The sequence below is a fragment of the Micromonospora sp. NPDC049497 genome (assembly GCF_044465805.1).
Taxonomy (GTDB): domain Bacteria; phylum Actinomycetota; class Actinomycetes; order Mycobacteriales; family Micromonosporaceae; genus Micromonospora.
Genome location: NZ_JBITMC010000008.1, coordinates 1 through 226,727, shown reverse-complemented (window position 1 = coordinate 226,727; position 226,727 = coordinate 1). Strand labels below are relative to the sequence as shown.

At 72.0% G+C, this 226,727-nt stretch carries 212 protein-coding genes, 6 tRNA genes, 3 pseudogenes and 2 riboswitches (1 of these 223 running past the window's edge); of the genes and pseudogenes, 99 read left to right on the top strand and 122 right to left on the bottom strand.

Annotated features, from left to right (window positions below; genetic code table 11):
- A protein-coding gene (locus ACIBR0_RS14705; protein WP_396715744.1) for a CapA family protein crosses the window boundary here: on the bottom strand, positions 1-807 show its 5' portion. The gene continues 294 nt to the left of window position 1, outside the view; the window shows 807 of its 1,101 coding nt (coding positions 1-807); its start codon is at positions 805-807; the stop codon falls past the left edge of the window.
- A 119-nt stretch (positions 808-926) separates the two neighbouring features.
- Here ACIBR0_RS14705 and ACIBR0_RS14700 point away from each other — a divergent pair, with 119 nt between their 5' ends.
- Together ACIBR0_RS14700 and ACIBR0_RS14695 are read left to right on the top strand one after the other, a co-directional pair.
- Positions 927-1,823 (top strand): glycosyltransferase family 2 protein, encoded by an 897-nt coding sequence (locus tag ACIBR0_RS14700; protein WP_396715742.1) that lies wholly within the window; start codon positions 927-929, stop codon positions 1,821-1,823.
- Positions 1,824-1,909: 86 nt separating this feature from the next.
- Complete coding sequence (locus ACIBR0_RS14695; protein WP_396715740.1) at positions 1,910-3,079, top strand: low temperature requirement protein A; 1,170 nt, start codon at positions 1,910-1,912, stop codon at positions 3,077-3,079.
- 94 nt (positions 3,080-3,173) lie between these two features.
- Here the strand turns inward: ACIBR0_RS14695 and ACIBR0_RS14690 are convergent, their stop codons facing one another.
- From ACIBR0_RS14690 to ACIBR0_RS14680, 3 genes are read right to left on the bottom strand one after another with little or no spacing between them, the layout of a single operon-like run.
- Entirely contained in the window at positions 3,174-4,115 is a 942-nt protein-coding gene (locus tag ACIBR0_RS14690) for an alpha/beta fold hydrolase (RefSeq protein WP_396715738.1), read from the bottom strand.
- The gene (locus ACIBR0_RS14685; RefSeq protein WP_396715736.1) at positions 4,112-5,029 is read right to left on the bottom strand and encodes an SDR family NAD(P)-dependent oxidoreductase; all 918 of its coding nucleotides are present in this window, start codon (positions 5,027-5,029) and stop codon (positions 4,112-4,114) included. The genes ACIBR0_RS14690 and ACIBR0_RS14685 overlap by 4 nt, the downstream gene beginning before the upstream one ends.
- Positions 5,022-6,509: a flavin-containing monooxygenase gene (locus ACIBR0_RS14680; protein WP_396715734.1), complete on the bottom strand. Its 1,488-nt coding sequence runs from the start codon at positions 6,507-6,509 to the stop codon at positions 5,022-5,024. The genes ACIBR0_RS14685 and ACIBR0_RS14680 overlap by 8 nt, the downstream gene beginning before the upstream one ends.
- 115 nt (positions 6,510-6,624) lie before the next feature.
- Here ACIBR0_RS14680 and ACIBR0_RS14675 point away from each other — a divergent pair, with 115 nt between their 5' ends.
- From ACIBR0_RS14675 to ACIBR0_RS14655, 5 genes are all read left to right on the top strand, one after another.
- On the top strand, positions 6,625-7,266 hold the full coding sequence (locus ACIBR0_RS14675; protein WP_396715732.1) for a TetR/AcrR family transcriptional regulator: 642 nt from the start codon (positions 6,625-6,627) through the stop codon (positions 7,264-7,266).
- A gap of 97 nt (positions 7,267-7,363) precedes the next feature.
- Positions 7,364-7,972, top strand: a complete 609-nt coding sequence (locus tag ACIBR0_RS14670; protein WP_396715730.1) for an ATP-binding cassette domain-containing protein — start codon at positions 7,364-7,366, stop codon at positions 7,970-7,972.
- Entirely contained in the window at positions 7,969-9,243 is a 1,275-nt protein-coding gene (locus tag ACIBR0_RS14665) for an ABC transporter substrate-binding protein (RefSeq protein WP_396715728.1), read from the top strand. Before ACIBR0_RS14670 ends, ACIBR0_RS14665 begins: the two co-directional genes overlap by 4 nt.
- Positions 9,240-11,003, top strand: a complete 1,764-nt coding sequence (locus ACIBR0_RS14660; RefSeq protein WP_396715726.1) for an ABC transporter permease subunit — start codon at positions 9,240-9,242, stop codon at positions 11,001-11,003. Before ACIBR0_RS14665 ends, ACIBR0_RS14660 begins: the two co-directional genes overlap by 4 nt.
- A complete protein-coding gene (locus ACIBR0_RS14655; protein WP_396715724.1) occupies positions 11,000-13,381 on the top strand; it encodes a hypothetical protein in 2,382 nt (793 codons plus the stop codon). Before ACIBR0_RS14660 ends, ACIBR0_RS14655 begins: the two co-directional genes overlap by 4 nt.
- Here ACIBR0_RS14655 and ACIBR0_RS14650 read toward each other — a convergent pair.
- On the bottom strand, positions 13,378-14,868 hold the full coding sequence (locus tag ACIBR0_RS14650) for a PLP-dependent aminotransferase family protein (protein ID WP_396715722.1): 1,491 nt from the start codon (positions 14,866-14,868) through the stop codon (positions 13,378-13,380). The genes ACIBR0_RS14655 and ACIBR0_RS14650 overlap by 4 nt on opposite strands.
- A gap of 55 nt (positions 14,869-14,923) precedes the next feature.
- On the opposite strand from ACIBR0_RS14650, the gene ACIBR0_RS14645 reads away from it, so the two are divergent.
- Positions 14,924-15,535, top strand: a complete 612-nt coding sequence (locus tag ACIBR0_RS14645; protein ID WP_357041169.1) for a LysE family translocator — start codon at positions 14,924-14,926, stop codon at positions 15,533-15,535.
- Positions 15,532-16,245 carry a B3/4 domain-containing protein gene (locus ACIBR0_RS14640; RefSeq protein WP_396715720.1) on the top strand — a complete coding sequence of 238 codons (714 nt, stop codon included), beginning with the start codon at positions 15,532-15,534 and terminating at the stop codon, positions 16,243-16,245. Before ACIBR0_RS14645 ends, ACIBR0_RS14640 begins: the two co-directional genes overlap by 4 nt.
- Positions 16,246-16,248: 3 nt before the next feature.
- On the opposite strand, the gene ACIBR0_RS14635 is transcribed toward ACIBR0_RS14640, so the two are convergent.
- Both ACIBR0_RS14635 and ACIBR0_RS14630 read right to left on the bottom strand, forming a co-directional pair.
- The gene (locus tag ACIBR0_RS14635; protein WP_396715718.1) at positions 16,249-16,851 is read right to left on the bottom strand and encodes an MBL fold metallo-hydrolase; all 603 of its coding nucleotides are present in this window, start codon (positions 16,849-16,851) and stop codon (positions 16,249-16,251) included.
- Between the two features lie 46 nt (positions 16,852-16,897).
- Entirely contained in the window at positions 16,898-18,427 is a 1,530-nt protein-coding gene (locus ACIBR0_RS14630; RefSeq protein ID WP_396715716.1) for a multicopper oxidase family protein, read from the bottom strand.
- 181 nt (positions 18,428-18,608) lie between these two features.
- On the opposite strand from ACIBR0_RS14630, the gene ACIBR0_RS14625 reads away from it, so the two are divergent.
- Positions 18,609-19,034: an archease gene (locus ACIBR0_RS14625; RefSeq protein WP_396715714.1), complete on the top strand. Its 426-nt coding sequence runs from the start codon at positions 18,609-18,611 to the stop codon at positions 19,032-19,034.
- Positions 19,035-19,103: 69 nt separating this feature from the next.
- On the opposite strand, the gene ACIBR0_RS14620 is transcribed toward ACIBR0_RS14625, so the two are convergent.
- Both ACIBR0_RS14620 and ACIBR0_RS14615 read right to left on the bottom strand, forming a co-directional pair.
- Positions 19,104-20,522 (bottom strand): RtcB family protein, encoded by a 1,419-nt coding sequence (locus tag ACIBR0_RS14620; RefSeq protein WP_396715712.1) that lies wholly within the window; start codon positions 20,520-20,522, stop codon positions 19,104-19,106.
- A 129-nt stretch (positions 20,523-20,651) separates the two neighbouring features.
- The gene (locus ACIBR0_RS14615; protein WP_396715710.1) at positions 20,652-21,149 is read right to left on the bottom strand and encodes a hypothetical protein; all 498 of its coding nucleotides are present in this window, start codon (positions 21,147-21,149) and stop codon (positions 20,652-20,654) included.
- 206 nt (positions 21,150-21,355) lie between these two features.
- On the opposite strand from ACIBR0_RS14615, the gene ACIBR0_RS14610 reads away from it, so the two are divergent.
- Positions 21,356-21,781 (top strand): hypothetical protein, encoded by a 426-nt coding sequence (locus tag ACIBR0_RS14610; RefSeq protein ID WP_396715708.1) that lies wholly within the window; start codon positions 21,356-21,358, stop codon positions 21,779-21,781.
- 5 nt (positions 21,782-21,786) lie between these two features.
- Here ACIBR0_RS14610 and ACIBR0_RS14605 read toward each other — a convergent pair whose 3' ends face one another.
- The 5 genes from ACIBR0_RS14605 to ACIBR0_RS14585 are packed head-to-tail and all read right to left on the bottom strand — an operon-like array spanning position 21,787 to position 28,750.
- Positions 21,787-22,656 carry a sugar ABC transporter permease gene (locus tag ACIBR0_RS14605; protein ID WP_357042110.1) on the bottom strand — a complete coding sequence of 290 codons (870 nt, stop codon included), beginning with the start codon at positions 22,654-22,656 and terminating at the stop codon, positions 21,787-21,789.
- Positions 22,657-22,694: 38 nt separating this feature from the next.
- Positions 22,695-23,744, bottom strand: coding sequence for an ABC transporter ATP-binding protein (locus ACIBR0_RS14600; RefSeq protein WP_396715706.1), 1,050 nt, complete (start codon positions 23,742-23,744; stop codon positions 22,695-22,697).
- Positions 23,741-25,072: an ABC transporter substrate-binding protein gene (locus ACIBR0_RS14595; protein ID WP_396715789.1), complete on the bottom strand. Its 1,332-nt coding sequence runs from the start codon at positions 25,070-25,072 to the stop codon at positions 23,741-23,743. Before ACIBR0_RS14595 ends, ACIBR0_RS14600 begins: the two co-directional genes overlap by 4 nt.
- Positions 25,066-25,923: a carbohydrate ABC transporter permease gene (locus ACIBR0_RS14590; protein ID WP_396715704.1), complete on the bottom strand. Its 858-nt coding sequence runs from the start codon at positions 25,921-25,923 to the stop codon at positions 25,066-25,068. Before ACIBR0_RS14590 ends, ACIBR0_RS14595 begins: the two co-directional genes overlap by 7 nt.
- A 25-nt stretch (positions 25,924-25,948) precedes the next feature.
- Complete coding sequence (locus ACIBR0_RS14585; RefSeq protein WP_396715703.1) at positions 25,949-28,750, bottom strand: exo-alpha-sialidase; 2,802 nt, start codon at positions 28,748-28,750, stop codon at positions 25,949-25,951.
- Between the two features lie 168 nt (positions 28,751-28,918).
- Between ACIBR0_RS14585 and ACIBR0_RS14580 the strand changes: the two genes are divergently transcribed.
- The 3 genes from ACIBR0_RS14580 to ACIBR0_RS14570 all read left to right on the top strand — a co-directional run bounded on the left by ACIBR0_RS14580 (position 28,919) and on the right by ACIBR0_RS14570 (position 30,259).
- The gene (locus ACIBR0_RS14580; RefSeq protein ID WP_396715701.1) at positions 28,919-29,428 is read left to right on the top strand and encodes an SDR family NAD(P)-dependent oxidoreductase; all 510 of its coding nucleotides are present in this window, start codon (positions 28,919-28,921) and stop codon (positions 29,426-29,428) included.
- On the top strand, positions 29,359-29,733 hold the full coding sequence (locus ACIBR0_RS14575; RefSeq protein WP_396715699.1) for an SDR family oxidoreductase: 375 nt from the start codon (positions 29,359-29,361) through the stop codon (positions 29,731-29,733). The genes ACIBR0_RS14580 and ACIBR0_RS14575 overlap by 70 nt, the downstream gene beginning before the upstream one ends.
- A 115-nt stretch (positions 29,734-29,848) precedes the next feature.
- Entirely contained in the window at positions 29,849-30,259 is a 411-nt protein-coding gene (locus ACIBR0_RS14570; RefSeq protein WP_396715697.1) for an SSI family serine proteinase inhibitor, read from the top strand.
- Between the two features lie 61 nt (positions 30,260-30,320).
- On the opposite strand, the gene ACIBR0_RS14565 is transcribed toward ACIBR0_RS14570, so the two are convergent.
- On the bottom strand, positions 30,321-30,932 hold the full coding sequence (locus ACIBR0_RS14565) for a hypothetical protein (RefSeq protein WP_396715695.1): 612 nt from the start codon (positions 30,930-30,932) through the stop codon (positions 30,321-30,323).
- Between the two features lie 173 nt (positions 30,933-31,105).
- On the opposite strand from ACIBR0_RS14565, the gene ACIBR0_RS14560 reads away from it, so the two are divergent.
- The 3 genes from ACIBR0_RS14560 to ACIBR0_RS14550 all read left to right on the top strand — a co-directional run bounded on the left by ACIBR0_RS14560 (position 31,106) and on the right by ACIBR0_RS14550 (position 32,628).
- On the top strand, positions 31,106-32,014 hold the full coding sequence (locus ACIBR0_RS14560) for a pentapeptide repeat-containing protein (RefSeq protein WP_396715693.1): 909 nt from the start codon (positions 31,106-31,108) through the stop codon (positions 32,012-32,014).
- A 114-nt stretch (positions 32,015-32,128) separates the two neighbouring features.
- Positions 32,129-32,365 (top strand): preprotein translocase YidC, encoded by a 237-nt coding sequence (locus ACIBR0_RS14555; protein WP_396715691.1) that lies wholly within the window; start codon positions 32,129-32,131, stop codon positions 32,363-32,365.
- A gap of 38 nt (positions 32,366-32,403) precedes the next feature.
- On the top strand, positions 32,404-32,628 hold the full coding sequence (locus ACIBR0_RS14550) for a hypothetical protein (RefSeq protein WP_396715689.1): 225 nt from the start codon (positions 32,404-32,406) through the stop codon (positions 32,626-32,628).
- Between the two features lie 84 nt (positions 32,629-32,712).
- Here ACIBR0_RS14550 and ACIBR0_RS14545 read toward each other — a convergent pair whose 3' ends face one another.
- From ACIBR0_RS14545 to ACIBR0_RS14510, 8 genes are all read right to left on the bottom strand, one after another.
- Positions 32,713-33,777, bottom strand: a complete 1,065-nt coding sequence (locus tag ACIBR0_RS14545; RefSeq protein ID WP_396715687.1) for an ABC transporter ATP-binding protein — start codon at positions 33,775-33,777, stop codon at positions 32,713-32,715.
- Positions 33,774-34,841: an ABC transporter ATP-binding protein gene (locus ACIBR0_RS14540; RefSeq protein WP_396715686.1), complete on the bottom strand. Its 1,068-nt coding sequence runs from the start codon at positions 34,839-34,841 to the stop codon at positions 33,774-33,776. The genes ACIBR0_RS14545 and ACIBR0_RS14540 overlap by 4 nt, the downstream gene beginning before the upstream one ends.
- 10 nt (positions 34,842-34,851) lie before the next feature.
- A complete protein-coding gene (locus ACIBR0_RS14535) occupies positions 34,852-35,841 on the bottom strand; it encodes an ABC transporter permease (RefSeq protein WP_396715685.1) in 990 nt (329 codons plus the stop codon).
- A gap of 63 nt (positions 35,842-35,904) precedes the next feature.
- Positions 35,905-37,656 carry an ABC transporter substrate-binding protein gene (locus tag ACIBR0_RS14530; RefSeq protein ID WP_396715683.1) on the bottom strand — a complete coding sequence of 584 codons (1,752 nt, stop codon included), beginning with the start codon at positions 37,654-37,656 and terminating at the stop codon, positions 35,905-35,907.
- Positions 37,657-37,730: 74 nt separating this feature from the next.
- A complete protein-coding gene (locus tag ACIBR0_RS14525; protein WP_396715681.1) occupies positions 37,731-38,765 on the bottom strand; it encodes an ABC transporter permease in 1,035 nt (344 codons plus the stop codon).
- A 374-nt stretch (positions 38,766-39,139) separates the two neighbouring features.
- The gene (gene rnhA / locus ACIBR0_RS14520; RefSeq protein ID WP_396715679.1) at positions 39,140-39,625 is read right to left on the bottom strand and encodes a ribonuclease HI; all 486 of its coding nucleotides are present in this window, start codon (positions 39,623-39,625) and stop codon (positions 39,140-39,142) included.
- Between the two features lie 70 nt (positions 39,626-39,695).
- Complete coding sequence (locus ACIBR0_RS14515; protein ID WP_396715677.1) at positions 39,696-40,964, bottom strand: lycopene cyclase family protein; 1,269 nt, start codon at positions 40,962-40,964, stop codon at positions 39,696-39,698.
- A gap of 8 nt (positions 40,965-40,972) precedes the next feature.
- Positions 40,973-41,509, bottom strand: a complete 537-nt coding sequence (locus ACIBR0_RS14510) for a hypothetical protein (protein WP_396715675.1) — start codon at positions 41,507-41,509, stop codon at positions 40,973-40,975.
- Between the two features lie 110 nt (positions 41,510-41,619).
- Here ACIBR0_RS14510 and ACIBR0_RS14505 point away from each other — a divergent pair, with 110 nt between their 5' ends.
- A complete protein-coding gene (locus ACIBR0_RS14505) occupies positions 41,620-42,465 on the top strand; it encodes a class I SAM-dependent methyltransferase (RefSeq protein WP_396715673.1) in 846 nt (281 codons plus the stop codon).
- A 16-nt stretch (positions 42,466-42,481) separates the two neighbouring features.
- Here the strand turns inward: ACIBR0_RS14505 and ACIBR0_RS14500 are convergent, their stop codons facing one another.
- Positions 42,482-43,027: a GNAT family N-acetyltransferase gene (locus ACIBR0_RS14500; protein WP_396715671.1), complete on the bottom strand. Its 546-nt coding sequence runs from the start codon at positions 43,025-43,027 to the stop codon at positions 42,482-42,484.
- 111 nt (positions 43,028-43,138) lie between these two features.
- Here ACIBR0_RS14500 and ACIBR0_RS14495 point away from each other — a divergent pair, with 111 nt between their 5' ends.
- The 4 genes from ACIBR0_RS14495 to ACIBR0_RS14480 all read left to right on the top strand — a co-directional run bounded on the left by ACIBR0_RS14495 (position 43,139) and on the right by ACIBR0_RS14480 (position 46,649).
- Complete coding sequence (locus tag ACIBR0_RS14495) at positions 43,139-43,975, top strand: ArsR/SmtB family transcription factor (RefSeq protein WP_396715669.1); 837 nt, start codon at positions 43,139-43,141, stop codon at positions 43,973-43,975.
- 304 nt (positions 43,976-44,279) lie between these two features.
- Positions 44,280-44,771 carry a hypothetical protein gene (locus tag ACIBR0_RS14490; protein WP_396715667.1) on the top strand — a complete coding sequence of 164 codons (492 nt, stop codon included), beginning with the start codon at positions 44,280-44,282 and terminating at the stop codon, positions 44,769-44,771.
- Between the two features lie 95 nt (positions 44,772-44,866).
- Positions 44,867-45,481: a class F sortase gene (locus tag ACIBR0_RS14485; RefSeq protein ID WP_396715665.1), complete on the top strand. Its 615-nt coding sequence runs from the start codon at positions 44,867-44,869 to the stop codon at positions 45,479-45,481.
- A gap of 103 nt (positions 45,482-45,584) precedes the next feature.
- On the top strand, positions 45,585-46,649 hold the full coding sequence (locus ACIBR0_RS14480; RefSeq protein ID WP_396715788.1) for a magnesium and cobalt transport protein CorA: 1,065 nt from the start codon (positions 45,585-45,587) through the stop codon (positions 46,647-46,649).
- Positions 46,650-46,666: 17 nt separating this feature from the next.
- On the opposite strand, the gene ACIBR0_RS14475 is transcribed toward ACIBR0_RS14480, so the two are convergent.
- From ACIBR0_RS14475 to ACIBR0_RS14465, 3 genes and pseudogenes are all read right to left on the bottom strand, one after another.
- Complete coding sequence (locus tag ACIBR0_RS14475; RefSeq protein WP_396715663.1) at positions 46,667-48,283, bottom strand: hypothetical protein; 1,617 nt, start codon at positions 48,281-48,283, stop codon at positions 46,667-46,669.
- A complete protein-coding gene (locus ACIBR0_RS14470; protein ID WP_396715661.1) occupies positions 48,276-48,851 on the bottom strand; it encodes an IS607 family transposase in 576 nt (191 codons plus the stop codon). The genes ACIBR0_RS14475 and ACIBR0_RS14470 overlap by 8 nt, the downstream gene beginning before the upstream one ends.
- Positions 48,852-49,003: 152 nt before the next feature.
- Positions 49,004-49,120, bottom strand: a pseudogene (locus ACIBR0_RS14465) (MBL fold metallo-hydrolase); the annotation flags it as partial.
- Positions 49,121-49,227: 107 nt separating this feature from the next.
- On the opposite strand from ACIBR0_RS14465, the gene ACIBR0_RS14460 reads away from it, so the two are divergent.
- The 5 genes from ACIBR0_RS14460 to ACIBR0_RS14440 all read left to right on the top strand — a co-directional run bounded on the left by ACIBR0_RS14460 (position 49,228) and on the right by ACIBR0_RS14440 (position 52,740).
- Positions 49,228-50,079, top strand: a complete 852-nt coding sequence (locus tag ACIBR0_RS14460) for a formate/nitrite transporter family protein (protein WP_396715659.1) — start codon at positions 49,228-49,230, stop codon at positions 50,077-50,079.
- 25 nt (positions 50,080-50,104) lie between these two features.
- Entirely contained in the window at positions 50,105-50,887 is a 783-nt protein-coding gene (locus tag ACIBR0_RS14455; RefSeq protein WP_396715657.1) for an SGNH/GDSL hydrolase family protein, read from the top strand.
- Positions 50,888-50,942: 55 nt separating this feature from the next.
- Positions 50,943-51,293 (top strand): hypothetical protein, encoded by a 351-nt coding sequence (locus tag ACIBR0_RS14450; RefSeq protein WP_396715655.1) that lies wholly within the window; start codon positions 50,943-50,945, stop codon positions 51,291-51,293.
- Between the two features lie 62 nt (positions 51,294-51,355).
- Positions 51,356-51,745 (top strand): YchJ family protein, encoded by a 390-nt coding sequence (locus tag ACIBR0_RS14445; protein WP_396715653.1) that lies wholly within the window; start codon positions 51,356-51,358, stop codon positions 51,743-51,745.
- A 209-nt stretch (positions 51,746-51,954) separates the two neighbouring features.
- Complete coding sequence (locus tag ACIBR0_RS14440) at positions 51,955-52,740, top strand: hypothetical protein (RefSeq protein ID WP_396715651.1); 786 nt, start codon at positions 51,955-51,957, stop codon at positions 52,738-52,740.
- 45 nt (positions 52,741-52,785) lie between these two features.
- Here the strand turns inward: ACIBR0_RS14440 and ACIBR0_RS14435 are convergent, their stop codons facing one another.
- The 4 genes from ACIBR0_RS14435 to ACIBR0_RS14420 all read right to left on the bottom strand — a co-directional run bounded on the left by ACIBR0_RS14435 (position 52,786) and on the right by ACIBR0_RS14420 (position 57,960).
- Positions 52,786-54,054, bottom strand: coding sequence for an MFS transporter (locus ACIBR0_RS14435; protein ID WP_396715649.1), 1,269 nt, complete (start codon positions 54,052-54,054; stop codon positions 52,786-52,788).
- Positions 54,055-54,259: 205 nt separating this feature from the next.
- On the bottom strand, positions 54,260-55,177 hold the full coding sequence (locus tag ACIBR0_RS14430) for a hypothetical protein (protein WP_396715647.1): 918 nt from the start codon (positions 55,175-55,177) through the stop codon (positions 54,260-54,262).
- Between the two features lie 91 nt (positions 55,178-55,268).
- Entirely contained in the window at positions 55,269-56,270 is a 1,002-nt protein-coding gene (locus tag ACIBR0_RS14425) for a hypothetical protein (protein ID WP_396715645.1), read from the bottom strand.
- Between the two features lie 43 nt (positions 56,271-56,313).
- Positions 56,314-57,960, bottom strand: a complete 1,647-nt coding sequence (locus tag ACIBR0_RS14420; RefSeq protein WP_396715643.1) for a protein kinase — start codon at positions 57,958-57,960, stop codon at positions 56,314-56,316.
- Between the two features lie 232 nt (positions 57,961-58,192).
- Between ACIBR0_RS14420 and ACIBR0_RS14415 the strand changes: the two genes are divergently transcribed.
- Together ACIBR0_RS14415 and ACIBR0_RS14410 are read left to right on the top strand one after the other, a co-directional pair.
- On the top strand, positions 58,193-59,794 hold the full coding sequence (locus ACIBR0_RS14415; protein ID WP_396715641.1) for an ATP-binding protein: 1,602 nt from the start codon (positions 58,193-58,195) through the stop codon (positions 59,792-59,794).
- A 43-nt stretch (positions 59,795-59,837) separates the two neighbouring features.
- The gene (locus ACIBR0_RS14410) at positions 59,838-60,266 is read left to right on the top strand and encodes a nucleoside deaminase (protein ID WP_396715639.1); all 429 of its coding nucleotides are present in this window, start codon (positions 59,838-59,840) and stop codon (positions 60,264-60,266) included.
- On the opposite strand, the gene ACIBR0_RS14405 is transcribed toward ACIBR0_RS14410, so the two are convergent.
- Entirely contained in the window at positions 60,257-61,090 is an 834-nt protein-coding gene (locus ACIBR0_RS14405) for an SPFH domain-containing protein (protein WP_396715786.1), read from the bottom strand. The two genes, ACIBR0_RS14410 and ACIBR0_RS14405, sit on opposite strands and share 10 nt — an antisense overlap.
- Positions 61,091-61,328: 238 nt before the next feature.
- On the opposite strand from ACIBR0_RS14405, the gene ACIBR0_RS14400 reads away from it, so the two are divergent.
- The 10 genes from ACIBR0_RS14400 to ACIBR0_RS14355 all read left to right on the top strand — a co-directional run bounded on the left by ACIBR0_RS14400 (position 61,329) and on the right by ACIBR0_RS14355 (position 70,547).
- Positions 61,329-62,021 carry an RraA family protein gene (locus tag ACIBR0_RS14400; protein ID WP_396715637.1) on the top strand — a complete coding sequence of 231 codons (693 nt, stop codon included), beginning with the start codon at positions 61,329-61,331 and terminating at the stop codon, positions 62,019-62,021.
- A 75-nt stretch (positions 62,022-62,096) separates the two neighbouring features.
- Positions 62,097-62,208: riboswitch (SAM riboswitch) on the top strand.
- A gap of 236 nt (positions 62,209-62,444) precedes the next feature.
- Entirely contained in the window at positions 62,445-63,290 is an 846-nt protein-coding gene (locus tag ACIBR0_RS14395) for an ABC transporter substrate-binding protein (RefSeq protein WP_396715635.1), read from the top strand.
- 90 nt (positions 63,291-63,380) lie between these two features.
- Positions 63,381-64,157 carry an amino acid ABC transporter permease gene (locus tag ACIBR0_RS14390; RefSeq protein ID WP_396715633.1) on the top strand — a complete coding sequence of 259 codons (777 nt, stop codon included), beginning with the start codon at positions 63,381-63,383 and terminating at the stop codon, positions 64,155-64,157.
- Positions 64,154-64,897 carry an amino acid ABC transporter ATP-binding protein gene (locus tag ACIBR0_RS14385; protein WP_396715631.1) on the top strand — a complete coding sequence of 248 codons (744 nt, stop codon included), beginning with the start codon at positions 64,154-64,156 and terminating at the stop codon, positions 64,895-64,897. Before ACIBR0_RS14390 ends, ACIBR0_RS14385 begins: the two co-directional genes overlap by 4 nt.
- A gap of 126 nt (positions 64,898-65,023) precedes the next feature.
- Complete coding sequence (locus ACIBR0_RS14380; RefSeq protein WP_396715629.1) at positions 65,024-66,154, top strand: N-acetylmuramoyl-L-alanine amidase; 1,131 nt, start codon at positions 65,024-65,026, stop codon at positions 66,152-66,154.
- A 127-nt stretch (positions 66,155-66,281) separates the two neighbouring features.
- Entirely contained in the window at positions 66,282-66,692 is a 411-nt protein-coding gene (locus tag ACIBR0_RS14375; RefSeq protein WP_396715627.1) for a VOC family protein, read from the top strand.
- 49 nt (positions 66,693-66,741) lie between these two features.
- Positions 66,742-68,316, top strand: coding sequence for an FMN-binding glutamate synthase family protein (locus tag ACIBR0_RS14370; protein WP_396715625.1), 1,575 nt, complete (start codon positions 66,742-66,744; stop codon positions 68,314-68,316).
- A 153-nt stretch (positions 68,317-68,469) separates the two neighbouring features.
- Entirely contained in the window at positions 68,470-68,916 is a 447-nt protein-coding gene (locus tag ACIBR0_RS14365; protein WP_396715623.1) for an SRPBCC family protein, read from the top strand.
- 63 nt (positions 68,917-68,979) lie between these two features.
- The gene (gene dinB / locus ACIBR0_RS14360; RefSeq protein ID WP_396715621.1) at positions 68,980-70,167 is read left to right on the top strand and encodes a DNA polymerase IV; all 1,188 of its coding nucleotides are present in this window, start codon (positions 68,980-68,982) and stop codon (positions 70,165-70,167) included.
- A 101-nt stretch (positions 70,168-70,268) separates the two neighbouring features.
- Positions 70,269-70,547, top strand: a complete 279-nt coding sequence (locus tag ACIBR0_RS14355; protein WP_396715619.1) for a hypothetical protein — start codon at positions 70,269-70,271, stop codon at positions 70,545-70,547.
- Positions 70,548-70,668: 121 nt separating this feature from the next.
- On the opposite strand, the gene ACIBR0_RS14350 is transcribed toward ACIBR0_RS14355, so the two are convergent.
- Genes ACIBR0_RS14350 through ACIBR0_RS14330 form a run of 5 tightly spaced genes read right to left on the bottom strand, consistent with a single transcriptional unit; the run spans position 70,669 to position 77,128 of the window.
- Positions 70,669-71,676, bottom strand: coding sequence for an acetylxylan esterase (locus ACIBR0_RS14350; protein ID WP_396715617.1), 1,008 nt, complete (start codon positions 71,674-71,676; stop codon positions 70,669-70,671).
- Between the two features lie 7 nt (positions 71,677-71,683).
- The gene (locus ACIBR0_RS14345; protein ID WP_396715615.1) at positions 71,684-74,062 is read right to left on the bottom strand and encodes a beta-glucosidase; all 2,379 of its coding nucleotides are present in this window, start codon (positions 74,060-74,062) and stop codon (positions 71,684-71,686) included.
- The gene (locus tag ACIBR0_RS14340) at positions 74,059-74,880 is read right to left on the bottom strand and encodes a carbohydrate ABC transporter permease (RefSeq protein ID WP_396715613.1); all 822 of its coding nucleotides are present in this window, start codon (positions 74,878-74,880) and stop codon (positions 74,059-74,061) included. The genes ACIBR0_RS14345 and ACIBR0_RS14340 overlap by 4 nt, the downstream gene beginning before the upstream one ends.
- Positions 74,877-75,818 carry a carbohydrate ABC transporter permease gene (locus tag ACIBR0_RS14335; RefSeq protein WP_396715611.1) on the bottom strand — a complete coding sequence of 314 codons (942 nt, stop codon included), beginning with the start codon at positions 75,816-75,818 and terminating at the stop codon, positions 74,877-74,879. Before ACIBR0_RS14335 ends, ACIBR0_RS14340 begins: the two co-directional genes overlap by 4 nt.
- 11 nt (positions 75,819-75,829) lie before the next feature.
- A complete protein-coding gene (locus ACIBR0_RS14330) occupies positions 75,830-77,128 on the bottom strand; it encodes an ABC transporter substrate-binding protein (RefSeq protein WP_396715609.1) in 1,299 nt (432 codons plus the stop codon).
- Positions 77,129-77,395: 267 nt separating this feature from the next.
- Here ACIBR0_RS14330 and ACIBR0_RS14325 point away from each other — a divergent pair, with 267 nt between their 5' ends.
- The gene (locus tag ACIBR0_RS14325) at positions 77,396-78,430 is read left to right on the top strand and encodes a LacI family DNA-binding transcriptional regulator (protein WP_396715607.1); all 1,035 of its coding nucleotides are present in this window, start codon (positions 77,396-77,398) and stop codon (positions 78,428-78,430) included.
- Positions 78,431-78,574: 144 nt separating this feature from the next.
- On the opposite strand, the gene ACIBR0_RS14320 is transcribed toward ACIBR0_RS14325, so the two are convergent.
- Genes ACIBR0_RS14320 through ACIBR0_RS14310 form a run of 3 tightly spaced genes read right to left on the bottom strand, consistent with a single transcriptional unit; the run spans position 78,575 to position 80,288 of the window.
- On the bottom strand, positions 78,575-79,027 hold the full coding sequence (locus tag ACIBR0_RS14320; protein ID WP_396715605.1) for a DUF6069 family protein: 453 nt from the start codon (positions 79,025-79,027) through the stop codon (positions 78,575-78,577).
- Positions 79,024-79,281: a hypothetical protein gene (locus tag ACIBR0_RS14315; protein ID WP_396715603.1), complete on the bottom strand. Its 258-nt coding sequence runs from the start codon at positions 79,279-79,281 to the stop codon at positions 79,024-79,026. Before ACIBR0_RS14315 ends, ACIBR0_RS14320 begins: the two co-directional genes overlap by 4 nt.
- 5 nt (positions 79,282-79,286) lie before the next feature.
- A complete protein-coding gene (locus tag ACIBR0_RS14310) occupies positions 79,287-80,288 on the bottom strand; it encodes an RNA polymerase subunit sigma-70 (RefSeq protein ID WP_396715601.1) in 1,002 nt (333 codons plus the stop codon).
- A 308-nt stretch (positions 80,289-80,596) separates the two neighbouring features.
- Here ACIBR0_RS14310 and ACIBR0_RS14305 point away from each other — a divergent pair, with 308 nt between their 5' ends.
- On the top strand, positions 80,597-81,724 hold the full coding sequence (locus ACIBR0_RS14305; RefSeq protein WP_396715599.1) for a hypothetical protein: 1,128 nt from the start codon (positions 80,597-80,599) through the stop codon (positions 81,722-81,724).
- A 73-nt stretch (positions 81,725-81,797) separates the two neighbouring features.
- On the opposite strand, the gene ACIBR0_RS14300 is transcribed toward ACIBR0_RS14305, so the two are convergent.
- The 6 genes from ACIBR0_RS14300 to ACIBR0_RS14275 all read right to left on the bottom strand — a co-directional run bounded on the left by ACIBR0_RS14300 (position 81,798) and on the right by ACIBR0_RS14275 (position 82,420).
- Positions 81,798-81,868, bottom strand: a tRNA-Cys gene (locus ACIBR0_RS14300).
- A 56-nt stretch (positions 81,869-81,924) separates the two neighbouring features.
- Positions 81,925-81,998, bottom strand: a tRNA-Pro gene (locus tag ACIBR0_RS14295).
- A gap of 6 nt (positions 81,999-82,004) precedes the next feature.
- A tRNA-Pro gene (locus ACIBR0_RS14290) sits at positions 82,005-82,078 on the bottom strand.
- Between the two features lie 4 nt (positions 82,079-82,082).
- Positions 82,083-82,155, bottom strand: a tRNA-Arg gene (locus ACIBR0_RS14285).
- Positions 82,156-82,172: 17 nt separating this feature from the next.
- Positions 82,173-82,246 (bottom strand) — tRNA-Leu (locus ACIBR0_RS14280).
- Between the two features lie 101 nt (positions 82,247-82,347).
- A tRNA-Trp gene (locus ACIBR0_RS14275) sits at positions 82,348-82,420 on the bottom strand.
- Between the two features lie 419 nt (positions 82,421-82,839).
- Here ACIBR0_RS14275 and ACIBR0_RS14270 point away from each other — a divergent pair.
- Entirely contained in the window at positions 82,840-83,205 is a 366-nt protein-coding gene (locus ACIBR0_RS14270; protein ID WP_396715597.1) for a hypothetical protein, read from the top strand.
- A 102-nt stretch (positions 83,206-83,307) separates the two neighbouring features.
- Here ACIBR0_RS14270 and ACIBR0_RS14265 read toward each other — a convergent pair whose 3' ends face one another.
- Both ACIBR0_RS14265 and ACIBR0_RS14260 read right to left on the bottom strand, forming a co-directional pair.
- Entirely contained in the window at positions 83,308-83,976 is a 669-nt protein-coding gene (locus ACIBR0_RS14265; protein WP_396715595.1) for an HAD family hydrolase, read from the bottom strand.
- 16 nt (positions 83,977-83,992) lie between these two features.
- Positions 83,993-84,682: a MerR family transcriptional regulator gene (locus ACIBR0_RS14260; RefSeq protein WP_396715593.1), complete on the bottom strand. Its 690-nt coding sequence runs from the start codon at positions 84,680-84,682 to the stop codon at positions 83,993-83,995.
- A 101-nt stretch (positions 84,683-84,783) separates the two neighbouring features.
- On the opposite strand from ACIBR0_RS14260, the gene ACIBR0_RS14255 reads away from it, so the two are divergent.
- Positions 84,784-85,284, top strand: coding sequence for a DUF6194 family protein (locus tag ACIBR0_RS14255; protein ID WP_396715591.1), 501 nt, complete (start codon positions 84,784-84,786; stop codon positions 85,282-85,284).
- 18 nt (positions 85,285-85,302) lie between these two features.
- Here ACIBR0_RS14255 and ACIBR0_RS14250 read toward each other — a convergent pair whose 3' ends face one another.
- Positions 85,303-85,962, bottom strand: a complete 660-nt coding sequence (locus ACIBR0_RS14250; RefSeq protein WP_396715589.1) for a hypothetical protein — start codon at positions 85,960-85,962, stop codon at positions 85,303-85,305.
- Between the two features lie 217 nt (positions 85,963-86,179).
- On the opposite strand from ACIBR0_RS14250, the gene ACIBR0_RS14245 reads away from it, so the two are divergent.
- A complete protein-coding gene (locus ACIBR0_RS14245) occupies positions 86,180-88,018 on the top strand; it encodes a glycoside hydrolase family 15 protein (protein WP_396715587.1) in 1,839 nt (612 codons plus the stop codon).
- Here ACIBR0_RS14245 and ACIBR0_RS14240 read toward each other — a convergent pair.
- Genes ACIBR0_RS14240 through ACIBR0_RS14225 form a run of 4 tightly spaced genes read right to left on the bottom strand, consistent with a single transcriptional unit; the run spans position 87,981 to position 91,618 of the window.
- Complete coding sequence (locus ACIBR0_RS14240; RefSeq protein ID WP_396715585.1) at positions 87,981-88,763, bottom strand: YqjF family protein; 783 nt, start codon at positions 88,761-88,763, stop codon at positions 87,981-87,983. The genes ACIBR0_RS14245 and ACIBR0_RS14240 overlap by 38 nt on opposite strands.
- 58 nt (positions 88,764-88,821) lie before the next feature.
- On the bottom strand, positions 88,822-89,286 hold the full coding sequence (locus tag ACIBR0_RS14235; protein WP_396715583.1) for a MaoC family dehydratase: 465 nt from the start codon (positions 89,284-89,286) through the stop codon (positions 88,822-88,824).
- On the bottom strand, positions 89,283-90,455 hold the full coding sequence (locus ACIBR0_RS14230; RefSeq protein ID WP_396715581.1) for an acyl-CoA dehydrogenase family protein: 1,173 nt from the start codon (positions 90,453-90,455) through the stop codon (positions 89,283-89,285). Before ACIBR0_RS14230 ends, ACIBR0_RS14235 begins: the two co-directional genes overlap by 4 nt.
- A 14-nt stretch (positions 90,456-90,469) precedes the next feature.
- Positions 90,470-91,618 (bottom strand): acyl-CoA dehydrogenase family protein, encoded by a 1,149-nt coding sequence (locus ACIBR0_RS14225; RefSeq protein ID WP_396715579.1) that lies wholly within the window; start codon positions 91,616-91,618, stop codon positions 90,470-90,472.
- A gap of 114 nt (positions 91,619-91,732) precedes the next feature.
- On the opposite strand from ACIBR0_RS14225, the gene ACIBR0_RS14220 reads away from it, so the two are divergent.
- Genes ACIBR0_RS14220 through ACIBR0_RS14210 form a run of 3 tightly spaced genes read left to right on the top strand, consistent with a single transcriptional unit; the run spans position 91,733 to position 94,948 of the window.
- Positions 91,733-92,398 carry a TetR/AcrR family transcriptional regulator gene (locus ACIBR0_RS14220; protein ID WP_396715577.1) on the top strand — a complete coding sequence of 222 codons (666 nt, stop codon included), beginning with the start codon at positions 91,733-91,735 and terminating at the stop codon, positions 92,396-92,398.
- A gap of 49 nt (positions 92,399-92,447) precedes the next feature.
- Positions 92,448-93,866 carry an aldehyde dehydrogenase family protein gene (locus ACIBR0_RS14215; protein WP_396715575.1) on the top strand — a complete coding sequence of 473 codons (1,419 nt, stop codon included), beginning with the start codon at positions 92,448-92,450 and terminating at the stop codon, positions 93,864-93,866.
- Complete coding sequence (locus ACIBR0_RS14210) at positions 93,863-94,948, top strand: zinc-binding dehydrogenase (protein ID WP_396715573.1); 1,086 nt, start codon at positions 93,863-93,865, stop codon at positions 94,946-94,948. Before ACIBR0_RS14215 ends, ACIBR0_RS14210 begins: the two co-directional genes overlap by 4 nt.
- Here ACIBR0_RS14210 and ACIBR0_RS14205 read toward each other — a convergent pair.
- From ACIBR0_RS14205 to ACIBR0_RS14165, 9 genes are all read right to left on the bottom strand, one after another.
- A complete protein-coding gene (locus tag ACIBR0_RS14205) occupies positions 94,945-97,686 on the bottom strand; it encodes a LuxR C-terminal-related transcriptional regulator (RefSeq protein WP_396715571.1) in 2,742 nt (913 codons plus the stop codon). The two genes, ACIBR0_RS14210 and ACIBR0_RS14205, sit on opposite strands and share 4 nt — an antisense overlap.
- Before the next feature lie 46 nt (positions 97,687-97,732).
- On the bottom strand, positions 97,733-98,344 hold the full coding sequence (locus ACIBR0_RS14200) for a TetR/AcrR family transcriptional regulator (protein ID WP_396715784.1): 612 nt from the start codon (positions 98,342-98,344) through the stop codon (positions 97,733-97,735).
- A gap of 14 nt (positions 98,345-98,358) precedes the next feature.
- The gene (locus ACIBR0_RS14195; protein WP_396715569.1) at positions 98,359-98,625 is read right to left on the bottom strand and encodes an SDR family NAD(P)-dependent oxidoreductase; all 267 of its coding nucleotides are present in this window, start codon (positions 98,623-98,625) and stop codon (positions 98,359-98,361) included.
- A gap of 89 nt (positions 98,626-98,714) precedes the next feature.
- A complete protein-coding gene (locus ACIBR0_RS14190; RefSeq protein ID WP_396715567.1) occupies positions 98,715-100,001 on the bottom strand; it encodes an ABC transporter substrate-binding protein in 1,287 nt (428 codons plus the stop codon).
- 69 nt (positions 100,002-100,070) lie between these two features.
- Positions 100,071-101,183 carry a branched-chain amino acid ABC transporter permease gene (locus ACIBR0_RS14185; protein WP_396715565.1) on the bottom strand — a complete coding sequence of 371 codons (1,113 nt, stop codon included), beginning with the start codon at positions 101,181-101,183 and terminating at the stop codon, positions 100,071-100,073.
- Positions 101,180-102,058: a branched-chain amino acid ABC transporter permease gene (locus tag ACIBR0_RS14180; RefSeq protein WP_396715563.1), complete on the bottom strand. Its 879-nt coding sequence runs from the start codon at positions 102,056-102,058 to the stop codon at positions 101,180-101,182. Before ACIBR0_RS14180 ends, ACIBR0_RS14185 begins: the two co-directional genes overlap by 4 nt.
- 20 nt (positions 102,059-102,078) lie before the next feature.
- A complete protein-coding gene (locus tag ACIBR0_RS14175) occupies positions 102,079-102,801 on the bottom strand; it encodes an ABC transporter ATP-binding protein (protein ID WP_396715561.1) in 723 nt (240 codons plus the stop codon).
- Positions 102,798-103,583: an ABC transporter ATP-binding protein gene (locus ACIBR0_RS14170; protein WP_396715559.1), complete on the bottom strand. Its 786-nt coding sequence runs from the start codon at positions 103,581-103,583 to the stop codon at positions 102,798-102,800. The genes ACIBR0_RS14175 and ACIBR0_RS14170 overlap by 4 nt, the downstream gene beginning before the upstream one ends.
- 196 nt (positions 103,584-103,779) lie before the next feature.
- Positions 103,780-104,673, bottom strand: coding sequence for an alpha/beta hydrolase family protein (locus tag ACIBR0_RS14165; RefSeq protein ID WP_396715557.1), 894 nt, complete (start codon positions 104,671-104,673; stop codon positions 103,780-103,782).
- A gap of 135 nt (positions 104,674-104,808) precedes the next feature.
- Between ACIBR0_RS14165 and ACIBR0_RS14160 the strand changes: the two genes are divergently transcribed.
- Positions 104,809-105,150 (top strand): nucleotide pyrophosphohydrolase, encoded by a 342-nt coding sequence (locus ACIBR0_RS14160; RefSeq protein ID WP_396715555.1) that lies wholly within the window; start codon positions 104,809-104,811, stop codon positions 105,148-105,150.
- Between the two features lie 2 nt (positions 105,151-105,152).
- Here ACIBR0_RS14160 and ACIBR0_RS14155 read toward each other — a convergent pair whose 3' ends face one another.
- Positions 105,153-105,932 (bottom strand): SIR2 family NAD-dependent protein deacylase, encoded by a 780-nt coding sequence (locus ACIBR0_RS14155; RefSeq protein ID WP_396715553.1) that lies wholly within the window; start codon positions 105,930-105,932, stop codon positions 105,153-105,155.
- Positions 105,933-105,974: 42 nt separating this feature from the next.
- Entirely contained in the window at positions 105,975-106,886 is a 912-nt protein-coding gene (locus ACIBR0_RS14150) for an NAD-dependent epimerase/dehydratase family protein (protein ID WP_396715551.1), read from the bottom strand.
- Positions 106,887-106,980: 94 nt separating this feature from the next.
- On the opposite strand from ACIBR0_RS14150, the gene ACIBR0_RS14145 reads away from it, so the two are divergent.
- A complete protein-coding gene (locus ACIBR0_RS14145; protein WP_396715549.1) occupies positions 106,981-107,799 on the top strand; it encodes an endonuclease/exonuclease/phosphatase family protein in 819 nt (272 codons plus the stop codon).
- A 16-nt stretch (positions 107,800-107,815) separates the two neighbouring features.
- On the opposite strand, the gene ACIBR0_RS14140 is transcribed toward ACIBR0_RS14145, so the two are convergent.
- Positions 107,816-108,217 (bottom strand): hypothetical protein, encoded by a 402-nt coding sequence (locus ACIBR0_RS14140; RefSeq protein ID WP_396715547.1) that lies wholly within the window; start codon positions 108,215-108,217, stop codon positions 107,816-107,818.
- A gap of 264 nt (positions 108,218-108,481) precedes the next feature.
- Positions 108,482-109,246 carry an SDR family oxidoreductase gene (locus ACIBR0_RS14135; protein WP_396715545.1) on the bottom strand — a complete coding sequence of 255 codons (765 nt, stop codon included), beginning with the start codon at positions 109,244-109,246 and terminating at the stop codon, positions 108,482-108,484.
- 99 nt (positions 109,247-109,345) lie between these two features.
- Between ACIBR0_RS14135 and ACIBR0_RS14130 the strand changes: the two genes are divergently transcribed.
- Positions 109,346-110,200 carry a helix-turn-helix transcriptional regulator gene (locus ACIBR0_RS14130; RefSeq protein ID WP_396715543.1) on the top strand — a complete coding sequence of 285 codons (855 nt, stop codon included), beginning with the start codon at positions 109,346-109,348 and terminating at the stop codon, positions 110,198-110,200.
- 43 nt (positions 110,201-110,243) lie between these two features.
- Here the strand turns inward: ACIBR0_RS14130 and ACIBR0_RS14125 are convergent, their stop codons facing one another.
- Positions 110,244-110,525 (bottom strand): SCO0607 family lipoprotein, encoded by a 282-nt coding sequence (locus tag ACIBR0_RS14125; protein ID WP_396715541.1) that lies wholly within the window; start codon positions 110,523-110,525, stop codon positions 110,244-110,246.
- A gap of 43 nt (positions 110,526-110,568) precedes the next feature.
- A complete protein-coding gene (locus ACIBR0_RS14120) occupies positions 110,569-111,903 on the bottom strand; it encodes a metallophosphoesterase (protein ID WP_396715539.1) in 1,335 nt (444 codons plus the stop codon).
- A 200-nt stretch (positions 111,904-112,103) separates the two neighbouring features.
- Between ACIBR0_RS14120 and ACIBR0_RS14115 the strand changes: the two genes are divergently transcribed.
- Complete coding sequence (locus ACIBR0_RS14115) at positions 112,104-114,095, top strand: acyl-CoA dehydrogenase (protein ID WP_396715537.1); 1,992 nt, start codon at positions 112,104-112,106, stop codon at positions 114,093-114,095.
- Positions 114,096-114,117: 22 nt separating this feature from the next.
- Here the strand turns inward: ACIBR0_RS14115 and ACIBR0_RS14110 are convergent, their stop codons facing one another.
- The 6 genes from ACIBR0_RS14110 to ACIBR0_RS14085 all read right to left on the bottom strand — a co-directional run bounded on the left by ACIBR0_RS14110 (position 114,118) and on the right by ACIBR0_RS14085 (position 118,947).
- Positions 114,118-114,696 (bottom strand): hypothetical protein, encoded by a 579-nt coding sequence (locus tag ACIBR0_RS14110; RefSeq protein WP_396715535.1) that lies wholly within the window; start codon positions 114,694-114,696, stop codon positions 114,118-114,120.
- Positions 114,693-116,033, bottom strand: a complete 1,341-nt coding sequence (locus tag ACIBR0_RS14105) for a hypothetical protein (RefSeq protein ID WP_396715533.1) — start codon at positions 116,031-116,033, stop codon at positions 114,693-114,695. Before ACIBR0_RS14105 ends, ACIBR0_RS14110 begins: the two co-directional genes overlap by 4 nt.
- Positions 116,030-116,836, bottom strand: a complete 807-nt coding sequence (locus ACIBR0_RS14100; protein WP_396715531.1) for an ATP-binding cassette domain-containing protein — start codon at positions 116,834-116,836, stop codon at positions 116,030-116,032. Before ACIBR0_RS14100 ends, ACIBR0_RS14105 begins: the two co-directional genes overlap by 4 nt.
- A 14-nt stretch (positions 116,837-116,850) precedes the next feature.
- Entirely contained in the window at positions 116,851-117,657 is an 807-nt protein-coding gene (locus ACIBR0_RS14095) for a zf-HC2 domain-containing protein (protein WP_396715529.1), read from the bottom strand.
- A complete protein-coding gene (locus ACIBR0_RS14090; RefSeq protein ID WP_396715527.1) occupies positions 117,654-118,193 on the bottom strand; it encodes an RNA polymerase sigma factor in 540 nt (179 codons plus the stop codon). The genes ACIBR0_RS14095 and ACIBR0_RS14090 overlap by 4 nt, the downstream gene beginning before the upstream one ends.
- A 67-nt stretch (positions 118,194-118,260) precedes the next feature.
- Positions 118,261-118,947: a TetR/AcrR family transcriptional regulator gene (locus ACIBR0_RS14085; protein ID WP_396715525.1), complete on the bottom strand. Its 687-nt coding sequence runs from the start codon at positions 118,945-118,947 to the stop codon at positions 118,261-118,263.
- 101 nt (positions 118,948-119,048) lie between these two features.
- Here ACIBR0_RS14085 and ACIBR0_RS14080 point away from each other — a divergent pair, with 101 nt between their 5' ends.
- The 6 genes from ACIBR0_RS14080 (at position 119,049) to ACIBR0_RS14055 (ending at position 125,136) form a co-directional block, all read left to right on the top strand.
- The gene (locus ACIBR0_RS14080; protein ID WP_396715782.1) at positions 119,049-119,783 is read left to right on the top strand and encodes an NAD(P)-dependent oxidoreductase; all 735 of its coding nucleotides are present in this window, start codon (positions 119,049-119,051) and stop codon (positions 119,781-119,783) included.
- 68 nt (positions 119,784-119,851) lie between these two features.
- Positions 119,852-120,574, top strand: a complete 723-nt coding sequence (locus ACIBR0_RS14075; RefSeq protein ID WP_396715523.1) for a DUF4386 domain-containing protein — start codon at positions 119,852-119,854, stop codon at positions 120,572-120,574.
- Positions 120,575-120,654: 80 nt separating this feature from the next.
- Positions 120,655-121,374 carry a DinB family protein gene (locus ACIBR0_RS14070; RefSeq protein ID WP_396715521.1) on the top strand — a complete coding sequence of 240 codons (720 nt, stop codon included), beginning with the start codon at positions 120,655-120,657 and terminating at the stop codon, positions 121,372-121,374.
- A 419-nt stretch (positions 121,375-121,793) separates the two neighbouring features.
- Positions 121,794-123,803, top strand: a complete 2,010-nt coding sequence (locus ACIBR0_RS14065) for a hypothetical protein (RefSeq protein ID WP_396715519.1) — start codon at positions 121,794-121,796, stop codon at positions 123,801-123,803.
- Between the two features lie 31 nt (positions 123,804-123,834).
- Positions 123,835-124,230 (top strand): hypothetical protein, encoded by a 396-nt coding sequence (locus ACIBR0_RS14060; protein WP_396715517.1) that lies wholly within the window; start codon positions 123,835-123,837, stop codon positions 124,228-124,230.
- 246 nt (positions 124,231-124,476) lie between these two features.
- Positions 124,477-125,136, top strand: a complete 660-nt coding sequence (locus ACIBR0_RS14055) for an acVLRF1 family peptidyl-tRNA hydrolase (RefSeq protein WP_396715515.1) — start codon at positions 124,477-124,479, stop codon at positions 125,134-125,136.
- A gap of 457 nt (positions 125,137-125,593) precedes the next feature.
- On the opposite strand, the gene ACIBR0_RS14050 is transcribed toward ACIBR0_RS14055, so the two are convergent.
- Positions 125,594-127,933 (bottom strand): hypothetical protein, encoded by a 2,340-nt coding sequence (locus ACIBR0_RS14050; protein ID WP_396715513.1) that lies wholly within the window; start codon positions 127,931-127,933, stop codon positions 125,594-125,596.
- 151 nt (positions 127,934-128,084) lie between these two features.
- Here ACIBR0_RS14050 and ACIBR0_RS14045 point away from each other — a divergent pair.
- Positions 128,085-128,191: pseudogene (locus ACIBR0_RS14045) on the top strand (transposase); the annotation flags it as partial.
- A 161-nt stretch (positions 128,192-128,352) separates the two neighbouring features.
- Complete coding sequence (locus ACIBR0_RS14040; RefSeq protein ID WP_396715780.1) at positions 128,353-128,646, top strand: GNAT family N-acetyltransferase; 294 nt, start codon at positions 128,353-128,355, stop codon at positions 128,644-128,646.
- Between the two features lie 101 nt (positions 128,647-128,747).
- Here ACIBR0_RS14040 and ACIBR0_RS14035 read toward each other — a convergent pair whose 3' ends face one another.
- Together ACIBR0_RS14035 and ACIBR0_RS14030 are read right to left on the bottom strand one after the other, a co-directional pair.
- Positions 128,748-129,131: a VOC family protein gene (locus ACIBR0_RS14035; RefSeq protein WP_396715511.1), complete on the bottom strand. Its 384-nt coding sequence runs from the start codon at positions 129,129-129,131 to the stop codon at positions 128,748-128,750.
- A gap of 140 nt (positions 129,132-129,271) precedes the next feature.
- Complete coding sequence (locus tag ACIBR0_RS14030; RefSeq protein ID WP_396715509.1) at positions 129,272-129,829, bottom strand: dihydrofolate reductase family protein; 558 nt, start codon at positions 129,827-129,829, stop codon at positions 129,272-129,274.
- 327 nt (positions 129,830-130,156) lie between these two features.
- Between ACIBR0_RS14030 and ACIBR0_RS14025 the strand changes: the two genes are divergently transcribed.
- Positions 130,157-130,909: a GNAT family N-acetyltransferase gene (locus ACIBR0_RS14025; RefSeq protein ID WP_396715507.1), complete on the top strand. Its 753-nt coding sequence runs from the start codon at positions 130,157-130,159 to the stop codon at positions 130,907-130,909.
- 57 nt (positions 130,910-130,966) lie between these two features.
- On the opposite strand, the gene ACIBR0_RS14020 is transcribed toward ACIBR0_RS14025, so the two are convergent.
- Positions 130,967-131,347 (bottom strand): hypothetical protein, encoded by a 381-nt coding sequence (locus ACIBR0_RS14020; RefSeq protein ID WP_396715505.1) that lies wholly within the window; start codon positions 131,345-131,347, stop codon positions 130,967-130,969.
- A gap of 53 nt (positions 131,348-131,400) precedes the next feature.
- Positions 131,401-132,165 (bottom strand): SDR family NAD(P)-dependent oxidoreductase, encoded by a 765-nt coding sequence (locus ACIBR0_RS14015; protein WP_396715503.1) that lies wholly within the window; start codon positions 132,163-132,165, stop codon positions 131,401-131,403.
- A gap of 54 nt (positions 132,166-132,219) precedes the next feature.
- On the opposite strand from ACIBR0_RS14015, the gene ACIBR0_RS14010 reads away from it, so the two are divergent.
- The 5 genes from ACIBR0_RS14010 to ACIBR0_RS13990 all read left to right on the top strand — a co-directional run bounded on the left by ACIBR0_RS14010 (position 132,220) and on the right by ACIBR0_RS13990 (position 136,839).
- Entirely contained in the window at positions 132,220-132,834 is a 615-nt protein-coding gene (locus ACIBR0_RS14010; protein WP_396715501.1) for a TetR/AcrR family transcriptional regulator, read from the top strand.
- 120 nt (positions 132,835-132,954) lie between these two features.
- Positions 132,955-133,758, top strand: a complete 804-nt coding sequence (locus tag ACIBR0_RS14005) for an inositol monophosphatase family protein (RefSeq protein WP_396715499.1) — start codon at positions 132,955-132,957, stop codon at positions 133,756-133,758.
- 20 nt (positions 133,759-133,778) lie between these two features.
- Positions 133,779-134,309, top strand: a complete 531-nt coding sequence (locus tag ACIBR0_RS14000) for a GNAT family N-acetyltransferase (RefSeq protein ID WP_396715497.1) — start codon at positions 133,779-133,781, stop codon at positions 134,307-134,309.
- Between the two features lie 241 nt (positions 134,310-134,550).
- On the top strand, positions 134,551-135,411 hold the full coding sequence (locus tag ACIBR0_RS13995) for a bifunctional 5,10-methylenetetrahydrofolate dehydrogenase/5,10-methenyltetrahydrofolate cyclohydrolase (protein ID WP_396715496.1): 861 nt from the start codon (positions 134,551-134,553) through the stop codon (positions 135,409-135,411).
- Between the two features lie 264 nt (positions 135,412-135,675).
- Entirely contained in the window at positions 135,676-136,839 is a 1,164-nt protein-coding gene (locus tag ACIBR0_RS13990; protein WP_396715494.1) for a PQQ-binding-like beta-propeller repeat protein, read from the top strand.
- A 137-nt stretch (positions 136,840-136,976) separates the two neighbouring features.
- Here the strand turns inward: ACIBR0_RS13990 and ACIBR0_RS13985 are convergent, their stop codons facing one another.
- Positions 136,977-137,426 carry a VOC family protein gene (locus ACIBR0_RS13985; protein WP_396715492.1) on the bottom strand — a complete coding sequence of 150 codons (450 nt, stop codon included), beginning with the start codon at positions 137,424-137,426 and terminating at the stop codon, positions 136,977-136,979.
- 339 nt (positions 137,427-137,765) lie between these two features.
- Here ACIBR0_RS13985 and ACIBR0_RS13980 point away from each other — a divergent pair, with 339 nt between their 5' ends.
- Positions 137,766-140,516, top strand: coding sequence for a M36 family metallopeptidase (locus ACIBR0_RS13980; RefSeq protein ID WP_396715490.1), 2,751 nt, complete (start codon positions 137,766-137,768; stop codon positions 140,514-140,516).
- 97 nt (positions 140,517-140,613) lie between these two features.
- Here ACIBR0_RS13980 and ACIBR0_RS13975 read toward each other — a convergent pair whose 3' ends face one another.
- The 3 genes from ACIBR0_RS13975 to ACIBR0_RS13965 all read right to left on the bottom strand — a co-directional run bounded on the left by ACIBR0_RS13975 (position 140,614) and on the right by ACIBR0_RS13965 (position 149,595).
- Positions 140,614-140,919, bottom strand: coding sequence for a DUF1330 domain-containing protein (locus tag ACIBR0_RS13975; RefSeq protein WP_357027966.1), 306 nt, complete (start codon positions 140,917-140,919; stop codon positions 140,614-140,616).
- 146 nt (positions 140,920-141,065) lie between these two features.
- Entirely contained in the window at positions 141,066-143,462 is a 2,397-nt protein-coding gene (locus ACIBR0_RS13970; protein WP_396715487.1) for a hypothetical protein, read from the bottom strand.
- Between the two features lie 127 nt (positions 143,463-143,589).
- Entirely contained in the window at positions 143,590-149,595 is a 6,006-nt protein-coding gene (locus tag ACIBR0_RS13965) for a DUF4011 domain-containing protein (RefSeq protein ID WP_396715486.1), read from the bottom strand.
- A gap of 140 nt (positions 149,596-149,735) precedes the next feature.
- Between ACIBR0_RS13965 and ACIBR0_RS13960 the strand changes: the two genes are divergently transcribed.
- The 3 genes from ACIBR0_RS13960 to ACIBR0_RS13950 are packed head-to-tail and all read left to right on the top strand — an operon-like array spanning position 149,736 to position 155,197.
- Positions 149,736-151,661: a hypothetical protein gene (locus ACIBR0_RS13960; RefSeq protein WP_396715484.1), complete on the top strand. Its 1,926-nt coding sequence runs from the start codon at positions 149,736-149,738 to the stop codon at positions 151,659-151,661.
- Complete coding sequence (locus ACIBR0_RS13955; RefSeq protein WP_396715482.1) at positions 151,658-154,672, top strand: ATP-binding protein; 3,015 nt, start codon at positions 151,658-151,660, stop codon at positions 154,670-154,672. Before ACIBR0_RS13960 ends, ACIBR0_RS13955 begins: the two co-directional genes overlap by 4 nt.
- A gap of 3 nt (positions 154,673-154,675) precedes the next feature.
- Positions 154,676-155,197 (top strand): hypothetical protein, encoded by a 522-nt coding sequence (locus ACIBR0_RS13950; RefSeq protein WP_396715480.1) that lies wholly within the window; start codon positions 154,676-154,678, stop codon positions 155,195-155,197.
- A 66-nt stretch (positions 155,198-155,263) separates the two neighbouring features.
- On the opposite strand, the gene ACIBR0_RS13945 is transcribed toward ACIBR0_RS13950, so the two are convergent.
- The 9 genes from ACIBR0_RS13945 to ACIBR0_RS13905 all read right to left on the bottom strand — a co-directional run bounded on the left by ACIBR0_RS13945 (position 155,264) and on the right by ACIBR0_RS13905 (position 164,933).
- Complete coding sequence (locus ACIBR0_RS13945) at positions 155,264-156,616, bottom strand: protein kinase (RefSeq protein WP_396715478.1); 1,353 nt, start codon at positions 156,614-156,616, stop codon at positions 155,264-155,266.
- A gap of 170 nt (positions 156,617-156,786) precedes the next feature.
- Positions 156,787-160,494 (bottom strand): S8 family serine peptidase, encoded by a 3,708-nt coding sequence (locus ACIBR0_RS13940; protein ID WP_396715476.1) that lies wholly within the window; start codon positions 160,492-160,494, stop codon positions 156,787-156,789.
- A gap of 205 nt (positions 160,495-160,699) precedes the next feature.
- Positions 160,700-161,167, bottom strand: a complete 468-nt coding sequence (locus tag ACIBR0_RS13935; RefSeq protein WP_396715475.1) for a hypothetical protein — start codon at positions 161,165-161,167, stop codon at positions 160,700-160,702.
- A 3-nt stretch (positions 161,168-161,170) separates the two neighbouring features.
- Positions 161,171-161,656 carry a hypothetical protein gene (locus tag ACIBR0_RS13930; RefSeq protein WP_396715473.1) on the bottom strand — a complete coding sequence of 162 codons (486 nt, stop codon included), beginning with the start codon at positions 161,654-161,656 and terminating at the stop codon, positions 161,171-161,173.
- A 64-nt stretch (positions 161,657-161,720) separates the two neighbouring features.
- Positions 161,721-162,212, bottom strand: a complete 492-nt coding sequence (locus ACIBR0_RS13925) for a hypothetical protein (protein ID WP_396715471.1) — start codon at positions 162,210-162,212, stop codon at positions 161,721-161,723.
- A gap of 6 nt (positions 162,213-162,218) precedes the next feature.
- On the bottom strand, positions 162,219-162,530 hold the full coding sequence (locus tag ACIBR0_RS13920; RefSeq protein ID WP_396715469.1) for a WXG100 family type VII secretion target: 312 nt from the start codon (positions 162,528-162,530) through the stop codon (positions 162,219-162,221).
- On the bottom strand, positions 162,527-162,937 hold the full coding sequence (locus ACIBR0_RS13915; RefSeq protein ID WP_396715467.1) for a YbaB/EbfC family DNA-binding protein: 411 nt from the start codon (positions 162,935-162,937) through the stop codon (positions 162,527-162,529). Before ACIBR0_RS13915 ends, ACIBR0_RS13920 begins: the two co-directional genes overlap by 4 nt.
- Entirely contained in the window at positions 162,934-163,131 is a 198-nt protein-coding gene (locus tag ACIBR0_RS13910) for a hypothetical protein (RefSeq protein ID WP_396715465.1), read from the bottom strand. Before ACIBR0_RS13910 ends, ACIBR0_RS13915 begins: the two co-directional genes overlap by 4 nt.
- 236 nt (positions 163,132-163,367) lie before the next feature.
- On the bottom strand, positions 163,368-164,933 hold the full coding sequence (locus ACIBR0_RS13905; protein WP_396715463.1) for a family 10 glycosylhydrolase: 1,566 nt from the start codon (positions 164,931-164,933) through the stop codon (positions 163,368-163,370).
- Positions 164,934-165,097: 164 nt separating this feature from the next.
- Between ACIBR0_RS13905 and ACIBR0_RS13900 the strand changes: the two genes are divergently transcribed.
- Positions 165,098-165,598, top strand: coding sequence for a hypothetical protein (locus ACIBR0_RS13900; RefSeq protein ID WP_396715461.1), 501 nt, complete (start codon positions 165,098-165,100; stop codon positions 165,596-165,598).
- Between the two features lie 84 nt (positions 165,599-165,682).
- Here the strand turns inward: ACIBR0_RS13900 and ACIBR0_RS13895 are convergent, their stop codons facing one another.
- Positions 165,683-166,570, bottom strand: coding sequence for a hypothetical protein (locus ACIBR0_RS13895; RefSeq protein ID WP_396715459.1), 888 nt, complete (start codon positions 166,568-166,570; stop codon positions 165,683-165,685).
- Positions 166,571-166,783: 213 nt separating this feature from the next.
- Here ACIBR0_RS13895 and ACIBR0_RS13890 point away from each other — a divergent pair, with 213 nt between their 5' ends.
- The 5 genes from ACIBR0_RS13890 to ACIBR0_RS13870 all read left to right on the top strand — a co-directional run bounded on the left by ACIBR0_RS13890 (position 166,784) and on the right by ACIBR0_RS13870 (position 169,461).
- Entirely contained in the window at positions 166,784-167,116 is a 333-nt protein-coding gene (locus ACIBR0_RS13890) for a hypothetical protein (RefSeq protein ID WP_396715457.1), read from the top strand.
- Positions 167,117-167,215: 99 nt separating this feature from the next.
- Entirely contained in the window at positions 167,216-167,617 is a 402-nt protein-coding gene (locus ACIBR0_RS13885) for a YbaB/EbfC family DNA-binding protein (protein WP_396715455.1), read from the top strand.
- A complete protein-coding gene (locus ACIBR0_RS13880; RefSeq protein ID WP_396715453.1) occupies positions 167,604-167,924 on the top strand; it encodes a type VII secretion target in 321 nt (106 codons plus the stop codon). Before ACIBR0_RS13885 ends, ACIBR0_RS13880 begins: the two co-directional genes overlap by 14 nt.
- A complete protein-coding gene (locus ACIBR0_RS13875; protein WP_396715451.1) occupies positions 167,921-169,114 on the top strand; it encodes a WXG100 family type VII secretion target in 1,194 nt (397 codons plus the stop codon). Before ACIBR0_RS13880 ends, ACIBR0_RS13875 begins: the two co-directional genes overlap by 4 nt.
- Entirely contained in the window at positions 169,114-169,461 is a 348-nt protein-coding gene (locus ACIBR0_RS13870) for a hypothetical protein (protein WP_396715449.1), read from the top strand. Before ACIBR0_RS13875 ends, ACIBR0_RS13870 begins: the two co-directional genes overlap by 1 nt.
- A gap of 100 nt (positions 169,462-169,561) precedes the next feature.
- Here the strand turns inward: ACIBR0_RS13870 and ACIBR0_RS13865 are convergent, their stop codons facing one another.
- Entirely contained in the window at positions 169,562-169,813 is a 252-nt protein-coding gene (locus ACIBR0_RS13865; protein ID WP_396715447.1) for a hypothetical protein, read from the bottom strand.
- Entirely contained in the window at positions 169,810-170,097 is a 288-nt protein-coding gene (locus tag ACIBR0_RS13860) for a DivIVA domain-containing protein (RefSeq protein WP_396715445.1), read from the bottom strand. Before ACIBR0_RS13860 ends, ACIBR0_RS13865 begins: the two co-directional genes overlap by 4 nt.
- Positions 170,098-170,418: 321 nt before the next feature.
- Between ACIBR0_RS13860 and ACIBR0_RS13855 the strand changes: the two genes are divergently transcribed.
- Positions 170,419-171,306: a helix-turn-helix domain-containing protein gene (locus tag ACIBR0_RS13855; RefSeq protein WP_396715443.1), complete on the top strand. Its 888-nt coding sequence runs from the start codon at positions 170,419-170,421 to the stop codon at positions 171,304-171,306.
- The gene (locus ACIBR0_RS13850) at positions 171,299-171,499 is read left to right on the top strand and encodes a DUF397 domain-containing protein (protein WP_396715441.1); all 201 of its coding nucleotides are present in this window, start codon (positions 171,299-171,301) and stop codon (positions 171,497-171,499) included. The genes ACIBR0_RS13855 and ACIBR0_RS13850 overlap by 8 nt, the downstream gene beginning before the upstream one ends.
- A gap of 164 nt (positions 171,500-171,663) precedes the next feature.
- On the opposite strand, the gene ACIBR0_RS13845 is transcribed toward ACIBR0_RS13850, so the two are convergent.
- From ACIBR0_RS13845 to ACIBR0_RS13820, 6 genes are read right to left on the bottom strand one after another with little or no spacing between them, the layout of a single operon-like run.
- The gene (locus ACIBR0_RS13845; RefSeq protein ID WP_396715440.1) at positions 171,664-171,918 is read right to left on the bottom strand and encodes a hypothetical protein; all 255 of its coding nucleotides are present in this window, start codon (positions 171,916-171,918) and stop codon (positions 171,664-171,666) included.
- 40 nt (positions 171,919-171,958) lie between these two features.
- The gene (locus tag ACIBR0_RS13840) at positions 171,959-173,341 is read right to left on the bottom strand and encodes a hypothetical protein (RefSeq protein ID WP_396715438.1); all 1,383 of its coding nucleotides are present in this window, start codon (positions 173,339-173,341) and stop codon (positions 171,959-171,961) included.
- A complete protein-coding gene (locus ACIBR0_RS13835; protein WP_396715436.1) occupies positions 173,328-176,504 on the bottom strand; it encodes a type I restriction endonuclease subunit R in 3,177 nt (1,058 codons plus the stop codon). Before ACIBR0_RS13835 ends, ACIBR0_RS13840 begins: the two co-directional genes overlap by 14 nt.
- Before the next feature lie 29 nt (positions 176,505-176,533).
- A complete protein-coding gene (locus ACIBR0_RS13830) occupies positions 176,534-177,727 on the bottom strand; it encodes a restriction endonuclease subunit S (RefSeq protein WP_396715434.1) in 1,194 nt (397 codons plus the stop codon).
- Complete coding sequence (locus ACIBR0_RS13825; RefSeq protein ID WP_396715432.1) at positions 177,720-179,333, bottom strand: type I restriction-modification system subunit M; 1,614 nt, start codon at positions 179,331-179,333, stop codon at positions 177,720-177,722. Before ACIBR0_RS13825 ends, ACIBR0_RS13830 begins: the two co-directional genes overlap by 8 nt.
- Positions 179,334-179,377: 44 nt before the next feature.
- The gene (locus ACIBR0_RS13820) at positions 179,378-181,495 is read right to left on the bottom strand and encodes a hypothetical protein (RefSeq protein WP_396715430.1); all 2,118 of its coding nucleotides are present in this window, start codon (positions 181,493-181,495) and stop codon (positions 179,378-179,380) included.
- Positions 181,496-181,709: 214 nt separating this feature from the next.
- Between ACIBR0_RS13820 and ACIBR0_RS13815 the strand changes: the two genes are divergently transcribed.
- The 8 genes from ACIBR0_RS13815 (at position 181,710) to ACIBR0_RS13780 (ending at position 187,915) form a co-directional block, all read left to right on the top strand.
- Positions 181,710-182,243: a DUF4352 domain-containing protein gene (locus ACIBR0_RS13815; protein ID WP_396715428.1), complete on the top strand. Its 534-nt coding sequence runs from the start codon at positions 181,710-181,712 to the stop codon at positions 182,241-182,243.
- Between the two features lie 95 nt (positions 182,244-182,338).
- Positions 182,339-184,099, top strand: a complete 1,761-nt coding sequence (locus ACIBR0_RS13810; RefSeq protein WP_396715426.1) for a DUF6119 family protein — start codon at positions 182,339-182,341, stop codon at positions 184,097-184,099.
- 127 nt (positions 184,100-184,226) lie between these two features.
- Complete coding sequence (locus ACIBR0_RS13805; RefSeq protein WP_396715424.1) at positions 184,227-184,988, top strand: hypothetical protein; 762 nt, start codon at positions 184,227-184,229, stop codon at positions 184,986-184,988.
- 154 nt (positions 184,989-185,142) lie between these two features.
- On the top strand, positions 185,143-185,958 hold the full coding sequence (locus ACIBR0_RS13800) for a ribonuclease HI (protein WP_396715422.1): 816 nt from the start codon (positions 185,143-185,145) through the stop codon (positions 185,956-185,958).
- A gap of 35 nt (positions 185,959-185,993) precedes the next feature.
- A complete protein-coding gene (locus tag ACIBR0_RS13795) occupies positions 185,994-186,239 on the top strand; it encodes a hypothetical protein (RefSeq protein ID WP_396715420.1) in 246 nt (81 codons plus the stop codon).
- Positions 186,236-186,556 (top strand): DUF4190 domain-containing protein, encoded by a 321-nt coding sequence (locus tag ACIBR0_RS13790; protein WP_396715418.1) that lies wholly within the window; start codon positions 186,236-186,238, stop codon positions 186,554-186,556. The genes ACIBR0_RS13795 and ACIBR0_RS13790 overlap by 4 nt, the downstream gene beginning before the upstream one ends.
- Positions 186,553-187,056 carry a hypothetical protein gene (locus ACIBR0_RS13785; RefSeq protein WP_396715416.1) on the top strand — a complete coding sequence of 168 codons (504 nt, stop codon included), beginning with the start codon at positions 186,553-186,555 and terminating at the stop codon, positions 187,054-187,056. The genes ACIBR0_RS13790 and ACIBR0_RS13785 overlap by 4 nt, the downstream gene beginning before the upstream one ends.
- A 73-nt stretch (positions 187,057-187,129) precedes the next feature.
- Positions 187,130-187,915, top strand: a complete 786-nt coding sequence (locus tag ACIBR0_RS13780; protein WP_396715414.1) for a CBS domain-containing protein — start codon at positions 187,130-187,132, stop codon at positions 187,913-187,915.
- A gap of 6 nt (positions 187,916-187,921) precedes the next feature.
- Here the strand turns inward: ACIBR0_RS13780 and ACIBR0_RS13775 are convergent, their stop codons facing one another.
- Complete coding sequence (locus tag ACIBR0_RS13775) at positions 187,922-189,178, bottom strand: YncE family protein (RefSeq protein WP_396715412.1); 1,257 nt, start codon at positions 189,176-189,178, stop codon at positions 187,922-187,924.
- A 102-nt stretch (positions 189,179-189,280) separates the two neighbouring features.
- Between ACIBR0_RS13775 and ACIBR0_RS13770 the strand changes: the two genes are divergently transcribed.
- The 4 genes from ACIBR0_RS13770 to ACIBR0_RS13755 all read left to right on the top strand — a co-directional run bounded on the left by ACIBR0_RS13770 (position 189,281) and on the right by ACIBR0_RS13755 (position 193,916).
- Complete coding sequence (locus tag ACIBR0_RS13770; protein ID WP_396715778.1) at positions 189,281-189,835, top strand: RNA polymerase sigma factor; 555 nt, start codon at positions 189,281-189,283, stop codon at positions 189,833-189,835.
- Positions 189,828-190,541 (top strand): hypothetical protein, encoded by a 714-nt coding sequence (locus tag ACIBR0_RS13765; protein ID WP_396715410.1) that lies wholly within the window; start codon positions 189,828-189,830, stop codon positions 190,539-190,541. Before ACIBR0_RS13770 ends, ACIBR0_RS13765 begins: the two co-directional genes overlap by 8 nt.
- Positions 190,542-190,847: 306 nt before the next feature.
- Positions 190,848-192,953, top strand: coding sequence for a PQQ-dependent sugar dehydrogenase (locus tag ACIBR0_RS13760; protein WP_396715408.1), 2,106 nt, complete (start codon positions 190,848-190,850; stop codon positions 192,951-192,953).
- Between the two features lie 21 nt (positions 192,954-192,974).
- A complete protein-coding gene (locus tag ACIBR0_RS13755; protein ID WP_396715406.1) occupies positions 192,975-193,916 on the top strand; it encodes a TIM barrel protein in 942 nt (313 codons plus the stop codon).
- A gap of 58 nt (positions 193,917-193,974) precedes the next feature.
- On the opposite strand, the gene ACIBR0_RS13750 is transcribed toward ACIBR0_RS13755, so the two are convergent.
- The 5 genes from ACIBR0_RS13750 to nhaA all read right to left on the bottom strand — a co-directional run bounded on the left by ACIBR0_RS13750 (position 193,975) and on the right by nhaA (position 200,334).
- Positions 193,975-194,595 (bottom strand): L-threonylcarbamoyladenylate synthase, encoded by a 621-nt coding sequence (locus ACIBR0_RS13750; RefSeq protein ID WP_396715404.1) that lies wholly within the window; start codon positions 194,593-194,595, stop codon positions 193,975-193,977.
- Between the two features lie 28 nt (positions 194,596-194,623).
- Positions 194,624-196,456: an AMP-dependent synthetase/ligase gene (locus ACIBR0_RS13745; RefSeq protein WP_396715402.1), complete on the bottom strand. Its 1,833-nt coding sequence runs from the start codon at positions 196,454-196,456 to the stop codon at positions 194,624-194,626.
- Between the two features lie 170 nt (positions 196,457-196,626).
- Positions 196,627-196,959: a nuclear transport factor 2 family protein gene (locus tag ACIBR0_RS13740; protein ID WP_396715400.1), complete on the bottom strand. Its 333-nt coding sequence runs from the start codon at positions 196,957-196,959 to the stop codon at positions 196,627-196,629.
- Between the two features lie 79 nt (positions 196,960-197,038).
- A complete protein-coding gene (locus ACIBR0_RS13735; protein ID WP_396715776.1) occupies positions 197,039-198,664 on the bottom strand; it encodes an ABC-F family ATP-binding cassette domain-containing protein in 1,626 nt (541 codons plus the stop codon).
- A 350-nt stretch (positions 198,665-199,014) separates the two neighbouring features.
- Positions 199,015-200,334 (bottom strand): Na+/H+ antiporter NhaA, encoded by a 1,320-nt coding sequence (nhaA, locus tag ACIBR0_RS13730; protein ID WP_396715398.1) that lies wholly within the window; start codon positions 200,332-200,334, stop codon positions 199,015-199,017.
- Positions 200,335-200,497: 163 nt separating this feature from the next.
- Between nhaA and ACIBR0_RS13725 the strand changes: the two genes are divergently transcribed.
- The 3 genes from ACIBR0_RS13725 to ACIBR0_RS13715 all read left to right on the top strand — a co-directional run bounded on the left by ACIBR0_RS13725 (position 200,498) and on the right by ACIBR0_RS13715 (position 203,398).
- Entirely contained in the window at positions 200,498-201,124 is a 627-nt protein-coding gene (locus tag ACIBR0_RS13725) for a universal stress protein (protein ID WP_396715396.1), read from the top strand.
- Positions 201,125-201,286: 162 nt separating this feature from the next.
- Positions 201,287-202,330 (top strand): sodium:calcium antiporter, encoded by a 1,044-nt coding sequence (locus ACIBR0_RS13720; protein WP_396715394.1) that lies wholly within the window; start codon positions 201,287-201,289, stop codon positions 202,328-202,330.
- Positions 202,331-202,378: 48 nt separating this feature from the next.
- Complete coding sequence (locus tag ACIBR0_RS13715) at positions 202,379-203,398, top strand: SMP-30/gluconolactonase/LRE family protein (RefSeq protein ID WP_396715392.1); 1,020 nt, start codon at positions 202,379-202,381, stop codon at positions 203,396-203,398.
- Between the two features lie 66 nt (positions 203,399-203,464).
- Here ACIBR0_RS13715 and ACIBR0_RS13710 read toward each other — a convergent pair whose 3' ends face one another.
- The 5 genes from ACIBR0_RS13710 to pdhA all read right to left on the bottom strand — a co-directional run bounded on the left by ACIBR0_RS13710 (position 203,465) and on the right by pdhA (position 210,311).
- Positions 203,465-204,730, bottom strand: a complete 1,266-nt coding sequence (locus tag ACIBR0_RS13710) for an Ig-like domain-containing protein (protein ID WP_396715390.1) — start codon at positions 204,728-204,730, stop codon at positions 203,465-203,467.
- A gap of 260 nt (positions 204,731-204,990) precedes the next feature.
- Complete coding sequence (locus tag ACIBR0_RS13705; protein WP_396715388.1) at positions 204,991-206,667, bottom strand: right-handed parallel beta-helix repeat-containing protein; 1,677 nt, start codon at positions 206,665-206,667, stop codon at positions 204,991-204,993.
- Between the two features lie 103 nt (positions 206,668-206,770).
- On the bottom strand, positions 206,771-208,093 hold the full coding sequence (locus ACIBR0_RS13700) for a dihydrolipoamide acetyltransferase family protein (protein ID WP_396715386.1): 1,323 nt from the start codon (positions 208,091-208,093) through the stop codon (positions 206,771-206,773).
- A complete protein-coding gene (locus ACIBR0_RS13695) occupies positions 208,090-209,106 on the bottom strand; it encodes an alpha-ketoacid dehydrogenase subunit beta (RefSeq protein WP_396715384.1) in 1,017 nt (338 codons plus the stop codon). Before ACIBR0_RS13695 ends, ACIBR0_RS13700 begins: the two co-directional genes overlap by 4 nt.
- Positions 209,106-210,311: a pyruvate dehydrogenase (acetyl-transferring) E1 component subunit alpha gene (gene pdhA / locus ACIBR0_RS13690; protein ID WP_396715774.1), complete on the bottom strand. Its 1,206-nt coding sequence runs from the start codon at positions 210,309-210,311 to the stop codon at positions 209,106-209,108. The genes ACIBR0_RS13695 and pdhA overlap by 1 nt, the downstream gene beginning before the upstream one ends.
- 72 nt (positions 210,312-210,383) lie before the next feature.
- Between pdhA and ACIBR0_RS13685 the strand changes: the two genes are divergently transcribed.
- Positions 210,384-210,890 (top strand): Lrp/AsnC family transcriptional regulator, encoded by a 507-nt coding sequence (locus tag ACIBR0_RS13685; protein ID WP_357038392.1) that lies wholly within the window; start codon positions 210,384-210,386, stop codon positions 210,888-210,890.
- Positions 210,891-211,028: 138 nt separating this feature from the next.
- Positions 211,029-211,913, top strand: coding sequence for a sulfotransferase domain-containing protein (locus tag ACIBR0_RS13680; protein ID WP_396715382.1), 885 nt, complete (start codon positions 211,029-211,031; stop codon positions 211,911-211,913).
- Positions 211,914-211,936: 23 nt separating this feature from the next.
- Here the strand turns inward: ACIBR0_RS13680 and ACIBR0_RS13675 are convergent, their stop codons facing one another.
- The 3 genes from ACIBR0_RS13675 to ACIBR0_RS13665 all read right to left on the bottom strand — a co-directional run bounded on the left by ACIBR0_RS13675 (position 211,937) and on the right by ACIBR0_RS13665 (position 213,816).
- Positions 211,937-212,908, bottom strand: coding sequence for a DNA polymerase domain-containing protein (locus tag ACIBR0_RS13675; protein WP_396715380.1), 972 nt, complete (start codon positions 212,906-212,908; stop codon positions 211,937-211,939).
- Positions 212,909-212,949: 41 nt separating this feature from the next.
- Positions 212,950-213,498 (bottom strand): hypothetical protein, encoded by a 549-nt coding sequence (locus ACIBR0_RS13670; protein WP_396715378.1) that lies wholly within the window; start codon positions 213,496-213,498, stop codon positions 212,950-212,952.
- Positions 213,499-213,585: 87 nt separating this feature from the next.
- Positions 213,586-213,816 carry a hypothetical protein gene (locus ACIBR0_RS13665; RefSeq protein ID WP_396715376.1) on the bottom strand — a complete coding sequence of 77 codons (231 nt, stop codon included), beginning with the start codon at positions 213,814-213,816 and terminating at the stop codon, positions 213,586-213,588.
- A 134-nt stretch (positions 213,817-213,950) separates the two neighbouring features.
- Here ACIBR0_RS13665 and ACIBR0_RS13660 point away from each other — a divergent pair, with 134 nt between their 5' ends.
- From ACIBR0_RS13660 to ACIBR0_RS13645, 4 genes are all read left to right on the top strand, one after another.
- Positions 213,951-214,682 carry a histidine phosphatase family protein gene (locus ACIBR0_RS13660; RefSeq protein ID WP_396715374.1) on the top strand — a complete coding sequence of 244 codons (732 nt, stop codon included), beginning with the start codon at positions 213,951-213,953 and terminating at the stop codon, positions 214,680-214,682.
- On the top strand, positions 214,666-215,535 hold the full coding sequence (locus tag ACIBR0_RS13655) for an NAD(P)H-hydrate dehydratase (protein WP_396715373.1): 870 nt from the start codon (positions 214,666-214,668) through the stop codon (positions 215,533-215,535). The genes ACIBR0_RS13660 and ACIBR0_RS13655 overlap by 17 nt, the downstream gene beginning before the upstream one ends.
- Before the next feature lie 143 nt (positions 215,536-215,678).
- Positions 215,679-217,166, top strand: coding sequence for a S8 family peptidase (locus ACIBR0_RS13650; RefSeq protein ID WP_396715371.1), 1,488 nt, complete (start codon positions 215,679-215,681; stop codon positions 217,164-217,166).
- A gap of 109 nt (positions 217,167-217,275) precedes the next feature.
- Positions 217,276-217,776, top strand: coding sequence for a hemerythrin domain-containing protein (locus ACIBR0_RS13645; RefSeq protein WP_357040275.1), 501 nt, complete (start codon positions 217,276-217,278; stop codon positions 217,774-217,776).
- A gap of 49 nt (positions 217,777-217,825) precedes the next feature.
- Here ACIBR0_RS13645 and ACIBR0_RS13640 read toward each other — a convergent pair whose 3' ends face one another.
- Both ACIBR0_RS13640 and ACIBR0_RS13635 read right to left on the bottom strand, forming a co-directional pair.
- Positions 217,826-218,695: a metallophosphoesterase family protein gene (locus tag ACIBR0_RS13640; RefSeq protein WP_396715368.1), complete on the bottom strand. Its 870-nt coding sequence runs from the start codon at positions 218,693-218,695 to the stop codon at positions 217,826-217,828.
- A gap of 373 nt (positions 218,696-219,068) precedes the next feature.
- Positions 219,069-219,875 carry an SDR family NAD(P)-dependent oxidoreductase gene (locus ACIBR0_RS13635; RefSeq protein WP_396715366.1) on the bottom strand — a complete coding sequence of 269 codons (807 nt, stop codon included), beginning with the start codon at positions 219,873-219,875 and terminating at the stop codon, positions 219,069-219,071.
- Positions 219,876-220,007: 132 nt separating this feature from the next.
- Positions 220,008-220,098: riboswitch (ZMP/ZTP riboswitch) on the top strand.
- Positions 220,099-220,116: 18 nt separating this feature from the next.
- Here ACIBR0_RS13635 and ACIBR0_RS13630 point away from each other — a divergent pair.
- Complete coding sequence (locus ACIBR0_RS13630) at positions 220,117-221,553, top strand: glycine hydroxymethyltransferase (RefSeq protein ID WP_396715364.1); 1,437 nt, start codon at positions 220,117-220,119, stop codon at positions 221,551-221,553.
- A 42-nt stretch (positions 221,554-221,595) separates the two neighbouring features.
- Here ACIBR0_RS13630 and ACIBR0_RS13625 read toward each other — a convergent pair whose 3' ends face one another.
- The 5 genes and pseudogenes from ACIBR0_RS13625 to ACIBR0_RS13605 form a co-directional block, all read right to left on the bottom strand.
- Complete coding sequence (locus tag ACIBR0_RS13625; protein ID WP_396715362.1) at positions 221,596-221,856, bottom strand: hypothetical protein; 261 nt, start codon at positions 221,854-221,856, stop codon at positions 221,596-221,598.
- 38 nt (positions 221,857-221,894) lie between these two features.
- The gene (locus ACIBR0_RS13620) at positions 221,895-223,214 is read right to left on the bottom strand and encodes a PLP-dependent aminotransferase family protein (protein ID WP_396715360.1); all 1,320 of its coding nucleotides are present in this window, start codon (positions 223,212-223,214) and stop codon (positions 221,895-221,897) included.
- A gap of 3 nt (positions 223,215-223,217) precedes the next feature.
- Positions 223,218-224,345: an alpha-hydroxy acid oxidase gene (locus tag ACIBR0_RS13615; RefSeq protein ID WP_396715358.1), complete on the bottom strand. Its 1,128-nt coding sequence runs from the start codon at positions 224,343-224,345 to the stop codon at positions 223,218-223,220.
- A 73-nt stretch (positions 224,346-224,418) separates the two neighbouring features.
- Positions 224,419-225,351, bottom strand: a pseudogene (locus ACIBR0_RS13610) (alpha/beta hydrolase); the annotation flags it as partial.
- Positions 225,348-226,574 (bottom strand): cytochrome P450, encoded by a 1,227-nt coding sequence (locus ACIBR0_RS13605; RefSeq protein ID WP_396715356.1) that lies wholly within the window; start codon positions 226,572-226,574, stop codon positions 225,348-225,350. The gene ACIBR0_RS13605 and the pseudogene ACIBR0_RS13610, both read right to left, overlap by 4 nt.
- Positions 226,575-226,727: the final 153 nt, after the last annotated feature.

Here is a 226,727-nt window from a genome sequence, read left to right as displayed (position 1 = left end):
CACCTCGACCGGACGCGGGTGGTGCGACGAGTGCCCGTGCACCACGTCCACCCCGCCGTCGACAAGACGCCGGGCGAACGCCACGTGTCCGTCCGGCACCTCGTACCCCCAGTTGGAGCCCCAGTGCACCGAGACCACGACGAGGTCACCGGGCCGTACCTCGGCGGCGATGCGGTCGCGCACCAGGTCCGCCGACGCGGCCGACACCTCCGGCAGGTACGCGACCCCCGCTACCGCCGGGGTGGCCGCCCACTGCGGCGGCACACCGCTGGACGGAGCGGCCACCGACCAGACCAGCAGGCGGCGCCCCGGGGCCAGCGGCACCTCGGCGGGCCGCCACGCGGCGTCGGAGTCCCGGCCCGCGCCGGCGGTGGCGATGCCCGCGCCGGCCAGGGCGTCGAGGGTGTCGGCCAGGCCGACCCGCCCGAAGTCGAGGCTGTGGTTGTTGGCCAGCGCGCAGACGTCCAGCCGGGCCGCGCCGAGACAGGGCAGGTTCGCCGGGTGCATCCGGTAGTGGATCACCTTGGAAGGCTCGTGCGTGCCCCGCCCGGTCACCGCCGTCTCCAGGTTGACGATCCGCACGTCGGGGGCGACGGCATCGAGCAGCGCCAGCGCGTCGCCCCACGGCCAGGCCGGCGGGACCGGACGCGGCACCGGGCCGCTGGCCGCCTCCACCAGTCGGACGTACTCCCGGGCGTCGCGGACCGCCTCCTCGCGCAGGTCGGTCGGGCCCGGCCGGGGCAGGACCGCGTCCACTCCCCGGCCGGTCATCACGTCACCGCCGAGGAGCAGGGTCAGGTCGGCCATCACGGTCCGCGTTCCCCGCCCACCGCGCGTTAACCGGGGACCCCTCCTCTACACCAGGCGTTAAGAAGGGGCCCTTCCTTTCAGGCGTGAGTGGGGCGGGAGCGGGTAGCAGGGCCGCCATGACTGACGTGACCGTCGTGGTGGCCACCCGGAACCGGCGCCAACAGCTGCTCGAGACCCTCGGCCGGCACACCGCCGACGTGGTCGTTGTCGACAACGGCTCCGACGACGGCTCCCCGGAGGCGGTGCGGCGGGCCTTCCCGCACGTCCGGGTGGTGCGGCTGGGCTGGAACGCCGGCGCGGGGGCGGCCCGCAACGTCGGCGTCGAACTGGCCGCGACCCCGTTCGTGGCGTTCGCCGACGACGACTCGTACTGGGCGCCCGGCGCGTTGGAGGAGGCGGTGCGGCTGCTGCGGGCGTACCCGCGTACGGGCCTGTTGACCGGGCGCGTGCTGGTCGGCCGGCAGGGGCGGCTCGACCCCGTGTCCGCGGAGATGGCCCGGGCACCCCTGGGCACCCCGACGGACGCGCCGGGCCCGTCGGTGCTGGGCTTCCTCGCCTGCGCGGTGGTGCTGCGCCGCGCCGCGTTCCGGCAGGTCGGTGGCTTCACCGAGAAGCTGCGCACGTACGGCGAGGAGGCGCTGCTGGCGATGGACCTGGCCGCCGCCGGTTGGCACCTGTCGTACGTCGACGAGGTCGTCGCCCACCACCTGCCGCTGCCGTCCGGGCGGGACGCGGGCGCCCGGCACCGGGTCGAGGCGCGCAACCGGCTGCTCACCGCGGCCCTGCGCCGCCCCGCCGCAGTGGTGCTGCGCACCGCCGCCGGTGCGCTGCGGGACCCGGCCGGGCGCCGGGGACTGCTCGACGCCGGCCGAGAGGTGGGGTGGGTGCTGCGGAACCGGCGTCCGCTGCCCGCGCCGGTCGAGGCGGGCCTGCGCGTGCTGGAGCGGGGCGACACCGCCGTGGCGCTCCCCGCGCCCCGGTCCCCCGGGTCGGCGGTACCTTCGGCGAACTGACCCGCGACGACCACCGACCCGCCTATCGTGAGGGCGGTCGGTCGGCCGCGTCCGGCACCCCGGCCATCGGGCGCGAGGAGTCTGCGGTGGCGACGACCGGGCTGCGGCCGTGGTACCGGCCCATGGTGGGCCGGCGCCGCGACGAGGAGCACCGTCCGGTCACCCCGCTGGAACTCTTCTTCGACCTGTGCTTCGTGGTGGCGGTGGCCCAGGCCACGGCGAACCTGCACCACGAGGTGTCCGCGGACCACGTGGGGCAGGCGGTGGCCCGCTACCTGATGGTGTTCTTCGCCATCTGGTGGGCCTGGATGAACTTCACCTGGTTCGCGTCGGCGTACGACACCGACGACGACATCTACCGCCTCACCACTCTGGTGCAGATCACCGGGGCGCTGATCCTGGCCGCCGGCGTGCCGTCGGCGTTCACCGGCGACCTCGCCACCATCACCTACGGGTACGTCGTGATGCGGCTCGCCGCCGTCGTGCACTGGTCACGGGCCTCGGTCGGCGACCCGGAGCACCGCGCCACCACGCGGCGCTTCGCGATCGGGGTCACCGTGGTGCAGGCCGGCTGGCTGCTGCGGCTGCTGCTGCCCGAGGGTTGGGAGGCGCCGGCCTTCCTGGTGCTGGTCCTGGCCGAGATGCTGGTACCGGCGGTCGCCGAGCGGTCCGGGGTCACGCCGTGGCATCCCGGCCACATCGCCGATCGGTACGGCCTGTTCACCCTCATCGTGCTCGGCGAGGTGGTGCTGGAGACCTCGGTGGCGGTGCAGACCGGCGTGGACGCCGGCGACGAGGGCGTGTGGCCCCTCGCCGCGGCCGGCACGGTGATCGTCTTCTCGCTCTGGTGGCTCTACTTCGACCGGCGGATCGAGGTGCCGAAGCGGCTGCCCGCCGCGCTGGCCTGGGGCTACGGGCACTACGTGGTGTTCGCGGCCGTCGCGGCGGTGGGCGCCGGCCTGGCCGTCGCCGTCGACCGGCAGCGCGACCTCGCGGCGGTCGGCCCGGTGACCGTCGGCTACGCCACGGCGATCCCGGTCGCCGTGTACCTGCTCACCATCTGGGTGCTGCACGTCCGCCGGCAACGGCAGGGCCGGGAGACGACGGCGTTCCCCGCGACCGCCGTGCTGGTGCTGCTCACCCCGTTCGGGCCGGAGCCGGTGACGCTCGTCGCGGCGCTGTTGTTCGGGCTGGTCACGGTCACCGTGGTGGCACGCCGGCGGGAACTGCGATCGGTGGCCGCGACCGGAGCGTGACCGGCGACATGCGGTGGCTGCCGGTACGATCCGGAGCGCCGGGAGGCGGTGCTGGCCCAGGAGGAGAAGCGGGGCAGCACCGCACCCTGACGTCTCAGCCGGCCTCCGCCATCCGCTCCCGCCCGTCGGCGCCGCCCGCCGGAGCGCTGTCGGCGCCCGCCGGGCTGTCGTCGACGGCCGTGCGGTCGCAGTCGGTGGCCCAGAAGTCGCGCAACAGGTCGTGGAACTCCTCGGCGCACTCGATCTGCGGCATGTGTCCGCACTTGTCGAACAGGTGCGTGCGGGCCCGGGGCAGCCGCGCGCGGGCGGCGTCGAGGTGGTTCGCCGGCAGGATCAGGTCCCGGTCGCCCCACACCACCAGCGTGGGCACGTCGAGCTGCTCCACCTGTGCCAGCAGCTCCTCGCGCCACTGCGGGCTGACGCCCCGGAAGGTGCCGAGGTTGCGGGCGGTCTCCAGCATCACCCGGGCGGCGTGCGGCTGGCGGGCGACCTCCAGCGCGTACGCGATCCGCTCGGCGGTGGCGTGCGCCGGGTCGTGGAACAGCGACAGCTCGGCGCGGCGGGCCGCGTACCGGGTGGGCCGCAGCAGCAGCCGGCCCAGGGGGCGCAGGGCGAGCAGCCGGAGCGCGATGGTCACCTCCCGGCCGAAGCCGGCGGGGTTGACCAGCGCGAGGCTGGCGACCCGGTCCGGCTCGGTGGTGGCGAACCGCATGGCGATCGCCCCACCGAGGGAGTTGCCGACCAGGCGTACGGGCTGGTCCACGCCGACCGCGTCCAGGTAGTGCCCGACGAAGCGGGCCAGGTTCGGCAGGGTGTACGGCGCGGTCATCGGCAGCGAGTTGCCGTACCCGGGCAGGTCGACGCTGTGCACGCGGAAGCTGCCGGCGAGCCGCTCGTGCAGGTCGTCGAAGTCGCGCAGGGTGCGGCCGATGCCGTGCAGCAGCAGCACCGGGGGGCCGTCGCCGTCGACGCGGTGGCAGACCCGCCGGCCCTCGACGGTCACGTGCCGGGGACGCCGGCCGGTCGGGGCGGTCATGCCGGACCTCCCGTCGGGTCGGTCACCGGCGCCGGCTCGGGCTGCCGGGCCGCCGGGACGGCGGTGGCGCGGCGGGCGGGGTCGCCGGCCGCCCGGTTGAGGCCGGTGACCAGCAGCTTCCCGTAGGACGCGGGGGCGATGCGGGCCAGCAGGTCGGGCAGCTTCGCCGACCAGCCGATCAGGACCCGACCGCGTCGTCGCCGGACACCGCGCAGGATCACCTCGGCGGCCCTCTCCGGCGGGATGGACAGCAGTTTCTCGAACTGGCGCAGGCCGGTCTCGTACTCCTCCGGGTCGACGCCGCTGCCGACCCGCGCGTTCTGCGCGATCCGGGTGTTGATGCCGCCGGGGTGCACCGAGGTGACGCCGATGCCGTCGTCCACCAGCTCGTGGCGCAGCGCCTCGGTGAAGCCGCGGACGGCGAACTTGCTCGCCGAGTAGGCGGCCTGGCCGGGCGGGGCGATCAGTCCGAAGAGGCTGGAGATGTTGACCAGGTGGGCGCCGGGCTCGGCCTTCAGCGCGGGCAGCAGCGCGTGGGTCAGCTGCACCACCGCCCGGAAGTTGATGTCGATCACCCAGCTGAACTCGTCCAGCGTGACCTGGTCGAACCGGCCACCGAGGGCGACACCGGCGTTGTTGACCAGCAGCCGGACACGGGGATGCCGCTGCCGGATCTCCTCGGCGACGCGGGCGGTGGCGGCGCCGTCGGCGAGGTCGACGACGTACGTGGACAGCTGCCGGTCGGGATGCGCGGCGCGGATCGCGTCGACCACGGTGTCGAGGCGGTCGGCGTCGCGGTCGACCAGGACCAGGTCGGCACCGCGCCGGGCCAGGCCCCGGGCGAGGGCCTCCCCGATCCCGCTGGCCGCCCCGGTGACGACGGCCGTGCCGCCGGGGAAGACGAAGTCACGCACGGACGGTGCTCCTCTCTCCAGCGCCGGCCCGGGAGAACCGGACGCCCTCGTCGGTCAGTCGGCCGTGCCGCATCAGCAGCACGTCCCGGGTGTAGTTCTGGTAGAGCCGCCACGGCGCCCGGGCACCCTGCTTGGGCAGGGCGTCGACGCTGCGCAGCACGTACCCGGCGGTCAGGTCGATGATGGGGTGCAGCCCGCCGCCCGGCGGGGGCAGCGGTGTGACGATCTGCTGGCCGGTGCGGTCGAGGTGGCGCAGCAGCCGGCAGACGTACGTGGCGACGAGGTCGGCCTTCAGCGTCCAGGACGCGTTGGTGTAGCCGATCGTCATCGCGAAGTTCGGCACGCCGGAGAGCATCATGCCCTTGTAGGCGACCGTGTCGGCGAGGTCGACCTCCGCGCCGTCGACGTGCAGCGTCATGCCGCCGAACGCCAGCAGGTTGAGGCCGGTGGCGGTGACGACGACGTCGGCCTCCAGCTCGGCGCCGGAGCGCAGCCGGACGCCCGTCTCGGTGAACGTGTCGATCGTGTCGGTGACGATCGACGCCCGGCCCCGCGTGATCGCCGTGAACAGGTCGCCGTCGGGCACCACGCAGAGCCGCTGGTCCCACGGGTCGTAGCGGGGTGAGAAGTGCCGGTCCACGTCGTACCCGACGGGTAGTTGACCCCGGGCGGCCCGGCGCAGCAGCTTCTTCACCACGGCGGGGGCGCGGCGGCTGAGCTGGAAGTTGGCGGTGGCGAGCAGGACGTTCTTCCACCGCACGACCGGGTACACGGCCTTCTCCGGCAGCACGCGCCGCAGGGTGTCGGCGACCACGTCGCGCGAGGGCAGCGCCATGACGTACGTGGGCGAGCGCTGGAGCATCGTGACGTGGTCGGCCCGCTCGGCCATCGCCGGCACCAGCGTCACGGCGGTGGCGCCGCTGCCGATGACCACGACCCGGGCCCCGGTGTGGTCGAGGTCCTCCGGCCAGTGCTGCGGGTGCACGATCCGCCCGGCGAAACGCTCGACGCCGGGCAGCGGCGGCGTGTAGCCCTCGTCGTAGCGGTAGTAGCCCGAGCAGGTGAAGAGGAAGTCGCAGGTGAGCGTGACGTCCTCGCCGGTGTCGGCGCGGTGCGCGGTGACCGTCCAGCGGGCGGTGGCGCTGTCCCAGTCGGCGCGGACCACCCGGTGGTGGAAGCGGATGTGGTCGGTGACGCCGTACTCGCCGGCGGTCTCGCGCACGTAGGACCGGATGGCGTCGCCGTCGGCGATCGCCTTGGGGTCGGTCCACGGCTTGAACGAGTAGCCGAGGGTGAACATGTCCGAGTCGGACCGGACGCCGGGGTAGCGGAACAGGTCCCAGGTGCCGCCGATCGCGCCCCGCGCCTCCAGCACCGCGTACGTCTTGTCCGGACAGTTGCGGATCAGGTGGCAGGCGGCGCCGACCCCGGAGAGGCCGGCACCGACGATGAGCACGTCGACGTGGTCGGTGGTGGCCATGTCGTCTCCCGTGTCGAGGTAGTGATGTCGGACACTAGCCACGCCTCTCGACGGGCGTCAACACCCTGTCGACGGCAATCGACACCCTGTCGAACCGCTTGTAGAGTTCCCGGGCATGACGCCCACCCGTACGGCCGCCGGGAACCCGACGCCGCGCGGGCGCCGTGCGGCCCGGTCCGCGGGCGACGAGCGGGAGCAGGCCATCCTCGCCACCGCCGAGCGGCTGCTGGAGCAGCGGGCCTTCACCGACATCTCCATCGACGACCTGGCCCGGGGCGCCGGCATCTCCCGCCCCACGTTCTACTTCTACTTCCCGTCGAAGGACGCCGTGCTGCTCACCCTGCTCGACCGGGTCATCGAGGAGGCCGACGCCGCCGCCGGGGACGTGCTGGACCGGCTGGCCGAGGATCCCCGGGCCCGGTGGCGCGAGCTGATCGACCGGTTCCACCGCACGTTCGGCGCGCACCGCGCGGTCGTGCTCGCCTGCGCGCAGGTACGCGGCACCAACGCCGAGGTACGGCGGCTCTGGGCCACGGTCATGGAACGCTGGGTGCAGGCCATCGAGACGGCGATCGCGGCCGAGCGGCGGCGCGGCGCGGCGCCGGCCGGGCTGCCGGCGCGGGACCTCGCCATCGCCCTGAACTCGATGAACGAGCGCGTCTGGTACGCGACCTTCGCCGGGGACGGCCCGTCGGTGGCCGAGCGGGACGTGGTCGACGTGCTGCTCGACGTCTGGCTCGCCGCCATCTACCGCTGAGGACCGGGCGCCGACACGTCCACCGTGGACACCCCCGGGCATCGATTGTCGCCGTCGTGTGCCACCCTGGGGGCGACGACACCGGTCACCGGAGGTGATGGCCACGTTACGCCTGTGTGCACTCGTCGCCCTCCCGGACACGTCGGCGGTCACCCTGGACGTCCCCGCCGGCGTGACGGCCGCCCTGCGGGCGCCCGCGAGGCTCGGCACCGCCCTCGCCCGGGCGGTGGTCGGGCTGACCCCTCCCGTCGACGGGAAGGTCCTGGTCTCCGACCGCGACGTCACCGCACTGCCACCGAACCGCCGCCGCATCGGGTACGTCCCGGCCGGCGGCGCGTTGCTGCCCCACCTGACGGTGCGCCGCAACATCGCGTACGGCTGGCGCCGGCGGGAACGGGTGCGCGACGTCGTCGACGACTGGACCGCGACCGTGGTCGACCGGTTGGAACTCGCCCCGACCCTGGACCTGCGGCCCCACCTGCTCTCCGAGGCGCAGCGGTTCCGGGTCGCGCTGGCCCGGGCCGCCGCCTGCCTCCCCGAGGTCCTGGTGGTGGACCTGCCGTCGGCGGTGGTCCGCGGGGGCCGCCTCGCCGACCTGGTCGACCGGTTGACCCCGGCGGACACGCCCGGCGCCGCGGTGCTGGTGTGCACGGCCGACCCGACCGTCGCCTCGGACGTGGCGGTGGCCGTCGAGGTGGCGGCGTGAGGCACGACGGGCGCGTGAGCCGCCGTACGCTGCTGCGGGCCGGAGCGGCGGGGGCCGTGACGGTCGCCGCCGGCTGCGGACGCGGGGAGCCGTCGATCCAGGTGGCGGTGGTGTGGAGCACCGGTGAGCTGGCCCGGTTCCGCGAGGTGGTCGCCGGGTACGGCGACGTGCGGGTGGTCAGCGCGGGCAACGACATCGACGCGTTCCTGCGCGCCCGTCACCTCGCCGGCACCAGCCCGGACGTGGCGATCCTGCCCCGCCCGGGTCTGGTCGTCGAGTACGCGCGGCGAGGTTGGCTGCGGGAGGTGACGCCGTCGGGCGGCTACGCCGTCCCGGTCGGGATGGCGGACCTGCTCACCACCGGCGGGCGGCGGTACGGGGTCTGGGTGAAGGCGGCGCACAAGTCGCTGTTCTGGCACCTGCCCTCCCTGCTTCCCGACCCGCCGCGCAGTTGGGACGAGCTGGTCCAGGTCACCCGGCGGCTGGGCGGGCCGGCCCGCCGCGGCGCGGGTCCCGCCCCGCTGGCGGTCGGCGCGGCCGACGGTTGGGTGCTCACCGACTGGTTCGAGAACGTGCTGGCCGACGTGACGACACCCGGGTTCTACTCGGCCCTGGCCCGGGGTGACGCCGACTGGGGCAGCCGGTCGGTGCGCGCCGCGCTGGACCGGCTCGCGGAGCTGTGGAGCGTCGAGGGCGCCTTCCCCGGCGGCGGCCGGCGTGCGCTGCTCACCCAGTACGAGGACTCGGTCATCGACGTCGTGCACCGCCACCGGGCCGTCATGGTGTTCGAGGGCGACTTCGTCGACGACGTGGTCCGGGCGTTCTCCTCCGGTGCGGCACCGCGGACGTTCCGGTTCCCCGGTGCCCGGATGGCCGACCGCCCCCTGATCGTGGGCGGGGACGCGGCGGTCGTCTTCGCCGGGTCGGACCGCGGCGCGGACCTGGTGCGCTGGCTCAGCGAAGGGTCGGCCTTCGGCCCGTGGCTCGACGCCGGCGGATACCTGTCCCCCAACGTGTCCGTGCCGCTGGCCAGCTACCGCGACCCGGTCCGCCGGGAACTCGCCACCGACCTGAGGACCACCGACGCCGTGCGCTTCGACCTCTCCGACCAGCTCCCCGGTCCGTTCACCGGCTCCGACGGGGTGGGGATCTGGCGGATCATGCAGGACTTCTTCGCCGACGTGACCGGCGGGGTGGCGGCGGGCGAGGCGATCCGCCGTGCCACCGGACAGTTGGCGGCGGCGGCCCGGTCCGCGGGTGGCGGCCGATGACGCGGGTGCTCGGCGAGACGGCCGTCCTGGACGACGTGGGCCCGGCCCGGCGGGGACGCGCCTATCCGGCGGCCGGAGCCACCTCGGCCCTGCTGGTGCCCGCGGTGCTGTTGCTCGGCGGGCTGCTGGCCTGGCCGGTGCTGCGGACGCTGCACGCCAGCGTCACCACCGACGGCCGGTGGGTGGGCGCGGCGCACTTCCGCACCGCGCTCGCCGCTCCCGGCACCGGTGCGGTGGTCGCCCGGACCGTGCTCTGGGCGCTGGTGGTCCCGGCGGTGGTGACCGTGCTGGGCTACCTGCTCGCCGCCGCGTCGCGTCGCTCGCAGGAGGGCGGCCTCGTCCGGCTCATCCTGGTCGTCCCGATCGCGGTGCCGTTGGTGGTCACCGGGATCACCTTCCGGCTGCTGTACGACCCCGACCCGGAGCGGGGGATCGCCACCCTGCTGGCGGCGCGACTCACCGGCCGGCCCCTCGCCGACGCCCCGCAGATGCTCGGCCCCGGCCTGGTGACGGTGGCCCTCATGTCGGCGTTCGTGTGGGCCTGGGTCGGGCTGGCCGTGCTGGTGTTCCGGGCCGCCCTCGACGCGGTTCCGCCCAGCCTCGCCGACGCCGTGCGCGCCTTCGGCGGCAACCGCCGCGACGTGCTGTGGGACGCCCAGTGGCGACCGCTGCTACTGCGTACCGCCGCCGTGGTCTTCGCCCTGGTGGCGGTGGGCACGAGCCGGACCTTCGACCTGATCCTCGTGATGGCGCCCGGCTCGGTGCGCGACGAGGCGGCGGTGCTCGCGGTGCGGGTCTGGCAGACGTCCAACGGCGTCACCACCGGCGAGGGCGCCGCGCTCGGGGTGGTGTGGCTGGTGGCCGTGGTGGCCGGGGTGCTGCTCGCGGCGCTGTTCGTCCGGCAGGCGTGGCCACCGCCACCGGGGCCGGTGCCGGCGCCCCCGGGTCCGGCGACCCCGCCGCCGCGCCGCCTGGCCCGGCTGCTCGCGGCGGCCGCCGCCGTCGCCTGGCTGATACCGCTCGGGGTGCTCGTCGCCACGTCGCTGCACGCCCCGGTGGCCGCGGCGACGCGGGGGTGGTGGTCGGCCCCGCCCAGCCTGGCCTCCTACCGTGATCTGGTCACCGGCACCGAGCTGTGGCGCACCCTGGGTGTCACGACGGTCCTGACCGTGGTGGTCACGGCGGCGGTCCTGGCGGTGGCGCTGCTCGCCGCGTACCCGCTGGCGTGGCTGACCGGTCCGGCGGCGCAGGCGACCGGGTTGTTCCTGATGGCCGCCTGCGTCGTACCGGTGCAGGTGATCGCCGGTCCGGTCAACGAGATGCTGGGCGTGGTGCTGTCGTCGGGCACGACCCGGGGCCTGGCCCTGGTGCACATCGCGCTGGGGGTGCCGTTCGCCGTCCTGGTGCTGCGCAACGCCTTCGCCGACCTGCCCGCCGAGCAGGTACGGGCCGCGCGGGTCGGCGGGCGGCACTGGTGGGGAACCCTGCGGCTGCTGGCGCGGCACAACCGCCCGGCGGTGATCGCGGTCGCGGTGCTGGAGTTCGTCCAGGTGTGGAACGACCTCGTGGTGGGCCTGCTGTTCAGCGGGCCGGGCGCGGCTCCGCTGGGGCTCTTCCTGGCCGGCCAGACGCGGGGATTCGTGGCCAACAGCGGAGGGCTCGCCGCCGCCTCGGTCATCGCCTCCGTCCTGCCGGTGGTGCTGGTGGTCCTGGCCCGTCGGCACCTGGTCGCCGGCCTGGTCGCCGGGGGTGTCCGGTGACCGGGCCGCAGCCGCCGACGCGTCGCCCGCGCCGACCGGGACGGCTGAGCCTGCTGCTCGCCGTCGGTGGCGTGCTGGGCGGTACCGCCAGCGCGGTCCTCGGCAACGTCACCGGGAACCTGCTCACCGACCTGTCGAAGGCGCAGCTGGGCTCCGCGAGCGCCGCCGTGATCGTGCTCGGCCTCGCGGCCGGCATGCTCGTCGAGTGGCGGCGGCAACGGCAGCGCCCCACGGAGGAGGACGATCCGGCGGCCACGTCCACCGTGGAGGCGCCGACCCTGCCCTGGCCCTCCGGGTTCACCGGGCGGTCCGCGGACGTCGCGGCCGTCGTCGACGCGCTGGGGCCGAAACACGCCGTGGCAGTGGTGGGCCGGCGGGCCGTCGGCACCTCATCGTGCGCGATCCAGGTCGCCAACCTGCGCCGGGACGCCTTCCCCGACGGGCAGTACTACCTGGACCTGCGGCGGGACGGCCGGCCGCGGTCGGCCCGGGAGGTGCTGACCGCCCTCGCCCGCATCCTCGGGACCCGGCCACCGGCCTCCGGGCGCACCGACGACCTGGTCGGAGCCGCCCACGAGATCCTGGGGAAGATCGACGGCCGGAAAGTCCTGCTCGTGTTGGACAACGTGGACGATCCGGACCAGGTCCGGCCGCTGCTGCCGCCGACGGCCCGGGACTGCCGGCTGCTGCTGGCCGGCACCGGGGCGCTCTGGGCCGTCAACGGGGTGACCGCGTACGGGCTGGTGGAACCGGACACCGACGACGCGGTGGAGCTCTTCGCCGCCGCCGGTGCCGCCGCGCCGGTCGCCCGACGGCACCGGCCGGACCCGCGGACCGATCCCGCCGTACGCGCCATCGTGGAGCTGTGCGGACGGCAGCCCCGAACGGTCGCCGAGCTGGGTCGGCGTACGGCGCAGCACGGCTGGCGGCACGGCGACGTGCTCGACGCGCTCCGCCGGGCCGTCGACACGCCTCCACACCAGCAGATCGCCGTCTCCCCCGCGACACTGCTGGTGACCGCGCGGGACACCGCGTACCGGGCGTTGGGCGGGGAGGCTCGCCGGCTGTGGCGGCTGATGTCGCTGAGCCCGGTGCCGCTGGACCGCCCGACGATCGCCGCCCTGTCCGCCCGGCCCGTGCACCGGGTCGGCACGCTGCTGCACGAGCTGGCCGCCGGCGGGTTCGTCGGCGGGGCGGACGGGGACCGCTACGAGGTGCGCGGCCTGCTTGCCCCGTACGCGCGGATGCACCTGCGCGACACGGAGCCGGTCCGGCGGCGCGTCGCCGCGCAGGCCCGCCTCACCCGGCACCTGGCCCGCCGCGCGGAACGTCACGCCGCGACGCTGGCCGTGGCCGGCACGCCGCCGGACCGGGAACCGGCGCTGGCGCTGGACGACGACCCGTTCAGCTGGTTCGACCTGCACCAGGAGCTGCTGCTCGCGGTGGTGCGGGTGCCGGCGGGCGCGGTGGAGACGCTGCCCCGGCGGGTACGCCGGTGGTGGTTCCGGCTGGCGGTGGCGCTGTGCGGGTGGCTCGCCCACGCCGAACGCCTCGACGAGTGGGAGAACGTGTGCCGGACGGTGCTCGCCACACCCACCGCCGACGACCGGCCGGAGATCGCCGGGTGGGCCCACAACGAGCTGGGCGTGCTGCGCCGCCGCCGGGGTGACCCGCAGGGGGCGGCGACCGCGTTGAGCCTGGCCGTGGCGGAGCGGGGGCGGCGGGGCACCGCCCAGGCCCGGATGAACCTCGGGCTGGTGCTGCTGGACCTGGGCCAGCTCGACGACGCGGTGGAGCACCTGGAGCTGTCCCGGCGACACCGCTCCGGCGCGGACCGCGGCGGACTCGCGCTGACCGACCTGGGGCTCGGGGCGGCCCGCCTGCGCCGGGGTGAACTGGAGACCGCCCACCACCACCTGGTGCGGGCGGCGAACACGTTCCGGGCCTCCGGCGACGCGCGCGGGTACGCGGCGGCCCTGGCCAACCTGGTCCTGGTGCACGGCGCCATGGGTGAGCACCTCGACGCCGCGCAGGCGTGGCGGGCGGCGCTACGGGAGTACGAGTCGGTGGCCGACCCGACGAACCACGCCGTCGCCCTGCTCAACGCGGGCGCGACGCTGCTGGCCGCGGCGCCGGGTCAGGCGCGCCAGGCGTACCTGATGCTGGCCGAGAGCCGGCGGCTGCGCGGCGACCGGCCCACCGCCGGGCTGGGCCGCACGCTGCTCTACCTGGGTGACGCGGCGGCGGCGCTCGGGGACGACTCCGAGGCCCGCCAGTGCTGGGTGGACGCGGCGACGGTGTGCGAGGAGGCAGGCGACGCCGAGGGCCAGGCGGCGGCCGACACCCGCCTGGTGGGACGGACGTCGGACGTCTCCTAGGGTCCGTGCCCACGTCCCAGGTCGCGGAGCGCGTCGGCGATCGTCGCGACGCCCTCGGCGATGACCGACGCGGCGGTGGCCGCGTACCCGAGCACCAGGCCCGGCGGGTACGGCCGCTGGCAGTGCCAGGACAGCGGCTGCACCTTCACGCCCCGCGCCAGGGCCGCCGTGGCCAGGTCGGTGTCGGCCACGTCGGCGTCGAGGGTCACCATCAGGTGCAGGCCGGCCGCCGCACCGTGCACGGTCGCGCCCGGCAGGTGCCGCGCCACCGCCGCGACCATCGCGTCGCGCCGGAGGACGTGCCGGCGGCGCAGCAGCCGCAGCTGCCGTTCCAGGGCGCCGGAGGTCATCAGCTCGGCGAGGACGAGCTGCGGCAGGACCGCGTTGCCGAGGTCGGCGTTGCGTTTGGCCGCCACGACCGCGTCCCGGTGGCGGGCCGGTACGAGCAGCCAGCCGACGCGCAGCGCCGGGGCGAGCAGTTTCGACACGCTGCCGGCGTAGCAGACCTGCTCGGGCACCTGGGCGCGCAGCGCCGGCACCGGCGGCCGGTCGTACCGGTGCTCGGCGTCGTAGTCGTCCTCGATCACCAGGCCGCCGGCACGGGCCCAGGCGACGAGCTGGCAACGGCGCTCGCCGTCGAGCACCACGCCGGTCGGGAACTGGTGCGCGGGGGTGAGCATCACCGCGGGCAGCCCGCCGGCGACCAGTTCGTCGACCCGCAGGCCGGCCGCGTCCACGGCGACCGGCGGGGTGTCGACGTGCCAGTTGTTCAGATGTTGGCGTACGCCGAGCGAGCCCGGGTCCTCCACCCCGACGCAGGTGACTCCGGCGGGGCGCAACGCCTGGGCGAGCAGCCCGAGGGCCTGCGAGACGCCGGTCGTGACGATCACCTCGGCGGGGTCCACGGCGATGCCCCGGCTGCGCGCCAGCCAGGCGGCCACGGCCCGGCGCAGCGCGGGCGCCCCGCACGGGTCGCCGTAGCCGAAGTCGGACGCGGCCAGGTGCCGCAGCACGGTCCGTTCGGCGCGCAGCCAGTCCGCGCGGGGGAAGGCGGCCAGGTCGGGTACGCCGGGTGTCAGGTCGATCCGCGCGGGCGCCGTGCGTACCGCGTCGAAGACGTCGGTGCCCGGTGCCGGCGGGAACGTCGGGGCCGGCGGGGGCGCGGCGGCCGGGATGGTCGGCGGCGCGGGCGGCGCGGCGACCACCACGGTGCCGGCACGCCCCCGTCCGGCGACGTGGCCCTCCTCCGCCATCCGCTGGTACGCCTCGACGACCACGCCCCGGGAGACGCCGAGGTCGGCGGCGAGCACCCGGGTGGCGGGGAGCCGGCTGCCGACGGGGATCCGGCCGTCGGCGACGGCGGCGCGCAACTGGCCGGCGAGCCAGTCGGCCCGGCCGCCGACCGGGGCGTGCGCGATGTCCAGGTGCAGGAAGTCCGACCCGGAGGTTATGGACCGGTCGAGGGACGTCGGTTTGGCCCTGCTCATCGGACCATCCTGCCAGGAGGGTGGGAGGTGACACATCCCGCAGAGGAGAACTCTCGTGACCATCGCCTTCCTGGTGACCACCCTCGTCGTGGTCCTCACCCCCGGTGCCGGGGTGCTCTTCACGCTCTCCGCCGGTCTGACCGGCGGGCCACGGGCCGCCCTGGTCGCCGCGTTCGGCTGCACCGTCGGCATCGTGCCGCACCTGGCCGCGGCGGTGACCGGGCTGGCCGCGCTGCTGCACTCCAGCGCGCTCGCCTTCGGCCTGCTGAAGTACCTCGGCGTCGCGTACCTGCTCTGGCTGGCGGTGGCGACGCTGCGCGACCGGGGATCCCTCACGGTGGCCGACGACGCGCCGCCGGCGCCGGCGGCCCGGGTGATCGGCTCGGCGGTGCTGATGAACCTGCTCAACCCGAAGCTGACCATCTTCTTCTTCGCGTTCCTGCCGCAGTTCGTCCGCTCGGGCGAGCCCGGGGCGGTCTCCGCGATGATCGGGCTCGGCGCGGTGTTCATGCTGGTCAGCCTCGTGATCTTCGCGGTGTACGGCCTCTGCGCGGCGGCCGTACGCCGGCACGTGCTGGACCGGCCGCGGGTCACCGACTGGCTGCGCCGCGGCTTCGCCGGCTCGTTCCTCGCCCTCGGCCTGCTGCTCGCCCGGGCCGAGGCGTGACCACCGAAGGGACCGTCGTGTACCTCCAGCACTCACCCCGGATGTGGGCCGAGCACCCGGACCTCGTCGCCGGCGTCCTGTACGCCGACGGCGTCGACGGCAAGCCCCGCACCGCCCTGCCCCTCGGCGCCCTGCACGACACAGCCCGGGACCGGCTCGCCACCGGCACCGAGGCGACGTTCCCGGAGATCCAGGCGTGGCGGCGCGCCTTCACCCGCACCGGCCTCGCCCCCACCCGGTACCGGTGCGCGGCCGAGTCGCTGCTGCGCCGGCTGCGGACCGCCGGGAGCCTGCCCGAGGTGCACCCCCTGGTCGACCTCGGCAACGCCCTGTCGGTGGCGTCCGCGATCCCGGTCGCGATCATCGACGCGGCGCGGATCGGTGGCGGCCTCGACGTGCGGCACGCCCGGGGCGACGAGCGGTACCTGACCTTCGGCGGCGACGAGGAGCACCCCGACCCGGACGAGGTCATCTTCGCCGACGACCACGGGCGGGCCCACGCCCGCCGCTGGACCAACCGGCAGAGCGGCTGGTCGGCGGTCCGCGACGACACCACACGGATCCTGGTCGTGGCGGAGGCGCTGCACCCGGGCGCCGCCCGGGACGTACCGGTCCTGCTCGACGCCCTGGCGGGAAACCTGGAACGAGGGTGGGGCGTGGCGTCGCGGACGGCGGTCCTCACCGCCGCCACGCCCCGCTTCGAGGTCTGAGCGTCAGGCCGTCTCGTCCACCTCGAGGAACCGGTAGCCGGGCACGGTCTCGCCGAACCAGCCGTTGACGCTGGCCATGCCCCGCTCGTTGAGCTGCGCGTCGTGAATGGGGAACGTCCGGCGCGCGCCGACGGCGGTGGCGAAGCCGATCGCCTCGGTGAGCTTCAGCCAGGACGCCTGCGCGGGCACCAGCAGGGTGTCCACCGGGTGGTCGGGCCGGTGCAGCGAGTCGCCCGGGTGGTAGACGGCATCCGCCACGAGGTAGCCGAGGTTCGCGCAGTCGGGCAGACCGCCGTGGATGGTGGCGTGCCGGCCCCCGACGGCGGTCACCGTCATGCCGGCGGCGGTGAACCGCTGCCCGGCCCGGACCTCGGTCACCGGCAGCGGCACCGGGCCGGGCAGCGTCGCGCCCTCCGGCACGAACACCGGGACGCCGAGGCCGGCCAGCCGCAGCACGTCCACGTGGTCGGTGTGCTCGTGCGTGACCAGCACGGCGTCCGCGCCGGTCAGGGCCCGGGGCTCGCTCCAGGTGCCGGGGTCGATGACGAGGACGCCGCCGTCGTGCTCCAGGCGGACGCAGGAGTGGGTGAACTTGGTGATCAACACCCGCCGACCGTACGCCCGGGACGTCCGTTCCCGCTGCCCCGCGCCGTCAGTCGTGGCCCGCGTGCCCGGTGGGCGGGCGGCCCGGCGCCTGGCCCGGCTCGACCACCACGAACTGGCCCATCATCCCGTTGTCCTCATGCCACAGCAGGTGGCAGTGGTACATGTACGGCACGTTCGGGTCACTGTGGTCGGTGAACCGCAGGGCGATCCGTACCGGCCGGTCCGGCGCGAGGTAAACGGTGTCCTTCCAACCGCCCAGCTCCGGCGGCGGGGCCGCGCCGTCGACCGACAGCACCTGGAACTGCACGTCGTGGACGTGGAAGTTGTGCGGGGTGCCGTCGGTGTTCTCCACCTCCCACACCTCGGTGGTGTCCCGGGTGGCGGCGAAGTCGATCCGGTCCATCCGCATCGAGCGGCCGTTGACGCCCCGGCCCTGGAACTCCAGCCGGCGGGTCACCGCGGCGGTGGCCGGGGCGAGCCGGTCGGAGGGCACCAGTTCGGCGGGCACCTCCGGCGCCGGTGCGAGGGCGCCGGCGGCGCGTAGCTGAAGCACGTCGAAGCGGTCCCGCCCGCCGGCGAAGCGGTCGGCCAGCGCGCCCGCCTCCAGGTCGGGGCCGGTGCTGCGCAGCGTGACCCGCTCCCCGGGCCGGACGGTCACCACGATCTCGGCGCGCTCGCCGGGCGAGAGCCGCACCTGGTTCAGCCGGGCGGTGCGCGGCAGCAGGCCGCCGTCGCTGGCGATCATGTCGAACGGCCGGCCGTCGGAGAGCCCGAACTCGTAGATGCGGGCCGTGGAGGCGTTGAGCAGTCGCAGCCGGACCCGCTCCGTGCGCACGTCGAGGTACGGCCCGACGGTGCCGTTGACCAGGAGTGTGTCGCCCAGCACCCCGATGCTGGAGATCGAGTTCCGGGTCTTGGTGAACTGGCCGCTGCGGGAGAACGCCCGATCCTGCACGATCACCGGCACGTCGTCGACGCCGTAGTCGCGGGGCAGCGGCAGGGCCGCCTCCCGGTCGTCGTCGAGGATGAACATGCCGGCCAGGCCCCGGTAGACGTGCTCCTCGGTCTTCCCGTGCACGTGCGGGTGGTACCAGAGCGTCGCGGCCGGCTGGTTCACCGTCCAGGTCGGCGACCAGGTCGCCCCGGGCCGGACCATCTGGTGCGGGCCGCCGTCCATCCGGGCCGGCAGGTGCATGCCGTGCCAGTGCACGCTGGTCTCCTCGCCCAGCCGGTTCACCACGTTCACCGCCACCTGCTCACCGCGCTTCGCCCGCAGCGTCGGGCCGAGGTAGTCACCGTCGAACCCGGCGGTCCGGGTCATCCGGCCGTCGCCGCGAAAGTCCCGGCGTCCGTCGCGGGCGAGCAGGTCGAACACGCGCCGGCCCTGCCCGTCGATCCGGGAGGGCGCCAGCGGAGGTACGGCGAGCGGGCGCACGAAGTCCACCTCGCCGACGGTGTCGGTGCCGGAGCGGGTGAACGCCCAGGCCCCGGCGGCGACACCGCCGCAGCAGAGCACTCCGACGACGGCGAGCACGCTGAGGAGCAGGCGGACGAGGGGTCGGCGTCGGGTCGCCACGGTGGCACCTCCGGTGGGTCGGTACCTGTAGCCTCCCTTCTTATCCGTCCCGCCGACCAGGCCGGCGGGACGGTTTCCGGGGCCGCTCCGGGATCACCCCGAGCCGCAGCCCCGGGACGTTCTCCGACCGTCTCGGGGGCAGACCGCCCCGCCGGACGGTCTCGTGGCGCATGATCGGGGCATGGCAGGACGACCCGAGCGCGGCCACCGCTGCGTCCCGCACACCGCCGACGTCCGGATCGAGGCGTGGGCGCCCAGCCGGGAGGAGTGCGTGGCCGAGGCGGTCACCGCCCTGGTCGACACCTTCGCCGACACCTCCGGCGCGCGCACTTTCACCGATCGGGAGTACCGCCCGCAGGCCGGTGAGGACGACGAGGACCTGCTGGTCAGCGTCCTCGACGAGGTGATCTTCCGGATGGACACGGCGGGCGAGCTTCCCGTACGCACCGAGGTGGCCGACGAGGACGGCACGGTGGTGCGCTGGCGGACGGCGACCACCGACGACGTGGAGCTGGTCGGGGCGGTGCCGAAGGCGGTCGCCCTGCACGAGCTGCGCTTCGGCCCCGACGGGCCGGGCTGGTCCTGCGCGGTGACCTTCGACGTGTGACCGGCGGTGTAAGGAAGGGCCCCTTGTTAACGCCTGGCGTTAAGAAGGGGCCCTTCCTAACACGCGGTTTCAGCCCTTGACGACGCCGAGCGGCACCAGCCGGGCGATCTTCCGGCACAGGCCGGCGCCCTCCGCCGCCTCGACCACGGCCGACACGTCCTTGTACGCCGCCGGCATCTCCTCGGCCAGGCCGCGCCGGGACGCACCGCGTACCGCGATGTCCTGCGCCTCCAGTTGACCGCGCGGGTCCTGGCCGCGCTCCGCCTTCACCGCCTGCTTGCGGCTCTGCACCCGGCCCGCGCCGTGGCAGGTGGAGGCGAAGGCGGGTGAGCCGGGCACGCCGGTGAGGACGTACGAGGAGGTGCCCATCGAGCCGGGGATCAGCACCGGCTGCCCGACGTCGCGCAGGTCCTCGGGCAGCTCCGGATGGCCGGGCGGCAGCGCGCGGGTGGCCCCCTTGCGGTGCACGCACAGGCTGCGACGGTCCCCGTCCGTGCCGTGGGTCTCGATCTTCGCCAGGTTGTGCGAGATGTCGTAGACCAGGTCGAGGCGGCTGCCGGTCTCCCGCGTGAAGGCCGTCCGGGCGGCGTGCGCCAGCAGTTGCCGGTTGGCGCGGGCGTAGTTGGCGGCGGCGGCCATCGCGCCGAGGTAGGCCCGGCCCTCGTGGGAGTCGACCGGCGCGCAGGCGAGCTGCCGGTCCGGCACCTCGATGCCGTACCGGCGCATCACCTTCTCCATCGTCCGGACGTGGTCGGTGCAGATCTGGTGACCCAGACCCCGGGAACCGGAGTGGACCATCACGCAGACCTGACCGGCGCGCAGCCCGAACGCGGCGGCGACCGGCTCGTCGTACACCTCCGCGACGGCCTGGACCTCCAGGAAGTGGTTGCCGGAGCCGAGGCTGCCGACCTGACCGGCCCCGCGTTCGATCGCCCGGGCGCTGACCTGGGCCGGGTTGGCGTCCGCGACCGCGCCGTAGTCCTCGCAGCGGTGCAGGTCCCGCTCGACGCCGAAGCCGCGCTCGACGGCGTAGCGCGAGCCGCCGCGCAGCACCCCGTCCAGCTCGTCAGACCCCGTGAGGTGCCACACCGCGCCCCGGCCCATGCCGCGCGGGATCGCCGCGCCGAGCGCGTCCATCAGACCGTCGAGCCGGGTCCCGAGGTCGGCCCGGTCGAGGTCGGCGGCGAGCAACCGCACGCCGCACGAGATGTCGAAGCCGACCCCGCCCGGGGAGACCACGCCGCCCCGTGCCACGTCGGTGGCGGCCACGCCGCCGATCGGGAAGCCGTAACCCCAGTGCACGTCCGGCATGGCGTACGACGCGTCGACGATGCCCGGCAGGGTGGCGACGTTCGCGACCTGTTCCAGTGACTTGTCGGCTCCGGCGTCGGGCAGCAACGACTCCGACGCGAAGACCACCCCCGGTACGCGCATCGGGTCGTGCCGGTCGATCCGGAACCGGTACGGCGACTCCTCGACCAGCTCCATCCGCCCCGCCTACCCGGCCAGCTGCCCGTTACACCAGCCCTCCGGCGGCACCCCATGATCGTCTACGGTCCCGCTGTCACACCGTCGGCGTGTCGGACAGCCCGGACGTGGACGATCACGTGCAGCCGGTCAGGCCGGCTCGACCCGGGCGACGGCGACGGTCTGGGCCAGGTCACGGTCGGCGCAGGCGGGCGGCAGCGGTGCCACGGCCCCCCGCACGGTGACCCGGCTGCCGGGGCGCAGGGTGGCCGCCGCGTCCCCGGTCAGCGCCCACCGTCGCTCGCCGACCAGCAGCATGGTGCAGTCCCCGACCCGCTCCACGGTCCCGGTGAGGGTGCGCTCCCCGAACGGCAGCGGACCGGGCACCTCACCCCCGCCCGGCTGGGGCGGGGCCGGCGGTCCCACCGAGCCGGCCGGCGGCGACGCCGGGACGGGAGCCGAACCCGTACCGGCCGGCGGCGACGGCACGACCGACCCCGTACCGGCCGGGGGCGACGGCACGGCCGGCCCGGATCCGGCGGGCGGCGGGGAGCCGCCGGGCTGCGCCCGCGGGTCGTCGGTGGTGGAGCAGGCGGTCAGCCAACAGAGCAGGCCGAGGGCGGTCAGCAGGACCGGTATGCGACGCATGGCACGACACCTCCGTCATCCTCCGACGGGCCGGATCTCGTGCCGGTTCCGTCACGACAGTCTCTCCCACACTCTCTCCTGAGGCAGCACGGCGACCCGGGCCACGAGTCAGGCATTGACATCGGCACCGGAAGGTTGGACGTTGCAGCGGTGTGAGTTCGTGACTTGTCCGGAAGAGGGCCACCATGCCAGTTTCGCCGGCCGCCATGACCGTCCGGCGGTCGCTCGCCCGGGGCGGCGTCGTCCTCACGGCGCTCGCGATCGCGTATGTCGCCGGTGTCCTGCCCGCGCCCGCTGGAGTGACCGTTGACCACTGCTACGTCACCTACGACAGGTTGGAGAGGCAACACAGCCGGTGCGTGGGGCACTGGACCCGGGCGGCCTTCGACTTCTCAGGTCCCGTCCACGATGTCGAGCTCGGCACCTCCTGGCATGCACTCGCGGGGCCGGACGACAACTACGAATGGGAGGTGGAGGTCCCCGAAACAGCCCGTCGGCACGACGGCCTCACGGTTCTGACGCACGGATGGGTCGTTCCGCCGTTCGCCCAGGCACTGCTGACGGCGTGCGCTGGGGCGGTTCTCGGCGGCCTCTGCTGGATGGCCACGACGCGGCTGCGACGACGCGGCTGACCCCGCTACAGGCGGTAGAACGAACGGTAGCGGCGGAAGAGCCGCCACTGCACGACCACCGCCGCCGCGGTCAGCAGGATCATCACGAGTGTCGCCGCCGCCGCATAGCCGTAGCGCAGGTACTCGAAACCGGTCTGGTAGACGAACAGCGACAGGTAGGTGGTGGAGTACGGCGGCGGCCCGCCGTCGGTCACCACGAACGCCGGCACGAACGTGAAGTGCAGGCTCGCCACGACGTCGCGGACGGCGAGCAGGGCCAGCACCGGCGCCATCAGGGGCAGGGTGACCCGGCGGAACACGTCCCAGCCGGTGGCGTCCTCCAAAGCGGCCATCTCGTAGACGTCCCGGGGCAGCGACCGCCGGGCCGCGAGCAGCACCACGAAGGTCTCCCCCATGGTGAACAGGCTCATCAGAATGATGGCGGCGCGGGCGTCGGTCGGGTCGGTCAACCACTGCGGCGGGGTGCGGCCCAGCGCGGTCAGGCCGTTCTCGCCCCCGGTGCGCAGCATCTGGTTGATCGGCCCGTACAGCGGGTTGAACAGCCAGAGCCACAGCAGGCCGTACGCGATCTCCGGGACCGCCGTGGGCAGCAGCGCCGCGCTGCGCGCACTGCCCACGCCGAGGGCACGGCGGTGCAGCAGCAGGGCCAGGCCGAGCGCGAGGAGCACCCGCAACGGTACGGCGATCAGCGCGAAGACCAGCGAGTTGACCAGGGCGACCCGGAAGATCGGGTCGTCGGCGAGCGCGGTGAGGTTGTCCAGGCCCACCCAGGTCGGCGGGCGCAGCAGGTCGTAGGAGGTGAACGCCAGCGCGAGCGTGACCAGCGCCGGCAGCAGAACCAGCCCGACCAGACCCACCAGGTACGGCGCCAGCATCAGCGCCAACTGCCGGCGGGAACGGGTGTCCGGCCTCGTCACGGGTTGTACCGGAGGCCGGAGTCGGCGTGGAACACGTGCGTGTCCGCCCAGCGCACGCCCACGCGTACCGCCGCTGCCCGCTCGGGGCGCCGGGCGGCCGGCACCCGGGCGACCACCGGGTGCCCGCCGGCGAGGGTGACGTACGCGTAGGCGTCCTCGCCGACCACCTCCACCCGGTCGACGGTCGCCACCGCTCCCCCGGCGGCGTCCAGGGAGACCGCCTCCGGCCGGAACCCGATCTCCCACCGGCCGGCATCGGTGACGAGCGCACCGGGCGGCCCGTCACCGGTGGGGCGCACCGGGCCGTCGGCGGGCAGCAGGTTCATCGCCGGGGATCCGACGAAGCCGGCGACGAAACGGGTCGCCGGGGTGCGCCAGATCTCGTCCGGGGTGCCGACCTGCTCGACGCGCCCGTCACGGAGCACCGCGATCCGGTCGGCGAGCACCAGCGCCTCGGTCTGGTCGTGGGTGACGTGCACCATCGTGGCGCCCAACCGGTCGTGCAGGGCGCGCAGTTCGGCGCGCATCTCCACCCGCAGCGCCAGGTCCAGGTTGGACAGCGGCTCGTCGAGGAGGAAGACGTCCGGCTCCCGGACCAGCGCCCGGGCCAGCGCCACCCGCTGCCGCTCGCCGCCGGAGAGCTGCCCCGGCCGACGGTCGAGCAGGGCGGCGCAGCCGACGGACTCGGCCGCCGTCCGGGCCCGCTCCCGGGCGACCGCGCGGCGGACGTCGCGCACCTCCAGGCCGAAGGCGATGTTCTCGGCAACGGTCAGGTGCGGGAACAGGGCGTACGACTGGAAGACCATCGACACGTTGCGCAGGCCGGGACGCCGGTCGGTCACGTCCCGGCCGGCGATGTGGACGCGGCCGGCGGTGACCGGTTCCAGACCGGCCACCACCCGCAGCACCGTCGACTTGCCCGCGCCGGAGGGGCCGAGGACGACCAGCAGTTCCCCCCGGCCGACGGTGAGGTCCACCTCGTGCAGCACGGTCGTACCGCGGTAGGCGGCCGAGACGCCGTCGAGGATCAGGCCGGCTCCGGTCACCCCTGCTCGCCCCGGGCGAACAGTGGTCGGGTCTGCTGGTCGAGATCCCGGATGACGTCGTCGAGCTTGTCGCCCCGGTGCATCGCGTTCTCCAGGATGCCGTAGGCGACGTCCTCGATCTCCGGCCAGGTGGAGACGGTCGGCAGCGCCCGCACGGTGGGGATCGCGTCGAGGAAGACCTTCGCGCTGCGCGGCGGCTGCGACGGACCGAGGAACGCCGACGACTGCGAGACGCCGATGTGCGACGGCACGGTACGACCGGTCGCCGCGATGATCTTCTGCCCCTCCTCGCCGATGGCGTACTCCAGGAACCGCCAGGCGGCGTCCTTGTTCTTCGAACCGCGCGTCATGCAGTACGCGTCGGAGTGCAGCACGCCCACCGACTTCTGGTAGACCGGCAGCGGCGCGACGTCCCACTCGAAGTCGGTGATGGTGCGGAAGTTGGTGGTGGCCCGCCGCGACGTCATCAACATGGCGAGGCGACCGTTGGCGAACCGGGACTCGTCGTCCTCGGCCTCCACCTCCTCGTCGGTCGGCACCACCCCGTACGCCTGCCGCAGGTCGACCAGGTTCTTCAGCGCCTCCCGGGCGGCCGGAGTGTCCAGGGTCAGCCGGGTCGGCTTGTCGGGGTCGTCGACGATCTCGCCGCCGTTGGACCAGACGAATGGCGCCAGCCGGATGATCGACGGCTCGACGCCGAGGCCGTGCACGACCGGGCGCTGTGCGGCGCCCTCGCTCTCGGTGCCCTTGATCACCAGACCGCGGGAGTCGCGGGTCATCGCCGTCGCGGTACCGACCAGGTCGTTCCAGGTCCACCCGGCCTTCGGCTCGGGCACGCCGTGCTTCTGGAAGAGGCTGCGGTTGTAGTACACCGCCAGGCTGGACACGTTCTGCGGCAGGCACAGCTGCCTGCCACCCCACCGGAAGGCGTCCATCGCCACCGGGTAGTACGCGGCCGGGTCGATCGCCTCCGAGGCGGCGATCCGCCCGTCCAGCGGCTCGACGACGCCCTTCGCCGCGAACTGGCCGTAGAACCGGTAGTTCATCAGGAACAGGTCCGGCGGGGCACCACCGGCGACCGACGTGGCCAACCGGGCGAGCAGGTCCTTGCGGTCGCTGGCCTCGATCAGCTGCACGTCGGACCCGGGACGGGCCTTGGCGTACGCGTCGAGCAGCGTACGGTACGCGGCCAGTTCCTCCGGCGCGCCGAAGACCAGCAGCTTGACCGGGCCGCCCCGCTCGGAGGAGGAGTCGTCGCCGGACCCGCAGCCGGTCAGCACCAGCAGGGCGGACAGCAGCAGGGCGAGCAGCGCCTTGGGTCTCACGATCGTCCCCTCGGATCGTCGTCGTGGTGCAGGAAGCGCCGCTGGGCGAGCACGAACACGAGCAGCGCCGGCACCGTCGCGACGACCGCGCCGGCCAGGAAGACCGGGAAGTTCGTCGGGTCCAGCACCGACAGCGAACGCAGCGCCAGCGGAAGGGTGAACAGGTCGCGGTCGTAGACGTAGATCAGCGGATCGAGGAAGTTCGACCAGGTCAGCACGAAGGTGAGCGCCGTCAGCGCGGCGGTGACCGGGCGGACCAGCGGGAGCGCCACGCGCCACCACGTACGCATCGGCGACAGGTCCTCCACCAGGCAGGCGTCGTAGAGATCCGCCGGCAACGCCCGGAAGGCCAGGTAGTAGACCAGGACGTAGAGCGGCGAGGTGCCCAGCAACGCCGGGGCGATCAAGGGCACCAGCGTATCGGTCAGCCCCAGCGCGCGGAAGATCGCGAAGCGGGGAACCAGCAGCGCGGTGGCCGGAACCATCAGGGCGACCAGGGTCGCCGTGACCACGGCCGCGGTGGTGCGTGGGGCGACCCGGGCCAGCGCGAAGCCCGCGAGCGAGGCGACCAGCACGCTCAGCGGCACTGCGACGACCGCCACCAGCACCGAGTTGAGCGAGGCGCGCAGCAGACCGCCCAGCTCCACGGCCTGCGTGTAGCCGGTGGTCGACACCGGGTCGGGCACGAGCTGCGGCGTCGGCGACGGCGGCAGGCCGGGCTCGGTGAACGAACCGGACACCAGCAGCAGCAGCGGTGGGACGAAGACGAGGAGGACGAAGGCCGCGCCGAGCGTACGCCAGATCCGGCCGGCCGCCTCGGGCAGCGGTGGGGGGCCGCTCGCGCGGCCCCCCACCCGGTTGATGCCGATCGTGTTCCGCCTAGCTCAGCTTCAGCTGCCAGGCGCCGAGACCGTGCGAGGCGGCGTACAGGACCCGCTTGCCCGGCACGATGGTCAGCCCGGCGACCTCGACGTTCGGCATGCCGCCGGCCGCCTTGACCCAGCTCGTCGAGCCCTTGGCCAGCCGCAGCACACCGAAGTCGGTGGACGCGTACAGGTCACCGGTGACGTCGTCGCGGACCAGGTCCGTAATCGGCTGGTCGCCGAAGTCGTACGACCGGTCGGTCCACGTCGCCGCCGCACCGTCCACCTTCACCTCGAACGCGTGGCCCTGGGTGGCCGGGGTGTTCGAGTTGAAGCCGCTGTAGGACACCCACGACCGGCTCGGGTCGGCCGGGTCGATGTGGATGCTCGTGACGAAGCGGTTCGGCGTCGTGGCGTTGTCGATCCGCGTCCACGTCACCGACGAGGCGGGCTCGGCGTCGACGTTGCGGGTGACGAAGACCCGGCCGGTGCTGGTCGCCGCGTACGCGGTGGACGAGTCGGAGTCGACCCGCTGGACCACCGAGACCGCGCCGCCGGCCCGGTCACCCCACGCGGCGTCGGTGAGCCGGGTGGTGCCCAGCTCCGCCCAGTCACCGCACTGCGCCTCGAAGGTGCCGGTCCAGCTGTTGCAGATCCGGTTGGCCTCCTCCATGCTGCGGTCGCCCAGGCCGAAGGTCTTCGTGCGGTAGACCGTCCGGCCGGTGCCGGCGAACATCGTGCCGCTGACCTTCGGGTCGCTGATCACCGGGGCGTAGAACAGGGTGCCCGCCTGACCGAAGACACCCTCGTAGACCGAGATCCAACTGCCGATGTCACCGTTGTTGAAGTTCACCTCGGGGGTGGCGTCGTAGAACGTGTGGAACCGGAACTCCGGCTTGGCGACGTCGAAGCCGGACGCGCCGCCGTCACCGATCATGGTGTTGACCCAGCGCTTGCGCTGGCCCTTGTTCTCCCAGGTGCCGTTGTCCTGCGTGCCGCCCTGGAGCAGGTTCACGTCGTGCGGGCTGACCGACAGGCTGATGAACTGCAGCGTCGTCATGCCCTTGTTGACGCCCTCCAGCTTCGAGGGGATCTTCGAGAGCATCTGCTGGCAGCGGGCCTTCCGGGCCGGGCCGGTGGTGCCGGTGAAGTTGCGGGCCGGGTTGTCGCACCAGGCGGAGCGGTCCACGAACTGGCCGCTGGAGCGCATGATGCCGCCGTCGTTGGCCTCGAAGAACTGGAACGGGTTGCGCGGGTTGGTGACCAAGGCGTGCTGGTCGGGGTGCAGACCGTTCGGGTGCAGCTCGTCGGTGCCGTCGAAGGTCATGTCGGTGCCGCTGACCCCCGCGTCGGTGGAGAGGACGACCGCCCGCTTGTGGGCGACGGTCTCGCCGTAGACGTACGAGCCACCGGTGTAGACGACGTCCGGGTGCCCGGGCGGGGTGTGGACGAACACGTCGTACCAGCACTGGCCGGTGCACTGGTTGTAGGTGGCGAAGCCCGTGTCGGCCGGGTTGGAGCTGGTCAGGTCGGCGAACGCCGGGGTGCCGGCGGCCACGTCGTCGCTCCGGAACAGCCGCGAGTACGGGTTGCCGATGTTGCCCTCGTAGACGTACATCCGGGTCTTGCCGTTCGGCAGCGCGGTCACGTCGATCGCCGCCCGGGTCTGGAACACGGCCGGGTTGAGCGACGCCTTGATCTGCGTCCACGTGGCGCCGGCGTCCGCCGAGCGCCAGACGCCCCGGGCGTACGAGGAGGCGTAGACGATGTTCGAGTTCTTCGGGTCGAGCTTGACGTAGCGCACGCCGCGCGGGGAGCAGTCGGCGGTGTTGTTGTACTCGGCGGCGCTGCCGGTGCAGTCGGCCGCGTTGGCCGAGCCGTTGTGGATGAACGTCCAGTTCTTTCCACCGTCGGTGGTCTTGTACAGACCCCACTTTTCCGCGTCCGGCACCGGTCGGGTGACGCCCGTGCAGCAGGAGCTGGACATGCCGCGCAGTGCGGTGGTCGTCGCGACGTAGATGGTCTTCGGGTCGCCCGGCTTGATGGTGATCTCGCCGAGGCCCTTGCCGGACAGGACGTCCTTGCCGAGAGGGCTGGACCAGGTCAGGCCCCCGTTGGTGGACTTGTAGAGGCCGACGCCGGCGACGCAGCCGGAGCCGCAGGTGTTGGCCTCACCGGTGCCGACGTAGATGGTCAGGCCGGTCCTGTCGTTGCGGTCGATCTTCACCGAACCGGCGGCGTTGATGCCGAGCGGGCCACCGAGGTAGAACCACCGGGGCTCGGCGGCAAGGATGTTCAGGGTGCCCCAGACGCCACCGCCGGCCGGCGTGGCGTACGCCCGGCACAGCAGCTGGGAGCAGTCCGGGCTGATGTCCAGCGAGGTGACCCTGCCGCCCGCGACGTACTCGTTGGGCACGTAGTTGAAGGCGTTGCGGTACTCGGTGAACGGGTAGAGCGCCTCGCTCGGGCCGACGTTGGTCCAGCTGCTGGCGCCCCGGAACCGCTTCTCGGCGGACGCGTACGCCGCCTTCGACCGGTCGACCTGGGCGATGCTGATGGTGTCGGCGGGGTAGGCCCGCTCCAGGAACTCCTGCTGGGCGGCACTGCCGGGGCCGTCCGGCGCCATGCCGTCGCTGCCCGGCACCGCCTGGCGCAACCGTTCGAGGTGCGCGCCGGTGGCGCTCGGCAGCTCGCCGTCACCGACGGCGGCCGCGGCCGGCGCCTCGACGCCGGTGAAGTGGATGCCGGCGGCACCCGTGGTCGCCACGAGGGCGGCGACCGCTAGTCCTGCGAGTAGATGGCGACTTCTGCGCTTCACGAGGGTCCTCCCGGGAACGCGTCACCACAGCGCGGTGTCCCGGATTGGCGACCGTCGCTGGCAGCGTCCAAGCAGGAGGATGTCAGAGGGCAAACAACCGGCACAATCCTCTGCGTCGATTTGTGTTCACACATGGTTGCAATCGCATATGACGGGTAGTGCCTGCCCATGCCAGCGCACCATGAGGACTACCCACGGACCGCCATCGTCACCGGCGCGGATTCCGGCATCGGCAAGGCCTGTGCCGTGGCACTCGCCGAGGCCGGCTTCGACATCGGCATCACCTGGTACGGCGACCCGGACGGAGCGGAACGGACCGCCGCCGAGGTGCGCGGCGGCGGCCGGCGCTGCGAGGTCGCCGAACTGGACCTGACCCGGCTGCCGGAGGCCGCCGCCGTGGTCGACGACCTCGCCGACCGGCTCGGCGGCGTCGGCGTGCTGGTGAACAACGCCGGCACCGGCGCCTCGGCGCCGTTCGTCGACACCACCTGGGAGCAGTGGCGGGAGGTGCTCGCCGTCGACCTGGACGGGCCGTTCCTCTGCGCGCAGCGGGTCGCCCGCCGGATGCGACGGCCGGTCGGGGCGGACGGATCATCACCATCACCAGCGTGCACGAGCACGCCCCACGGGTGGGCTCGGCCGCGTACTGCGCCGCCAAGGGCGGTCTGGGGCTGCTGACCAAGGTGATGGCGCAGGAGCTGGCCGCCGACGGGATCACCGTCAACGCGGTCGCCCCCGGGGAGATCTCCACCCCGATGACGGGGCAGGAGGACGTCGACCCGTTCACCCAGTCACGGCCGGGCGTACCGGTGGGTCGTCCCGGCGACGCGCGGGAGGTCGCCGCGGTGGTCGCCCTGCTCGCCTCGCCCGCCGCCGCCTACGTCACCGGGGCCTCCTGGCCGGTCGACGGCGGCATGCTGCTGATGGGACCCCAGGCCGCGGCGCTGCCCGACGACTCGTGGCGGCAGGCCGAGTCGACGTAACAGTCGGTCACGAAATGGGTTCACAGTGTCCACCTAGGGTGGTCGTCGGCGCGGTCGCACGAACGGCCGGGCCGACGATCGGCCCCCACCCGGGGCCCCGACGGAAGGACACACCATGCCCTTCGCCCAGCGGATCGCCGCGCTCTCGACGGCTTCCCTCCTCGCCACCGGCGTGCTCACCGGCGCGGTCGCTCCCCCGGCCGCCCACGCCTCCACCGCGACCCCCACCACCGTCCTGCTGCTGAGCGTCGAACCGCACGTCGACGGCGCTCCCCGGGTCGCCACGCTGCGCTGCGAGCCGGCCGGCGGCCGCCACCCGTACGCCGCCACGGCGTGCCAGAACGTGGCCGCCGTCGACGGGGACCTCGCCGCGCTGGAGGTCGACCAGGGCCCGTGCACCCTGGAGTACGCCCCGGTCACCGTCCGGGCCCTCGGTTGGTGGCGGGACCGCCCGGTGTCGTACGTCGAGACCTTCGGCAACCGCTGCCACCTGCTCCGCGAGACCGGCACGCTGTTCGCCTTCTGATCCGCGTCGCGCGGCGCCCGCTCCCCCGGGCGCCGCGCGGCGAGCCGGCCCCGGCGTGCCGTCAGCGCCGCAGTGACACCGACCGGTGGTTGATGTACGCGAACTGCGCGCCGAAGACCGCGAGCGCGACCACCACGCCGACGGCGACCGCCAGGGTGGCGGAGTCCGCGGCCATCGCGGTGAGCAGTGTGACGCCGAGCCCCACCAGCAGGGCGTTGACCGCGCCGACCAGCGCCGCGGTGGTCAGCAGGAGCTGCGTCCTGCCCGGGCGGGACCCGACGGCCGCCCAGGCGGCCTCCATGGTGGTGCCCTCCCCCATCACGGCGTCGGCGAAGAAGTCGTGCTCGCCGGCGAACCGCCGGTGGTAGTAGGCGCGGATGCTCTGGATCCGCCTCAGGTCCAGCGAGTTCTCCACCATCGTCTGGACGAGCCGGAGGTAGGTCAGCAGCCCGGTCACGATGAGGGTGGGCAGCACCGCCCCGAGGAAGGGCTTGAGCAGGTCGCCGCTGCTGGACACGAAGCCGAGGCCGATCAGCGCGGCCGAGAGCATCGACAGGAAGATCGTGGCCCGGCCGGTCGACTCCGCGACCGTCACGCCGCGCGAGGTCTGCAGGACGAAGTGTTCGGTGGTCAGCGCGGTGAGCAGGGCCTGCTCGCGCTCGCTGTCGTCCACGCCGCACCTCCGACCGCCCCCGGACACCGTCACCATACGAGTACGCCCGCCCGCACCGTGGTGAACCGCACGAATGCCACCCCCGACGACCGCAGCCGCCGGACGCAGGCCGGAGAATGGCGAGGTCGGCGACCCGCGGGGGCGGGTCCGGAGCGTCAGGAGAAACGGTCAGCGTGTCGGAGAGCGCCACACCCTCCCCCGGTGACCTGCGAGCCGACTGCTCCCGGTGCTTCGGGCTCTGCTGCGTCGCGCCGGCCTTCTCCGCCTCGGCGGACTTCGCTCTCGACAAGCCCGCCGGGCAGCCGTGCCCGAACCTGCGACCGGACTCCCGCTGCGGCATCCACGGCGAGTTGCGCGAGCGGGGCTTCCCCGGCTGCACCGTCTTCGACTGCTTCGGCGCCGGGCAGCGGGTCGCCCAGGTGACCTTCGGCGGGCGGGACTGGCGCGACGCCCCGGCGACCGCCCGCCGGATGTTCGACACGTTCGCCGTGGTCCGGCCCCTGCACGAGCTGCTCTGGTACCTCACCGAGGCGCTGTCCCTGCGCCCGCCGCCGGAGCTGCGCGCCGAGCTGTCCGCCGCGCTCGCCGAGACCGAGCGGCTGGCCGGCGGCGACCCGGAGTCGCTGCGCACGCTGGACGTCGACGCGTACCGGGGGCGGGTGAACCCGCTTCTGGCGCGCGCCGGCGACCGCGCGCGGGAACGCGGCGGCCGACCGGGGGTGGACCGGCGCGGCGCCGCGCTCCTCGGCGCCGACCTGCGGCGGGTGGACCTGCGCGGGGCGAACCTGCGCGGCGCGCTGCTGATCGGCGCGGACCTGCGCGGCGTCGACCTGGGCCGGGCCGACCTCACCGGCGCCGACCTGCGGGGCGCGGACCTGCGTGGGGCGGACCTGTCGACGGCCCTGTTCCTGCACCAGTCGCAGCTCGACGCGGCGCGGGGCGACCGGCACACCGTGCTGCCGCGCACGCTCACCCGCCCGGCGCACTGGACGGCCCTGGCGCTGACGCCGGTCCGGCGCTCCCCGGGCGCCCCCGGCGGCCGTCGCGGCGGCCCGCGGCGGAGTGGATCCCGGTCGACCTGACCGGCCGGGACGGCCGACGCGCCGGTCGGGCACCCGGGCTTGTCACGTTTCGCCACCGACACGTCGGGTAGGCGGCCGGCGGTAACGGGCACGGCCGGCGACGGGAGGCACGGCGTGGGATACCGAGCGCGCGACGGCGAGCTGCCGGTCGATCCGGAGCACGCCGAGGACGAGGCCGGCCAGGCCCGACTGGTCCAGGTCGAGGCGGACACCGAGGTACCCGCGCCGGAGGGCGCCCCCGGTCGACCCGACGTGGTCACCGAGGACGACGGCTCCGGGGTCGCCGGCGGATCGTCGGGCGGCAGCGGCGGGGGTTCCAGCATGCCGGGGCACCCGGACGCGACCCGCTGACCTCGTTTGCGATCACCCGAGCGGGGCAGGAGTGCGTCATGACCGATGAGAAGCGTTTCGACCTGGCCGACACCGACGAGCCGGACGGCGCCACCGCCATGGAGGCGTCGCTGCGACCACCGGGCGAGTCGCTGCACACCACCGACGACACCGGCGACGACTTCGCCGACGAGCCCGCCGAGGACCGGCGGTCCGCCCGCGAGGTCAGCCGCGCCGGGTACGACGTGGACGAGGTGTCCGGCACGGTGGACCCCAACCGCTGACGAGGCGGGCAGGTGGGCCTCCGACACCGTCGGGCGGCCCCCTGCCACGGTCGGGACCCGCTGTCGCCCGTGGGCGGCAGGGCCTCATCCACCGCCGAGCACGGCTCGCCCCGGGGCGGCACCCACCTCCGGCGCGGCGACCTCCGCCGGCTCCCCGGTGGTCAGGGGTCCGGTTTCGGGGAAGTGGCAGGCGGTGGCCTGGTGTCCGCCGTCGCGGGGGGTCAGGGTGGGCTCGTCGGTGGCGCAGATGTCGCGGGCTTTCCAGCAGCGGGTGCGGAAGCGGCAGCCCGTGGGTGGGTCCAGGGGTGTGGGGACGTCGCCGGTGAGTCGGATCCGTCCGGCGGGGCCGAGGCGGGTGACGTCGGGGATCGCTGACAGCAGTGCCCGGGTGTAGGGGTGCTGCGGGCGGTGGTAGATGTCGTCGCGGTCGCCGATCTCCACGATCCGTCCCAGGTACATGACCGCCACCCGGTGGCAGAAGTGCCGGACCACGGCCAGGTCGTGGGCGATGAACACGAACGCCAGCCCGAGGTCGCGTTGCAGGTCGCGCAGCAGGTTGACCACCTGCGCCTGGATGGAGACGTCCAACGCCGAGACGGGTTCGTCGGCCACGATCAGCTTCGGACGCAGCGCCAGGGCGCGGGCGATCCCGATGCGTTGCCGTTGACCGCCGGAGAACTCGTGCGGATACCGGTTGTAGTGCTCCGGGTTCAACCCGACCAGCTCCAACAGTTCCTGCACCCGCTTGCGGACCCCGCCGGGTGGAGTGATCCCGTTGACCTGCAACGGCATCGCCACGATCCGCCCGACGGTGTGCCGCGGGTTCAACGACGCGTACGGGTCCTGGAAGATGATCTGCAGGTCCTGCCGCAACGGCCGCAACTCCCGCCGCCCCGCGCGCGTGATGTCCCGCCCGGCGAACTCGATACTGCCCGCCGTCGGCTCCAGCAACCGCACCAGCATCCGACCCGTGGTCGTCTTCCCACAACCGGACTCCCCCACCAGACCCAACGTCTGCCCGGCCCGCACCTCGAAGTCCACCCCGTCGACCGCCCGCACCAGACCGGCACGACCGAAACCCTCCCGCACCGGGAAATGCTTGCTCAACCCCCGCACCCGCAGCAGCGGCTCGCCGGTCTCGGCGCTCATCGGGCCACCCCCACCCGGGCGACGTCCTCGGCGTACAGGCGGGTCCGCTCGTCGGCCGGCAGGTGACAGGCCACCAGGTGGCCGGGCGCCCCGGCCGGGCGCAACTCGGGGACCTCGGTGCGGGACAGGGCCCCGTTGCGGTCGGCGTAGCGGCACCGCGGATGGAACGCACACCCCGACGGCAGATCAATCAGGCTCGGGGGGTTACCCGCGATCGGCACCAGATCCGCGTCCGCGTCACCGTGCAACGACGGCACGCTGGACAACAGGCCCCACGTGTACGGATGCTGCGGCCGCCGCAACACCTGCTCCACACTCCCGGACTCGACCGCCCGCCCCCCGTACATCACCAACATGTCATCGGCCACCTGCGACACCACACCCAGATCGTGCGTGATCAAAATGATCGCCGACCCGAACTCCGCCTGCAGATCCGCCAACAAATCCAAAATCTGCGCCTGCACCGTCACATCCAACGCCGTGGTCGGCTCATCAGCGATCACCAGATCCGGATCATTCACCAACGCCATCGCGATCATCGCCCGCTGCCGCATCCCACCCGAAAACTCATGCGGATACTGATCAAAACGCCGGGCAGGCTGCGGAATCCCCACCCGACCCAACATGTCCACCGCACGCTGCCGCGCCTCACGACGACCCGCCCCCGGATGATGCACCCGATACGCCTCCGCGATCTGCCGCCCCACCGAGTAGTACGGATGCAACGCCGACAACGGATCCTGAAAAATCATCGCCACATCCCGACCCCGCAGCCGGCGCACCTCCTCCTCCGGCAACGTCACGACGTCGCGACCGGCGAGCAGGATCCGCCCGGACAGCCGGGTCCGACGTGGATCGTGCAGGCCGAGGATCGCCAGCGAGGTCACACTCTTGCCGGACCCGGACTCCCCGACGATCCCCAACGTCCGGCCCTGCTCCACGTCGAAGGAGAGCCCGTCGACGGCGCGGACCACGCCGTCGGAGGTGTCGAAGCGCACCCGCAGGTCCTCCACCCGCAGGTACGGCCCGGACCGGCCCGCCACGGGCACCGCAGTGTCGGTCATCTGTCCTCCCTCAGCTCAGCCGCACGCGCGGGTCGATGACCGCGTACAGCAGGTCGACGACGATGTTGGCGACCACGATGAAGATCGCCGCGAGGAGCACGGTGGCCATCACCACCGGCAGGTTCAGGAACTGCACGGCCTCGACCGTGGCCTTGCCCAGTCCCTGGAGACCGAAGATGGTCTCGGTGATGAAGGTGCCACCGAGCGCGGTGCCGATGTCGAGCCCCGCGATGGTCACGATCGGGGTGATCGCGGCCCGGAGCGCGTGCCGGCCGTACACCTGGCGCGGTGGCAGGCCCTTGGCCCGGGCCGTACGCACGAAGTCCTCGGAGAGGGTCTCCAGCATCTGCGCCCGGGACAGGCGGGCGTAGAGCGCCGAGTTCAGGAAGCCCAGGGTCAACCAGGGCAGCAGCAGGCCGAGGGCCCACCGGCCCGGATGCTCGGTGAACGGGGTGTAGCTGGGGAACGGCAGCAGGCCGGTGGCGTAGACGAGGACGTAGAGCAGGATGAGGCCGAAGAAGTACACCTGCATCGACGCGCCGGCGAGGCTGACGCCGATGGCGAACCGGTCGAAGACCGTCCCCCGGCGCAACGCCGACACCATGCCCAGGGAGACGCCGAGCAGGATCCAGACGGTGGCGGCACCGAGGACGATGCTGATCGTGACCGGGGCGCGCTGGGTGACGATCTCGGTGACCGGCTGGTCGTTGCGGAACGAGTAGCCGAGGCACGGGGCCGGGCACTCGCGCCGGAAGTCCCCCGACCCGAAGGTGCGTCCCGCCGCGATCCCCCGGACGAACGCGACGTACTGCTCGGGCAGGGGGTCGCGGATGCCCAGCCGCTCCTCGACCTGGGCGATGTCCTCGGCGGTGCAGTTCTTGCCGCACATCACCTTGGCCGGACTGCTGGGCACCGCGAAGAACAGCCCGAACGTGACCAGGCTGATGACGGCGAGGGTGACGACCGCGACCAGCAGCCGTCGGACGATGAAGCGAAGCATGTGTCGCACCTCCTTCGAGCGACTCCGGCGGGGAGCGGACCGGGCCGCTCCCCGCCGGAGGCGTCACTCCTTGACGTGGATGGTGTTGACCTGGAGGTTGCCGAAGGCGTCGCTGAGGAAGGCGTTGCCGATCTTCGAGCCGTGCATGACGTACGCCGCGTCGTAGTAGAGCGGCACGACCGGCGCGAGGTCCCGCATGATGCGCTCGTCGAGCGCCATCCACGCCGCGTCCTGCTCCGCCGCCGGCAGCTTCTGCACCCGGTCGACCTCGGCGCTGATGGTGGGGTCGTTCAGGTACGAGAGGTTGTTGTTGCCCTCGGGGCCGATCTGGCGGCCGTCGTAGAGCGGCGGGACGACCGTCGAACCGGTCGGCCAGTCCGCGCCCCAACCGCCGAGGTACAGGTCGTACGGGTTGTTCTTGCGGCCGATCTCGTCGTAGTAGCTCGACGATTCCAGCGACTTCATCGTGATCTTGAAGCCGCGCTCGGTGAGGCTCTTGCGGATGGCCTCGGCCTGCTGGGTGCGCAGCTCGGTGTTGGCGTGGGCGAGCACCAGTTCCGGCGTCTTCCCGCCGAGCAGTTCCGCGGCCTTGGCGGCGTCACCGGTGACCGGGGCGTTGAAGACGTCGTACTTCTTCCAGCCGGCGGTGGTGGGCGACATCAGGGTGGTCGCCGGGCTGCCGGCGGCCTGGCCGCCGATGGCCTTGAGCGCCGCGTCCTTGTCGACCGCGTAGTTCAGCGCGCGGCGGACGTTGAGGTCGGTGACCCGCTGCGTGTTGATGTTGAGCACCCACGTGTACTGGGTCGGGCCGTTGACCACCCGCTCGGCCGCCGGGCCGGAGGTGGTCCGGGGCAGCACGGCCGGAGGCACGTCGGTCCAGGTGATGGCCGTCTGGTCGGCCGGGGCGTCGGCGACCAGACGCTCGGCGATCTGCGCCGCCTCCAGGCCGAACGTGATCCGGAAACCGTCCGGGTACGCGGTGCGCAGCGGGTCGGTGGCCGGGTCCCAGTGCGGGTTGCGCTCCAGTTCCAGTGCCACGTCCCGCTGGTACGACTTGACGCGGTACGGGCCCGACGAGAAGGGCCGCAGGTCGTAGTTGCCCTTCGTGTCCTTGGCTCCGGGGACCGGCGAGGTGGTGGGCATCGCCGCGGCGTACGGCATGTCGCAGTGCGGCTCGGCGAAGGTGAACCGGATGGTCTTGTCGTCCGGGGTCTCCACGCCGTCCGGAGCCGGCTTGCCCCCGTCGTACGGTCCCTTGTAGGTGGCGTTGTAGGCGCCGCCCGGGTAGAGCCACTGCTGGATGTAGTGCGGGCCCTCGTTGAGGTTCGGCGCGAAGGAGCGGGCCACGCCGTACGCGATGTCCTTCGTGGTGACGGGCGAGCCGTCCTCGTACTTCAGGCCGTCGCGGAGGGTGAACTCCCAGACCTTGCAGTCGCCGTTGACGTCCTTGCCGGGATCCCGGGCGAGGTCGCCGACGAGGAGCAGCTGCCCGGTGCCGTTCTCCTTGTAACCGGTGAGCGACCGGTAGATCAGGCCGCCGGTGAGCTGCTGGACGCTGACGTAGTTGCGGGCCGGGTCGAGGTGCTCGAAGTCGAAGTCGCGCAGGACGGTGACGACACCGCCCTTCCTCGCCCCGTCGACGGCCGCCGCCGGGGCCTGGTTGTCACCGGCCTCGTACGAGATCGACCCGGTCTGGGTCTTGACCTCGCGATCGCCCTCGGCGGACCCGCCGCCGTCGGTGGTCCTCGTGCAGCCGGCGGCGACGAGCGCCACGGACAGGAAACCGACCGACAGTGTCCGAATTCTTGTGTGCACGGTGCATCTCCCTTCCGCCCGGGCGCGCGCCGTCCCCGGCCCCGCGCGCGGGCATCAACGGTGGGTGTTCGCGGTTACCGGGTCGACCGCGGGTCGAGGGCGTCGCGGAGCGCGTCGCCGAAGAGGTTGAACGCCAGCACGAGGACGAAGATCGTCAGGCCGGGGAACAGGGTGTAGTACGGGTCGCTGGCCACGTAGCCGATGCTGTTGTAGATCATCCGGCCCAGGTCCGGGGTGGGTTCGGTGACGCCGATGTTGACGAATGCCAGCGCGGCCTCGACGGCGATGAACTGGGGGACGTTCAGCGACAGCGTGACGAGGATGGGTGCCCAGATGTTCGGCAGGAGTTGGCGTACGAGCAGGTGTCCGGTCCCCGCGCCGGCGGCCCGGGCGGCATCGACGAACTCCCGCTCCCGCAGCGAGATCACCTGCCCACGCACCAGGCGCGCGGTGTAGGTCCAGCTGAAGAGGCCGAAGGTGGCGACGATGAGGGCGATCCGGAAGCTCGGCGGCGGTGCCTCGCGGGCGGTGAAGAAGCGGTCCTCGACGATCGGGATGACCGCCAGCGCGAAGATGAGGAACGGAAATGCGAGCGTCACGTCGATGAGCCAGCTGACGGCGCTGTCCAGCCAGCCGCGCGCATAACCGGCGACGATGCCGACGGCCACGCCGATCACCGAGGCCAGCACCGCCGAGACGAACGCGATGAACAGGGACGTACGGAGTCCGTAGACCAGTTGCATGAGAATGTCGCGGCCACTGCCGGGCTCCAGGCCGAGAAGATGGTCGGAACTGATTCCGCCGGCGTAACCGATCGGCATGCCGAAATCGTTGAGCTGGTCGACGAACTTGTCGGTCGGATCCATTCCGGTCAGCCATTCCAACGCCGGCGCGGCGAGGGCGACACAGATGGCCACGACCAGTGTCACGGCGCTCGCCGACGCCGTCCGGTCACGCTTGAGCCGCAGCCAGGCGAGTTGGCCGGGCGACCGGCCGACGATTTCCCGCCGCCGGTGGAGGGGGATCGCGTCGACCGGTGAATTCACCTCGGCCATCGGATCAAGTGATTCGCCGGCGAGGTTCAGGGCGGGGTGGGACGTGTCGCTCATCGCGGCCCCCTTCGTCGGAGGAACTGCTTTCCAGCCCGACGGTAAGGGACCGTGAGGGGGGCGAAGGAATCGTTCGGATAACGACCGGATCGGTTGTCGACGATCGACAACGGTTCGGCTACGCGAAAGGCTCTTTGCGGTAACGGCCCGAATCGGTTGTCATCCGTTCGGACATCCGGTCGCGTGGTGGAACGCGGAGGACGCCGATGCGGTTGTCATCCGTCCGGCCGTTTCCCGCGTCGGGACGAGGTCGTCTGTGGACAACGGGGGCTCGGCTCGTCGATCCGGTGTCTGCCCGCTGATCGGTGACGGCCCAGCGGTGCACGACCGGGCGTGTCGGACAGCTGAGCCGTCACCGATCGAGGGGCTGATCTTCAGTGAGGGCGGCCGGCGGGCAGCGCCGCGGCGCGGGCCTCGGTCATCCCGCGGTTCGCGAGCGCGTCGGCGCGCTCGTTCTCCGGGTGGCCGTTGTGCCCCTTGACCCACAGCCACGTCACCTCGTGGCGGGCGCACGCCGCCTCCAGCCGCTGCCACAGGTCGGCGTTCTTGACCGGCTGCTTCGCCGCCGTCCGCCAGCCGTTGCGCTTCCACGAGGCCAGCCAACCGGTGATGCCGTTGCGCACGTAGGTGCTGTCGGTGTGCAGCTCCACGGTCACCGGGCGGGTCAGGCTCTCCAGCGCGCGGATGGCGGCCATCAGCTCCATCCGGTTGTTGGTGGTGGGCGTCGCCTCTCCCCCGCACAGTTCGCGTTCGTGGCTGCCGTAGCGCAGCACCACGCCCCACCCGCCCGGCCCGGGGTTGCCGCTGCACGCGCCGTCGGTCCAGATCTGCACGAGCCGTCCGGCCGCCGCGTCCACCATGTCGGCAACCTACCGAATGTCCGCGCGCGCCCCGGAACCGGCACCGTGCTCCGGGCCCGAGGTGGCCTCCTCAGCCGTCGGCGGGGCTCCGGTCGCCGACCACCGCCGGCGGGACCGTCCACGTCGTCCCGCGGCGGGTCGGGTCGACCCGGTCCCGCAGCCGTCCGGCGGCGTCGCCCAGGGTGGCCGCGAGCATCGGCACGAGCCGCGTCGTGTTCATCAGCGCCACCTCCTCCGCCGGGGTGGTCGTGCCGTCGAGGAAACGCAGCACCCGGGACGCGGGGTTGCGATCGAAGAGCCGGTCGAAGAACTCCGGGCCGCCGACGCCGCCACGGTCCAGCGCCCGCAGCGCGACCGCGTCCATCCAGCGGTGCCGCCGGGGGTACGCGGGCGCGGGAACCGGGGGCCGACCGGCGGCCAGCGCGCGGGCCACCTGCTCGGCCTGGCGGTGCATCGCGGAGAAGGTGAAGCCGGTGGAGGGCCGGGTGGCGCCGCCGGCCGTGCCGAGGCGGACCACTCGGGGCGAGGGCCGGGGGTCGAAGGGCGCGTCGGTCATCGGGATGACCCCGTTCTCCACCTCCCGCACCCGCAGCCGGGACGGATCCAGCCCCAGCAGGTCGCGGTAGCCGGCGAGCGCCGCGTCGTACCCGGCGTCGGTCAGCAGGGAGGGGGTGAACTCGGTGTACTCCACCAGGGCGTACCGGTCGCTCACGGGCAGGACGTAGCCGAACGACACGCCCCGGGCCGGCTGCGGGGTGCGGAAGTCCATGAGAATCGCCCGGCTCGGGTCGAACAGCGGCCCGTCCGCCTCCAGCCACCAACCCCGGAAGTGCTGCAACCAGTTGGTCCGGCCGGCCCGACGGGGCGGCCGGGGGCGGGAGTCCAGCACCCAGGAGGCCCGCACCACCGGCCCGCCGTCGCCGGTCCGCACGGTCACCCGGTCGCCGTCGTCGTCGAGCACGTCGGCCGGGGCGCCGATCCGGGTCACGCCGAGGCGGCGTTCGGCCTCGGCAGCCCGGTCGTAGACCGGGCCCGAGCGCAGCATGGCGTACCGCAGCGGGGTGAGGTCGAGGACGCGGCGCCGCTCGGGCGTCGCCACCTCGACCTGCTGCCAGCTCGCCGCCAGCACCGGGTCGAGGTCGTTGCCGGGGTGGTCCCAGAACGCCCAGGTGCGGTCCTGGCCGCGCCGGTGGACCGGGTCCACCACGGCGATCCGCAGGCCCCCGACGTCGTGCCGGTCGAGGGCGGCCAGGACCAGCGACGCGGCGCCGCCCCCGCCCACCAGGGCGAGGTCGACGTCGACCGGAGCGGAGCTGTGCACGCCACCACGCTGCCACACCGGACGGCTCAGGTGACGGCCGGCTCCTCGGCGCGCTCCGGCGCGGGGTCGGCGTAGGCGCGCGCGACGGTGGCCCGGTCGAACACCCGCCAGGTGGCGGCGGCGACGGCGACCGCCACGACGAACCCGACCCAGTACGGCGCGGTGAGCCCGTAGGTGGTCGCGACGATCCCGCCGAGCAGCGCGCCGACGCAGTTGCCGCCGGCGGCGAGGAACAGGGTGGTGCTGCCGACCCTCCCGAGCAGCGCCGGCGGGGTGAGCCGCTGGCGCAGCGAGCTGAACACGATGCCCCACAGGGCGCCGTGCACGCCGAACGTGAACAGCGCCACCCCGATGACGACCGCGCTGGTGGACGCGGCCAGCGCCAGGTGCAGAACGGCCTCGATCACCAGGCCGATCCGGACGGTCCAGGTGGCGGTGACCGCGGCGATCATGCGGTCGCCGAGCAGGGAGCCGACCAGCCCGCCGACGGCCATGCAGGTGAAGAGCAGGCCGTACCCGACCGAGCCGAGCCCGAGTCGCTCCTGGGCGAGCAGCACCAGCATCGCCGAACCGCCCGCCCAGCCGTGTCTCTGTCCGCCCCGTCACAGCGCGTGAACCTACCAGCGGGACCGGGCCACGAGCCGCCGGTTTATCCCTTGGCAGAAGCCGGCCGGTGTGCGAGCGTCGCGCCGTGGAGAACCACCTGGAAGTCAACCGGGCCAACTGGGACGACCGGGCCGCCGCCCACGCGGCGTCGCCCGGGTACGCGGTGGACCGTTTCGTCGCCGACCCCGCGTACCTGAGCGAGGTGGTCCGGTTCGACCTGCCCCGGCTCGGCGACGTCGCCGGCCTGCGCGGGGTGCACCTGCAGTGCCACATCGGCACGGACACGATCTCCCTGCACCGCCTCGGGGCGCGGATGACCGGCCTGGACTTCTCCCCCGCCTCCCTGACCCAGGCCCGCCGCCTGGCCGAGCACACCGGCGCGGCCGTCGACTTCGTACGGTCCGACGTGTACGACGCGCCGGCCGCTCTGGGCTGGGGGGCGTTCGACCTGGTCTACACCGGGGTCGGGGCGCTGTGCTGGCTGCCGGACATCCGCCGCTGGGCGCAGGTGGTGGCCGCGTTGCTGCGGCCGGGCGGCCGGCTGTTCCTGCGGGAGGGGCACCCGATGCTGTGGGCGCTGGACGATGCCCGCGACGACGGTCTCCTCACGGTCGAGCACCCCTACTTCGAGCGGCCGGAGCCGACCGAGTGGGACGAGCCGGGCACGTACGTCGAGACCGACGCGACCTTCACCCACAACCGCACGTACGAGTGGAACCACGGGCTGGGCGAGGTGGTCACCGCCCTGCTCGACGTGGGGTTCCGGCTGACCATGCTGGTCGAGCACGACAGCGCGCCGTGGGACGCCCTGCCCGGGCGGACCACCGCGGACGAGCACGGGGAGCACCGGCTGCGGGACCGGCCGTGGCGGCTGCCCCAGACGTACACCCTCCAGGCGGTGCGCACCGCCTGACGTCCGCCGCCGCGCGTCAGGTCCCGGGCCGGTCGGCGGCGCGGAGGCGGTAGATCACGTGCCGGCGCAGCCGCTCGTCGGTGACCCTCGGGTGGTCGAAGTCCTCGGCCGGGTCGGTGGTCATGCCGAGCCGGTGCGCCAGCGCCCGCGAGCGCGCGTTCGGCACGGCGACGACGGCGAGGATCTCGGGAAGGCCGACGGTGTCGAACCCGTACGCCAGGGCGGCGCGGGCGGCCTCGGTGGCGTACCCGTGGCCCCACGCGGACCGGGCGAGCCGCCAGCCGACCTCGACCCCGCTGAACGGCATCCCCTCGTCCATGCGGTCCAGCCCGGTGACGCCGACGAACTCGCCGGTGTCGCGGACCTCGACGGCCCAGAAGCCGTGTCCCCGGCGGTCGAGGACCTCCTGCCAGCGGCGAGCGGCGGCGATGGAGCGCTCCGGGGCGAGCGGCGGGCCGAGGTACCTCAGCACCTCGGGGTCGGCGTTCAGGTCGGCCCAGGGGGCGAGGTCGGACTCCCGCCAGTGCCGCAGCACCAGCCGCTCGCTGTGGATCTCGGTCACCGCACGACCCTAGCCGCGGCACCGGCGGCCACGCAGCCCCGAGCGTCCGGAGGGCTGGACAGGCAGCCTTCCGGCTGCCTATGGTGACAGGCAACCGAACGGTTGCCTTTCATGGAGGCGGAGATGGACGAGGTGTTCCGGGCTCTGGCCGACGCCAGCCGGCGTCGTCTGCTCGACGACCTCAACGCCCGCAACGGGCAGACCCTGCGGGAGCTGTCCGCCGGGCTCGCCATGACACGGCAGTCGGTCAGCAAGCACCTCGCCGTCCTGGAGGCCGCCAACCTGGTCACCACCGTGCGCCGCGGCCGCGAGAAGCTGCACCACCTCAACCCCGCCCCGATCAACGCGATCGCCGAGCGGTGGATCGACCGGTACGACCGCGAGCGCGTCCGCGCGCTGTCAGACCTGCGCAGAGGATTGGAGCGGGAACCGATGGAGAGTCCCACGTTCGTCTACACCACGTACATCAACACCACGCCGCAGCGGCTCTGGGCCGCGCTGACCGAGCCGGAGTTCACCCGCCGCTACTGGGGCGGGGTCGCCCTGCGGTCGGACTGGCAGGTCGGTTCGCCGGTGCTGTGGCAGGACGCGCCGGAGGCCGAGGCCCGCGACCTCGGGCAGTACGTGCTGGCCGCCGAGCCGTACCGGCTGCTCTCGTACAGCTGGCACGGCTTCGGACCGGAACACGCCGCGCACTTCGGCTGGTCGGCGGAGGAACTCGCCGCCCGCCAGCACGAGCGCCGGTCCAGGGTGACCTTCGAGATCACCCCGTACGGCGGCTTCGTGAAGCTCACCGTCGTGCACGACGACTTCGACCCCGACAGCGAGATGTATCGGGCGATCAGCGGTCAGCTCGGCGACGGCGGCGGCTGGCCGGAGCTGCTGGCCAGCGTGAAGACGCTGCTGGAGACCGGCGAACCGCTGCCCGACCCGGTGCCGGCCGGCTGAGACCGGCACCGGGCCCTGCGGCCCGGCCATCCCACCGGTCCCACGCGTACTCCCTGGCCCCCGCAGTCGCCGACGAAGGTCTCCAGACGGCACGTTGCGCGCGGACCTCGCGCCGCACGCGGTCGGCACCTGCGGCGGCATCCGGTGCCGGCGGGTGGACACGTGACGGCAACGAAGAATTCTCATTTTCACCGGATCGAGGGCCCAACCCTCCTAGGGTTGGTCACACCGGTGCTAGTCACGGAGTTGGCCACCCGAACGACGTCCCACGCAGTCAGCGGACGAAATGTGAGGGAAGACGCGTATGAAGACACGGACAGTTCTCGCTACAGCGGCGCTCGGCGTGGGCCTCGGCACGCTGCTGCTCCCCGGCGCCGCGCTGGCCGACACCACGGTGTCACCGGCGACCACACCGGTGGGCGGCACGGTCGTGCTGACCGCCACCACCTGCAACCCGAAGTCCGGCGACGCGATCTTCCGCGTGACCGGGCCGAACCGGGACCAGAACGTCCGCTCGACCACCGCCGCGGCGGGCGGTGGGCTGAGCGCTGAACTCTTCACCGCCGGATTCACCCTGGGCACGTACACGGTGACCGCCACGTGCGGCGACGGCAGCCCGGCGGGCAGCGCCACGTTCACCGTCACGCCGATCGGCGGGGCCCCGGCCGGCGGCGGCACCACGACCGACGAGACCGGGTCGGTCGCCGCCGGCGCCGCACTGCTCGGCTCCGCCGCCGCGGGCGCCGTCATCCTGGCCCGCCGCCGACGGCACGCCGCCACGGCGGCCACCGCCTGAGGCCACGAACCGCACGTCTCCATCCCTGAGACGGGTGCCCGCACCGGTGCAGACCGGGGCGGGCACCCGGGCGACCGCGTACGAGAGGTGGGCCGGTGCTCCGCAGCAGGATCGGATGGGTGCTCGTCACGGTGCTCAGCGCCACCGGACTCGGCCTGGTCACCACCGGGCTGGCACCCGGCCCGACCCGGCCGCCCCAACCACCCGCCGGCGAGACACCGACCGCCCGCCGAACCGTCCCGGCGGTGCCGCCGCTGCCCCGCGCCGACCCGGTGGACGTGTCCATCCCGGCGATCGGCGTGGACGCGCCCCTGGTCGCGGTGGGCGCCGACGCGCAGGGCGCGCTGGAGGTGCCGCCGCTGGACCGACCCACGGTCGCCGGGTGGTACCGGCACGGCGCCAGCCCCGGTGAGACCGGCAACGCGGTCCTCGTCGGACACGTCGACTCGGCCGCCGGTCCGGCTGTCTTCTTCGACCTGGGCCGCCTGCGCCCGGGCGACACGGTCCACGTCACCCGGGTCGACGGCCACGTCGCCACGTTCGCCGTCGACGCCGTCGGCTCCTACCCGAAGAACCGCTTCCCCACCGACGAGGTCTACGGCTCCGGCACCGTCGCCGGCCTGCGCCTCATCACCTGCGGCGGCCGGTTCGACCGGGCCAGCGGCAACTACGTCGACAACGTCGTGGTGTTCGCCACGCGGGTCCCCTGACGCGCCACGCGCTCCGCCTGCGTACGGTGTCGGACGCGGGTACCCGGAGCGGCGGAGGTGGACGGTGGTTCAGCGGGCGCGGGACGGGTTGCGGCTGCCGGCGATGGTGACCCGGCTGCTGGGCAGGACGGTTCCGGTGCCGGCAGCCCGCGAGCCCCGACGGGCCAATCCCGACGCGGTGGTCGACTGCGCGGTCTACGTGGACGGTCGGCGCGAGCCGGGCCGACCGCACTACGCCGACGCGTACGCCCGGAGCCGGCGGAGTCGCAACGCCTTCGTCTGGCTCGGCCTGCACGATCCCGGCGCTGCCGTGATGGCCGCGGTCGGCCGGACGTTCGGCCTCGACGAACTGACCGTCGAGCACGCTCTCACCGACGGGCACCGCCCGACGGTGCGGCGCGACGGCACCGTGACCCTGCTGGTGCTGCGCACGGCCGGTTACGTCGAGCACGCCGAGCTGACCGACACCTCCGAGGTCGTCGACACCGGCGACGTGCTGGTCCTGCTCGGCGACCGGTTCGTGATCACCGTCCGGCACGGCGCCGCCGGTGCCCTCGCGGCGGTCCGCGACGAGATCCAGGGCCACCCGGCGGTGCTGGCCGAGGGCCCGTGGGCGGTCGCGTACGCGGTCTGCTCCCGCATGGTCGACCTCTACCTGGAGGTCGCCGGGCACGTCGAGCGGGACCTGGAACGAGCCGAGGAGTCGGTGTTCGCGCGGGACCGCTCCGCCGACATCCAACACCTGTACCAGCTCAAGCGTGAGGTCGTGGAGTTCAAGCGGGCGGTGCTGCCGTTGCAGGCGCCGCTGCGCGCCGTGCTCGACGTCCGGGAGGACGGCCCACCACCGGGCCTGCGCCGCCGGTTCGGCGACGTCGACGCCCGGCTGGCCCGCACCGTGGACCGGGTCGCCGCCTACGACGACCTGCTCACCTCCATCCTCCAGTCGCGGCTGGCGCAGCTCGCCGTCGACCAGAACAACGACATGCGGAAGATTGCCGCGTGGGCGGCCATCGCCGCCACCCAGACCGGCATCGCCGGGGTGTACGGCATGAACTTCGCCCACATGCCCGAGCTGGGCTGGCGGTACGGCTACTGGGGCGCCCTCGGCCTGATGGCCCTGGCCGCCCTCACCCTGCACCGCCTCTTCCGCCGCTCGGGCTGGCTGTAACCGTTCCTGAACAGTGGTCAGAAGTGACCATGAAGATCAAACTGACACTGCGCCGATCCCGAACGGTCTTGGATGGGCTGGTCTCTCGCGTTCGCTCCCACGGTCGGCGGCACGGATCGTGTCCGTGGTCCGGTCTGAGGAGGGCGGGTTCCCTCACGTCCCCGTCCATCGGGTTGGGCCTGGGCGGTCCGATGCCCGCCAGCATCGCTCTGGTGCTGGCGGGGCGGTGCCGTCCGTCGCCTGATCCGGTGTCCGAGGGCGCGTCGTGCGATCGCCACGCTGGCCGTCTGGTGGCGGGTGGTGGCGCGTTTCTTGGTGGTCAGGGGCTTTTGCCAGTGCTCGGCCCCCCACATGCTGGTGTAGGCCGGGTCCACGGCGATGATGCTGATGTCCGCTTCGGCGGTCATCGCCAGCAGACGGGCACGCAGCTTGCCGGTGGGCATGCCGTTGATGAGTTGCCGGAAGCGGCGCTTGCGGCCGTGCTTCTCCCGGGTCTTGGAATCGGTGAAGTCCAGGTCTTCGATGGCGATGGCTCGGCAGCCGGTGTGCTTGGCCCAGTGCAGCAGCCGGGTGATGGCGTGCCGGATCTGGGCGTCGCGCCGCTCGGCAGTCCCGCGCAACTGGTACTCGAAGGTGCGGGGCTGGCCGATCGGGTTGCCGTGGATGTCGAGTCGCCAGGCAGCGAGGTGGTCGGCGTTCATGTCCACGCCGATGATCTCGCCCGAGCGCAGGGTCTCCATCGGCACGATCGGGAGATCCTTGCGCTGCCAGGACGCACCGAGGTACCAGCGGCGGTTGGTCACATCCAGATGGATGCGGTAGGCGACCGCCCGGTTGACCTCGATCCGGTCGCGCCACTGCGCGCCCCGGTGCGGGAAGCTGACACGGGCGGCCAGCACGTACCGGCCGTGCTTGGCGTTCGCCAGGTGCGTCAGCGGCGCGGGCAGCTTGATCGATACTTCGCCCTCGGGCGTGACGCGGATCGTTTCGTTGCCGTACCGCTTCCCGGACTCGCCATCGGCACTGAGGAACCAGCGCTTCGCCTCCCAGCGTTCCCGCCACTGGTCCTCGGTCAGATTGGCAGCGGCGAGGTTGTGCCGCGTCTTGAGCAGCTTTTGGCCGCCGCGCACTACGCGGACCTGACCGGCGTCGCGCTCGGCCAGTACGCGGTCGCGCTCGCGCTGCAGGTGTGCCAGGCGGCGGGACTTGTGGAACCACTCGTGCTCGCACCGGTAGCCGCCGGGCTTGCCCCGGCTGCCTTTCTCGCCGATCGGCAGGGACAGGCGGTGCCGCAGCATGCGGATACCAGCCCGCAGAGACTCGATGTGAGCCCACTGGGCGCGGCGGGACAGGCCCCACTGGTCGTGCGTGGCCTTGGTGATGCTCCCGGCCCAGCGGGACGACGATTCGGCGGTGAGTTCCCGCTTACGGTGTGCCCAAGTGTCGGTGGAGTGCTCGATGCCGTCCCGGCAACGCTGTGCCAGGTCCCGGGAGGCGAGCGATCCCAGGTGTTCACCGACCAGACGCAGGATCTTGTCGTCGGCCGGAGTGAGGCCCTTGAGCCGGTCGCGTATGCACACACCCATGGCGGGGTCGGCGACGAACGGCCGGGCGATGTCACGCAGGTCAGCCACGCGCTGCGGCCTCCAACGCGGCCTTCGCCCGGTTCTTCGCAGACCGGCGGCCATACAAGCGGGCGCAGAACGAGGTCAGTATCTCCACCATGTCCCGCACCAGGTCGTCTTCGACTTCACCTTCGTCCAAGACGACGAGACGACGGCCGTGGGCGGCGAGCGTGGCTTCCACCAGTTCCACATTCATCCGGCCCAGCCGGTCCTTGTGCTCCACCACCACGATCCTCACCTGCGGGTCGGCCAGCAGCCGACCGGCCTTACAACGGCCACCGTTCATCCCGGAGCCGATCTCCGACTCCACACGGACGACACGGTGACCAGCCTGCGCTGCCCACCGGGCCAAGCGGGCGGTCTGCCTCTCCAGATCGTCCTTCTGGTCATGCGAGGAAACACGGGCATACAACCCGACACCACCGACCGTTTTGGGCACAGTGTTCGCTTCGATGTTCACCAGGATCGTGCGCGGCCCCACCCGTCGCGCAGGCACCGGCAACGTGCCCTCACGGAACCAGCGATACGCAGTACGCGGTGCAACACCTTGCGCCTTAGCCCATTCCGTTAGATTCACAACGAAGACCATACAAGACTTAAAGCACCTAACAGGCACTCGTGGACACTCCACAGCAAGCGGTTAGCAACCCCGCCGGACGGGGGCGAAGCGAGGGCGGGGCGGGGTCAGGTTTGGCGGAGGAGGAAACGGCGGATTCGGTCGCGGGGTTGGTCGGTGTGGGCGGCCACCTCGGCGCCGGTGCGGCGGGCCAGCTCGGCGGCACCACCGGCGTGGTCGGCGTGGGCGTGGGTCAGCACGATGCGGGTGACGTCGGCCGGTGTCTTCCCCATCGCGACGCATCGCCGATTGTCTCTGCCCCTGGTGCGTCAAGGAGGCACGACCGGGGTACGGGGCCCGTCGAGGGCCGGACCGGCCCGTACGCGAGGAGGGACGCATGGCCGCCAAGGAGCCCGCCGAGATCGCCCAGGCCGCCGTGGCGACCGGCGTGAAGAAGGCCCAGCTGCGCTGGGACAAGACGCTGGTCGGCTCGTTCCTGGCCGGCGCGTACATCGCCTTCGGGGCGCTGGTCGCGATCGTCGTGTCGGCCGGACTGGACCCGGCGACGTGGGGCACCCTGCCGACGCTGTTCACCGGCGCGGCGTTCACCCTGGGGCTGGTGCTGGTCGTCATCGCCGGTTCGCACCTGGTCACCGGCAACATGCTGCTGGTGCCGATCGGGGCGATGAACGGCCGCCTGTCGGTCGGCGACGTCGCCCGCAACCTCACCCTGACGCTGCTGGGCAACCTGCTCGGCGCGATGTTCGTGGCGTACTTCCTGGCCGTCTCCACGGGGGTGGTCGGGGACACCGGCAGCGACGCGGGTGCGCCGGCCGGGATGGCGTACGAGCGGCTGGCCGGGATCGCCGAGGCCAAGGCCCTGCACGAGAGTGAATGGCAGGTCTTCCTGCGCGGGGTGGGCTGCAACTGGCTGGTGTGCCTCGGTGTGTGGCTGGCGCTCGCCGCGGACAACGTCTCCGGGAAGATCCTCGGCATCTTCTTCCCGATCATGGCTTTCGTCGCGATGGGCTTCGACCACGTGGTGGCGAACATGTTCTTCCTGCCCGCCGCGATCTGGGCGGGCGTGCCGGGCATCGGTTGGTCCGACGTGCTGAACAACTGGCTGTTCGCGTTCCTCGGCAACCTGGTCGGCGCGGTCGTCTTCGTGGCGACCTCCTACTGGTACCTGTTCCTCAAGGACGAGGACGTGACCGGGGTCCCCCGGCAGCGGGCCCGCGAGGAGGCGTGATCCCCGCGCCACTACCCTCGCCGGCATGTGGCAGCGGTACGTGGCGATCGGTGACAGCACCAGCGAAGGGCTCGACGACCCGGACGGCGCCGGCGGCTACCGGGGCTGGGCCGACCGGTTCGCGTACGCGGTGGCCCGGGCCCAGGACGGCGGTCTGGAGTACGCGAACCTCGCCATCCGGGGGCGTACCACGGCCCGCATCCGCGCCGAGCAGCTGCAAGCGGCGCTCGACCTGGCACCGGATCTCGCGACCGTGGTCGCCGGGATGAACGACGTGCTGCGCCCCTCCTTCGACGCCGCCCGGATCGCCGAGGACGTCGGCGCGATGCAGCGGGCCCTGGTCGCGCAGGGTTCCACCGTCCTGACGTTCACGCTGCCCGACCCGGTGCCGGTGATGCCGCTGGCCCGCCCGCTGCGCGGCCGGATCATGGCGCTCAACGCGGCGCTGCGCGCGGTCACCGCGCAGACCGGCGCCACCCTGCTGGACTTCGCGGCGCACCCCGTCGCCTCCGACCCTCGCCTGTGGAGCGACGACCGGCTGCACGCCAACAGCGCCGGGCACGAACGGATCGCCGCCGCCCTCGCGTACACCGTCGGTCTTCCCGGGACCGACGACGGGTGGACCCGGCCCCTGGAGACGCCGCCGCGCCGGCGCGGACACGAGGTTCTCCGCGCCGAGGTGGCGTGGACCCGGCGGCACCTGCTGCCGTGGGTGGCCCGCCACGCCCGGGGCCGGTCGTCGGGCGACGACCGCGTCTGCAAGCGCCCCGTCCCGCTCCCGGTCGACCTCGGCGACCACGGCGTTTGACCGCGGGGGCCCGGGGAAGACGCTGCCACCAGGGCCGATTCGCGAAGGAGCGACGATGGCGGACGCAGGGCGGGCCAGGAAGGCCACCGGGGCGCGCAAGGCCCCGATGAAGCGGACGGCGGCGGCCAAGAAGGTGGCGACGGCGACGAAGCGGGCCACCGGGGCGTCCGCGGCCAAGAGCCCGGGTGAGAAGCCCACCGAGACGACGGCCCGGGTCGCCCGGAAGAAGGCCACGTCCGCCACGGCGGCACCGGCCCGCGCCCGGAAGGCGCCGGCCACGAACCCACCGGCCAAGAAGGCGCCCGCGAAGAAGGCGACGGCGAAGAAGGCCCCGTCCGCGCCGGCCCGCCGGGCGACGACCATGGAGTCGTTCAGCAGTGGGCGGACACCGCGCACCTCCCGCTGACCGGGTCCCGCACGGACCGCCCCGTCTCCCGCCACGATCTCCCGGTGCGGGAGGATGAGCCGGTGGAAACGCGACCGGGGGCCTGTCCGTGCGGGAGCGGCCTGCCGTACGACGAGTGCTGCGGGCGGCTGCACCGGGGCGAGGCGGACGCGGCGACCGCCGAGGCGTTGATGCGCTCGCGCTACAGCGCCTTCGCCGTCGGCGACGCCGCGTACCTGCTGCGCAGTTGGCACTCCTCGACCCGCCCGGCACGGTTGCGCCTGGACCCGGGTGACCGGTGGACCGGCCTGGAGATCGTCGACACCGAACGCGGCGGCCTGTTCGACGCCACCGGCACGGTGGAGTTCCGCGCCCGGTACCGCGAGCGTGGCCGAGCCGCCACGACGGCCGAGCGCAGCCGCTTCGTACGCGAGGACGGGCGCTGGGTCTACCTGGACGCCGCACCGACCTGACCGGGCGAGGGCGTGCACGGCGGGGGACGACGGGGTTACCATGACCCCGGCGCCGTCCTGCGCCCCACCTCCCTCCCGGTGCTCACGCCGCCGGCCTCGCGGAGGCAAAGGGGGCATGAGCCCTCGGGACGCGATGCCACATGCCCCACTCCGGCGGGGTCGACGGGAGCGTGGGTCCCTGCGACCGTGCCGTGGACAGGGAGCATGTGATGACCAGTCACCGCGCGTTCAAGGCCCGGGTACGCGCCCGGATGACCAAGACCGGCGAGAGCTACACCACCGCCCGCCGGCACCTGTTGATCCGCACCACCGGCGGCCTCGCCGACCGGTCGTGGCCGCCCGCCCCGACCGAATCCGAACCGCCGCAGGCTGCGCCGACCGCCGCCGAGCCGACGCAGGCCGAGCCGGCGACGGAAGCACCGGCGGCCCCGGGCGGCACCGCCGGGCAGATGGCACGGACCCCGGACGCGCTGCTGCGGCAGCGCACCGGCCGGGGCTGGGAGGAGTGGTTCGCCCTGCTCGACGGCTGGGGCGGCACCGGCCACACCCACACCGCGATCGCCGCCTGGCTGGTGACGACGCACGAGGTGCCCGGTTGGTGGGCGCAGACGATAACCGTCGGGTACGAGCAGGCCCGCGGCCTGCGCGCGCCCGGTCAGCGCCGCGGTGGCAGCTTCGAGGCGACCGGCAGCCGTACCGTGGCGGTGCCCGTCGGGCGGCTGTTCGACGCCTTCGCCGACGAGACGCTGCGGCGACGGTGGTTGCCCGACGTCGAGGTGCGGGTGCGCACCGCCACCGCGCCGAGGACCTTCCGCGCCGACTGGGCCGGCGGCCCCACCCGGCTCGTCGTCGGGTTCGCCGCGGTCGGCGACACGAAGTCGCGGGTGTCCGTGCAGCACGAGAAGCTCGCCGGGCCGGAGCAGGCGGCCGAGCTCAAGGCGTACTGGCGGGACCGGCTGGCCGCGCTCAAGCAACTCCTGGAGGGCGAAGCCTGAGCGCCGGCCCGCCGGCGGTCGCGCCGACCGCCGCCGGGCCACCCGTCACCCCACGTGCCCGGCCGTCTGCCGGGTCGTCCTCCGCGCGTCCGTACCGGCGCCGGTCACCACGAGCAGCGCCACCAGGAGGTACGGCACGGCCGCCACCGCGAAGGCGACCCCGTTGCCGGCCCCCGTGGCGAGCAGGCCGTACGCGGCGTACACGGCGATGACGGTGACGTCGGTGGCCATGCCGGCCAGCGAGGTGACCGTGGCCCGGCTGGTGCCGGTGATCCGCGTCTGCAGACGGGCGTCGGCGAGCACCGTGGCGAGTTGGAAGCCGCAGAAGGCCACCCCGATCAGGGCGAAGCCGGCCGGGTGGTCGAGCAGCGCGCCGGCGGCCAGGATCGCGGCGGAGAGCACCAGCAGCACGGCGTACCCGGGACGGCCCCACCGCTCCCCCGCCGGGGCGAGCAGCCCGCCGACGCTGACCCCGACCCAGGTGAGCAGGAGCAGCAGCGGCACGGTCGGCTCGGTGACGCCGGTGTCCCGGGCGAGCAACGGCGTGTACTCGTCCAGCGCCCCCCAGATCCCGCTGACGGCGGCGACCAGCAGCACCGCCGCCCGGACCGCCCGGTCGGTGTGTGCCTCGGCGAGCCCGGCGCGCAGGCTCGCCCACCACCCCAGGTCGTCACCGTCGTCGTCGGTGTGGCTGTCACCTGGTGCGGCCACAGCCGCCGTGGCGGGGTGGCGGTGTTCGGGGAATCGGGTCGCGACCGCGGCGGCGGCCAGGCAGGCCAGGACGCTGGCCACCCCGACCGCGAGGTAGTCGCCGACGGCCAGCACGGGGCCGGCCAGCACGATCGAGAGCAGCACGCCGACTGTGCCGGCGGTCTTCGCACGGCCGATGGTGCGCGCGTACCGGCCGGCGGCGCCATGCCGGTCGAGTTCGTCGAACACCAGCGCCTCCAGGGCGCCGGAGGCCAGCGCCCCGCCGGCACCCCAGAGGAGGAAGCCGAGGGCGAACGCCGGGTACGACGGGGCGAGCACCCAGAGGGCGAACCCGGCACCGGTGACCAGTGGCGCCAGGCAGAGCAGCAGCCGCCGCGACACCGCGTCGGCGAGCGCGCCGGAGGGCACCTCCAGCAGGATGCTGCTGGTCGACCAGATCACGAACAGCGTGGAGATCTGCCAGACCGTGAGGCCGGTGTCGCTGAACAGCAGCGCGTACACCGGATAGAGCAGGACGAGTTCACTGAGGAACGCGTACCCGTAGAGGGTCGCCGCCAGCCGGCGGACCGGGCGGTCGGGCGGGCGTACGGAGGTGAGGGTCATGAGGCCTTCCCGTGGGATCGGAGCGGACGCCGGACGGACGGCGGCCGGGGCGGCCCACGGGAACGGCCTCTAGCAGTGGATCAACATCGCCAGGTCATGCTCGGGATCGTAGAGGGCGGTCGACGCCCGGGCCACGGATTTCGCCCGGACACACGACGGGGTGGGACCCGTGCGGGTCCCACCCCGGTTCGCGGTGCCCGACCGGTCAGCGGCGGAACTTCTCCGTGTCGGTCGGCGGGATGACCATGGTCGCCTCGGCGTCCCCGGCGGTCGGCTGCGTCGGAATGGCCCCGGCGCGCGAGGTGACCTGCGTGGTGTCGCCGTCGTACACCGGCACCGCCGGAGTGGCGTCGCTGCCGCGCGGGACGACCTGCGTGGTGTCGGCGTCGGTGGTCGAGCCGGCGAGGTGGGTCTCGGTGTCCCGGCGGCCGGCCTGGTAGGCGCGGGCGTGGGTGGCGATGAGCTGCGACTCCTGCTCGGCGCGGGCCAGCCAGGACTCCCAGCGGCTCTGCATCGGACGGACCAGGCCGCCGCCGACCCCGACGACGAGGATGCCGCCGACCGTGGCCAGCACGGCGATCAGCACCGGGGTGGTGACGGCGGTGGCGACCCCGATCTGGTTCAGCGCGGCGATCACGCCCAGGCCGAGGATGAAGACGTACGCGATGGTGGCGAGGATCCGGCCGTACGAGAGGCCGCCCAGCGCGCCGCTGATGATGTCGCGCACCGCATTGGCGATCGCGGCGGCGACCACGACGATGACGATCGCGACGAAGGCGCGCGGCAGCCACGCGATGACGCCGGCGATCAGGTCCGAGATGGGGTTCGGGCCCCAGATGCCGAAGGCGAGCTGGAGGGTGACCAGCAGGACCGCGTAGTAGGCGAGCTTGGCCACGATGTCGCTGGCGTCGTAGCGGGAGCGGGCCAGCGCCCGCCGGATCCCGCCGCGCTCGACGGCCCGGTCGAAGCCGATCCGCTCCAGCACCTTGTCCACGACCTTCAGCACGGCCTTGGCGATGAGCCAGCCGGCCACCAGGATCAGCACGAAGGCGACGGCCTTCGGCAGGAAGAGCATCACCGCGCGGAGGGCGTCGCCCACCGCGTCACCGAATCTGTCTGCCATCTCTATACCTCCACCACAAGCGTCTGTTCCGTCGGGTCGGCACCTACCCGGGCGGTTCGCGCCGGAAACACCGGGCGTGGTGGGGCGGGGGTCAGCGCCGGCAGTCGTAGGCGACCGGGGCCTGCGCCTGGAGCGGCGACGGGGAGACGATGTTGACGGTGGCGGTCTCCGTTGTGGAGCCCACACCGCTGAACGCCCAGCGCAGGGTCAGCGCCACCGTCCGCTGGCCCCGGCCGACCCGCTCGGTGAGCAGCGTGCCGGGCGCGCTGCCGGTGCGCAGCCACTGGTAGCGGATCTCCCCCGCCCGCCCGTTGGTGGTCACCGTCGCCACCACGTCGACGGTCGCGTCGCACCCGGCCGGTGCCGGCGTCGCCACGGTCACCCCGTCGACCTCCAGGGGGCGCAGCCGCTGCCAGAGGTAGAGCCCGACGACGACCACCAGCGCGACCGTGAGCAGGCCGGACAGCACCGACGTCGCGGTCCGCCACACCGGCCGGCGGCGGGCCGGCGGCGCCGGGGTCGGCCATGCGGGCGCGGGCGGTGGCGTGGTGGGCACGCCGGGCCCGAACCGCACCTCACCGGCCGCGTTCCCGACCGCACCCGATCCGGTACGCCCCGGCGGGACCGTCGCCGCCCCGGTGGTCCGGCCCCGGTGGGCGGCGGTCGGCTCCGGCGGGGTCGGGTACCGGGTCGGGTACCCGCCGGTCCGGTAGGTCGCCCCGTCGGTCCGGTGGCCTGTCGTCGGTGCCTCCGTCCGCAGGTACGCGGTCGGGTCGTCGGTCCCGGTGCCGACCGGCGGGACACCCCGGCGCAGGTCGACGGTCTCGCCGCCGCCGAGGTGCACGGTCGCACCGTCGGCCGCGAACCGGGTGGTCGCCTGCTCGCCCGCCAGGTGCACGGTCGACTCGCCGGCCGCCAGGTGGACGGTCGACTCGCCGGCCGCCAGGTGCACGGTCGACTCGCCGGCCGACAGGTGCACGGTCTGCTCGTCCGGCGGCGGGGCCGGCCGGTGCGGATCCAGCCGCATGGTGGCGCCGTCGGCGGGGACGCGGTGGGTGGGCAGCGCCTCGGTGGGGTCGTTCGGCTGGCTCATGGCGGCCCGCTCTCCGTCCTCGTGGTCGACGTGGTCGCCCCGGTCAGCCCGGGGTGCAGAAGGAGTAGAGGCTCACGTACACCGGCGCACCCTCGGACGAGTTGCCCGCCGCGTCGACGGCCACCACCCGGACCGGGATCCGGACGGTGTTGCCCGGCCGGGGCAGGTCGCCGAGGACACCGGTGAAGATCGAGCGCCCGGCGGACGTCATCGCCACCGTCCCGGTCCGGCCCTCCACCGTGTACCGGAAGCTGACCCGCAGCTTCCCGGCGACGGTCTGGTCGTCGGTGACGGAAGCGGTGACCGTGCTGGCGGTCGGGCCGTACGGGCAGCCGACCGGGTCGAGTGTTGCGGGGCTGGCGCTCACCTTCCCGACGATCGGCGCCACCCGGTCCGGCGGAGGCGGCGGGCTGGTGGTGGGCGGCGGTGGGGTCGTCGGCGGCGCCGTCGTGGCCGGGACGTCCGGCGGGGCGGACGTGGTCGGTGCGGGTTCCCCGGTCGGGGTGGCGGGAGCGGTCGGCACGGCCGACGCCGACGGGGTGACCGTCGGGGTGGCGGTCGGTGCCGCCGGGTCGGTCCCGGTGGCCGACGGCGGGCCGACGGTGGTGCCGGCGGCGGGCTCGGAACCGCCCCCGGCGGTGGTCAGCGGCTCGTCGCGCGAGGCGTAGCTCAGGCCAGCGCCGCCGAGCAGCACCGCGACCACCACCCCACCGGCGAGCAGGGCCGTCCGCGCCCGGCCGGTACGCAGGCGGCTCAACCTGCCGGTGCCCTCCCCCAGCGTGGTGCTGGCCACGCTGGTGGCGCCGCCGGTGCCGTCTCCGAACGGGAACAGCGCGGCGAGCAGGGCCGCCCGCCGGGCCAGGTCGCCCAGCCCCCGCTCCTCCCACTCGGGTCCGTACGCGGTCGCCGCGACCTGCTCCAGCACCGCCAGGAACACCTGGGCGGGTTGCGGTCGCTCGTCGGGCCGTTTGGCCATGCCGAGCCGCAGCAGGTCGTGCAGCGGCTCCGGTGCCGCCTCGGTGGGGATCGGCTCCTCGGCGTGCTGGCGACGCAGCGTGAACAGGTCCCTTCCGTCGAAGGGCGGGCGGCCGGTCACGCACTCGTAGAAGGTCGCGGTGGCGGCGTAGATGTCGCAGGCCGGGCTGGCCGGCGCGCCGGTCCACTGCTCGGGGGCCATGTAGCGGGGCGTACCGGTGACGCTGCCGCCGGAACCCTCGCCCACCGGCATGGCGATGCCGAAGTCCGCGAGTTTGCTGGCCCCCTCGGCGGTGACCAGCACGTTCTCCGGCTTGTAGTCGCGGTGCACCACGCCACGCTCGTGGGCCGCGCCCAGCCCGGCCAGCGAGCCCTTGAGCACGCACAGCGCGGACTCCGGTGTGGTCGCGCCGTGCGCGCGCAGCATCTGCCGCAGGGAGACGCCGTTGACCAGCTCCATCACGATCGCCGCGCCGGCGGGCGACTCGACGTACTCGTAGAGCCGGGACACGTGGGGGTCGTCGATGTCGGCGAGCAGCCGCGCCTCGGCCCGGAACGCCTCCCGGAAGGAGGGGTCGTCGCCGATGCCGGCGGTGAGGTACTTGATCGCCACCGGCGTGCCGGTAACGTCGTGGACGGCGAGGTCCACCCGCCCGGACGCGCCGGCGCCGAGCTGCCGGACCGCACGGTAGCCCGAGAGCTGCCAACCGGTCACGTGGTCACCCCCTCCGCCCCGGGTGGACGGACCACCCCGCTGGTCATTCTGGTCGCGCCGCCACCGCGGGCCATCGGCGCAACGGGTGCTTCCGGCTCCCCGGTCGTCGCCGGCCGGGCCGGCGTCGTGGCGGCATGGTCGTTCACGGACACACGGTCACTGGTAGCAGCCGGGGGCAAGCCGCGCGCCGTTCGCCGCGCCGGCAGCGGCCCGCTGGTCTAAGGTGCAGGCCGTGACCAGCGGCACCACTTCACCGAACGCCGGCGGCGGGCGCCTGACGACCCGCCGCTGGCTCAGTGTCATGTTGCTGACGATGACGGCTCTGGTGCTGGCCGGCGGGGGCTTCGGCGCGGTCGCGCTGCGCCACACCGCCGAGGTGTCGAACCGGCTCGCCGACCGGATCGCCCCGGCCCGCACCGCCGTCGGGCAACTGGAGGTCCACCTGCTCCAGCAGGTCGCGGCGGTACGCGGATACGTCCTGACCGCCGACGGGGCCCTCCTCGACCCGTACCGGAAGGGTGTCGACGCCGAGCGGGCGACGGTGGCCCGGTTGCGGGGGCTGCTGGCCGACGAGCCGGACGCGCTGGGCGACCTGGACCGGGCCGAGGACCGAGTCGCGCGGTGGCGGTCCGACGTCGCCGAGCGGCTCGTCGCCGCGCGACGGGGCGGTGCCACTCCGGAGCAGCTGGCGCCGGACGTGGTCCGGGCGACGGCGGCCTTCGAGGAGGCCCGTGCGGAGCTGGCCGGGCTGGCCGCGCGGCTGGACGGCATCGCCGCGGCCGGCCGGGACGATCTGGACCGGGCGCGCGCGCTCCGCGACCTCACCTTCGTGGCGATCCTCGCCGCGCTGCTGGTGACCAGCATCGTCGCCGCGGTGCTGGTCCGCACCGCCGTGCTGCGGCCCCTGGAGCGCCTGGGCGCCTCGGTGCGGCAGGTGGCCGGCGGCGACTTCCGGCACCGGCTGCGCCCCGAGGGGCCGGCGGACATCGCCCGGCTCACCGCCGACGTGGAGTCGATGCGGCAGGTGGTGGTCGACGCGCTGGAGCGCAGCCACCACGACCGGGACGCCCTGGAGCAGCAGGCGGCCGAGCTGCGTCGCTCCAACGAGGACCTGGAGCAGTTCGCGTACGTGGCCTCGCACGACCTCCAGGAGCCGCTGCGCAAGGTGGCGTCGTTCTGCCAGATGCTCCAACGCCGGTACGACGACCAGCTCGACGACCGGGCCCGGCAGTACATCGGATTCGCGGTCGACGGCGCGAGCCGCATGCAGGAGCTGATCAACGACCTGCTGACGTTCTCCCGGATCGGCCGGGTCTACGCCGAGCTGCGCGAGGTCGAGCTGACCGCGACCTTCGCGCAGGCCGAGGCGAACCTGTCCCGCGCGGTCGAGGAGGCGGCGGCGGACATCACCTGCGATCCGCTGCCGGTGGTACGCGGAGACCCGACCCTGCTCACGATGCTGTGGCAGAACCTGCTCGGCAACGCGGTCAAGTTCCACCACCCGGACCGCGTCCCGGCGATCGGCGTGACGGTGGACGACGCCGACGGGTTCTGGTCGTTCGCGGTGGCCGACAACGGCATCGGCATCGACCCCCGGTACGCGGAGAAGATCTTCGTCATCTTCCAACGGCTGCATCCGCGTGGCACGTACCCGGGCACCGGCATCGGGCTGGCGGTCTGCAAGAAGATCGTCGAGTACCACGGCGGCACGCTCACCCTGGACGAGACGTACACGGGTGGGGCGCGGTTCGTGTTCACGCTGCCGAAGGTCCCCGCGGTGGTCGTACCCGGGCAGGCGGGCGAACCGGCGGCGGAGTCGGCGGCGGCGGTCTGAGACCCGGCCGACGCGGGCCCGGCGCCCCGGCTAGCCTGACGGCGTGGACGCGGACACCGAACGGCATCTGAGGCGGGCGATCGCGCTGGCCGGCGAGGCGCGGGCGGCGGGTGACCCACCGTTCGGGTCCTTGCTGGTGGGCGCGGACGGCGCGGTCCTCGCCGAGGACCGCAACACGACCGTCACCGGGGACGACGTCACCGCCCACCCGGAGCTGAAGCTGGCCCGGTGGGCGGCACGGTCGCTGACGCCCGACGAGGCGGCGGTGACCACGATGTACACCAGCTGCCAGCCGTGCGGCATGTGCGCGGGGGCGATCGCCCGCTCCGGGCTGGGCCGGGTCGTGTTCGCGCTCTCCGCCGAGCAGCTCGACGCGATCAAACCGCCGGGCGCGGCGCCCCGGGCCGCCCGACAGGACGGCCCGTACCTGCACGACGAGGCGCTCGCGCCGGTGGCGGCTTACTACCGCTGAGGACCGTCGCGCCGGTGGCCGTCGCCGCTGACCGACGCGGGTTGCTGCGCCGGCTCCCCGACCGTCTGCGGCGGGCCCTCCTGGCCCGACTCCGCGGCGGCCTCGGTGCCGGAACGCGAGAACCGGTCGAAGAAGCGCAGCAGCTCGACCGGGAAGGGCATCACCAGGGTGCTGTTCTTCTCCGCCGCCACATCCACCACGGTCTGCAGCAGCCGCAGCTGGTACGCGCCCGGGGTCGACGCCATCGCACGGGAGGCGTCGGCGAGGCGCCGGGACGCCTGGAACTCGCCGTCGGCCGCGATGACCCGCGCCCGGCGTTCCCGCTCCGCCTCGGCCTGGCGGGACATCGACCGTTTCATCCCCTCGGGCAGCGCGACGTCCTTCACCTCGACCCGCTCGATGTTGAGTCCCCACGGCCCCTCGGTCGGGGCGTCGATGACCGCCTTGAGGTCCTCGTTGACCTTGTCCCGGTCCGCGAGGAGGGTGTCCAGGTCGACCTTGCCGATCACCGACCGCAGCGCCGTCTGCGAGATCTGGAGCACGGCACCCGGGTACTGCCGCACGTTGACCAGCGCCTTCACGGGATCCACGACCCGGTAGTAGACGACCGCGTCCACGGTCAGGGTCACGTTGTCGCGGGTGATGGCGCCCTGCGCGGGCACGTCGATGACGGTGGTCTGCATGCTGACCCGGACCATGCGGTCGACGACCGGGATGATCAGCCGCAGGCCCGGCTCCCGGACGGGCAGCACGACGCGGCCGAAACGGAAGACGACGCCGCGTTGGTACTGCTGGACGATCCTGATGCCCAGCGCGCCGAGCATCGCCAGCAGCACGCCGACGATCACCAGAACGACGATGGTGGCTCCCACGGCACCTCCGATCCTCCCGGCGGCGCCCGCCGCCCGGCGGCGGCTACCCGCTGTACGGGGAAGTAGTCCTGCCCGACTCCGCCGGACGTGGCCGCCGAACGGGAACTGGACCTGGCCGGCGGAGACCCGCCGTGTTCCCGTGGAGCGGGGTGGCCGGCCGGACCATCCCGAACCCGTCGGGAGGAACCTCATGATCGAACGCTTCGCCGACCTGTCCACGCCGACCGTGGCCGACGCCTGCGTACGCCTCGGGGTGCCGCTGCGGGCGGCGCCGGCCGGCGTGCGGGCCGTCGTGGCCGGTCACCGGCTCGCCGGCCGGGTGCTGCCGGTACGCCACCACGGCAGCGTGGACGTGTTCCTGGAGGCGTACGCCCACGCGGCGCCGGGTGACGTCCTCGTGGTCGACAACGGCGGGCGGACCGACGAGGCCTGCGTGGGTGACCTGACCGCGCTGGAGGCGGGCACGGCCGGGGTCGCCGGGCTGGTCGTGTGGGGTCTGCACCGGGACACCCCCGAGCTGATCGAGATCGGTCTCCCGGTGTTCAGCTACGGCAGCCTGCCGCTGGGCCCCACTCGCCTGGACGAGCGGGAGTCCGCCACGCTGACCAGCGCCCGGTTCGGGGCGCACCTGGTGACCGCCGACGACCTCGTGGTCGCCGACGATGACGGCGTGCTGTTCCTGCCCGCCGCCCGCGCCGGTGAGGTGCTGACGACGGCGGAGGGGATCCGGCGGACCGAGCGGCTGCAGGCACACCGGATCCGGGCCGGCGAGACGCTGCGCGACCAGACCGCCTTCGCCGACTACCTGGACCGTCGCGCCGCCGATCCGGCGTACACGTTCCGCGCCCACCTGCGCCGCGTCGGCGGTGCGATCGAGGAGTGACGGGGGCGGACCGCGGGTGAGGGTGGTCATATCGGCTGGACGATCCACCCGAGGCCGTTGCTAGTGTCGTCACCAGGTCATGAGCGCCAGCGTCAAGCCCCGGCTCGCTGGCCGGCAACCCTCGTCCACGTAGGGGTGCCCCGGGTGAAGACCAGGCACCGGAGCAGTTCCGGTGCAAGCGTGGCCTGGTTCCCCAGGCCGACACGGCCACCGAGGAGAACCATGTCCGCTCGCAGTTGCGTCCCGCCGCCGGCCCTGACCCGGCGCCGCCACGTCGACCTGATGCGGGTCTGCAGCGCCGCGTGTAGCTGACCGCGCCGCTCTTCCACTCCACCTGCTCCACACCCAGCGGTACGCCCTCGCGGCGCACCGCCGGCGACGCACGCCCGTGCCCGCCGCCTGCGCAACCCTTCGGAGACACCTGTGCGATTCCTTCCTGCCCTCACCCGTGCCGCCGCCCTGGGCGTCGCCGCCGTCGTCGGCGCCGCCACCCTGACCGCCTGCGGCGGTGAGGACGCCTCGTCCGCCGCCGACAACCCGTACGACCTGCTGCAGCCGGGCGTGCTGCGGGCCGGCACGCTCACCGACGCGCCGCCGAACGTGTTCCTGAAGGACGGAACGTTCACCGGCTACGACAACGACCTGCTCGTCGCCGCCGCCGCGAAGATCGGCCTCACGGTGGAGTTCGTCGGCACCGACTTCTCGGCGCTGCTCTCCCAGGTCGCCAACGGCAAGTTCGACGTCGGCAGCTCCTCGATCACCATCACCGAGGCGCGGAAGAAGACCGTCGACTTCGGCAACGGCTACGACTTCGGCTACTTCGGCCTGGACGTGTCGGCCGACTCGACGATCACGAGCTTCGACCAGTTGGCCGGCAAGCGGGTGGTGGTCGTGCAGGGCACCGTCCAGGACGACTACGCCACGGGCCGGAACCTGAACCCGGTCCGGGTGCCCGACTACAACGGCGCGATCAACCAGCTCAAGGCCGGCACCGCCGACGCCTGGATCGCGCCCGCGGAGATCGGCGAGAAGTCGGCCGCGGACAGCAACGGCAGGATCAGGGTGGCGGCGAAGGAGCTCAGCCCGGCCCCGACCGCGTACGCGTTCGCCAAGGACAACGACGCGCTGCGCGAGGCGCTGGACAAGGCCCTCGACGAGGTGATCGCGGACGGCACGTGGACGAAGCTCCAGGCGCAGTACTACCCGGGCCGGCCGATCCCGGCCGACTTCACCCCCGGCAGCGGCACCGTGGCCGTCCCGGCCGCGTGAAAGGAAGGGCCCCTTCTTAACGCCTGACGCGGTGCAGGGGCCCCTTCTTAACAACAGGCAACGGCACGAGTGGGACGGCGGGAGACACTGATGGATCCGTTGAGCACCCTGTGGGAGACGTTCTTCGACGGGGACTCCATGCGCGAGGCACTACCCGAGATGCTCACCGTCGGGTTGCCCAACACGCTGATCCTGGCGGTCTCCGCCGCCCTGCTCGGCTCGGTGCTGGGCATGCTGCTGGCGGTCGCGGGCATCTCGCGGACGCGGTGGCTGCGCTGGCCGGCCCGCGTGTACACGGACGTCTTCCGGGGGCTTCCGGCGGCGGCGACGATCCTGCTGATCGGCGTGGGCCTGGCACCGTTGGGCATGGAGCTGTGGGGTCCCGACCCCTACCCGCTGGGCATCCTCGCGCTGTCGCTGATCGCGGCCGCGTACATCGGGGAGATCTTCCGCTCCGGCATCCAGTCGGTGGAGGCCGCGCAGCTGGAGGGTGCCCGCGCGCTGGGTTTCTCGTGGGGTGAGGCGATGCGGGTGGTCATCATCCCGCAGGGCGTCCGGCGGGTCCTGCCGGCCTGGGTGAACCAGCTCATCGCGCTGATCAAGGACTCCAGCCTGGTCTACTTCCTGGGCCTGCTGGCCAGCCAGCGGGAGCTGTTCCGGATCGGACAGGACTACGCGGCGAACACCGGCAACCAGTCCGCGCTGCTGCTGGCCGGGCTGTTCTACCTGGCGCTGACCGTGCCGCTGACGCACGCCGTCAATTGGATCGACCGGCGGCTGCGGCACGGCCGGCCGGCCACGGCGGTGGCCGACGACGACGAGGGTGACCTGGCGCTGCCGGGTGCCCGGGGAGGGAACCCGCGATGAGCATCGACACCACCACCTCGGTGAGCGTCGGCGTCCGGGACGTGCACCTGGCCTTCGGGCCCAACCGGGTGCTGCGCGGCGTGGACCTGGACGTGCCCCGGGGTGCGACCGCCTGCGTGATCGGGCCGTCCGGCTCCGGCAAGTCCACTCTGCTGCGTACGGTCAACCGTCTGATCGAGCCGGACCGCGGCGACGTGCTGCTGGACGGGCGCAGCGTCCTGCGCGACGACCCGGACGCCCTGCGGCAGCGGGTCGGCATGGTGTTCCAGCAGTTCAACCTCTTCCCGCACATGAGCGTGCTGCGCAACGTCACCCTCGCCCTGCGGCGCATCCGACGGCTCGGCGCGGACGAGGCGGTGGCGGTCGCCCGTACGCAGCTGGAGCTGGTCGGGCTGGCGGCGAAGGCGGACGCGCGGCCGGCGCAGCTGTCCGGCGGTCAGCAGCAGCGGGTGGCGATCGCCCGCGCGCTGGCGTTGCAGCCGCAGGTGATGCTCTTCGACGAGGCGACCTCGGCGCTGGACCCGGAGCTGGTCAAGGGCGTGCTCGCGTTGATGGCGGACCTGTCCGCCCGGGGCATGACGATGATCGTGGTCACCCACGAGATGGGCTTCGCCCGCGAGGTGGCCGACACCGTCGCCTTCATGGACCGGGGGGTGGTGCTGGAAGCCGGCGAGCCGGCCGCGATCTTCGAGGCGGCCGAACATCCTCGCCTGCGGCGGTTCCTTTCCCAGGTCCTGTAGGGATGTGATCGACGGTGACCTCTAGCGCGCGCCGCCTTGTTGGCAATATCCTCCACAGCACGCACGGCTCATGGAGCTGATTTTCATGCGGCTCCCACCCCCACCGCCGGACGCCGAGGAGATGCCATGCCCGTCGACCGTTCCGAACTGGACCGCCGGACCCTGCTGCGGGCCGGCCTCGGCGCCGCCACCGTCGCGGTCGTCGGCACCGAACTCGCCCTTCCGTCCGCCGCGCGGGCCGAGACCGGCACCGATCTGGACTGGATCCTGAGCTGCGACGAGTGGGGCGCCCGCCCGCCCGCCGACCCGCTGTCGGTCAGCACGATCCCCACCAACAAGATCATCGTGCACCACATGGCGTTCCCGAACGTCACCGACTACTCGGAGGCGCAGGCGATCAAGCTGGCCCGCGACTGCCAGAACCTGCACATCGACGGCAACGGCTGGTCCGACACCGGCCAGCACTTCACCATCAGCCGGGGCGGGTACGTCCTGGAGGGACGGCGCGGCAGCCTGGAGCGGCTGGCCGCCGGCGACCGGCAGATGGTGTCCGCACACTGTCCGGGCGAGAACACCCGGTCCATCGGCATCGAGAACGAGGGCACGTACGTCACCGAGACGCCCCCGGACGCGCTGCTGGACTCGCTGGTGAAGCTCTGCGTGACGATCTGCCAGCGGTACGGGCTGCACGCCCACGACATCTTCGGCCACTGGGACTTCCGCACCACCCAGTGCCCGGGTGCCGCCTTCTACCGCCAGTTCCCCACCCTGCGCCGCCGCGTCTTCGCCGCACTCGACACGAACCTGGCCGACGTGCCGGCCCGCCGCTGGCCGGACGTGTGGCGGTTCGTCAGCGCCCCGACCGTCCGCGCCGCGCAGTACCTGCTGCTGTACCGGGGCTACACCGTGCCGACCACCGGCGTGTTCGACGCCGCCACCGTCGCCGCCGTGCAGGACTGGCAGGCGCGCAACGGCATCCCGGTCGACGTCGACGCCACCCTCACCGCGCCCACCTGGGAGACCCTCGCCCCGGAGCTGGTCAAGGACGCCGCCGGCCTGCCGGTGAGTGCCATCCAGCACCTGCTCAACTTCCGCGGCTACACCGACGTCGCGGTCACCGGCGCGTACGACTACACGACCAAGAAGGCCGTCAAGGAGTTGCAGGACCTGCACGGGCTCCCGCAGGACGGCTCCCTCACCACCGACACGTGGTGCGTGCTCGTCGGCGGCGTGATCCGCCGGTCCTTCCGGGACTGACCGAACGCGTACGGGTGCGGGTGCGGCGGCCCACGGGGGGTCGCCGCACCCGTACGGCGTGTACACCCTCCCGACCACAGGGAGTGGTGCGAGGATGACGCCGGCCGTCGACCCCGAGGAGGAGCTCATGGCGTCAGAACTCAACCCGTACCTGAACTTCGCCGGCAACGCACGGGAGGCGATGGAGTTCTACCACCGGGTGTTCGGTGGGGACCTCTCGCTGACCACGTTCCGCGAGTTCGGCACCGAGGACCCGTCGTACGCCGACCAGATCATGCACGGCCTGCTGCGGACCGCGGCGGGTCACGTGCTGATGGCCTCGGACCTGCCCCCCGGCATGGAGCTCCGGCGCGGTAACGCCAACACCATCTCCCTGAGCGGGGACGACGCCGACGAGCTGCGCGGCTGGTGGGAGCAGTTGTCCGCGGGCGGGGCGGTCGGCGTGCCGCTGGAGAAGCAGATGTGGGGCGACGAGTTCGGGCAGTGCGAGGACCGGTTCGGCACGCCCTGGATGGTCAACATCACCGCGCCGATGTGAGTCCCGCGCCCCGTTTGACCGGCCGCGCGGGCGGAGAAACACCCCTGGCATGAAGTGGACCGGTCGAGCCGTACCCGTCGTCGCCGCCGCCCTCGCGGGCCTCGCCGCCCGCGACGTCCTCCAGCGCGACCACGCCCTGCTGCGCAACTTCCCGCTGATCGGGCGGGCCCGCTACCTGCTCGAGGCGATCGGGCCGGAGCTGCGGCAGTACATCGTGGCGGGCAACAACGAGGAGCGGCCGTTCACCCGTGACCAGCGGCGCTGGATCTACGCGTCGGCGAAGCAGGAGAACAACTACTTCGGCTTCGGCACGGACAACGACATCGAGTACACCCCGGGCTATCCGATCATCAAGCACCGGACCTTCGGCCGGGCGGTGCCGCCGTCGTCCCCGACGGCGGGTCACGACGTACGCCTGCCGCCGGCGAAGGTCCTCGGCGGCGCGCGCGGCCGGGCGAAGGCGTTCCGGCCGGAGTCCGTCGTCAACATCTCCGGGATGAGCTTCGGCTCGCTGTCGGGCAATGCGATCACCGCACTGAACAAGGGTGCGGCGCTGGCCGGCTGCCTGCAGAACACCGGCGAGGGCGGGCTGTCGCCGTACCACCGCCAGGGCGGTGATCTCGTCTTCCAGCTCGGTACGGCGTACTTCGGCTGCCGGGACTCCCACGGGCGCTTCGACCTGAGCCGGCTCAGGGACCTGGTGGCCGGCGCTCCGGTACGCGCGCTGGAGGTCAAGCTCAGCCAGGGCGCGAAGCCCAGCCTGGGTGGTCTGCTGCCGGGGGCGAAGGTGTCGGCGGAGATCGCCGCCACCCGGGGCATCCCGGAGGGCGAGGACTGCGTCAGCCCGTCGCGGCACGCGGAGTTCTCCGACTGCGACAGCCTGCTCGACTGGGTGGAGCTGCTCGCCGCCGAGACCGGCCTGCCGGTCGGCATCAAGTCCGCCGTCGGCGACCTCGGCTTCTGGGAGGAGCTGACCACGTTGATGCGGGACACGGGCCGGGGTGTGGACTTCGTGACCGTCGACGGCGGTGAGGGCGGCACCGGCGCCGCGCCGCTGATCTTCACCGACTCGGTGTCGCTGCCGTTCCAGCAGGGCTTCGCCCGGGTCTACCGGGTCTTCGCCGAGCGGGACCTCCACGAGCAGGTGGTCTTCGTCGGCGCCGGCAAGCTGGGCCTGCCGGACAACGCGGTGGTGGCGTTCGCGCTGGGCTGCGACATGGTCAACGTCGGCCGGGAGGCGATGCTGGCGATCGGCTGCATCCAGGCCCAGAAGTGTCACACCGACACCTGCCCCACCGGCGTCGCCACCCAGAACCCCTGGCTGGCCCGGGGCCTGGACCCGACGCTGAAGTCGGTGCGCGCCGCCAACTACGTGAAGACACTGCGGCGGGACCTGGTCAAGGTCGCCGAGGCGTGCGGCGTGGAGCACCCCGGCCTGATCGACACGGACGCGATCGAGGTCCTCGACGGCCGCACCTCCTCCACGCCGCTGCGCGAGGTGTACGGCTACCACCCCGAGTGGGGCCTGCCGTCGGCCACCGACCGCGCCGAGATCGTCCGCCTGATGACCCCGGAGGCCCCCCAGGGCGACAGTGCCCCACCCTCCCCCACCGCGGTGGGCTGACCCACACCGGGCCCCATCCCCCGTTGATCAAGGAGTTTGCGTCAGGATCCGGCCCCGACCTGACGCGAACCTCTTGATCAACTCCGGTCAGGGGGTCGGGTGGGGGGTGGGGGTGGGAGGATTGTCGGGGTATTTGAGGGGCTGGGAGGGTCCGTGGTGGTGGATGTGGTGTCCGAGGTCGTCATCGACCGTCCGCCCGTCGAGGTGGCCGCGTACGCGGGCGATCCGACGAACGCGCCGTCCTGGTACGTCAACATCGAGTCGGTCGAGTGGTTGACGCCCCCGCCGGCGCGGCCGGGTTCCCGGGTCGCCTTCGTGGCGCACTTCCTCGGCCGTCGGCTCGCCTACACGTACGAGATCGTCGAGCTGGTTCCGGGCGAGCGCCTGGTGATGCGGACGGCGCAGGGGCCCTTCCCGATGGAGACCACCTACCGGTGGGAGCCACACGGCGGCGGACGGACCCGGATGACGCTGCGCAACCGGGGTGAGCCGAGTGGGTTCGCCTCGGTCGCCGCGCCGGTGCTGTCCGCCGCGATGCGTCGGGCCAACCGCAAGGACCTGACGGCGCTCAAGACGCTCCTGGAACGGACCGACCGTTGAGCTGGTGACCGTCGTTCGGGCAGGTCAGTGCGGTGCGAACCCCAACCATGCGAACATGTGTTCGTGTCGTCCACCGCCTCCATCCTGCACGCCGACCTGGACGCGTTCTACGCGTCGGTCGAGCAGCGGGACGACCCGCGCCTGCGCGGCCGGCCGGTGGTCGTGGGCGGCGGCGTGGTGCTGGCGTGCAGCTACGAGGCGAAGGCGCGGGGCGTACGCAGCGCGATGAGCGGGCACCTGGCCCGGCGGCTGTGTCCGGACGCGGTGGTGGTGCCGCCACGGATGTCGGCGTACACGGCGGCCAGCCGCGCGGTGTTCGAGGTCTTCCGGCAGACCACGCCGCTGGTCGAGGGGCTCTCCGTCGACGAGGCGTTCCTCGACGTCGGCGGCCTGCGTCGACTGGTCGGCCCACCGGCCGACGTGGCGGCCCGCCTCCGGCGGGAGGTCCGCGAGAGCGTCGGCCTGCCGATCACCGTCGGGGTGGCCCGCACGAAGTTCCTCGCGAAGGTGGCCAGCGGCGTGGCCAAACCGGACGGCCTGCTCGTCGTCGAACCGGCCGAGGAGCTGGCGTTCCTGCACCCGCTGCCGGTCGAGCGGCTGTGGGGTGTCGGTCCGGTGAGCGCCGCGAAGCTGCGCGAGCGGGGCGTGCGTACGGTCGGCCAGGTCGCACGGCTCGGCGAGGCGACCCTGGTGTCGCTGCTCGGCGGCGGCGCGGGCCGGCACCTGCACGCCCTGGCGCACAACCGCGACCCCCGCGCGGTGCAGGTGGGTCGCCGCCGCTCGTCGATGGGCGCCCAGCACGCCCTGGGGCGTACGCCGCACTCCCCTGCCGAGCTGGACGCGATCCTGGCGGGGCTGGTCGACCGGGTGACCCGCCGGATGCGGGCCGCCTCGCGGTCCGGCCGGACGGTGGTGCTGCGGCTGCGGTTCGCCGACTACACCCGGGCCACCCGGTCGCACACCCTGGCCAAGGCGACGGCGGACACGACGCCGCTGCTGGGTGCCGCGCGGGCGCTCCTGCGTGCGGCGCTGCCGGAGATCGGCCGGCGCGGCATCACGCTGATCGGTGTGTCGGTGGGCAACCTGGACGACGCACCGGTCCAGCCGCCGCTGCCGTTCGAGCGGGACCCGGGGGCGGACCTGGACGCGGCCGTGGACGCGGTCCGGGACCGGTTCGGCTCGGCGGCGCTGACCCGGGCGGTGCTGCTCGGCCGCGACCCGGGCGTCGAGATGCCGCTCCTGCCGGACTGACGCCGCCACCGGAAGCCGACGGGTCCGTTGCCGAACCGTGATGTTTGGTGATCGTCGGGAGCGGGGAACAGGGACCGGCCGAATGTGAGAAGGGAACACCCGTGTCCGAGGTTCACACCCACCCGTCCAGCCTGGATTCCGACCGTCCCGCCGAGGTGACCGACCCCCTGCTGTGGAACCTGGCCCTCGCCGTGGCGGACACCCACGAACCGGACGGGGACGGCGGGTGCCGGATCCTCCTCTGCGCCGACCAGCCCTGGCCGTGCGCCGCGTGGAACAGCGCCCAGCGGGCGTTGCAGGCCGCCCGCGCCACCACACCGGCCACGATTCAGCGGCGGCCGACGTCGACTCCGAGCATCCAGGCCAGCGCGGCGGCCTGACCGCCCGCACCGCAACCGGCCCCCGACACTCCGGCCACGGCGGGGATCAGCGGCGGGTGGCGGCAAGGGCGGCGAGCCGGTGCTCGTCGGCATCAACACCAACTGGGCGACACCGCCCGGTTCACCCGGATGGGCCGTCCCGCCGCGGGGCACCGGCGTGCCCGGGCCCGTGCAGGTGCTCCCCGAGGAAGCGCAGTGCCGCCGCGTCGTCGTCGATCCCGCCCGCCTCGTGGCCGTTGTAGCGCCAAACCGACAGCTCCGCCGGCCCGGCGTGGGCGTTGACGGCGGCGAACACGGTCGACGGCGGCACGATCTCGTCCATCAGCGCCACCGAGTACCGCGCCGGCAGGTGGCACCGCCGGGCGAAGTGCACCCCGTCGACGTACGCCAGGGTGGCCAGCACCCGTTCCTCCGCGTCCCGGTGGATCGCCAGGTAGTCGCGGATCTCCCGGTACGGGTGGGCGTCGGTGACGACGACGGCGCGCGGGATGTCGCAGAGGAACGGCACACCGGCGACCACGGCCCGCAGGTCCGGCACCAGCGCGCCGGCCGCCAGCGCCAGGACACCACCCTGGCTGTGCCCGAGCACCGCGACCCGGGCCGGGTCCACCACCGGCAGGGTCCGCGCGGCGTCCACCGCCCGCACCGCGTCGACGATCAACCGGCGGTAGTAGTAGGTGCGCGGGTCGGTGATCCCCCGGGTCACCACGCCGGGCGCCTCCGGTCCGGCGGCGGCGGGATCCGGGGTGTCACCGCGGCTCCACCCCGAGCCCTGCCCCCGGGTGTCCATCTGCAGGTGCGCGAACCCGGCGACCGCCCACAGCAGGTTCTCCAACGGGTGCCCCCGTCCACCGCCGTAGCCGGCGTACTCAACGACGGTCGGCAGGGGCGTCTCCGTCCCGCGCGGCGCCCGCAGCCAGGCCCGGACGGGTTGGCCGGCGAAGCCGGGGAACGTCACGTCGTGCACGTCAACGGCGGCCAGCCCGGCCGCGACCGGCTCGGCCCGTACCGCCGAGCCGACGGCGCGGGCCTCGGCGACGGTCGTGGCCCAGAACCGGTCGAAGTCCGCCGGCTCGCGCACCCCGCTGCGGTACGCGCGCAGCTGCTCCTCGGGCAGGTCGGTGTACACGCGACGCTCAGCCGTCCGTCGGCGACACGGTGAACCGGGGGTGCATCCGTCGGGTGTGGTCGACCGGCCGGACCGGCCCGTGCAGCGTGACCGCCGCCGTCAGCCGGTGGTCGGTGCTGGACGCGGCCAGCCGCAGCTCCAGCTCGCCCGGCTCGACGATCCGCGTCCCGTCGCGCCCGGTGAACGAGAAGAGGTCGGCCGGGACCGTCACCTCGACGCGGCAGGACGCGCCCGCGTCCAGCGACACCCGCCGGTAGCCGATCAGCCGTTGCACCGGCTGCACCACCGAGGCGACCGGGTCGTGTGCGTACAGCTGCACCACCTCGCTGCCCCACCGGCCGCCGGTGTTGCGCAGCGTGAAGGCCAGCCGCAGCTCACCGTCGGTCGACGCCGCCGCCCGCCCGACCGCCAGCTCCGACCAGTCGAACGTGGTGTACGCGAGCCCGTGCCCGAAGCCGTACGCCGGTGTGGGATCGAGGTTCGACACGTCGCTGGCCTGCCCGAGCCGGGCGGCGAGGTAGGTGGTCGGCTGCCCGCCGGTGCGGCGGGGCACGCTGACCGGCAACCGTCCCTGTGGCTCGACCCGCCCGCTGAGCAGGCCGGCGATCGCGCCCGGTCCCTCCTCGCCGGGAAAGAAGGACTGCACGATGGCTGCCGCCTCGTCGACCGCCCGGCCCAGCGCGTACGGCCGGCCGGCGACCAGCACCACCACCACCGGGGTGCCGACGTCCAACAGCTCGTCGAGCAGGTGCTGCTGCACACCGGGCAGCGCCAGGGACTCCACGTCGCAGCCCTCGCCGCTGGTGCCCCGGCCGAACAGCCCGGCCCGGTCACCGAGGGCGGCGATCACCACGTCCGCCGCCCGGGCCGCCTCGACCGCGGCGGCGAACCCGCGGGTGTCCGGGCCGTCGACGCTCGCACCGGCGGTCACGTCCACCTCGCTGTCCGGGAACTCGCGGCGCAGCACCTCCACGAGGGTGGGCAGCTCGATCCCGACCGGCGTCTCCGGGTGCTGGGACCCGACGTGCACCGGGAACGAGTAGCAGCCGAGCACCGCGGTCGGGTTCCCGGCCTGCGGGCCGACCACGGCGATCCGCGCCGGCCGGGCCAGCGGCAGGACGCCGTCGTTGCGCAGCAGGACCACGGCCCGCTCGGCCACCTCGCGGGCGAGCGCCCGGTTCACCGGTGGATCCAGGTCGACGGTGCCGCGTACCGCCTCCGGGTCGGCGAGGTCGACGCCGTCCAGCGCCGGCGGCACCGGGTCCCACCCGACGTCGAGCAGCCCGAGCTGTCCCTTCTGGAGCAGCACCCGGCGCACCGCACGGTCGACCAGCTCCTCCGGGACCTGCCCGGCGGCGAGCGCCGCGTGCAGCGGCGGACCGAAGGTCTTCACCGTGGGCAGCTCGACGTCCACCCCCGCGGCGAGCGCCGCGCCGGCCGCCTCGCCCCAGCTGCCGGCCACCCCGTGCAGGGTGTGCAGGAAGCCGATGCCGAAGTAGTCGGCGACCACCGTGCCGGTGAACCCCCAGGTGTCCCGGAGCAGGCCGGTCAGCAGAGGCCCGTCGGCCGCCGACGGCACCCCGTCGGTGTCGGTGTAGGCGTGCATCACCGACCGGGCGTCGCCCTCGCGGATCGCCATCTCGAACGGCGGCAGCATCACGTCGGCCCGCTCCCGCGGACCCATCCCGACCGGCGCGAGGTTGCGCCCGGCACGGGAGGCGGAGTAGCCGACGAAGTGCTTCAGGGTGGCGACCACGCCCGCCGACTCCAACCCCTGGACGTACGCGGTGGCCACCGTCCCCACCAGGTAGGGGTCCTCGCCCAGGGTCTCCTCCACCCGGCCCCAGCGGGCGTCGCGGACCACGTCCAGCACCGGCGCCAGCCCCTGGTGCACGCCCAGTCGGCGCAGGTCCGCCCCGATGGCGGCGGCCATCCGCCGGATGAGCGCCGGGTCGAACGTGGCGCCCCAGGACAGCGGCACCGGGTACGCGGTGGCGCCCCACGCGGCGAAGCCGGCGAGGCACTCCTCGTGGGCCACGGCCGGGATGCCGAACCGGTTGGCGGCGACGATGCGCTGCTGGGTCCGCAGCAGCGACAGCGCGCCGAGCGCCGGGTCGACCGGTGCGGTGCCGAACGGCCGGGTCAGCTGGCCCAGCCCGACGTCCAGCAGGGCGTCGAGGTCGGCCGGCTCCTCCATCTCATGCTGGTGCGGCGCGACCTCGCCCCCGTCGGCGGACGCACCGACCCAGACGCCGTAGAGCTGCGCCACCTTCTCCGCCAGGGTCATCGCGGCGACCAGGGCGTCGACCCGGGTGGCCAGGTCGTACGACGGGTCGTTCCAGATCGCGGTGCCTCGTTCGATGTCCAGGGTCACGTCGCCGGTCACTTTCCTCCGACGCCCATCAGGCCCTGTACGAGGGCCCGGCGGGCGAACAGGTAGACGAGCAGGACGGGCACCATCGACAGCACCACGGCGGCGAGCAGCCCCGGGATGTCGATGCCGTACTGCGTTTGGAAGTTGTAGAGGCCCAGCGTGATCACCTTGGTGGAGTCGGACTGGGTGAGGATGAGGGGGAAGAGGAAGCCGTTCCACGCCTGCAGGGCGGAGAACACCGCGATGGTGGAGATGCCGCCACGCGACAGCGGCAGCACCAGCTGCCAGAACATCCGCCCGGGTGAGGCGCCGTCGATCGCCATGGCCTCGTACAGGTCGCTGGTGATGTCCCGCATGACGCCGCTGAGGATGAGCGCGCAGACCGGCAGGGAGAAGGCGGCGGTGGGCAGGATGACGCCGACCAGGTTGTCGTAGAGGCCGGCCGTGCTGATCAGGTAGAAGATCGGCACGACGACCGCCTGCGCGGGAATCGCGAGGCCGAGCAGGAACAGGCGGAAGACGCCCGAGGTGAGCCGGCTGCGACTGCGGACGATCGCGTACGCCAGCGGCGGCACGAGCAGCAGCACGATCGCCACGACGCTCGCGGTCACCACGAGGGTGTTGAGGAAGTACCGGCCGAAGCCCTGCGTGAAGGCGCCGGTGTAGTTGTCGAGGGTGAAGGTGTCGGGCAGGGCGAGTGGCCCGTTCCGGCCGTAGCCGGGCCGGGTCTGCACGGTGACCGCGATCATCACGTAGATCGGCAGGCCCACCAGCAGCAGCCAGAGCACCGACCCCACACCCGCGATCCAGTTGGGACGGTGGCGTGTCACAGGCCCTCCATCGTGCTGCGCATCTTGTCGTACCCGGAGACCCGCACCACGATCAGCGAGATGATCGTGGCGACCACCACCAGCAGCAGCGCGATGGCCGCGCCCGCGCCGAAGTCGAAGCGCTGGAACGCCTGCTCGTACATGTAGTAGGCGCTGATCGTGGTGTCGGTGCCCGGTCCGCCCTGGGTGAGGATCAGGACGGTGTCGAAGGTGGTCAGCCCGCCGACCACCATGAGCACCACCGAGGTGATCATGGCGTTGCGCAGCTGCGGCAGGGTGACGTGGCGGAACTGACCCCAGCGTCCGGCCCCGTCGACCTCGGCCGCCTGGTAGAGGACCGCCGGGACCGCCCGCGCCGCGCCCTGGTAGATCAGGGCGTGGAACGGGATGAACTGCCAGCTGGCGACGAAGACCAGCACGGCGATCGCCCCGGTCCGGCTGCCGAAGAGGTTGCCGTCGCCGAAGAGCCACCGGGCCTGTCCCGGCACCCCGAAGTTCGGGTCCAGCAGCGCCCGCCAGAGCACCGAGACGGCGGTGGCGGACAGCAGCAGCGGCAGGAAGAAGATGGCGGACAGGACCGCCCGGTTGCGTTGCTGCCCGGCCGCCCAGACCCCGATGACCAGACTCAGCGGTGTCTGCACCAGGACGCCGAGCGCGGTGAGCAGCACGCTCAGCCAGAGGCTCTGGATCATCACCGGGTCGGCCGCCAGCCGGCGCCAGTTTTCCAGGCCGACGAACTCCGCCGGTCCGAGCCCGCTCCAACTCATGAGGGACAGGACCACGACGAGCAGCAGCGGAACGATCGCGAAGAAGCCGAAGAAGAGGGTGGCGGGCAGGGCCCAGGCGAAGCCCGGGCGGCCGTGGGTGTGGCCGCCCGGGTTTCGTCCGGACCGGCGCGCCTCCGCCACGAGGCGGGGAGCAACGGTGGTGGTGGCCATGCGCTCTTCCGTCAGCCGGCCTGGAGGGACTGCATGGCCTTGATGAATCCGTCCGCGTCCATCCGACCGTTGGTGTACTGCTGTACCGCGGTGTGGATGGTCTTGGTCGCGGCCGGCGGGTACGCCTGGTCCCAGGAGAGCTGGAACGACGGTGCCTGCTTGACCAGGTCGAACTGGAACTTCAGGTAGGCCGGGTTGGCGGCGGTGTCGAGGAACTTCTCGGTGTTGGTGGTGGTCGGCAGGTTGCCGATGGCCAGTTGCGCCTGGACGAACTCGTCGGAGTACTGGAGCTTGAGGAACTCGGCCACCGCTTCCGGGTGCTTGGTCTTCTTCAGCACCGAGTAGAAGTTGTTGGTGTTGCCGGCGACGTTGCCCGGGTCGCCCAGGCCACCCGGAATGCTGGGGAAGGCGCTCCAGCCGAGGTCCTTGGCGGCGAAGTCGGGGTTGGCGTCGTTGTGGGTGGAGTAGTTCCACGAGCCCATCAGCTCGAAGCCGGCCTTGCCGCTGGACAGCAGCGTGGGCGACCCGCCGTCGGTGAACTTCACCGAGTCGAAGTTGGTGCCGAAGGCGCCGGCGTCGGTGAGCTGGCGGAACAGCTCCAGCGCGCGGCGGCTCTCCGCGCTCTCCCAGACGCCCTTGTCGCCGCCGAGCGCCTTGGCGAACAGCTCCGGCCCGGCGACCCGGTCGTAGAGGTACTGGTACCACATCTGGGTGGGCCACTGGTCGCCGCCGCCGAGGGCGATCGGGGTGATCTTCCTGCTCTTCAGCGTGTTGACCGCCGCCAGCAGGTCGTCCCAGGTTTGCGGCGGGGTGATCCCGGCGTCGGCGAGGACCTTCTTGTTGTGGAACAGCAGCACCGGCTGGGTGCCCCGCATCGGCACCCCGTACGCCTTGCCGTCCACCACCGCCGTGTCGAACACCGACGGAAGGAAGTTCGCCTTCAGCCCCGGGTCCTTGGCGATCATGTCGTCGAGCGGCATGAGGAGGTCCGCCTTGACGAACGGCGTGATGCTGCCGCCGCCCCAGTTGAAGAAGACGTCGGGCGCCTGGTTGGTGTTGATGATGGTCTGCAGCTTGGCCTGGTAGTCCGCGCCGGGGATGGTGTCCAGCACGGCCTTGACCTTGGACGTCTTGTTGAACGTGTCGACCAGCTGCTTCTCCACCCGGTTGGTGGCGTCGCCGTAGACCAGGATGTGGATCTCGTCGCTGCCGGCGGCGGGGTCGTCGCCGCCGCAGGCCGCCAGCGGCAGTGCCAGGGCGAGCGCGGCGCCGACCGCGACGGCCCGGGCCAGCCGTGTGCGTACTGTCATCATCGAGCCCTTTCGTGGTGGGGGTGGTGGGGGACGCCGTCGCGACGGCGATCGGAACGGCACATCGGAACGGCACATCGGAACGACCGAAAGGCGTCCGATAAACTTCCGGAACATTTCCGTAACTCGTGGGAACGCTAGAACCGACCTGCCATGTCGTCAACCCCCACCGGTGGGGCAAGATGACCCGTGGGACGGCACGCCGGTCCGGGGTGCGCCCCCGGGCACCGACGTCCGGCCCGCCCCGAACAGGTGAAGGAGACGCGGGTGGACGCCGAAGACGGACGCAGGGTGACCATCACCGCCATCGCACGGGAGGCGGGAGTCTCCGTGCCGACCGTGTCGCGGGTGCTCAACGGACGTTCGGACGTGGCCCCCGGGACCCGCGAGCGGGTCGAGGAGCTGCTGCGTCACCACGGCTACCGGCGGCCCGCCAGCCGGACGGTGCAGGCGGCCGGCCTGGTCGACCTGGTCTTCAACGATCTGGACAGCCCCTGGGCCGTGGAGATCATCCGCGGGGTGGAGGACGTCGGGCACGGCGCCGGCGTGGGCACCGTGGTCTCCGCGATACACCGGCAGCCCACCGCCGCGCGGCAGTGGCTGCAGAACCTGCGGGCGCGGGCGACCGACGGGGTCATCTTCGTGACCTCCGACGTCAGCCCCCCGCTCTTCGCCCAGCTGCGCCGGCTCAACGTGCCCGTGGTGGTGGTCGACCCGGCCGGGGTGCCCTCCACCGACGTGCCCACGATCGGCGCCACCAACTGGGCCGGCGGGCTCGCCGCGACCGAACACCTGCTCTCGCTCGGGCACCGGCGGATCGGCTTCGTCGCCGGGCCGACCCACCTGCTGTGCAGCCGGGCCCGCCTCGACGGCTACCGGGCGGGACTGGAGGCCGCCGGCGTAGCGGTGGACGACCGGCTGATCCACCCCGGCGACTTCTACCACGCCTCCGGCTTCGCCGCCGGGACCGCGCTGCTCGACCTCGACGACCCGCCGACGGGCATCTTCGCGGCCAGCGACCAGATGGCGTTCGGCGTCTACGAGGCGATCCGCCGGCGGGGCCTGCGGGTCCCGGACGACGTCAGCGTGGTCGGCTTCGACGACCTGCCCGAGGCGCGGTGGGCCTCGCCGCCCCTGACCACCGTGCGGCAGCCGCTGGTCGAGATGGGCCGCCTGGCGGCGCGGACCGTCCTGCGGCTGGCCCAGGGCGAGGGCATCGACTCCCCCCGGGTGGAACTCTCCACCGAGCTGGTGGTCCGGGACAGCTCGGCCGCACCGCCGGCCGGCTCGTCCCGCTCGTGACGGCCGGACGGTCCGGACGGGTGGCCCGGTAGCTCCCGGTCCGCTTCCGGAAATTCTCTCGAACGTACGGCGGCCGGACGCGCCGGCCGGGATCCATTCGGGTCGCACGCCCCCTGCGCCGCCCGTTGTCCCCTTGCGGGATCGTCAGCCGGTCCGGACGCGGAGGCTCCGCGCCAGGGTGGGGATCATCACGGTCGCCGGGACGAGGTGTAGCCCGAGGAGGGCGATGGTGGTGGCGGTGTTCGCCCCGGAGAGGAGGGGCGGAACCATCGAGATCGCGGTCAGCGACACCGCCGTCCACACGAATCGCTCGGCGGGGCGGGCGCTCCACCGGAGAAGAGCGACGGCGATGACGATGCCCACGACCGAGAAGAAGCCGGTCACCACGGCGAACCCGGCCAGCGGGATCGTCTCGCCACCGTCCACCTCGAAGTCGACGCCAACGGCGCGGGCGAGCGCGGCGGCGAGGGTGGTGGCCACGATCGCTGCGAGCGCGGCCAGGAAGCCGGTGCCGGCGACCCGGCGGAGTCGGTGGGTGTGGCTGGCCCGGCCCGATGCCGGGCCTGCGACGACCCCGGTGTCATCCATGCTGTTCATGTCGTTCCTCCGTCATTCCGTAACCCAGCGGGGGTGACGATGCGTACCCTCGCCGTGCGACGGCCGGGGTTCCGCAGGGCACGGACGCCGGTGCCGCGGAGCCAGAACCCCGCGTCGCGTTCGAGGACCGGCCCGGGCTCGCCGTCGCGCAGCTCCAGCTGCACCCGCCCACGGGTGACGACGCCGAACGCGTCGCGCCACTGCGCCGCGACCACCGCGACGCGCGCGCCGCCGTGCAGCGCGAGCGTCCACACCGGCACTACTCCGTGCCGTCCGCCGGCAGGCGCTCCGGCAGCCCGAGCCGCGGGAACCGGTCGTCGTGGAAGGTGACGATCTCGGTGATCTTCCCGCCGGTGACGCGCAGGACGTCGATCGTCAGCGGCAGGTACGCGTCCTCCCGCTTCCGCCAGTGGTAGAACGCGACGGCGGGCTGCCGGTTCACGGAGGTGGGGACGCCGCGCAGACCCGTCATGCCCTCGAAGCCCTCGTCGACCCAGTTGCTCACCACCGTGTCACGGCCGACGTACAGGCCGGGCGTGGGCGGCATCGAGCACCGGACGTCGTCCCGCAGCATCGAGGTCAGCGCTGGGATGTCGGTGGCCACGCACGCGTCGGTGAAGCGAAGTATGAGGTTGCGCGTCTCTGCGTCCGCCTCGCCGCCGGTCCAGTCCTGCCGCTCGGCGGGCAGGTGCTCCCGCATGCCGGCGCGGGCCCGCTGCAGCGCGCTGTTCACCGAGTTGACGGAGTCGCCGAGGAGCTCCGCGACGTCCTTCGCCGGCCAGCCGAGCACGTCCCGCAGGATCAGCACGGCCCGTGGGCGCGGGGCAAGGTGCTGGACCGCGACCAGGTACGCCAGCTCGATCGTCTCCCGCGCGACGGCGAGGGTCTCCGGCTCGTCCGCGTCACCCGCGGGCAGCTCGTCGAGCAGCCGGTCCGGGTAGGGCTGCAGCCACCGCACCTCGCCGCCGGTCGCCGGCTCCGGGCGGCACTTGGCGAGCAGGTCCAGGCAGGCGTTGGTGGCGATCCGGTACAGCCAGGCCCGGAACGTCGACCGCCCCTCGAAGGTCTCCCGCCGCCGCCAGGCGCGCAGGAACGTCTCCTGCACGGTGTCCTCGGCGTCCTCGAACGACCCGAGCATCCGGTAGCAGTGCACGTGCAGCTCCCGCCGGTGCCGCTCGGCCAGCCCCGAGAACGCCGGCTCGTCGACCTCGCCCAGACCGCTCACGCCCCGCTCCTCCCGCCGCGTGTCCGCACTCATCACGTCATCCTTCCGTCTCGTCGTGTCCCGTCGTAGGTGTGACGGGTGCGGGCGCGACAACTCATCACCAGGGTCAGCCGGCATGGCTGTACCCGCCCCGCCTGCCGATTCCGGCTGCGTCAACCCCCGTCGATAAGTGCTGGTGGCGTTCCTGCTGCGGCGCTAACCTCGACCCATGCCGCGCTCCTCGATCCCGTTCGTCCGCCCCCGGCCGCTGAACGGCCGTGCGGGCTTCGAGGTCTGCCGGTAGCCCGTCACGCGCCGTCGGCCGGGGGTTCATGCCCACACCCCGCCGACGAGAGGAACCGACCGTGACCACCCTGCTCACCGCCGATGAGCTGTGCGCCGCCCTGCAACTACGTGACCTGTCCGACCCCGGCCAGGGCCCACACACCATGCAGATCCTGCTCGACGAGGTCGTCGAGACCCTGGCCCGGACCTGGGAGTGCGCTGTCGATGTGCAACGACGACGACCGCTCGTTGCCGTCGAGGACAACTACGACCGTCTCGGCTACGCCTCGGGCGACATCACCCGAGACGCCCGGTACAGCCGCTACGCGGCCGAAACCGTGATGCTGCGCAGCCACACCACCGCCGGGGTCCCTCCCGCTCTGCGCCGGCTGGCCACCGATCACCGGTACGAGCCGTCAGCCGACGTGCTGCTCGCCCTGCCGGGGTTGTGCCACCGCCGGGACAGCATCGACCGCCTGCACGTCGGCACGCCGCACCAGGTGGACCTGTGGCGGATCACCACCGCGCGCATGCAGGACACGAACCTCGTGGAGATGGCGGTGCTGGTCGTCGAGGCGGTCCTGCCGGGAGCGCGCTGGCGAGCGGTCACGGCGAAGCACCCCTACACCGAGTACGGGTGGCAACTCGACGTCGAGACCGCGACCGGTTGGGTCGAACTGGCCGAGTGCGGCCTCGCGGCACCCCACGTCCTCGCCCGCGCCGGTCTGGACCCGGAACGCTGGGGCGGCCTCGCGCTGGGCATGGGACTGGATCGTGCGGTCATGCTCCGAAAGGGAGTTGACGACATCCGCCTGCTGCGCTCCGCCGATCCCCGCGTCGCCGCGCAGATGGTGGACCTGTCCCGCTGGGAGCCGGTGTCGGCGTACCCCCCTGTCCGTTGGGACCTGTCCATCGTCGTGACCGGCCCCGCGGACGCCGAACTGCTCGGCGGTGCGGTGCGTACCGCACTCGGCGCCGCGGCCGACGACCTGGAGTCGATGTCGATCCTGAGCAGCACACCCTACGCGCACCTACCGCGTGCGGCCCGTGCCAGGCTGGGCCTGCGTCCGGACCAGGTGAACGTCGTCCTGCGACTGGTGGTGCGGCCCCTCGGCGGGACCCTCACCGCCGAGCAGGCCAACCGCCTGCGTGATGACGTGTACGCCGCCGTCCACGAGGGTCCGAACTGGGAGTGGGCAGCCCGATGAGACGCCTGACCGACTCTCTCGCGATGGGTGCGGTGCCGGGGGGCCGGCGCGGCACCACAGTGGATGACCTTCGAGACCAGGACCGGATTCGAACCGGCGTACACCGCTTTGCAGGCGGCTTCCTCACCACTCGGACACCCGGTCAGTCACGGCACCCCGCCTGACGGGCGGGCATTGCCGCAGCGCGAACTCGCCTGGAGTCGGGTAGGCAGGATTCGAACCTGCGGCCTCTCCGCCCCGAACGGAGCGCGCTGCCAAACTGCGCCACTACCCGTGGAAGTCGGGACAGCCGGATTTGAACCGACGACTTCTACACCCCCGATGTAGCGCGCTACCTGGCTGCGCCATGTCCCGACAGCGCCCCCGGGACGAATCGAACGTCCGACCTCTTGATTCGTAGTCAAGCGCTCTGTCCGCTGAGCTACGGGGGCATGTGGTGCTAGGTACGTACCCGACCGCGGATTCGAACCGCGACCCTTCCCGCCCTGAACGGGACGCCTCTGCCAATTGGGCCAGTCGGGCCTGGTGGTACTGCTGCCAGCGCCCGGTGTCGATCCGGGCGCATGCCATCCGCTGTGGAATTGAGAAGATCCGACGCCACCGACCGCAGTCGGAGCGACGGGCAGGGGCGACAGGATTCGAACCTGCATCCGTCGGCTTTGGAGGCCGCTGCTCCACCAGTTGAGCTACGCCCCTCAGACGAAGAAGCCGCCCGATCCCTGAAAGGGTGGGCGGCTTCGCGCTTTGTGCGCTGACGCTATCTGCGCCGCCACCCCGACTTCCAGTTGCGCCGGCTGGCACATCGACCGAGGACTCGCCCGGCCGATGGCAGCACGACACCGCCGCGCGGCAGAAGCCGCGGGGTTTCGGCGTACGCGTACTGCTTCACGGGGAACTCCTCGGTGGGTCGGAACGACCTTGCCCGTTCACGGTAGGCGCAACGGCCGGCAACGGCCAGCCAATATTCGCCTCCAAGCCCGACAGGTCGGGACGTCGACTTCCTGAGGTCGCCTGCGATGCTGTACCTCGCTGCATCCGATACGTCCAGCAGGACGAGGCGCAGGGCGGCCGGCCCCCCCGCCAGACCGTGAGAAGCCATGGAGGAGTCGTTACGGGTGAAGAGAATCTCTCTGCTCCTCGCCGGCACCGCCGTGCTTCTTGCGCTCACCGGTTGCCAACGCGCGCTCAACGTCGGTGCCGCCAACAGGTGCGGACATCCGATCGAGGTCAACACGAACAGCGCTCCAGAGCTTCCTCAGTCCGGATGGGTGTCGATGAGCGAGGGTCAGCGCCGGTATGTGTTGTCGGCTGCCGAGTCCACTGACCGGCTGTATGTATGGGTGCGTCGTCCGGACGCGCAGCAGCCAATGCATTTCGAGATCGCCGTGGCCGAACTTCCCCGGCCCCCCGCCGACGCCACGTACGAAACAAGAATCGACGTCGAGATCGTCATGGAAGGCGACCGGTGCCCGGCGCGCTGAGCATTCACGTCCGCGCCGGTCGGCCGCCTCAGCCCCAGCCCCGGCTCGCAGCGGCCAGTCTCCGATGCGCGGTCGACGTGAGCGACCGTCGGGACGGACGGCTCACCCCTGTTCGAGGTGGGGTCCCAGGCCGGACAGGTCGGTGAGCACGAACGCCGCGAGGGCGCCGTCGGTGTCCGGTCGCCCGAATCGGTTGACCCAGCCGGCGCGGATGCCCGCCGCGTGCGCACCGGCGACGTCCGACCGGAGGGAGTCACCGACGTGCACCACCTCGTGCGGCGCCAGCCCCAGCGCGTCGAGCGCCGCGTCGAACATCGCCCGGTCCGGCTTGTACGCGCCCACGTCCTCGCTGCACACGACGGCGTCGAAGGCCAGCCCGTGCCGGGCCATCGCCGCGTCCAGGTCGTCCCGGTCGGCGTCGGAGACCACGCAGACCGGGACCGGGACCGAGGCGAGGAACGCGCGGCTGCCGGGACGCAGCGGCGGGGACCGCCAGTACGCGAACTGCGCCGCGCACAGCGCGGCCGGGTCGCCGCCGCAACCGACCTCCGCCAGCACCGCTGCCAGACTGGCCAGGGCACTGGCCCGCAGGGGCCGGAACGGTGGCCCCTCGGCGATGAGTGCGTACTTGCGCTGCCACGCCTCGACCACCTCGGGGGCGCGGGTCGGGGTGGACGCTCCCCGGGCGACCTGCCCGGCGATGTCGGCGACGACGGCGTCGTCGTCCTCGACCACCGTGCCGTAGAAGTCGAGCAGCAGCCCTTTGACCACGGCGGCAGTGTAGGGATCAGGAGCCCGGGCGCGACAGGTCGAGGTAGTCGGCGAGGCGGCCGGCGGCCACCAGCATGGCGTGCCCCCGGGCGGTCAGCCGTTGCCGCCACGCGTCCAACGACGCGGCCAGGGGTGTCGCGCCCTCGGCGGCGCGTACCTGCCGCAGGACGGTCGCGATGTGGTCCAGCCGGTAGCCGCCCCGGCGCAGGAGGTGGGCCAGGTCGGCGTCTCGGACGTCGTCGGGGCGGTACAGGCGCTGCCGGCTGGCCGGGTCGCGGGGCGGAACCAGGACGCCGGCCCGTTCCCATTTGCGCAGCGTCGCCGGTGTCACGCCGAGCCGGTGGGCCAGGGCACCGACGGGCAGCGGCCGGTCGGGCCGGGCCGCCACCGGTGCGGTGGTCAGCGCCTCGACCGTCGCCGCGACCGCGTCGAGCACCTCCCGGTCGCGCAGCAACTGCGCGTGGCTGTGGTCAATGGCGCGCAGGGCGCCGTCGACGTCGCCCCGGATGGCGGCGCGCATGATGTCGGCGCTCGCGGCGTACCCGTGCGCGGGTACGAGGGCGAGGTAGGCGCGCAGGGCGACGGCGTGCGCCTCGGTGTAGACGCGGTAACCGCTGGGGGTGCGCCGGGCGGCGGGGAGGACGCCGTCGTGCTCGTAGTTGCGGACCGCCTGGGTGGAGAGGCCGTGCTCGCGGGCGAGGTCCACCGGTCGGTACGTGTGTCGCGCGGCTTGAGGGTTCAGAGGTCCTATCCGAGCTGGCACGCGATCAAAGTATCAAAAGCTCGTTCAACGATACGGTTAAGGTCATGGCTTCTTCACCCGCACCCTCGTCAGACGCCGACGACATCGCCGCGCACATCCTCGCCCTCCCGCAGGTCGAGGTGCTGCGGGCGGACGAAACGTCGGGGGCTCCCCCGTCGACCTGGGGCGACCGCTTCTTCTACGTCGGCCCGGACCGCCGCCGACCGTTCGCCACGATCATCGAGCACGACTACGCGGGCTCCGACGAGGAATCCCGGCTCGACCGGCCCGGCGTCTTCCGGTTGAGCATCGAGCTCGGGCGCGCGGAGTTCGCGCGCCTCTTCGGCCACCCGCCGGCCGAGTTCGCCGGCCACCGCGCGTCGGTCGACTTCACGGCCCTCGACCGGGTCATCCCCCACCCGGTGTACGGCGGGTACGGCTGGGCGTGCGTGCTCAACCCGGCCACCGGCAGCCGTGACGAGGTGAACCGCCTCCTCGACTGCGCCCACGAGCGGGCGCTGCGGCGACACGAGCGCTCGCAGGATCGGCGGCACCGCCCGAACTGAAGGGGGCGCACCCCGGCGTCAGCCGCCGCTGCCCTCGGCCGCCCCGTCCGCACCGTGTCCACCGTCCGCGTCGGTGCCGAGGAAGACGTGCTGGTGGCCGTACCCGGCATCGATGTTGATCTGGTCGAGTTGCGTGGCCGCGACCGCCCAGACGGCCGCGGCGCCCTCGGCCTGGCGTTTCGCCAGGTCGGTCAGCGCCGCGCGCTGGGGCGCCGGGGCGCCGACGGCGACCGCGTAGGTGTCGACGGCGAGGACCGCCTGGTCCACGGCGCTGCGCAACCCGCCCCGGGCGACGTTGGTCGCGGTGGTGCCCGACGGCGGGTTGGCGAACGGCTCGGCCGCGCGGCGCGCGGCCTGCTGCCACTCGCGGACGGTCGCGGCGTCCGCCGCTCCGGCGTCGATGGCGGTGAGGATCGGGGCGAGTTCGTCGCGGGCGCGGCGGGCCGTCGCGGTGAGGTCGGTGATCTGCTGGGCGTCCCGGCGCGCCTCGGCCGCACGGAGGTCGGCGATCGCGGCCTCGGTGCCGTCCGGTCGCGCGAGGCTCCAGCCGCTCACCCCGCCGAGCAGGGCCACCGCGAGCCCGACCGCGACGGCGACGACGACCCGGCGCGACCGGCCGGGTCCGCGACCGGCCGGGGCGTTGAGCAGGTACGACGGCTTGCCGGTGCGACGCGACACCCGGATCACCTCCTGTCGATGTACGACGAGGGGCAGCCTAGCCGCCTTTTGTGACTCACGTCGATACTTTCCGGTCGGATGGACGCTACTTCTGTCCGCTAGTGACAGAAGTCGGTCCTCGTACCCGGGTGGGTGTTGTGTGGGCGTCCGCGCCCCGGCGACCGCTCGCCGCGTTTACGGTGCGGTCTGAGGGTCGTGGGTGAACGGGGAGGCCGGCATGCGGGGGTACGCACCCATCGAGGACCACGGCCTCATCGGTGACCTCCAGACCGCCGCGCTGGTCACCCGGAACGGCACCGTCGACTGGTTCTGCCTGCCGCGCTTCGACTCGCCCAGCGTCTTCGGCGCTCTGCTGGACTCCGAGCGCGGCGGCTACTTCGGTATCGCCCCGGACGGTGTGCGCTACGTGAGCAAGCAGCTCTACCTGCCTGACACGCCCATCCTGATCACCCGGTTCATCAGCACCGACGGCGTCGCGGAGATCACCGACTTCATGCCGGTCACCGGCGAACGGGCGACCAACCGGCACCGGCTGGTGCGGATGGTGCGGATGATCCGGGGCAGCATGCGCTTCAAGGTGGAGTGCCGCCCCCGGTTCGACTACGGCCGCCAGCGCCACGACCTGGAGGTCCGGTACGAGGGGTACGTCTTCCGCAACCCCTCGCTGGAACTGACGCTGAACCCGGTCGGCAAGGTCCGGCGACTGCTGCGGGAACGGGAGAGCGGCGACGACGCCGGGGACGTTGTCGGATTCGTCACGCTGCACGAGGGTGACACCGGCGGGGCCGTGCTGGAGTCGGCCGCCGCGCGCGGGCCGCGCGTCATCCCGGTCGACGAGATCGAGGTGATGTTCGAGCAGACCCGTGACTACTGGCGGCACTGGCTCGACCGTTCGCGGTACACGGGGCGCTGGCGGGAGATGGTGGAGCGGTCCGCGATCACGCTGAAGCTCATGACGTACGCGCCCACCGGCGCGATGATCGCCGCACCGACCGCCGCGCTGCCCGAGGAGATCGGGGGCACCCGCAACTGGGACTACCGCTACACGTGGATCCGGGACACCTCCTTCTCGGTGCGCGCGCTGCTCGGGCTCGGCTTCACCGACGAGGTGAGCCGGTACATGAACTGGCTCGACGAGCGCATCCGCGAGGCCGGCGACAACGCCGTACCGCTGAAGATCATGTACCGGGTCGACGGATCGTCGGACCTGGAGGAGGAGGTCCTCGACCACTTCGAGGGGTACCGCGGATCGGGGCCGGTGCGGATCGGCAACGGCGCGGCCGACCAGCTCCAGCTCGACATCCACGGCGAGGCCCTGGACGCGATGCACCTCGCGGACGAACAGGGCATCCGCGCGTCGCACCAGGTGTGGCGCAGCACCGTACGGATGGTCGACTGGGTCTGCGAGAACTGGGACCAGCCGGACGCGGGCATCTGGGAGAGCCGCAGCCACCCGCGCGACTACACGTACGGGCGGCTGATGTCGTGGGTGGCGTTGGACCGGGCCATCCGCCTGTCCAACCGCCACGGCCGGCCCGGCGACCTCACCCAGTGGATCCGGCACCGCGACGCCATCTACAACCAGATCATGCAGCGGGGTTACCACCGGGGCCGCCGCACCTTCGTGCAGAGCTACGAGACCGACGTCCTCGACGCCTCGCTGCTCATCATGCCGTCGGTCGGCTTCGTGACCCCCACCGACCCGATGTGGCAGTCCACCCTGCGCGCCATCGACCAGGACCTGGTCTCGGACAGCCTCGTGCACCGGTACAAGCCCTCCGCCGCGCCCGACGGGCTTCCCGGAGACGAGGGCACCTTCAACATGTGCACCTTCTGGTACGTCGCCGCCCTCGCCTGCTCCGGACGGCTGGAGGACGCCCGCCTGACGTTCGAGAAGATGTTCACCTTCAGCAGCCACCTTCGCCTGTACGCCGAGGAGATCGCCCTCACCGGCGAGCAGATCGGCAACTTCCCCCAGGCGTTCAGCCACCTCTCCCTCATCACCACCGCGGTCGCGCTCAACGACCTCCTCGACGCCGAGGGGCGGCGGCGGTAGCGGAGACGGGCCGGCGCAGCGGGACCGGTGGACCGAACCGGACCGGGACCCCGGGTGAGAAGAGCACGCTGGCCGGTGGTCCGACCGGCGCCGGCAGGCCGGCCGCGGTGATCAGGTCGTCGTCCAGGTGCAGCAGCTCGGCCCGGTGCAGGGGCCAGCGGGGATGCCAGTTCGGCAGGTGCAGCGTGCGCCCGTACGCCCGGGTGTGCAGCCCCCAGCGGGCGGTGACGAAGTGCTCCAGCGGGGTCGGCTCGGCGATCGGCGCACCCACCCGGACCACCATCCGGCTCGTCGCACCCCTCGGCCCCGGCCAGCGGCGCCGGCACCGGTAGGTGTACCGGTCACCGTCGCGGTCCACGCCCATCGCCGACCACCGGTACGGCAGCCCCAGCGTCGCCCGGGCGACCAGCACCGGGATCAGCCGGGACGCGTCCAGCGACCGGAACACCACCGCGCGCCGGCCCGTGCCGTCGACCGAGTACAGCCGGACGTTGGTCTCCCAGAAGCTGCCGAGGTACGGCACCGCCGGCCCCCGTCCAAGGCCCAACCCGACCATGCGGAAGCCGATCAGGCCGACGTGGGTGACCCCGTCGAGGGTGTCCGGACGGGTGCCGGCGGGCAGCAGCGGCGCGACGACCTCCGGCGCGACCGCCCAGTGCAGGAAGGTGAGCGCCTCCCAGCGCTGGCGCAGGACCGCCCACCCGAACGCCTGCTCGGGCGCCACGTCGACCGGCTCGCTGTCCACGTACCCATCCTGCACCCCCGGCGGGGTGGCACCGCCGGCATCGGGACGACGTTGTCGGTCAGCGGGCGGCACCCCGGTAGAGGCGGCTGACCGCCTCCGCCACGCAGACCGGCTTGCCGCCCGCGTCGCTCTCCACGCTCACCGCCGTGACCACCTGGACGCCGCCGTCCACCGGGGACACCTCGCCGATCGTCGCGGTGGCCCGCACGGCGCCGCCCACCCGGACCGGGGCCGGGAACCGCACCCGGTTGAGGCCGTAGTTGACGCCCATGCCGACTCCCTCGACCCGGTACAGCCCGCCGACCAGTGACGGCAGCAGCGACAGGGTCAGGTAACCGTGCGCGACGGTGCCGCCGAACGGGCCCATCGCGGCCCGCTCGGGGTCGACGTGGATCCACTGGTGGTCGTCGGTGGCGTCGGCGAACAGGTCGACCCGGGACTGGTCGACCCGCAGCCAGGGCCCCGGACCGACGGTCTCGCCGACCGAGGCGGCCAGGTCGTCGATGGAGAGAAAGGTCTTCACGCCAGGTGTCCTCCGATCTTCGTGTAGCCGCGCAGCAGGTCGCGGGAGAGGATCAGCCGTTGCATCTCGTCGGTGCCCTCGAAGATCCGGTAGAGGCGGACCTGCCGGTACCAGCGCTCGATGGGCAGCTCGCGGGTGTAGCCCATGCCGCCGTGGATCTGGAGCACCCGGTCGACCACCCGGTTGACCATGCCGGCGGCGTAGAGCTTGCACATCGAGGAGGCGTGCCGGGGATCCATGGCCTGGTCCACCGTCCACGCCGCCCGCAGCACGAGCCAGCGGGCCGCCTCCAGCTCGGTCTCCGAGTCGGCGATCATCCACTGGATCGCCTGGTTCTCGCCGATCGGTCGGCCGAACGTCTCGCGGGTGTTGGCCTGGTCGATCGCCATCCGCAGCGCCCGCTCGGCGATGCCGATGGCGTGCGAGGGGATGGTGTAGCGGCCCTTGCCGATCCACTCCATGCCGAGGGTGAAGCCCTGCCCGATCTCGCCGAGGATGTTGCGCTCGGGCACCCGCACGTTGTCGAAGACGAGCGCGGCCGGCCCGCCCTCCCCCATCGTCTGGATGAACTCCGACCGCCAGCCCATCGCCCGGTCCACCAGGAACGCGGTGGCGCCACCCCGGCGGGCGCCCTTCTCGGGGTCGGTCACCGCGATGACGATGGCGAAGTCGGCGTCGTGCCCGCCGGTGATGAAGGTCTTCTCTCCGTTGAGGACCCAGTCGCCGCCGTCACGGCGGGCGCTGAGCTTGATGTTGGCCGCGTCCGACCCGGCGCCGGGCTCGGTGATCGCGAAGCAGCTCAGCCGCTCGCCCTCGATCGTCGGCAGCAGGAACTCCCGCTTCTGCTCCTCGTTGGCCTTGAACAGGATGTTGTCGGCCTCCCCGCCGAACCGGAACGGCACGTACGACCGGCCGATCTCGGTCCAGATCAGCGACTGGGTGATCGCCGGCAGGTCCATGCCGCCGTACTCCTCCGGCGTGGCGAGGCCCCAGAAGCCGAACGTGCGCGCCTTGAGCTGGAGGTCCCGCAGCTCGCCGCGTTCCAGGCCGGGCCGGTGCGCCCGTTCCCGCCGCAGCAGCTCCTGCTCCAGCGGCATGACCTCCCGGGCGATGAAGTCACGGGCCGTGTCGCGGATGGCCCGCTGCTCGTCGGACAACGCGAAGTCCATGTGTTCCTCCAGGGTCAGAAGGCGTTGACGCCGGTGAGCGCGCGTCCGATGAGGAGTTGCTGGATCTGGCTGGTGCCCTCGTAGAGGGTGGCGACGCGGGCGTCGCGCAGGTACTTGCCGACCGGGTACTCGTCGATGTAGCCGTACCCGCCGAAGACCTGGACCGCGTTGTTCGCCGCGCGGACGGCGGCCTCGCTGGCGAAGAGCTTGGCCATCGACGCCTCGGTGGCGAACGGTTCGCCCCGGTCGATGCGGTCGGCCACCTGCCACACCAGCAGACGCGCGGCGGCGGTGTCCACCGCGATGGCGGCGAGCAACTGCTGCACCAGCTGGTGGCCGGCGATCGGCTTGCCGAACTGGGTGCGCTGACCGGCGTAGCCGACCGCGGCGTCCAGGCAGCCCTGGGCGATGCCGACGCAGCCGGCGGCGACCGACATCCGGCCCTTGGCCAGGGTGGCGAGGGCCAGCCGGAAGCCGCCGCCGGTCTCGCCGACGAGCGCGGAGGCGGGTACGCGGACGTCGTCGAAGCGCAGTTCCCCGGTGGCCTGCCCGCGCAGTCCCAGCTTGCCGTGGATCTCGCGGCGGGTGAGGCCGGGGCTGTCGGTGGGCACCAGGAACGCGCTGATGCCGCGGTGTCCCGGGCCGCCGGTGCGGGCGAAGACCAGTGCGACGTCGGCGGTGGTGCCGTTGGTGATGAAGGTCTTGGTGCCGGTGAGCAGCCAGTCGTCGCCGTCTCTGACAGCGCGGGTGGTCAGCGCGGCGGCGTCGGAGCCGCTGTCCGGCTCGGTCAGTGCGAAGCAGCCCAGGGCGGTGCCGGAGCACAGCCGGGGCAACCACCGCGCGCGCTGGTCGGCGGACCCGTACGCGGCGAGGGACTTCGCGACCAGGCCGAGTGAGACCGAGACGATGCCGCGGACCGCGGAGTCGCCCCGGCCGAGTTCCTCCAGCACCAGGCAGTAGGAGAGGTGGTCGCCGCCGGAGCCGCCGTCGGACTCGGGGATGGTCAGGCCGAGGAAGCCGAGGTCGGCGAGCTTGCCGACGATCGCGGGGTCGACGCGCTCCCGCCGGTCCCAGGCCGCCGCGTGCGGGACGACCTCGCGGTCGACGAAGTCGGCGGCGAGCTGGCGGACCGCTGCCTGTTCGGCGGACAGATGCAGGTCCATGGCCCATAAACTAGCGGTGCAAGTTTAATTCCGTCCAGACCCCCTGTGGCAGAGTTTCTCCACGGCCCACCGGCCACCGGCCCACCCCGACCTTCAGATGCGGAGGAGGACGCGATGCCCCGACCGCGGCAGGCGCTGCTCAGCCGGCAGCGGATCGTCGAGGCCGCCGCCGCGCTCATCGACGCCGAGGGACTGGAGGGCTTCTCCACCCGGCGGCTCGCCGCCGAGTTGGGCGTACGCGGGCCGTCGCTGTACAACCACTTCGCCACCAAGGACGAGATCCTCGACGCGGTCGCCGACAGCGTCACCGCCCGGGTGGACGTGTCGTTCTTCGGCCACGTCGACTGGCGGGAGGCGCTGCGCCGGTGGGGGTACTCCTACCGCGCGGCACTGGCCGCACACCCGCACATCGTGCCGTACCTGGCCCGGGGCCCCGGGCGCCGGCCGGCGGCGCTGGCCATGGCCGACGCGGTCTACGGAGGACTGGTCGAGGCCGGCTGGCCACCGGCCCGCGCCACCCACATCGGCGCGCTCATGCGGTACTTCGTGGCCGGTTCCGCGCTGGGCTCGTTCGCCCGCGGCTTCGTCGAGGACCCCGGGCTCTACGCCGAGCAGTACCCGCACCTCACCCAGGCCCACCGGCTCGCCGAGCACCAGCACCAGGTGGACGAGGGCGCGTTCGCGCTCGGCCTCGACGCGCTCATCGACGGGCTCTCCCGCACCTACGAGCAGCACGTCGGGCCGCTGCCGCCCCTCCCGCCCGCCGCGCCCGCGTACTAGGGTCCAAACTTGCACTGCTAGTTTCGGGCGACCGACGTGAGGGGCGCGGATGGATCTCGCACGGACCGACCTCTACCTCGACGGCCGGTGGGTCACCGCGTCCGACGGGGCGACACTGCCGGTGCACAATCCGGCGACCGAGGAGGTCGTCGCGACCGTACCGGCCGGCACCGCCGCCGACGTCGACCGGGCGGTGGCCGCCGCGCGGGCCGCCTTCGCCGGCTGGGCCGCGACAGCGCCCGCCGACCGCGCCGCGCACCTGGACCGGCTGCACGCCGCGCTCACCGCCCGGGCCGACGAGATCGGCCGCACCATCGCCCTGGAGCTGGGCACCCCGCTGAAGCTGGCCACCCGGGTCCAGGCGGGCCTGCCGCTGACCGTGCTGCGCGGCTACGTGGACCTGGCCGCCCGGCCGCCCGCCGAGGAGACCGTCGGCAACTCGCTGGTGGTCCGGGAGCCCGTCGGCGTGGTCGGCGCGATCACCCCCTGGAACTACCCTCTGCAACAGGTCATGGCGAAGCTCGCCCCGGCGCTCGCCGCCGGGTGCACCGTGGTGCTCAAGCCGAGCGAGTTGACCCCGCTGGCGTCGTACCTGCTGTTCGACGCCATCGCAGAGGCCGGGTTCCCGCCGGGGGTGGTCAACCTGGTCACCGGCACCGGTCCGGTGGTCGGCGAGGCCATCGCCGCGCACCCCGACGTGGACATGGTCTCCTTCACCGGGTCCACCGCGACCGGCCGCCGCATCTCGCACCTGGCCGCGGACCGGATCGCCCGGGTCGCACTCGAACTCGGCGGCAAGTCCGCCAACGTGGTCCTCGACGACGCCGACCTCGTCGCCGCGGTCAAGGTCGGCGTCGGCAACGCCTTCCTCAACTCGGGACAGACCTGCACCGCGTGGACCCGGATGCTGGTGCACCGGTCCCGCTACGACGAGGCACTGACGCTGGCGGCCAAGGCCGCGCAGGCGTACCGGCTCGGTGACCCGTTCGACCCGGACACCCGGATGGGTCCGCTGGTCTCGGCCGCCCAGCGGGAGCGGGTCCTCGGGCACGTCACCCGGGGGTTGGCCGACGGCGGCCGGCTGGCGGCCGGCGGACCCGACGCACCGGTGCCCGACCGCGGCTGGTTCGTCGCGCCCACCGTGATCGCCGACGTCGACCCGGACAGCGCCCTGGCCCAGGAGGAGGTGTTCGGTCCGGTGCTCGCGGTGATCCCGGTCGACGACGACGACCACGCCGTGGCGGTCGCCAACAACTCCCGGTACGGGCTGGCCGGCGCCGTCTGGTCGGCCGACGAGGAGCGGGCGCTGCGGGTGGCCCGGCGGATGCGGACCGGCGCGGTGGACGTCAACGGCGCCCCGTTCAACCCGCTCGCACCGTTCGGCGGCTACAAGCAGTCCGGCTTCGGCCGGGAGCTGGGCCGGTACGGGCTGGACGAGTTCCTCCAGACCAAGGCCATCCAGCGATGAGGGCGCTGCTCGCACGGGGTGTCGGCGCCCCGCTCGGCGTGGAGGAGGTCGAACTGCCCGCCCCCGGTCCCGGCGAGGTCCGCGTCGACATCCGGGCCGCCGGGGTCTGCCACTCCGACCTGTCCATGGTCAACGGCACCCTCGCCGCGCCGTACCCGCTGGCGCTCGGCCACGAGGCGGCCGGCGTCGTCGTCGAGGTCGGCGCGGACGTGACCCGGGTGGCTCCCGGAGCGCACGTGGTGCTGAACTGGGCGCCGCCGTGCCGGAGCTGCTGGTTCTGCGGGCACGGCGAGCCGTGGCTCTGCGCACGCCTCGGCTCACCCGCCGCCGCGCGGGGCCGCACGGCGGCCGGTGAACCGCTGCACGTCACGCTCGGCCTCGGCGCCCTCGCCGAGCAGGTGGTCGTGGGCGAGGAGGCCGTGATCGGAGTCCCCACCGAGCTGCCCTTCGAGGCGGCGGCGCTGCTCGGCTGTGCCGTGCTCACCGGGGTCGGCGCGGTCCGGCGTACCGCGCGGGTCGCCCCGGGCGAGTCGGTCGCGGTGATCGGCCTGGGCGGGGTGGGGTTGTCCGTGGTCGGTGCCGCCCGCGCGGCCGGCGCCGGACGGGTGCTGGCCGTCGACGTGTCACCGGCGAAGGCGGAGCTGGCCCTCGCGGTCGGCGCCACCGACTTCCTGGTGGCCGACGACACGATCAGCCGAGCCGTACGGGAGCGGACCGACGGCCGGGGCGTGGACCACGCGTTCGAGTGCGTGGGGCGGGGCAGCACCATCCGTACCGCGTGGCGGGCCGCCCGGCGCGGTGGCCAGGTGACCGTGGTGGGCATGGGTGCCAAGGACGACGTCGTCCCGCTCAGCGCGCTGGAGATCTTCCACTCGGCCCGCACGCTGCGCTCGTCGGTCTACGGGTCCTCCGACCCGGACCGCGACCTGCCGGAGCTGGCCCACGCGGTCCTCGACGGCAGCCTCGACCTCGCCCCGCTGATCACCGATCGCACCACCCTGGACGGTGCGGCGGCGGCGTTCGCGCGGATGGCCCGGGGCGAGGGCGCCCGCACCGTCGTCGTGCCCCGAGACACCGCCTAGTTCAGCGCCCGGACGAGTTCGGTCCGGGACCGGATGCCGAGCCGGTGGAAGATGTTGCGCAGGTGATGGTCGACCGTCCGCGTGGACAGGAACATGCGGGCGGCGACCTCTCGATTGGTGGCTCCCTCGGCGACCAGTTGGGCGATCCGCAGCTGCTGGCCGGTCAGCAGCCGCACCGCGGCCGGGTCGGCCACACCGACGGACTCGCCGGCCGCCCGCAGCTCCGCGGTGGCCTGGTCCGCCCACGCGGTCGCGCCGAGCAGGGTGAACGCCTCCCAGGCGTCGTGCAGGTGCTCCCGGGCGTCGCGGGGACGCCGGGCCCGGCGCAGCTCCCGGCCGTACAGCAGCGCGGTGCGCGCCCGCTCGAAGGTGCCCGCGTCCAGCGGGTGCAGGCGGAGCGCGGTCCGGAACCGCTCCTCGGCCTCGGTACTGCCCCGCCGGGCGAGCAGGGCGTGGCACCGGGCGGACAGGGCGCGCCGCGACGGGCTCGCCGTGCTGCTGGCCCAGCGGTCGAAGACGGCGAGCGCGGCGGTCGCCGCCGGCCGGTGCGGCAGGTGGGCGGCGGCCTCCACCAGGTACGGGGTGGCCATCACCTGGACCAGGACCTGCCCCCGGCCGGTGCCGGGCCGGGCCAGCGCGGCCAGCCGGGTGGCCGCCGCCTCGTGCCGGCCGTCGGTGAGGTCGAGCACCGCGAGCGCCCACTGGGCCAGCGCCCGGGGCCGGCTGTGCGGCGCCGGCCCCTCGCCGATCTCGCGGAGCCGGCGCAGGCACGCCTCCCGGTCCGCGCGGACGGCGGCCAGCACCGCGAGCATGCCCAGGTGTACGCCGGCCGTGCCGACCTGGCCGGTGGCCCGCGCCACCCGTAGCCCCTCGCGGGAGCTCTCCCCCGCCGCCTCGTGCCGGCCCAGCCAGTACTCGGCCATCGCCCGCAACTCCAGGGCGCGGGGCAGCGCGGACAGCTCACCGCGGGCGCGGGCGACGTCGACGGCGCGGTCGGCCAGCCGGTGCGCCGCGCCCTCCACGGCCACCAGCAGACCGGCGGCCGCCGCCCAGGTCAGCGCGGCGGGCGTCAGCGCGGGTCCGGTGAGCTGCCCGCCGAGCACGACGGCCCGGCGCAGCGCCGGCCCGGCCTGCTCGTGGTCACCGCGCAGGATCGCGGCCACCCCGGTCAGGTAGGCGCTGGTCAGTTCGGTCTCCGGCGGGTCACCCGGACGGGACAGGCCCCGCGCCCGGCCGGCGAGGTCGGCGTACCGGTACTGCTCGCCGGAGAAGCCGACCGCCCCACCGGCGCGGGCCAGGGCGGCCAGCGCCAGCGCCGGGTCCGTACCGGCGAGGCCGTCCGCCGCGTCGAGCAGCGCGGGGACGGCGGCCCGTGCCGGACCGCACCGAAGGGCGATCTCCCCGTGCAGCAGAGCGGCCCGCGCGGCGGCGGGCGGTGCGGCCGGTACGCCGCGCAGGCGGCCCAGGAGGTGTCGGGCCCGCTGCGGGGAGCCGGCGTGCCAGGCGTACGAGGCGGCGGTCAGCAGGCGGTCGGCGGCGCGGGCCGGATCGCCGGTCAGGTCGGCAGCCCGCTCCAGGGCGGCCGACGCACGGGTGCCACCGACGTCGCCGGTGACCGCCGCCTGTTCGAGTTCGGCGGCCAGCTCGGGGTCGGGGCCGGTGGCGGCAGCCGCGCGGTGGGTGGCCCGACGCAGGCGCTGGGCCGGCTCGTCCAGGGCATTCGCCAGCAGCAGGTGCGCCGCTCGTCGTTCGGCCAGCGGCGCGGCGGCGGCGACCACGACCGGGACCACCGGCTGCGGAAAGGTGATCCGGTGCGCCTCGACCCGGACGAGACCGGCCACCTCGGCGGGCGTGAGCGCGGCGATCGTCGTTCCGGCCGCCCGGACCAGGGTGTCCGGGTCCCCGTCGGGGTCGAGCGCGGCGAGCAGCAGCACCCGGCGGGTGTCGGTGGGCAACTGGTCGAGCCGGGCCCGGTAGGCGCGGCCCAGCGCGCCGTCGGCGGGCGGCGCGACGGGAAGCGGCTCGTCGCCCCGGCACTGCTCGGGGTTGAGCACGCCGGCGAGGTCGACCAGCGCCTGGGGGTTGCCGCCCGCGGCGGCGGTGAGCGCCGCGGCCACCGGCGTGGGCGGCGGTTCGGGCAGCAGGTCGGCCAGCAGGTCGGCTCCGGCCCGTTCGTCCAGCGGTCGCAACCGGTGGTGCGGCACCCCGTCCGGCGGGGCGGTCGCCGCGGTGAGCAGGACGGCGACCGGCAGCCGGCGCAGCCGTCGAGCGACGAACGCCAGCGTCTCCGCGGTCGGCCGGTCACCCCGGTCGACGTCGTCCATCGTGCAGAGCAGCGGGCGGTCCCGCGCGACGGTCGCGAGCAGGCGCAGCACGGCCAGGCTGAGCGCCAGGCGACGCTCGGCGGGGCAGCCGGCACCGCGTACCGTCCGGCGCAGCAGTCGCGCCTGCGGGCCGGGCAGCGTACCGATCCGGTCGAGCACCGGGTCCAGGAGGCGCTGCAGCCCGGCGTACGGCAGGTCCGCCTCCTGGGCCAGACCGGTCCCGGCCAGCACGGTGCACCCGTGGGCGTGCCGCTGGGCGTGCGCGACCAGCGCGCTGCGGCCGGATCCCGGCTCGCCGTGGAAGACCAGGGCGCCCCCGCCGTCGGGCAGACCGGCGAGCAGCCGGTGGATCGCGTGGCACTCGTCGTCCCGGCCCCGCAGCACGGTTAATTGCACTTGTGATGCATCAACCATGCATCCAGTTTCACCTATCGGTAACCCGTTGGAAAGAGTTACCGGGTCAGTGGTCGGCGATCTCGGCCAGCAGCGCGCCCACCGTACGGGCCATCACCGCCCGCGCCGCGTCCACGCCCAGCCCCAGGCCGTCGCGCAGCATCGACCACGCCGGCCACATGCTGGCCGCGACGATCGCGTCGACCAACTGCCCCCGGCCCGGCCCGGCCAGCGCCAACTCGGCGGCGAAGAGTTCCTCGATCTCGTCCCGGACCCGTTCGATGTGCTTGAGCCGGTTGCGGCGCAACTGCCCGGAGACCGGCTCGCGCATCTGCGCGGCCCGCGCCGACGGCGCGATGAGCTGGAGCAGCCGGGCCCGCTGCCGGCAGTACGCGTCGACCCGCCGGGCCAGCGGCAGCGCGGGCGAGATCGGCCGGTACGCGGCGTCCTGCTGGCGGAGCACCTCCGCGCCGCTGGCCTCGAAGAGGGTCTCCATGTCCTTGAAGTTGGTCCAGAGCGTCCGCAGCGACACACCGGCCCGCTCGGCGATCCGCTCGCCGGTCGGCCGGAGGTCCCCCTCGGAGATGAGGGCGAGGTGCGCCTCGACGATCGCCGCCCGGGTGCGCTCGGCGCGGGCGGTCCGCCCGTCGACCCGTTCCGGTACCTCGGCCCGGCCCATCCGCCCCTGCCCCCTCACCGCCGCCACGGCGTCTCCTGCGGCACGGGCGAGTCTAGACGCGGGCCGACGGGTGCCGCCTCCGCGACGGGCGGCGGCGCCCCGGTCGCCGCGGCGCTCATCCGGTGGCCCGTCCGGTCGTCCAGTGCGTCCGGGTGCCGGGCGGTGAGGCCGACCCGGGCGCCCTCGGCGACGAGAAGCTGCGCGATGGCCAGCCCGATCCCGCGACTGGCTCCGGTGACGAGGGCGACGCGGACGGCGAGACGACCTGAATTTGCATTCACAGTGCAAATAGTAGGAGGTTCACCGCTGCCGGTCAACGCCCGGCCCGGTCGACGGCGACGATGCCGCGACCGGGCCGGGCGGTGGCGGGTCAGGACGCGGTCGGTACGCCGTTGGCCGGCGGCGGGGCCGTCGTCGCGGTGTACTCGCGCACCGCCCCGTCCCCCTCGTCGGTCTCGTACGCCGGCCCGAAGTAGCTCTGCACTCCCCCGGTGACCCGGGTCAGCCGCTGCCCACCGTATCCGGAGTGGTCGGTGGCGGAGTAGCGCAGCGGCGCCAGACCGGGCCCCTGGTAGCCACCCCTGCGGACCGCCTCGACCACCGACTCGCGGGTGAGGTCCTTGCCTGCGGCGAGCAGCACCTGCACGAAGAGGTACCCGACGGCCATGCCGTAGACGGTGTTGCCGTCGAACGGCGCGTCCCCGTTGTACTCCTTGTTGACTCTCGTGAAGAGCTGGATCCACGGGTCGGTCGTGGCGTTCTGCATCGGCAGGTAGTTGGCGCCGATCAGGCCCTCGAGCAGCGGGGCGGCCTGGCCGAGCTGCTTGGCGAGGGTCGGGTGGTCGGCGCCCACGTTGGACACCACCCACTGCGGCCGGAAACCGAGGCGGGCGGCGGTGCCGATGGACAGCGCGGTGAAGCCGGGAACGGTGGCGAGCACGACCACCTGGCATCCGCCCGCTTTGAACGCACCGATCTGCGGCGCGACGTTGGTGTTGCTGGTGACGTACGTCTGCTTGACCGCGACCCCGCCGGCACCCAGCACCTTCTCCACTCCGGCCAGGCTGTCGCGCCCGAAGTCGTCGTCCTGGCCGAGGAAGCAGACCTTGCGCCCGGGAAGGGCCGTCTTGACGTGGTTGGCGAGGATCTTGCCCTCCACCGTGTAGTCCGGGTTGAAGCCGAACGTCGAGGGATACTTCTCGGGCTGGTCCCAGGTGCGGCTGCCGGAGGCGACGAAGAGGTCCGGCACCCGGTTGCTCTTGAGGAAGTCCAGCACGCCCGAGTGCGTCGGCGTACCGAGCCCGTTGAGGATCGCGAACACCTTGTCCTGGAGCACGAGCTGGCGGACGACCTGCTGGGTGGTCGCCGGGTTGTACCCGTCGTCCATGATCTTGTACGTGATCTTCCGGCCGTGCACGCCCCCGTTGGCGTTGACGAAGTCGAAGTACGCCTTCGTCGCGGGGGCGATCTTCGAGTAGCCGGCCGACGCCGGCCCGGTGAGCGGCATGTGGGTGCCGACCACGATCTCGGTGTCGGTGACGCCGGGCACCGACCCGCGTCCGGAGCCGCCGTCGCCGTCGCCGCCGCAGCCGGCGGCGCTGACGAGCAGGGCGATGGTGGTGGCGATCGCGAGACCGCCTCGTGCCGTACGGTGCATGGAACACCGGCCTTTCGTCGTGCGGACGTGGTGGGGGGTGGGACGCCCGACCGGAGCCGGACCAGGACCTCAGGACCGCCGGCCGGGCCGGCGGGCGAGCAGGGCGCGGCCGAGCCGGGACAGCAGTCCCTGCACGCCGCCGGGCGCGGCGATCATGACGACGACCAGGGTCACGCCGAAGATCGCCAACGGGAGGTTGCCCTCCAGCCGCTGCGCCGCCGCCGGCGAGAGAGTCAGCTGCTCGGTCACCGAGTGACTGAGGTCGGGCAGCGCGACCAGCAGCACGGCGCCCCACACCGCGCCGGCGAGCCGCCCCAGGCCGCCGATCACCACGGCCATGAGCAGGAACAGCGACAGGGTCAGGGAGAACGCGCCGGGCGACACGCTCTGCGCGAGCACCGCGAGCAGGGCGCCGCCGAGTCCGGCGGTGGCGGCGCTGACGACGAAGGCCAGCACCTGCGTACGCGCGACGTGGATGCCGGCCAGGCGAGCCGCCACCTCGTCGTCGCGGACCGCCCGGAAGGTGCGGCCGTACCGGCTGCGGACCAGGTTGGCCAGCAGCAGCAGGACGAGCAGGGTGACGGCGGCGGCGATCCAGAACTGCCACCGCTCGTACGGGAAGTACGGGCCGAGGCCCAACGGCGGTGGCTCGACCGACACCGACAGGCCCTGCTCACCGTTGAAGACGCCGTCGAACGTGACGGTCAGCGCCGGCACCACGACCGCCACGGCCAGGGTCACCCCGGCCAGGTACGGCCCGCGCAGCCGGGCCGCCGCGACGCCGACCACGGCGCCGACGCAGACGGTGACCGCGACGGCGGCGGCGAGGGAGACCGGCAGCAGCCAGCCACCGGTGACGCCCCGGTCGGCGAACGCGGTCTGGCTCAGGGCGAGGGTGTACGCGCCGGTGGCCATCAGCGCCCCGTGCCCGAGCGACAGTTGGCCGTTGAGGCCGGTCAGGACGGTCAGCCCGGCGGTGGCGCACAGGTACGCCGCCACGGTGGCGAGCTGGAAGTTGCGGAACGGCTCGACGGCGTAGCTCAGCCCGAGCAGCAGCAGCCCGGCGACCAGGACCACGGCGAGGTGCCGCAGCAGGGTGCTGCCGCGACGCGCCGGGATCTCGTCCCGGGCCTGCCCGGTCGCCCGCTGGCGGGGCGGCACGGCCGCCCGGGTGGCGCTCACACCCGCCTCGCGGTGACCGTGGCGAACAGCCCACCCGGACGGACCAGCAGCACCGCCAGGAGCAGGACGAGCACCGCGAGCGGAGTGAGATTGCTGCCGGCGTAGCCGCTGACGTACGACAGCAGCAGGCCGACGGCCAACCCGCCGACCACCGCCCCTGGTGGACTGTCGAGCCCACCGACGACGGCCGCGGTGAACGCCGAGACGAAGACCAGGTCCATCGCGTGCGGGTGCAGGCCCAGCTCGGTCGGGATGACCAGCATCGCCGCCAGCGCGCCGACCCCGGAGGCGAGCGCCCAGCCGAGGGTGAGCATGCCGCCCACGTTCACCCCGAGCAGCCGGGACACCTCGGGGGCGAACGCGGCCGCCCGCATCCGCAGGCCCACGGGGGTGCGGGCGAAGACCCAGGCGAGCGCGGCCACCACCACCCCGACCGCGCCGAAGACGAACAGGTCGTACGGCGACAGCAGGGCGAGGCCGCCCACGGTGAGCGCGCCTCGGGAGAAGGGCGCGCCCGCGGGCCGGAACTCGCTGCCGTAGACCATGCCCAGGACGGCCTGGATCAGCAGCACCAGCCCGAGGGCGACGATCACCGGGTTGAGCGGCGAGGTGTGGTCGACGTACCGCATCACCGCCCGGTCCACGACCGCGCCGAACAGCAGGCCGGCGGCGAGCGCGGCCAGGAAACCCAGCCAGTACGAGCCGGTCGCGGCCGAGACGCCGTAGGCGACGTACGCGGCGGCGACCGCCATCGCGCCCTGGGCGAAGTTGACGACCCGCGCGGCCCGCCAGATCAGCACCAGGGCCAGCGCGAACGCGGCGTAGACCGCTCCCCGGGACAGGCCGTCCAGGGTGAGGAAGACGAAGCGGTCCACAGTTCTCCTCCGGGGGGTGGTCAGAAGCCGAGGTAGGCGTGGCGCAGGTCGACGTCGTCGTTCAGGGCGGCGGCCGGTGCGGTGGTGACCACCCGGCCGAGGGACATCACCACGCCCTGGTCGGCGACGGAGAGCGCGCTGCGGACGTTCTGCTCGACCAGCAGGACGGTCAGCCCGGTGCTGTCGCGCAGCTGTCGCAGCAGGGCCATGGTCCGGGCGACGACCCGGGGCGCGAGGCCGAGCGACGGCTCGTCGAGCAGCAGCAGGCGGGGCCGGCCGACCAGCGCGCGGCCGAGCGCGAGCATCTGCCGCTCACCGCCGGAGAGCTGGTGCCCGAGGTGCCGGCGGCGTCGGGCCAGGGGCTCGAAGAGCTGGTAGACCTCGTCGAGGGCCCGGCCGGCGTCGGCCCGGTCGCGGCGCCAGAGCCCGCCGAGGCGCAGGTTCTCGTCCACGGTCAGCTCGCCGATGACGCCGCGCCCCTCCGGCACGTGGGCCATGCCGCGGTGGACCAGCTGCTCCACCGGCGTACCGCGCAGGTCCTCACCGGCGAGCAGGATCCGGCCGGCGGACGGGCGCAGCATGCCGGACAGGGTGCGCAGCAGGGTGGTCTTGCCGGCGCCGTTGGCGCCGACCACGGCTGCGATGGTGCCGGCCGGGACGGTGAGGTCGACGGCGTGCAGCACCGGGGCGGCGCCGTAGCCGGCCACCAGGCCACGCGCCACCAGCAGACCGTCGTCGGTCATGTGGTTGCCTCGTCGACGGCGGCGCCGAGGTAGGCGTCGGCGACGGCCGGATCGTCGCGGACCTCGTCGGGGGCGCCGGCGGCGATCACCTTGCCGAAGTCGAGCACGACGAGGTCGTCGCACACGTCCATGACCAGGTCCATGTGGTGCTCGACGAGCAGCACCGCGCAGGGGTCGCTCTCGCGGCGGGGCAGCTGCCGGATCAGCTCCGCCAGCTCGGTGATGTCCTCGGCGCCGAGGCCACCGGCCGGCTCGTCGAGCAGGAGCAGCCGGGGTCGGGCGGCGAGCGCGCGGGCGAGCGCGACCCGCTGGCGTACGGCGAAGGGGAGCGTGCCCGGCGCGGCGGCGGCGTGCTCGGCGATGCCCAGGCCGGCGAGGACGTCGAGGGCGTGCCGGCGCAGCCGGTCCTCGTCGCGGTCGCTGCGGGGCAGCCCGAGCAGCGCCGGCAGGAAGCCGGTCCGCGCGGTGTGCGTGGCGCCGGCCATCACGTTCTCCAGGACGGTCAGCCCGGCGAAGAGGCCGGCGCCCTGGAGGGTGCGGGCGATGCCGAGACGGGTGAGCCGGTGCGGTCGCGGTCGCAGCGGCCGGCCGTCCAGCGTGAGCGACCCCGACCCCGGGCGGACGAAGCCGCAGATGACGTTGAACAGGGTGGTCTTGCCGGCCCCGTTGGGGCCGATCACCCCCACCACCCGGCCGGGGGGCACCCGCAGGGAGACGTCGTCGAGGGCGGTGAGACCTCCGAAACGCACTCCGACGTGGTGCAGCGCGAGCCCGTCGTCCATCACCCATCCCTCGCTCGTGGCGGGAGTTATTTACACTCGCAGTGTACGTTTCTGGGATGCCGCGTCAAGACCTTCGATCTTCGGAATGGCTGCTCCCCACGGATTCCCCCGATGTCGGCGCAAGCCCAGGTCTTTGCACGCGGACCGCAAGGTGTGGCGGGGCGGTCGCGTCCGGCGACCGCCCCGCCGTCCCCGGTCAGGCGCTCGGGCAGGTGTTGCGGTACTCCTCGATCGCCAGCCCCGTCGGGCCCGGGCAGAGGAACTGCTCGTAGCGGGTGTCGTCGTCCACGAAGCGCTTGAGCCAGGCCACCATCTGCCGGGCGGTGGGCGTGTTCGTCGACTGCGGGAAGAAGTGACTGGCCCCGTTGAGTTCGAGGTACGCCTTCTCCGCCGACGCGGGGATGCTGGCGTAGAACGGCTCGGAGTGCGACGAGACCGGGGCGATGCTGTCGGACTCGCCGCCGATGATGAGCGTCGGCACCTGGAGCTCGGACCAGGTCTTGTCCAGGTTCCACGGCGCCAGCGGCACGGCGGCCTGCAGCGACGGGCGGTCGGAGGCGGCCTCCAGGCTGCCGCCGCCGCCCATCGAGTGGCCCGCCACGGCCAGACGGGTGGCGTCGATCCGGCCCCGCACCGAGCTGCGCTGCGTCAGGTAGTCGAGGGCGGCGAGCAGTTGCTGGCCCCGGCTGGCCGGCTGGTCGTACCGGCTGTTGGTCTCGATCCCGATCACCACGAAGCCGTGCGAGGCGATCCGGGGGCCGAGCCAGCTGATGCTGGACCACGAGGCGGTGTAGCCGGGAGAGATCGCGATGGCGCCGAAGGTGCCCTCGCTGGTGGTGGTCGGGTAGTAGATGACGCCGCCGCCGAAGCCGGTGACGCTCCACGACGAGACGGACAGCGACGAGGTGGCGAAGGGGCCACGGCTCGCCTCCAGCAGCGCGACGGTCGGGGCGGGGCCCCGCTCGTACGGGTTGGCTGCCAGGGCCGGACCGGCCGGAGCGGCGAGGACGGCCACGGCGGCGAGGGCGGCGGCGACCGCCAGCCGGGCGATGCGGGCGGTACGGGGACGGGTGGTGGTTGGTGATGACACGTCGGGCACTCCCTGGTGGTCGGGACATATCGACGTGGGTCAGTGTTGGACGGGCCCCCCGACCGCCGCATCGGCGAAATCACCAGTTCCCGCGGGTTCCGCTGCCCGGCCCGCACGTCTGGCACACTGCCTGGCGTGACGACGGACCACCTCACCGCCGCCGTGCGGGCCTTCGCCGAGGAGCGGGACTGGCAGCAGTTCCACACACCGAAGAACCTCGCGATGGCCCTCGCCGGGGAGGTGGGTGAGCTGCTGGCCGAGTTCCAGTGGCTCACGCCCGAGGAGGCGGGTCGGGTCATGGCGGCCCCGGACGCCGGCGCACGGGTACGGGCCGAGATCGGCGACGTCATGATCTACCTGACCCGCCTCGCCGACGTCCTCGGTATCGACCTGGTCGACGCGGCGCTGACCAAACTGGACGAGGCGGCCACGCGCTATCCGGTCGAGCAGGCGAAGGGGTCGGCGACCAAGCGCTGACGTCAGGCCCGGTCGTCGGCCTCCCACGCCGCCCGGACGAGGGCGGGGAGGACCTCGGTGGCCGGACCGCGCAGGTTGACGGCGGTCACCGCGTCCAACGGTGTCTCCTGCGGGTTGACCTGGATCACCGCGGCGCCGAACCGCGCCGCCACCTGCGGGATCTCGGCGGCGGGATACACCAGGCCGGAGGTGCCGACGGTCAGCAGCACGTCGCAGGACGAGGCGGCGTCGACGGCGGTGTCCAGCGCGTCCTCCGGCAGCGCCTCGCCGAACCAGACCACCCCCGGCCGGATCGGAGCGGAGCAGTGCCCGCAGGACGGCGGGGTCACACGGCGGCCGTCCGTCGGCTCCTCCCCCAGCCCGTCCGCCGCCCATGCCGGACGGGCGCACGCCGAACACCGCGGCGCGAACAGGCTGCCGTGCAGATGGACCGGATCCACCGACCCGGCCCGCTCGTGCAGGTCGTCCACGTTCTGCGTGACGACGACGGCGTGCGGCACGCGGGCCTCGATCGCGGCGACGGCCACGTGTCCGGCGTTCGGTCGCGCCCGCGCGACGGCGGTTCGCCGCCACTCGTACCAGCCCCACACGAGGGCGGGGTCGTCGTGGAACGCCTGCGGCGTGGCGAGAGCCTGGGCGTCGAACTGCTGCCACAGCCCGGTGAGGGCGTCGCGGAACGTCGGCACACCACTCTCGGCCGACATTCCGGCCCCGGTGAAGATCACGGCCCGCAGGGCCCGCCGAAGCAGGTCCGCGGCCTCCCGTACGCCCTGGTCCGTCATCTGTCGTGGTCCTTCCCGTCGCGGGCCGCGGTACATCTCGAGTCAACGACCCGTGGGGTCCACGTGGTCCCGCCAGGAGTGCCGAGGCTCGTAGCCCAGCACGCGTCGCGCCTTGTCGATGCTGAGCAGCGTCTCGTGCTCGCCGAGCTCCTTCCGGACCTCGACGCCCGGGTAGACCTCGGCCATGAGACTGGCACTGGACCTGCTCATGACGGTGTCGGCATTGGCGATGATGAAGACGTCCGCGCCGGGCCGGTCGTGGGCAAGTGCCCGCTCGACCGCCCGGGCCCCGTCTCGGGCGTCGATGTAGCCCCACAGGTTCCATCGCCGCAGGAGAGGATCGGCGTCGAAGGACGGGAACCCGGCGTAGTCCTCGACGTCCATGACGTTGGAGAACCGCAGGCCCACCATGACCAGCTCGGGGTCCCACCGGCAGAAGTGCCGTGCCATCTCCTCCTCGAGCGCCTTGTTCAGCGAGTACGTCGACTCGGGACGCGGCGGGTACTCCTCGTCGACCGGCGCGTACGGCGGCGGAGTGTCGAACGGCAACCCGAGAACCGTCTCGCTCGACGCCCACACCACCCGCCTGATCCCCGCGGTGCGCGCCGCCGCGAAGACGTTGTACGTCGCGGCGGAGTTGTTCGCGAAGGTGGTCGCGTTGGGCAGCAGCCCGGGGGCGGGAACCGCCGCCAGGTGCACCACCGCCTGGACCCCGCCCGCGTGCTCGTCGGCGCCCCCGGTGAAGGCCTCCACCACCTGCCCGAAGTCGGTGAGGTCGACGAGAAGGAACTCGCCGTGGACGTCGCGGGGATCACCTCCGGGGGCGCGGTCCACGGCCAGCACGTCGACACCCATGTTGCGCAGGTGCGCGACCACGGCGCGACCGAGTTTCCCGGCGGCCCCGGTGACGACGACACGGTCGGGCGGTGCGGACGCGAGAACAGGATCGGTCATGGCGACATCCTTGCCCGTCGCGCGTCGCGCTGCACGGGATGACCTGCCCCGGACGCGATACGCTTCGCGCACCCCCACCCCGAGGCGGTGCGTCGTGGAGTCTCGGTACCGCGGTCTCCGGCGAGTGGTCGCCGTCCTGCTCCTGACCGTCGCCGTCGCGGTGCCGGCGGGGTCGACGACGGCGGGCACGGCCGGGTCGACGTCGCTGCGGGTGCTCCAGATGAACCTGTGCAACAGCGGCCGGGCCGGCTGCTACACGGGCCGGTCGGTGGCCGGGGCCGTCGAGGTGATCCGCGCCGAGGAACCGGACGTGGTCACCCTGAACGAGATCTGCCGGGACGACGTCCAGCCCCTCAGGCGAGCGCTGGCCGACGTCCGCGTCGGCGGCACCGTCGTGTCGGCCTTCCAGGCCGCCGGGGACCGCCCGAGCGGCGACGCGACGCGGTGTCGCAACGGCCAGCCGTACGGCATCGGACTGCTGGTGTTCACACCACGCGGCGGGCATGTGGTGCATGCCGGCATCCATCCGACGCAGGACCTCGCGGACCCGGAGGAACGGGCCTGGCTCTGCGTCTCCGCGACCGTCGTGCATGCCTGCACCACCCACCTGGCGGCCTTCAGCACGACCGCGGCCCTCGGCCAGTGCCGCCACCTGTTCGACACCGTTCTCCCGGCCGTGCGGTCGACCGATCCCCGCCGGCCTCTCGTGCTGGGCGGCGACCTCAACCTCCGGCAGGGCGGCACACCCGACGTGCGGTCCTGCGTACCGCCGGACCACCCGCGTGCCGACGACGGCGCCGTGCAGCAGATCACCGCCACGACCGACCTCACCGTCCAGTCGAGCAGGTCGATCGACATGGGCGGGACGACCGATCACCCGAGCGTCCTGGTCACCCTGACGTCCGCCCTCTGACCGGACGCGCAGGGGATCAGCTGGCGCGGTTGAGGTCCCGCCGACCGGGCCGGACCCGCCCGCTCTCCGCGGGACGCCGACGACCGTCCGCGGCCAGCATCCGTCCGGCGGCCTCCAGCCCGGTCAGCGCGGCACTGTAGGCGGTGACCTCCCGCTGGAAGTGCTCCACCTTGGCGTACCAGAACTTCAGCTCGGGGTTCATCGCTTTGGCGTTGATGTAGTTGACGATGTCGGCCTCGGGCGTGATGCCCTGCCGCGCGTAGCAGCGGTCGAACCGGGCCTTGGTCCGCTCGTACTTCTCGGTCATGGCGGTCAGGCTGGCCTCGGCCTCCAGCAGCCGGTCGCGCAGGTAGAGCACGTACCGGCCGGGAACCGTGGGCTCGGCGGGCACCGGACGGGGCGCGGGGTACACGGGCATCGTGCTCACCCGGCCCGACGTACGGCGCCGCCGGCGGTCGGGCCGCTGACGCCACCCGTTTGTCGACGATCGGATCCACCGTGGAACATTGTGATCGACCTCCCTTCATCCGCCTGATCAGCCCGTGTGGGCGCCGGTAGCGGCGCGGCGTCGGGCCTCCCCTGCCGGTCGGGCCGATCCGCCCGTGTGACCAGGGACGTAGTGACGTCCTTCTACCCCGCAAGGCGTTCTGGTATGCCGTCAGCAGGAACTTCGCCCTCGGGGCTACTGTCCGTGCGGGTCGGCCCCGTTGAGGGTCGCGACGACCTGGTCGTAGTCCCCGCGCGCCTCGCCGTAGCGGAGGAACTTCACGCGTGCGACCTGGACCTCCTTCGCGTCCGGTTGTGACTCGATCAGCCCGACGACCTCGGTCACGAACTCGTCCAGCGGCATCGCGAACTCGCTGTTCTCCTGCCCGGGCAGAAGCGACGTACGCACGGCCGGCGGCTCCAGTTCCACGACCTTCACGGTCGTGTCGGCCAGTTGCAGCCGGATCGACTCGCTGAGCATGTGGATCGCGGCCTTCGACGCGTTGTAGCTCGGGGTGACCTTGAGCGGTGCGAAGGCGAGGCCCGACGAGACGGTCATGATGGTGGCGTCCGGCTGCGCCCGCAGGTGTTCGACGAACGCGGCGATGAGGCGGATCGGGCCGAGCACGTTGGTCGTGATGATCGATTCGGCGGACGCGAGGAACGATGCGGGCTGGCGCCAGTCCTCGACGCGCATGATGCCGGCCATCGTGACCAGGACGTTGAGGTCCGGGTGTCTGTTCAACACCTCCTTGGCGGCCGCGTCGACGCTCGCGGGATCCGCCGTGTCGATCGTGACGGTGTCGATCTCGGGATGTTCCGCGGCGATCTGCTCGAGCAGGTCCACGCGCCGGCCGCCGACGATCACCCTGTTGCCTCTGTCCTTCAGCGCGAGCGCGAGGGCGAGGCCGATACCGGTGGTGGAGCCGGGGATGAAGATGGTGTTTCCGGAGATGTTCATGAACCAACCCTGGTCCGCCGTGCCGTTCGGGGGCAGAGACCGCTTGTCGGGGGATCGGCAATCCCTGGTTCGCGCCCGCCGCCGCCGGATACTCAGATCATGGACCGTGCAGCACTGGCCGATTTCCTGCGCCGCCGCCGGGAGTCCCTGCAGCCCGGGGACGTCGGGCTGGTGGCGGGCGCGCGCCGGCGCGCGCCGGGCCTGCGACGGGAGGAGGTGGCCGCCCTCGCCGCCATGTCGACCGACTACTACACCCGCCTCGAACAGCAGCGCGGCCCGCAGCCGAGCCCGCAGATGCTCGCGTCGCTCGCGCGGGCGCTGCGGCTCACGAGCGACGAACGCGACTACCTGTTCCGGGTTGCGGGGCACAACGCCCCGGCCACCGTGTCCACCACGACACACGTCGCCCCGGCGCTGCTGCGCGTGCTGGACCGGCTCGACGACACCCCGGCCCTGGTCCTGTCCAACCTCGGCGAGACACTCGTGCAGAACCGGATGGCCGACGCCCTGTTCGGCGACAGATCGGGCCACACGGGGCTCGCCCGCAGCGAGATCTACCGGTGGTTCACCGATCCCGCGGAGCGGCTGCGCTACCCCGAGCCGGACCGCGACCGGCAGAGCCGCGCCCAGGTCGCCAACCTGCGTGCCGCGTACGGGTCGATGGGCCCGCAGTCGCGTGCGGGCGAGATCGTACGGGCGCTGCAGAAGGCGAGCCCGGACTTCGCCGAGCTGTGGGACCGCCACGAGGTCGCCCAGCGCTTCGCGGACCACAAGACGCTCATCCATCCCGAGCTCGGCCCGATCGAGCTCGACTGCCAGGCGCTGTTCACCGAGGACCAGTCCCAGGCCCTGCTCGTGCTCACCGCGCCGCCGCGCAGCGAGGGCTACGAGAAGCTGAAACTGCTCGCCGTGCTGGGGCACGAGCGATTCCCGATCGACGCGCCGCCACGTTGAATCCTGCCTGGCGAACCGGCCGAGGCAGAGCGCCGATCCACGTTCATACGCCGAGCTCGCGACCGTTCTCGTCCAGCATGTGCTCGGCCCAGTACCGGTCCCACTCGTCGCCGACGTGCTGCGGAACCTTGCCCTCGGGGAACTGCACGAAGCCGGCGGGCGGCGCTTGTCCGTCCTCGACGCAGGTCCGGCCGGTAGTGCTCCGCACCGCTGCCACCGGGTACTCACCGGAGGAGCAGATCGACTCCCGGAATGCGCAGCCGGCGGCCAGGAAGATCCCCGCCACGCCCCCCACCGTCAGCACGGCCACCGTTCGTCTACCCATGATCTGTTGCCCTCCCTCGTCGGTGCGGACAGTTTCGCAAGGGTCAGTGCAGGGGGATGGTGATCGGCTCGTGGGTCACCGTCCCGTCAGGTCGCCGGCGGGCGACGGGGACCGGCGTGGCTCCCGGCGATGTCGGCCCGTACGGGATCACGACCAGCCGGTCCGGCGTCACGTGCACGAGCAGGCAGTGCGGCACGGCGGCCCAGGACAGCGTGCCGGCCTCCGCGAGACCGACCGGTGTCCTCTCGTCCAGCTTCCCGCCCGCGCCGGACACCACGTACTGCAGCTCGTCGACCTGCCCGTGCTGGAAGTTGTGCTCGTGGCCGTGCAGCAGCAGCCGGACGCCGTGGCGCCGGTACAGCGGCACCAGCCGTTGCAGTTGTTCCGGCATGGACTCGTGGTTGGGTCCCGCGCAGTAGGCGGGGTGGTGCGAGAACGGCACCTGCCACACCGCGTTACTGCTGGCCAGGGTCCGCTCCAGCCACCCCCGCTGTCCGGGCTCGTCGAACCAGTGCAGGCCCCGCTCGGCTCCCCAGGTGGTGTCGACGCAGACCAACTCCAGCAGCGAGCCGACCCGCAGCCGGTAGAACAGGCCGGGGTCGATCGACGCCCGTCCGGCCTCCTCCCGCGGCCCGAACCGGCTGCGCAGGTAGAGGTTGTCCTCGAGCTGCTCCCGGTCGTCACTGGCCTCGGTGTCCGAGCTGTCGTGGTTGCCGGCGGTCGGGTAGAAGGGGAGGTGGTCGAACAGGTACCGGTACGGTTGGAAGAAGGTGAGCCACCAGTCCTCGTCGAAGGCGCCGGTGGCGTCCTGCGGGCCGCCCGGCCCGTGGTAGATCGAGTCGCCGAGGCCGACGACGAACCGGATGTCGAACGCGTCTGCCAACCGCTGCATCGTGCGGGCAACGGCGAGCTGCCGCATCCCGTCGGCACCGGAGGCGATGCCGACGCCGAAGTCGCCGACGGCCAGGAAGGTCACCGGGTCCGGCTCCGAGCCGGCGGCGTGGGTCCGCAGCCGCTGGTCGAGCGGCCGCCATGCGGCGCCCAGCGTCCCCGGCGCCCAGTCGAAGCGCTCCCCCGCGCCCCACGGCTCGCCGTCCACGAGCACTCGATACCGGTACGTCGTGGCGGGACGCAACCCCTTCACCCAAGCGTGGTTGGCCTCGTCGGTGACGGTCCTGCCGACGATCACCCCGTCGCCGTCGACCACCTCCACCACCGCCCGGCCACGCGGTTCGGACCGGGCGCCGAACGTCTCCCCGGTTCGCTCTGCCCGCCACCCGCCCGCGTGCTCCCCCAGGTGGAAGCCGCCCCAGGCGATGAGCGCGGCCTCGTCGGTGACGTCGACGAGCTGGACGTATGGCTCAAAGTGTGCACCCACCGTCGTGCGGTACCCCCGAAGGCGACCGAGGGAAACCCGGTATCGGCGAGTCCGGTGGCCGCGTACGCGCACCTCGGCGTTCACGTACCACCGTGGGTGGCCCGTCTCACCGCGGTCTTGCTAGCCCGGCCACCGCGGCGGACCGGTATCCTTGATCGCGTACAGACTGTACCCATATGTCCGCGAGCCGAGGAGGGACCATGCCCGATCACGCGTCCGGCCACATCGACCTTGCTCGCCTGCGGAACCTGCTTGACGGACCGTGGGCCGAGGTGCGCAACGCGCACCGGGATCACCTCGACGCACGCTTCCTTCCGGTTTACGGCGAGATAGGCGACCAGGCGCGGGAGCGGATCAGCCGGCTGCTCACCGAACTTCCCGTCGAGCTGGGGATCGCTTCGGCCTTCCCCACCGAGTACGGCGGCAGAGCCGATGTCGGAGCCTCGATCGTCGCCAGCGAGATGCTGGCGCAGGTCGACATGTCGCTGATGGTCAAGGCGGGCGTGCAGTGGGGCCTGTTCGGCGGCGCCGTCGGGGCCCTCGGCACCCGTCGGCACCACGACGCCTATCTGCGGGACATCATCTCCGGCAATATCTTCGGCTGCTTCGCGATGACCGAGACCGGCCACGGCTCCGACGTCCAGCAGCTGCGCACCACGTGCACGTACGACCCGCGGTCACAGACCTTCGACCTGCACACCCCGCACGAGGCGGCCCGCAAGGACTACATCGGCAACGCGGCACGGGACGGGCGGATGGCGGTGGTCTTCGCACAGCTGATCACCAATAGGCGGCGGCATGGCGTACACGCGTGGCTGGTCCCGATCCGCGACGCGCAGGGTAATCCGCTGCCCGGCGTGACCATCGGCGACGCGGGGCCCAAGGCCGGCCTGCTCGGCGTGGACAACGGACGGCTCAGCTTCGACCACGTGTCCGTGCCGCGGGACATGTTGCTGGATCGGTACGGTCAGGTCGCGGAGGACGGGACGTACGCCAGCCCGATCGAGAACGACTCCCGGCGCTTCTTCACCATGCTCGGCACCCTGGTCCGCGGCCGGGTGAGCGTGGGCGGCGCCGCGTCGGCGGCTACCAAGTCGGCGCTGACCATCGCGGTGCGCTACGGCGACATGCGCCGGCAGTTCGGGACACCCGACGCGGGCCGGGAGGTGCTGCTCAACGACTACCTGGCCCACCAGCGCAAGCTGCTGCCCGCCCTGGCCACCACGTACGCGTTGCACTTCGCACAGGCCGAACTGGTCGCCGCGCTCCATGAGGTGCAGGGAGGCGAGGGGCCGGTCGACGAGCACCGGCAACGGGAGCTGGAGTCCCGGGCCGCCGGTCTCAAGGCCGCACAGACCTGGCACGCGACACGCACCATCCAGATGTGCCGTGAGGCGTGCGGTGGTGCCGGCTACCTGGCCGAGAACCGATTGCCCAGTCTCAAGGCCGACACCGACGTCTTCACCACCTTCGAGGGCGACAACACGGTGCTGCTCCAACTGGTGGCCAAGGGACTGCTCACCGGGCATCGGGACGAGTTCGGCTCGCTGGACGGCTGGGGGCGCGCCTCCTTCGTCGCCGAACAGGTCAGGGAGATGGTGCTCGAGCGCACTGCCGCGCGGTCGCTCATCGAGCGGCTGATCAGCGCCGTGCCCGGCCGCGACGAGGAGGTCGCCGTCACCGACCGCGGTTGGCAGCTCAAAGTTTTCGAGGATCGCGAGAGGCATCTCCTCGACGGCGCGGTCCGACGCCTCCGCAACGGCGCAGCCACGAAGAAGGACCGTCCCTTCGACATCTTCAACGACGTCCAGGACCACGTCCTCGCCGTCGCCGCCGCGCACATCGACCGGGTCACCCTGGAGGCGTTCGTCGCCGGCATCGAGGACACCGCCGACCCGGCGGTCCGGGCGCTACTCTCGCGGGTCTGCGACCTGTACGCGCTCAGTGTCATCGAGGCCCACAGGGGATGGTTCCTGGAGCACGGTCGCCTCACGCCGGCCCGCTCGAAGGCGATCACCGGCGTGGTGAACGGCCTACTCAAGGAGCTCCGCCCGCACATGCGGACGCTTGTGGACGGTTTCGCCATCCCCGAGAAGTGGCTGCACTGCGCCATCCTGCACGAGGAACTCCGCCGGCAGGAGACGATGGCCGCCCATGACGCCGCAGGTGATCCGCAGGCAGTCCCGGCGTAGGCAGAGTGGCGGAAGACCGGGGCTATCGGCGGCCCCCGAAGGCCGCATGTGTGACCACGCCTACGAAGGCGATGGTTACGGCGGTGGCAGTGGCCGACGTAGTGCCGGCCGGCTGCATCATCCAGGTTAAGACCTCGCGGTACGCAGGCGAACTCGCCGGCCCGGACAGAAGCACCGTCAGAGTCCATCCGACGGGCAGAAGCCAGGCCCACTGAGCCCCCCAGGCAACTCCTCCGAGCGCGAGCAGTCCCCCGACCCCGGCGGCGTCCCGGACCAGGAACTCCACCGCTGCCACCGGTTCGCTCACAAGCGCCGGCATGGTGGTGACGACGGCAGCGGTCGCCATGACGGCGAGGATGTGTGCGGCCCGCCGTGGCAGCCAGGCGAGCGCAGCCGTCCGATCCAACGCGGGGTCCGCGCCGGCGAGCCCCGGCCCGAAGACGACGGTCGCCACCAGCACGGTCAGCAGCGCGATTGAGAGTCTGAGCCGTGGCACATCGGTCGCTTGGCCCAGCCACCACAACACGGTCACCCCGGCCAGCGCCGCCCCTGCCGACGTGGGGATGCCTCGGCATCGCAGGTACAACGTCAGCCACCTCATCGGCTGTCACCGACGAGGACTTCGAGCAGGTTCACCTCGTCGCAGGCCAGTGCCGCCTCCCGCAAAGCGGTAACGCGGTCCCGCTGCTCGGTCGCCGGTAGCGATTGAAGCTTCTCCCACGCCCGAAACGCCGCGTCGCCATACTCGCCGGACGGCGGTCGCCCCCCGATCAGCCAGGCCGCGGCCGCGAGCCGTGCGGTGTGGTGTGATCGGGCCGCAATCGGCTTTCCGATGATGTAGGGACACGGCCTCGTTCCCGCCCCGTCCAGCAGTCGCCACCGCAGCTCCTCAGGGGTTGCCTTCGCGCCTCCCCAGGGGTCAAGCTCGAGATCTACGAGCAGGGTGTCGCGCGGCTGTGGTCGGGGCTGCGCGTCGTACCACGATGCGGGTGTCTCCCGGACGGACATGGGTGCCTGCGGCAGCTTCGCCGACAGTGTCGCGAGCGCCTGCCGCGCCGGTTCCCGTAGATCCGCCAGGGCAGTGGCATGCACCCTGGCCACACAGACCTGGAGCCCCGCATCGGAGCTGCACACCAGAGCGGCGGCCTCCGGATCGGGCACCGGCAGCCGCTGCCGGTCAGCGGGCAGCAGCGCCAGGGCCACGACTGCCGCGACCACTGCCGGCAGGAGGCCGACCAACCGCGCGGTCCGGGTGGCGCAGACGAAGCCGGCAAGACCGGTGACGGCCAGGCCGGCCAGCCACACGGTGTGCGCGGCACTGACTCTGCCGGAGACGGTCACGAAGTCGCCCCAGAACCCGAACGGCGATGGCGTCAGCAGGTGAACGACCTTGGGTACGTGGGAATATCCACGATCGGTGATGGCGACGATCGCCACGGCGGCACCGACGACAGCGGTGACAGCCGGTGTCAGACGCGACGGCACGAGCGCGCCGACGGTCATGCCGAGCCAGGCGCCGGACACCATCCAGAGGACGCCGACACCGGCTATCACCACGGATTGCCCCGGCAGATAGCTGGCGAACACCCCGACCTGGGCCACGCCGGCGGCGTACATCAGGACGTAGCCGACCGCTGCCGACAGAGCCATCGCGGCGGCCGCCGGCAGGCCGCGCTGCCAACGCGGCCGGGCGGTCGTCGAGATCAGCTCGTCGGTGCGGGACCTGCGATCACGGCCCGCGTGCCAGGCGCCCAACCCGAGAGCCATGGGCCAGAGGATGAACAGGAACTCCCGCTGCCAGAGCGCCAGGAGCATCCACCGGCCACCCCAGCCGTCCACGGCGACATACAGCAGCGCGGCGCCGAGCAGAGCGGTCCCGGCAGCCGCCGACAGGGCACCTGAACGAAGGATCTCGATGCGAAGGATCCGTCCGGTCACGCCGCGCCCTCCGCGGCTCGGTGCCGGCGCAGCAGCTCGGTGTACCCGCGTTCGGCCGAGCTGTCGCCCACCATCCCCGCCTGACCCGCCCCCACCAGATCGGCAGGTACACCGTGGAACACCACCCGTCCGGCGTCCATCAGCACCACGTCCGTGCACGCCGCGACCACGTCCTCCACCAGGTGTGTCGAGACCAGTACGCAGGTGTGTGTGCCCAGCTCACGCAGCAGCGACCTGAAGTCCATCCGCTGCTCGGGATCGAGACCCACCGTCGGCTCGTCCATCAGCAGGATCTCGGGGTCGTTCACGATGGCCTGCGCGATGCCCGCCCGCCGGAGCATGCCTCCGGACAGCGTCTTCATCCGGGAGTTGCCACGATCGGGGAGCCGCGTTCTTTCCAGCGCACGCTGAACCGCGTCCGGCACGTCGCGCGCGGGCACTTCCTTCAACCAGGCCATGTATTCGATGAACTCCCGCACCGTGAATCGGCCGTAGAAACCGAACTCCTGGGGCAGGTACCCGATCGATCGCCGCAACGTCCGTAGATCGAGCCGCCGGTGTATGGAGTGGCCCAGCAGTTCGAGGTCACCACCGGCCGGGCGCAGCACGGTCGCGAGCACCCGCATCAACGTCGTCTTACCGGCGCCGTTGGGCCCGAGCAGCCCGTGCACGCCGACGCCCAACGACAGGTCGAGTCCGTTGACCGCAAGGTGCCGCCCGGCCCGCACTCGAAGGTCCCGCGCCCGGATCGCCCATGCGTGCGTCGTCGGCGCCACCGACGCGGCGCTGATCGCCTTCTTCATTCCGTACTTCCTCTTCATCGAAGCTCAGCGGCACTGTTGCGACGGGCGATCAGTACGAGGGTCACGACCACTGTCAGCGCCGCCCAGCCCGGCAGGGCGGCCTCCGTCAGCAGCACCGACATTCGGGCGGTGACGATGCTCGGCCCGATGACCACCGCCGCCCACAGCAGCGCCAGCCCCGCCGTGGCCCGCGGCAGGCCGACCACCTCACCCAATGCCAGCGCGCACATCGTGAAGGCCAGACACGGCAGCAGCCAGCGGGCTGGGGAGGCGCCTACCAGCCAGCCGGCCGCGGCGAGCACCGGAATGACCACGACAAGGACGACCAAGGTACGCCGTAACACCAACCCGAGGCCCGCACGCGCTGTCGCGGCGACCATCTCGTGGGCCGGATCGACCCGCCGCGTCCAGGCGGTGGCGACTCCGAGAAACGGTGCCACCGGAGCGAGGAGGACAACCAGCGATGGCAGCGCTCCGCCCCTGGCCGCCGCAGCCAGGTCGAAGCCGAGCGCGACCAGGACCACCAGCACCGTCGTCGCGAGCCAGGGAACGAACACCGGCGTCACCCACCGGGTGGACCGGGAAGGCAGCCACCGACGCCGTACGGGTGCCGGTGCGGTAGCGGACACCGAAGCATCCAGACCCGTCCGGACACGGGCCAGCAGCGCCGCCGTGTCGACGTCGCCCACCTCGGCCAGGCGGCCCCGGCAGGCCGCACACTCCTCCAGATGTGCCTCCATCGCCCACAACACGTCCGGCGCGATACCGGTGTCGCCGCCGACGTACCGGCCCAGCAGGCCAGTCGAGATGTGTGCGGTCATGACAACGCCTCCCGCAGTGCCAGTCGCGCACGGCGGGCGCGAGTCTTGACCGTCCCCTCCGGCAGACCGAGCAGGACCGCGGTCTCGTGGACCGTGAGTCCGTCCACCACCATGGCGTGCAGGACCTGGCGCAGTTCCGGTGCCAGTCTGCGCAGAGCGTCGCCGACCTCGTCACCGACCGTGCCGTCCAGCGCCACGTCCTCCGCGGCCGGTGGGTTCTGCGATGCCAGTGGTAGCGGTACGGCCTGCGAATCTCTCGCACGCCGCCGGAACGCGTCGATCAGCCGGCGCGCGGCGATGGACCACAGCCAGCCGAGCCCGCTACCGGCGCTCACGCCCGCGAACGAATCCGCCGCCCGCCACACCGCCAGATACGTCTCCTGCATGACATCGGCGACCAGGTCGTCGTCATCGCACCGGCGACGGAGCCGGACCAGCAACCACGGGGACGTCCGGCGATACAGCTCGTCGAAGGCCGCCCGATCGCCACGAGCGGTACGCCGCACCAACTCCGCTTCATCCACCCTCACACCCATACAGACGCCCGACCGACAAGATCAGGTTCTCGCTCCGCGTGCTCGTGGGGAGCTCGGGTGCCGACGGTCACCGCCAGCCCTCGCGGTGTCGCTCCAGCCCGTCGAGGATCAGGTCGAGCCCGATGTCGAACTCCTCGGCGTACGCGTAACCAGGTTTCAGGGCGCGGTCGACGATCATCTCGGTGAGGTGCGGGAACTCATCGCGGGGCATCTGTTTCAGAATCGAGCCTGCCACGTTTTCGAGGTCGACGGATGACGTGAAGGGCAGGCTGAGCTCCTGGAGCGCGAACCCGTAGAGGTAGCTGTCCAACACCGAGACCGCGTGCGCCGCACCGGCGATCGAGAAGCCGCCCGACCGAAGGCAGCCGATCACCGCGTTGTGGTGACGCAGCGTCGCGTGGCCGGGGTTTGTCCGTGAGTCCATCAGGCTGATCGCCCACGGGTGGCGCACCAGTGCGGCGCGCATCGAGACTGCCCGCCGTCGCATCGCGGCCCGCCAGTCGGCGTCGTCCGAGGGGAGCTCGATCTCCTCGAAGACCAGGTCGACCATGCCGTCGAGGATCGCGTCCTTCTTGCGGAAGTGGTGGTACAGCGACATGGCCTCGACGCCGAGCCGCTCGGCGAGCCTGCGCATGCTCAGCGCATCGGTGCCGGCCTCGTCCGCCAGAGCGACCGCCGCGCGGAGCACCCCGTCCTTGCTGAGCGAGTTGCGGCGGGGCGTGGGCGTGGGCGTGCCGGCTGGTTCCGTTGTCACGAGGGCCCTCCTACTCAGGCTGTTCGAACACCTTGACAGCCTTACATCGTAAGGCTATACCTTACAGCGTAAGGCTGATGGCGACGTGCGGAGGAGCAGGTATGGAATTAATCGGTTTGGACGCAGTCGAGAAGCCGGGTGCGGGAAAGAGGGTGTGCATCGTCGGCGCATCCGGGAAACTCGGTCGCTACATGGTGCAGCACGCGTTGGACCAGGGTTACGAGGTCGCGGGTGTGTGCCGGGAGCAGAGCGTCCACAAGCTTGCCGATTTCGCGGGACGGATCACGGTGTTCCCCGGAGCGACCGACGACCGTGCGGTGATCGCACGGGCGGTGCGCGAATGCGATGCGGTGCTCACGGTGTTGGTGCCGTGGGGGGTGCGCCACTATGCCTCCGGTACCGCCCAGGCTGTGCTCGACCACGCGCGTCCGGCCGCCCGCCTGGTGTTCTCCTGCGGTTGGCACGTCGCCCGCGATGAACAGGACGTGTACACGCGAAAGTTCAAGATGTACGCGGCCGTGTTCGGCCGACTGGCGAAGCTTGCCCGTGTCGTGGACGTGGACGACCAGGTGGAGGCGTGCCGCAGGATCTTTGCCAGTGACACCGACTGGACGGTCGTGCGGGGCAGCGACCTGGAGGAGGGTGACGGTCAGGGCCTGCCGGTGTGGAGCCGGCACGTCGGTGACCCTGTCCTGGCCAGCAACCTGACCCGCCGCGTGGACTACGCCCGTTTCATGGTCGAGGCGGTGGCGAACGACGCTCTCGTCCGAGAGGCCCCGGCCATCGTCGGCCGGCTGACCCCGTCGGCCCTCGCGCACGCCGACGGGGCGACGTGAGCGGTCGAGGTACGTCCAGGATGCTTCCCCGGCTGTTCCACAGGGCATGAACCAATGGAGGACCAACCGTGACCACACCGAAGACGCTCGCGAGGATCGCGGGAGCCCTGTACCTGATCGTCGCCGTGTTCACCATCTTCGCCGGGCTGGTGAACGCGAGCATCGTCGAGTCCGAGGACGCAACTGCCACGACCGACAACATTCGCGACTCGGCCACCCTGTTTCGCGTCGGCTTCGTCAGCGAACTGCTGGGGGCCACGGTCTTTCTGTTGACGGGCATGGCCCTGTACCTGCTCCTCAAGCACGTCAACCAGCCGGCTGCCGCGGCGATGGTCACCTTCGTGGCGGTCAGCGTCGCGATTCAAAGCCTGAACCTCCTCAACCAGAATGCGGCGCTGACGGTCGCCACCGGCGAGGACCACACCGCCACCTTCGGCCCGACAGGTTCGGCCCAGCTCACCCTGCTGTTCGCCGACCTGCAACACAACGGGTACCTCATCGCCCAGACGTACTTCGGCCTGTGGCTCCTGCCGCTGGGCTACCTGGTCGTCAGGTCGGGCTACTTCCCCAAGATGTTGGGCGTCCTGCTGATGATCGGATGCCTCGGTCACCTCGTGGACGTGTTCGCGCGCCTCCTTGCCCCCGACTTCGGCGCAGACATCTCACCGTTCGCCATGACCCCTGCGGCCGTCGCGGAACTGTCGTTCGCGGTGTGGCTGCTGGTCAAGGCCGTGCGGATTCCCGAAGCCGACACGGCCCACGACGGTGACAGGGTCGCCGCGTACCGGTAGTCCCCACCGACGCTCCCCCAGCCGGTTGTCGGCCCCGGCCGCTAGCATCGCCGCGATCGACAACGGGAGGGAGGGGTGTCATGGCCCAGGGCGACGTCACAACGTTCGTCGACAGGGACCTGCGGGGCGCCCGGTTCAACAGGTCGACGTTGGCCGGTGCGGTGATGCGCGGCGTCGATGTGCGCGGGCTCGATATCGATGCGCCGTGGCTTGCGGACGGCACACTGCTGATCAACGGTGTCGACGTCGTGCCGCTCGTTGAGGTCGAACTCAACCGGCGGTTTCCGGGGCGCGAGCTGAAGAACGCCAAGGATCCCGATGGCCTGCGCACGGCGTGGACGGCACTGGAGCGGGCCTGGGCGGCCGCGGTCGACCGGGTTGAGTCGATGCCCGAGGGCACCAGCGACGTCTCGGTCGATGGCGAGTGGTCGTTCGCGCAGACCCTGCGCCACCTCGCGCTCGCCACCGACGCATGGCTCGGCAAGGCCATCCTGCGCCTGCCGCAGCCCTTCCATCCGCTCGGGCAGCCGCACGCCGAGTACGAGACGGATGGATTTGACATGTCGGTCTTTGCCACGGCGCAGCCGAGCCTCGCCGAGGTGCTCGATCTGCGTGCCGGGCGGCAGGCCATGGTGCGGGACTTCCTCGCGAACGTCACGCCGGATCTGCTCGCCGAGCCTCGGCCGACCGCGTGGTCACCCGAACATGAGGAGCCGATCCTGCACTGCCTCCACGTGATCTTCGACGAGGAGTGGGAGCATCTCCGCTTCGCACTACGCGACCTCGACGCGCAGGAATAGGGGGACGCACCTCGAACGAACCCTTTGGACTCGATGGAGCTCACCGAGCTGTCGATCAGCGACGGACCGACCGCGACCCGTTGGACGCGCGGATCGCGGCATGAGCGAGCACCTAATCGAGCGCGCGTTCACACGGTCCCTCGGTGCGAGCCTGGTGTGCCTGAGAAGTTGTTCGGCCACCCAGGCCTGCCGGTGCCCGGGAAGGCAACCACAGCGTGAGCCGGGATGTACTCAACGGCGCCACCGGCCAACTGGCGGACACTGCTGACCGCCGGCCCGGCATCCCACTGCCGTACGCGCTCCGGTCGACTGGCCGCCGGCCACCGGCGCCCGTCTGTGACCGTGCAGACAGCCGGAATCGCGTTTCTCCGATTGGCGATCGCTGCGTAGGATCTCCGGCGATCTAGGGGGATGAAACGGTGGGCGATTTCCAGCAGTTCGTGGCGGATGTGACTTCGCGCCTGTCCACGATGTCCAGGGGTGAGTTGTACGCCGTCGGCGACGGTCTTGACCGGGACTCACTCTGGCTCACCTTTCTCGGTTCCTTCCCCGCCGGCACCAATCTGCGGTTCCGTGAGCGATCCGAGTACGACTGCTCGACCTGCCGCGGTTTCATCAAGCACTTCGGCAACGTCGTCGAGATCCACGACGGGCGGGTCCGTACCGTCTGGTCCGGGGGGTCGGCATCCGACCCGGTCTTCTCCGTCGTCGCAGCCGCTCTGGACGAGTTCGTTCTTTCGCTTCCGTTGTCCACCATCTTCCGGTCCACTCAGGCGCAGTACGGGACGAAGACCACCCGAACGCTGCGCGACGGCCAGGTCGAGGTGTGGCACCACCTGCACGGCCGGGTGGAGAAGCGGCATCGCATCGAGGACGTCGGCGCGGCACAGGGCAACTTTGACGCCGCGGTGCAGGTCTTCCAGCGTGGCCTGGCCGAGCTGACCCGGCACGCTCTGGACACCGTCGTCGACCTCGTCGACGACAACGCCCTCTACCGCGGCGCGGAGCATCGCCGGGCGGTGACCGAGTTCCGCTCGCTGCAGAACCGGTGGACCCAGGCGACCGACCGGCGTGCCTTCGTCTTCGCCAACGCCATGAACCCGGCGGCCCGGTTCCGCAACACGGTGATCGGCACCCTCGTCCAGGATCTCTCCGCGGGCGTCGACCTGGAGCAGGCGGTCCGGTCGTTCGAGGCGAAGGTGGCGCCGCAGAATTACCAGCGCCCCACGGCGTTGATCACCCCGGGCATGGTCAAGGCCGCCATGAGGACCATTGCCGAGCTGGGCATTGAGGAGTCGTTGCAGCGACGGTTCGCCCGGCTGTCCGACGTGTCGGTCACCAACGTGCTGTGGGTCGACAACGACACACAGGCACGGATGAAGGACGGCATCGAAGGGCTGCTCATGCAGGCGGCCACCACCCGGTCGTCAGGTGCGCTCCTTCGCGACGCCAAGCCGGAGGAGATTCCCGTGGTCTCCTTCATGAAGGACATCCTGCCCGGCGCCGCCACCATCGACCTGTGGGTCGCCAACACCTACGAGCCGCACCTCGTCAGCCTCACCACCGGCCGGCACCCGGCTGCTCCGCGGTTGTTCAAGTGGGACAACGATTTCGGCTGGTCGTACGGCGGCAACGTCACCGACTCGATCAGGGAGAAGGTCAAGCGGGCCGGCGGCAACGTCACCGGCAAGCTGCGGGTGAGCCTGTCCTGGCTCAACCACGACGACCTAGACCTGCACGTGTACGAACCCAACGGCGACCACATCTGGTACCAGGAGAAGCGCAACAAGCTGGACGTCGACATGAACGCCAGCGGGACGCTCTCCCGTGAGCCGGTGGAGAACGTCACCTGGACCGACCGTGTCCCCGACGGTGAGTACCGGATCGAGGTGAACCAGTACCGCAAGCGGGACAGCACCCAGGTCGGCTTCGTGATCGAGACCGAGAGTAACGGGAAGATCGAGCATTACAGCCACGAGCGCGCGGTCGGCCACAAGGAGACCGTCGAGGTGGGCCGGATGACGGTTGTCGGCGGGGTGATCACCGCTTTCCGGCCGGGTAAGGACGTGCAGCCGGGCACTGCGGGCAAGGAGTTGTGGGGCATCACCACCGAACAGTTCGTACCGGTGTCAACCATCATGTACTCGCCGAACTACTTCGACGACAACGAGGTCGGCAACCGGCACTACTTCTTCATCCTGAAGGGGTGCGTGAACGACCAGCCGACGCGGGGGATCTACAACGAGTTCCTCCGCAGCGACCTGCAACCGCACCGCAAGGTGTTCGAGGTTCTCGGCGACCGCACCAAGTGCGAGCCGTCTCCGGATCAGCTTTCCGGCCTCGGCTTCAGCTCCACGGTCCGCAGCTCTGTGGTCGCCAAGGTGACCATGACCGGCGGCCGGCGCCGCCTCATCAGCATCCAGTTCTGATTCCCTATCCAGATATCCCAGAGAGGCTACCGTGACCATTTTCGAGAAGGCCACACGGGAGAAGTTCCGCTATCCGTCGGCCAAGGGACTGCTGACCACGGAACAGCTGTGGGAGCTTCCGCTAACCGCCAGGTCCGGCTTCAGCCTCGATGATGTGGCCAAGGCAGTCAACGCCGAGCTCAAGGCCGTCGACACCGAGTCGTTCGTGGCCACCGAGGCCAATCCGGCCAAGGCAGCCTTGGAGACCAAGCTGGAGGTCGTCAAGCACGTCATCGCCGTCCGCCTCACGGAGGACCAGGCGGCGAAGGCGGCGGCGGCCAAGAAGCTGGAGAAGGAGAAGCTGCTGGCGGTCCTGGGCCGCAAGCAGGACGCGGTCCTGGAAAACCTGACCGAGGCAGACCTACTGGCCCGAATCAACAGCCTGTAGCCCGCCGACAATCAGCGTCTGCCAGCGGACCCGCACATCGCCGAGAAGTACGGTCGCCATGCAAAACCTGTGCGGCCAGGCCGGCGCTCACGGCCACTTCTCGGCGAACTCACATCGGTACAACAGCGACCGCGACGCACTCTCATCGGCAGAACCGAGCATCAGCTGAGCTGTGTTCGATGGCGCGACCCGCTTCATGTGAGCATGGTGGGTGCAGGCCGGCCGTTCCCGATAGGTGGTGTTCACGTGGTGAAGGCGCGACCCGCCGCGGGTGGCGGGCGGTGGGTGGAGATCTCACCGGAACGGATTCGTGGTTGGCTCGACGGCTTCTACAGCCGCCACGACGGCGCCACCGAGCAGGGCCTCGTCTTGACCGGCGTGAGCAACGGTGATACCGCCACGCTGTATCCGCCGCCGGGGCTTGCCGACCCTAAGGATGTCGACACGCTGCTGGCCCGCACCCTCCGACCGCCCCGGATCGCCGTGCTGCTGGCCCGTAAGGGCGCGGTTGCCGCCGGTGTCGCGGACGGAACGACCATCACCGTCTCCAAGGTCGAGCGCTTCTACGTGCAGGGTCACACCGCGGCCGGCGGTTCCTCGCAGCAGCGCTACGCACGTCGCCGCGCCAACCAGGCCCAGGCTGCTACTCAGCGGGCTGCGGACATCGCCGCGCGGATCATGCTGCCCTATGCGCCCGGTGTTATCGCCGACCCTCACGATGCAGTCAGTGCCCTGGTCTGTGGCGGCGACCGGTCGATGATCGACGCGGTGCTGACAGACCGGCGTCTGTCGCCACTGGCACTGCTGCGTCATCCACACCTGCTCGAATCCGCCGAGCCCCGTCTGGCCGTCCTGGAGGATGCGGCGGTTACGGCCAGACGGATCCGCGTCCATCTGATGCCGTGACCACGATCAGGTCCAGCAGGTCGACGACGACCGACCAGGATGATGTACCACGGCCCAACAGTGCCGGACCTGTACGCGATGTCCCGTAACCCGCCCGCTCTGCGGCAAATCAGTGCGTCAGCGTGGAATTTTCAGCAGCCCGGATCATGGGTGGGTGCCGAAAGCCGCTGCTGGGGCGGCGGTTGAGGATGCCCGGACGCGGCGGATCGCCGCGACATTGATCCCTGCCGCGAGAAGTCCAGCCATGAGGTAGCTGAAGGCCCCGTCCTGCGCCTGCCAAGAAAGTCCGGTGATGCCGTAGACCACCGGCACCGGTGCGGCGAGACCGAAGGGGGCCGCGAGGCCGAGCCCCGACTCTGCCGATGGTCGGTCGTCGGCGCGGGGACGTCATACGAGGCGGCATCTGTAGCGCCCAGCTCGTATGACGGCACCCGCGACCGGACCAGGCTGCCCCCGATCACCGCAGCAGGCTTGCAGCCTTGGCGACCGCCTGTTTGAAGCTTGTCAGCGCCTCGTCGTAGTTCGCAGCCTCCAGCCGACTGCGACCGGTGGCGATCAGGTCCGCGATCCTCTCGAGCTCCTGGGTCGACGCCGGGCTGGCCTCCTGCGCCCTCGCCAGCTGGGTCCTGGCGATCGCTTCGCCGGTGAGCCCGACCTGCCGCAGCTCGGTAGTCACCGACGCGCCGCGCGACTCCGCGGTGAGCAGGTACGACGTCGCACGGCTGAGCTTGGTGAGGGCGGCAACCGGGTCCTCGGCCAGCAAGGCGTCCACGGCTCCGTTGGTGGACGCGCCGCCGTGCTTGCCGATGAGCTGGTCACGTGCCGAGAGCAGGGCGGACCGTGCGGTCGGCGTGACGTCCGGCAGCATCGCGGTGAGGTGGTCGGCGATGTCCTGGATCACCTGGGTCGGTGTGCGGATCACGAAGGGGACCGTCGACGCCGCGGGCGCGAACTGCCCGAAGCGCTGGGTCTCAAAGGTGAGCTCGTAGCTGCCGGGCGGCAGATCCGGCGGTGCGCTCACCGTTGCCAGGCCCTTCGCGTCGGTGGTGGCGGTGGCGGTGAACGCGACGAGATCGTCGCGGGTGAGGGTGAACGTCATGGTGGCTCCCGCGACACCGGCGCTGGGGTCGTCCTCGGGCGCGAGCCGGGCGGAGAAGGTGGGCGTGGAGCCGGCCGGTGCCAGCGCGAGCAACCCGGCGAGGTCGAGCCGGGTGTTCCTGAGCACGACCTCGACCCTCAACGGAGAGGTCGTCACGACGGCCGAGTTGGTCTGGCTCCAGCCTCGGATTGCGATGTCGTACGTGCCGATAGCGGCGTCGGCGTTCGGGGTGAGGGTCATCCGGGCGAAGGAGGTCTCGCCGGCGCAGAGGATCCGGGCTCCCCGCGTCATCGTCCAGCCCGACGGCAGGTTGACGGGCTCGAAGAAGAACGTGTCGCAGCCGGACTCAGCCGTGTTCATGATCGGGACATCGATCGTGCGCGCGCGCCCCGCGACGGCGCGGACCGGGCCTGCCTGGTCCACCGGGTAGGTGTCGACCAGAATGCCGGGTCCGGGCACGTCGAAGTACGCCCGGATCGTCCCGCCCCGGGGCCCGATCGCTCGGACAGCCACGCCGGTCGGTGTCCCGTCGGCCCATTCCCGGTGCATCGTCCGCTGGGGGGTGTCGGGGTCGGAGGGATCCCAGGCGTCGCGGGTCGACCCACCGTAGTTGTTCGAGGGGGTCGTCGTACCGTCGGGCAGCATCGGCTCGATCGGTCTCCGGCCGGTGGCAACGCCCAACGAGCTGTCGTTGACGCGCCAGATGACCAGCCCGGAGTCGCTGGCGTCCTGGTCGTAGCTACCGGGCGTCCGTTCGCGGTTCTCCAGGATGAAGTAGTCGTCCGTGCCGCGGTCTGGGTCGTACAGGATGAAGGAGTCGCCGGTCGTGTCGGCCCTCCGGAGGTCGTAGAAGCCATCGGCCTCCACCACGGTCGGCGTGATCCAGCCCAGGTGCATCTTCGTCCAGGAGTTCGGCGCGAACAGGGACGTGTCCGGCAGCCCGCAGGTGGGTCCGGCGAAGTCGAGCCGGCCGGCGCCGAAGCCGTAGAGGTCCGCCATGTCGGTCAGGGCGTGGCCGTTCTCGTGGATGATCGTGATCAGGTTGGTCGCGGTGTTGACCAGGGGCACGAGCAGGGCGTTGAGGTTGGTGCCGTCCAGCGTGACAGGGTCCACGGCGGCGGTCAGCCCACAGCCCTCACCCAGCGGGAGACTGGGTTCCGCCTCGAGCATGTTGACGACGATCTCTTGGTTGTCGAGCCGACCGTTCCCGTCGACGTCGTAGGTCGAATAGTCGAAGTAGGGATCGGCGAGCTGGAGCAGCGCCTTGTTGCGCTGCGGGATCGGCGTGGCGAAGAATTGCGCCTTCGTCCCGGGATAGTGCACCTGCACGACGCCGTCCTGTGCCATCCCCTCGTTCTCTGAGGCCGGGAAGACGAACAGGTCGTTGAAGGACAACCGCCGGAAGAAGTCGCCGACGCTCGGGAACGTGGTGCTGGGGAAGCCGGTGCCGAAGTAGCGCCGGGCGACCGTCGTGGCGTCGAAGTCGCCCGGGTAGTCGACGTCGTCCCAGCGGATGTAGATCACGAGGAGGGCCCGGTCCGCCTGACCACCCGTACGGCTGAACAGCGGCCGGTTCACGTGCGTGGTGCCGGGGTGGGAGAAGTCGTGCGACGGGGAGGGGTACGGCCCGGCCAGGGCGGGCGTGGCGAGGCTGAGGGCGACGACGAGGACCACGAGTAGGGTGCCGGCTCTGCGCATGATCGCCTCTGAAGGCTAGTGACGGCTCTCACACCATCTCTACGCTCGTCGGAGCGCAGCAACAATGACCCGTTCGGTTATCCCGGGCTCCGGAATCCAGGCGGCGGACCGCCCGGGTCTGGTTGCCCCCGCGCCTGCTGAGTAGCGGCTGATTCTGTGGAAGCTGCGCACGGGCGCTCCGTGGCGTGACCTGCCGGAACGTTTCGGGCCGTGGAAGACGTGCCACGAACGCTGCGCCGCTGGACGGCGGACGGCACCTGAGATCGGATCCTGGCCGCGGCGCAGCTCCACGACGACGGCACACCGGTGCAGTGCCGGGACCGTGGGCCGACGGACGTAGTCGGCCGGCGAGTGCTCCAGGATGGCGTCGATGACGCAGACCCGATAGAAGTTGACCACGACCGACAGGCGTCGCGAGACTGTCGAGGGTTGGTGCCGGCGTACGTCCTGCAGCCAGCGCACGTACCGCTCGATGTCCACCCGCGCCATGGCGAACGGATCAAGGACCTGGTGGGTGCACCAGCGTAGGAAGAGCGCCGAATCACCGCGGGCGCGGGCTGGCACGTGCCGTTGCCTCCGTAGCAGCCGCAGACGGCGTGGCGAACCATCTGCTGCCGCAGTGGGGGGCCCGCCCGGAACCCTCCCGCCGAGTGGCGCGGGCGCTGGGATTCCGCCAGCTCGGCGCCCAGCTGAGCATCCGAATCGGAACCTGAGCCCACACACCAGTCGCCGGGGCGACGGCCGTGCCGAGCGCGGCGCGAGTCGCGCGACCGGCGGCAGATCCGGATACCGGAATACGCCACTGATCATGGCATCAAGCGACGCAGAACTCGTTGCCCTCGGGGTCCTGCATGACGACGTGCCCGAGGACGTCGCCGTACCACTCCTCGCGGACCACCGTCGCGCCGGCGGCAACCAACTCGGGCACTTTCTGCCGGATCAGTCGGGCGCGCTCGGCCATGTCCCAGGGGCCTGGACCGGCCACCCGGACATCGATATGCATGCGATTCTTGCTGGACTTGCCCTCTGGCACCTTCAGGAAAGCAATGGCAGGGCCGCGGCCATCCGGGTCGACGATGGATGCGTTGTCGGGCTCGTCGAAACCGGATTCCTTGACGTAGCCGAGGGCCAGCGCCCAGAAGGCAGCGATCCGCTGGGGATCATCGGCATCGCATCCCAAGGTCCAAAAAGTCGCCACGGCGCCACCGTACGGGGGCTGCGACCCGCTGTCATCGGCAGAAGCATGCCCCTCGGGTCGACCGCTACTGCCGAGTCACCGTCCGCCAGTGCCACTGCCCGCTCCCCGCAATCCTCAGTCCTTGGTCCTCGACGTGCGGCTCAGCGGGTCCGGTAGCGCGCGTAGATCAGCCCGCTGTCGAAGGCACGCTCCTCGACCAGATCGAGGTCGAGGCGCACGCCGTCGGGAAAGAACCGCTTGCCGCCGCCGACCACGCTCGTGGTGATGAACAGGTGGTACTCGTCCACCAGCCCGGCCGCGATCGCCTGGGCCGCGAGGTTCGGGCCGTCGACGGTGAGGTCCTGATCAGCCTCGGCCTTGAGCGTACGCACCGCGGCCGGGTCGAAGGTCCGCTCGATCCTGGTCTTCGCGCTGGACACCGACTCCAGCGTCGTGGAGTACACGATCTTCTCCGCGGCCTGCCAGTCTCGGGCGTACTGCAGGATGTACGGCGGCTGGTCGGGCTCGTTGTGCGCGGTCTCCCAGTAGACCATCGTCTCGTACATCCGTCGGCCGTAGAGGTACGTACCGACGGGCCGGAAGAGGTCGTTGATGAAGGTGTGCACCTCCTGATCGTCGGCCCCGGCGCCGAGGCCGCCCTCCGCCGCCTCGGCGTAGCCATCGAGCGAGGTGACCATCGAGTAGATGAGCTTCGCCATGCGTCTCCTCCGGTACGAGCGCGTCAGTCTGCCAGCGGTCCTACAGATACGACCTCCGCACGACCCGAAACTCATCGCTCGGCTGGCCGGCCGGTTCTGCGGGGTTGACACGGTCAAGCCGGTTGCGGCAACCTTGGCGGCCGACCACGCGATCGGCGTGGGCACTCTGCATGAGGGAATGACGCCTGTGATCCGGGTAGGCCGAGCGGCCGCCTGAGTGTTGACCACGCGACGACTGATCGTCGCGCGGCTCTGTCACGGATGAGCGGTCCGACGCTTCTTTCCGCGCACCACAGCTTCTCTCATGCATCGAGGTTTACGTTGATCATGGATGCCCGCATCCAGCAGTCCGTCGTCGCCAACCTGTCCAACCGACCCGCGCCCGTGGAGGTGGGGCCGTTCGTGATCGGGATGGATCCGACTACGACCAGTCCCTACATCAACTACGCGACGCCGCGTCCCGGTGCTGTCATCACCGCGGCCGACGTCACCGCCCTGGTCGCAGCCTTCCAGGCGGCTGATCGCAAACCCCGCCTGGAGTACGTCACCAGCTGCGCCCCCAACCTGGAAGCACTTCTCACCGCCGCAGGCTTCATCGTGGAAGCCCGGCACACCTACCTGCTCTGCCTGCCCCACACAGTGACGGCACCACCCACACTCGACCACCTCCGTCTGTACGAACCGGACACCGATTCCCAGCGCGCCGCGCTGATCAGCGCGCAGAACGAAGCCTTCGGCGGCGACCCGGTGGCCTCCGAGGCTGACGTGGATCGCCTCCGACGTCAGCAGGACGCCGGAGGCGTGGCCGTCATGGCCGTCACCGACGACGGCACCTGCGCAGGAGGTGGCGGGGCGGTCCCACCCGCCGGCGCGGTGAGTGAGGTCGCCGGCATCGCCGTTCGCAAGCCCTACCGCCGCCAGGGACTGGCGGGCGCGATCACCGCCGAGACAACCCGGCGGCTGTTCACCGCAGGCGTGGAGATCGCCTGGCTGGAGGCCTCGGGCGAGGAATCGTGGCGGATCTACGAGCGCGCCGGCTACCGACCTGCCGGCCAACGGCTCTACATCGCCGTGAACTGAGTTCCGCCACAGAGCCCGGGCCGAGGTCACCGACCAAGGCCCGGGCCACCTCGCGCGTCAGCTCTGTCGCCAGACCCGGAACGTCTGTTGCAGCCGCCACGTGCCGTCCGGCTGCTGCGCCTGGTTACTCCAGCGGAACGCATCGACCTCGATGTCGGAGAAGGTCCAGCGCAGATCGCCGCCGTCGAGCACGATCTGCCCTTCGACGCGGCACGCCAGGAACATGTGGGTGCGACGCTGGCCCGGTCCCACCCACGTCGAGCGCCACACGCCCGCACCGGCGGCGGGATCGGGAAACCGTACGCTGACGCCGTGCTCGACCCCGGGCAGGATCCAGACATCGGTGGTCGCCCGCCCGCCCAACGCGTACCCGAAGTGCCACTCGCCTCGGCGGACAGTCGAGGACCCGTCGAGGCCGTACTCCGTACAGTCCAGCACCCAGGATCCGGTGAACTGTCCGTAGTCCTACCACCGGCGAACACCGTTGGTGGTCAGGCGCGCGGGCCCAGGAACAGGCCGCCACTCGCGTCGATGACCTGTCCGGTAACCCAGCGCGCGGCGTCGGAGGCGAGGAACGCGACCACCTCGGCGATGTCGCCGGGCCCGCCCAGCCGGTCGAGTGCCGTCATTCCGGTGATCAGTTCGGCCAGACCCGGTGTCTCGAAGACCGGCCCGTTGGTCGCGGTCCGGGTGGCGCCGGGCGCGACCGCGTTCACCGTGATGCCTCGGACGCCGAGTTGATTGGCCAAGGTCAGGGTCATCGTCTCGACCGCGCCCTTGGTCATGGCGAACGAGGTCTGGGGGGCGTTGGCCATCCTGGTCGCCACGGACGAGACCGTGATGATCCGGCCGCCGTCGCGGAGCAGGGGCAACGCCCGCTCGATGATGAAGTACGGCGCTCGCACGTTGACCGCGAACAGATGGTCGAAGGCTGCCCGTGTCGTGGCGCCGAGCGGCCCGGCGGGTGGCGCCGCCGCGTTGTTGACGACGATGTCCAGCGGCTGCCCAGCCAGGCTGGCCTCGACCCCCGCAAACAGTGTCTCGACATCTCCGTCCACGCCCAGTTCCGCTCCGACAGCACAGGCCGTTCCACCGTCCCGCACGATCTTGTCAACCGTCGCCGTCGCGCCGTCCTTGTCCCTACCGAAGTGCGCGATGACCACTGCTCCCCGCGCCGCCAGGCGGATCGCGATTGCCTGCCCTATGCCACGCGATGCGCCGGTCACCAAGGCGGTCCTGCCGATCAGGTCCTTCATGACGTTAGCTACTCCCTATCTGTTAGCAACTATCAGCACGGTAGTGTCTATCACATGGTTGAACGACACCCAACACTCCGGGAGCAACGACGGGCTGAGACGCAGCGCATGATCCAGGCGCATGCGGTGCGGTTGTTCGTCGAGCGCGGATATGACGGCACGACCGTGAACGACGTCGCCGAGGCCGCGGGGGTGTCTGCGATGACGGTGTACCGGCACTTCCCGACAAAGGAGGACCTCGTGCTGTTCGATCAGAACGGCCCGCTGGTCGCCGAACGGATCGCCGCGACACCGGCCGGGCAGCCCCTCGTGCGCCGCATCGGCAGCGCGCTCGTCGACTCAGCGCGAACGCTGACCTCCGGCGACGACCGGCTCCTGCTGGCGCGCCTGAGGCTGATGATCTCGACGCCCGCCCTCCGCGCCCGCCACCTGGACAACCACTACGTGCTTCAACAAGCCATCGTGGACGGCCTCGGGGACGAGGCCGCCGATCCCGACACGGCCTTCCAGGCCGCGGCGGCGGCCAGCGCCTCCCTGGCCGCCATGCACACCGCGCTGGTGCGGTGGGCGAAGGACGACGGTCGCAGCGATCTACCCGACTTGATCGCGAAGGCACTCGCGGCAGCTTTCGGCGACAACACGACCATCCGCTCGAAGAAGGCTCACTGAGCGTTCCTGCGCCTCGCGGGGTGGGGCTTGTGCCGCGACCGGGTCGCTGGAAGGTGGCCGACGACCGCTGATGTGTGAGCTCGAGGCGCACCGAACCGGGACGGTATCTATGGTGCGTACATGTCGATCACCGACCGAGATCTGGTCATCGAGGCCGCGGTGGCCGGCGCTGCGGTCGTGCGCTCGCACTACGGGTCGTCGCTGACACGCTTCGAGAAATCCGCGGGCGACTTCGCCACGTCGGCCGACATCGAAGCGGAGCGGGCCATCCTCGACGTCCTGCGCGCTGCCCGGCCGGACGACCTCGTGCTGGGAGAGGAGAGCGGGCGTACGGGGACCGGCGGGAACGGCCGCTTGTGGCTGGTCGACCCGTTGTGCGGGACGCTGAACTACGCCGTACGCACCATGCTCGTCTCGGTCAACGTGGCCCTCCGAATCGGGACGCAGGTCGTCGTGGCAGCCTCGGCGGACCCGTTCACCGATGAGGTGTTCTGGACCGACGGTGCCGCGGCGTACGTGCGTAGCGACGGCGTGGACGAGCCACTTGCCCCGTCGGCCACGTCGAAGCTGGTGGACGTCAACCTCGATCCCCCGTTCCCCAACGAGGGTGTCTTCCGGGCCGCACGGCTACTTGCCGACGAAGGATTCGTCGAGCAGTTCCGCCCGCGTGTCGTCTCCACCACCCTGGCGGTGGCCTGGGTCGCTGCCGGCCGACGAGCCGCGTACGTCACCGATGGCCACCTGAGCGACAGTGTCCACTTCGCGGCCGGCATCGCCCTCTGTCAGGCGGCCGGCTGCGTGGTGACCGGGATCGACGGCCAACCTCTCCACACCGGTGCGGGCGGTCTGGTCGTGGCGGCCGACGAACAGACACACGCCGCCCTGCTGACCCTGATAGCGAACCAACGTGCAAGAAGGGATTGATCGGTTCTAGATTGGGTCGCGTGCGCACCATCGCGAGCGACCGTCTCCTGCTGCGCCCCTGGCGCGATGAGGACGCCGACTTCCTTCTGGATCTCGAGTCGCGCTGGGAGGTCGTGCGATTCTTGGGCGCGCAACCCACGATCATGAACAACCGCAAGGATGCCCTCGCCTCGATCGCACGCCGATGCGCCATCGACGATCCGATCCACGGGATCTGGGCCATCACCACAGCGGCGGACGGCCGGCTGGTGGGAAACCTCCTGCTCAAGCCGATTCCCCTGTCGGCCGGGGAACCGGCCGGCGGGCCGACCGATGTCGAGATCGGCTGGCACCTGCATCCGGACTCCTGGGGGCACGGCTACGCCACCGAAGCAGCGGCGGCGGTCCTGGACGACGCGTTCAGCCGGGGTCTGGCGAGGGCCATCGCGGTCACGGATCCGGACAACCGTGCCTCCCAGGCCGTCTGCCGGCGGCTCGGCATGACGCACCTCGGCCGGACGACCAGGTACTACGACACGCCGAACGAACTCTTTGAGAGGCTGACCAGCTGATCGGCAAGGACCGCCACGACCGCCTCCGCCGCTCGCCACGTCGGGGCAGCACCTGCGCCGGCTCGGCGGGACGCTGGGCAGCATGCCCTGCGGCATATGCGTACGCGCAGGCTGTGAGCGTTGGTCGGTATCAGCGCCGGGTATCCTGCTGGGCGGAGGCGACTGGCGGCACGGGGATGGTCGGACCATCGGGGAGCCTGTCACGGGAGTCGACCGCCTGGGCTGCCGTCCGGAGGAACCCATGCCCCAGACCCGACTCCTGTCCGGCGCACCGGTGGCCGAAGCCGTACTCGCCGACATCGCCCGGCGGGTCGCCACCCTGCACGGGCGAGGCATCACGCCCAGCCTCGCCACGATCCTGGTCGGCGACGACGACGCGAGCGCCGGGTACATCCGGATCAAGCAGCGGCAGGCGGCCGATTTGGGCTTCGACTCGCCGCACCGGCACCTGCCCGCGGACGCCACCCAGGACGACCTTCTCGACGTGATCGCCGGCTTCAACGTCGACAGGGACGTGCACGCTGTCCTGATCCAGTACCCGATCCCCGACCACCTCGACTACGACGCCGCGTTGCAGACGCTGGACCCCGACAGGGACGTCGACGGGATGCACCCGCTCAACATGGGGCGGCTGGCTCTGGGCATGCCCGGCCCTCTCCCCTGCACTCCCGCCGGTATCGAGGCGTTGCTGGACCACCACGGGATCCCGGTCGCCGGTCGCGAGGTGGTGATCCTCGGGCGCGGCGCGACGGTCGGGCGGCCGCTGGCCATCCTGCTGGCCCAGAAACGCCCCACCGCGAACGCCGCGGTCACCGTTGTCCACACCGGCGTACCGGACTGGCCCCGCTACACCCGCCGCGCCGACATCCTCATCGCGGCAGCCGGCGTCCCCGGCATCGTCCAGCCGGAGCATGTCCGCCCCGGCGCGGTGGTGATCGGCGCCGGTGTCCGGTACGCCGGCCGCCGTCTCCTGCCCGACGTCGACGAAGCCTGCGCCGAGGTGGCCTCCGCGATCACCCCGCGCGTCGGTGGGGTCGGCCCGACGACGGTCGCCATGCTGTTCCGCAACGCCGTGGCCGCCGCCGAACGCGCTACCACCTGACGCGCGGCCGGCTCGCCGGCGGTCGAATCTTCTCGGTCCGGACAGACCACACCTCCGGTTCAGCCGCTGGACCAACCGGCCGCCCTCGACTGCTGGACGCCGGAAGGCTTCGCCCTGCTCCGACGTGCCGTCGGCGGGCAACCATGGACGTCGCTTGAGCCATATGATCACCGGCACGGCGGCGCCGAGGCAGCAGGGACGCAGCCCGGCACGAAGGACAGGGGCGCGGGGTTCGGCGAGGCCGCGCCAACGGGGAAGGTACGAGTGAAGCACTCACTGAAGGTGCTGACCGCTGCCGCGGTGCTCGCGGCCACGGTGGCGATGCCGGCGGCGCCGGCCGCCGCGGGCGGCACGGGCTGGTGGGCCATGTCCGGCTACCTGGTCAGCAACAGCGGATTCAATCCCAACGAGTCGAACGTGACGGTTCCGACCGTCCCGAACCTCAAGCTCACGTACACCGGCACTCCGGCCCGGACCGGCCAGCGCGCACCGGTCGTCGCCGACGGACTCGTGTACACGCAGGATGACCGTGGTGTCACGGCCACCGACGAGGGGACCGGCGCCCAGAAGTGGCGCTTCGAGCCGGACCCCGAGAGGTTCCGGTGGCCTTCGCATCTCGTCCACACGGCCGGCCAGATCGTCTGGGCGATGAACGACAGCCCCGCCACGCCTGGCCTCGATTCCACCAGGATCTTCGTGCTCGACGCTACCACCGGGACGGTGGTCCGGGACTTCCACGACGAGGGAGTGGTCACGCAGATCCTCGTCGACCGGGGCGTCGTCGTGGTCTCCGGCGAGAGCCGCTACAGCAGTGACACGCGCGCCTACCGCCTCGCCGACGGGCAGCTGCTGTGGCAGCGCAACCAGTACATGAAACAGCCGGTTTCGGCGAACGGTCGCGTCGTTGTCTCCGGAACCGGAATGGGGGCCGGACCTCTGACGAGCACCATCGTCGACATCGGCACCGGCAGTATCGTCCACACCACTCAGGACCGTGAGTACCGGCCGCTCGCGGCGGACGAGTCGGGGACCAGGTTCTACGTCGGGTGGGGGCACAGCCTGCAGGTCCTCGACGCGACGACCGGCACCCTGACCTGGCTCGCGTCGAACCTGTACCCGAGGTTCGTGGTGGTCACCCCGACCAGGCTGTACGTCACCTCGAATGGGGGCACGGTCTCCGCGTTGAACCGCAGCACCGGCGCCACGATCTGGAGCCGGAGCATTCCGGAAAGCCAGTACCAGCGGGCGATCGTCGCGGGTGGTGTCCTGTACGTCACAGCCAAGAGCGACCGGGTATACACCCTGAACCCGGTCGACGGTGCCCCGCTGAAAGCGCCGGCGTTCACCGGCGCGGTCGACCAGCTCGTGGTCACCTACGGCAGGGTGTACGTCACCGACGGCGCGAAGCTGACCGTCTACGGCCTCTAGCAGAGCGGCGTGCAACGGCGGTTGACCGGATGTCGCGGTCGACCGCCGTTGCTGTCCGCGTGGTCCGCTGCGGTTGGGGTGATTCGGGAATGGAGATCACCGCTGGGGTCAGGGCTTCGGGGGCGCCGGCTCTGCCATCAGGCGGCGGCGACCCGCCCCATCTCGGCGAGGATGCTGCCGGCCTGCCCGAGCTCGATCAGGTAGCCGTCCGGGTCCCGCAGGTAGCACCGGGTCTCGACGCCATGATCCTTCGGCTCGGTGAGGAACTCCCCGCCCCGGGAGCGCCACTGCTCGTAGACGGCATGGACATCGGTGACCCGGATGTTCATCGCGCTGCTCAGCGTGGTCGAGTCCGGCGGCGCCTGTGCGCGTACGTCCGGCTTGTCGTCGGTGGGACCACCTTCGTCGTTGATCACGATGTAGCTGTTGTGGAAGCGCAGGATCGCCGGCCGGCGATCCCGCACCACCGTCGCTCCCAGCACCCGCTGGTAGAACTCCCGTGAACGGTCCACATCCCGCACGATCAGCAGGGTCGTGAGCACCATCCCGTTCTCGGGCTGGAAGTAGTCCGGCGCCTCGCTCGTCATCCGCCCTCCCCCATCCGACCGGTGGGGCGTACCCCCTCTCCGCCTCGGCACACCCCAGGGTGGGCGCTGCGAGCGGCAGGCGGCGACAGCGGCTTGACACATGTCGGAGAAACAATCGAGATATTTAAACATGTGCTGGGTGACTGGTGCTCGTCCGGTCCGTAGCGTCGGTCGGCAACACCGCGCTGGGGCGTACGCCGGCACGGGCTGTTCCGGTGGTGGTGGCGCGGCGCCAGACGGCGCTGTGTCGGAACAGTGAAGGGAGCACCGGTGGCTTCATCTCCCCCCGTCTCACGCGCTCGGCGTGACACCCGGTTGGTGTTTGTCAGCAGTCTTGTCGTGTCGCTGACGCTGGCGGCCACGCCGGGTTGGGCGGCTCCGAATGAGGGTCCGGCCGCGAAGCCGAACCCCATCTTCCTGACCGGCCCGAACGAGGGCCGGCCGGACACCATCGCCATGACGTACCTGCGGTCGAACGCGGGTCAGCACGGCGTCCACGCCTCCGACCTGAGCGATCTCGGGGTCGCCTCCAGCTACACCAGCGCACACAACGGTGTGACGCATGTCAATCTGTCGCAGCGGTACAAGCAACTGGAGGTTTTCGGCGCCACCGCGACGGTCAACGTCGCCCGGGACGGCAGTGTCATCTTCGTGGGCGACACGTTGGTGTCCGGGCTGTCCGGCGGCGCGTCGGCCCAGGAGTCGGTGGATGCCGTCAAGGCGGTGCGGTCGGCGGCGAAGGCGTTGAAACTGCCGACTCCGCGCAACCCCCGGGTGCTCAGCCGTGCCGCCGGCCCGGCGAAGCGGACGGTCGTGTCCGGTAGCGGTATCTCCGACGAGCCCATTCCGGCGAAGCTGGGTTGGCAGCCCAGCGAGGCCGGGTTGCGCCTGGCGTGGCAGTTGGTGATCGACGACTCCACGGCCTCCCACCTGTGGAATGCGACGATCGACGCGCAGAGCGGTGCGCTGCTCGCCGTCGAGGACTGGACGACACACGACGAGGTGTCCGAACTGTCGAGCACGTTGGGCCACCACGTGGCGGGTCGCTCGCAGGTTTCGACCGGGGCCGGCTCCCCCAACCCGGTGCAGGACGGGTCGAGCTACCAGGTGTTCGGCCTGCCGACCGAGAGCCCGAACGACGGGCCGCGCACGCTGGTGACGAACCCGGCGGACGGTACGGCGTCGCCGCACGGCTGGCACGACACGGACGGGGCGCCCGGCGCGGAGTTCACCACGACGCAGGGCGTCAACGTGCACGCCTACCAGGACCAGGACGTCAACAATACGGCGGACCTGGGCAGCAGCCCGGACGGCGGAACGGGTCTGAGCTTCAACTTCCCGCTCGACCTCGGGGAGCACGCGCAGAACTACCGGGACGCCGCAACCGCGAACCTCTTCTACTGGAACAACATCGTCCACGACGTCACCCACCGGTACGGCTTCGACGAGGCGTCGGGAAACTTCCAGGCGAACAACTACAGTCGCGGTGGCGCGAGCGGGGACTACGTGCGCGCGGAGGCGGCGGACGGCGGCGGCACCAACAACGCGAACTTCTCCACCCCGGCGGTCGACGGCGTGGGCACTCCCCGGATGCAGATGTACCTGTGGCCCGGCAACCAGTTCGGCAGCCAGAACCAGGTCGTCGTGGACGGCCCGGGCTCGTTCGACGCGTCGTGGTCGCGGTTCACCCCGGCGCCCACGGTCGCCGGGCGGTCCGGCCGGTTGGTGTACGGCGGCACCGGCTGCGCCACCGAGACGTACCCCGATAGCCGGCCCGCCACCGACTGGGTCGCGGTGCTCGACGGCGGCACCGCCGCCTGCAGCTACCTGGTTCGCGCACAGGTCGCCGAGTCCCTCGGGGCCGTCGCCGTGGTGATCGCGCACAACGCGGCCGGCACCGCGCCAGTCCTGACCGGGTCGATGGCCGGCGCACCGGTGACCATCCCGGCGGTCGCCGTGACCCAGGCCGACGGGGCCACCATCAAGGCCGCCGTCGCCGACGGAACTGCGACGGGAACCATCCGGAAGCACCCGAACCACCCCGGCATCCGGGACGGCGACCTCGACGCCGGGGTCGTCGTCCATGAGTACGCGCACGGCATCTCCAACCGGCTCACCGGCGGACCGACGATCAACTGCCTGACCGGGGACGAGCGGATGGGCGAGGGCTGGAGCGACTACTTCGCCATCACCATGCTGATGGACCCGAGGTTCGACACGGCGGAGGGCCGGCGCGGCATGGGTCCCTACGTCCTGTTCCAGGACGACCGGAGCGGCAACGGCATCCGGCCGCGGCCGTACTCCCGCAACATGGAGATCCAGCCGTTCACCTACGACAGCATCAAGACCGCCGGCTGGCTGAACGGCACGTCTCTGGCGATGCCGCACGGCGTCGGCCACGGCTGGGCGTCCGTGCTCTGGGACATGACGTGGGACCTCATCGACCGGCGCGGGTACAACCCCAACATCTACGACTCCTGGAACACCGGCGGCAACAACCTCGCCATGCAGCTCGTCATGGACGGACTCAAGTTCCAGGGCTGCGGGCCCGGCTTCGTCACCGGCCGCAACGCCATCATCGCCGCCGACGCGGCGCTGACCGGGGGCGACAACGCCTGCACGCTCTGGGCCTCCTTCGCCCGCCGGGGCCTCGGCTACAGCGCGGTGCAGGGCACCACCAACCGCGACGACAACACCGAAGCCTTCGACACCCACCCCACCTGCCGCGGCGACTTCACCGGTCGGGCCGCCCAACCCGCCCTGAACACCGTCGACGCCGGTGACGCGGTCCCGATGAGGTTCAACCTCGGCACCAACCGGGGCCTGGACATCCTCGCCAGCAACTCTCCCTACTCCCGCCTGGTCGACTGCGACACGCTCCGGACCGTCAACCCCGACGGCGGCGTCACCCCCCGACCCACCCCGGTCGCCGCTCAGACCGCCGGTGACGCGCAGCTGTCCGTCACCGCCAACGGCCAGTACCTCTACCCGTGGAAGACCGACCCCGCCTGGGCCGGCACCTGCCGGGAGTTCGTCCTGTCCCTCGACGACGGGCACCAGTACCGCGCCTACTTCCGCTTCACCGGCTGACCGGACGTAGGCGAGCAGTCGAACCGGAGGGAGCATCCCAACCAGGGGTACTCCCTCCGGTCGTCTGTGCCCCGCGCGATGAATGACCGGGCGCCGTCTACGCCGGAGTCTCGGACACCGCCTCGATGATGCGCAGGTCGCGCTCCGCTCCGTCGTCGAGTGCCCGCAGCGCCTCCTGGTAGGCGGGGCTGCGGTAGGCGGCCACAGCCGCCTCGACGCTGTCGAACTCGATCAGCGTCGTGCGTTCCACGATGCCGGACTCGAACGCGTGCGCCGGTAGCCCGCGTGCCAGGAACCTGCCGCCCGCCGCACGCATCGCCGGCCCCGCCAGCTCGACGTAGGCGGCCAGCTTCTCCTCGTCCGTGATGGACCGGAACGTGTTGATCCAGTAGGCCTTCGGCATCGGCGGTGTCTCCCGTTCGTGTGGCGGTGATCAGGCCAGGGCGAGGCGGTGGCTGGGACGTGACGACGGAGGCCGACGGCACACCCCGGCCACGACCGTACGCGTCGGGCACCGCCGAGATGATGCCCCGGCTCCGTCGCCTCCAGCTACCTTCCTTCGCCGCTCACCTGTTCGCGTAGCTCGCGGAGGTTGTCGACGCAGGCCGCGTACGCCTGGTCCTCCGCGTAGCCGGAGTGCCCGAGCGTGGCCGGGTAGCAGTTGTCCCCTGCCGTCCGAGCGAACACCGGGTCGATGATCCGTCGGTCGACGTGCTCTGCGCCCTCGGTGGGCCCTTGCTCGCCGGTTGCCCCGACCGACCGGGCCTCAGTCAGGATCCATCCGCCGATCGGGTCGCTGGGCCGGTAGAGGTTGCGCCACGGCCAGCGGGCGCGAGCGCGGTCGGTGACGTCCAGGGGCCGGCCCGCCAGGAGAGCGCCGGTACGGCGCAACGCGGCCGGTCCGAAGTACGCGGGGAAGAACCGTGCGTAGAGCCGACGCAGCGGGCTGCCGTAGGTGAGCAGGGCGACCCGTGCGCTCTCCGCGTACGTGAGTTGCATGACCACGGCCGCGCCGATGACCGTTCCCTGGGAGTGACACGACAGCAGGACGCGACCGCCGCAGGTGCGGCCGAGGTACTCGATGCGCCGGATCAGGTCCGGGACCGCCCGTTCGGCGTAGCAGGGAGGCGCGAGCGGATGGGTGGCGCGCGGCCAGAACGTGCCGATGTCCCACAGGACGCCGACGGTCCGCCGGAACCGCGGGTTGCGGTACGCCTGGCGCCCCACGTAGAGGAGGCCGGCCGCGAATCCACCGACGAGCAGGTCGCCGATGGTGACCGCCCAGCGCGCGTGGACGTAGACCCAGCTCCGGTCGACCAGGTAGCCGATCACGCCGCCTGCGGTCAGGGCGGCGAGCAGGACGACGAACACGCCGCTGACCCGTCCGCCCACGTCGCTCAGGGTCGCTCGGGACCAGGCGGCGGCGATGCGACGGGCGCGTCGCAGGGTCTCCGCGTGGTGCGGGTCGTGGGGCGTCCGGAGCGCCTCCGCGATCTTTTCTGTCGGGTAGGCCGGGACGATGTGGTCGCGCAGGATCCGGTCGGTGCTGCGCCGTACGAACCACAGCGCGACACCCGCCAGCAGCAGCGCCGTCGCCGCCACCGGGACCGCCATCGCCGCTCCCCAGAAGTAGACCAGCGGGACGACGATGGTGTCGGGGGTGCGATCGGTCGGCGCCGGCTTGCCGAGCACATGGGCCACCGCCAGGGCCAGGCCGGCGGCGAAGGCGCCGGCGAGGACCAGCGCGAACATCATCAGCGCGGGGGTCGCGAGCCCGAACCACGCGGGTGACGGTTCCGCCGCCGAGTTGGCTGGCCGGGCCCGGGCACGCCCGGCCAGCAGGAGGACCAGCATGGCCAGCAGCAGGACGACCTGTGCCGCCGCCAGCACCTGGACCGCCCCGGTGAGCCACGGTAGCTGCGACCGCGGAGCATCCGGGTCGTACACCGGTGCGTTGACGCCGCGCTGCCAGACCACCATCGCGGCCAGAACGGTCACGGCCAGGGCCAGCCACGGCAGGAGCGTGTAGAGATCACGCCGGCCACCGGGTGCACCGCCCCGGTCCGGCCGGGGGCGGTCGTTGGGCAGGCAGACCAGCACGACGGCCAGCCCGAGCAGGGCCAGCGCCAGCCCGAACAGGACAACCACGGCCGCAGTGGCCGCCCCTGGCTCAGTGGCGCTGCGATCGGCGAAGGGCGCGAGCAGGAGGACGCCGACCAGCGCGAAGCCGGCCGCGACGTGGGCCGCCCGCAGCCGCCGCACCTGGGACTCGCCGTTCCACATCCGACGGTCTTCCAGCGGCGTGCGGTCCTGCTCCTCGGCGGCGGCCGGCGGTACGGTCGCCGCTTCCAGTTCCCGCCAGGTCTTGTTCGCCAACCACCAGAGCAGACCCACCACGGCCAGTGGGAGCGCGGCCGTCACAGCGATGCGCCGCCCGGGCAGGTCGAGCCACGGCCAGGACAGGAAGCCCAGCCACGAGACGCGGTCGGTGCAGTCGCGCGCCGAACGCACACACTGCCACCCGAAGAAGTCCATGGACACGAGGACGACGGCCAGGACCAGGGTAAGCGTTATCGACAGCGCGAACAGCCGCAGCAGCGCCTCCGCCGTCCGCCGGTGACCCCGCCGTCCGGTTCGAGCGCCGGCGGACGGCAGGGCAAAGAAGGCCACGTTCACCAGCAGGAACGGCGTGAGCAGCAGCCACAGCGCCCGCTGCCCACTGCCCGCGGTCAACGCACCCCACGAGTACGCCTCGAGTCGCTCCTGCGCCGTGTCGGCGGAGGTCTGCCGCGCCTCCCACCGCCTGCGGTGGAAGCCCGCCTCGGCATCTCCCGCCACCCGCGCGACGTGCGGGTGTGCCAGCATGCGCTCCGGCGGCGTTCCGGACACGCCATGGACTCGCAACTCGGTCCAGCCGCCGCCGTCCCGGTTCACGTAGCCGCCCACGGTTCACCTCCGGCCACCGCAGCCTTCATGCCTCTCTACCGGACGATGCGCGTAGTCCGCAGTCACCCAGCGGACACATCGCCGGGCAGGTTGGGCGGGCCGCCGGCCGCGGTAGTCCTGAGCCCGGTCAGCCGAGCGTGATGTCCCCCTGCTCGTCGTATCGGAGACGGCCGCTGGTGAGGGCGACGTGCAGCCCGTACCGGAGCATTTTGTCGATCTTGCCGGTGCGCCGCCGGTAGCCGAGGCGCTCCAGCCCGGCGCGCAGAAGGCGCTCCTCGTCCATCCGCGGCACGCCCTGCAGCACGTGCACGAACGCGTTGGCCACCTCCTCGGGTGGCACCTCCTCGAACGTCCGGTCGCTGCTCGCCTGCGTGACCCGGTACCCGCGGTACGTCTGCGGGTCCGTCCCCTCCGGCCAGGCGTACCGGCCCACGGTGGGGTGGTCGTAGAGCCGGCGGGCGTCGACGAGCGCGAGGACGGCGGCGCGCCGGTCCTCGCGGGTCCGGAGGAAGCCGAACCGGGCAAGGGCCAGGCGGGCGAGTCGGTGCTGCTCGATGGGCCCCTCCGCCGCGATGATCTCGCGCAGCGCCTCCCGGACCAGGCCGCGTACCCGCTGATCGGTGGCGAGCAGGTCAAGGTCACTCTGGTCGCCGAGCGGCGTCGCGGCGTACGGGACGAACGGGCTGACCATGATGCTGCCGGCAGCCGCCGACGGCGCGATCGCGACGGAACCTGGCGCGGGCGGGACGGCGAGGCCGGTGACGGGTGCCGCCGGGGCGTCGGCGGGGGGCTCGCGGTCCTCCGCGACTCGCGGCGGCGACAGCTCGGCGACCTCCGCGAAGCGCGGCTGCTCGACGTCCTCCGCAACCCGGGGGGACGGTAGCTCGACCTCGCCGGGGGGCGCGACAGCCTCCGCCTGTGCGGCGTCCGGCTCGACGATCTCCGGTGCCTCGGCCCGGGCGATCGACTCGTCGACCCGGTCGAGCAGCGCCGACCGGTCGTGGATCCACGCCGGAAGCCAGAACCGCACGACCTCCGGCCAGCCCATGATCGTGCGGAGCAGCGCGGGCGCCGAGTCGCGGTCGGCCACCGTGGGCCGGGCACTCCACTCGGGACCGTCCAGCATCACGGCCACCTGCCACCGCGGCGAGCCCGGCCGGCGTACCGCGATGTCCACGGTGAAGTCGGACAGGCCGTGCGAGGTACGGACCTCGAGGCCGCGGTCGCGCAGCGCCGCGGCGACCTCGTCGCGGATGCGGTTGCGTCGTTCGGTGCGGTCGGTGGCGAGGTCACCCAGGCGGTCCGCGCCCGCGGCGGCCATCTCGCAGTACGCGCGCAGGTGCTGGGTGCCGACGGCGGAGGTACGGGACAGGTCGATGTCCGACGGGTCGAAGGAGGAGAACAGCACGACCTGCCGGCGGGCCCGGGTGATGGCCACGTTGAGCCGCCGCTCGCCACCGGCCTGGCTGAGCGGGCCGAAGTTCAGCGGGAGCTGGCCGGTCTCCGGGCTGGTGGAGAACGCCAGCGAGAACAGGACGACGTCCCGCTCGTCGCCCTGCACGTTCTCCAGGTTCTTGACGAAGATCGGCTCCCCGACGGCAGCAGAGAGGTGTTCCCGGATGATCGGATCGGCGCTGTCCTCCAGCAGATTGAGGATGAGGTCGCGCTGCTGGATGTTGAACGTGACCACGCCGATGGACTGGCCGGCGGTGGCCGGGTCGTGCAGGCGCCGGGTGATGTCCGCGAGGATCGCCTGCGCCTCCACCTCGTTGGTGCGCGAGCCACCCCGGTCGTACTGGCCGTCGACCCGTCGCCAGGTGATGCCGGCGGAGCTGCCGGCGCCGGGCGACGGCAGGCTGGAGAGCTTGTTGTCGTAGTAGTAGCGGTTGGAGAAGGCGATGAGCGACTCGTCGTGGCTGCGGTAGTGCCACGACAGCCACCGCTGCGGCAGCCCCGACTCGACGGATTCGCTCAGGATGCTCTCCAGGTCCTCCAGCACCGGGCCGTCGACCTCGTCGACGTCGTCCGCCGTGTGGCTGGCCTGCATGAAGGTGGACGGCGGCATCTGCCGGGAGTCGCCGACGACCACCACGGCACCACCCCGGCCCATCGCGCCGATCGCCTCGGCGACGCGGATCTGCGACGCCTCGTCGAAGATGACCAGGTCGAACCGTTGGCTCCCGGGAGCCAGGAAGTTCGCCGCCGAGGCGGGACTGACCAGGACGCACGGCGTCAACGCCAGGACGGCGTCCGGGTACTGCTCGAACAGCTCCCGGAAGGATTGGCCGCCCCGCTTGCGGCGCAGTTCCGCGGCGAAGTCGGCGAAGCGGCCCCGCCGGTCGGTCGGGCTGAACGGGCGGCGGCGGACCAGCACCGAGGGCAGGCGCTCGGGCAGGGCGGACCGCAGCTCACCGGCGGCCGTCTCGAACTGGGCGATCTCGTCGTCGTGCAGTTCCGGGTCGAAGTACTGCAGGCCGCCGGCCCGGACCCGCTCGCCGAGGGACGCCGCCGCGACTCCCCGGCGGTAGACCTCCTCGGCGAGCTGGGCGGTCACCTCGGCGCGGAGCAGCCGGTCCCGGTAGTCGACGAGACCGGCGGAGGCGAGCACGTCGGCGTGGGTGAGGACGGTCGCCCAGCGCCGCAACGGGAACAGCTCCTCGGTACGGAGGTCGTGCAGCCACGTCGCGCCGTCCCGCTGCCAGGCGTCGACCCAGTCGGTGCCACCGGACCACAGGGCGAGTTCGGGCGCAGCCGAGCGCAGCACCCCGCGCCAGGCGCGCCACCGCGAGGCGACCCGGTCCAGGAGGGCGGCGTCGACCTCGGTGGCTCCACCGTGGAGCAGGTCCCAGGCCTGCGGGTGGCGGGCGAGCAGCGTCCGGCCGGTCCGGGTCGCCTCGACCGCCTCGGCCAACCGTTCACGGGCGTCGGGGTCGGTGGGCCGCCACGCCGGCATCCGCAGTCCGCCCAACGCGACCGCGTGCTGGTGGAGCGTGGCGGCCTGCGCCTGGGCGGCGACCAGACGTCCGGTGGTCACCTCGACCCGCTCGACGTCGACCTGCGTGCCGGTGATCAGATGCACGGCCAGTTTGTCGACGACGGCCTGCCGCCGCTTGCGCTTGCCGAACAGCTTCCTGGCCGCCTCCTGCGCCTCGGCGTGCCAGGCGGCCAGCTCGGGGCGGGCGAAGACGTCCGGCCGGAAGGTGGCGAGCTCACCGGCGAACCCCTGGTGGAAGGCGGCCAGGTCGGCCTGGAGCCGGGCCACCGCCTCGTCCCACCGCCGGTCGCCGGCACGCAGGGTCGTCTCCCGGTCCGGGAGCCGTCCGCGTACGGCGAGCCAGGCACCGGCCTGCAGCTCGGTGACCGTCTCCGGGGCGGGAAGCGTGCGCAGCAGGTCGACCAGGTGGGGGTGGGCGGCGAGGTCGGCGCGGAGGTGTTCGAGGTCGGCGGCGATCTCGGTGACGGCCGCCGCGTGCAGCCCGTCGAGGGTGCGGCATCCGCTGAGCGCCCAGGGGTGCTCGGGCCGGATCCGCGCCGAGCGTGCGGCGGCCGGGAACTCCCGCAACGTCGTCTCCACCCGCGTGCGCACCTCGGCGGCTGCGTGCAGGTAGCTCACCGGGATCGGGGCGACCGGGCCGTCGGCGTACGCGAGGACCTGCTCGTAGGCCGACCAGAGCGACATTCCGACTCCGTTGGCGGTGTGGACCTGCGCCGGGTACTCCACCAGCGGCGCCAGCCGCGTGCGGTAGGCCGTCTCGACGGCCGTCCAGTCGCCGTCGCCGCCCGGGTCGTACTGGTCGAGGGCGTCGCGGAGCTGCTGGCGGATCGCGTTGAGGGACTGCTTGCGGCCGTGCAGGTCGAGGGCGAACGGTCCGAGGCCGATCTGCTTGAGGCGGCGCTTCACGACCTCCAGTGCGGCCTGTTTCTCGGCGACGAACAGCACCGACCGGCCGGCGGTGACCGCCCGGGCGATCATGTTGGTGATGGTCTGCGACTTGCCGGTGCCGGGCGGGCCCTCCAGGACGAAGGACTGGCCGCGCTCGGCCATCACGATCGCCTGCATCTGGGAGCCGTCGGCGGGGATCGGCAGGTGCAGCTCCGCCTCCTCGACGACGACCTCGGACTCGTGGTCCGGGCGGGCCGGGTCGTCGAAGGTGGCGCCGGAGGACTCGACCAGGTGCCGGACGACGGGGTTCTCCAGGAAGCGGGGCCAGTGGTCGCCGAGGTCCCGCCACATCTGGAAGGTGGAGAACTGCAGCAGCCGCAGGCTGGCGGTCTCGTCGATGCGGTAGTTCAGCCGGTTGTCGACCAGCCCGGTGTTGATGGCGGCGAGGGTCTTCGCGACGTCGATCCCGGCCTCGTCGAGGACCGGTCGCTCCAGCTCGGGGATCCGTACGGCGTGCTTCACCCGCAGCCACTCGATCAGGCAGTGGTTGGGGCTGGCGACCTCGGTGCCGTCGATGACCATCGCGTACGGGCGGCGGCCGGTGCCACCCTCGATCCGCACCGGCAGCAGGAACAGCGGCGCGTACGCCTCTCCCCCGGTGGTCCTGGTGTGCACCAGCGTGCCGATGGTCAGGTAGAGGTAGTTGCTGCCGGTCTCCTGCTCCATCGTGCGCGCCTCGCGCTGCAGCGCCCGCATGACGGTCTTGTAGCGGGCCTCGGTGACGGCGCCGTAGACCCGGCGGTCGGTCCGCAGCTCCCGGGTCAGGATCTCGGCGTCGAGGTCCTGCGCCCGGCGCGCACCGGCCAGCTCGTGGACGTGGCTGATGTCGTCCTGCGGAATGACCTGCACCTGACGGCCGTCGTGGATGAGGTCGTCGAGCAGGGCCAGCGCACCGGCCGGCACGTGCAGGTCCAGGCCGCGACCCCGCTTGGGCAGGTTGAGCAGGGGGTTGCGCAGACTCAGGTCGAGCAGGGACTTCTTCCACTGCTGGATGCGCGCCGGTGAGCCGTCGGACTGGTGCGGCACCTCGTCGCCCTCGTCGGCGAGCTGGCGCAGCCTGGCCGCGGCGACACCGGGGGGAAGGCCGAGGGACGCGGCCTCAGCGTCGGTGTCGGTGGTCGTCTGGGCCTCGACGGGCGCGACCAGCTCGTCGGCCGACGGCAGCGGCCGGATCCCGGAGCGGTGGGCCAGGTGGACGTCCACGACGCCCTGCAGGCGGTGGCCCTCGCCGCGGAAGTGGCCGAGACCGACCCGTACCGCCTCGGTGAAGGTCGCGGTCTGCGCCCCCGGCCCGATCCGGGTCAGCTCGACCGGCACTGCCCGGCCCGAGTCGACCATCGAGATCAGCAGGTTGGTCTCGGTGACGGCGGCGGAGCCGAGCCGCTCCTCCTCGAGCAGGAAGCCGCCGAAGGCGTGCCCCTCGCTGATGAACACGAGTGGGTGCAGGCCCGCCGCCTCCAGGCACGCCGCGTACGTGACGGACAGGTCGAGGCAGTTGCCGAGCCGCCCGTCCAGCACGGCGGCCGTCGTCCGTACCTTCTGGCCGCTGTTCTCGAACGACGCCGGCAGGGTCTGGTACGTGATCTGGAGCTGGCGCAGCGCCTCGTACACGGCGCCGGCGATCAGCGCCGCCCGCTCCGAGCCCTCCTGGTAGCCCTGTAGCGAGCCGGAACCGGTCCGCGCGAGCAGGATCGGCGCCGCCGACCGCAGCACCGCCTCCACCGCCCGGGTGTTCGGCTGCACGAAGGCGGCCAGGCTGTCGTAGAGGGCCGGGCTGTTGAACCACTCGTTGTGCGCCAACACTCTCGACGGGGCGACCAGCGTCAGCGGCTTGCCACCCGCCTCGACCGTCAGGCGGTAGTCGACCGGGAATGCCTCGTCGGTGCGGTACAGCAGGCCACCGTCGGGCGTGACGTCCCGGAAGTCGTCCCAGCCGGTGCTCGTGCCGGGCCGCAGCGGCGCGGTGAGCGTACGCGTCCACGGCTCGGTGAGCGCGCCGTCCGGCCCGCGCAGTTCGAGCGTCAGCGTCACGCCCGCCAGCGGTTCCGTACCCCGGTTGACCAGCGTGAGGTGGCGGACCAGCGGCACCCGGTTGTGCACCAGGGCGGCGTTGATCGCCGGCTGCACGAGCAACGCGACGGCGAGCTGGTCGTCGTCGGCGGTGAACTGCGCGAAGACGCTGTCGGACATGGGGTTTCTCCAGGTGGCGAGGCCAGGAAGGGCCAGCCTAGCGGTCACCCGAGTGACGGCCGGGTCCCAGGACTATGGATATCGGATCACCCGTTTGGGATACTCCTCTTGATCGATGTTTCCCCGCGCCGGGCGGTGTGATGAGCGATTCCACGGACGGATCCAGATATCTGGACTTTCTCCATGTCGAGGGGGAACGCCTCGGGTGGATCTTCCGCGACCGCAACCTCTACTGCTACGACTTTCCCCTGCCGTACCCGACCCTCGAACCGGTTCGGGACGAGGTGTTCTTCGACGCCGCGACGGCGAAGGTGGACAAGTGGCGCCGCATGCGGCGCTGGGTGGGCATCGGCTTCGGCGTGACGGTGGTCCTCCTCTGCCTCGGACTGGTTGGCAAGGGGCCCACCAACCTGATCGTCATTCTCGGCATCGGGCTCCTGGTGATGGTGGGAGGCGCCTGGCTGAGCTGGTCCAACAGTCGCGCGATGGAGGAGGGGCCGGCGCGGGAGCGCGAGAGGCAGTTGCGCCGCTACGAGGCGTTGTGTGCGTGGTGGGAGGAGCGCCGCGAGCAGTTCGACGCCGCGGAGCGGGAGCGGGTCAGCGGGTATCTCGAATGGGGGGCCGCGCTCCTACCGCCGTCCACCCGCCGGGTCGACATCGTCGGCGGCAGCGTCTGGGGCTGGGAGGCGCTGCTGACCGTGATGGGGGCCTCGATGCTGCGGACCAGGGGTGCGATGACCCTCGTCGACTTCTCCGGCGAGGCCGTCTGCCACGAACTGGTCTGGCTGGCCAGGGCGGTCTCCGTCGACGTCACCGCCGTTCGCCTGCCCGACCGGATGGGCGAGACCACGCTGCTGTCCGGGATCGACGGACGGGGCCTGGTCGACAGCCTGGTCGAGGCGATGCACGGCGACGCCCCCGCCGGCCGGCGGGCCGACCGCGCCCAGGACGACCGCATCCTGTCGACCGTCTGCCGGGCGCTCGGCGAGGACGTCACGATCCACCGGATCGCCGCGGCGATCAGCGTCCTGCTTGACGAGCCAGGCGACTTTCCGGAGCTGAGCGGGGCCGAGCGGGAGCACATCACCGACTCGCTCTTCTCCGACGAGTTCCGGCGCCAGGTCCACCCGAACCTGCGGCGGATCGAGTCCCACCTGTACCCGCTGCGCGAGCTGCTCGCCGCGCCCGACCCGGGACACCCCCGGCACGATCTGGGGCAACCCGGGTTGACCTGCCTCGTCTACGAGAACGCCGCGCACAACGTCCGGGAGGAGTTGCTCAAGGACCTGGTGTTCCAGGGCTTGATCCAGCGGCTCACCTCGCCCGAGCCGTTCGCCGGCCCGTTGGTCATCGCCGGCGCGGACGACCTGAGCCACCGGCACATCGAGCGGCTGACCGACCTGTGCGTACGGCGCGGGGTGCGACTGGTGTTGATGTTCCGGCACCTGCGGGACTCGGCGGTCCGCGCCGTCGGCGCGGACGTGGTCGCGTTCATGCGCCTGAGCAACCACGAGGAGGCCGCGCGAGCGGCCGACTTCATCGGCCGGCAGCACACCGTCGTTCTCAGCCAGCTCACTCGTACGCTCGGCGGCAGCCAGACGCATTCGCAGGGCAACAGCCTCGGATTCTCGGACCAGACCAGCGGTGCCCTGTGGCAGAAGCGCACCAGCGTCGGCCGGAGCTGGACCCACACCAGGACGGTGGCCGACAGCCTGAACTGGAACGACTCCCACAGCGAGCAACGCGTGTACGAGTACGTGGTCGAACCACGCACCCTCCAGGATCTGCCCGACTATGCGTTGATCGAGGTCACCCAGGGCACCGGGAGCCTGTCGGTACGCAGTGTGGAGTGCAACCCGGACATCGTCTCCCTCCCCCGGGTCACCACCGGTCCCCTGCCGGACCTGCCGCTCCCGGACCGGGCAGAGGCGGCGGCCCACCTGTTCGACGAGCCGGGCACGCCGTCACGGAACCTGCCCGGACAGCCGCGCCCCGACCACGACTACGACTATGACGACGGCGAGTCCGAGTGGGCCGAGGAGCACTACCCGGAGGGCTGGCGGTGACGCTTCCGGCCCATCCGCGCCCGGACGTACGCGGCTGGCTGGACCACGTGACGGCGTACCGGATCGTGGAGCTGCCCCGGACGCCCCCGATGGTGGACCAGGCACGCGGTGATCCGGGGCGACGGCAGCGGCTGGCCGCCCTCGTCGCGGCGTACCACGCGGCTGCCGCGGCCGGTGGCGGCGGCCGCGTCGTCGTCGGCTGGTGTCGGCCGGACGAGCGGAGCGGCGTGCACGTGTTCACCGGCGGCGGTGCCGAGGCCGCGGGTACCGCCGCGGGCGCCGGTGCCACCGGTCGGCACCGGTCCGGCCTCTTCGCCGGCTCGGTCGGCCTGGCCTACCCGGCCGGAGGCTTGACCGCGATGCTCGACGCGCTCCCCTGCTGGACGCGGATCGCCGGGATGACCGACGGCCTGGTCGAGGAGCACGACGGCCGGGATCGAACCACCGACCTGCGCCCCCGGCTCGACGAGTGCCTGCTCGGCGTCTGGCAGGGCGCCTTCGCCTGGCTGCTGCTCGCCGACCCGGTCCCCGCTGGCGAGGTCGCGGAGGAGGCCCGGCGGCTCGCCGCTCAGGAACGCGACGCCAAGGCCCGCGGCTCGTCGCCCACCCAGGCGGTGCGCGCCCTGCGGCTCGAGCGCCGGCACCGGGAACTGGCCGCCGCCGAGACGCTCGGGTGGTGGCGGATCGAGCTGTTGGCCGCCGGTACGACGCCGGGGGCCGCCGCGGCCGTGGCGGGCCTGCTCTGCGCATCGGTCGACCTGCACGGTGTGCCGTACGCCCTGGCGCCCACCCGAGCCTCCGGCGACCTGGCCGGCCTGCTCGGGCGGGCCGAACCGGCCATCGGCGGATCGGCACGGTCCCCGGGGCCGCCGCCCGTGGTGCCGGGTGGCTCGTTCCTCGGCAGCTCGTCGCTGCTCGCCGCGTTGGCGGTCCCACCGACGGAGGAGACGCCCGGAGTGCGCCTGACCGTCCGGTCGGAGTTCGACGTCACCCCGGAGACCACCGCCGTCGAGGTAACCCGACCCGCGACCGCACGCGCGGGGGATGACGTCCGCGCTGAGTCGGTGGCGATCGGTGTCGTGCTCGACCGGCACGGCAACGTCGGCAACGAGTTGCGGGTGCCGACGAGCAGTCTCAACCGGCACACCTTCGTCTGCGGCGCGACCGGGGCGGGCAAGTCGCAGACCGTGCGGTACCTGCTTGAACAGGCCACCGCGGTGGGGCTTCCCTGGCTGGTGATCGAACCGGCCAAGGCGGAGTACCGGCGGATGGCCAACCGGCTGCCGGGGGCGAGCGTCGTCGCGGTTCGCCCCGGCGAGGGTGGGGCGCCGCCCGCGGGGTTCAACCCGCTGCGGCCGGTCCCCGGATTCCCGCTGCAGACCCACGCGGATCTCGTTCGCGCCCTGTTCCTCGCCGCCTTCGACGCGGACGAGCCCTTCCCCCAGGTGCTCGGCACCGCCCTGGCCCGTTCGTACGAGCAGCTCGGGTGGGATCTGACCCTGGGTGAGCCGCGGCGGCCCGGACACCGGCCGCGCTACCCGACGCTGGGCGACCTGCAACAGGTGGCGGAGCAGGTGGTGGACCAGATCGGGTACGGCCGTGAGGTCGCCGACAACGTGCGCGGATTCATCCGGGTCAGGCTGGCCAGCCTGCGGTTGGGTACGACGGGCAGATTCTTCGAGGGCGGCCACCCCATCGACGTCGGGCGCCTGCTGGACTCGAACGTGGTCTTCGAGATCGAGGACGTCGGTGACGACCGGGACAAGGCGTTCCTCATGGGGGCCCTGCTCATCCAGCTGACCGAGCACCTGCGGGTGCGGGTACGCCGGGCGGACTCCCCCGGCGAGGTGACGCTGCGGCACCTGAGCGTGTTCGAGGAGGCGCACCGGCTGCTGCGGCGTACCGACCGCCCCGGCCCGGCCGCGCACGCGGTGGAATTGTTCGCCGGGCTGCTGGCGGAGATCCGCGCGTACGGGGAGGGCCTGGTGATCGCCGAGCAGATCCCGGAGAAGCTCGCCCCGGACGTCGTCAAGAACACCGCGGTGAAGGTCATCCACCGGTTGCCCGCGAAGGATGACCGGGACGTCGTCGGCGCGACGGTCAACCTCACCGACCGTCAGTCGGAGTTCGTGGTGACGCTTCCGCCCGGCGTCGGTGCGGTCTTCACCGACGGCATGGACCACCCGGTACTCGTACGCGTGCCGGACGGCACCGATCGTGAGACGGCCACGCCGGCCGTCACCGCGGACCCGTCGACGATCATCGGCCGTCGCAGCGCGGGCTGCGGCGCTGCCTGCCTGGCCCAGCCCTGCACGCTGCGGGACATGCGCCGGGCGCAACTGCTGCTGGCGGACCTGCCCTGGTTGGGGCTCTGGGGCGAACTGGCGGTCCTCGGGCACCTCACCGGCTGGCCCACCCCGGCCCTCCGCGCGGACCTGATCCAGGTCCTGCACATGATGCCGGTACGGCTGCGCGAGTGCGCCCTGTCGCACGCGGTCGACGGTGCGGTCGCCTCGCGGTCCGCGCAGCTGTCGAACCGGTGCGACCCCGACGAGCTCGCGAAGCACGTCGTCGACTCGCTGCACTGGACGGCGTTCGGCGGCGGGCACTGCGCGGAGCAGGAGACCGACTTCCTCGCGTACCGGTACCGCTGGGCTGTGCTGCGCGACGAGCTACGGGCCGAGGCGGCCGGAGCGGCGGCCGGAGCCGGACGTTCCGCGCGGAGCATCGAGTGGGCACGGCGATACGGTGTGAAGATTCCCGGCTGTACCGTGACCGAGCAGTTCGCCGCCGTCTCGACGTTGTTCGACACCGACCAGCAGGACCGGGTCGCCTGCCGGGTCGTGGCCTTCGGGTTCCGCACGCCGTCGGTGGTCGAGACGGCCGTGGGGGTGGGATACGACACGCCGTCCTGGCCGGACCGGCTCGCCGAGGCCGTCGACACCCATTTCGCCGCCTGTCGATGGCCGATGCGGGTCCTCCTCGCCGGGCGATACGCCGGGAAGGTCTGACGAATGGGCCCACGCTGGGACGATCCGCTGCACGGCGCCGAGAGGCCGGACGACGACGATCGCCGCTCCGAGGGCGCCGCCGAACAGGGCGAGGACCGCGACCGGGCGGAAGGGACGCTTGAGAAGGGCGATCGGCCGGACGCCGGAGATCCGGACACGCGGGCGGAGACGGCCGGGACGCTGGACCGGGCCGAGGAGAGCGCGGCGACCGCCGACGCGTCGCTGCGGGAGCGGCTGTTGGCTGGGGCGCAGCGCGGGGCCGGTCTCGTGGGGGCAGGCTTTGTCGGGATCGGCAGCTTCCTCGGTTTGCAGGAGACGGACGACAGGCCGCTCGTACAGGCCGTGGAAAAGACCGCGGAGGCCATCGGAGAAGCGGCCGCGGCCACCCAGGAAAGGAAGGAGAACGAGGACGCGGCGGAGGAGCCCAACCGGGGTGTCGACCCGCATGAGCAACTGCAGCCGGACCGGGATGGCGACCATCCCCCGGCCGAAGGGCTCCACGCGGACGCCGCAGACGAGGACTGAGCGAACCGCGTGCCGGCCGGCTGCCCTCGCCGCACCCGGGACGATCGCGATCGTTGCGCAGCCCGGTCAGGGAGTAGCCGCTGCCGTCGGTGACGACGACGGTGATCGGCTGTCCGCGTCACCGGTCGGCTCCGGCGTCGGTTCGGTCGCCGGTTCGGTCGCCGGTGCCGTCGTCGGTGCGGTCGGTTCGGCAGAGGGGCGGACCGTGGCTGACGGCGTCGCACCGGATCCGGCGCTCGTCGGTCCCGAGGCGGTTTCGGAGGAGCGGGCGGCGGGGGTGGTGACGGCCGGATCAGGCCGCGCGCTCCGCGCGCCGCTGGGAGCGTTCGCCGGGTCGCCCCGGCCCGGGTCCTGCGGGGAAGGGACAGCGGAGGACGACGGCCCGCCGGATGGACCGGGCGACCACCCGGTTCGATCAGCGAACACCACGGCAGCCGCCGCGGTGGCCAGAAGGGCGAGCACGACGCCGGTGATTCCACGCCACGCGCCGATCCCTCGGCCGGGCCGGCGAGGCGACTCCGCTGACCGGACCTCGGCACGGGCGGGCACCGCCGGAGCCACCGCCGCGAGCGCCGGGACCGTCGGCGATTCCGACGAGCCGGCGACCGCCTCCCCGGTGGCGGCCATGGCGGCGGCGGTCGGGTACCGACGATCGGGCTCCTTGGCCATCGCGGTGGCGACCAGGTCGCGTACGGCCGTCGGGACGTCGTCGGGCAGCGGGGACGGCTCCTCGTCGAGGCGGCGCAGGGCCACGGCGACCGGGTTCTCGCCAGGAAACGGCGGATGGCCGGCGAGGCAGTGATAGGCCACCGCCCCCAGGGCATAGATGTCGGCGGCCGGGGTCGCCTTCTCGGACAGTTGCTCGGGCGCCATGTACAGGACGGTGCCCACGACCTGGTTCGCCGCGGTCAAGCTCGTCGCCTCCGGGGAGAGCGCGATACCGAAGTCGACGAGAACGACGTGTCCATCCGGCTCGACGATCAGGTTGCCCGGCTTAACGTCACGGTGGACCACGCCGACGTCGTGCGCGGCCTGCAGGGCGCGGGCGGTCTGCACCACGATCGACAGCGTCTCGGCGGTACCCAGCCGACCCCGCTCGGCGATGCGCTCCGACAACGGCTGGCCCTGCACGTACGCCATCACGATGTAGGCGAGCCCGGACGCCCCGGGCAGGGGCGCTTCGCCGTAGTCGTAGACCTCCGCGACACCCGGATGCCGCAACGCGGCCATGGCCCGCGCCTCGCGCCGGAAACGCTCACCGGCGCTGGCCTCCTCGATGAACCGCGTGCGCAGCATCTTGACGGCCACGGTCCGGTTCAACGTCTCGTCGACGGCTCGCCACACCTCGCCCATGCCGCCGGCCGCGATCCGATCGGCCAGGCGGTAGCGCTCTCCGATCAGGTCCCCTACGTCTGGCATCCGATTCCCGTACCCCGGGCGCCTGTCTCCTACGCCCCGGCCGCTACCGGCTGCCGGTTCCGGCGGTGCTGTCCGGAGATGCGTCACCTGGCCGTTCCCCGTGCGGTCGGCGGGTGCGCCGGAGGCGGGGCCGCTGGACGCGGCCCCGCCCCGGTCGTGTCCCGTCCGGCTCAGCGCAGGCCGAAGGCCCGCGTGATCGTCTGCGAGACGGCGTTGCCGGCGCTGTCCCGCGCGGTGGTGCGCAGTGTGACGAAGGCGGCGGACGTCGGCGCCTTCAGGCTCGTCCGCCACCCGTCGCCGTCCCGCGTCAGCTCCGTGCGCCGCCAGGTCGCCCCGTCGTCGTACGACACCTCGACGGTGACCGCGCGGATCTCGGCCGGCACACCGCGCAGGTGCGAGGCGGTGACCGTCAGCCTGCCGTTGCGGGCCGCCCGGCCCGCCGTGTCGGTCTCCACTCCGTAGTCGAGCTGGATCAGCGGCAGGATCTCGACGGACTCGGCGCCGGTGGCCGCCGACGTGAAGGTCCACTCGGTCAGCGTCCGCCGCGAGTACGGGTTCGCCCAGTCGGCACGGTCGTTGTCGACGACGAGCCGGTACGGCAGCCGCTCGGCGGCGAGCCCGGTGACCGGCAGGAACTCGGCGTTGCCCCACCGCAGCTCACGCTCGCCCTGGTAGAGCGTCGCCCGGTTCTGGACGTCCCAGTTGCCGTAGGCGTCGCCGACGTGTCCGGAGCCGGAGTCGCCCCAGCCGGGCACCGGGATGTAGACCCCGTCGAGATACCGCACCGGCAGGCCGGCGAGGGGTCCCATCCGGGGTCGGTGGATCGGACCGAACCAGCTCACCCGGCTGGTCTTCTTCGCCGGGTAGCGAAGGACGGTGATCGAGGCCTGCCCCGTCTCGCCGGTGATGCCGGCGCTCTCGTACCAGTCGACGCCGGGGGTGACCCAGTCGGTCCGCTCGCCCTGCGCCGGTGCCGTGAGTTCGTTGCCGACGATCCAGCCCTGCCACACGTCGGCGCGGAACTCCCGTGCCTTGCCGGGCCGGTGGTTGCGGAACGAGACGTCCACCCGGGCCAGGTCGCGCTGCTCCACGCGCCAGGTCGGGTCGGTGGGGACCGCGCCGCCCCAGTGCCGCACCACGTCGTAGAGGTACTCGGTGGTGGGATTCGAGTCGACGGTCAGGTCGACCCGACCCCGGTCGAGTGCCTCGATCAGCGTCGCGCCCTGGTCGGCGTTGAGGGTCGCCACCGTCAGCGGGGCCGGGCTCTCCGGGGTCCACGGTGCCTCGTCCCACGGCTGCGGCCGACCGATCCCGTCGCCCGCCACCAGGAGCAGGAGCGCTCCGGCCGCCGCGGCGGCCTCGGCCTGCTGACGGATGTCGACGTCGTCGGTACGGCGGACGACCACCGCCTTGCCGCGCACGTCGAGGTCGGCCAACGCCTCGGACGAGCCGTTGCCGGCGAAGACCGCCGTGAGCTTCCGGGTGCCCCTGGGCAGCGGCGTGGCCCCGCGCTTGACCAGCAGATCGTCGAACGCCTGCGACTCCGTGCGTACGGTCAGCGCCGGCTGTTCCAGCCGGAAGCGGGCGCCGAACTCGAACTCGCCGTCGGTCACCGTGGTGCCGGTCGGCAGCGCCCACATGCTGTCGTACGACGCGTTCGGGAGCGTCGAGCTCTCCACCAGGCTGTCGCCGAAGGACCGGTGGACGTCCAGGCGCATCCCGAAGGGGTTGCCCGGCTGCGGCACGTACGCCTTGATCTGCCGGGCCTGCCGGCCGTCCAGGGTGACGGTCCGGTCCCGGTCGAGGTTGGCGTCATTGAAGCTGAGCAGCGCCATGCCGAGTGAGCGTGGACCGTTGGCGCCCTGCACGTCGGTGGTGAGCCAGCCGCTGTAGCTGCCGGCGGGCAGCCGGAGGGTGGCGGTGCCGGCCTCGTCGAGGTCGACGGCGGTGAAGAGCTTCCGTGCGGTGACGATCACCTTGCCGGAGGCGGGTTTCCCGGAGCGGTCCTTGGCGACGACCGTCAGGTTCTGCCGCTGGCCTTCCTTGCCGGCGCCGATCAGCGTCCGGGCCCGGACCGCGCCCGCGCCGTCGGTGGCGATGATCATGCCGCTGACCTCCTGCTCGGCCGCGAGCCGGTCCATCTCGGCGGTGAGCACCACGGTGGCGGTGCCGTTCGCGGGTACGGTCACCCGGTCGGCGGAGAGGCTGAAGAGCCCGGCCGGAGCGCCGGCCACGTCGACCGTCAACGCCAGGTCCACCGGGGCGTCCCCGACGTTGGTGTACGTCACCTTCTTGGTGTCGACCGTGCCCGGCGTGTGCGGCCAGAACTGGAAACCGGAGTACGCGCTGACGGTCGCGAAAACCGTGGCGCGCACCGCCGCGGCGGCGTCGAGCCGTCCCCCGCCCGCCTGGTAGGGCGTGTAGGCGGGAGTGGCCTTGGCGCTGCTCACCAGCGCTTCCTTGAGCCGCGGACCGGTCCAGTCGGGATGCGCGGCGGCAAGCAGAGCGGCGGCGCCCGCCACGTGCGGGGTCGCCATCGAGGTGCCGCTCATCAGGCGGTACGGTCCCGAGCCGCCCCGGACGAGCTGCGACCGGGCGGCCAGGATGTCGACACCCGGCGCGCTGATCTCCGGCTTCAGTCCGCCGTCGGTGCGCGGGCCCTGGCTGGAGAACTCGGCGAGCGTGTCGGTGCCGTCGACCGCGCCGACGGTCAGGGCGGCGTCCGCCGTACCGGGCGTACCGACGGAACGCGGGCCGCCGTTGCCGGCGGCGACGACGAACAACGCGCCGGTCTCCGCGCTGAGCGTGTCGACCGCCACGCTCATCGGGTCGGTGCCATCCGTGCCGCCACCACCCAGGCTCATGTTGATGATCGTCGCCTTCTCCTGGCGGGCGGCCCACTCCATGCCTGCGAGGATGAAGGACTCCTGTCCCCGGCCCTCCGAGTCGAGCACCTTGGCGATGTGCAGCCGGGCGCCGGGGGCCACGCCCCGCTCCCTGCCGTCGGAGGCGGCGCCGGTGCCGGCGATCGTCGAGGCGACGTGCGTACCGTGGCCGTTGTAGTCGTCGACGTACTCCTCCCACGGCACGAAGCTGGCGGTGGCGTCGATCTGCCCGGCGAGGTCCGGGTGTCCGGGGTCCACGCCGCTGTCCAGCACCGCGACCCTCACCCCGGTGGCGGTGTTCCCCTGCGCCCAGACCTCCGGCGCGCCGATCTGCGCCGTCGAGTCCGCCAGGCTGGCGGTCACCTTCCCGTCGAGCCAAATCTTCGCGATCCCGCCGGCGAAGGCTGGGGCGCCGGAGCGCCGGGCCGCTGATGTCGCGGTCAGCGCCGACCAGAAGGCCGGGGCCTGGTCACGATCCCGGGTCACGGCCGCACCCCGCACGCTTTCCAGCGGGCGTACGACCGTCGAGCCGGCCACCGTCGAGGTGCTGCGGGAGCGGGCGGCGGCGTCGGTGTACTGGACGATCAGCGGCAGGCGCTCGCTGCGCGTGTCGTCGTACCCGTCGGCGAGGAGCCGGGTCACGTTGAACAGGCGCCGGTCCAGGATGCCGGCGCCGACGTACGACAGCGCGGCCTCGGGGTAGACGTAGGTCGAGCCGTCGACGACCACGCGGTGGAAGGCGGCGCTGGATCCGTTCGGGCTGGTGACGGAGTGGACGGCGCTCCCGTCCGCCACCGTCACCCTGTCCCCCGTGATCAGAGTGACGCTGCGCGTGCCGCCGTGTGATGGCGGCGGGACGGCGGCGGACCCGGGCGGCACCGGGTTGGCCGGGCCGGCTGGCGCGGCACCGGTGGCGGGCGCGCCGGACAGGGTCAGGGCGGTGACCACGCCGAGCGCGATCAGCCCCGATCTGCGTTTCGGTAGAGGACGCAAGGAGGTCCCTTCCTGGGCGGATGGAGTGTGGTGAGTGCCCAGGATCTTCCGAGTGATCTTCGGGTCGCGGCAACGCGTGGGGGCTGGCGCAGTTGGGCCATGGCCCAGACGCGACACTGCAGCGATGCGCCGCGTCCGGCAGGCGGGTCAGGGCTGGCGTGTCACCGGTGCGGTCGTCGCGCGCCGATCTACGGGGGCCCGATCGTCACCAGTCACGGGCCCAGTCCGGTGGCGGCACCACGGCGAGGTGGGGCTCGCCGCTGATGGGCTCCAGTGCATGCACGACGCGGAGGTCGCCGTCCGCCGCGGCGTCCTCGTCGATGGTGACGCGTCCACTGCTTCCGTCCGTGCTGACCAGCAGCCACCGGTCGGGATGGATGCTGCCGTCGTCGACCAGGGCTCGCACGCCGAAGGTGCGGGCCAGTGTGACGGCGAGATCTCGCTCGTTCTGGGCCGTGGCGTCCGCGAGTTCGGTGTCACCGGTGAGGATCCAGCCGAAACCCTCGTCCTCGTCTGGTGGGATGAGCATGGCGACCGGTCGCGGGTCATCCACCGCCCGGTCCTCGATCCGCCCGACGTAGAGGGCTTCCGGAGTGATGCCGTACTCCTGATACAGGAAGCGGCGAAGAGCCTCTGCGGGCAGCTCGTTCTCGAAGTGGATCTCGTACCGCAACCCCTACCCCCGATAGCTCTTGTGGTGCCGAAAAAGGTCGAGGGCGCGTGCCTGCGCCTCCTCCGTCAGGAACGGATTGCGCGCCATTGCGGCGCGAGCCTTCTCGATGTCGCCGTCTGCGGCAATGTACTCCTTGAGCGCCCCGTATTCGGCGCGGCTCAGCTGTTCCAGCCCAGGCCCCGCCTCGGGGAAGACGGTGCCAGTCGGTTCAACGGCGTACGTGCGGCCGTTCACCTCGTACCGCTGGCGGTCTGGATCCCACGTTGCACGGCCGGCCCGGATGTCGTCGAGATCCTTCGCGACATCTGTGCCCGGCAGGACGACCGTGTTGAGCTCCTTCGAGGGGTTCTTCGGTCGGATGCTGTCGAGATTGTGCCTCGGGTGGGGTGGCTTGAGCTCGACCTTGCCAGCCGGCCCGGGCACAGCCTTTCGTGCCGCGTCTGCGCTGTCGCCAGCGGCCTTCGGCCCGACCTCCTTGGCCTCACGCATCGACGCCGATGCCGCCTTGGCGACGATCCCGGAGGCCGCGTCGCTCCCCGCCTTCCGACCCCGCCTACCCAAGGACGGCCTCCAGCGCCTGCCCGATCAGGAAATCGATGGCGATGTCGACCAGCTTCTTGAAGACGGGGATCTCCAGCAAGGACGCGCCCAACGTCGGAGCCGCGGTCGCGATGGCCTGCGCGATCGAGATGGCGAGCAGGGTCAGCTGCACGATCACGTTGATCTTCAGGGCCAGCACCACCATGGCACACACCAGCAGGGCTGCGCCCACTGCCCGCGCTCCGAAGCCGAGTTCCTGCAGAACCGTCGGGGCGGAGTCGCCATCGGTCCACTGGCCGTGGAAGGCTTCCAGCGCCGCGCCCTCGTTGGCCGCAAGCAAACCTGCGACGGCGCCAGTTGCGTCGACGGCGACGGCGTCCGCCTCGGCGCCGAAGGCGATCCATGCCTGGGCAAGTTCGAAGAGCCGCTCCTCGTCGCTCTCCGGCCACATGTAACCGAGTTCGTTAAGGAGCCCGGCGAGTTCACCAGGGATCTGGATGCCCACGTTTTGTCAACCCAACCTGTGGAACAGGGCGGCGTTTCGCTCCTCGACCGCGTCGTACGCATCACCCATGCTGGCAAGGCCGTCACCGAAGCCGGTGAAGGCCCCAACCACCGAGGTGACGGACCGCTCCGCGATCTGCTGGGCCGAGCGGTAGGACGCCCCAATCAGGCCACCGACCTCGTCGCCGCCGAAGACGTCCCCCATACCGTCGGCCGTGGCTCGCAGCCGCTGCCACTGCAGCTCAAGTCGCTCGCCGGCCTGCCGCACCCCGGCCGCTGCCGACCGCAGCTGTTCAGGCTCGACGTCCAGCGGCCTCACCGGCGAGGCTCCCGGAGAAGGGCAACGACGTCCTGGAGCGCCGTATTCATCTGGGCCATCTGGCGGAGCGACCGATCCTGCACGTCCCGAAGCCCGCCGGCCAGGCTGTCGAGGTCGACGGTCGGCTCATCGGGCGCGTGCCTACTTTGCAGGTCGTCGAAGGCGGCGTTGACCGCTGTCTTGATGTGCTCCATCAGATCCTGCACCGGCAGCCGCATCACCCTCGGGTGCGCGTTCAACTCCTCGATCCGGCCACCGCGGACGCCCGCGCAGACCAGGCCGTCGAGTGCCTCGCCATGCCCAACCACCTGCTCGTCGTCGGGAGCTGGTTCGCCGTTCTGATGGCGAGAGCGAGCGAACTCCAACGCCTGCTGAGTCTCGTAGAGCAGAGCGTCCAATGCGGTCACTTGAGAATCATTCGGCACAGCACGGCAAGATACCAGCCCGACACCATCCGTGATGACCCCTGCGGCCCCTCGCTCCCGGCTGTCCAGCCGGAGTTCCCGCCGGCCGCGGCTTCGGCCGAGGCCGCGGTCGCGGGGGCGCTCGCCACCATCAGCGCCGCGCCGAGCGCGGCCAGTGCTTTGACGAATGTCTTCATGCCCACAGCGTGTCCGGATCGCCGGGCCGCGGCCACGATTAGTTCTGCATCGAATCGTCGACCACGGTTCTGGATCGCGCTCTCACCGGCAAGATCATCGACGTCTGCGTGGGACGGCCCTGCCCGTGACGCCGTGAGCGGCCGGACCCGGCGGCACCCGCCGCGGTCCGGCCCTGCGCACGGTGCTGAGGTCGGTTCCCGCCCATCCGACCTCCGGATGGACGGGAACCAGCGGTCTACAACTGGACGAGATGGGTCAGGTCCACCGTGGAGATCGCGCCGGCGCGGACCTCAGCTACCGCGACCGGCTGGCCGACGACGCGGTCGGGCAGGTCGACCTGTACCAGATAGGTCCCGGGACGCAGGTGCACGAAGCCGAACCAGCCGTCGCCGTCGGTAGGCCGGGTGATCGGCTCACCGTCGGTGGTCAGCGGCCGCAGGGTGACGGTCGCCTGATCCAGCGGCGCGCCGGTGCGCAGCGCGACGCGGCCGGACACGTGCCCCTCGGTGGGGCTCGCCTTCCACGGCATCACCGGCACCGCCACCTCATTGGCGAACGGGGCGTCCGGCCCGGTGGTCAGCGCCTCGGCCAACCGGTCCCGCTCCGCGTTACGGAAGGACAACGGCTGACCCACCCCGGCGCGGGTCGGGTTGGCGTACGAGTAGCCGCTCCAGCCGGCGGCGGTGTTGCCCGCCGCGGTGGGGGCGAGCGCCCGGCGCACCTGCTCGAGGCTGTCGGGGATGTCGTTGAGGTACAGGGCCGGCCCGATCACCGCCTGTCGGTCGCCCTGCCAGTCGGCGAGCACCTCGGTCCACTCGTCGTACATCTGCTTCTGGTCGGGCATCCAGTTGCGCTTGTAGTTCATGGCGACGACGGTGTCCATGATCCCCTCGGCCATCCAGCCCTTCCAGTCCTGCAACACCTCGGCGTAGGGCCGGGTCTTCTCCCAGCCGCCCATGGTCTGCGGCCCGTAGCTGTAGGTGATGCCGTCCATCGACAGGCGCGCCTGCGGGTCCACCTCCCACATGCCGAGGTAGATCTTGCGGACCAGGTTGGTCATCTGGGTACGCCGCCAGTCCGAGAACTGCGGGTCGGAGGGTAGCGGTGTGTCGGTGCGGCCGGTGGCGGCGCGGAAGCGGGCCAGCGAGGTCTCGCTGTAGCCCCAGTCGCTGTGCGTGGTGGTGGAGTTGAAGTCGGGGTAGCGCACGTAGTCGAGGTTGACGCCGTCGACGTCGTACTCACGCACGATGCTCTGGATCGCCGAGACGATGTAGTTGACCGCGCCCGGGTTGGCAGGGTCCATATAGGCGTTGGCGCCCATGAGTTCGAGGCCGTCGTAGCGCTTGTTGAGCCAGCGGTCAGCCCCGGTGGCCGACCGGCCGTGCTTGTTGAAGACATGCTCGGGTGAGGAGTGTGGTGTGGCCGAGTTCCACATCGTGTTGACGTTGACCCAGGCATGCACCTCCATGCCCGCCGCGTGCCCCTGCGCGATCATCTCGTCGAGCGGGTCGTAGGGCCGTGGTGCGATCCCCGCGTCGGTACGCGGGTAGAGCGCCCGGTTGCAGAAGCAGTCATAGCGCCGGGCGATCTGGACGATCAGTGCGTTGGCGTTGATTTTCTTGGCGTCCTGCACGAGCCGGGTGACCTGTGCGGGGGTGTAGATGCCCTCGTTGAACGCGTCGACCCAGTAGCTGCGCCACTGCTGGGTGGGTTGTTCCGTTTCCAGGCCGGCGTTCGCGGGGGTGGCCATGCTTAGCGCGAGGACGGTGGCGGTCAGGGCGGCTAGCACTCGTCTTTTCATGTGCCCTCCATGCCGGAAGGTGCGCTGAAGGATATCTGCATAGATTGCAGTAAGGGTGAAGCTAAACTACGGCGGGCTCCGGGGGCAAGGGACCGGCACCGGTGGATCCGCCCCCGGACGTATGCCGATCTTGGTTGTCGTACGCCTGAGGCAGGATGTGCGCCATGACGACGCACCACCCGACCACTCGGCGCCTGGTCTACGGCCACACCACCCATCACGACTGCCTCGCCTTCGCCGATGCCGACACCGCGACCGAGGAGGGCGCGGAGATCAGGGCGCTCGCCTCCGCGCGTACGTGGGGCCAGGCCCGGCAGGTCCAGATGACGCACCTGGACAACCCCGCCGGCCCCGACTGCTACGAGCCGGACGACGACGCCTACGCCGTCGACAAGCCGTTCAAGATCACCGAGGTGGGTGCAGTCGTGGAGGGGTACTGGCCCCCGATGGTCACGACGCGGGCGTTCGACGTGCTGCCGGAGGACCTGCAGGACCAGTACGGCAAAGTCGTGTACACGGTGCACAACGGTGAGTACCTCGAGATTCCGCTCGACCGCGAGGGTGACCTGGTCGCGGAGCTGCGGGAGCGTGGCTACGAGGTGACCCGCGACGACGACCTCATCAACCTGCTCGACGGCTTCAGCCTGGGCTCGCTGGCCGCCTGAGGAACGACGGAGACGCCGGCCTCGCGGCCGAGCACTGGCGGAGGTCGCCAGCCGGGCGCGAGCCGGCGTCTCCCTGGCTCGTGCTCACCGGCGGCGCTTGTTCAGACTCGGAAGGCCGCCGGATACGGTCCGGACGGTGCCGTCCACGTTGCTCCGGCCCGGCTTCTGCAGGGCCTCGGTGACCCGCCGCCCGGCGAGGTCGGAGGCACTCAGGTTGACGACGACCGGGTCCGACCCTCGCCAGCTCCGCAAGCGGGCCAGCGCCTGCTGGCTGTCGGCGACACCGGTCAACGCACGGATCGCCGGCATCGCCCTGGACGGGTCAACGAGCAGGAGATGGGCGCAATCGGCGGGGCTCAGCCGGTGCTGCGACGCGTTACCCACCGGAACGAGCGAAGCGTGGATCATCCCATTCTGGCGCCACAACCACACCGGCCTCTTACCATCGTCGGCCCGCATCACCGGGGTCGTCGACGCGCCAGTCGCGCTGGGCGACGGCGTCGACGAGGCTTCCACGGTCGGGCCGGCGGTGGTGGGCGTCGCCGCCGGCCTGGCCGCGAGATGGGCTTTCAGTGCGGCCGGCGGCTGCGCCCGTCGCCGCGACTGTGGCGGGACGTCGACAGTCGGGCGAGGCGAGGCAGCCCCTCCCGACGAGGCGTCCTCGCCGGGTTGCGGGGGCTCGGTCGGTGCCGCGTGCCGCTCCCGCACGAACCAGCCGGCATGCTCCCACTGTTGAGGCGTGAACCTGACCGGGATGACCTCGGTCAGGTGCGGTGCCGACGGGTCCTGAACGGTGAGTTGCGCGCGCCGCTTCGCGTGGTCGGCTGCGGTGAGCGACCCGATGTCGAGGACCGTGGCCAGCGGTATCGACCTGACGTCCGCCTTCAGCCAGGGCAGCAACCGCCGACGTCGGACGACAAGGTGCTCCTCTTCGAACCACGCGTACCAACGCCGACCGGCCATCCCGACCACCTCCCGTGCCGCGCACGTTAGCGGCCCGATGATTACTGCTGCCTCGGCACAACGGTCAGTTGAGCCACCGGTTGGGCGTACCTTCTGGTCGTCCTCGGCCGAGACGGTGGCCTCCCCCGTGTCGGTCTGCCGGCAGCACGAGCAGCCGCGCTGCTGTGGACAGCCCTGACTCACCATTGAGGATGGCCGCCAGTACCCGTAGCCTCTGCAGCCATGCCGGAGACCTTCCAGATGGACCGCGTCGATCGCATCGCCGACATTCTCTACGGAGTAGCCGTCGCCCAGGGGCTCATCGAGTACGGTCCGCTCGGCAGGCGAGTCGGAGTGCTTCCTTACTACCTGGGCCCCCAGTTGGAAAAGGTCTCGGTCCGGGCAGCCGAGCGCAGCGAGCCCATCTGGAGCGCGCTCGTCGTCGGCAAGGACACCCGGCGCCCACACGAGGGTTTCTACGGGTTGGCCCGCCGGATGCGTGAGGAATACAAGGACCTCGCCGACGATGTGCTGTGGGAGCAGGAGCGCGAGCGCTGCTACGCCGCAGCCCGGTGACTCCCCCGGCAGATTGCCGGGACAGCAGGCAGCGCCACCGATTGATAACGTGACGGCGACATCGACGGCCGGCTACGTCGGTGTGCCGGAGGGTCACGCATGTGGGCAGACGAGGCCGCGCTCGACGCGACGGAGCGTCGGATCGACGACTGGGAGTCCTCCATCGCCGAACGGGCGAGCCAGGCACGGGCGTTGTCCGCGCAGATCCAGGTGCTGACCGGCAACGCCCGCAGCCCGGATCGGATGGTCGAGGTCACCATCGACTCGGCCGGCCTGCTGACCGATCTGCGGCTCGACGAACGCACCCGGCAGCACTCCGCGGAACTCACCGCGCGGCAGATCCTGCAGACCACCCTGGCCGCCCGTCACGACCTGCTGCGGCAGGTCACCGAGATCACCACGCGGGCCCTCGGTGCCGGCGATCCGACGGCGGCGGCGCTCATCGCCTCGTACCGGCCCCGACTGGACCCTGACCAGGGACCATCGGATGCCGGCCGGTGACGGCATCCAGGTCGACCCCGCCGACCTGATCCGCCATGCGACCCGACTCGACCGCAGTGCCGACGACCTCGACACCGCCCGGCAGGCAGGTCAGCACGTCCGGCTCGGCACCGACGCGTACGGGCAGTTGTGCGCGATCATGCCGCTGCTGCTCGACGGCCTCCAGCGGACACTCGTCGAGGGCATCGGTACCGGCGTCGGCTCGGTCCGCGACACGGCCGGCCGACTACGGACGAGCGCGGCCAACTACCGAACATCCGACGTCCACGCCGAACAACTACTTCTTCGAGCACGGGACGGCCGGTGACCGCCAACCCGCTGGTCGCCCCCGTCACCGACACCCCGCCGAGCGCCTGGGCCGGCATCTGGATCCTCGAGGACATCGAACTCATCGCCCAGGGCGTACACACCGGCAGTTGGATCGACGGCAGCCTCGGCGTGGTCAGCGCCGGACTCGATGCCCTCGCCTTCGTCTCCGACCCGGTCGGCGCCCTCCTCCAGTACGGCATTGCCTGGTTGATCGAGCACGTCAAGCCGCTCAGCGAAGCTCTGGACTGGCTCGCCGGCGATCCGGCCCAGATCACCGCCCACGCACAGACCTGGCGCAACGTCGCCGCAAGCCTGCGCGACGAAGCCGCCCAACTCGCCGCCGCCGTCCGCACGGACGTCGCCGGCTGGGGCGGCACCGCCGGACCCGCCTACCGGAGCTGGGCCGCTGAGCAACAGCAGGCCGTCACCGGCCTCGCCATGGGCGCCGACGCCATGGCCGCGATCACCGAAGGCACCGCCGGCCTGGTCGCCGCCGTCCGGCTGCTCGTCCGAGACGCCATCGCCACCTGCGTGTCCCGCCTCATCGTGTACGCGGGCGAACTGCTCATCACCGGCGGGCTTGCCGCACCCTTGGTCGTGGAGCAGGTCACGACACTGGTGGCGTCCTGGGCCGCCCGTATCGCGAAGCTGCTTCGCGCGCTGCTCAACAGCCTGCGCCGACTGATGCCATTGATCCGGCGCCTCGGCGATCTGATCGACAAGCTCACGCAGGCGCTCGGGCGACTCCTGTCAGGTCCGTCGCATCCGAGCCGGAGCCCCTCAGACCCCGGGCCACCGCACGGACCAGCGCCTCCGCCGAGAGTCGAGGAGGAACGCGTTCGGCAACTCGGCATGGACCCTGCGGTTGGCAGGTTCCGCCCCAGCGAGGCCGAGACGGCGCTGAGGGTGGAGCAGGAACTCGGCGTCACGCTGACGCGCGCTCCCGCGGACTCCTCCGCCGACTGGGTGGACGGTGCGGGACGCACATATGATGCGGTCGGCAACTTCCCGGGCCAGTTCTTCGACCGGCAGTGGCCCCAGCTCCAATATCAGATCGAGCGCCACCTGGACAAGGCCGACCGAGTGCCGGTCGACGTCTCCAAGTTCTCGGCGGAGCAGACCGCAAGGATTGAACAGTTCATCGCGGAGCGCAGCCTTGGCCCGCGGGTATTCGTCGTGGGGAAGTGATGGCCGGCATCATCGTTCTGAAGCCCGGGGTCGATTGGACCGCAACAGGCGGCCTGTTCGACTGGACACTTGAATTCCTGATCTCCCGGGTGTCCGACAAGCAGGCTGCGCAGCACCTCCAGGAGATCGTCGACAACAACCTCGGTTCATTGTGGATCGGGGAAATGCCGAGTCCCGTTCAGCAGGAGATCGTCGGTCACTGGCGGGATGGCCTGGTTGCGACCGGAGAGCAGCAACTACCCGACACCGGCCAGAAGGCGGACGTCATCCGTCACCTTCAGGAGTTGGTGGATGCCACCTACGCGGCAGGTTTCCCGGACCGGCCGGGCCGGCCTGGTCAGAGCTGAGGCCGGACTGCGGGCATGCTGGTGGTCGCACACCGAGTGGAAGCCGTTTCCGACGAGGTCCGGTACGAGTTCGGCACGTGCGACAGGTTCGACCGGCCGCTCAACGGCGCAGGCGGCGGGCGCACTCGCCCTCGTGACCGTCGCGAAGAATGCAGCGCCGCCCACCCGGCAGGCGCAGGTCACAGAAGACGCGGTGGCGTAGGAACTGCTCGTCCTCCTCGGACACGGTCATCTCGCCCGGATCCATCATCGGCAGCACGGTGATCCAGCGGCCGACGACCCGAGCCAGGCGTTGCGCGGCCGGCAGGTCGGCGGCGACCACGGGCAGGTGGATCACGTACCGTCCGCTCACCGGCGACCACCCTCGGCCTGCTCGGACTGCCAGCGGCGCAACGCGTCCTTGACGACGACGGTCTCGCGCCGGCTCTGCGCGAGCGCGTCGTAGACGGCGGCCATGTCGACCGCGACCCGGTCAAGGAACGCGTACACCTCGTCGGGGTTGAGGCCGCGACGTCCAAGCCGGGCGGGCGGGAAGCGGCGCTCACGCACCTGCCACGGCAACAGACTGGGGTACGCGCGGGAGCGGTACGTCGCTCCACCACTCGCCGGGAACGGCCTCTGGTTGCGGACGCTCATCTCTACGTGCCTTCCTGGTCGTGGATGGGTGGGTCCACCCGCCCTCCCCGCACGGGCGGACCCACCCCGCCCGGACACCGCAGCTTCGATCAGCGGTACGGCCTCAGGGCTGCTCAGCGAGGGGTGTGGCCGGGAGCGCGGCGGCCGGTTCGGGGCAAGACCCGACCGCCGCGCTGTGGTCATCCTGTGACAGTCCGCTGTGGATGCGCAACGTTTCAAACCACGATTTCCCGCATGTGCATTGACTTTCTTTGCTGAAACCCGTAGAGGTTGCAGGAGCAAGTCACGCAGTGTTGCGCCACGGAATCAGGGAGTGTGCGGATGGCTGAGGACCTCGGATCGACGGTGCCGCGCCGGCAGCTCGGCCGGTTGCTGCGACAGTTCCGCAACGAGGCGGGCGTGACGCTCGACGCCGCTGCCGAGGCCCTGGAGTACAGCCGGCAGAAGATCTGGCGCCTGGAGTGCGGCATGGGCTCGGTCCGGGTGCTCGACGTCAAGGCGATGTGCGAGCTGTACGGGGTGTCGCCGGAGATGACCGAGGCGATGCGCGGCTTGGCGGCGGAGACGAAGTCGAAGGGGTGGTGGCACGCGTACGGGGACGCGGTGCCGAGTTGGTTCGAGCTGTACGTCGGCCTGGAATCCGCCGCCACCCACCTACGGGGCTACGACGAGTCGCTGATCCCCGGGATCCTCCAGACCAAGGAGTACGCCCACGCGCTCTACCGCCTTGGCGGAACCCTGAGCGACGAGGAGCGGGAGCAGGCCGTGCAGGTTCGCCTTCAGCGGCAGGGGCTACTCATCCGGCGGCTTCCTGCCGCACCCCGGTTGAACTCCGTGCTCTTGGAGGCGGTACTCCGGCGCACCGTCGGCGGCCCGGCAGTGATGGCCGCCCAGCTCGACCACCTCGTCAAGCTGTCGGACCTACCGAACGTCTCCGTCAGGGTGCTGCCGCTGGCAGCCGGCCCCCAGCCCGGCGCCGTCGCCGGCACCTTCATGATTCTTGACTTTCCGCCTACAAAAGGGGGCCGAGCGGCGCCCGAACCGTCGATCGTCTACAGCGAGTCGCTCACCGGAGCGCTGTATCTCGACAAGCCAGACGAGTTGGCCGCGTACGAACGCGTCTGGAGGGGCCTGGATCGGCTGTCCCTCGGCGAGGCAGAATCGAAGGATATGATCAAGAGGATCATCGGGGAGATGCGACATGACTGACCTGACCGGCGCCATCTGGCGCAAGAGCACTCGCAGCGGCGACAACGGCGGTGCCTGCGTCGAGGTCGCCACCAACCTCCCCGGCATCGTCGCCGTACGCGATTCGAAGGACCCGAAGGGCGAGGTTCTGACGTTTCGGCCCGAGGCTTGGATAGCCTTCGTCTCAGCCAGACGGCCGCAGCGAGCGAACTGACGGTCCCCGCAGCCACCAGCCTCGTTCGAACCGCTTACGGCACAGCCGCCCATTCGACGAGGGCTTCACCCGCGGGTTCTGCTTGGGTGTCCCTCGTCGGACCATTCGACCACCCGTCATTCATATTTCGAACATCCCTTCCGTTGCCAGTGACGGCGGCACAGCTACGACGTCAGGGTGTTGGTTAGGTGGCGGCCGATGTAGCCGACGTAAACTTCGCCGTCGATCGACGTGGCGTCATGGAAGTACAGACGCGGCGATACCGTCGCTGTTGTCCCAAGCCGGATGTGAGCGCCCATGAAGACGACTCCACGGCGATCGACCTGTCGGGGAACAGGCAGGGTTCGCTCGGCCGCCATCCTTCGGTTCGTGCGCACCGTCTGAGACTCGTCCCTCGCCACCTTGCCCATCGAGATCACGCGCCCGCCTTCGGCTGGCGATTCGCACCAACGCTTAAAGTCACCGCCAGACCAGCCGTCTTGCTTGGCCTTGGGCGTAGTCGGCGAGCGCCAACATGGCTTGCCACGCTAGCTGGGCCCAGTTTGAGTGCGCGGGATGTTCGTCGAGGTCGAGTGCGGATCCGTGATCCCCCGTGAAGCTCACATACGGCGACATACTGTCAAGCCGATCGAAGAGTTCTGCGAAAGACGTGGGCAAGGGGTCAGGCAGCTCGGCAGGCGCGTAAGCTTCCGCGTGCCGGCCTAAAGCCGCCAGCCGTTGACGCAGGGTGCGGATGGTGGCGTCTCGTGCCTCAAGCTCGTTGCGGGTGAATTCGAGGTCCGCCGTCAAGTCGAGCAAATCGTCCTGTTGCTGGCTGATCAATGCTCTGGACCGCTTGTCGGCGTCGTCGGCGGTCTCTAGCAGTGCGTTGAGGATCTCCACCTGCTCGACGAGAGCAGTAAGCCTGCCATCATCCGCCCCAGTTCTCCCAGGTGCTGCGGCGCCTCGCGTGAAGTCGCGGAGAGACAGCCCCAGCCCCTTGACCGCCAGCGGCGGTAGCGAGTTGGCCGCCAGTTGGCGAGGTAACGCCGACAGGACTCGAGCGGCGCGTTGCGGTTCAGCTTCGATTCGACGCCTGCTCAATACCCGGTGTCTGAGGCTGTCCTCGACGAGGGCTGGATCGACGCCCGGGAGGTAGGTACGGACGCTACCTGGTCCTATCCAGTGTGTCTCGCCGATCCCCGCGTTGAAGGCCTGGACGGCAGCTGGATCAAGGATGTATAGGCTGGCCAGGCCGGCCAGTTCGCCCGTAAGACGTTCCATAGCCCGCCGCCAGTCCTCAAATGGGGTGTCGGCGGGAGCGGCTCCGACGACGACGGGAAGTCGGCGTCCCTCCATGCAGACGATGTCGAGCAGATCGTCGACGTCGCCAGCAGTTACGGCGGTGGGTCGGCTGCGGAGGGTTGCCTCTCCGTCGATCGCATCGACCACGTCCAGCAGTAGCTTAACCAGCCGCGGTGCTCGGGGGGATGGGACGGCGACGTCCGGTGGTGCGGCAGGCTCGATATTGATCGAGAACCAGCTTCTCCGCAGTGACTTGCTTCGCACCACCGCAACCGTGCTGACCCAAGCAAGGTTATCCGTTCGAGTCTCGCGTAGCTGCCACCCGCACGCGTCGTGCGTCGCGGCGTGCAAGAGAACCACGCCATCAGCGAGAGTAGGTACACCAGCGTCGAAGCGCCCAACGTCATACCGCTTAGAACGCAGCCAAGAACGCAGCTGCTCCTTCACCCTGGCGATCGCCTCGTTGAAGTCGACCTGCAGTTCGAAGGCAGTCCGATATGGAAGGCCGGATCTCGGGGCGGTGTCGATGGATTGTGGCACGGTCTCAGCTGTTGGCATCCGGCGACCACTCCTCGGCGAAAGTTTCGGTCTGCTGAAGGACCCGGCGGATGGCGTCCTCGGCCGCGTCCGGCGGGTAGCCGTGCACGGCGAGCAGGCGCTTGATGGTGGAGCGGAGCTTGGCGCGCACGTCGTCACGAGAGGTCCAGTCGACGGTGATGGACCGGCGGACGGAAGCCACCAGGTCGCGGGCGATGCCGGCCAGCTGCCCCTCCCCCATCTCGGCCACGGCCGACTCGTTCGCGGCGACCGCGTCGTAGAAGGCCAGTTCGTCGTCAGTGAGCGCCGGGCTGAACAGCTGCCCGCGGTCGGCTTCCGCGCTCACCTCCTTCGCCATGGCGACCAGCTCGGCGATGATCTCTGCGGAAGTCAGGTTCTGGTTGGTGTAGCGGCGCATCAGCTCGACCAGACGCGCGGAGAAGGCTTCCTGGCGCACGATGTTGTGCCGGGTGGCCTTCCGCATGGTCTGCTCGATGGCCCGGCGCAGCGCCTCAATGGCCAGGTTCGGCGTCTTGGAGGCGCGCAGCTTCTCCAGGTACGCCTCGTCCAAGTGGGACAGGTCGGGCCGGTCGATGCCGGCGGCTCCGTAGATGTCGGTCACCCCACCGGCCTCGATGACGCCGGCGGTGAGTTCCCGGAGGTAGAGCGCCACTTCAGCGGGAATGGGCATCCCCCGGGAGCGGCGGTCCTCCACGTCGTACTTGGCCATCCAGACCCGTACGGCCTGGAAGAACGCGATGTCGTCCCGGAGGTCGTTGATGTCGCCGCTGCTGGCGCAGAGCGCGTAGAGCCGGTCGAGCTTGCCGGCGGCTTGCCGGAAGCGTTCGGCGAGGGTCGGTTCACCCGGCTCGGGCTGGTTCTCGGGCAGGCTCGGATCGCGCAGGTGGTCGATGGTGCCGAGGACGGCGGCCGTGAAGGCGTTCTTGGCACCGGAGCTCAGCACGCCCCGCCAGTCGTACCCAACCAGGATCGTGCCGCAGAGGACGTCGTGCAGGTCCCGGACGCGGGCGATTGCCTCGCCGGTGTCCCGGCCGACCGGCTTGTTGTCCTGGTCGCTCTTGGTGTATTCGGCGAGCGCCTCGTGCAGGCTCTGGGTGATGGGGGCGTAGCCGACCAGCAGGCCGTCCTGCTTGCCGCGGAAGGTCCGGTTGACCCGCGCGAGCGCCTGCATCAACGCCGCGCCGCGCATCGGCTTGTCGAGATAGAGCGTGTGCAGCGGCGGGGAGTCGAACCCGGTGAGCAGCATGGACTGGACAATGATGAGTTCCAGCTCGTCATCGGGGTTCTTCGCCCGGTTGCGGATGACCTTGGTCTGCGAGGGCCGCCGGACGTGCTTGCGGATGTGCGGCTCGTCGTCCGGGCCGCCGGTGTAGACGACCTTGATCTTGCCAAGGTCGTCGGCGTCGGAGTGCCAGCCCTCAGGCAGCCGCGCGATCATCTCGTCGTAGAGCCTCGCGCAGATGTCACGAGTCGCGCACACGATCATGCCCTTGCCCGGCCCGCCGATGTACTTGCGCATCTGCTCGGATCGAGCCTGCCAGTGCTCGACCAGATCGGCGGCGAGCGCCTCGACCCGGTGGGGGGCGCCGTAGATTGCATTCATCACCGCGACGGTGCGTTGGATGCGGGCCTTCTCGGCGTCGTCCAACCCGGCGGTCAGCGTGTCGGCCCGCTCGTCGATGGTCTCCGGGTCGATGTCGGCCGGCAGGTCCACCGGGATGAGCCGGCTCTCGTGGTAGACGCGGACCGTCGCACCGTCATCGACGGCCCGAGTCAGGTCGTAGATGTCGATGTAGTCGCCGAACACGGCCCGGGTGTCACGATCCGCCTCGGAGATCGGCGTGCCGGTGAAGGCGATCAACGTCGCGTGCGGCAGAGCGTCGCGCAGGTGCCGCGCGTAGCCGTCGAGGCTGTCGTAGTGACTACGGTGCGCCTCGTCGACGATCACGATGATGTTGCGCCGGTCCGACAGCAGCGGATGCTTGCGGCCCGCGTCCCGCTCATCCCGGGTACGCCCGAACTTCTGCAACGTCGTGAAGATGATCCCGCCGGTGCGCCGGTTGGTCAGCTCGTTGCGCAGGCTCTCCCGGGTGACCGCCTGCACCGGCCGCTCCGGCAACAGCTCACTCGCGGCGAACGCCTCCAGGAGCTGCTCGTCCAGATCGGTACGGTCGGTGATGACCACGATCGTCGGGTTACCCATGCTCGGATGGGTGGCGATCTGGTGTGCGTAGAACTCCATCTCCATCGACTTGCCGGAGCCCTGGGTGTGCCAGACGACGCCGGCCTTGCCGTCGCTGCGGGTCGCCTCGACGGTCTTGCGAACGGCCTTCTCCACCGCGAAGTACTGATGCGGCTTGGCGATCCGCTTGATCGCCCCGGCTCGCACCTCGGCGAAGGCGACGTACCCGTGCAGCAACTCCAGGAACCGGCGCGGCGTGAACAGCCCGTATAGGGCCAGGTTCAGCGCCAGGTCCTCGTCGTCCTTCGGCGGCTGCGGCACCGGCTCGCCGGCGTCATCGACGTTCCACGGCGCGAAGTGCTCGAACGGGGTGAAGGCGGTGCCGTAGCGAGCCGTGATTCCGTCCGACATGACGCAGACGACGTTGGCTCGAAAGGCGAGCGGCAGCTCCTCCACGTAGGTGCCGACCTGCCGGTGGGCACCCCGCAGATCGGCGTACGCGTCGCCGGCCTTTTTTAACTCCATCAGCCCGACCGGCAACCCGTTCAGGTAGCAGACGATGTCGAACCGTCGCTTGTGGTCGCCCTCGGTCACCATCACCTGGCTGGCGACCAGGTAGTCGTTGGCCGCCTCGTCCCGGAAATCGGTCAGCCGGATGGTCGGGTTGTGCTCGGCACCATGTTGGTCGGTGTAGACCACCGACCGGATGCCCTTGACCATCAGCTCATGCAACCGCCAGTTCTCGGCGAGGGCGTCCCGCGACCGGGCAGTGAGCACCTGAGCGACAGCCTCATCAACCTGTGCGCGTGGAAGCTGCGGGTTGAACCGAGCGACCGCGTCGCGCAGCCGCCCTGGCAGGATCAGCTCTGCCCACGAATCCCGCTGGCCGGTTCCGGGTGCGATGGACGATCCGGGGACGTATTCCCAGCCAAGCTCCGCCAACGCCTCAAGCGCAAGAGCCTCCCACTGAGCCTCGGTCATGTCCCTCAAACCAGGCAGAGGTTGTCCGCTCACGTCGCGTCCTCCGCAACCTTCCCGGCATCCCGGACCCGAACTCTCCCGGACATCAATGCCGGCAGCAGCGTATCCCGCAGCTCATATAGTGCCTGATTTTCGAACACAGCCGCCCGCACCCGCTTTGCAAGCATCTCGACAACCTCGTTGAACTCAGATGCTGCGGCTTGCCCCGGCCAAGGAACGTTGCATTTTGCGATGTCTTGCCATTTGGCTCTCGGCATTCTCGTGCCGTCGGCAATGGCTGACGCATGGCCAACTACCTCGTCACTCGATGCTGCGGCCAGCAGCCAACCTCGCGCCTCTTCAGTGCGCGGCCGAATCACGATGATATCCGTCGAAGCGATACCGCCAACGAAAGCCAGGCCCACCTTATGAAAATAAGGCCTAAGCTTGCCGAACAGCACATCACCCTTCTCGAACCGGCCTTTGGCACTGGCTACGCCGGAGGCGTCGGTCCATCCACTTAGCCACATCCGACGCCTCGGCATGTGCTCAAGGCCAATGTAGTTTTCATCTGGTCCAAAGTTATCAACTGGCACGGTTTCGCGCCGCTGGTCGCCCAGCTCACTCAGTGGAATTGACTTCCCTGTGGAGATGCAAAGATCTAGATAGCGGGCTCGGATTAGTTCATCTGCCTTGAGCGCGATCAGCTCGTTCACCGCGATCTTGTCGTCGAACGCCTTCAAGACGCTAGCTATTGCCCGCTGCTCGCTTACCGAGGGCACCGCGATTCGATATTCATAGATCCGCGACGGGCTCGTGTGGCGTACGGTGCTACCTGTGGCTCCGGCAAGGATGTAGTCCCTATATGGCCGAGTGCGGAGGGCATAGGAGAGGTAGCACGTGTCAAGCAAGTCCCGCCGCACAACCCTCACGAGGCCAATTCGCTGGTTGTGTAAGTAATGAGCGTCTCCCGGAACGAGCGCAGGATACCCGAGGGTGTCACCAGCCTTGCTAAGATCGGTCATGGTGACAACGAGGTCGCCCGGGTTCAGCGTGTACCCATCCGGCACGAGGCCCGTGTAGTACTTATCCTTGCCCCTTTGAAACCCGCCTCCAATGGCGAAGTTGCCAGGAGTAACGAGGATGGGGCCGGGCCCGGCATCCGAAAAGAACTCTCCCTTGAATGCATGACCGTGTTTGATGTCAATGGCGTCACCCAGGCGGATGGTGTGTCGTTCATGCATCGAGGCGCTCCAACAGTCGTCGAATATGCCGCTCCATGCGAGTCGACTCGTCGAGGTGGGCGTACAACTCCTTCGTGAGGCGCTCGATCTTGTCTGTGAGTGGCTCGTCGCCGGAGGTGTCGACCTCGGAGGCACCCACGTAACGGCCCGGGGTGAGCACGTGATCGTGCTCGCGGATCTCCTCTAGACTTGCCGAGTAACAAAAGCCGGCCTCGTCCTCGTGCTTCCGATTTTCGACACGGGCTGACGCCGTGCCGCGCCACGCGTGGTAGGCCCCGGCCATCTTCGTGATGTCCTCGTCGGTCAGGACGCGCTCGGTACGGTCCACCAACTTGCCCATGTTCCGGGCGTCGATGAACAGCACCTCGCCGCGCCGGTCGGCGAGCTTCTTCGCCCCCTGCCGGCCCTTGTCCTTGTCGAAGAACCACAGGCAGACCGAGATCGGAGTACTGCGGAAGAGTTGCGGCGGGAGCGCCACCATGCAGGAAACGAGGTCGGCCTCGACCATCGCCGCGCGGATCTCACCTTCGCCCGACTGCTTTGACGTCATAGAGCCGTTTGCGAGCACCACTCCCGCAGTGCCGCGCTCGCCCAGCTTCGAGACGATGTGCTGCAACCAGGCGAAGTTGGCGTTACCGGCCGGTGGGACGCCGTAGCGCCAGCGAGGGTCGTCGACGCTTCGGGCCCAGTCTGAATCGTTGAACGGCGGGTTGGCAAGGACGAAGTCCGCGCGCAAGTCGGGGTGCTTGTCGGCGTGGAAGGTGTCTTCCCACCTCGGGCCGAGGTTGCCGGAAATACCGTGAATGGCGAGGTTCATCTTCGCCAGCCGCCAGGTTCGCTCGTTGGACTCCTGACCGTAGACGGCGATGTCGTCGCGCCGGCCACGGTGGCTTAGCACGAACTTCTCCGCCTGGACGAACATGCCGCCCGACCCACAGCAGGGGTCGTAGACCCGGCCCGAGTACGGCTCCAGCATCTCCACCAGCAGCTTGACCACACTGCGCGGGGTGTAGAACTCGCCGGCGCGCTTGCCCTCGGCGCGGGCGAACTTCTCCAGGAAGTACTCGTACACCTCACCGAGCACGTCGCGCGCCGGCCGGTCCCCGTGGCCGGTGAACCGGGCGTCGCTGATCAGGTCGACCAGCTCACTCAGCCGGCGCTGGTCGACGTTGTCCCGGTTGAAGATCTTGGGCAGCACGCCGAGCAGCGCCGGGTTCGACTTCATGATGGCGTCCATGGCGTTGTCGAGCAGCAGCCCTATCTCGCCGCCCTTGGCCCGCTCCGCCAGGTGCCCCCAGCGGCCCTCCGCCGGCACCCAGAAGACGCCGTGGCCCGTGTACTCGTCGACGTCGTCAAGGAACGCGTCCAGCCGGCTCTCCGGGATGCCCTGGTCGAGCACCTCCTGCTTGATCTGCTCGCGCCGCTCCTCGAACGAGTCGGAGACGTACTTGAGAAAGACCAGGCCCAGGACGAAGTCCTTGTACTGCGCGGCGTCCATCGAGCCGCGGAGCTTGTCGGCAGCCTTCCAGAGGGTGTCGCGAAGGTCGGCCATGGTCGGCATGCCGGGCAGCGCGTTCTGCCCGGCCGCCCTCTTCCTGGGGGGCATGGTGCTCCTCGTATCCGTTCGTGCGGTGCAGTCAGTCTTGCTGGTCACGGCGGGGGGGGTCCAGCCAGCGGCGGGCCATCCGTAATGGTTAAGGTGCCGTCGGTGAGCCCGGCCACAGCACGCTGGCCGAGGCCGTCGAGCAGGTCGAGCTCACGGCGGGCAAGGTTACGGCGCTCCTCCATGGCCGCCAGCAGCGCGTCGAGCCGCGCCACGTCGGCGGGAGGCAGCAGCGGAAGTTGCAGGTCAGCAAGTCGGGTCGCGGCACGCACCGCACCGGTCGGCCGCTGCTTGGGTACGGCGTTGACCAGCGCCTCCAGCACCCGGGGGGTAAGCCGGTCGCGCCCGTCCGGCAGGATGCGCAGGACCCGCGTCGGATAGTCGACAACCGAGAAGCCCTGCTCATCGTGGTATGCCCGCATCCGGGGCGTCATGGTCACCACTACGTCGCCCGGCTCGGTCAGCCGGGCACGGGGGTACCGCTCCGCGAAGACGGCCCGGTCGATCCGGCGTGCGCCGATGGGGGCGCCGGCGGTCAACTCTGGCGGCCCGATCACGGGATTGTGGCCGTCACTGCTGACATGGTCGGCGGCGATCCGGCTGCCCTTGATCAGGACGACGTGGCCGTCCCGGACGAGCGCGGCGATCGATTTCGTCGGCGCCCGGTGGATCTCGTCCCGCGCAGCGAGGTGGGTGCGCAGCTGGGGGCGCGGCTCGGCCAGCCGGTTGAGCTCGACCTCCGTGTCGGCCAGCTCCGCGACCGTCACCCGCCCGTCACGCGCCAGCTCACGCAGCGTTGCGGGCCGGCGCGCGGTCAGCGGGCGTCGGGGCACCGTCAGGTCCGCGATCCGCACCTGACTGGCGTACGCCCGAAGGTGCTGATCAGGCTGGTGGCCCTCGCGCCGCCAGGTGGCGACGTCGATGACCAGGTCCTCGACCACGCGATCGGTGAGCGGCCGGTCGGAGACGTCCGCCAGCAGGACCCGCCCCTGCCACTCGGGCGCCTCCTCATGCCTCAGCACCCACAGCGCGCTCTGGTAGCCGGGTCGGAAGGGCATAATTCCGCCGGGGAGCTGGACGACCGCCTCGACCCTGCCGGTCGCCAGCAGTTCGTTGCGGGAGCGAGCCGCCGGCTTGTAGGGCGGCAACGCGCCGACGAGCAGCTCGGCGGGACCGAACACCACCGCGGTCTGCCCCGGGGCGAGCGCCCTGGTCAGCTCGACGAGCTCGGCGAAAGGGTCGACATCGGTGCGCGCCTCGGCCGGCTGGTAGGGCAGCCGCATGAGCAACACGTCGGCGGCGGGCGAGCCCGACGGCCGGCCGGCGGCGACGTCGAGCTGCCAACTGCCTCGCGGAACGCCATGTACCACCAGCCGGCGGCGGGCGAGGCGGGCCAGCAGCCGGTCCGCCTCGGCGGCGAACATGACCGGCTCGTGTTCCCCGAGTGCATGCCGGGCTGCCATCAGCAGGTCACCGGCGCCGGCGTGCGGATCGGCGATCTGGACGAGGCCGTGCAGGTCCGCGTGCTCCCGAGCGCCGGAGAGCTCGACCATCAGACCCCCCAGCTGCGGGACGACCGCGTCCTCGTACAGCTGCGGAACGCCGAACCGGTGCCGGGCGGCGAGCACCCGCTCGTACGCCTGGGCGGTCCCCCACGCTGCCTCGACCAACTCGTCCACCACCTCGGCCAGCCAGGCCGCGTCCGACGGCAGTGCCTCGATTTCCGACCTGAGCAACTCGTCGTCCCAGTCGACCTCGGTGGCGCGTTCGCGAAGTGCGTCGATGACGTGCCGGTCGGTGTGGCCGTCGGGACGTAGGGGCTCGTCGTTGAGGTGGTGCAGGCAGATCAGCGCGGTCGTGGCGCTGACCAATTCCTGTGGGGTGAGGGCCCGACGCCGGCCGCTGCTTGACGATGCCCGCGTCTGGAGCGCCAGACACGAGAGCACGTGAAGTCGGAGGTCCGGTTCGATTAGGCGACGCTCGGCGCGACCGGTGTCGACCAGCCAGTCGACGACTTCGCGCGCCTTGAACAGTGGCCGACCCCGGTCTGTCTGGGACGGAGCGGGGAATTCCGGGTAGCGGCGACGCCAGGTGGTGACCACGGGGCGTCGCACCCCGGCCAGCTCGGCGATCTCTGGCAGAGAGATGAGATCAATAGCGGCCACGGTCACCTCCTCGTCGCGTTCGAGCGCCTCTGCAATGGGTCGACAGTAGATGGCGCACTGCATCTTGGGTAGTCGGCTGTCTGGTAACCCCGGTTATCAGGGTCTAGACGGCTATCTGCTGGCGTTCCGTCGACGACCGCTGCTGTGATTCATCGGCATCAACGAGCCGCTACCGATTGGAATCCGCGGCATTCCCTCTGAAACGGAGCTCCCCATGCGCAAGACCACGACCTTCGCCCTGCTCGCCACCGCTCTCATCGCGCTCGGCTGCGGCGCCGGCACCACCGACGAGCCCGCCAGCTCCGCCGGCGGCGACACTGCTGCCGAGGGCGAGGACAAGCCCGCCAAGACCGCGAAGGTCGGCCAGGCCGCCCGGGACGGGAAGTTCGAGTTCACGGTGAAGTCGGCCAAGTGCGGCGTCGCCAAGGTCGGGACCGACCTGCTCGGCGACAAGGCCCAGGGCCAGTTCTGCCTGATCACGGTCAACGTCAAGAACATCGGCAAGGAGCCGCAGACGCTCATCGACAGCAGCCAGAAGGCGTACGCCGCGGACGGCACCGAGTACTCCACCGACTCGGAGGCCGCGATCTACGCCAACAAGGACCAGCAGACCCTGTTCAACGAGATCAACCCCGGTAACCAGGTCACCGGCGTCCTCGTCTTCGACATTCCGAAGAAGGTCAAGCTCACCAAGCTCGAGCTGCACGACTCGCTGTTCTCCGGCGGCGTCGAGGTCGCCCTGAGCTGACGCCTCTTCGTGAGGGCGGGTCCCGCGAAGCCCGCCCTCACCACCCAGCACCACCGCACAACCGCCAGCACGAATCTCTACGCGAGGAGATCGAGATGCGCAGTGCGACGAACGGGATCCCGCCCGACTCCAGCACCCGCGCGGCCAACCGGAAGGACCGCCGCCGGCCTGGCCCGGAACACCCCACCCTCTTCGACAGCCCCATGCCCCCGACCCCGCCCGGCACCTACCCGACCAGCGTCTATCGCCTCCGGGTGCCCGCGACCTCGGACGGTCTAAGGGAGTCGCTCAACGCCCCCTATCTGCGGGAGAGCGGCTTCGAGGCAGTCGAACGGCAGGTCGCCGGCGCGCCGGCGCTGCTCGTACAGGGCTCGTTGCCGCGCGAGCGGGCGGAGTGGTGCGACATCCTCGCCGGGCTCACCGGCGAGGATGTCGACCTGGGGTACAGCAGCGGCGGCGGGGCGCTCTTCCTGGCCGTCGACGAGTGCGCCTACGCCCTCACCTACGGGACCCTGGGCCGCTTCATGGTCGAGCAGGAGGCGATCGACCGGACCTTCGGCGTGTCCTTCGTCGTCCGCGCACTGGTGCCGAGCGACATCCGGCAGGTTCGCCGCCGGGTCGTCGGCGCCAATGGACGGGTGGACCGCAGCCTGGTCCCCGCCGGTCAGCCGATCCGGATGTACGGCATCGACAAGTGGGGCGAGATCGTCGGCCAGGTGTGCGGCCGTACGGACAACCCTCGGCTGACGGTCTGCCGCCGTACCGGCAAGCCGGCAAGGGTCGACGGCGGCGAGGCACTGCGCATCCATCTCTGCGTCGAGCCCGACGGGCTCCTTACCGATCTGCGGGAGATCGAGCGGGTCTGCCAGCAGGAGTCTCCCCTGGCCGACCTGGAGTTCATCACGCAGATCCGCCCCGTACCGGCATCCGACCCCCGGGTGCCGGAACTCATTGACACCCTCGATCAGCGGCTCGCGCTGGCCGACCCGCCCGACCTGGGCGTGGCCGTGCCCGGCGACCTCGTCGCGGACATCGAGCACGTCGAGCGGTACCGGATCCAGATCCCGAAGTCCGGACAGGGGCCGACCCTGGCGGCGGAGCTGGACCTGGCGGTCATCCTCTCCCACACGAACGGGGCGCTGGAGGGTGACCGCTGGGCCGGCCTGCGCAACGGGAAGGTGGCGCTCTTCGCGGACACGGGCGGAACCGACGAGATGGTGTCGACGCCGGTTTCCCGCTGGATCACCGCGGAGGTGCCCGTCGGTCCCAGCCACCTGCTGCTGCACGAGGGTGCCTGGTACGAGATCGGCGACCAGCATCGCGAGTTCCTGCGGCAGGAGATCGCCGAGATCCTGGCTCGGTCGTCCGACGTCGTGCTGCCGCCCTGGACGCCCGACCTCGTCAATGAGGACGCCTACAACCGTGCGGCTGCCTCCCGTGACCCGCGGCTCGTGCTGCTCGACAAGAAGCTGCTGCGCACGGCGCAGCATCGACACGGCATCGAGGCCTGCGACCTCCTCGGCCCCGACGGCGAGCTGATCCACGTCAAGCGGGCGTCTGGCACCTCCCCACTGAGCCATCTTTTCGCTCAGGGCCTCGCCTCCGTCGACGCGCTGCGCTACGAGGAGGACGCGCGCACCAGGCTCATCGAGGTGGTGCGCCAACAGCCGAACGGGCGCAACCTCGACCCGGGCTTCCGTCCCACGAAAGTGGTCTACGCCATCGCGCTCAGCGCGGGCCGGACCGTCACCGTCGACACGCTCTTCACCTTCGCCCAGGTCGCGCTCTACCGGGCGATGAAGTCGCTGCGCAACGAGGGCGTCGAGGTCGAGGTCGTCGGAATCCCACCCGCCTGAATCGCTGCCGATCAGCGCTACCGCCGATCGCCACGATGCCGCCGATCTCACCCGTTCAGGCCCTCCCAGCCACACCGCCCCTTCGGCTCGGGCGTCAACCCAGCCACCAGACAAAGAAGGAACAACCATGACCCAGCCCGAGTTCCAGCCGGACCCGCAGGCTGTTCCCCAGTCACCGCCACCGCAGGAGCCGCACACGTCGCCGCACGACCCCGCTCCGCCCTCCGGCGCCGACGCACCGCAGTCGGAAACGACCGGGCCACCGGCGAACACCCCGGTCGACGCCGCCAGCCCGACGAAGCGCTCCAACGCGCAGGTCTGGGCCGTTGGCGCCATTGCCCTCGTCATCGCCCTCACCGCCGGGGTGGCCATCGGCGCGCTCGCCGCCGATGGTGCTGAGCCGGCTGCCAGCGTGAGCAGCTCGGCGTCGCCGAGCAGCGCGCCGACCACGGCAGCGCCGACCACCGCTGCCCCCACGACGGCTGCGCCAACCACCGCAGCGCCGTCGCCCACGAAGACCACTCCCCCGCCGAAGCCGAAGCCGCCGTCCTACAAGACGTTGAGCGAGCGGGAGTGGAAGCTCATCGCCAAGAACCCGGACGCCTACATCGGCAAGACCTATGTGGTCTTCGGCCGGGTCACCCAGTTCGACGCCGCGACCGGTGTCGACACATTCCGCGCGGACGTCGCACACAAGCGGATGGCCGAAGATTACGACTACGAGACCAACACGATCCTCAGCGGCGGCTCCGACGACCTCGAGAACCTGGTCGAGGACGACATCTTCCGGGCGAACGTCACCGTGCTCGGCTCGCACAGCTACGAAACCCAGATCGGTGGCGAGACCACCGTGCCGCTCCTCATGGTCGCCTCGATCAAGGTCCTCTGACGTCGGCTGACGCCTCCGGTCTCACGAACGGGGCAGCTCGACAGGACCAGGGAACGCCTGATCCGTCTGCGACATCAGCTCGACAGCGCCGAGGCGAGCGCACTCCCTCGCCCGGCGCCCCTCCCCCACCCCCTTCGAGACGTCAGGAGGCGTCGTGCGTCCCGATGAGTTCCTGCGCGCCCTGGACCGGCTTCCCGCCCCCTTGCACGAGCGCGCGGTCGCGTTGCGCCTCTACGCCCGGCCGACCCGCTGCGCGCACTGCCAGCGGATCGGCGACGCCGTGCGGCTGGCCCTCACCGCCGCGCACTGGGACGAGCTCGACTCGGCGCGGCACCTACTCGACGCAGCCGAACAGCAGGCCGCGGGGCATGGCTCGGCGTGCCGACCGCCGTCGGACGAGCAGCGCGGTCGCGGCCGGGTCGGCCGCTGGGCGGGGACGTCCGCGCCGCTGGTCGCCGCGACCGACGCGAGCTGGAAGGGGCGCACGGGCGGCATCGCGTACGTCGTCAGTGACGGCCACTACGGCCTGCGCGGCCGCGGTACCGGCCCGCTGGATCCAACCGGCGTCTCCCGGGTGCTGATCAACGAGCTGCGGGCGGTCGACTTCCTGTTCTCCGGATACGACGAGGTACCGGCCGGGATGACCGTGCTGGTGGACAACCTGACCGCCCTGCGGTACCTGAACCGCTGGCAGGCCGGCCGGACCGAGGCGATGCCGAGCGGCTACAGCCTGCGCCCGCGCCGGTCGGCGCCCCAACCCACCCTCGTCCGGCTGGCGGAGCTGGTGAGCCGGCGGCCGGATCTGTCCTTCGCCCACGTGAAGGGGCACAGCGGCCACGCGCTCAACGAGGCCGCCGACGGTCTGTCGCACATGGCACGCCGGCAGCTCGACGAGTCCTTCGACGTACGCCCGCGGGCGCAGGCCCTGGTCGACGCGTTCCTGCGCGACTGGCACGCCACCCCCCTTTAACCACATCCACATTCCATCGCGGGGAGACACGCACCATGAACCAGAGTCCGGACCACCAGATCGTCACGCGACGGTACGTGGAGCGGCGGATCGCCGAGCTGCCCGCCGGCCCCGGCGAGACCGACGCCCGGCTGCGCGGCCTGCTGGACATCTTCGACGAGATGACCGCCAAGGGGCACCCCGAGCCGTTGACGTTGCTGGCCTCCGTGCTGGGCATCCCGGTTGACATGCTCGTCACCCACCTGCGCGCCGCCGGCCGTTCGTGGGGTGAGTCCCGGTGACGTACCACCAGCCCACCCCGCCGTACCCGCTCGTCCCCGCGCCGTCGGTGCGGCCGCCGCTCACGTCGGGCCTGGCGACCGCGTCGCTGGTGCTCGGGATCTTCGGCGTGCTCGGCGGCTGGTGTCTGTTCGGCCTGCCGTGCGTCCTCGCCGTGATCCTCGGCCACGTGGCCATGCGGGAGACCCGCGACGGTACGAGGTCGGGCCACGGCATGGCGGTCGCCGGTCTGGTCCTGGGCTACGTCTTCGTCGGCCCGATGATCGGCTTCACCTTTCTGATGTTCTTCGGTGGCGTCCTGGGCGCGGCCGCCCCGTGAACGCGTCGAAGCCCCGGCGCGCCTGGTCGGACGTGTTCCACCGCAGCCGCATCTCGCCGCACGTGTTCGTCGTCGCCGACCCTGCCCGGCGAGGGGTGGCCCAGGTCCTCCATGGCCTGCGGCTGCCCGAGGCGTCCTCGATCAGTCTGTTCGACAACGCGCACTGGGCCAGTCCACTGCTCGACGGTGCGGTGACCCGGCTGCGCACGTACGGCTTCTCCACCCTGCCCAGCGCAACGCGGGTGTACGGGCATCGCCCGCTGCGGCTGCTCTGCCACCTCATGGACCTCCGGCCGCCGGCCCGGGCCCTGGTCGGCGAGCGGGCGGTGCCGACGGTCGAGCAGTTGTTGGCCGACCTGGACCGGCAGCGGCACGTCGACATCGAGACGCTGCTCGCCCAGGCACGTACGACGATGGCCAACGATCCCCAGGAGGTCCTGGCGGCGGTCCGGGCGCTCTTCGGGGAGGAGGCGGTGGGCGCGACCGCCTCCGAACGGTAAGGGGGTGGCGTTCCGTCCCTGTCGAGATCACCCCGGTCGTCGACAGGGACGGCGCGGCGAGCACACTGTCGTCATGATCTTGGCGCACTCCGATGACATCGCGACGGCTATCCGCACTCGCCACCTGCAGACGCCGATCGCCCGAGTCCTCTGCTACGGCGTCGACACGCCTGCCCCGGACGTCGCCCAGGCTCTGACCGAGCATGGCTTCGACTTCGCGCCCGTCACCCGTGACGGCGAGATCTGCGGCTATGTCCACCGCGCGGACCTCCTTGACCGGGACGGCGCGCTGTCCGCGTACATCCGCCCACTGACCGCCACGCGGGTCATCGCAGGCGACACGCCGTTGGCCACCCTCCTGTCGGCCCTGCGCCGCGCCGAGTTTCTGTTCGTCGTCGACGGGCACGACATCGTCGGGATCGTCAGCCCGGCCGACCTCAACAAGCAGCCCGGACGCACCTACTTCTACCTTCTGGTCAGTGCGCTGGAACTCGAGCTGGCCGAACGGACGCGGGGGCACTTCCCCGACCAGGAGAAGGCGTTGGCGCTGCTGCCGCAGACCCGCCAGCAACGGATCCGGGACCGACTCGACACGGAGGCACGCGACGACGTCGTCGCCGACATCGTCGCGGCGATGGACTTCACGGACCTGTTGAAGGTGGTGAAGAAGACGGAGGCCCTGCGCGGTGCTTTCGGAACCTACAGCGCCGGACGGTGGGAGAGCGAGGTGTCGGCTCCGCTGATCGATCTGCGGCACGACATCATGCACGCCGTCCGGACCCTCGCCACCGACGCACCCTCGTCATTGCGGCGGCTCATCAGCCTCGACGAGCGACTCCGCAGCCTGCTCACCGCCTGAGCAGGCTCAGGCGCGCCCGGCCAATCCGTGCAGAGCCACCAGACCCGGTACGGCAACCCGGCCGAGTTCCGCACCGCTACCCGCGTCGTGCCAGCTCACCGCATCGGTCTGGCCCACGTACAGACGCTGCCCGTCGGCGCTGAACACGAGACCGGTGACCGGTTCACCGACGGTCCGGTCGGCGACGACGCCGAGGCGCGTGAGGTCCAGTGTGCGTACCGTCCGGTCGGCGGCGATGACCAGGCGGTCGCGGTCGGCGGCGGCGTGGGCGGTGCCGGTGCCGCCGGGCACGGTGGCCGTCCGGCGTACGGTGAGGTCCTCGGTGGAGATCTCCGCGACGGTGCCCGAGGTGACGTCGGCGACGAACAGGCGGCTCCCGTCGGGGGTGATCGCCATGGCGTGGCCGCCGGCGGGCGCCTCCCCGAAGGGGTGCGGCAGGTCGATGCAGTACGCCCACCGCTCGCCGAGGCTCAGCGTGTGGACGAACGCGTGCACGTTGCCGGGTCGGCCGCTGACCAGGTCGCGGGTGTGCCGGTGGTCGGGCTGGTGGGTGTAGAGCGTGTAGAGGGTGCGGCGGTTCGGGGAGAGCACGGCCTGGCGTCCGTCGCCGCGCATCTCCTCCTCGGCGCCGGGCGGCACCGGCACCTTGTTGCGGGTGGAGAGCGGGCCGGGCTTCCTGGTGGCGAGGTCGACGACGCGGACCCGGTAGCGGTCCGGCGCGGTCGCCGGGAGCCACTCCAGGACGAACAGTCCGCCGAGGTCCTCGGTGAAGGTCTCCGGTACGAAGTTGCCGCGCAGATTTAGCCGGTGCCGCACCCCGGTCTCGTCGGCGATCAGCACCGGGGTCACCTCGCGGCCGTCCGGGCGTCCCGTGGTGACGTGCACCGCGGTCGACGTGAGGGCGACCGTCGTACCGGTGGTGGAGACGGTCTGCGGCACCCAGCGTCCGGGCAGGGTTACCCGGGCCGACGCGCGGCCGGTGGCGGTGTCGATCCGCCAGAGGGCGGTGTCGGCGCCCTCGGGCGCGGTCGCGAAGACGGCGAGCCCGTCGGCGGTGGCGACGGAGTGCGGCATCGTCTGCCGGTCGGTGCCGCGCAGGACGCCGAGCCCGCCGTCGACCTCGACGAGCAGCGGATCGGGGACCGGGGCGGCGGGGGCGGCGCTCGGGCTCCGTCCGGGATCGCAGCCGACCAGCGCGGTGGCGCCGCTGCCGGCGAGCACGGTCAGGAGGGTACGACGCGAGATCGGGTTGTTGGCCATCATGTCCGGATGACACCGCCGGCCCCGGCCGGGTTCCCTCTCCGCGCGGGTGGAACCGGGGCGGGCCGGGCGGTGTCATGAGGGTGGTCCAACCGGAGGTGCGCACTGGACGACGAGGAGTTCGTCACCCGCGCTCGGGCAGGTGACCTGGAGGCGTACGAACTCCTGGTCGCCCGGCACACCGCGTCCGCGTACCGGACCGCGGCGCTGCTCGGCGCCGGTTCCGACGCGGAGGACGTCATCCAGGAGGCGTTCGTGAAGGGATACCGGAAGCTGTCCCGCTATCGGGGAGAGTCGTCCTTCCGCGCCTGGCTGCTGGCGATCGTGGCCAACGAGACCCGCAACCTGCACCGGTCGCGCAGTCGGCGGGACGGTCTCGTGCTGCGGGCCGCGGCGGCGAACCCGGAGTCGGAGGTCGCCGAGGACGGGGCGGTCGGCTCGGTTCTCGCCGCCGAGCGCCGCACCGCGCTGGTCCGGGCCCTGCGCCTGCTGCCGGTGAAGGACCGCGAGGTGATCGTCTGCCGGTTCTTCCTCGACCTCAGCGAGGAGGAGACCGTGACGATGCTGGGATGGCCCCGGGGCACGGTGAAGTCGCGGACGTCGCGGGCCCTGGTGAAGCTCCGCGGCCTGCTGGACCTCGAGGAGGTCCACCGTGGATGACCTCGACCGGGAGCTGCGCGGGCTCTCCGCGTGGCTGGAGACGCCCGACGCGCCCGACGTCGCCGCCCGGGTACGGGCGCGGCTGGGCGCGCGCCGGCGACGCCGGTGGCGCTACTACGCGGCGGCGGCGCTGGTCGCGCTGGTCGTCGCGGTGCTGCCGCCGGGGCGGGCCGCACTCGCCGATGCCGTGACGGGGCTGCTGCGCTTCGCCGGGATCGTCATCGCCACGTCGCCGGACACGGCGCGTCCCACCGGGTCGCCGTCGCCGTTGCCGGGGCAGCAGCCGGCCGCCCTCGACGAGGCGCAGCGGATGGTGCGCTTCCCGATCCGCCTGCCGGCCCAACTGGGCCCGCCGGAGCAGGTGCTGGTCGCCGACCCCGACGGGACCGGTACCTACCGGGTCGCGACGCTGCTCTATCGCGGCGGCACGCTGCGCGTCGACGCCTTCGACGGTCGTCTCGACCCGGTCTTCCAGAAGCAGGCCAACGGGCCGGGGATCGACTGGGTGGAGTTCGACGGTGACGTGGCCGTCTGGATCGGCGGCCCGCACCCGGTCAGCTACGTGGATCGAACGGGCACGGTACGCGTGGAGACCGCCCGCCTCGCCGCCTCGACGCTCATCTGGCAGGAGGGCGGCGTGAGCTACCGGCTGGAAGGCCAGGTCACCAAGCCGGAGGCGATCGAGATCGCCGTCTCGCTGGCCTAGGACCGCAACCCCACCGGCAGTCTCATCCCAACTTTCGTTGTCAGTAAACGAAAGTTGCTCCTATATCGATGAAAGGTATGGACATGTGGACATGCCTTTTGTAGCGTCGGCCACATGAAGGCGTTTCGGCTGGTTGACCGTCCCGCCGGACCAGGAACCGCAGCCGACACCTGACCCGTCACCCGTCCCCTACCCAGTGCTTCGCCCGGCGCTGGGCGGCTCAGCCGTGCCCGGCGACCGACACCACCGGCAAAGGAGGAAGTGCCGTACTCCCCGAACTGCCCGATCAGTGACAAGGAGAGGCAGATGAAGAAACGACTCGCGCTCGCCGTAGCGGGTCTGACGAGCCTGGCGCTCGTCACCACCCCCACCGTCTCGACGGCCGCACCCGGCAGCGCGCCGCCGGACAGCGACTTCCAGAAGGTGACCCTCAACGACAACCCGGGCGAGCCGATGGACCTCGCCGTGCTGCCCGACAGCCGGGTGCTGCACGTGACGCGTCCCGGTGAGGTCTGGCTGCACGACCCGGGCACCGGCCGCAACACCCTCGCCGCGACCCTGGACGTCTACCGGCACGACGAGGAGGGCCTGCAGAACGTCGCGATCGACCCGAACTTCGGCAGGGCCGGCAACAACTGGGTCTACCTGTACTACTCACCTCCGCAGGACACCCCCGTCGACGACCCGTCCACGCCCGGAGTCAACGAGGGTGACGCGCCGGCCTGGGGAACCCCGGCGGACTTCGCGCCGTTCGAGGGGGTCATCCGGCTCTCCCGGTTCCGGTTCGTGAAGGACAGGCTGGACCTCACCACCGAGCAGCGGATCCTGGACGTCCCGGTCGACCGGGGCATCTGTTGCCACGTCGGCGGCGACATCGTCTTCGACTCCGCGGGCAACCTGTACCTGTCCACCGGTGACGACACCAACCCCTTCGAGTCCGGTGGCTACACACCCATCGACGAGCGGCCCGGCCGCAACCCCGCGTACGACGCGCAGCGCACCTCGGCCAACACCAACGACCTGCGCGGCAAGATCCTGCGCATCCGGGTGGGCGCCGACGGGTCGTACCGCATCCCGGACGGCAACCTCTTCCTCGAGGGCACGGCCGGCACCCGGCCCGAGATCTACCTGATGGGTCTGCGCAACCCCTTCCGGATCGAACTGAACCGCGAGACCGACGAGCTGTACGTCGCGGACTACTCGCCGGACGCGGGCGATCCCGACCCGTCGCGTGGCCCGGCCGGGCACGGCAAGTGGTTCGCCGCCCGCGAGGCCGGCAACTACGGCTGGCCCTACTGCGCCACGGCGCAACTGCCGTACGTGGACTACGACTTCGCCACCGGAGCGTCCGGGGCGCCGTTCGACTGCGCCGCGCCGGTCAACGAGTCACCGCACAACACCGGCCTGCGGCAACTGCCGCCGGTGGAGCAGCCGCAGGTGTGGTACTCCTACGGTCCCTCGGCGCAGTTCCCCGAGCTGGGCACCGGCGGCATCGGCCCGATGGCCGGGCCGGCGTACCAGTTCTCCCGCCCGACGACGCGGGGACGCGCCCCGGTGGCGTGGCCGGCGTACTACGACGGCATGGCGCTGTTCCACGAGTGGACCCGGGACTACGTGAAGGGCTTCCGGCTGGACGCCGGCGGCGACCTGACCGGGATCGAGCCGGTGCTCCCCTCGCTCACCGTCGACAACCCGATGGACATGGAGTTCGGCCCGGACGGCGCGCTCTACGTGCTGGAGTACGGCGACGGCTTCTTCAGCGAGAACCCGGACGCCCAACTGGCCCGGATCGACTACACCGGCTGGACGGGCAACCACACCCCGGTTCCCCAGGTCTCGGCGACGCCCACCGCCGGGCTGGCGCCGCTGACCGTCGCGTTCTCCAGCGACGGCACCGCCGACTACGACGGGGACCGACTCCGGTACGCGTGGGACTTCGACAACGACGGCAAGGTTGACTCCCGCGCGGCGAACCCGACGTTCACCTACCGGGAGAACGGGCTCTACCACGCCACGCTCCTGGTGAGCGACCCGCAGGGACTGTCGGCCTCCGCCTCGGTCCGGGTCGTCGTCGGCAACGCCGCGCCCGTGGTGGAGCTGGTCAGGCCGGGCGACGGCCAGGCCTTCGCCTTCGGCGACCGGGTGGAGTTCGAGGTACGGGTGACCGACGACCAGCCGGTCGACTGCTCCCGGGTCAGCGTCACCTACGTCCTGGGCCACGACACGCACGGGCACCCGCAGACCACCGCCACCGGCTGCACCGGCTCCATCCAGACGACGGTGCCGTCCGGCCACGACCCGGCGACCGACAACCTGACCGGTGTGTTCGTCGCGTCCTACACGGACGCCGGTGGTGACGGGCTGCCGGCCCTGAGCGGAACCGACCAGGTCGTCCTGGTCCCCACCGAGTAGAAACGACGGAAGGAAGCCATCATGTGTTACGGACACGACGGGATGGCCGCGCTGCGGCAGTCCGTTGACCGGCGCAGCCTGCTGCGCGGTTCACTGGCGGCGCTCGCGGGCGTCGGCCTGGCATCCGGCATCGGCGCGACGGCTGCCGGAGCGACGATCCGGCCGACCGGCCGGCACCACGTACCCCCGGGCCTGATCAGCATCCAGCTGTGGACGGTCCGCGACGCCCTCTGGGGATCGCCGGGGTACGACGCGACCCTCACCCACCTCGCCCGCATCGGGTATCCGCGCGTGGAGCTGGCGCTCGGCTACTTCGGTCGGACGGCCGCGCAGTTGCGTCAGTTCCTCGACGGGATCGGGATCGAGCCCAGCTCCAGCCACGACGGGATCAGCGCCGACTCCGCCGGTCTGGAGCAGAAGATCGAGAACGCGGTCACCCTGGGCCAGCGGTTCATGGTGGTGCCGTACCTGAACTCCGACAAGGCGGACGACTGGAAGCGCTGGGCGGAGCAGATGAACGTCGAGGCCGCCGCCGCGCGGGCCGCCGGCCTGCGGTACGGCTACCACAACCACGCGCACGAGTTCACCATCGACCTCGGTGGCGGCACGCGCCCGTGGGACATCCTGACCGCCGAGCTGGACCCCGGGCTCGTGCACCTGGAGATCGACCTCTACTGGGCGGTCACCGGCGGCATCGAGTCCGGCGACGGCGTGGCCGACCCGGAGGGCTTCACGCTGGACGTCATCCGCTCGGCGCCGCAGCGCGTCCTGCAGTACCACGTCAAGGACCGGCACGAGTCCACCGGCGACATGGCCGACCTGGGCACCGGGATGATCGACTTCGCCCGGATCTTCCGGGAGCACTCGGTGCTGGAGTACATCGTCGAGAACGACACCCCCGACGTGACGCCGCAGCAGACGGCCGAGGTCGGCTACCGCTACCTGCGCAGGCTGCGCTTCTGACAGGTCCGGGCAGGCAACGCTGACGGACACCGGGGCCGGCGCCCCCACCGCGACGGGTCTACTCGAAGCGGGAGGGGTCGCCGGCTCCCCGGCGCAGGATCTCCGGCTCGGGCTGCGACAGGTCGACCACCGTCGTCGGCTCCTTTCCGCAGTCGCCGGCGTCGACGACCGCGTCGAGGAGGTGGTCCAGCCGCTCCTTGATCTCCCACCCCTGGGTCAGCGGCTCGTCCTCGCCCGGCAGGATCAGGGTGCTCGACACCAGCGGCTCGCCGAGTTCGGCGAGCAGCGCCTGGGCGACGGTGTGCGCGGGCACGCGGACGCCGACCGTACGCTTGCGGGGGTGCAGCATCCGGCGCGGCACCTCCTTGGTGGCCGGCAGGATGAACGTATAGCTGCCGGGGGTGGACGCCTTCACCAGCCGGAAGACCGCGTTGCTGACGTGCACGAACTGGCCGAGTTGGGCGAAGTCCCGGCAGACCAGCGTGAAGTGGTGCCGTTCGTCGAGGCGGCGGATCTCGCGGATCCGGTCGAGCCCGTCGCGGTTGCCCAACTGGCAGCCGAACGCGAAGCAGGAGTCCGTGGGGTAGGCGACCAGGCCGCCGTCCCGGATCAGGTCGACGACCTGCCGGACGATCCGGGGCTGGGGGTTGTCCGGGTGCACGTCGTAGTACCTCGCCATGCGCCCAAGACTAGGCGCTTCCACCGGCTCAGTGGCCGCGGTAGAGGACCTCGATGTCGTCGGCGTAGCGCTGCGCCACGACATCGCGTTTGACCTTGAGGGTGGGGGTGAGTTCCCCGTCGGCCTCGGTGAGGTCCCGGGGCAGGATCCGGAACGTCTTGACCTGCTCCGGGTGGGATACCGCCTCGTTGGCCCGGTCCACCGCGGTCTGGATCTCCCGGCGCAGCGTGGCGTCGTCCCGCAGGTCGGCCACCGAGGCGTCGGGATGCCCGTGCCGTGTCCGCCAGCGCTGCCAGGCCGGCTCGTCGATGGTGACGAGCGCGGCCACGTACGGGCGGCCGTCGCCGACGAGCACGCACTGGCTGACCAGCGGATGGGCGCGGACAGCCTCCTCGATCGGCGGGGGCGCGACGTTCTTGCCGGCCGCCGTCACGATGATCTCCTTCGTGCGGCCGGTCACCCGCAGGAACCCGTCGGCGTCGACGCTGCCGAGGTCACCGGTGCGCAACCACCCGTCCGAGGTGAACGTGGCGCGGGTGGCGTCCGGGTTGTTCCAGTATCCGGGGAAGATCACCTCGCCTCGGGCCTGGATCTCGCCGTCGTCGGCGATGCGGATCTCCACCCCGGGGAACGGGAGGCCGACGGTACCGATGCGCTGTGCTTCGGGCCGGTTCGTCGTCAGTGCCGGCGACGTCTCGGTCAGCCCGTACCCCTCCAGCACCGTGATCCCGGCGCCGCGGAAGAAGTGCCCCAGCCGTTCACCCAGCGGCGCACCGCCGACGATGGCCATCCGGCACCGTCCGCCCAGAGCTGCGCGGAGCTTGCGGTACGCCAGCAGGTCGAGGACCTGCCGCGCCAACCGCAGCACGAGGTTGGGACCCCGGGCGGTGTCCATGGCCCGGCTGTGGCGCTCCGCCACCCAGTCGGCGACGGCGAACAGCCACCCGCGGTGCGCGTCCTCGGCCTTCTGCCGGGCCCGCGTGTACACCTTCTCCCACACCCGCGGCACCGCGAGGATGAACGTCGGCCGGTACCTGCGCAACTGCTCCAGGACACCGACCATCTCGGCGCTGTGCACCATCGTCCCCCGGGTCTGCACCATCCCCACCTGGATCATCCGGGCGAACGCGTGGGCGAGCGGGAGGAACAGCACCGTCGACGCGCCCGAATGCAGCAGCTGCGGCAGCACCGTCACCGCGCTGGTGACGTCGCAGTAGATGTTGCGGTGGGTCAGGACGCAGCCCTTGGGTCGGCCGGTGGTGCCGCTGGTGTAGACGATCGTGGCGACGTCTCCCCCGGTCACCTGCTTGCGGCGCGTCTCGACCCGGGCGTCGTCGATGTCGCGGCCCTGCCCGGCGAGAGCGATCAGGTCACCGTCGTCGATCTGCCACACCTCACGCAGCGCCGGCAGGCCCGCCCGCGCATCGGTGAGCATCTCGGCGTGCGCCGCGTTCTCCACGACACAGCCCACGGCTCCGGCGTCCGCCACGATCCACTCGAGCTGGTCCCTGCTGGCGGTCTCGTAGACCGGTACGGTCACCGCGCCGATCGCCCACAGGGCGTAGTCCACCAGGGTCCACTCGTACCGGGTGCGGCTCATCAGCGCGATGCGGTCACCGTGACCGACACCCGCGGCGATGAAGCCGCGAGCCAGGGTCAGCACGTCGTCACGGAACTGCTCACACGTCACCGGTACGTCGCCGCCCTGCACCGGCGCCCGCCCGGGCCAGGCCCGGTGCACCGGTGCCGGGCGCACGAACTGCACCACCTGCGGCGCCTCTTGCGCGTTGATCCACACCCGCTCGGCCAGGCCCGGTACCACCGACCCGACATCCTGCGGCGCGACGGCCACATCCTGCACGTCACACACCCCCGCTCACCGGTCCGCGACGATCCGGCTCCGGCCGTCCGTCCGCGACGCCATGATGTCGCCATCCGCGGCGGCGTCGGCGACGTTTCACGAAATCTGTTCGGCGGGGCACCGACCGCGGGTACCGCCCGGCGCCGGCGATCGGCGGCGAGCGGCGAGCGTTACGGCCGGATGTCGAGGGCGCCGATCAGGCCGTCGTGCAGCGTGAACCGGTGCCGCAGACGGATCGGGCTGCCCGGGAACGAACCCGACACGACCGTCGTCACCACGACGTTCCCGCCGGCTTCCTCGTCGGCCGCCTCGGGGTCGGCGGTGAAGTCGGACGCGGCCGCGGTCCGCTCGCGCCAGGCCCGGATCGCCGCCCGGCCCTCGTGGGTCCGGTTCTCGTCGGAGACGATCGCGTCGTCGGTGAAGCAGCCGACGAGGGTGTCGTGGTCGCGCTCGTTGGTCGCCCGGTAGTAGCGGGCGATCACCTCCGGCATGGCGGCGGTCATGTCGTGTCCTCCTTCGGTCGGATCTCGGCGGCCCGGCAGGCGTGTCCCCCAGCTCATCACAGCAAAACGAGGACGGGGGTCAAAGGCCCTCGGATGGGCCGGCCTCCCGCAGGCGCCCGTGGTCCAGCCGCCACCACCGCTGCACCCCGATCTCCGCCAGGAACCGCTCGTCGTGGCTGACCACCACGAACGCCCCCCGGTACGCCTGCAGCGCGTTCTCCAACTGCCCCACACTCACCAGGTCCAGGTTGTTGGTCGGCTCGTCGAGCAGCAGCAGGTGCGGCGCCGGTTCGGCGTACAGGACGCAGGCGAGGGTGGCGCGCAGCCGTTCCCCGCCGGACAGCACCCCGACCGGGAGGTGCGCCCGTTGGCCCCGGAACAGGAACCGGGCCAGCAGGGTCATCCGCTCGGCCTGCGGCCGGCCCGGGGCGTACGCGGCGACGTTCTCCGCCACCGTCCGGTCCTCGTCGAGCAGGTCGAGCCGTTGCGACAGGTACGCCACCCGGCCCTCGGCCCGCCGCAGCGAGCCCGAGTCCGGCAGCAGGGACCCGTCCAGCAGCCGCAGCAGGGTGGACTTGCCGGCGCCGTTCGGCCCGGTCAGCGCGATCCGCTCCGGCCCCCGGATCGTCAGGCCGACGCCGTCGGTGCCGAAGAGCCCGCGTACGCGAAGTCGTTCACCGACCACGAGCGTCCGTCCGGCGGGAACCGCCGTGTCGGGCAGGTCCAGCGTGATCGCCTGGTCGTCGCGCAGTGCGCGGCTGGCCTCGTCGAGCCGGGCGCGGGCGTCGTCGACCCGGGCGGCGTGCGTCTGGTCGGCCCGGCCGGCCGACTCCTGCGCGTTGCGCTTGAGCTTGCCGGCGACGATCTTCGGCAGCCCGGCGTTCTTGATGTTCCGGGCGGCGTTGCCGGCGCGGCGGTCGGCCCGTTCGCGGGCCTGCTGCATCTCCCGCTTCTCCCGCTTGACCTCCAGCTCGGCGGAGCGCACGTTCCGTTCGGCGAGCTCCTGGGCAGCGGTGACGGCGTCGGCGTACGCGGTGTAGTTGCCGCCGAAGAAGGTCATCGACCCGCGGTCGAGTTCGGCGATGCGCTCCATCCGGTCCAGCAGCGCCCGGTCGTGGCTGACCAGCAGCAGGCAGCCGCGCCACTCCTCCAGGACCGCGTACAGCCGGTGCCGGGCGTCGACGTCCAGGTTGTTGGTGGGCTCGTCGAGCAGGAGGACGTCGGGCCGCCGGAGCAGCTGCGCGGCCAGGCCGAGGGAGACGATCTGCCCGCCGCTGAGGGTGTCGAGGCGGCGGTCCAGGGTGACGTCGTCGAGGCCGAGCCGGTCCAGTTCGGCGCGCGTGCGCTCCTCGACGTCCCAGTCGTCGCCGACGGTGGCGAAGTGCTCCTCTGCGGCGTCGCCGGCCTCGATGGCGCGCAGTGCCGCGACGGTGCCGGCGACGCCGAGCACCTCGGCGGCGGTCAGGTCACCGGCGAGCGGCAGATCCTGCGGCAGGTAGCCGAGCGCCCCGTCGACCGTCACGCTGCCGGAGGTGGGTGCGAGTTCGTCGGCGATGAGCCGGAGCAGCGTCGTCTTGCCGGCGCCGTTGGGCGCGACGAGGCCGGTGCGGCCACCGCCCACGGCGAAGGAGAGATCCTCGAAGACGGGGGTGCCGTCCGGCCAGGAGAAGGACAGGTGGGTACAGACGACGGACATGTCGGGCATGGCGGGGACCTCGCGGGTGAGGTGGGCGCGCGCCGGGGCGGCCCAGCGGAAGCGGTCAGGGAACGACGGCACGGCCAGGGCGGCGCCGCTGTCGCGCGCCTGCTCGCCGGCCGGACACTCCGGTATCACCCGGAGATGTCGTCGTCACCTGCCACGTCTGCTCCTCGTCACTCCGACCGTCACACCCCGCGCCCACGATCCGCGGTCCGGTCGCCGACCACCCTAACAGCGCCCGGGGAGGCCGCCGACCCGTTTTTCGCCGCCGTCGGGAGCGGTCGCCTCGGTCCGGCGGCGGCTCGTCCGCACGGTGCCGGCGGCCGGCCCACATCGGGGCCGGCCGGCGGTACGCGTCAGTGGCGGGTCGGGTCGGTGGGGTTCTCGTCGTAGACGTCCGGCACGCCGTCCCGGTCCCGGTCGGCGGTCTCCTCCTCGTGCACCCGCCGGTAGAGGTTGCTGCGGGCGCGCAGGATGAAGGTGGCGAGCACCGCCGAGAGCAGGGATCCGGTGAGCACCGCGACCTTGACGATGTCGTCGCGTTCGCTGCCCAGGCCGAAGGCCAACTCGCCGATCAGCAGGGACACGGTGAAGCCGATGCCGCCGAGCAGCGACAGGCCCAGCACGTCGACCCACTTGAGGCCCTGGCCGAGCTCTGCCCGGGTGAACCGGGAGACCAGCCAGGTGGCGGTGAGGATCCCGACCGGCTTGCCGACGACGAGGCCGACGACGATGCCGATCGCGACCTTGTCGCTCAGTGACGTGGCCAGACCGGTCAGGCCGCCGACGGTGACCCCGGCGGAGAAGAAGGCGAAGATGGGCACCGCCACGCCGGCCGAGATCGGCCGGATGCGGTGCTCGAAGTGCTCGGCCAACCCGGGCCCGGCGTTCGGGCCGCCGGCGGCGTCGCTGCGGAGCACCGGGACGGTGAAGGCGAGCAGCACACCGGCGACCGTGGCGTGCACACCGGACTCGTGCACCAGCACCCAGGTCGCGGCGGCCAGCGGCAGCAGCAGCCACCAGGACCGCACCCGCCGCTGCACGAGCAGGCCGAAGACCGCCAGCGGCACCAGCGCGCCGAGCAGCGGCAGCACCGCCAGGTCGGCGGTGTAGAACACCGCGATGATCATGATGGCGAGCAGGTCGTCGACGACGGCGAGGGTGAGCAGGAAGGTGCGCAGCGCGGACGGGAGGAACCGGCCGATGACAGCGAGCACCGCGAGGGCGAAGGCGATGTCCGTGGCGGTCGGGATCGCCCAGCCCCGGGGTGCCTCGGCACCGGCGATCACGACGTACAGCAGGGCCGGCACCATGACGCCGCCGACCGCGGCGGACACCGGCACGGCCGCGCGCAGCGGGTCGCGCAGGTCTCCGGCGACGAACTCGCGCTTGAGCTCCAGACCGGCGACGAAGAAGAAGACCGCCAGCAGACCGTCGGCGGCCCACTTGCCCAGGCTCAGGTCCAGATGCAGGGCCGCCGGTCCGACCTTCACGTCCCGCAGCGCCTGGTAGCTCTCCGACCAGGGGGAGTTCGACCAGACGAGGGCCAGCAACGCTCCGATCAGCAGGAGTGCCCCGCCGACGGTCTCCCTCCGGAGGATCCCGGAGATGCGGCTCGTCTCGGGCCAGGAGCGGCGGGCGAACAGGCTGGGGCGGCGCCGGTCGGCGTCGGTCACGAAAACTCCTCGTCGGCAGGGTACGCGTCATCCATCGCCGACCAGACTTCCCGGCACACCTGAGGAAACCCTATCCGCCGCCGCCGGGACACACCTCGCACCGGCGACGTGGTGATCGTCCCAGTACCCGGCTTACCCACGGCCACCTCGGGTAGTCACCCGCGTGCCTGATCTCTGGTCCGTTCTGCTCTTCGTCACCGTGTGGCTGACCGTCGGCCTGGTCACCGCCGCCTGGTTCGTCCTCCGCGCCGGTCACGCGCACCTGCTCTGGTACGTCGTCGGCGGGCTGCTCGGCCCCCTGTTCATCCCCATCGCCGTCGAGCGGGGCCGCGCCACGACCCGCCCCGTCGACGTACGCGAGGGCCGGCCGCGACGGACCGGCGACGGCGTACGGGTGCTGGTCGGCGTGGACGGCTCGCCGGACTCCGACCGGGCGTTGCGGGCGGTCGCCCGGACCCTCGCCGGCACCACCGGCGAGCTGGTGCTGGTCAGCGTGACCAGTCCGGACCGCATCGGTCGGGAGGCCGAGGACGAGCGGCGGGCGACCCGGCGGATGCTCGACGAGCGGGTCCGCGGCCTACCCGGAGACCTGCCCGAGCCGACCACGGAGGTCGTCGTCGGCCACCCGGCGGACGCGCTGCTCGCGATGGCCGAGGCGCACGACGTGGACCTGCTGGTGGCCGGCCGGCACGGGCACGGGCTCCGGGACCGCCTGCTGGGCAGCGTCGCCGAGGATCTGACCCGCCGATCCTCCCGCGCGGTTCTGCTGGGCAGCCTCAGCGACCGCTGACCGTTTCCGCCGTCTCCGCGCGGGTAGACCCCCGCGCCCCGCCGGCCCGGCGCGGGGGCCGGTCAACCCGGCGGCGCGACGGTGGGAGGCGCACGTGGTCGACGTCCCGCCGATCGGCTCGTACGCCTTCAGCCGGGCCGCCCGGCAGCGGGACCACCGGTCGTGCCGCCGGACCTGACCTCGCTGCCGTGGCCACCCGGCCTGAGCATCGCGGTGTTCGCCGTCGCGGGCGCGCTCACCGTGCTGGGCAGCATCCGCCTGGTCACCCTCGGCGACACCCTGGCCGACCGGACCGGTTGGGGCGAGGCGTTCTTCGGCGCGGTCTTCTTCGGCCTGGCCACCTCCCTGTCGGGCATCGTGATGACGGCGGTCGCCGCCACCTCGGCCCAGCCGGAGCTGGGCTACAGCAACGCGGTCGGCGGGATCGCCGCCCAGACCACCGCGGTCGCCGTCGCCGACGCGTTCCACCGCCGGGTCAACCTCGAACACGCCGCCGCGTCGCTGCCGAACGTGCTGTTCGGGGCGTTGCTCATCGCCCTGCTCTCCCTGGCCCTGCTGGGCAGCTTCGCCCCGGGGGCGACGGTGATCGGTGTGCACCCCGCCTCGCTGGCCATGATCGGCTGCTACGTCGGCGGCCTGCACCTCATCCGCCGCTCCGGGGCCAGTCCCCTGTGGGAGGCGGTGGCCACGACCGAGACCCTGCCGGACATCCCGCACGCCCACGGCAGCCTCGACCGGCGCAGTCCCGCCTGGCTGTGGAGCCGGTTCGTCGCCGTCGGCCTGGTCGTGGCGGCCGGCGGTTGGCTGATCGCCCTGGCCGCCGAGAGCATCGTCGTCAGCACCGGCCTGAGCGCCGGTTTCGTCGGCGCCATCCTCATGGGGGCGGTCAACGCGCTCCCGGAGACCGTCACCGCCGTCGCCGCCGTCCGCCGGGGTGCCCCCACCCTGGCCATCGCCGCGGTCCTCGGCGGGAACAGCCTGGACGCGCTCAACCTGGTGGTCGGCGACATCGCGTACCGGGAGGGCTCGATCTACCACGCCGCCGGGCGCGAGGAACTGTTCGTCACGGCCAGCGCGCTGTTCATGACCACCGTTCTGCTCGGCGGCCTGCTGGTTCGGCAGGCGTGCGGCTGGGGCCGGTTGGGCTTCGAGGGAGTGCTGCTGCTGGCGAGCTACGCGGCCATGACCCTCATCCTGGCCTTCTGACACCGCCGGAGGCTCCCCCGCGCGGCATCGGCGGGTGAGAATGGGCGGATGGTCGCCCCCCGCTCCCGCGTGCCCCTGCTGATCCGTCCCCTCCGCGAGCCGGCCACGGTGCCGCCGCCCCTGGACGGGCCGTGGGCACCCACCGACACCCGGCTCGACGACGTCGAGCTCCTGCCTCTGCCGGAGGGCTCGGCCGGCCCGGAGGACGTGGTCATCGACCCGTCCGGGCGGGCGGTCAGCGGCGCCGAGGACGGCCGGATCTTCCGATGGCCCGCGGACGCGCCGGCCGGCACCCGCCCGGAGCTGCTGGCCGACACCGGCGGCCGCCCACTGGGCCTGGAGGTCGACCCCCGCGACGGCAGCCTCGTCGTCTGTGACGCGTACCGGGGTCTGCTGCGGATCACCGACGACGGCGCGGTGCGGGAGCTGAGCGGCGACGGGGAGACGCCCCACCTGGCCGACAACGCGACGATCGCCCGCGACGGCACGGTCTACTTCACCGACAGCTCGTACCGGTTCCCGGTCTCGCACTGGAAGCGGGACCTGCTGGAGCACCGGCCGAACGGGCGGGTGCTCGCGTACGACCCGGGCAGCGGGCGCACCGAGGTGGTCTGCGACGGGCTGTACTTCCCGAACGGGATCGCGCTCACCCCGGACGAGTCGGCGCTGATGCTGGTGGAGACCTCCACGCACCGGCTGGTCCGCGTCGCCCTGCCCGACGGCACGGTGACCGTGCTGGCCGACCTGCCGGCGTACCCGGACAACGTGACCCCGGTCGGCGACGGCACGTACTGGATCGCCCTGCCCAGCCCCCGGGTGCCGGTGGTCGAGCGGCTCCTGCCGCACCCCCGGCTGCGGCAGCTGGTCGCGGTGCTACCCGCCGCCGTGCAGCCGAAACCGCTGCGCTACGGCCTGGTCGCGCTGGTCGACGGTGACGGGCGGGTGCTGCGCACCCTGCACGGGCCGTCGGGGGCGTACGACATGATCACCGGGGTGCGCCAGGACGGCGACCGGCTCTGGTTGGGCAGCCTGACCGGGCCGGGCATCGCTCGGGTGCCGCTGGCCTGAGCCGGCGCGAGCCGACGTGGAACGGCCCGCCGTCGGGCGGGCCGTTCCACGTGCCGTACGGGCTCGTCAGCCGCCGCGGACCGACGGTGCCGGCGCCGGGGAACCTCCGGCGACGGCGCCCGGGTGCGGCGCGTGCGACGGGCTGGGCGCCAGCCCGGCCGGCACCGGCAGCGCGCTGCCCCTGACGAACTGGTCCCAGGTGACGTTCCACGCGGTCCAGCCGTTGCCCTCGGTCAACTGGACCTCGGTGCCCTTGATGGTCACCAGGTCGCCGACCTGGGTGACGCCCATGAGCCAGTCCGCGGCGGCTGCGGAGAGGTTGGTGCAGCCGTGCGAGACGTTGGTGTTGCCCTGGTCCCCCTCCGACCACGGTGCCCCGTGGAGGAACTCGCCACCCCAGGTGAGGCGCTGGGCGTCCTCGACGTCGACCACGTAGGGGTCGGCCGATCCCCGGGTGTCGAAGGTCGTCTGCTGGTGCTTCTCCATGATCACCATTTTGCCGCTGGACGTGGGCGTGCTCGGCTTGCCCATGCTCACCGGAATCTTCCGCACGACCTTGCCGTCGCGGACGACGGACATCTGCTTGGTGGCGTTGTCGATCTCCAGTGCGACCTGCCGGCCGATCTTCGACGTGGCGGTCCGGTCCTCGTCGCCGACCCTGTCCTTGCCGATCAGCAGGCCGGCGAGGCCGGCGCGGACGCTGATGGTGGTGCCGGGTCGCCAGAAGTCGGGTGCGCGGTAGTACACCTGACTGCCGTCGCCGACCCACGACCAGACGCCCGGCTGCGGCGGATCCGTCTTCACGAACAATCGTCGTTGGACGTCGTCCCGAGCCTCTTTCGGAATGGGCGGGTCGAATGCGACGGTGACCGGCATCGCGGTGCCGTACGTCCGATTACCGGCGAAATAGAGCGTGCTGGTGACGGCCGCCCCGGTCGGTTTCGGCATCGTCGTGAACGTCGTCTTCCGCGTGGTCGTCTTACCGGAGTCGCCGGTCGCGGTCACCTCGGCCGTGTACGTGCGCTTCGGCTGCAGCGGCGCGGCCGGCACCCACCCCGACCCGTCCTCGCGCGGCTCCGCCCGAACCTGGCCGCCCTTGTCGTCGGTGATCCGGACGGCGGTGATCCGGCCGCCGGTGACCGCGGTGCCCACCTCGGCGGTGAGCGGCACGTCCCGGGCCCGGTCGGCGGGCGTGACCGTCAACTCGGGCGGGGCGGCCTGGCCCTGCGCCGGCCGGCCGGCCGGCTTCCCCTCGGCGGTGCAGGCACCGAGGGCCAGAGGCGCGGCCGCGACGGTCACTGCGAACAGCGTGAATCGTCGCCTCAGTTCCATGTTGCGTCCCCCCGTATTTGATGTCCCTCGGACACATTCTCTCCACCTCACGCAGTTATGCGCGCAATTTTCACGAAATCGCCGAGACAATGGCGCGAACAATTTCCCGGTCCACCCCGGAATGGGTTCATACACGCCGGGCCGCACGTCCTGCGCCCGTTCGACCCGACGACGCCCGCCCGGCCCCCTCGTCCCGCACCGGCACCGCGAGGGACCGTCCGCCCGGTTTTCACGACCGCGACGCCACGGTCGCCACCGCGTCAGGACGGGTCGTCGCCGTGGTTGCGGTCCCACCGCCCGCCGATCGGGGGCGTGTCCAGCCGCATCGCGGAGTCGGCGTTCCCGGCGAGGTCGTTGTCCTCCACCCGGCAGTCCACGCAACTACCCCGGTCGGTGATCCACAGCCCGTGGTTCTGAGCGCTCGGTTCCCGGTTGTCCCAGATCCGGTTGCCGCGGATGGTCGCGTGGTCGACGGCCGCGCCGATGGTGATCCCGGCCCGGACCTGCGGCGCCGACGGCAGCTCGTACGGGGTCCCGGGTGTCGGGACCTGGCCGCTCCAGCCGGTCGACGAGTCCGGCCGGATCGGAGCGAGGGTGAGCGTGGTGTCGTCGTTGGCGGCGACCACCGCGATCTCCCGACCGACCCGTAGCACCTTGCCCCGGTGACCGTCGTTCGGCCATGTCGCCCGACGGTCCACGACCTCCTTCTCCCGGTAGCTGACGGAGTCGCCGTGCCCGGTCATCGCCGGCGCCCACTGCCGCCCGTTGTTACGGATGCGGTTGCCGACGACGAACAGGTCCCGCACCGGGCGGTCGATGCGGATGGCGTCGCCGCTGTTGCCGTAGAAGTCGTTCGATTCGATGACGATCTCCTCGGCCACCAGCTCCTCGGTGCCGCCGAGGCTGCGCTGGTGGTAGCCGTACCGTCCGTTGCCGCTGATCCGGTTGCCCCGCAGCGTGTACGGGCCGGGGGTGTTTCCGATGCTCACCCCGTCGCGCATGTTGCCGTCGATCACGCAGTCGGTCAGGATGCCACCCCGGCCGGCGGTCCCGGTGGTGCCCTTCGCGGAGACGTTGAAGCCCGCCTCCAGGTTTCCCGTCATGGTGCAGGCGGAGACGATCAGGCCGTTGGCACCCCAGTCGGAGATGCCGAACCGGTTGCCCTGGGCGTGGCAGCCGATGATCCGGATGCCACGGGGGCGCAGTTTCCCGCCCTCCTGCAACTCCATGAAGATGCCGTTGGTGGCGTTGGCCACCGCGCTGCAGTTGATGACATTGAACCGCTCGACGCTGCCCCAGCCGCCGATCCCGACCCCGATGCCGGCGCCGCCCATCTCGGTGCCGTTGTCCAGCCGTCCGCACCCCGTGACGAGCAGCCCGTCGATGAGACAGTCCTGCAGGAAGTCGCAGCCCAGGCCGGTGGCGGCGGTGTGGTGGATGTACAGGTTGCGGAACACCCCACGGACCAGGTACTGGAGGCCGAGCCCCTTGGCGAGCGGGTTGAAGTCGGCCGACGCGACGCCGGAACCGTCGATCTCGAAGTCGGCGAACATGCAGTCCGCCAGGTGCCGCTCCCGGCTGGCGCCGTGCAGCTGCGCGGTGTGGAACGCCAGCGGGGTCGGATCGGCGCGGTTGCCCGAGTTGCTCAACACGAACCGGGTGGCGCCCGGCCCGGCGCCGAGCAACGACACCCCGGTACGCCACACGGTTCCGGCGTCGCGGATGGAGTAGACCCCGGGTGGGCAGTAGATGATCCGCGCCCGCCCGTCGGCGGCATGCGCGTCACCGAGCCGGTTCACCAGCGCGGCCAGGGCCGGCTGGTCGTTGGTCGTGCCGTCGCCGGCCAGGCCGTGCTCCTGGGCGTCGCAGAGCAGTGGCGCGCCGGCGACCGAGTGCTGTCGCACCCCGACTGCGCTGGGCATGTCCGGATACGCCACCTGCGCCTCCCCTCGCGGATCGCGAGCGGCGCATTCCCGGGCGGCGGGGCGCGAAACGCGTGGGTCCCGCCGCTCAGGAAGGGCGGTCGGGACCCCGTGCGCGTCAGACGTTCGCGATGAGCAGGGCGGGCTGCTCGACGCAGTCGGCGACGTGGCGCAGGAAGCCGCCGGCCACCCCGCCGTCGCAGACCCGGTGGTCGAAGGTGAGGCTGAGCTGGGTCACCTTCCGCACCGCGAGCTGTCCGTCGACCACCCACGGCTTGTCGACGATCCGCCCGACCCCGAGCAGCGCCGCCTCGGGGTGGTTGATGATCGGGGTGGAGCCGTCGACGCCGAACACGCCGTAGTTGTTCAGCGTGAACGTGCCGCCGGTGAGCCGGGCGGGCGGGAGCGTGCCGGCCCGCGCCGCCGCGGTGGTCTCCGCGAGCGCGGCGGCCAGTTCGGCGGTGGTGAGCCGCTGGGCGTCCCGCAGCACCGGGACGACCAGGCCGCGGTCGGTCTGCGCGGCGATGCCCAGGTGCACCCCGGCGGACTGGACGATCCGCTGCCCCTCGGTGTCGACCCGGGCGTTGAGCTGCGGGTAGCGGCGCAGCCCGGACAGGCAGATCCGGGCCAGCAGCGCGAGGATGCTCACCGGCGCGTCCGGAGTGGCCGCGTTGATCGCGGCCCGGGTCTCCAGCAGCCCGGTGGCGTCCACGTCGACCCAGATGGTGACCTCGGGGATCTCCCGACGGCTGCGGGACAGCTTGTCGGCGATCGCCTTGCGGATGCCGGTCAACGGGATGACCAGATCCTCGGCACCGTCCGGCAGGTCCGGCACGGCGGCCAGCGGCGCGGCCGGCGCGGCGGTGGCGGCCCGCACCGCCGCCTCGACGTCGGCCCGCCGGACCACGCCGCCGGGGCCGGAGCCGCGCAGGGTCGCCGGGTCGAGCCCGTGCTCGCGGGCCAGCCGTCGCACGATCGGGGAGATGACCAGCGCCGCGGCGGGTGCCGGTGCCGCCGAGGCCGCGGGAGCCGGTGCGGGCTCGGGCGTATGCGGCTGCGGGGCCACCGCCAGCCGGGGCCGGCGCCGCCGCCGGGAGCCGCCGTGGCCGGTGCCGTACCCGATGAGGACGTTGCCGGAGCCGGCCCGCTCCTCCTCGCGGTAGGTGGCGTGCCCGGCGGGCTCGGCGCCGTCGGCGGCGATGGTGATCAGCGGCTGGCCGACCGGGCGGGCCTCGCCCTCCGCGCCGTGCAGCGCGACGACCCGACCGGCGTACGGGCACGGCACGTCGACGACCGCCTTGGCGGTCTCCACCTCGACGACGGTCTGGTCCACGGTCACCACGTCACCCACGGCGACGCGCCACTGCACGATCTCCGCCTCGCTGAGCCCCTCGCCCAGGTCGGGCAGGAGGAAGACCCGCTCGTTCGCCACGGTCGTCATGCCGCGCTCCCCTGCGGGAGCCAGCGGCTGTCGGGCTGGTCGTCCCACTGCAGGCGGGCCACCGTGTCGAGGACCCGGTCCACCGACGGCAGGTGGGTGTGCTCCAGCATCGGCGCCGGGTACGGGATGTCCAGGCCGGACACCCGCAGCACCGGGGCGTGCAGGGCGTGGAAGCAGCGCTCCTGCACCCGGGCGGCGATCTCCGCGCCGACGCCGGCAAAGCCCTGCGCCTCCTGGATGACCACGCACCGGCCGGTCTTGCGCACGGAGGCGGCGACGGTGCCGTCGTCGAACGGCACGATGGTCCGCACGTCGACGACCTCCAGGTCCCAGCCCTCGTCGCGGGCCGCCTCCGCGGCCTCCAGCGCGACCGGCACCGCCGGCCCGTACGCGACAAGCGTGGCGTCGGTGCCCGCGCGCCGCACGACGGCCCGGCCGAACGGCTCGGTCCGGGCCGGAAGCTCGGCCTCGCCGCTGGCGAAGTACAGCTTCTTCGGCTCCATGAACACGACCGGGTCCGGGTCGTCGATGGCCTCGCGCAGCAGCGAGTACGCGTCCTGCACGGTCGCCGGGGTGACCACCTTCAGGCCCGGGGTGTGCGCGTAGTAGCCCTCGGAGGAGTCGCAGTGGTGCTCGACGCCGCCGATACCGCCCGCGTACGGCACGCGGATGACCATCGGCACGCTCAGCTTGCCCCGGGTGCGGTTGCGCAGCTTCGCCACGTGCGAGGCGATCTGCTCGAACGCCGGGTACGCGAACGCGTCGAACTGCATCTCCACGACCGGTCGCAGCCCGGACATGGCCAGGCCGACGGCGAAGCCGACGATGCCGGCCTCGGCGAGCGGGGTGTCGAAGCAGCGCTTGTCGCCGAAGCGCGCCTGGAGACCGTCGGTGATCCGGAAGACGCCGCCGAGCTGGCCGACGTCCTCGCCGAAGACGACGACCCGCTCGTCCTCGAGAAGCGCGTCGGCGAGCGCGGCGTTGAGCGCCTTCGCCATGGTCATGGTGGCCATCAGGCGTCCCCCTCCTGCTCGGCCGCGGCGGCCAGTTCGGCGCGGACCTGCTCGCGCTGCTCGACCAGCTGCGGGGTCGGCTCGGCGTACACGTGGTCGAACAGGCTCATCGGGTCGACCGTGGGCTGGGTGTTCATCCGGTCGCGCAGGTCGGCCGCGTACGCCTCGGCCTCCTCGGCGATCGCGGCCACGCCGGCGTCGTCCAGCACGCCCCGGGCCCGCAGGTACGTCTCCAGCCGGGCCACCGGGTCCCGGTCCCGCCACGCCTCGACCTCGTCGGCGTCCCGGTAGCGGGACGCGTCGTCGGCGTTGGTGTGCGCCTCCATCCGGTAGGTGTGCGCCTCCACCAGGTACGGACCGTGGCCCGCCCGGGCGTGTGCCACCGCCCGGGTGAGTACCGCGAGCACGGCCACCGGGTCGTTGCCGTCGACCTGCTCGCTGGGCACGCCGTACCCCACGCCCTTGTACGCCAGGGAGGGCGCGGCGGTCTGCCGGGACAGCGGGACGCTGATGGCGTACCCGTTGTTCTGCACGAAGAAGACGACCGGGGCCTTGAACACGGCGGCGAAGTTGACGCCCTCGTGGAAGTCGCCCTCGCTGGTGGCGCCGTCGCCGATGAAGGCGAGCGCGACGGAGTCCCGGCCCTGGTAGGACTCGCCGTAGGCCACCCCGGCGGCGTGCACGCACTGGGTGGCGAGCGGGGTGCACTGCGGGGCGGTGCGACGCGCGGCGGGGTCGTACCCGCAGTGCCAGTCGCCGCGCAGCAGCGTCAGGACCTCGACCGGGTCGATGCCCCGGGACACCAGCGCCATCGACTCACGGTAGGTGGGGAACACCCAGTCGTCGTCGCGCAGCGCGAGGACGCCGCCGACCTGGCAGGCCTCCTGGCCGCGCGAGGACGGGTAGACGGCGAGGCGGCCCTGTTTGGTCAGGGCGGTGGCCTGCACGTCGAAGCGGCGCCCGACGACCATGCGCCGGTACATCTCGCGCAGGGCCTCGACGGGCGGTTCGGGGTAGTCGGCGCGGGGCGGCAGCGGGGTGCCGTCCGGGTTCAGCAACCGGACCGGTTCGGACTGCGGCAGCAGGCCGGCGGACGGGTCGGGCGCGGCCGGGGTGGCCGGCCGGCCCTTCCGCGGGGATTCCCTGCGGACCGCCTGGGGTGTGGTCGTCACGGCGGGGACCTCCTGGACGTGTGGTGGACCTATGCTCCTGCTGTCGGATGATTGACTCAATATCCGTGGCGAACGCGGGACGATTGACATCCGGGAGGGAGTCGCATGAGCCAGGAGCCCACACCGGCACCGGGCGTGGCGGGCGGAACGGGACGTTCGGCCGGGCCACTGGACGAGGTCGACCGGCGGATCCTGGACGAACTGGTCCGCGACGGGCGCATCTCCATCCGCACGCTCGCCGAACGGGTGCACGTCTCCCGCACCAACGCGTACGCGCGGGTGGAGCGGCTGCTGCGGGACGGGGTGATCACCGGGTTCCGCGCCCAGGTCGCGCCGGAGCCGGCCGGGCTGGGCACGTCGGCGTACATCTCCCTGACGATCGAGCAGAACACCTGGCGGGAGGTGTCGGCGGAGCTGGCCCGGGTGCGCTACATCGAGCACGTCGCGCTGCTGAGCGGCGAGCACGACGTGCTGGCCATGGTCCGGGCGCCGGACAACGCGACGCTGCGGGACGTGGTGCTCAACCGGGTGCAGAGCATCGCCGGTGTGCTGTCCACGCGGACCTGGCTGGTCTTCGAGGAGTTCGACGGCGCCCAGAGCCCGTGGCAGTGATCCTCGCCGATCGTCGCCGATCCGAAGATGGCGGTGACCTGACCGCCGGGTTACCGGTGCCGAACCACCGGATGCACAGGTGGCGGCCGGCGGCTTCGCGCTGTCGCCGCACGTGGCGGCCCCGCTAGGGTCCGGAGGATGATCGCTCGGACCATCAGGTCGGCCAAGCAGCACACCCCTGACTCCGCCCGGGTCCTGGTGCGGCGGACGATGCTCGATGCGCACAACGCGAGGCTCCGGCTGACCGTTCCGGTGAGCCGGCACTGCGGGTACGAGAACCTCTACCACTTCACCGTGCACAAGACCGGCAGCCAGTGGATGAAGTCGCTGTTCAGCGATCCCGTCGTCTATCGCCACTGCGGGCTGCTGCCGTACGTCCCGCGCCTGGCCCGGGGCAACCGTCGGTCCGTTCCGCCACCCGGGCACGTGTCCCTGTCCGCGTTCCTGCCCTACGAACGCTATCGGAGCATCCCGAAGCCGGACGCGCACCGCGCCTTCTTCGTGCTGCGCGATCCCCGCGACATCGTCGTGTCGAGCTACTTCTCGCTGCGCGGGTCGCACGCCCCGATGGGCGACATCCCCCGGGTGCGCAAGGTCCTGCGGGAGAGCCCGGTACGCGACGGCCTGCTGCACGTCATCGACTACCTCGCCGACAGGGGCCTCTACCGGACGCTCCGGTCGTGGGCACTCGCGCCGGGTGCGGACACCTTCCGGCTGCTCCGGTACGAGGACCTGACCGGGGAACGGCAGCAGGACGAGGTCGACCGGTTGATGCGACACTGCGGGATCGTCCTCCCGCCGGCCGACCTGGCCGCCCTGCTGGCCCGCTACAGCTTCGCCAGGATGCGCCGCACGCCCGGCGACTCCGGGTCGAACCCGCACTACCGCTCGGGCCGGGCCGGCGACTGGCGCAACCACTTCGACGACGACGTCCACCGGGCCTTCGTCGCGGCCACCGGCGACCTCGTCCAGATCCTCGGCTACCCCGCACCCGACGCGCCCCGCCACCTCGCGGTCGAGTAGGGCGGCACACGGCCGACGGACCGTCACCGCTCCGGTGGCGCCTCCAGGCCCTCGCGGTCGGCCAGGTCCAGCAGCGGCTCCAGCGAGAAGCGCCGGTCGTCCAGGCCGGCGTGCGGGTCACCCCGCTCGGCGAAACGCGCCGGCATCGTGGTGACGTCGAAGTCCTCCGGCCGGGCGTCGTCCAGCTCCGCCCAGTCCAGCGGCGCGGACACCAGCGCGGCCGGCGTCGGCCGGACCGAGTACGCCGACGTCATGGTGTGGTCCCGGGCCATCTGGTTGTAGTCGACGAAGACCGGGCGGTCCCGCTGCTCCCGCCACCACGTCGTGGTGACCAGGTCCGGGCGGCGGCGCTGCATCTCACGGCCCAGCGCCAGGACCGCCCGCCGGCACTCGCCGAAGCTCCACCGGGGCTCGATGCTCAGGTAGACGTGCAGGCCCCGCCCGCCGGTGGTCTTCGGGTAGCCGGTCAGGCCCAGCTCGTCGAGGAAGCCGCGGACCTCGTGGGCCACCGGCACGACCTGGTCGAAGTCGACGCCGGGCATCGGGTCCAGGTCGATGCGGAGCTGGTCCGGCCGCTCCACGTCCGCCTTCGTCACCGGCCAGGGGTGGAAGCGCAGCGTGCCGAGGTTCGCCGCCCAGGCCACCACGGCCAGTTCGCTCGGCGCGACCTCGTCGGCCGTCCGCCCACTGGGGAAGGTGATGTGCGCGGTGCGCACCCACTCGGGGGCTCCCGCCGGGAGCCGCTTCTGGTAGAAGGCGTCGCCCCGGTTGTCCTGCCGGGTGCCGATCTTCGCGCCCTCGAACACGCCGCGCGGCCACCGCTCCAGCATGGTCGGGCGGTCCCGCAGGGCACGCAGGATGCCGTCGCCGACGGCGAGGAAGTACCGCACCACATCGATCTTGGTCAGCCCGCGCTCGGGGAAGTACGGCTTGTCCGGGCTGGAGACACGGACCAGCCGCTCCCCCACCCGGATCTCCTCGGCCGGCGTCGCCACGCCTCACACCGTAGTGGCATCGGCCGGCGTCCGCGCCCGGCTCACCGCGGGACTCCGGGTGTCCCGTCGTCCAGCGACGGCAACGGCACCACCGTGGTGTCGCCGGCGGCGTGTGCCGAGTGCGCGGGCGGCGGCCGGTGGCCCTCCGGCGTCCGGGTGTGCAGGCGACCGCCCGGCCCGTTGCGGCGGGCGACCTGGCACGTCACGACATGGATCGGCGGGGGCGGCGTGCCGAACCGACCCGCCCCCCAGCGCACCCACACCGCGACCCGGCCGGCCGCCGCCTCCGCCGCCAGCTTCTCCCAGGTACGACGCCGATCGGTGTGGTCGACCTCGACGACCACGGGTGGGCCGTCCGGCCGTGCACACGCCACGTCGAGGACGGACCGCCGATCGGACAGCGGCGGCGGCAACGGCAGCACGCTGGGCGCCCGCCGGTAGACCCGCCACCCCTGCTCACCCGCCCAGGCGGCCACCGATTCGATGATCAGCGCCGTCACCGCGTCGGCGCTCAGGTCGACGAAGGTGAGCCGGGCGAGAGCGCGCTCGATCGCCGCCGCCACCTGTTCGCCGTCATACCCGCCGTCCATGGCCGCAGGGTAACGGTCGGGGCTGGCGCGGAACGCAGGCCGCGTCCGGGCGGACCCGCACGGTCCGCCCGGACGCCGGCGATCACCTCAGCCGTTCTCCTTCTGCAAGCGGGATATGAGCATCTGCTTGCCCTGTTCACCCGCCTTGCGGTTGTTCTCCTGGATCTTCCGGAACCAGGTGGCGAGTTCGGAGTCGCCCCGTGAGTCCGCGTCTGCGATGTACGTCTCCAACTGCCATACATGTTGCAACGACATCTGCAGGGCGTGGATCAGGTCGTAGTTCTTGTCCTTGACCGGGCTCATCGGTTCCCTGACCATCGTGGCCACGGCACACCTCCCCTGTCCTCGATCGGGTGGACCGGGCGCTTACCCGGCCCGCTCCCGTTCACGCCCCCACCGCCGCGCCCGACCGGTGCGGTTACCGGCGACGGCACCCGGGTAGCAGGTGCCGCATGGCGGAACTGGCGACGCTGTGGATCGTCCGGCACGGCGAGAGCACGGCGAACGTGGCGGCCTCGGCGGCCGAGGAGTCCGGGTCGGAGCTGATCGACCTGACCCACCGGGACCCGGACGTGCCCCTCAGCCCCACCGGGGAGGACCAGGCACGGGCCACCGGCCGGTGGCTCGCCGAGCTGCCCGAGGCACGCCGGCCGGACGTGGCGGTGGTGTCGCCGTACCTGCGCGCGGTCCGTACCGCCGAGCTGGCCCTGGACGGCACCGGCATCCCGGTCAGCCGAGACGAGCGCCTGCGGGACCGGGAGCTGGGCATCCTGGACGGGCTGACCGGGCACGGCGTGCGCCGGCGGTACCCGGAGGAGGCGACGCGGCGGGACCGGCTCGGCAAGTTCTACTACCGGCCGCCCGGCGGGGAGTCGTGGACCGACGTGGCGCTGCGGCTGCGCGCTCTCCTCGGCGACCTGCGCCGCGACCACGAGGACCGCCGGGTGCTGCTGTTCGGCCACGACGCCCTGGTGTTCCTGACTCGTTACCTGGTGGAGGGGCTCACCGAGGACGAGCTGATGGCGTTGACCCGCCGGTACGTCATCGCCAACTGCTCGGTGACCGGCTGGTCGGCCGACGGCGACGGCCGGCTCCGCCCAGACGTGTTCAACGACGTCGGCCACCTGCAGGCGCAGGGCGCCACACCCACCAGGGAGGACGAGGTCCATGCCGAACCGGTCTGACACGCGCGTCATCACGCCCGCGCTGCTGCGGGACTGGGCGCTGCCCGTACCGACCGGGGGCAAGGAGTCCCGGGGCACGGTGCTGGTGGTCGGGGGTTCCCGGTTCGCCCCCGGCGCTGTGCTGCTGGCCGGGGTGGCGGCGCTGCGGGCCGGCGCGGGCGTGCTCCAGCTCGCCGCCGCCGAGTCCACCGCCGCCGCGCTCAGCATCCAGGTGCCGGAGGCGCTGGTGGTGGGGCTGCCGGAGACGCCAGCGGGCGCGGTCGCCGGGGAGTCCGACGGTCAGCTCAGCGAGCTGGTCGCGGAGGCGGACGTGGTGACGGTGGGGCCGGGCCTCAAGAGCATCGACGAGACCCGCGAGCTGCTGCGGCTGGTCCTCGACGCCGCCGGGCCGGAGACGGCGCTGGTGCTCGACGCGTACGCCCTGGGGGCGCTCAGCCACTCGCCGGAGCTGCTGGCCGGCGCGGGCCGGCGGGCGGTCCTCACCCCCAACCTGGTCGAGGCGCGGCACCTGCTCGGCCGGGAGCCGGGCGACGACCTGGACGCCGAGGCGATCGGGCTGGCCGGGCGGTACGACGCGGTGGTGTCCCTCTACGGCCATGTCGCCACACCGGACGGGCGGAGCTGGCGGGAGGAGAGCGGCGACGCGGGGCTCGGGACGTCGGGCAGCGGCGACGTGCGGGCCGGTCTGCTCGCCGGGCTGCTGTCCCGGGGCGCCGAGCCGGCGCAGGCCGCCTGCTGGGCGGCGTTCGCCCACGCGGTGAGCGGCCAGCGGCTGGTTCCCCGGTACGGACGCATCGGGTTTCTCGCCCGCGAGCTGCTCGACGAGATCCCGCACACCCTCGCCACCGTATGACACCAATTGTCCCGCCAGGCAGGTGTGTGTAACGCCACATCGACCCACGGCGCTGTACCCACCGGAGGCGGCGTCCCGCCCTCCTCCCGCCGGTCCGCTCCCCGCAAGGGCGGGCCGGGAGAAGACAGCCCCTGGGAGTCTGTGTGAAGAACCTCCGTCGCAAGACACTGGCGGCCGCGTCCGCCGTGTCGCTCGGTGTCGGCCTCGCCGTCACCGGCGGCCTGGTCCCGGCGGCGTCCGCCGCCGGACCGGACACCACCTACCTGGTGCTCGCCCCGCAGGGCGCCACGACCGACAAGGCGGCCGCCCGGGTCGCCGCCGCCGGCGGCACCGTCGTCGCCGGCTACCACCAGATCGGCGTGCTCGTCGTCCGCTCCACCAACCCCGACTTCACCAGCCGGGTGGCGGGCGCGGGCGTCGAGTCGGTGGCCTCCACCGCCGGCCTGGGCACCCTGCTCGACCAGGGTGAGACGGTGGAGGTGTCGGCCGCCACGGCCGCCGCGGCCACCGCCGACCCCACCGCCGAGCCGCTCTTCGGCCAGCAGTGGGACATGCCGATGATCGACGTCCCGCAGGCCCACGCGGTCAACGCCGGCAGCGCCGACGTGGTGGTGGGCGTGCTGGACAGCGGCATCTCCTCCAGCCACCCGGACCTGGCCACCCAGATCGCCAAGGACAAGAGCGCGTCGTGCATCGGCGGTGTCGCCGACACCGACGAGGCGGCCTGGAACCCGACCGTCTCCGACCACGGCACCCACGTGGCCGGCACCATCGCCGCCGCCGTCAACGGCGTCGGCGTCACCGGTGTCGCGCCGGGCGTCAAGGTGGCCGCCGTCAAGGTGGTCAACGACGACCTGTACATCTACCCGGAGGCCGCGCTGTGCGGCTTCATGTGGGCCGCCGACCACGGCATGCAGCTCACCAACAACAGCTACTTCATCGACCCGTGGGAGCTGAACTGCCGCAACGACGCACGCCAGCGTCCGGTGTGGCAGGCGGTCCAGCGGGCCATCCGTTACTCGAACAGCAAGGGCGTGCTCAACGTGGCGTCCGCGGGTAACTCGAACTTCGACCTCGCCCACAAGATCACCGACATCCACAGCCCGAACAACGACACGCCCGAGATCCGCGAGAACCTCACCAACGCCTGCCTCGACCTGCCGGCCGAGGCGCCGGGCGTGGTGACCGTCTCGGCCGTCGGCCGGACCGGGGAGAAGAGCTTCTACTCCTCGTACGGCCAGGGCGTCATCGACGTGACGGCGCCGGGTGGCGACACCCGCTACCGTACCCAGGGCGCTGGGCCGACCAGCACCGACGGCATCCTGTCGACCACGTGGAACCCGGCCACGAAGATCAACGGCTGGGGCTACAAGCAGGGCACCTCGATGTCCGGTCCGCACGCGACCGGCGTGGCCGCTCTGGCCCTGTCGGCGCACCCGGGCCTGGCCCCGGGCGCCCTGGCGGCGTTGCTGGAGCGCACCGCCGAGGCGCAGTCCTGCCCGGACGGCGTCTACAACCCGGCTCCGCTGCACCCGGCCGGCCCGAACGCCTACGACGCGACCTGCTCCGGCGGCGAGCGCAACGGCTTCTACGGCGCCGGCATGGTCAACGCGTACAACGCGGTGAAGTAACCACGGCAGCACGCGGAAGGGCCCGGCGGAACTCCGCCGGGCCCTTTCGTTTCCGCAGCTCAGGCGAGGGTAGGGGATCTGGGTCAGCCGAAAAGAGGAGGTCCCGCCGGTGTCCACCGATGCCATCGTCCTGTTGAAAGAGGACCACAAGGAGATGCGCCGCCTCTTCCGTGAGTTCCAGAAGGCGGAAGAGGGTCCCGCCCAGCGGCGCCAGGAGCTGGTGACCCAGATCCTGGAGGCCCTGACGGTGCACACCTACCTGGAGAACGAGGTCATGTACCCGGAGGTCCGCAAGCTCCTGCCGGACCTGGAGGACGACATCCTCGAGTCGTACGAGGAGCACCACGTGGCCGACGTGCTCTGCGCCGAACTGGCCACCATGGACGCCTCCGACGAGCGCTTCGTCGCCAAGACCACGGTGCTCATCGAGAACGTCGAGCACCACGTCGAGGAGGAGGAGCAGGAGTGGTTCCCCAAGGTCCGCGAGGCGCTCGGGCGTAACCAGCTCCAGGAGATCGGCCAGCGCATGATCGACATGCGCGCCGACGCCCCGCGTACCCCCACCGCACCGAAGGCGATCAAGAAGTCCGTCGACGCGATGACGGCCTGAGCGCGACCGTGCTCCGCGGGCCCGGCCGGCGGCCGGGCCCGCACGCGTCTCACCAGGCCGTCGGCGGCACCCCGTCGGGCGCCGGGAGGATCCGCCGCAACCGCCCCGGCGGTACGCTCCGAGCCTGCCACTCCCGTGGGTAGCCCAGCGAGACCTCCTCGAACCGCACCCCGTCGTACCAGGTCGTCCGGGGGATGTGCAGGTGCCCGTAGACCATGACGGCGACGTCGAAACGCCGGTGCCAGTCGGCGGTGGCCTCGGTGCCGCACCACTGGGCGAAGATCGGGTACCGCAGGATCCGGGTCGGCTCCCGCACCAGCGGCCAGTGGTTGACCAGCACGGTCGGCAGGGCCGGATCACGCTCGTCGAGCCGCCGGGCGGTCTCGGCGACGCGCGCCGCGCACCACGCCGACCGGCTCGGGTACGGGTCCGGGTGCAGCAACTGCTCGTCGGTGCACACGATCCCGGTCCGGTACGCCTCGGCCAGCGCCGCCTCCGGGGTGTCGAATCCCTCCGGGCGCCAGCTGTGGTCGTACAGGAGGAACATCGGCGCGACCGTCACCGGCCCGCCACGGCCCTCCCAGACCGCCCACGGGTCCTCGGGAGTGAGCACGCCGAGGCGGCGGCACATCTCGACCAGGTGGTGGTAGCGCTCGACACCGCGCAGCGCCACCGGATCGTGCGGCGGGGTCCACAGTTCGTGGTTGCCGGGCGACCAGATCACCCGCGCGAAGCGGTCGGCCAGCAGGCCCAGCGCCCATTCGACGTCGGCGACCGTGTCCGCCACGTCACCGGCGACCAGCAGCCAGTCGTGCGGTGTCTCCGGCCGCAGGGCCTCCACGATCGGCCGGTTGTCCCGGTGCCCCACGTGCAGGTCACTGATGGCGAGCAGACTTCCCTCACCCGCCTCCCCCGCCATGCCGTCGATCCTAGGGGCGACCGGCCCCACCCGCGACCCCCACCGGCCGCGCCCGACCCCTACCGCGTCGCGCCCGCCCGCCCCCCGCCTGCCCCCGCCTGCCCCAACCTGCCTCCGCCTGCCTCCGCCTGCCCCCGCCTGCCCGCCCGTCGGGAAGCAGCAGTTTCCGGGAAAGAGTCGCCATTCCGCGGGGAATGGCCACTCTTTCCCGGAAACTGCGTGACGGGCGCGGCGCGTGGGCGCGGTGCGCGGGCGTGGAGCGCGGGCGTGGAGCGCGGGCGTGGAGCGCGGGCGTGGAGCGCGGGCGTGGAGCGCGGGCGGGGCGTGGCGGGTACGGCGGGCGGCTCCCGTCCCGGCGGGGCGGGCGGGTGGGTCAGGAGGCGGAGCCCGGTTCGGCCATCCTGCGGTGCTGCTCGGCCTTCAGCCTGTCCGGGACGATCTTGCCGGCGGCGGTCTGGACCTTGTTCATCAGCGAGCCCGCGGTGACCGTCTGGTCGCCCTTCATGAGCGCCTTGAAGCCCTGCTCGGCGACCGTGCGCGGGTCGTCCTTCCGCCCGGCGCCGACGCGGGTGTCCTCCATGTCGGCCCGCGCGAAGAACTCGGTGTCCGTCGGCCCGGGCATCAGCGAGGTCACCGTGACGCCGGTCGCCTTCAGCTCGTTGCGCAGCGCCTCGGCGAAGGACTGGACGAACGACTTCGAGGCGTTGTAGACCGCCTGGAACGGGCCGGGCATCGTCGAGGCGATCGAGGAGGTGAACAGCACCCGCCCCGCGCCGCGTTCCACCATCGCCGGCAGCAGAAGCTTCGCCAGGTGCACCGTCGAGCGCACGTTCAGGTCGATGACGGTCAACTCGTCGGCCAGGTCGGTGCCGCCGACGAAGTCGCCACCGGCACCCCGCCCGGCATTGAGCGCCAGCGCGTCGACCGGCCGGCCGGTCGCCCGTACGGTCACCGCCAGTTCCTCGACGCCCTCGGGCCGGGCCAGGTCCACCCGGACCGGCTGGACCTGCGGACCGCCGTCGCGGCGCAGCTTCTCCGCCGCCGGGGTGATGCCGTCGTCCTCGGCGGCGATCACCAGGTCGTAGCCGTGCTCGGCGAACTGCGCAGCCAGCTCGTACCCGATCCCGCTGGACGCGCCGGTCACCACGGCCAGCGGCCGGTCGTTGCTCTGTGTGGTCATCGTCGGAGTCACTCCCCTCGTCTTCGGCGGACCGGCCGCCACGCCGCGACCGGCTCCGCAGGAAGCAGTGCCCCGGGGGCGGCCACTCAACCCCCGGCGGCGCGGCGACCTCGGGCCGACCCGGTAGGATCACCGGCGGGCCGTGACTGGCGCATTGGAGATGGAGAACCATCGGGGAGCGGCCCCGTCATGAGGACGCATGCCGAGCGCCTGGGCCTTCCGCACGTCACCAGGAGGTCGCATGTCGCCGAACGCCGAATCCACCGCCTTCCGCAGTGCCCTCGAGGTGATCCGCGCCGTCGAGCCGCGGGTGGCCGACGCCATCGGCGCGGAGCTGACCGACCAGCGCGAGTCGCTCAAGCTCATCGCCAGCGAGAACTACGCCTCCCCCGCCACCCTGCTGGCCATGGGCAACTGGTTCAGCGACAAGTACGCCGAGGGCACCGTCGGTCGCCGGTTCTACGCCGGCTGCCAGAACGTGGACACCGTCGAGGCGCTCGCCGCCGAGCACGCCCGGGAGCTGTTCGGCGCCGCGCACGCGTACGTGCAGCCGCACTCGGGCATCGACGCCAACCTGGTCGCCTTCTGGGCGATTCTCGCCGACCGGGTGGAGGCGCCGGCGCTGAAGCGGGCGCAGGCGAAGCACGTCAACGACCTCACCGAGGCGGACTGGTTCACGCTGCGCCGGGAGCTGGGCGACCAGCGGATGCTCGGCATGTCGCTGGACGCGGGGGGCCACCTCACCCACGGCTTCCGGCCGAACATCTCCGGCAAGATGTTCGACCAGCGCAGCTACGGCACCGACCCGGCGACCGGCCTGGTCGACTACGACAAGGTCGCCGCGGCGGCCCGCGAGTTCAAGCCGCTGATCCTGGTCGCCGGCTACTCGGCGTACCCCCGGAAGGTCAACTTCCGGATCATGCGGGAGATCGCCGACTCGGTGGGCGCGACCTTCATGGTCGACATGGCGCACTTCGCCGGCCTGGTCGCGGGCAAGGTCTTCACCGGCGACTTCGACCCGGTGCCGCACGCGCACATCGTCACCACGACCACGCACAAGTCGCTGCGCGGCCCGCGCGGCGGCATGGTGCTCTGCGGCCCCGAGCTGGCCGACCAGGTGGACCGGGGCTGCCCGATGGTGCTCGGCGGCCCGCTGCCGCACGTGATGGCCGCCAAGGCGGTCGCGCTCGCCGAGGCCCGCCGCCCCGACTTCGCCGACTACGCGCAGGCGATCGTCGCCAACGCCCAGGCTCTCGCCGAGGGGCTGGCCCGCCGGGGCGCGACGCTGGTCACCGGGGGCACCGACAACCACCTGGTGCTCATCGACGTGACCTCGTACGGCCTCACCGGGCGGCAGGCCGAGCAGGCGCTGCTCGACTCGGGCATCGTCACCAACCGCAACGCGGTCCCGCAGGACCCGAACGGCGCCTGGTACACGTCCGGCATCCGGATCGGGACCCCGGCGCTGACCACCCGGGGTCTGGGCACCGCCGAGATGGACGTCACGGCCGAGCTGATCCACACCGTGCTGAACCAGACGGCGGCCGGCGCGAACGCCGACGGCACCCCGTCCAAGGCCAAGTACGCGCTGGACCCGGCGGTGGCCGACAAGGTGAGCCGGCAGGCGGGCGAGCTGCTGACCGGCTTCCCGCTCTACCCGGCCGTCGACCTGGGCTGACACCGGTCCCGCCGGCCCGTGACCCGGGCCGGCGGGAACCGCTCAGGCGAGGGGACGCTTCAGGTGGTAGCGGTGCACCTCCGTGCTGCCCTGGATGTTGTTGACGTCCTCGGCGGCGGAGACCAGTTCCCAGCCCTCCCGGCCGGCCCGGTTGAGGTGCGCGATCGCGGTGTCGCCGTACGCGGTGACGTCGGTGCGGGACCCGTCCGGCGCGTACCAGACGAAGCTGACGGTGAAATTGCGGCCCTGCCCCTGATAGCGGCGGACCAGCAGCGCGTACTCCCAGGCGACCATGCGCTCCATTATGGGTGTCCACAACCGACGGTGGTGAACGCGGTGTGTCAGCCCACCGGCGCTCCCGCCCCACGGCGGGCGAGTTCGTCGGTGACCAGGGCGGCGAGCCGGTCCAGGCCGACGTCGATCTGCTCCGGGGTGACCGCGCTGATGGACAGGCGCAGCGCGTCGACCGGCGCGCCGTCGTCGTAGAAGTGCGCCATCGGTGTCCACAGCACCCCGTACTCGCGGGCCGAGCGGTGCAGCAGCGCGTCGTCGACGGCGAAGGGCACCGTGACGACGACGAAGAAGCCGCCGGCCGGGACGTTCCACCGCACGGGTGACGGGTCGCCGAAGCGCCGGGCCAGGCCGGCGACGAGGTGGCGCAGGTTCCGGGCGTACGCGGCCCGCTCCCGGACGGTCGCGGCGACCAGGCTGCACCCGTGCTCCAGCAGCGCGCCGCCGACCACCGCCTGGGCGAGCGCCGAGGTGTTCACCGTGACCATGCTCTTGATCTTCGCGAGCTGGTCGGCGAGCAGCCCGACGCTGCCGTCGGAGCCGGCGACACGCTGGTCGGCCACCACGTAGCCGACGCGGGCGCCGGGCAGCACCGTCTTGGCGAACGAGCCGAGGTAGACCACCCGGCGGGCGGTGTCCAGCGCCTTGAGGGTGGGCGGCCGGTCGCCGTCACCGGCCGGGAAGAGGCCGTACGGGTTGTCCTCGACCAGCAGCAGGTCCTCCTCGGCGGCCAGGTCGAGCAGCCGCCGCCGGTCGGCCACGCTGATGCTCGCCCCGGACGGGTTGGCGAAGTCCGGCATCAGGTAGCAGGCGCGCGGGCGCAGGCCCCCGGCCCGCGCCGCCCGGACCTGGGCGCGCAGGTCGGCCAGGTCCACCCCGGTCGGGCCGCCGGCCACCGGCCACACCGGCAGGTCCAGCAGGCGGGCCGCGCCGGTGAGCCCCACGTAGGTGGGTGCGACGGCGAGCAGCACGTCCCGCGGGGAGGACCGCAGCGCCCGCAGCACCAGGAACATGGCCTCCTGGCAGCCGACGGTCACCACGACCGCCTCCTCGTCGACCGTGATCCCCTCGTCGACGGCGAGGTTGCGGGCGACCAGGTGGTGCACGATGCCCTTGGTGCGGCCGTACTGGAACAGCGTCCGGTGCACCTGGGCCGGGCTCTGCCCGAGGTCGTCGGCGAGGTGCCGCCGGAAGCGATCCAGGTGCCGGTGCAGGGCGTCGACGTCGAAGAACTCCTCGTACGGGCGGCCGGCGGCCAGCGACACCGCGTCCGGGTAGTGCTGGGCCACCTCGTTGAGGAAGTTCATCGAGTTCAGTGCCGGGTCGTCCACCGCCGGGTGCAGGTCGGCCACGTGCAGGTCGGGCGTCACTCGTCAGTCCACCCGGATCGTGCGCAGCTCGCGGGCGGCGGCCGGGTCGGCGCAGCCGGCGAGGGTGAGCGCGTCGGAGAACTCGCCCGCGAGCAGCGCCAGCGCGGTCTGCGCACCGACCCGGCCGCCGGCGGCCAGCGCCCACAGCATCGGCCGGCCGACCAGCACGCCGTGCGCGCCGAGGGCGAGGGCCCGCAGCACGTCCACCCCGCCGCGGATGCCGCTGTCCAGCAGCACCTCGCACCGGTCACCGACCGCCTCGACCACCTCGGGCAGCACGGTGGCGGTGGCCGGGGCGCCGTCGAGCTGCCGCCCGCCGTGGTTGGAGACCACCACGGCGTCCGCGCCGGCGTCCGCCGCGAGGGCCGCGTCGCGCGGGTCGAGGACGCCCTTCACCACCAGGGGCAGGTCGGTACGCGCCCGCAGCCACTCCAGGTCCGCCCAGCTCACCGCCGGGGCGAACACCTCACCGGTGTGCGCGGCGACGGCGGACACGCCGGGGGTGGCGGCGTGCGCGAGGTCGTCCCGGCCGGCCGGCAGGTTCGCGGCGACGACGTGCGGCGGGATGGCGAACGCGTTGCGCACGTCGCGCAGCCGCCGGCCGAGGATGGGTACGTCGACCGTGACGGCGAGGGCGGTGCAGCCGGCGGCGTGCGCCCGGTCCAGCAGGTCCGCCACGAGTGCCCGCTCGCGCAGCCAGTACAGCTGGAACCAGACCGCCCCGCCGGCCTCGACGATCCGCTCGATCGGCTCGCTGCTGAGGGTGCTCGCCACGTACGGCACCCCGGCCGCGCCGGCCGCCGCCGCGAGGCCCAGCTCGCCGTCGGGGTGCAGCAGCCGCTGGTACGCCATCGGCGCGACCGCCACCGGCAGGGCGTGGGTGGCGCCGAGCAGCCGGGCGCGCGTGCTCGGGGCGTGCACACCGCGCAGCACCCGGGGCAGCACGGCCACCCGGTCCAGGGCCCGCCGGTTCGCCGCGAGGGTGGTCTCTGCGCCGCTGCCCCCGTCGACGAAGTCCCACACCTCTCCGGGCAGCACCGCGCGGGCCAGGTCGGCGAAGTCGGCCAGGCCGGCGGGTGCGGGCGGGTCCGCCACCGGCACGTCCGGCCTGGGCACCACGCTCTCAGCCATCGACGGCCCCCGCTCCGAGCCGCGCCGCAACAGCGTCACCGGTGGCGGGCCCGGTGGCGCCGCCGGTCGACGGCGCGGATGGCAGGCCGAAGCGTTCCCGCAGGAAGGCAGCCGCCTCGTCCTGGGCCCGCCGACCGTCGTCGAAGGCACCGGGCATGGCGAAGAATCCGTGGACCATTCCGGCGTACCGGCTCAGCGTGGTCGGTACACCGGCGTCGCGGAGCCGGTGGGCGTACCGCTCCCCCTCGTCGCGCAGCGGGTCGTGCTCGGCGGTGACCACCAGCGCCGGGGGCAGGCCACCCAGGTCGTCGGCGAGCAGCGGCGAGGCGAGCGGGTGCCGGGCGTCGGCCGGGTCGGCGAGGTAGTGGCCGCGGTACCAGGCGACCGAGCGGCGGTTGAACAGCGCCGGGTCGTCGTCGCCGGCCGGGTCGCCGGTCTGGTCGGTGTTCGGGTAGACGAGCAGTTGGGCGGCCAGCCGGGGCGCGCCGCTGTCGCGGGCCAGCAGGGTGACGGCGGCGGCGAGGTTCCCGCCCGCGCTGTCCCCGCCGACCGCGATCCGCTCCGGGTCGGCGCCGAACTCGTCCGGGTGCGCGGCGATCCACCGCGCCGCGGCGTGGCAGTCGTGCACGGCGGCCGGGAACGGGTGCTCGGGGGCGAGCCGGTAGCCGACGGTGACGACCTGGCAGGGCACGGCGTTGGCCAGCCGCCGGCAGATCCCGTCGGCGGTGTCCACGCTGCCCAGCGTCCAACCACCACCGAAGAGGTACACCAGGGTGGGCAGGCGTCCCTCCCCCGCCGGGCGGTGGATCCGTACCGGCAGGTCACCGGCGGGACCGGGGACGTGCGTGTCGCGTACCTCGTGCACCGGCTCGACCGCGCCGCCGCCGGCGCGGATCGCGGCGAGGTCGGCGGCGCGGGCCTGCGCCAGGGTCTGGGTGTACAGCGGCGGGGTGCCGGCCGCCGCACGGGCGGCCCGGTACGCCGCCGCCTGCGGGTGGAGGGTCACGAGTTCTCCTTCGCACCGGTGCTGACCAGCAGTTTGTCGACGCCGCGCAGGAAGAGGCTGCCGCTGTGCACCGGCGGCTCGGAGATCGCCAGCCCGGGGAAGCGGGCCAGCAGCCGGGGCAGTGCGAGGCGTCCCTCCAGGCGGGAGACCGCGGCCCCGATGCAGTAGTGGGGGCCGGCGCCGAACGCCAGCGACGGCGGACCGCTGCGGCGCGGGTCGAAGCGGTCCGGGTCACCGAACCGGGCCGGGTCGCGGTTGGCGCCGGCGATCATCAGCAGGACGTTCTCGTCCCGGCCGACGGGCACCCCGCCGAGGTCGGTGTCCCGGGGCGCGGCGCGGGCCAGGAAGTGGACCGGCGCCTCCAGCCGCAGGATCTCGTCGACGGCACCCCGGGTCAGCGCCTCGTCGGCGGGCAGCGCGGCGGCCACCTGCGGATGGTCCAGCAGCAGCGGCAGGCCGTTGCTGAACATGTAGACGGTGGTGACGAAGGCGGCGTTGAACAGCACGACGAGGTTGCTGACCAGTTCGTCCTCGGTCAGCGCCACGTCGCCGGCGTCGACCGCCTCGACCAGGGCGCTGATCAGGTCCTCGCCGGGGGTGCGGCGGCGGTGGGCCAGCAGGTCACGGTAGAAGGCGCGCAGCTCGGCGGCGGCGGTGTTGGCGGCGGCCAGCCGCTCCGGGGTCTTGCCGGCCACGTCGAGGAACTCGTCGATCCGCTCCACCCGCTGCCGGTAGAAGTCCAGCTCACCGGCGGGAATGCCGATGAACTCCGCCATCACCAGGGCGGGCATCGGGTACGCGAACTCCGCGACGAAGTCGACCTCCGTCCCGCCGGCGTCGGCCATCCGGTCCAGCAGGCCGTCGACCACGCGGTGCACGACCGGCTCCAGGGCGCCCAGCCGGCGCGGGGTGAAGGTCTTCGCGAACACCCCGCGCATCCGGGTGTGGTCGGGCGGGTTGACGAACATCATCGAGGTCTGAAGCGTGCGCAGCACCTCCTGGTCCTGCCAGCCGGGCGGCGGTTGCTTGTACCACTCCGGATCCCGCAGGAGCCGGTCGACGAGGTCGTATCCGACGGCGACCGCGGCGACGGCGCGGTGCTCGGCGCGGGCGGGCACGGGGCTGACCGGGCCCAGCCGGTGCAGGTCGGCGTAGCAGGGATACGGATTCTGCCGGCCCTCGTCGCTGTAGAGACGGGTCAGCACCTGTGCAACGTCGGTCATCGTCGGTCTCCCCAGGAATCGGTGGTGGGGGGGGGGGGGGGGCCCCCCCCCCCCCCCCCCCGGGGGGCCCCCCCCCCCCCCGGCGGCCCCCCCCCGCCCGCCCCCCCCCGGGGGGGGGGGGGCGGGGGGGGGGTGGGTGGCCCCCGCGAACCG

Bases quoted from the DNA above. Each gene is read 5' to 3' on its own strand.
- ACIBR0_RS14370 (WP_396715625.1), top strand. From the start codon at position 66,742: ATGAAGTGGACCGGTCGAGCCGTACCCGTCGTCGCCGCCGCCCTCGCG.
- ACIBR0_RS13900 (WP_396715461.1), top strand. From the start codon at position 165,098: ATGACGACGCACCACCCGACCACTCGGCGCCTGGTCTACGGCCACACC.
- ACIBR0_RS13840 (WP_396715438.1), bottom strand. From the start codon at position 173,341: ATGCCAACAGCTGAGACCGTGCCACAATCCATCGACACCGCCCCGAGA.
- ACIBR0_RS14125 (WP_396715541.1), bottom strand. From the start codon at position 110,525: ATGGGTAGACGAACGGTGGCCGTGCTGACGGTGGGGGGCGTGGCGGGG.
- ACIBR0_RS13660 (WP_396715374.1), top strand. From the start codon at position 213,951: ATGGCGGAACTGGCGACGCTGTGGATCGTCCGGCACGGCGAGAGCACG.
- ACIBR0_RS14425 (WP_396715645.1), bottom strand. From the start codon at position 56,270: ATGAGCCAGCCGAACGACCCCACCGAGGCGCTGCCCACCCACCGCGTC.
- ACIBR0_RS14225 (WP_396715579.1), bottom strand. From the start codon at position 91,618: ATGGACCTGCATCTGTCCGCCGAACAGGCAGCGGTCCGCCAGCTCGCC.
- ACIBR0_RS14495 (WP_396715669.1), top strand. From the start codon at position 43,139: ATGGAGGCGGAGATGGACGAGGTGTTCCGGGCTCTGGCCGACGCCAGC.
- ACIBR0_RS14525 (WP_396715681.1), bottom strand. From the start codon at position 38,765: ATGAGCGACACGTCCCACCCCGCCCTGAACCTCGCCGGCGAATCACTT.
- ACIBR0_RS14625 (WP_396715714.1), top strand. From the start codon at position 18,609: ATGGCAGGACGACCCGAGCGCGGCCACCGCTGCGTCCCGCACACCGCC.
- ACIBR0_RS13795 (WP_396715420.1), top strand. From the start codon at position 185,994: ATGAACCAGAGTCCGGACCACCAGATCGTCACGCGACGGTACGTGGAG.
- rnhA (WP_396715679.1), bottom strand. From the start codon at position 39,625: ATGGTGGACGCGGCGGCCGGACGGCTCGTGCAGATCTGGACCGACGGC.
- ACIBR0_RS14230 (WP_396715581.1), bottom strand. From the start codon at position 90,455: ATGGACTTCGCGTTGTCCGACGAGCAGCGGGCCATCCGCGACACGGCC.
- ACIBR0_RS13780 (WP_396715414.1), top strand. From the start codon at position 187,130: ATGATCTTGGCGCACTCCGATGACATCGCGACGGCTATCCGCACTCGC.
- ACIBR0_RS13930 (WP_396715473.1), bottom strand. From the start codon at position 161,656: ATGCGTGAGGCCAAGGAGGTCGGGCCGAAGGCCGCTGGCGACAGCGCA.
- ACIBR0_RS13760 (WP_396715408.1), top strand. From the start codon at position 190,848: ATGAAGAAACGACTCGCGCTCGCCGTAGCGGGTCTGACGAGCCTGGCG.
- ACIBR0_RS13810 (WP_396715426.1), top strand. From the start codon at position 182,339: ATGCGCAGTGCGACGAACGGGATCCCGCCCGACTCCAGCACCCGCGCG.
- ACIBR0_RS13685 (WP_357038392.1), top strand. From the start codon at position 210,384: ATGAGCCAGGAGCCCACACCGGCACCGGGCGTGGCGGGCGGAACGGGA.
- ACIBR0_RS13665 (WP_396715376.1), bottom strand. From the start codon at position 213,816: ATGGTCAGGGAACCGATGAGCCCGGTCAAGGACAAGAACTACGACCTG.
- ACIBR0_RS14450 (WP_396715655.1), top strand. From the start codon at position 50,943: ATGGCGGACGCAGGGCGGGCCAGGAAGGCCACCGGGGCGCGCAAGGCC.
- ACIBR0_RS14320 (WP_396715605.1), bottom strand. From the start codon at position 79,027: ATGAACAGCATGGATGACACCGGGGTCGTCGCAGGCCCGGCATCGGGC.
- ACIBR0_RS14660 (WP_396715726.1), top strand. From the start codon at position 9,240: ATGACGCGGGTGCTCGGCGAGACGGCCGTCCTGGACGACGTGGGCCCG.
- ACIBR0_RS13965 (WP_396715486.1), bottom strand. From the start codon at position 149,595: ATGTCCGACAGCGTCTTCGCGCAGTTCACCGCCGACGACGACCAGCTC.
- ACIBR0_RS14135 (WP_396715545.1), bottom strand. From the start codon at position 109,246: ATGAACATCTCCGGAAACACCATCTTCATCCCCGGCTCCACCACCGGT.
- ACIBR0_RS13640 (WP_396715368.1), bottom strand. From the start codon at position 218,695: ATGGCGGGGGAGGCGGGTGAGGGAAGTCTGCTCGCCATCAGTGACCTG.
- ACIBR0_RS14405 (WP_396715786.1), bottom strand. From the start codon at position 61,090: ATGCTCGGCGCGCTGGGCATCAGGATCGTCCAGCAGTACCAACGCGGC.
- ACIBR0_RS13700 (WP_396715386.1), bottom strand. From the start codon at position 208,093: ATGACGACCGTGGCGAACGAGCGGGTCTTCCTCCTGCCCGACCTGGGC.
- ACIBR0_RS13995 (WP_396715496.1), top strand. From the start codon at position 134,551: ATGCCCCAGACCCGACTCCTGTCCGGCGCACCGGTGGCCGAAGCCGTA.
- ACIBR0_RS13890 (WP_396715457.1), top strand. From the start codon at position 166,784: ATGCCGGAGACCTTCCAGATGGACCGCGTCGATCGCATCGCCGACATT.
- ACIBR0_RS13850 (WP_396715441.1), top strand. From the start codon at position 171,299: ATGACTGACCTGACCGGCGCCATCTGGCGCAAGAGCACTCGCAGCGGC.
- ACIBR0_RS14100 (WP_396715531.1), bottom strand. From the start codon at position 116,836: ATGAAGAAGGCGATCAGCGCCGCGTCGGTGGCGCCGACGACGCACGCA.
- ACIBR0_RS14155 (WP_396715553.1), bottom strand. From the start codon at position 105,932: ATGACGGACCAGGGCGTACGGGAGGCCGCGGACCTGCTTCGGCGGGCC.
- ACIBR0_RS14010 (WP_396715501.1), top strand. From the start codon at position 132,220: ATGGTTGAACGACACCCAACACTCCGGGAGCAACGACGGGCTGAGACG.
- ACIBR0_RS13880 (WP_396715453.1), top strand. From the start codon at position 167,604: ATGCCGGCCGGTGACGGCATCCAGGTCGACCCCGCCGACCTGATCCGC.
- ACIBR0_RS14380 (WP_396715629.1), top strand. From the start codon at position 65,024: ATGCCCGTCGACCGTTCCGAACTGGACCGCCGGACCCTGCTGCGGGCC.
- ACIBR0_RS13715 (WP_396715392.1), top strand. From the start codon at position 202,379: ATGGTCGCCCCCCGCTCCCGCGTGCCCCTGCTGATCCGTCCCCTCCGC.
- ACIBR0_RS14090 (WP_396715527.1), bottom strand. From the start codon at position 118,193: ATGGGTGTGAGGGTGGATGAAGCGGAGTTGGTGCGGCGTACCGCTCGT.
- ACIBR0_RS13625 (WP_396715362.1), bottom strand. From the start codon at position 221,856: ATGGAGCGCATGGTCGCCTGGGAGTACGCGCTGCTGGTCCGCCGCTAT.
- ACIBR0_RS14330 (WP_396715609.1), bottom strand. From the start codon at position 77,128: ATGACAGTACGCACACGGCTGGCCCGGGCCGTCGCGGTCGGCGCCGCG.
- ACIBR0_RS13735 (WP_396715776.1), bottom strand. From the start codon at position 198,664: ATGCCCGACATGTCCGTCGTCTGTACCCACCTGTCCTTCTCCTGGCCG.
- ACIBR0_RS14670 (WP_396715730.1), top strand. From the start codon at position 7,364: ATGGCCACGTTACGCCTGTGTGCACTCGTCGCCCTCCCGGACACGTCG.
- ACIBR0_RS14480 (WP_396715788.1), top strand. From the start codon at position 45,585: ATGGTGACCCGGCTGCTGGGCAGGACGGTTCCGGTGCCGGCAGCCCGC.
- ACIBR0_RS13830 (WP_396715434.1), bottom strand. From the start codon at position 177,727: ATGCATGAACGACACACCATCCGCCTGGGTGACGCCATTGACATCAAA.
- ACIBR0_RS14245 (WP_396715587.1), top strand. From the start codon at position 86,180: ATGCGGGGGTACGCACCCATCGAGGACCACGGCCTCATCGGTGACCTC.
- ACIBR0_RS14510 (WP_396715675.1), bottom strand. From the start codon at position 41,509: ATGCTGGTGCTGCTCGCCCAGGAGCGACTCGGGCTCGGCTCGGTCGGG.
- ACIBR0_RS14675 (WP_396715732.1), top strand. From the start codon at position 6,625: ATGACGCCCACCCGTACGGCCGCCGGGAACCCGACGCCGCGCGGGCGC.
- ACIBR0_RS14605 (WP_357042110.1), bottom strand. From the start codon at position 22,656: ATGCTGGCGCCGTACCTGGTGGGTCTGGTCGGGCTGGTTCTGCTGCCG.
- ACIBR0_RS13835 (WP_396715436.1), bottom strand. From the start codon at position 176,504: ATGACCGAGGCTCAGTGGGAGGCTCTTGCGCTTGAGGCGTTGGCGGAG.
- ACIBR0_RS14545 (WP_396715687.1), bottom strand. From the start codon at position 33,777: ATGAGCGCCGAGACCGGCGAGCCGCTGCTGCGGGTGCGGGGGTTGAGC.
- ACIBR0_RS14005 (WP_396715499.1), top strand. From the start codon at position 132,955: ATGTCGATCACCGACCGAGATCTGGTCATCGAGGCCGCGGTGGCCGGC.
- ACIBR0_RS13615 (WP_396715358.1), bottom strand. From the start codon at position 224,345: ATGGCTGAGAGCGTGGTGCCCAGGCCGGACGTGCCGGTGGCGGACCCG.
- ACIBR0_RS14390 (WP_396715633.1), top strand. From the start codon at position 63,381: ATGGATCCGTTGAGCACCCTGTGGGAGACGTTCTTCGACGGGGACTCC.
- ACIBR0_RS13815 (WP_396715428.1), top strand. From the start codon at position 181,710: ATGCGCAAGACCACGACCTTCGCCCTGCTCGCCACCGCTCTCATCGCG.
- ACIBR0_RS14540 (WP_396715686.1), bottom strand. From the start codon at position 34,841: ATGACCGACACTGCGGTGCCCGTGGCGGGCCGGTCCGGGCCGTACCTG.
- ACIBR0_RS14535 (WP_396715685.1), bottom strand. From the start codon at position 35,841: ATGCTTCGCTTCATCGTCCGACGGCTGCTGGTCGCGGTCGTCACCCTC.
- ACIBR0_RS13960 (WP_396715484.1), top strand. From the start codon at position 149,736: ATGAGCGATTCCACGGACGGATCCAGATATCTGGACTTTCTCCATGTC.
- ACIBR0_RS13985 (WP_396715492.1), bottom strand. From the start codon at position 137,426: ATGACGAGCGAGGCGCCGGACTACTTCCAGCCCGAGAACGGGATGGTG.
- ACIBR0_RS13905 (WP_396715463.1), bottom strand. From the start codon at position 164,933: ATGAAAAGACGAGTGCTAGCCGCCCTGACCGCCACCGTCCTCGCGCTA.
- ACIBR0_RS13975 (WP_357027966.1), bottom strand. From the start codon at position 140,919: ATGCCGAAGGCCTACTGGATCAACACGTTCCGGTCCATCACGGACGAG.
- ACIBR0_RS13950 (WP_396715480.1), top strand. From the start codon at position 154,676: ATGGGCCCACGCTGGGACGATCCGCTGCACGGCGCCGAGAGGCCGGAC.
- ACIBR0_RS13805 (WP_396715424.1), top strand. From the start codon at position 184,227: ATGACCCAGCCCGAGTTCCAGCCGGACCCGCAGGCTGTTCCCCAGTCA.
- ACIBR0_RS14615 (WP_396715710.1), bottom strand. From the start codon at position 21,149: ATGCGTCGCATACCGGTCCTGCTGACCGCCCTCGGCCTGCTCTGTTGG.
- ACIBR0_RS14080 (WP_396715782.1), top strand. From the start codon at position 119,049: ATGGAATTAATCGGTTTGGACGCAGTCGAGAAGCCGGGTGCGGGAAAG.
- ACIBR0_RS14620 (WP_396715712.1), bottom strand. From the start codon at position 20,522: ATGGAGCTGGTCGAGGAGTCGCCGTACCGGTTCCGGATCGACCGGCAC.
- ACIBR0_RS14130 (WP_396715543.1), top strand. From the start codon at position 109,346: ATGGACCGTGCAGCACTGGCCGATTTCCTGCGCCGCCGCCGGGAGTCC.
- ACIBR0_RS14550 (WP_396715689.1), top strand. From the start codon at position 32,404: ATGACCGATGAGAAGCGTTTCGACCTGGCCGACACCGACGAGCCGGAC.
- ACIBR0_RS14205 (WP_396715571.1), bottom strand. From the start codon at position 97,686: ATGGTTGATGCATCACAAGTGCAATTAACCGTGCTGCGGGGCCGGGAC.
- ACIBR0_RS14255 (WP_396715591.1), top strand. From the start codon at position 84,784: ATGGCTTCTTCACCCGCACCCTCGTCAGACGCCGACGACATCGCCGCG.
- ACIBR0_RS14700 (WP_396715742.1), top strand. From the start codon at position 927: ATGACTGACGTGACCGTCGTGGTGGCCACCCGGAACCGGCGCCAACAG.
- ACIBR0_RS14115 (WP_396715537.1), top strand. From the start codon at position 112,104: ATGCCCGATCACGCGTCCGGCCACATCGACCTTGCTCGCCTGCGGAAC.
- ACIBR0_RS14140 (WP_396715547.1), bottom strand. From the start codon at position 108,217: ATGCCCGTGTACCCCGCGCCCCGTCCGGTGCCCGCCGAGCCCACGGTT.
- ACIBR0_RS13740 (WP_396715400.1), bottom strand. From the start codon at position 196,959: ATGACCGCCGCCATGCCGGAGGTGATCGCCCGCTACTACCGGGCGACC.
- ACIBR0_RS14025 (WP_396715507.1), top strand. From the start codon at position 130,157: ATGGATGCCCGCATCCAGCAGTCCGTCGTCGCCAACCTGTCCAACCGA.
- ACIBR0_RS14435 (WP_396715649.1), bottom strand. From the start codon at position 54,054: ATGACCCTCACCTCCGTACGCCCGCCCGACCGCCCGGTCCGCCGGCTG.
- ACIBR0_RS14690 (WP_396715738.1), bottom strand. From the start codon at position 4,115: ATGACCGCCCCGACCGGCCGGCGTCCCCGGCACGTGACCGTCGAGGGC.
- ACIBR0_RS13860 (WP_396715445.1), bottom strand. From the start codon at position 170,097: ATGAGCGTCCGCAACCAGAGGCCGTTCCCGGCGAGTGGTGGAGCGACG.
- ACIBR0_RS14460 (WP_396715659.1), top strand. From the start codon at position 49,228: ATGGCCGCCAAGGAGCCCGCCGAGATCGCCCAGGCCGCCGTGGCGACC.
- ACIBR0_RS14610 (WP_396715708.1), top strand. From the start codon at position 21,356: ATGACCGTCCGGCGGTCGCTCGCCCGGGGCGGCGTCGTCCTCACGGCG.
- ACIBR0_RS13775 (WP_396715412.1), bottom strand. From the start codon at position 189,178: ATGATGGCCAACAACCCGATCTCGCGTCGTACCCTCCTGACCGTGCTC.
- ACIBR0_RS14580 (WP_396715701.1), top strand. From the start codon at position 28,919: ATGCCAGCGCACCATGAGGACTACCCACGGACCGCCATCGTCACCGGC.
- ACIBR0_RS13755 (WP_396715406.1), top strand. From the start codon at position 192,975: ATGTGTTACGGACACGACGGGATGGCCGCGCTGCGGCAGTCCGTTGAC.
- ACIBR0_RS14490 (WP_396715667.1), top strand. From the start codon at position 44,280: ATGAAGACACGGACAGTTCTCGCTACAGCGGCGCTCGGCGTGGGCCTC.
- ACIBR0_RS13630 (WP_396715364.1), top strand. From the start codon at position 220,117: ATGTCGCCGAACGCCGAATCCACCGCCTTCCGCAGTGCCCTCGAGGTG.
- ACIBR0_RS13870 (WP_396715449.1), top strand. From the start codon at position 169,114: ATGGCCGGCATCATCGTTCTGAAGCCCGGGGTCGATTGGACCGCAACA.
- ACIBR0_RS14215 (WP_396715575.1), top strand. From the start codon at position 92,448: ATGGATCTCGCACGGACCGACCTCTACCTCGACGGCCGGTGGGTCACC.
- ACIBR0_RS14050 (WP_396715513.1), bottom strand. From the start codon at position 127,933: ATGCGCAGAGCCGGCACCCTACTCGTGGTCCTCGTCGTCGCCCTCAGC.
- ACIBR0_RS13855 (WP_396715443.1), top strand. From the start codon at position 170,419: ATGGCTGAGGACCTCGGATCGACGGTGCCGCGCCGGCAGCTCGGCCGG.
- ACIBR0_RS13605 (WP_396715356.1), bottom strand. From the start codon at position 226,574: ATGACCGACGTTGCACAGGTGCTGACCCGTCTCTACAGCGACGAGGGC.
- ACIBR0_RS14170 (WP_396715559.1), bottom strand. From the start codon at position 103,583: ATGGACGACGGGCTCGCGCTGCACCACGTCGGAGTGCGTTTCGGAGGT.
- ACIBR0_RS13655 (WP_396715373.1), top strand. From the start codon at position 214,666: ATGCCGAACCGGTCTGACACGCGCGTCATCACGCCCGCGCTGCTGCGG.
- ACIBR0_RS14110 (WP_396715535.1), bottom strand. From the start codon at position 114,696: ATGAGGTGGCTGACGTTGTACCTGCGATGCCGAGGCATCCCCACGTCG.
- ACIBR0_RS14210 (WP_396715573.1), top strand. From the start codon at position 93,863: ATGAGGGCGCTGCTCGCACGGGGTGTCGGCGCCCCGCTCGGCGTGGAG.
- ACIBR0_RS14455 (WP_396715657.1), top strand. From the start codon at position 50,105: ATGTGGCAGCGGTACGTGGCGATCGGTGACAGCACCAGCGAAGGGCTC.
- ACIBR0_RS13670 (WP_396715378.1), bottom strand. From the start codon at position 213,498: ATGGACGGCGGGTATGACGGCGAACAGGTGGCGGCGGCGATCGAGCGC.
- ACIBR0_RS14015 (WP_396715503.1), bottom strand. From the start codon at position 132,165: ATGAAGGACCTGATCGGCAGGACCGCCTTGGTGACCGGCGCATCGCGT.
- ACIBR0_RS14175 (WP_396715561.1), bottom strand. From the start codon at position 102,801: ATGACCGACGACGGTCTGCTGGTGGCGCGTGGCCTGGTGGCCGGCTAC.
- ACIBR0_RS14150 (WP_396715551.1), bottom strand. From the start codon at position 106,886: ATGACCGATCCTGTTCTCGCGTCCGCACCGCCCGACCGTGTCGTCGTC.
- ACIBR0_RS14570 (WP_396715697.1), top strand. From the start codon at position 29,849: ATGCCCTTCGCCCAGCGGATCGCCGCGCTCTCGACGGCTTCCCTCCTC.
- ACIBR0_RS13750 (WP_396715404.1), bottom strand. From the start codon at position 194,595: ATGGCGAGGTACTACGACGTGCACCCGGACAACCCCCAGCCCCGGATC.
- ACIBR0_RS14650 (WP_396715722.1), bottom strand. From the start codon at position 14,868: ATGAGCAGGGCCAAACCGACGTCCCTCGACCGGTCCATAACCTCCGGG.
- ACIBR0_RS14680 (WP_396715734.1), bottom strand. From the start codon at position 6,509: ATGGCCACCACCGACCACGTCGACGTGCTCATCGTCGGTGCCGGCCTC.
- ACIBR0_RS14400 (WP_396715637.1), top strand. From the start codon at position 61,329: ATGATCGAACGCTTCGCCGACCTGTCCACGCCGACCGTGGCCGACGCC.
- ACIBR0_RS14030 (WP_396715509.1), bottom strand. From the start codon at position 129,829: ATGGCGAAGCTCATCTACTCGATGGTCACCTCGCTCGATGGCTACGCC.
- ACIBR0_RS14190 (WP_396715567.1), bottom strand. From the start codon at position 100,001: ATGCACCGTACGGCACGAGGCGGTCTCGCGATCGCCACCACCATCGCC.
- ACIBR0_RS13885 (WP_396715455.1), top strand. From the start codon at position 167,216: ATGTGGGCAGACGAGGCCGCGCTCGACGCGACGGAGCGTCGGATCGAC.
- ACIBR0_RS13710 (WP_396715390.1), bottom strand. From the start codon at position 204,730: ATGGAACTGAGGCGACGATTCACGCTGTTCGCAGTGACCGTCGCGGCC.
- ACIBR0_RS13825 (WP_396715432.1), bottom strand. From the start codon at position 179,333: ATGCCCCCCAGGAAGAGGGCGGCCGGGCAGAACGCGCTGCCCGGCATG.
- ACIBR0_RS13910 (WP_396715465.1), bottom strand. From the start codon at position 163,131: ATGAAGACATTCGTCAAAGCACTGGCCGCGCTCGGCGCGGCGCTGATG.
- ACIBR0_RS13635 (WP_396715366.1), bottom strand. From the start codon at position 219,875: ATGACCACACAGAGCAACGACCGGCCGCTGGCCGTGGTGACCGGCGCG.
- ACIBR0_RS14440 (WP_396715651.1), top strand. From the start codon at position 51,955: ATGACCAGTCACCGCGCGTTCAAGGCCCGGGTACGCGCCCGGATGACC.
- ACIBR0_RS13695 (WP_396715384.1), bottom strand. From the start codon at position 209,106: ATGGCCACCATGACCATGGCGAAGGCGCTCAACGCCGCGCTCGCCGAC.
- ACIBR0_RS14385 (WP_396715631.1), top strand. From the start codon at position 64,154: ATGAGCATCGACACCACCACCTCGGTGAGCGTCGGCGTCCGGGACGTG.
- ACIBR0_RS13945 (WP_396715478.1), bottom strand. From the start codon at position 156,616: ATGCCAGACGTAGGGGACCTGATCGGAGAGCGCTACCGCCTGGCCGAT.
- ACIBR0_RS14070 (WP_396715521.1), top strand. From the start codon at position 120,655: ATGGCCCAGGGCGACGTCACAACGTTCGTCGACAGGGACCTGCGGGGC.
- ACIBR0_RS14200 (WP_396715784.1), bottom strand. From the start codon at position 98,344: ATGGGCCGGGCCGAGGTACCGGAACGGGTCGACGGGCGGACCGCCCGC.
- ACIBR0_RS14430 (WP_396715647.1), bottom strand. From the start codon at position 55,177: ATGGCAGACAGATTCGGTGACGCGGTGGGCGACGCCCTCCGCGCGGTG.
- ACIBR0_RS14095 (WP_396715529.1), bottom strand. From the start codon at position 117,657: ATGACCGCACACATCTCGACTGGCCTGCTGGGCCGGTACGTCGGCGGC.
- ACIBR0_RS14220 (WP_396715577.1), top strand. From the start codon at position 91,733: ATGCCCCGACCGCGGCAGGCGCTGCTCAGCCGGCAGCGGATCGTCGAG.
- ACIBR0_RS13680 (WP_396715382.1), top strand. From the start codon at position 211,029: ATGATCGCTCGGACCATCAGGTCGGCCAAGCAGCACACCCCTGACTCC.
- ACIBR0_RS14375 (WP_396715627.1), top strand. From the start codon at position 66,282: ATGGCGTCAGAACTCAACCCGTACCTGAACTTCGCCGGCAACGCACGG.
- ACIBR0_RS14335 (WP_396715611.1), bottom strand. From the start codon at position 75,818: ATGGCCACCACCACCGTTGCTCCCCGCCTCGTGGCGGAGGCGCGCCGG.